This is a genomic window from Vibrio sp. QJM3NY_15 (genome assembly GCF_057785995.1).
Window position 1 is genome coordinate 1 of the sequence record NZ_CM173517.1, and the last position, 230,686, is coordinate 230,686.

Sequence of the window (230,686 nt, forward strand, 5' to 3'; positions counted from 1 at the left end):
GTGTCATCTTCGCTTTGGTTGCAATGCTTGCAACAGCTTCAAGAAGAATTACCAGCTACAGAATTCAGTATGTGGGTACGTCCGTTACAAGCGGAGCTCAATGGTAATACTCTAACTCTATTTGCACCAAACCGATTTGTACTCGATTGGGTGCGCGATAAGTACCTAAATAGCATCAACCGTTTGCTACAAGAATATTGTGGTAATGATATTCCACATCTTCATTTTGAGATTGGAAGTAAACGAGTTACTGCTCCAAAATCTGAGACTATCGCCCCAGCTCGTACACGTACAGCCGCTGATGTGGCCGCTGAATCGTCAGCACCTGCGCAGTTACAAGCTCGTAAGCCTGTTCACAATATATGGCGTGATGAAGAGCCTGTAGCGGTTGACCTTAACCACCGTTCAAACGTAAACCCAAAGCATAAGTTCAATAACTTTGTTGAGGGTAAATCAAACCAATTGGGTTTAGCGGCGGCACGTCAGGTTTCTGATAATCCAGGAACAGCCTATAACCCGTTGTTTTTATACGGTGGAACTGGTTTAGGTAAGACGCACTTGTTGCATGCGGTGGGTAATGCCATTGTTGACAACAAACCGAATGCAAAAGTGGTTTACATGCATTCTGAGCGTTTTGTTCAGGATATGGTGAAGGCGCTACAAAATAACGCGATTGAAGAATTTAAGCGCTACTACCGTAGTGTTGATGCTTTGCTTATCGATGATATCCAATTCTTCGCGAATAAAGAGCGTTCTCAAGAAGAGTTCTTCCATACCTTTAATGCGCTGCTTGAAGGCAACCAACAGATCATCCTAACCTCTGACCGTTATCCAAAAGAGATCAACGGGGTAGAGGATCGTCTAAAATCTCGCTTCGGTTGGGGTTTGACGGTTGCGATTGAGCCACCAGAGCTTGAGACTCGTGTTGCGATCTTAATGAAGAAAGCAGAAGACCACCAAATTCATCTTGCGGATGAAGTGGCATTCTTTATTGCTAAGCGTTTACGTTCTAACGTTCGTGAGCTTGAAGGCGCATTGAACCGTGTTATTGCGAATGCAAACTTCACTGGCCGTCCGATTACGATCGATTTCGTGCGTGAAGCACTGCGTGACTTACTTGCCCTGCAAGAAAAACTGGTCACCATTGATAACATTCAAAAGACAGTCGCTGAATACTACAAAATCAAAGTTGCTGATCTATTATCTAAACGTCGTTCTCGTTCTGTTGCTCGTCCACGCCAACTGGCGATGGCATTGGCTAAAGAACTGACTAACCACAGCTTGCCTGAGATTGGCGATGCATTCGGTGGCCGTGACCACACGACCGTGTTGCACGCTTGTCGTAAGATTGCTCAGCTGCGTGAAGAGAGCCACGACATTAAAGAAGATTATTCGAACTTGATTCGTACCCTTTCTTCTTAATACACAGTATTCTTAACCTTAATAAGCAGAATTTTGGCCACGTACTATTACGCAGTGCCATTTAGACCGTAAGAGCAAGATATGAAATTTACCATTGAACGTAGTCACCTGATAAAGCCATTACAACAAGTATCTGGCGCGCTAGGTGGCAGGCCAACGCTTCCAATTCTAGGAAACCTACTGATTAAAGTAGAAGATAACGTGTTGTCGATGACAGCGACGGATCTAGAAGTTGAACTGATCAGCCGTGTAACGCTTGAAGGTGATTTCGAAGCGGGCAGCATTACCGTACCTTCACGTAAGTTCCTAGATATTTGTCGTGGCTTGCCTGACAGCTCAGTGATTACCGTGGTATTGGATGGTGACCGTGTTCAGGTTCGCTCTGGTCGTAGCCGCTTCTCATTGGCAACATTACCTGCGGCAGATTTTCCAAATATTGAAGACTGGAGCAGTGAAGTTGAAGTGTCAGTGACACAAGCTGAATTGCGCGGTCTGATCGAGAAAACACAATTCTCAATGGCGAACCAAGACGTTCGTTACTACCTCAACGGTATGTTGTTTGAGATTGAAGGTTCTATTTTACGTAGTGTCGCAACTGATGGTCACCGTATGGCGGTATCACAAGCGCAACTGGGTGCCGATTTTGCTCAAAAGCAGATCATTGTTCCTCGTAAGGGTGTTCAAGAGCTAGTGAAGCTACTGGATGCACCTGAACAACCAGTAACGCTGCAAATTGGTAACTCTAATGTGCGCGCTGAAGTGAACAACTATGTCTTCACTTCTAAACTCGTTGATGGTCGTTTCCCTGATTATCGCCGCGTAATGCCGCAAAATACCACCAAGACATTAGAAGCTGGCTGTGATGAGTTACGTTCAGCGTTTTCTAGAGCTGCGATTCTGTCGAATGAAAAATTCCGTGGTGTTCGCGTTAATCTTGTCGATAGCGAGATGCGCATTACCGCGAACAACCCAGAGCAAGAAGAAGCGGAAGAAGTGCTAGACGTAACCTTTGATGGTGACGCACTAGAGATTGGCTTCAACGTAAGCTACGTATTGGATGTATTGAATACGCTGCGTTGTGAACAAGTTCGCATCTCAATGTCAGACGCGAATGCGAGTGCCTTGATTGAGAATGCACAAGATGACAGCGCGATGTACGTTGTTATGCCGATTCGTTTGTAAGTCGTGTTTGTTTATACATTATGTTTGCTTATCAACAACGTTTGTCTATCGAGCCGTGATTGAAGATTAATATGAAGACGTTATGCCTTTATCGCGCTTAATCGTAAAGCAGTTTAGAAATATTGAAGCCTGTGACATTCAACCGTCATCAGGCTTTAACTTTCTTATAGGGGCTAACGGAAGCGGCAAAACCAGTGTCCTTGAAGCGGTGTATCTGCTCGGACATGGTCGCTCGTTCAAAAGCTCCTTAACCGGTCGTATCATTCAAAATGAGTGTAGCGAACTGTTTGTACATGGCCGTTTTTTGACCTCGGATCAATTTGAGCTGCCAATTGGCATTAATAAGCAGCGCGATGGCACCACAGAGGTTAAAATAAGCGGTCAAACTGGGCAAAAATTGGCTCAGTTAGCTCAAGTCTTACCTTTGCAGTTGATTCACCCGGAAGGGTTTGATTTACTAACCGATGGACCTAAGCATCGCCGCGCATTCATTGATTGGGGAGTCTTCCACAGTGAGTCGGGTTTTTATGATGCTTGGGGCAGGGTAAAGCGCCTCAATAAACAGCGTAATGCATTATTGAAAACGGCAACGAACTATCGAGAGCTGAGCTATTGGGATCAAGAATTGGCCCGTTTAGCGGAAAGCATCAGCCAGTGGCGTGCCACTTACGTTGAACAGCTAAAAGAAGTCGCTGAAGAAATCTGCGCGACCTTCTTACCTGAGTTTGAGATAAATATTAACTATTATCGTGGCTGGGATAAAGACACCCCATATGCCGAGATTTTAGAAAAGAATTTTGAAAGGGATCAGCAGCTTGGTTACACCTTTAGTGGGCCAAACAAAGCGGATCTAAAGATAAAAGTGAACGGCACTCCAGTGGAAGATGTCTTGTCACGAGGTCAGTTGAAGTTGATGGTGTGCGCGTTGCGAGTAGCACAAGGGCAACACCTAACTCAAATGACAGGTAAGCAGTGCATCTACTTGATAGATGACTTTGCTTCCGAATTAGATAGCCAACGCCGAGCACGTCTTGCTGAGTGTTTAAAGGCGACCAAGGCTCAAGTTTTTGTAAGCTCTATTACCGCTGATCAGATTGCAGATATGCATGACGAAAATAGCAGGATGTTTCATGTGGAACATGGCAAAATAGAGCAAGGATAATTAGTCAGAGAGTAACTATGTCAGATAATTACGATTCATCGAGTATTAAAGTACTGAAGGGTCTGGATGCGGTACGTAAGCGTCCTGGAATGTACATTGGCGACACGGATGATGGTACCGGTCTGCACCACATGGTTTTTGAGGTGGTAGATAACTCTATTGATGAAGCACTCGCTGGTCACTGTAATGACATCATTGTAACTATCCATGAAGATAGTTCTGTGTCAGTAAGCGATGACGGCCGTGGTATTCCAACTGAATTGCACCCAGAAGAAAAAGTATCAGCAGCAGAAGTAATCATGACGGTTCTTCACGCTGGTGGTAAGTTCGATGATAACTCGTACAAAGTATCTGGTGGTTTGCACGGTGTTGGTGTTTCAGTAGTTAACGCACTTTCTAAGCAAGTTACTCTTACTATCCACCGCGGTGGCAAAATCCACACTCAAACATACTGTCACGGTGAGCCTCAAGCGCCACTAGCGGTTGTGGGTGATACGGACAAAACAGGTACAGAGATTCGTTTCTGGCCGAGTGAAGAAACCTTCACTAACATCGAGTTCCATTACGATATTTTAGCTAAGCGTCTACGTGAGCTATCATTCTTGAACTCAGGTGTATCAATTAAGCTAATTGATAAGCGCGAAGAAGACAAAATGGATCACTTCGAATACGAAGGCGGTATCCAAGCGTTTGTTGAACACCTTAATACCAACAAAACACCAATCATCCAAAAGATTTTCCACTTTGATTCAGAGCGTGATGACGGCATTACCGTTGAAGTTGCAATGCAGTGGAATGATGGTTACCAAGAGAACATCTACTGTTTCACCAACAACATCCCTCAACGCGATGGTGGTGCTCACTTAGCGGGTTTCCGTGCTGCACTAACGCGTACCTTGAACAGCTTCATGGATAAAGAAGGCTTCTCGAAGAAAGCGAAGACTTCAACATCAGGTGATGATGCTCGTGAAGGTTTGACAGCGATTGTTTCAGTGAAAGTGCCAGATCCTAAGTTCTCAAGCCAAACTAAAGACAAGCTGGTTTCTTCAGAAGTTAAGTCTGCCGTTGAGTCTACGATGGGTGAGAAGCTATCTGAGTTCCTAATTGAGAACCCAGGTGAAGCGAAAATCGTTTGTTCTAAAATTATCGATGCAGCGCGTGCTCGTGACGCAGCGCGTAAAGCTCGTGAGATGACTCGTCGTAAAGGCGCATTAGATTTAGCGGGCCTTCCAGGTAAACTAGCTGACTGTCAGGAAAAAGATCCTGCACAGTCTGAACTATATATTGTGGAAGGAGACTCTGCTGGCGGATCAGCTAAGCAGGGGCGTAACCGTAAGAACCAAGCAATCTTACCGCTTAAAGGTAAAATCCTTAACGTAGAGAAAGCGCGTTTCGATAAAATGCTGTCTTCTCAAGAAGTCGCAACGCTAATCACAGCCCTTGGTTGTGGTATTGGCCGTGATGAATACAATCCAGATAAACTGCGTTACCACAACATCATCATCATGACCGATGCCGATGTCGATGGTTCTCATATCCGTACTCTGCTACTGACGTTCTTCTACCGTCAAATGCCAGAGCTGATTGAACGTGGTTACATCTACATTGCTCAACCGCCACTTTACAAAGTGAAGAAGGGTAAGCAAGAGCAGTACATCAAAGATGAAGATGCGATGAACCAGTATCAAGTATCTTTGGCTTTAGACAATGCAGAATTGCACGTAAATCCTGAAGCACCTGCGTTTGCCGGTGAAGGCTTAGAGAAGCTTGTTCAGCAATACAATGCAGGCATCAAGCTAGTTGACCGTATGAGCCGCCGCTACCCACGCGCATTGGTTCACGAACTGATTTACGTTCCTCGCCTAACCGCTGAGCAGTGTCATGATGACGCGGTGGTTGAAGCTTGGGGTAAGCAGCTTGTAGAGCAGTTAAACGGTAAAGAAGCGGGTGCGAGCCAATATTCTCTTGAAGTTGAAAAACACGAAGAGCTAGGTTTAAGCGTTCCTAAGATTGTGGTTCGTACTCATGGTGTAACTCATGAGCACGTACTGAGCATTGACCTTATCAACTCGAAAGAGTTTGGCAAGCTAGCGGATCTTTCTGAAGCACTTGATGGCCTGATTGAAGAAGGCGCTTACATTAAGCGTGGTGAGCGTACTCAAGAAGTTTCTAGCTTCGTTGAAGCTCTGAACTGGTTAGTGAAAGAGTCTCGTCGTGGCCTGAGCCTACAACGATACAAAGGTCTAGGTGAGATGAACCCTGATCAGCTTTGGGAAACAACAATGGATCCTGAAACTCGTCGTATGATGCAAGTAACGATTGAAGATGCTGTTGGTGCTGATCTGTTGTTTACAACGTTGATGGGCGACCAAGTAGAACCGCGTCGTAACTTCATCGAAGAAAACGCACTTAAAGTAGCTAACCTAGACGTTTAGTATCTTTGATACTTCGCTCTTTCGCTTAATTTCTGTGTCAGAGGTGCTCACATACATTCGTATGCTCCGCGCCTCTTCTTTGAACTAAAACGAAATAGCTTCGTCTCAAAAAACTCAATATCTTATTGAAAAGACTGTCAGAAATGACGGTCTTTTTTGTTTTTAAGGTATTGAAAAATATTGGGTTGGAAAAATAATTGAAAATAAACGCTTGAAACTGATTTGCTCAATCCACATATCTAGTTGTGAAGAGGATGACTGTCTTGCTCTACAAGAGAAGAAACAGAACCTTCATAACCGTTGCTAGAGTATCGCTCAATAGAGGATAACTTTGGCAGCACACAATTTAAAAATTGATTCATTGTCATGTCCCAGAGTTGTCACCAAACGAGGTGAAACCCGTGGAATGCGAATTGAATCCCTTAGCTGTTTACTGAATCATTCACAGGTTCGATCTCAGTAAAAATTACAGCTAAGACTATTGCTTACTAAAAGGATAGCATTATGAGAACTGTAGATTTCACTCCACTTTACCGTAACGCAATCGGCTTCGATCGTCTATTCAACATGATGGAATCGAACACGTCGAAAAATACTTCTGGCGGTTACCCTCCTTACAACATCGAGCAAAAAGACGAGAATAACTACCGTATTACTATGGCAGTCGCTGGTTTTGCAGATGATCAATTAGACCTTACTCAAAAAGAGAACATGCTAATTGTTAAAGGTGAGCGTAAAGCAGAAGCCGAGAAAACTTTCGTATACCAAGGTATTGCAGAGCGCGATTTCGAGCGCAAATTCCAACTGGCTGACTATGTAAAAGTGGTAGGTGCAAGCATGGAAAATGGTCTTCTTCACATCGACCTAGAACGCGAAATCCCAGAAGCGATGCAACCACGTAAGATTGCTATTAACGGTAATAGCCTACTAGAAGGCTAAAGCTATTGGCTTAGCTCAATTGAGTTAAAGCGTATCGGGAAGTAAAAGTGAAAGAGCACCTAATGAGGTGCTCTTTTTGTATTTGGTCTACGGTAAGCTAAAAGCTCTGGTTACTGTTCTGAGTAAGCTTTTTTCACTTCTTCAGCAATGATTGCAATACCTTTTTGCATCGCTTCATCGTCTTGCACGTAGTTCATGCGTAGACATTGATGGGCATGATCCCACTCGTCTTCTTGGCCGATAAAGAAGTATTCGCCCGGAACAATCAATACGCCACGAGCTTTGAGGCGGTCGTACAGCTCCATGGTGGTAATTGGTAGCTCATCAAACCATAGCCATAAGAAAATCGCACCTTCAGGCTTGTGGATACGGAAACGAGGGTCATCGATCGCTTCTTGTAAAAGCTCAACCGCACGTAGAGATTTGTCTTTATAGAAAGGTTTGATCACCTCACTGCTCAAGCGCAGTAAATCGCCTTTTTCAATCATGTGATTGGCAATTGCAGGGCCAACACTGTTTGGTGCTAGGCTGATAATGCCATTCATGTTGGTCAGAGCTTGTGTTACTTCTTCGCTCGCAATCACGATACCGCAACGTACACCCGGCAAACCAAGCTTAGATAAGCTCATGCACAGAATGGTATTTTCATTCCAGAACGGTTCCACATCTTCAAAGATGATGTTTGGAAACGGCAGACCGTAAGCATTGTCGATCAGCAGTGGGATGTTGTTTTCACGCGCCAGTTTATCCAGTTTACGCACTTCCTCGTCGGTCAGTACGTTACCGGTTGGGTTGGTTGGGCGAGAAGCACAGATAGCGGCAACCGAGTCATCAACCTTGAGCTGTTCAAAATCGACGTGGTATTTGAACTGTCTGTTTTCAAGCAGCTCGATCTCTGGGTGGTAAGAGATAAAAATATCGTCATCAATGCCCGCATCGCCGTAGCCGATGTATTCCGGTGCGATCGGCAACAATATTTTCTTGTGAGAGCCGTCTGGCTGTTGACCTGCTAATAGGTTGAATAGGTAAAAGAAGCCACTCTGACTGCCATTAGTCAGGCTGATGTTCTTCTCGCTGATGTCCCAACCATAAGTCTCTTTCAGCATCGACGCTAACGACTTAATGAAGCTGTCTTTACCTTGCGGACCATCGTAGTTGGCGAGGGCGGCAATGAGTTCTCCACTGGCGAGCATGTCGGCACTGGCTTGGTTAAAGTAATCGAGCATGGCTGGGATAGCGGCTGGGTTACCACCACCGAGCATGATTGCGCCAGGAGTGCGCAGGCCATCATTCAAATCATCCATTAAACGAGTGATTCCAGAGTATCGATTAAACTTTTCACCAAACTTAGAGAACTGCATTACTTATTTTACCTAATTCATTGTGATTGCTTGTTATGTGTCATTAAGGCAGACCTTATGTCTACCATCAGTGTGTTCCTTGAACATACCGCAATGTTTTTGCGACGCATAGCGCCAAATGCTCTAACACGAAAAAAACTTCTATAAAGTTTAACTAATGAGTGTCTGCTTTCTTATTGGACGCGTGTTTCGTGATCAAAAAAGGAGAAGCCTAAGCTTCCCCTTTAGTTTCTACTATTTTATGTCAATGAACGATTATTTCGAGCCGGTGTACACAACCAACACCTTGTCATCTTTATATTGGCGCTCGAAGGCGTAATAGCCTTTGCTGTTGCGAATGATGTGCTTACCCTGAGCGATGGCTGGGTGGCGTTGGCGGAATTGGCCAAGGGTTTGCCAGTGCTCTAACAGTTGCGCCCGTTCGCCTGTGATTTGATCCCAAGGCATGTCAGAGCGAGTGCCTTGCATTGGGTCGGAGCCTGTTGGGCCGAAATTACGAGCGATTTCATCACCGTAATAGATCTGCACAGCACCGGGAGCCAGCATCAACGCGTTTGCAGCTTTGGTTTGTTTTGCAAAGTTACTGCCGTGTTGTGTCCAGAATAGCGAGGTGTCGTGAGATGATAGGTAACTCAGTACGTTGAATTCGCTGTCGTTGTTGATCTTCTCTGCGTAGCGCAGGTAGTCAGCATCAAGATCGGATAGGCATTTAAGCGCCTTAGGTGCGATATCACTCTGGAATTCAAAGTTGATGATCGAATCAAACCCGTTAGCGAAGTAATCTGATTTGACCACGCTGTGTGCCCATACTTCGCCAGTCATCCAGAAAGGTAAGTCATCCAAGGCTTTGTCTGGGTTGTTTTGCTTCCATTCTGCAAGCGCTTGGTTAGTGCTCTCTTTAAGCTCTGCCCATGCTTCGAGTTCAACGTGTTTAGCGGTATCTACCCTAAAGCCATCAACACCATATTCGCGCACCCAATCTGATAGCCAAGTGATTAAATGGTCACGAGGTGTTTTGAGTTCATCGGTCGCGCTGGTGGACTTATTGCGATAGAAGTTAGGCAGCCCGGTTGTCTCTGTCGATTCTGTTTTAAAGTCGGGCAGGTGTGCCAAAGACATGGTGAGGTTGTTGTAACCCGGAGAGTCATAAGCACCAATGTCGCTGCGTAACCAAGCTTTACCCCACCATTCCTCCCACGCTTCTTTGTCACTGTAAGAGATGTAGTTATTGAAGTAGTGCCAGTTCTGGCCTGCTTCTGGTTGCCAATCTGTCCAGTTTTCGCCGAGGGTTTGTTTAGCTTGTTCATCGGTAAGGTTGAGTTTGCCGAAGTCGAACTCTTGCATGTCGGCAAGTGTCGCATAGCCAGTGTGGTTCATCACCACATCCCAAACAACGCGAATGCCTTTGCTGTGCGCGGTATCGATGAAGGTTTTCAGTTCGTCTTCGGTCCCCATGTTGTCATCGAGCTTGGTCCAGTCTTGGTGGTAGTAGCCATGGTAGCCATAATGTTTGAAGTCACCGCGATCGCCACCGCCAACCCAGCCGTGGATCTGCTCTAGTGGAGAGGTAATCCAGATAGCATTGGCACCGAGCGATTCTATATAGTCGAGTTTTTCGGTTAAGCCTGCCAAGTCACCACCGTGGAAGGTGCCGATTTCATCTTGTCCGTCTTGGCTGCGACCATAGCTGTTGTCGTTATCAGGATTACCATTATGGAAACGGTCGGTCATTACGAAGTAAACCGTGGCGTTGTCCCAACTAAAATCGGCCTTGGTTTCTGGTTCTACTTTCTCAAGCAGCAGAACACCTTGGCTATTTTCTGCTGGCTGCATGGAGACGCTGCCGTTGGTTACAGTCGCTTGTGTGCCTGAAAGAGCATCTCTAACTAAGGTGCCATCGTCAAAGGTCTGAGCAACATCGATAGTGGTTGGCTGATCACTGGAACCGGACAAGCAAAGCTTTGTACTTGTTGCTGCTTTGGCTTTATCTGAACTGTCAGCTCATTAGTCTGAGGGTTGAGCGTAAACTGGTAGGTGTTAGCACGAAAGACCTTAATATCTATTTCGGATTTCTTGGCACAGTCGTCTAGGCGAAGGGGCTTATTGAATTTGATGCGGCTCTCTTCAGCCAGCGCAAAGTTGGTACCACAGGTATTTTGAGTATCGCCGATAGAGAAGGTATAGCTACCTTTAGCGAGTTCCTGTTCTGCAATAACAGTGCCTTTTCCTGTCGATTCAAATACGACAGTGTTGTTATCAATCGTTAGCAATAAGCTGTCATCACTGGTTTGGCTGCATGCGCTGAGTGCGAGTATTGAAAGCGCGAGTACTGTTTTTTTCATTGTTCCCTTCCCCTGAATAAACAGGTCAGTTATAGCAAACAATGCCCTCTACAGTCTGAGTGCTGATTCATTCAGTTAATCAATAACACCTCTACAAACAAATGCTTGGTTCACAAAAACAAAAAGGGAAGCTTTCGCTTCCCTTTGGGTGTTTACCTGTTGTTGCTCAGAACATGAATTAGAGCAACAGTCTCACTCGTGCTTATTTTTGCAGTAGAGAGATGTCAGCAATCTGTAGGAACAGGTTACGCAGGTTGTTCAGTAGCGTTAGACGGTTCTTCTTAAGCGCTTCGTCATCCGCCATAACCATTACGTTATCGAAGAATGCATCTACTGGTTCACGTAGATCAGCAAGCTTGCTTAGGGCTTCTTGGTAGTTGCCTGTTGCGAATGCTGGTTCTAGTGCTTCCGTCATTACTTCAACGTTTTCAGCCAGTGCTTTCTCTGCGTCTTCTTGAAGAAGAGTTAGGTCAATTTCTGCTGGTAGTTCGCCATCGAATTTCGCAAGGATATTACCTACACGCTTGTTCGCTGCTGCTAGTGCTTCTGCTGCTTCCAGTTCACGGAAGTGAGAAACCGCTTTAACACGTTGGTCAAAATCAGCAGGCTTAGTTGGACGACGTGCTAGTACTGCTTGGATGATATCAACGCTGAAACCAGCATCTTGGTACCATGCGCGGAAACGACCTAGCATAAAGTCGATAACGTCAGCTTCTACGTTTTCGTTAGTCAGCTTGTCGCCTAGTAGCTCTTTCGCTTTACCGATAAGATCGGTTAGGTCTAGGTTGTAGCCGTTTTCAACGATGATACGTAGCACACCTAGTGATGCACGACGTAGTGCGAATGGGTCAGAGCCTTTTGGTGCTTGACCAATACCGAAGATACCTACGATAGTGTCTAGCTTGTCTGCCATTGCGACTGCAGAAGAGATACCAGTACTTGGTAGTGTGTCACCAGCGAAACGAGGCATATATTGCTCGTAAAGTGCTAGTGCAACTTGCTCGTCTTCACCATCGTGAGTTGCGTAGTGCATGCCCATCACACCTTGAGTATCCGTAAATTCGAATACCATTGATGTCATTAGGTCACACTTAGCCAGTAGGCCAGCACGCTTAGATTTCTCAACGTCAGCATCGATTTGCTCGGCAATGTAGCCAGCTAGTTCTGTGATGCGGTCTGTCTTGTCTTTGATAGTACCCAGTTGTTTCTGGAAGATAGCTTGGTCTAGTTCAGCAAGACGGTCGATAAGCGGACGCTTACGGTCTGTGTTGAAGAAGAATTCAGCATCAGCTAGACGCGGGCGTACAACTTTCTCGTTACCTTCGATTACGTGACGAGGCTCTTTAGACTCGATGTTAGAAACGAAGATGAAGTTTGGTAGAAGGTTCTTATCAGCGTCATACACTGGGAAGTACTTCTGGTCGCCTTTCATGGTGTAAACCAAGGCTTCAGAAGGCACTTTTAGGAACTCTTGCTCAAACTTTGCAGTAAGCACCACTGGCCATTCAACCAAAGAGGTAACTTCTTCAACAAGGTCATCTTCTAGGTCTGCAATACCACCAACCGCGTCTGCTGCTTTTTTAGCATCAGCAAGGATGATCGCTTTACGCGCATCGTAATCTGCCATTACTTTACCGCGCTCTTCTAAGATCGCTGGGTATTGGTCAGCAGAGTCGATAGTGAACTCTTGTTCGCCCATGAAACGGTGGCCACGGATAGTACGAGCAGAAGCTACGCCTAGGATCTCGCCTTCAACAAGATCATCACCTAGTAGTACTGTCAGTGTTTTCACTGGACGGATAAATTGAATGTCTGAGTTACCCCAGCGCATTGCTTTAGGGATTGGTAGGCCAGCGAGAGCTTTCGCAGCGATGTCCATCACCAATTCTTGAACAGGTTTGCCAGCTACTTCTTGTTTGAAAAGAAGCCACTCGCCTTTGTCTGTTTTCAGGCGGTCAGCTTGCTCAACAGTAATACCGTTACCACGAGCCCAACCTTGTGCCGCTTTAGTCGCGTTGCCTTCAGCATCGAATGCGACAGAAATTGCAGGACCGCGCTTCTCAACCACTTTGTCTGCTTGGCCTTCAGCCAGTGCTGTTACTTTAAGTGCTAGACGACGAGGTGCTGCGTACCACTTGATGCCTTCGTGAGAAAGCTCAGCCGTTTTAAGACCCGCTTCAAAGTTAGAAGCAAAGGCTTCTGCTAGAGAACGAAGTGCCGTTGGTGGAAGCTCTTCCGTACCCAGTTCAATTAGAAAATTCTTCGCCATGATTATTTACCTTCCTTCTTACACATTGGGAAGCCAAGCGCTTCACGTGACGCGTAGTACGCTTCTGCAACAGCTTTAGTCAGGTTGCGGATACGAAGGATGTAACGTTGACGCTCTGTTACAGATATAGCTTTACGCGCATCAAGGATGTTGAATGCGTGACCTGCTTTCAGAATGCGCTCGTAAGCTGGAAGCGGCAGTGGCTTCTCAAGCTCAAGTAGCTCTTTACACTCTTTTTCGCACTGGTCGAAGAAAGTGAATAGGAAATCTACGTCTGCGTGCTCGAAGTTGTATGTTGATTGCTCAACTTCATTTTGGTGGAAGATATCACCGTAAGTCACGTTAGAACCGTCTGGTGCTACGTTCCATACAAGGTCGTAAACAGAGTCTACTTCTTGGATGTACATTGCTAGACGCTCGATACCGTAAGTGATCTCACCAGTTACAGGCTTACACTCAAGACCGCCAACTTGTTGGAAGTAAGTGAATTGAGTCACTTCCATACCGTTTAGCCATACTTCCCAACCAAGACCCCATGCGCCTAGCGTTGGGTTTTCCCAGTTGTCTTCTACGAAACGAATATCGTGAACAAGTGGGTCGACACCAAGAACTTCAAGTGAGCCTAAGTACAACTCCTGGATGTTATCTGGAGAAGGTTTTAGAGCTACTTGGAATTGATAGTAGTGCTGCAGGCGGTTCGGGTTTTCACCGTAACGACCATCGGTCGGACGACGAGAAGGTTGAACGTATGCCGTAGACATTGGCTCTGGGCCAAGTGCACGTAGACATGTCATTGGGTGAGAGGTGCCAGCACCTACTTCCATATCTAGTGGTTGAACAATGGTACAACCGTTTTGTGCCCAGTAATCCTGCAGCGCGAGGATCATTCCCTGGAAGGTTTTGATATCGTATTTTTGCATAGTCAGGTTCGCGCGATTCTTTTAAATGAATGATAAAAATAACCTCTGAGTATACCGAGATATTGGTAAAGCGAGTAGGGGTAATCTTGTTTAATTAGTGGTCTAAAATGTCGTTTAGTGGATTTTTTTGCCTTTAATGTTTGTTTTTCGGCACAAGTGGATATTTTGATAACTTTGACACTTGTGTTTGAAAGCGCGGGTGATTAAAATCTCGCGGTCTTTGGGGAGTAGCTTGCTTATTCATATCCTATTGAATGAGTTCGTTCGTCAACATAATTGATGCAAAATCATCATGGCGTTCGAGGCAACCACCACCTTGGTGGCGCTTAGCAAGACCTTAGACAAGCATCGTGAACCGGGATGGGGCGCGAGGTTTGTCTTTGGTTAAATATAATAATCCTCATCCCAAATGAGCATATCGTGAGCGTTTTAGCAATTTCAATTACAACTGTCGCCTTAGCCGAGATCGGTGATAAGACTCAGTTGCTATCCCTTTTATTAGCCAGTCGATATCGAAAACCGTTATCTATCATTGCGGCTATTTTCTTTGCCACTATTGCCAATCATGCCCTTGCTGCGTGGCTAGGTGTTGTGGTCGCTGATTATTTATCTCCCGAAGTGCTTAAATGGGTGCTGGTGGTGAGTTTCATTGCGATGGCAGGCTGGATTCTGATTCCGGATAAATTGGACGATGATGAGCAGATCTCGAACCGAGGGCCGTTTGTCGCCAGTTTTATCGCTTTCTTCATTGCTGAGATCGGTGATAAGACTCAGATTGCGACATCGATTCTAGGGGCTCAATATTCGGATGCATTAACGTGGGTCATTCTCGGTACGACCATTGGTATGTTGCTGGCGAATGTGCCTGTGGTGATCATTGGTAAGCTATCGGCAGATAAGATGCCACTTGACCTGATTCGCAAGATCACAGCCTTGTTGTTCGTGGGTTTGGCTATCGCAGCAGCGTTCTATTAAGCGGTAGTATTGAGTCTTATTATACTCAATCAGTAGAGTAATGTGTTGTAGGTCATACTCTTACAGTATTGTGGGGTTTATCGAGCGAATGGACATATAACTGTCATACTTGTCATGATATTTTAATCTTGTGAGTTAAGAACACGAGGGCATGATTATGTTGACGCGTTATATGGGTATTACTCCACAAAGCCAAAGTTATCTATTTACCTTTGGTCTTGCACTTACACTACTAGGCATGGTGTTGACGGACATGTGGCTACCAATGGTGGCTGGTTCGATGATCATGACCGGGCTTGCGGTAGAAGCTTGGATTCGGGTTGCGCATATTATTCCTATGCGAAAAGATATCCGAGAAATTCAGCATCAGCTTGAGCATCTGCAAAACAAGTCTAGAAGCGAATAAACAAAAAGCCGCTCGTACTCTGAGTTCTGTTTAAGAACATAAGGTACGAGCGGCTTTTTTGATACTTGATAGTCGGTGGGGCGTTACGCCTCCAATCCCTTTCTGATCAAATACTGGTAAGGCAACGTTTCTGTCGCTTGGCCTACCAACTGGTGATCCATGAATCGACAAAAGCTCGGAATATCACGAGTTGTCGAAGGATCGTCAGCTTTTACCAGTAACACATCGCCATCCTGCATGTTTCTAATTGTCTTCCTGACCATCATTACTGGCTCTGGGCAACGCAGGCCTTCAGCTTCTAAAGTGTGGGTTGCCAGTTCAGGTTTGAATGTCATGGTTTGTATCTCTATATCTATCTAACGAGTGAATAATACGTCTGCAGAAAAAATATGCAATAAGTGCTTGGCAAACGGAACCATTTCCTATAACTTAATTAACAAGTTGATAACAACTTAAATCAAAGGCAACTAGCTAAGGAGTGGCGATGTTGACAGGATTAGATAGATTAACAATTTATTCAGTTCTCTGTTTTATTTCTTTTTGTGCGTTAGTACTACGCTCATCGACAGAGACCTCTCTAATGCCAATTTTTGGCATAGTAGCAACGATTATTGGTATTTGGGTAGAGATGCGCCGTTGGCAAGGCATAGCCGAGGAGCAAGAGCACTAACCTGAATACAGCAAGCAAATTCCAATACGACAACATTCCGACACTATCCCCAGATTTTCTTGGGCTTCCCCGCGTAATTGCGGGATTTTTTTTATCTAAAGCATGCTATAAACAACTTAGTGACCAATGATAATTGTATACAGCTAGGTAAGTGGCGTGGAATTAGAAGACATCTATCGTAGAGACCTGAATTTACTGGTCGCCTTAAAGGTATTGATTGAAGAGGGCGGTGTTAGTCAAGCCGCGCTTCGTCTTAACTTAAGCCAATCGGCAACCAGCCGAGTATTAGGGCGCTTAAGAGAACTACTCAACGATCCCCTGTTTACACGCCAAGGTCAGCACCTTATTCCCACCAAGAAAGCACTCGAGATCAGCCAGCGCATTGATCAGCCTTTAGAATCATTCCGTCAGTTGCTTAGTCCGAGTGATTTCGATCCTTACTATTGCAGCGAGCGTTTTTTGATTGCGACTACTGACTACGCGATGCAAACTATCTTGCCTTATGCTCTGCCGAAGATTTATGAACAAGCTCCTAATATCTCTTTGGAGTTTGCTCCGTTGCAGCATGAACATTTGTTTAAACAGCTCAGCACCGAACGTGTGGATATGGCGATTTGTCGCCCGAGTGGCAGCGTTGCACCACTTCATCAAGAGGTATTGGGGCCGGTCGGAGTATCGTGTCTGTTATCTAAAAACCACCCATTAGCGGATCAGCCTTTAAGCCTTGAAGACTATGTGTCACTCCCGCACGCGATGATTGCGATCAGTGATGGTGTTAAGGCTTTATTAGACAATGCCTTAGCCAATCAACAACCACGAAAAATGGTGCTGCGTGCTTATCACCTTGAAGCTGCATTGGCGATTGTCGATAGAATGCCGTTGGTGATCACTGTGCCTGCTGATTTAGCTTACTTGGTGGCTGAGCGTTATGACTTAGTCGTTAAACCGCTGCCATTCGAGTTTATGCCGTTTGATTACTCATTGATCTGGCACTCGCGCTGCGATACTTCTGCCTCGCAACAATGGTTAAGAAGAGTGGTAAAAGAGGAGTGTGGTGAGTTGATTCAAAAACGGATTGCGGACGTAGGTTTGGGTTAGGCTTTGTATTGAATAGCAAACAGAAAAAAGGGCTGATCGTGATCAGCCCTTTTGTTTTGCGTGTTAAGTGATTACAGCTTGATAACTACACGACCAGTAATTTGACCGTTAGTGATGTCTTCTGCAGCTTGAATTGCGCCATCTAAAGACACTTCTTTAGTCGCTTGGCCGTAGAAAGACTCAGGTAGTAATTCAGCCAGTTGTTCCCACGCTTTAATACGTTTTTCACGAGGGCACATTACTGAATCCACACCTTGTAGGCGAACGTTACGCAGAATGAATGGCATTACCGTAGTTGGTAAGTCAAAACCGCCTGCTAGACCACACATTGCAACCGCACCGTTGTAATCAATTTGCGCCAATACTTTCGCAAGTACTTTGCTACCGACTGTATCGATAGCACCAGCCCACAGTTGTTTCTCAAGTGGTTTCGCCGGTTCTTCTAGTTCCGCACGTTCAACAATGCGTGTTGCACCTAGTGATTTTAGAAGCTCGCCATTTTCTGAAGCTCGGCCAGTAACCGCTGCTACTTTGTAGCCTAGTTGGTTTAGTAGCGTAATAGACACGCTGCCTACGCCGCCACTTGCACCCGTTACTAGGATTTCACCGTCTTCTGGTTTGATGCCTGCATCTACGATAGCTTGCACACAAAGCATAGCGGTGAAGCCAGCTGTACCAATCGCCATGACTTTCTTCGCGTCTAGACCTGCAGGCATTGGCACTAACCAGTCACCATTTAGGCTAGCTTTCTCAGCCATACCGCCCCAGTGGCCTTCACCAACACCCCAACCCGTCAGAACAACTTCGTCGCCTGCTTTGTAGCGCGGGTCATCAGATTGTGAAACCACACCAGAAAGGTCGATACCAGGAACCATAGGGAAGTTGCGAACAATGCGCCCTTTACCTGTTATCGCCAAACCATCTTTGTAGTTCAAAGAAGAGTAGCTCACATCAACCTTCACGTTACCTTCTGGTAATTGAGACTCATCAATTTGAGAAACTGATGCGATAGTTTTTTTGTCTTCTTGGTTTAGTACAAGTGCTTTAAACATGATCTGCTCCGTAGGAGGAATATTAGGAAACTGAAGTAACTTTAGTTGAAACGTTGGAGAAAAAATAATGAAACATCAACATTGAATCTATGCATTTTGTGCATAGATGTAAGTGGTGCTTTTCTTTTGCCTAGTTCGCTGAACGAATAGATAGATTACCGTATGCCGAGTAATAAAAAGTGCAGCTATATAAATATAGCTGCACAAAAGATTACCCTACAAGTATTACAACCAGTGATCGCTATGGGCGTTCAAATACCGTTGCAATACCTTGGCCTAAACCAATACACATGGTCGCCAAGCCGTATTTTACGTCTTGTGCTTCCATTAGGTTGATTAGCGTCGTCGAGATACGAGAACCAGAACAGCCTAGTGGGTGACCAAGAGCAATCGCACCGCCGTTAAGGTTAACTTTCTCGTCAACCACATCCAATAGACCTAGGTCTTTAGCACATGGAAGAGATTGAGCAGCGAACGCTTCGTTGAGCTCAATAACGCCCATATCTTCAATGGTTAGGCCTGCACGTTTCAGCGCTTTTTGCGTAGCCGGTACCGGACCGTAACCCATGATTGAAGGATCGCAACCTGCGATAGCCATCGACTTCACGCGAGCGCGAATCTTCAGGCCAAGCGCGTTGGCTTTCTCTTCGCTCATGATAAGCATTGCAGAGGCACCATCAGACAGTGCAGATGAAGTACCTGCTGTTACTGTACCGTTTGCTGGGTCAAATACTGGGCGAAGTTGAGATAGACCTTCAACTGTTGTTTCTGGGCGGATAACTTCATCGTAATCCAGAGTGAACAGTGAACCGTCTGCTGCGTGAGCTTCTGTTGGCAGGATTTCGTTTTTGAAACGACCTTCAACCGTTGCTGCTTGAGCTCGAGCGTGTGAGCGTGCTGCGAATGCATCTTGGTCTTCACGGCTGATGCCATGCATCTTGCCTAGCATCTCAGCGGTTAGACCCATCATACCTGCCGCTTTTGCTACGTGCTTAGACATGCCTGGGTGAAAATCAACACCGTGGTTCATTGGTACGTGACCCATGTGTTCGACACCACCAATCAGGCAGATTTCAGCATCACCAACCATGATAGAGCGGGTTGCATCATGCAGAGCTTGCATAGATGAACCACATAAACGGTTCACCGTTACTGCACCAATCTCAATCGGTAGGCCAGCAAGTAAAGCGGCGTTACGAGCCACGTTGAAGCCTTGCTCTAGTGTTTGTTGCACACAACCCCAGTAAATGTCTTCAATCTCGACAGGGTTTACTTCTGGGTTGCGCTCTAAAATGCCTTTCATCAAATGTGCCGACAGATCTTCAGCACGAGTGTGACGGAAAGCTCCACCTTTGGAACGTCCCATTGGGGTACGAAGGCAATCAACAACAACTACATTATTCATTTTGCTATTCCTTTTCCAAATGTGGGTTACAGAGAACTGGCTTGTTGACCGTCGTAAAAGCTTTCGCCTTTCGCTGCCATATCAAGCAATAGTTGAGGAACTTGGTACATTGCACCTAAGTCTTGGTAGCTCTTCGCCATTTCAACGAAGTTACCAATACCCACACTGTCTAAGTAGCGGAATACGCCGCCTCTGAATGGAGGGAAGCCTAAACCGTAAACCAGTGCCATATCCGCTTCTTGCGGTGTCGCGATGATGCCTTCTTCTAAACAAAGCACCACTTCGTTGATCATAGGAATCATCACACGTTGGATAATTGTCTGGTCATCAAAGTCCTGTGGCTGTTGGCATACGTCAGCCAAGATAGGAAGAATGTCTTCAGAGAATGTCTTCTTAGGACGACCGCGTTTGTCTACGCTATACGTGTAGAAACCGCTGCCGTTCTTCTGGCCGTATTTTTCAGCGACGTAAAGTGCGTCGATTGCATCACGACCTTCTTTACCCATACGCTCTGGGAAACCTTGCGCCATTACTGCTTGTGCATGGTGTGCAGTGTCTAAACCTACAACGTCTAGCAAGTATGCTGGGCCCATCGGCCAACCGAACTTACGTTCCATCACTTTATCGATCTTAGTGAAGTCAGCACCGTCACGTAGCAACATGCTGAAACCGCCAAAGTAAGGGAAAAGTACACGGTTAACGAAGAAGCCTGGGCAGTCGTTAACAACGATAGGAGATTTACCCATCTTCGCTGCGTAAGCGACTACGCGATTAATGGTTTCTTCTGAAGTATGCTCGCCACGGATGATCTCAACCAGAGGCATACGGTGTACAGGGTTAAAGAAGTGCATGCCACAGAAGTTTTCTGGGCGTTTTAGAGATTTCGCTAACAGGTTGATCGGAATCGTTGAGGTGTTTGATGTAAGAACTGTGTCTTCACCCACCAAACCTTCCACTTCGCTTAATACTGCTGCTTTTACTTTAGGGTTTTCTACAACGGCTTCCACAATCACATCTGATTGTTCAACACCTGCATAATGCAGACTTGGAGTAATAGAAGACAGAATGCCTGCCATCTTGAATCCATCTAGGCGACCGCGTGATAAGCGTTTGTTCAACAACTTAGAAGCTTCGTTCATACCAAGATCTAGAGACGCCTGTGCGATGTCTTTCATCATCACTGGCACGCCTTTCAATGCTGACTGGTAAGCAATACCGCCACCCATGATGCCAGCACCAGAACCGCTGCTCGTTCAGTCGCTTTGTTGGCAGACTTACCAGCTTGTTTCGCTAGGCCTTTGATGTATTGGTCATTAAGGAATAAGCCGACCAATGCTTTTGCTTCTTCAGATTTTGCTAGCTTAACGAAGTGTTTACGCTCGATGTCTAGTGCAGCATCACGATCGCTGCGCGCTGCTTCTTCGATAGCGATAACCGAAGTGATGGGTGCTGGGTAATGAGGCCCTGCTTTTTGAGCAACTAAGCCTTTCGCCATGGTAAAGCTCATCATCGCTTCTAGTTTGCTTAGTGAAAGCGCTGATGTTTTTTGTTTACGACGTAGCTGCCAATCGAGTTTCTCATTGGCTGCTAGAGAAACAGTATTAATCGCTGATTCTAATAGTTGGTCTGTTTCAACAATCGCATCTAACAAGCCAACTTTAAGTGCTTCATCTGCACGGCATGCTTTGCCTTGCGTGATAATTTCCATTGCACTGTCAGCACCGATAACACGTGGCAGACGCACACAACCACCAAAGCCAGGCATGATGCCAAGTTTGGTTTCTGGTAGGCCTATGCTGGTGGTCTTGTCACCGATACGGAAATCGGTCGCTAAGACACATTCACAGCCGCCACCAAGGGCATGGCCACGCATCATTGAAAGAGTTGGGACAGGAAGGTCTTCGAGCTTGCTGAAAATTGAATTAGCGAATCTTAACCATTCATCAAGTTCTGCTTCTGGCTTAGCGAATAGGCCAAGAAATTCAGTGATGTCTGCGCCTACGATGAACGCGTCTTTGTTTGAAGTTAAGATTAAACCACGTAATCCAGCGTGAGCATTAAGAGCATCTAACGCTTTATCTAGTGATTCTAAAGTAGCAAGGTCGAGTTTGTTTACAGAGGCCGGAGCACAGAAGCTAAGTTCTGCAATACCATCTTGTAATTCCTTTACCTGTAAGGTGTTAGCTTGGTAAATCATTGTCTATCTCCATGACATACAATCCACGATTGTTTGAGAGAATCTTGTTATCTTTCTATTATTGTAGAATACCTGGTAAGACCAGTTATTCTAGTCTGTACCTCTACTTGGTGAATTTCAATACATTTTTTAAACAATTGTTTAACATTGTGCGATAGCACAGATCCTCTAACCCTTATTATTCACGCGTGATACACTTCGCCGCTCTTATTAATTAAGTTAACGATATGAATGAACAGCCCTATTTAATACCGTCAGCGTCGGCTCTGTTTGAAGAGGAGATAAAGAAGAGCGTCTTCATTACTCATCTTGCTCATACTCCAAGTGTAGAAGCTGCTAAACAGTTCGTAGAACAGGTAAAAAAAGAGCATTCATCAGCGCGACATAATTGTTGGGGTTTTGCTGCAGGGCGACCTGAAGACTCAATGAAATGGGGCTTTAGTGATGATGGAGAGCCATCTGGTACTGCGGGTAAGCCTATCTTGGCGCAACTGTCTGGTTCTGGTGTCGGTGAGCTTACGGCTGTTGTCACTCGTTATTCAGGCGGAATCAAGCTTGGAACGGGTGGCCTAGTAAAGGCTTATGGTGGTGGAGTACAACAAGCTCTCAAGCTGCTTCAAACTATCGAGAAAAAAATAACCACAAAATTACGGCTAGAGTTAGACTATGGCTTTGTGCCAATTGCGCAATCCATTATGGCTCAGCATCAGGCTGTTGAAGTCCAAGCGGATTATGGTGTTCAAGTTGAGCTTATTATTGAAATAGAGCTCCTTCAGGTAGATTCGTTTACCCAAACCATGATCAATAAAAGCGGTGCCAAGGCACTGGTAACGAAAGTCAAAGACAACTAGGAAGTGTGAAGCATTTCGCTTCGTTCAATAGCTCATGCAATTTCGCTCAATTATTCGAATCGTCGGATTATTATTAGCACTTTTTAGTGTATCAATGCTCGCACCTGCGCTCGTCGCACTGATCTATAGAGATGGTGCGGGTGTGCCATTTGTGACGACTTTCTTCGTTCTATTATTTTGTGGAGCAACTTGCTGGTTTCCAAACCGCCGCTATAAACATGAATTGAAAGCGCGTGATGGCTTTTTGATTGTTGTTTTGTTCTGGACGGTAATCGGTAGTGCTGGTGCGCTGCCGTTTTTGATCGCAGATAATCCGAGTGTTTCCGTTACTGATGCCTTTTTTGAATCGTTTTCTGCATTAACAACGACAGGTGCAACCGTAATTGTTGGCCTCGATGATCTCCCTAAAGCAATTCTATTTTACCGCCAATTCCTGCAATGGTTTGGTGGTATGGGTATCATCGTATTGGCGGTAGCCATCCTTCCTGTTCTGGGCATCGGTGGTATGCAGCTATATCGTGCTGAAATACCGGGTCCAGTAAAAGACAGTAAGATGACCCCGCGTATTGCTGAAACGGCAAAAGCGCTCTGGTACATCTATTTAAGCTTAACTATTGCTTGTGCGGTGGCATTTTGGCTTGCAGGCATGAGTTTCTTTGATGCAATCAGCCACAGTTTCTCAACCATTGCTATTGGTGGCTTCTCGACTCACGATGCGAGTATGGGCTACTTCAACAGCCCTGCGATTAACATGATTACGGTCGTGTTCCTTCTTATATCTGCGTGTAACTATTCTCTTCACTTTGCGGCATTTGCTTCTGGTGGCGTACATCCTAAATATTACTGGAAAGATCCTGAGTTCCGCGCTTTTATCTTTATTCAAGTCGTGCTGTTCTTAGTTTGTTTCTTATTGCTGCTGAATCATCACTCTTATGATTCGTATTATGATGCTTTCGATCAGGCGTTGTTCCAGACAGTATCTATTTCAACAACCGCAGGCTTCACCACCACCGGTTTCTCTGAATGGCCGTTATTCTTACCTGTGCTGCTTCTGTTCTCTTCTTTTATAGGTGGCTGTGCAGGTTCAACGGGCGGTGGTATGAAAGTCATTCGAATATTACTGCTTACTTTACAGGGTGCTCGTGAAATGAAGCGTCTTGTCCACCCGCGTGCTGTCTATACCATCAAGGTTGGTGGTTCAGCGCTACCACAACGTGTCGTTGATGCGGTTTGGGGCTTCTTCTCTGCATACGCATTGGTTTTTGTGGTTTGTATGTTGGCTCTTATTGCTACGGGGATGGATGAGCTAAGCGCTTTCTCTGCTGTAGCGGCAACATTGAATAATCTTGGTCCAGGCTTAGGTGAAGTGGCAATGCACTTCGGCGATGTGAATGACAAGGCTAAATGGGTGTTGATCGTATCCATGCTGTTTGGCCGTTTAGAGATATTCACCTTATTAATTTTATTGACCCCTACGTTTTGGCGTAGCTAAGGACATATTGTGGCAAAAGCTCTATTTTTGTATTCAAGCCGTGAAGGGCAGACCAAGAAAATCTTGAACTATATAAAAGAAGAAATGGATGAGTTCGAATGTGAGCTTCAAGATCTGCACACCGTTAGTAATGTCGACTTTGCTCAATACGACAGAGTGTTGATTGGCGCATCTATTCGTTACGGCCACCTTAATAAGAAGCTATATCAGTTTATTGATGCCAACCTTGCTCAGTTGCAATCAAACAAGGTTGCTTTCTTTTGCGTTAACTTAACAGCTCGTAAAGAAGACCAAGGTAAAGATACCCCTGAAGGTAGCGCTTATATTAAGAAGTTTCTTATAAAGTCTCCGTGGCAGCCGACGTTAATCGGTGTATTTGCTGGTGCCCTCTATTACCCACGTTATAACTGGTTCGATAAAACCATGATTCGCTTCATTATGAATATGACAGGTGGAGAAACGGATACAACCAAGGAAGTTGAGTACACGAACTGGGAAAAAGTCTCTTTATTCTCTAAGAAACTGCAAGAGATGTAAGAGAAAAGCCTACTTTTGAGGCGTTTTGTGCTCTTTTTAATCGAACGAATAAAAAAACGAGAAAAACTTCAAAAAGGGCTTGCCAGTGTGATCGAAATCTCTATAATGCGACCTCGTTGAAACGGGAAGGCTTCGTAAGAAACCAAAACGAATCAGCAGGTCAAATTAGCCAAGCTAAGCGCTTGAAAAAAGTTTTGAAAATAGTGGTTGACACTAAAACTTAAATCGCTAAAATGGCCGTCCGATTTGAGCGAAGCTCAAAAAGGAAAAGCTCTTTAACAATTTAAACCTATCAATCTGTGTGGGCACTCGTTGATGAATATCAAAACGTTATTGGTTCTTTTTAGAAAGAGCGTAATGACAGTTACTTCGGTAACAAACTTGATTTCAATGAACTGAGTGACCAATACGAATAACTTCGGTTATTTGGCACAGTCAATTCATTACCATTCTGTTGGAATGGTAATAGCTTTAAAATTACATAGTAGTTTTGAAGTCAGTATTCGTTGAGTCACAAAATCTTAAATTGAAGAGTTTGATCATGGCTCAGATTGAACGCTGGCGGCAGGCCTAACACATGCAAGTCGAGCGGAAACGACAACATTGATTCTTCGGAGGATTTGTTGGGCGTCGAGCGGCGGACGGGTGAGTAATGCCTAGGAAATTGCCTTGATGTGGGGGATAACCATTGGAAACGATGGCTAATACCGCATAATGCCTACGGGCCAAAGAGGGGGATCTTCGGACCTCTCGCGTCAAGATATGCCTAGGTGGGATTAGCTAGTTGGTGAGGTAATGGCTCACCAAGGCGACGATCCCTAGCTGGTCTGAGAGGATGATCAGCCACACTGGAACTGAGACACGGTCCAGACTCCTACGGGAGGCAGCAGTGGGGAATATTGCACAATGGGCGAAAGCCTGATGCAGCCATGCCGCGTGTATGAAGAAGGCCTTCGGGTTGTAAAGTACTTTCAGTTGTGAGGAAGGGTGTGTAGTTAATAGCTGCACATCTTGACGTTAGCAACAGAAGAAGCACCGGCTAACTCCGTGCCAGCAGCCGCGGTAATACGGAGGGTGCGAGCGTTAATCGGAATTACTGGGCGTAAAGCGCATGCAGGTGGTTCATTAAGTCAGATGTGAAAGCCCGGGGCTCAACCTCGGAACTGCATTTGAAACTGGTGAACTAGAGTGCTGTAGAGGGGGGTAGAATTTCAGGTGTAGCGGTGAAATGCGTAGAGATCTGAAGGAATACCAGTGGCGAAGGCGGCCCCCTGGACAGACACTGACACTCAGATGCGAAAGCGTGGGGAGCAAACAGGATTAGATACCCTGGTAGTCCACGCCGTAAACGATGTCTACTTGGAGGTTGTGGCCTTGAGCCGTGGCTTTCGGAGCTAACGCGTTAAGTAGACCGCCTGGGGAGTACGGTCGCAAGATTAAAACTCAAATGAATTGACGGGGGCCCGCACAAGCGGTGGAGCATGTGGTTTAATTCGATGCAACGCGAAGAACCTTACCTACTCTTGACATCCAGAGAAGCCAGCGGAGACGCAGGTGTGCCTTCGGGAACTCTGAGACAGGTGCTGCATGGCTGTCGTCAGCTCGTGTTGTGAAATGTTGGGTTAAGTCCCGCAACGAGCGCAACCCTTATCCTTGTTTGCCAGCGAGTAATGTCGGGAACTCCAGGGAGACTGCCGGTGATAAACCGGAGGAAGGTGGGGACGACGTCAAGTCATCATGGCCCTTACGAGTAGGGCTACACACGTGCTACAATGGCGCATACAGAGGGCAGCAAGCTAGCGATAGTGAGCGAATCCCAAAAAGTGCGTCGTAGTCCGGATTGGAGTCTGCAACTCGACTCCATGAAGTCGGAATCGCTAGTAATCGTGAATCAGAATGTCACGGTGAATACGTTCCCGGGCCTTGTACACACCGCCCGTCACACCATGGGAGTGGGCTGCAAAAGAAGTGGGTAGTTTAACCTTTCGAGGAGGACGCTCACCACTTTGTGGTTCATGACTGGGGTGAAGTCGTAACAAGGTAGCCCTAGGGGAACCTGGGGCTGGATCACCTCCTTATACGAAGATACTTACGATGAGTGTCCACACAGATTGATTAGGTTTAGAAAAGCAAAGAGAAGAAGAACTCCCAAGGTTCTTCGAAGTTTGTTTCTACTTTTAAAGTGGAGATAAATTAGCAGTGTCCCGTTCGTCTAGAGGCCTAGGACACCGCCCTTTCACGGCGGTAACAGGGGTTCGACTCCCCTACGGGATACCATTGGGTCGTTAGCTCAGTTGGTAGAGCAGTTGACTTTTAATCAATTGGTCGCAGGTTCGAATCCTGCACGACCCACCATTTCCTCCCAAGGAAATAAAAATATGGGGCTATAGCTCAGCTGGGAGAGCGCCTGCCTTGCACGCAGGAGGTCTGCGGTTCGATCCCGCATAGCTCCACCATTCTTTCTCCATGAAGGAATTAAAACTATCATGGGCGATTAGCTCAGTTGGGAGAGCACCTGCCTTACAAGCAGGGGGTCACTGGTTCGAGCCCGGTATCGCCCACCATCTTTAAGCATTCTCGAAAGAGAGTATTTAAAAATGGGTTTAATAGTTTAACGCTTTAAAACTCTTGCTCTTTAACAATTTGGAAAGCTGACTGATTGATTACTTACGAGTAATTCAATCAAATTTAAAAGTTCTCAATGTTTATCTTTATTGATAAACACAACAAACACATTCAAGTGTCTTGTATTCGAATCAAACGTTAGTTTGATTCACAATTGAGTCCGGCAAACAGTTATCAAGAATTAACCCTTCTTGATGACAACCAAAAACCTTGGTTAGTTGCCATACACTAAGACCCTTTCGGGTTGTATGGTTAAGTGACTAAGCGTACACGGTGGATGCCTTGGCAGTCAGAGGCGATGAAAGACGTAATAACTTGCGATAAGCCCAGATTAGGTAGTAATAACCTTTTGAGTCTGGGATTTCTGAATGGGGAAACCCACGTGCATAAGCACGTATCCTGTTGTGAATACATAGCAACAGGAGGCAAACCGGGGGAACTGAAACATCTAAGTACCCCGAGGAAGAGAAATCAACCGAGATTCCGAAAGTAGCGGCGAGCGAAATTGGATTAGCCCTTAAGCTTTTAATGATGCAGGTGAAGAGTCTGGAAAGTCTCGCAATAAAGGGTGATAGCCCCGTAACCGACACATCATAATCAGTGAAATCGAGTAGGGCGGGACACGTGATATCCTGTCTGAATATGGGGGGACCATCCTCCAAGGCTAAATACTACTGACTGACCGATAGTGAACCAGTACCGTGAGGGAAAGGCGAAAAGAACCCCTGTGAGGGGAGTGAAATAGAACCTGAAACCGTGTACGTACAAGCAGTAGGAGCACCTTCGTGGTGTGACTGCGTACCTTTTGTATAATGGGTCAGCGACTTAATTTTAGTAGCAAGGTTAACCGTTTAGGGGAGCCGTAGGGAAACCGAGTCTTAACTGGGCGTACAGTTGCTAGGATTAGACCCGAAACCAGGTGATCTAGCCATGGGCAGGTTGAAGGTTGAGTAACATCAACTGGAGGACCGAACCGACTAATGTTGAAAAATTAGCGGATGACTTGTGGCTAGGGGTGAAAGGCCAATCAAACCTGGAGATAGCTGGTTCTCCCCGAAAGCTATTTAGGTAGCGCCTCGGACGAATACTACTGGGGGTAGAGCACTGTTAAGGCTAGGGGGTCATCCCGACTTACCAACCCTTTGCAAACTCCGAATACCAGTAAGTACTATCCGGGAGACACACGGCGGGTGCTAACGTCCGTCGTGGAGAGGGAAACAACCCAGACCGCCAGCTAAGGTCCCAAAGTATAGCTAAGTGGGAAACGATGTGGGAAGGCTCAGACAGCCAGGATGTTGGCTTAGAAGCAGCCATCATTTAAAGAAAGCGTAATAGCTCACTGGTCGAGTCGGCCTGCGCGGAAGATGTAACGGGGCTAAGCTATACACCGAAGCTGCGGCTACGTACCTTAGGGTATGTGGGGTAGGGGAGCGTTCTGTAAGCCGTTGAAGGTGGTCTGTAAGGGCTGCTGGAGGTATCAGAAGTGCGAATGCTGACATGAGTAACGATAAAGGGAGTGAAAAACTCCCTCGCCGGAAGACCAAGGGTTCCTGTCCAACGTTAATCGGGGCAGGGTAAGTCGACTCCTAAGGCGAGGCCGAAAGGCGTAGTCGATGGGAAACGGGTTAATATTCCCGTACTTCTTACAATTGCGATGGGGGGACGGAGAAGGCTAGGTGGGCCTGGCGACGGTTGTCCAGGTTCAAGTATGTAGGCGGAAAGTTTAGGTAAATCCGGACTTTCATTAACGCTGAGATACGATGTCGAGCTACTACGGTAGTGAAGTCATTGATGCCATGCTTCCAGGAAAAGCCTCTAAGCTTCAGATTGTAAGGAATCGTACCCCAAACCGACACAGGTGGTCGGGTAGAGAATACCAAGGCGCTTGAGAGAACTCGGGTGAAGGAACTAGGCAAAATGGTACCGTAACTTCGGGAGAAGGTACGCTCTTATCAGTGAAGTCCCTTGCGGATGGAGCAGACGAGAGTCGCAGATACCAGGTGGCTGCAACTGTTTATTAAAAACACAGCACTGTGCAAAATCGTAAGATGACGTATACGGTGTGACGCCTGCCCGGTGCCGGAAGGTTAATTGATGGGGTTAGACTTCGGTCGAAGCTCTTGATCGAAGCCCCGGTAAACGGCGGCCGTAACTATAACGGTCCTAAGGTAGCGAAATTCCTTGTCGGGTAAGTTCCGACCTGCACGAATGGCGTAATGATGGCCACGCTGTCTCCACCCGAGACTCAGTGAAATTGAAATCGCTGTGAAGATGCAGTGTACCCGCGGCTAGACGGAAAGACCCCGTGAACCTTTACTACAGCTTGGCACTGAACATTGAACCTACATGTGTAGGATAGGTGGGAGACTATGAAACCGCGTCGCTAGATGTGGTGGAGTCGTCCTTGAAATACCACCCTTGTAGTTTTGATGTTCTAACGTTGGTCCCTGAATCGGGATTACGGACAGTGCCTGGTGGGTAGTTTGACTGGGGCGGTCTCCTCCCAAAGAGTAACGGAGGAGCACGAAGGTGGGCTAAACACGGTTGGACATCGTGTGGTTAGTGCAATGGCATAAGCCCGCTTGACTGCGAGAATGACAATTCGAGCAGGTGCGAAAGCAGGTCATAGTGATCCGGTGGTTCTGAATGGAAGGGCCATCGCTCAACGGATAAAAGGTACTCCGGGGATAACAGGCTGATACCGCCCAAGAGTTCATATCGACGGCGGTGTTTGGCACCTCGATGTCGGCTCATCACATCCTGGGGCTGAAGTCGGTCCCAAGGGTATGGCTGTTCGCCATTTAAAGTGGTACGCGAGCTGGGTTTAGAACGTCGTGAGACAGTTCGGTCCCTATCTGCCGTGGGCGTTGGAAAATTGAAAGGGGCTGCTCCTAGTACGAGAGGACCGGAGTGGACGAACCTCTGGTGTTCGGGTTGTCATGCCAATGGCATTGCCCGGTAGCTAAGTTCGGAATCGATAACCGCTGAAAGCATCTAAGCGGGAAGCGAGCCTTGAGATGAGTTTTCCCTGGCACTATAAGTGTCCTAAAGGGTTGTCGTAGACTACGACGTTGATAGGCAGGGTGTGTAAGTGCTGCGAGGCATTGAGCTAACCTGTACTAATTGCCCGTGAGGCTTAACCATACAACACCCAAGGGGTTTTGTGGACTCAAAGACAGACCTTGAATGAGTTTGAAAGAGACTTTTAAATCAGTTTTCCGAATTTTAAAATTTGCTTGGCGACCATAGCATTGTGGACCCACCTGATTCCATGCCGAACTCAGAAGTGAAACACAATAGCGCCGATGGTAGTGTGGGGTTTCCCCATGTGAGAGTAGGACATCGCCAGGCTTTAAATATCGTTACTTGCATTAGCAATTAACAGCATCATTAGTGTACTAATCTATTGATGACAATTTGTTGGAGGGATGGCTGAGTGGTCGAAAGCACCGGTCTTGAAAACCGGCAACCGTTAATAGCGGTTCTAGGGTTCAAATCCCTATCCCTCCACCACCATTGAAAAGCCCGCTGAGAAATCAGCGGGCTTTTTCATATCTGCTATTTAGAAAAAAAAGAGCACTAACGTGCTCTCTATTATTCTCTTAACCAGCATATCTAAAGTTAACTAGTCAGGGAGATATTTTCCTTCGGCTACTTGCCAAAACGCTCTAATCAGTGGGTTCTCAAGTTGAGATCGTTTACAGCAAACGCCTAATTCAAAGGGTTTGATAGGTTCTATTTTTAAGCGATCGACCTTGTCTCTCACAGGACTGTTGTTAATGACGACATCAGGAGCAATACCCACTCCACAACCTAGCGCAACCATGCTTACAATCGCCTCATGCCCAGATACCTGGGCGTAAATGCTGGGCTTAATCTTCATCTTTTTGAACCATGCATTTGCACGTTCACGAGCAGTACCAGCTTCGGGAATGATAAAAGGCACCTCATTCCAATTTGGCTTTTCGGATTGCAGTTGCTGACTAAAGCTACTGACACCGGATGGGATGATTACTGACAGTGGTATATCGCTAATGGTTTCGAATTCTAATCTTGAAGGCAAAATGTCTGGTTTAGCTGAAATAGCAATATCAGCTTCATCATTCAGTATCTTGTCAATGGACTGCGCTGGATCACCGGTAGAGAGCTTAAACTCAATATACGGATGAATAGCTCTGAATTCGGTAATGAGTTCAGGAAGGTGACTGTAGCTTGCTGTTACGGAACAGAAAATACGGATCTCACCCTTGAGTTCCTGTTCTCCGCCTTTTAGATGAAGATTATATTGCTGCCACTCGCCAACGATGCTCAATGCCACAGGTAATAGGTGTTTACCTGCCGGAGTGAGATCAACACTTCGATTATCCCTGATAAGCAGTTCTTGCCCTGTTTCTTCCTCAAGCTTTTGTATTTGACGACTAAGGGCAGAAGGACTGACGTGCATAGCCGCAGCTGTTTTGCTGAAATTCTTGCTATCACATAAATGTATAAATAATTGTAGAGATTTTATGTTCATGTTCTGTGATCTTTTCCATGTTGCATTTATTGCAATAACTAATTGTGAATATATCACTTTCAGCAACGGGATGTCTGTTTTAGTATGAAGTCATTCGATAGAGAGATATCGACCTTACGGACTTATTTTTAAAGGAGTGCCCTACAATGGCTAACTATTTCAATACATTAAACCTTCGTGAGCAACTAGACCAATTAGGTCGCTGCCGTTTCATGGATCGTGAAGAATTTACGACTGAAGCTGAATACCTTGAAGGTAAGAAGATCGTCATTGTTGGCTGTGGTGCTCAAGGCCTAAACCAAGGTCTAAACATGCGTGATTCTGGTCTAGACGTATCTTACGCTCTACGCCAAGCTGCAATTGATGAGAAGCGTCAATCATTCAAGAATGCTGACGAAAACGGCTTTGTAGTTGGTAGCTACGAAACGCTAATCCCTCAAGCAGACCTAGTGATTAACCTTACTCCTGATAAGCAACACACTAATGTTGTTGAGACAGTAATGCCTCTAATGAAAGAAGGTGCTGCTCTTGGTTACTCTCATGGTTTCAACGTTGTTGAAGAAGGCATGCAATTACGTGCTGACCTTACCGTTGTAATGGTTGCACCTAAGTGCCCAGGTTCTGAAGTACGTGAAGAGTACAAGCGTGGTTTCGGTGTTCCAACACTGATCGCTGTTCACCCAGAAAATGACCCTAAAGGCGAAGGCTGGGATATCGCTAAAGCTTGGGCTGCAGGTACTGGTGGTCACCGTGCAGGTTGCCTAGAGTCTTCATTCGTAGCTGAAGTTAAATCTGACCTTATGGGTGAGCAAACCATTCTATGTGGCATGCTACAAGCAGGTTCTATCGTATCTTACGAGAAGATGATTGCTGATGGCATCGAACCAGGCTACGCAGGTAAACTTCTACAATACGGTTGGGAAACGATTACTGAAGCACTTAAGTTCGGTGGCGTAACTCACATGATGGATCGTCTATCTAACCCAGCTAAAGTTAAAGCGTTTGAGCTTTCTGAAGAGCTAAAAGATCTAATGCGTCCGCTTTACAACAAGCACATGGATGACATCATTTCTGGTCACTTCTCTAGCACTATGATGGCTGACTGGGCGAACGATGACGTGAACCTACTAGGCTGGCGTGAAGAGACAGGCGAAACGGCATTCGAAAACTACCCAGCTTCTGACGTAGAAATCTCAGAGCAAGAGTACTTCGATAACGGTATCCTTATGGTTGCTATGGTTCGTGCGGGTGTTGAGCTAGCATTCGAAGCAATGACAGCATCTGGCATCATCGATGAGTCTGCTTACTACGAGTCTCTACATGAGCTTCCACTAATCGCAAACACAGTTGCTCGTAAGCGTCTTTACGAAATGAACGTTGTAATCTCTGATACAGCTGAGTACGGTAACTACCTATTCGCAAACGTGGCAACACCGCTACTACGCGAACAGTTCATGCCTTCAGTTGCAACTGACGTAATCGGTCGCGGTCTAGGTGAAACATCTAACCAAGTAGATAACGCGAAGCTGATTGAAGTAAACGAAGCTATCCGTAACCACCCTGTAGAGTACATTGGTGAAGAGCTACGTAGCTACATGAGCGACATGAAGCGTATCGCTGTAGGCGGTTAATTAGTCGCTTAGATACTGATAAATTTGTAGAAAAAGCAAAGCAGTATCACTAGCTCCTTACAGGTCGGAGCAATTATTAAGCAACACAACATCTAATAAAAAGGCTTGGTCGCCGTTGACCAAGCCTTTTTTGCTTTTAGACGCAAAGTTATACAGATCAGTAGAATGGACAGTGCTTGATAGGTATTAGACGTCGAATTTCAGTTCTTGATTGAGCCTTAGAAATACAAAAGGGTTGGTGTTTTCACACCAACCCTTTCAGTTTTCTTGCTTTACGGCTTACTTGTCAGCAATCTTTGCTTCTAAATCCGCTAGCTTCTGTTCCATTTCAGTTAGCTTTTGGCGAGTGCGAAGCAGTACTTGTGTTTGAACATCAAACTCTTCACGGCTCACAACGTCTAGCTTGTTTAGTTGGCCTTGGATAACCTGGCGAACTTTTTGATCAACGTCTGAACCAAGCTCTTTTACTGGTTGAGGCATAGAATCGTGGATCTGCTTAGCAATCTGCTCTAGTTTTTTTGGATCAAACATATCAATTAAAACTCCTGAATATTTACTACTATTCTATTTAATCACACTTGAGATGTCGCCTATGGCGTATAAAAAAAGGCCACCGAAGTAGCCTTTTTATTGTTAATACGACTTAGCGATTACTTATTATCAGCTAATTCTCTGTGTGCCGCTTTTGCTTCATCGACGCGAGCTAGTTTTTCTAGGTCTTTGTCTTCAACAAATACAGGTAGAGGTTTGTGTTTTTCAGCCAAGTAGCTGTAAATCACTGGCAGTACAAATAGCGTGAAGATAGTACCAATCGCTAGACCAGCAACGATTACGATACCAATACTAAAGCGCTGAGCTGCACCCGCACCACTTGCGTACATCAGTGGGATTAGACCCGCGATCATCGCAGCGGTTGTCATCAGGATTGGACGAAGACGAACCTTCGCAGCTTCCATTACCGCTTCGATACGAGTCTTGTGATGATGCAACTGTTCTTCTTTTGCAACTTCACAGATCAAGATACCGTGCTTGGTAATCAGGCCGACCAAGGTTATGAGGCCTACTTGCGAGTAGATGTTCATCGTTGCCGCACCCCAAGCCAGAGCTATTAGGGCACCACAGATCGCCAATGGTACAGATACCATGATAACCAATGGATCTTTCAGAGATTCGAATTGAATCGCCAGTACTAAGAAGATGATAGCCAGTGCTAGACCAAAGGTCGCGTAAAGTGCGCTACCTTCAGTTACGTATTGACGTGCTTCTCCCATGTAATCGTGGTTGTAGCCACTTGGAAGCTTATTCGCCGCCGTGTCTTCAAACCATGCAATCGCATCACCCATTGCAGCGCCTGGAGCAGGTACTGCACCAATCGTAGCTGAGTTCAATTGGTTGAAGTGAGGAAGAGAGCGAGGCTCTGCCACAACATCAATCGTAATCAAACTGCCTAGTGGTACAGCATTACCGTCCGCAGCACGTACGTAGTAGTTATTCATCGATTCTGGGTTCAAACGGAATTTACGTTCAACCTGAGGGATAACCTCGTAAGAACGACCATTCAAGTCGATACGGTTTACGTAGCCATCTGACATCATGGTACCTAGTGTGATGCCGATATCTTGCATGGTTACGCCGTATGCGCCCGCTTTATCCTTGTCGATGTGTACTTTCATCGTTGCTGAGTCGTAGTTCAGATCGAGATCCGAGTATACGAATAGTGGGTTTGTCGCTACATCAGTCAAAATGTCAGTGGTGATTTGGAACAAGCTTTCAAAACTGTTTGGCGTTGTAATAACAAACTGAATTGGAAGGCCTGAACCTGCACCTGGTAGTTCTGGCATTTGGAAGGCTGTTACTGCCATTCCTGGAACATCTTTCACCAAACCACCAACGCGGTTTGCTACCTCAGATTGGCTTGCTTCACGCTCACTCCAAGGAACCATAGATGCAATACCAAACGCTTGGTTTGCATTAGGAACACCTGTGAACACCTGCGCGTAAGCTACTTCTGGCTGATCAGACAGAATCTTGTTTACGTCGTTCATGGTATTTTGCATGAAGTCTAAGTTCGCATTAGATGGTGCTGTACCCATCAGCATAATTACACCTTTATCTTCTGAAGGTGCTAATTCACTAGGGATGAACTTGAACAACATCGGCAAACTTGCAAATACGATGATAGCAAAGCCAATAAATACTGGACGATGTTGCATTACCGCGCCAAGCATACGCTCGTAACGGTTAGTCATACCATCCAAAACGCTATGAACCTTCTGCTCAAACTTGCTCGGCTCAGCGTGAGCTTTCAGCATTTTTGAACACATCATTGGCGACAACGTTAGTGCCACGATACCTGATACAAATACAGAACCGGCTAGGGTTAATGCGAACTCTTTAAATAGTGAGCCCGTGATACCGCCCATCATCGCGATTGGAGCGTATACCGCACCTAGCGTGAGTGTCATTGCGATAACAGGCACCGCAATTTCACGAGTACCGATGATCGCAGCGCGGAAAGGGGACTCTCCGAGCTTGATATGCCTGTCGACGTTCTCAAGTACCACGATCGCATCATCTACCACCAGACCGATGGCGAGTACCATTGCCAGTAGTGTCATCAGGTTCCAAGAGAAGCCCATCGCCTGCATTACCATTGCCACACCAATCAGAGATAGTGGGATAGTAACGATAGGGATCAGTACCGCTCGGAATGAACCTAAGAACAATGTGATTACGATTAATACGATTAATGCCGCTTCAAGAATTGTCTTGATAACTTCTTGAATTGACTCGTTAATCGCAATGGTTGAGTCGTACATTACGTTCATTGAGATGTTGCTTGGAAGGTTCTTCTCTAGCTGAGGAAGAAGCTCAAGTACATCTGCAGCGATGTTGATTGGGTTCGCACTTGGTGCCGCATTAATTGCTGCAACAACCGCCTCCTGACCGTTCGCACTTGCACGATAAACGTCGTGGCTTTTCTCTAGAGAAACCTTAGCGATGTCAGACAGACGAATAATCTCACCTTCACCACTTCTAACGACTAAGTTCTCTAACTCTTCAGTGTTTGATACTTGTGTATCGGCACTGCCGTTATAAAGAACGAATTCGCCAGTAGCTTGACCTGTCGCTGACTGGTAGTTGTTGGCATTCAATACCGACATAACATCAGTAGCAGTTAGGTTAACAGCTGCCATTTTTGATGGATCTAGCCATACGCGCAGTGCGTATTTCATACCACCATAAAGGTCGACTTTAGATACACCATTTACCGTAAATAGCTGCGGGTTGATTACACGCTCTAGATAATCGGTAATTTGGCTTGATACGAGCTCATCACTGGTAAAACCAATATAAAGTACCGCGGTCGTTGAACCGGTCGACATGGTTACGGTTGGATCTTCGGCTTCTTTTGGAAGCTGAGAACGTACCGAGTTTGTCTTGGCCAGTATGTCAGACAGCGCCGCATTCGGGTCGGTGTTCAACTTCATGTTAACTGTGATAGTTGAACTACCCAGTACAGAAGATGAAGTCATATAGTCGATGTTATCCGCTTGAGCCACAGCCTGTTCGAGGGGCTGGGTTATAAAGCCTTGGATAAGATCGGCACTTGCACCGTAGTAACTCGTAGTTACGGTTACCACGGTATTCGTCATTTCAGGGTATTCACGCACCTGCATTTTGAAGATTGCTTGTAGACCAAGCAGTGCAATCAAAAAGCTGATGGATACCGCTAGAACTGGACGTTTAATAAAAACATCAGTAAAGCGCATTATGCCTCCAGTTACAGCTTAGGTGTTTCAGATGGTGGAGTGATCGCATCACTTTCCACAACCTTAACTTTGGCACCGTTACTTAGACGAACTTGGCCAGAAGTTACAACTGTATCGCCAGCTTTAACACCCTCAAGGATGTGAGCAATATCAGCGGTACGTTCACCTACTTTTACAACATGTTGAGCAACACGTTGAACACCTTCTTCTTCCGTTAGGATGTAAACATTGTCACCGTATAGTGTGAAGGTGATTGCTGTTTGAGGTAGTGTTACTTGGTTCTCTAGCTTAGGCAGAATGATGTTGGCACGAGCGAACATACCGCTACGAAGCTTGCCATCATTGTTCGGAATGTCTGCTTGAACTTGAATCAAACCACTTTGGATGCTTACTGCAGGTTCGATTGCACTAATAGAACCTTCGAAAGGTTTTTCAGGGTAAGCGTCCACGAAGATATCGATAGCTTGACCAACATTGATGCGTGAGATGTCTGTTTGAGAAACGGTGAAGCGCAGGCGCATTACACTGGTGTCTTCTAAACGAACGATATCAGTACCCGACTGCAGGTATTGACCTAGATACACATTACGAATACCGACTTTTCCGTCGAATGGTGCACGGATTTCACGGCGTTCAATCGATGCTTTCAGGCTTTCAATATCAGCGGATAGAGAGAAGTAGTTCGCTTCTGCTTCATCGTATGCTTCTTTAGAGATCGAGCCTTTCTTATATAGACCTTGGTAACGTTTGTATTTTGCTTTCGCGGCAGGCAAACGAGCTTCAGAACTCTTTAGGTTTGCTTTTTCTACGTCAGAATCGAGACGTACCAGTTGCTGACCATTCTTAACATCAGTACCAGATTCGAAAGAGATTTGATCAATGACACCGCTGGTTTCGTTGGCTAGCGTTACACCTTGGTTTGGTTCGATGAAACCAATCGCTTCAATCACTGGAACCCAGTCGATCGGCTGAACTTCAGTCACTGTTACTGGAAATTCTGGCTCAGGGCGGTTTGCCATGTACTCAGCAATTTTTTGTTGTTTGAACATGTTGAACCCGATAACGCTGCCGAAAAGCAGTACAGCGATGAGTAACATGAAGAAAGTCCACTTTTTCATTATGGTCAAAACTCCGATCTAGTGTGTAATTATTGCGTCCCAACTGGCTTCAATGGCTGCTTCTAATGCGGCCTCATCCATTTGGTAAAAACCTAAAGAGTGCTTGCGTGCAAGTGACACGCTAGCGGCTAAACTTAAACCACTTAAAATTTCATTATTGAGTGGTTTAAAAATTCCTTGCTCTTTACCCTCGTTAAACAGTAGCTCAACTTGGGCAAACATTTTTCTTTCAAGTTCCCTAAATGCCATACTATTTATTGCAGGTAGAGAATCGTACTGAACCCTATTTTTGATTGCTGCAGGGTCCGTACCCGCTAAGTTCCATATGTTTAACCACATAGTTCTATAACGTAGCTTTATTGAATCTGAATCATTAACACCATTTTGAACAGCGTCCGCGACTCTTTGAGTTACCTGAATGCGAACATCTTCAATTAAATGGTCTTTATCATCGAAATATCGATAAATAGTCCCGGCAGCCACACCTGCTTCTTTGGCCAGTTTTTGCATGGATAAGCCTTGAAAGCCGACCTCCGCAATTAACTTTTCCGCAGCAGAGAGTATCTGTAAGCGTTTATCTTGAGATGTATTATTGGTCATAGACTAATCGCTAGTGAATGAACGTTCATTCATTATAGCCTGAATTACGTACATTTGTGCAACAGAGTTTTGCATAAATAGAGTAAAATTCTTGTGTAAGAGAGCATAGCATTCGTACCGTTGCACCATTATTATAGGCGCGCGTGAACAAATAGACCTTTTAACCATGTTGAGAAAGTAATGAAACTGAACCCAAGACAAGATGAAGCTGTGAAATACGTCTCTGGTCCTTGCCTCGTTTTAGCGGGCGCAGGCTCAGGTAAGACACGTGTAATCACCAACAAAATCGCTTATTTGGTTCAGGAATGTGGTTATAAAGCTCGTAACATTGCCGCGGTAACTTTTACTAATAAAGCGGCGCGTGAAATGAAAGAGCGTGTTGGACAAACCTTAGGAAAAGGCGAGTCGAAAGGGCTCATTGTTTCGACTTTCCATACCATGGGCCTTACGATCATCCGTCGAGAGTACAAAGCGCTTGGCTTAAAAGCGGGTTTTTCTCTATTTGATGATCAAGACCAGTTAGCTTTATTAAAAGAGCTAACGGAGAAACAAATCGATGGTGATAAGGATTTGTTACGTGCATTGATGAGCACAATTTCAAATTGGAAAAATGACATGTTAACGCCAGATCAGGCGAAAGCACGTGCTCAAGGTGAACAAGAGCAGTTATTTGCATTCTGTTTTGAGATGTATCAAAAACAAATGAAGGCTTATAACGCATTAGATTTTGATGATTTGATCGCAATGCCTGTTTTACTGTTGAAAACCAATCAAGAAGTACGTGAACGTTGGCAATCTCGCATTCGTTACCTATTGGTCGATGAGTATCAAGATACCAACACCAGTCAATATGAACTGGTTCGTTTACTCGTGGGTGAACGCGGTCGTTTAACTGTGGTAGGCGACGATGATCAGTCGATCTATTCATGGCGTGGTGCGAAACCACAAAATTTGGTGTTACTTGGTGAAGATTACCCTAACCTACGCCTTATTAAGCTTGAGCAAAACTACCGCTCAACCAGTCGTATCTTGCGTGCGGCGAACATCTTGATCGCCAATAACCCGCACGTGTACGAGAAGTCTCTGTTCTCTGAGATCCCGGATGGCGAAAAGCTCAAAGTACTTAATGCCAAGAATGAAGAGCACGAAGCCGAGCGTATTACTGGTGAAATCATTGCGCATAAATTTTTGAATCGTACTGAGTACAAATGCTACGCGGTACTTTATCGAGGCAACCACCAATCTCGATTGATTGAAAAAGCGCTGATGCAAAACCGAGTGCCTTATAAGATTTCTGGCGGTACCTCTTTCTTCGCTAGAGCCGAGATAAAAGACATCATGGCTTACTTGCGAGTATTGGTGAATCCGGATGATGACAATGCCTTCCTACGTATTGTGAACACCCCGCGTCGCGAGATTGGTCCGGTTACGTTAGAGAAGTTGGGCAGCTACGCCAATATGCGTGGTAAAAGCTTATTTGAAGCCAGCTTCGAAATGGGGTTAGAACAGACATTGACTGGTCGTGGTCTAGAAAACCTGCGTCGCTTTTCTGATTGGATTGTTCGTATCTCGGATAATGCTGAACGTGGAAACACTGTTGAAGCGGTGCGATCCTTAGTTCGTGACATTAATTACGAAGATTGGCTCTACGAAACCTCTCCAAGTCCGAAAGCGGCAGAGATGCGAATGAAGAACGTGTCTGATCTCTATAGTTGGATTGTTGCCGATCTAGAAGGCGACAATTACGATAAAGAAGAGAAGACGCTTCGCGAAGTGGTTCAACGTTTGACCCTACGTGACATGATGGAACGTGGTGAAGATAACGACGATGCAGACCAAGTTCAATTGATGACGCTGCATGCTTCGAAAGGCCTAGAGTTTCCTTATGTGTTCTTGATGGGGGCAGAAGAGGGTATTCTTCCGCACCAAACCAGTGTTGATGAAGGTAATGTAGAAGAAGAACGTCGTCTTATGTATGTAGGCATTACCCGAGCGCAAAAAGAGCTGACTTTCACTAAGTGTCGTGAGCGTAGACAGTACGGTGAGTTAATCAAGCCGACGCAAAGCCGCTTCTTAGATGAATTGCCTCATGAGGATGTGGAGTGGGAATCGGTGAAAAAACCGCAGTCGGCTGAAGAGAGAATGGAAAAAGGGCAGGCACACATTGCGAATATTCGTGCGATGTTCAATAAGAAGTAATAGACAGAGTTTCAGGTAATAAAAAAGGTGACCTCATGGTCACCTTTTTTATATCAATCTTTTGTGGCTTACAGGCCAGCAATCATGTGCTCGATAGCATCTTTGATTTCATCGTCAGAACAGTCCATACATGAACCTTTAGCAGGCATTGCATTGAAACCGTTGATTGCGTGATCTGCTAGGATGTCTCGGCCTTGTGCAATTCGTGGAGCCCAATCACCAGCATCGCCAGCTTTTGGAGCGCCGCTCACACCTGATGCGTGACAAGCAATACAGAAGGTTCCGTAAACTGCTGCGCCATCACGAGGGCCTGTTGGTTCAGCAACGACTGGCTCACTACCGACTAGGTATACTTGACCAACTGGTTTGATGCGCTCAGCAATAAGATCTTGCTCCGCTTCACTTAGGCTTGAAGCCATAACGCCAGTGGAAAAGGTTAAAGCTGCGATAACAACAGTTAAAATTCGACGAGACATATCCATTAAACTCACTTTACATTCCCAAGGTAAGTACATGCTTACCAATTTATAGTGTTAGAGGGGTGTGTTGATTTAAGTTGCAAAAAGCGACTGTTAAATCAATGTAAATAATGGGTGATTATATCCTGATAAGTTGTTGCAATAAACAACAACTTATAAGCTCCAGAGGGTTGTAGTACTCAAATAAGGGGTTTATCACATATTAACTGTCGAAAAAGAGACCAAACAGAAAAAAAAGTTAAAAAAGTACTAGACGACCTTAGGTGATATACGTATTATTCCACTCCGCCGACAGGGCATGCGCCTGTAGCTCAGCTGGATAGAGCGTTGGCCTCCGGAGCCAAAGGCCGAAGGTTCGAATCCTTTCAGGCGCGCCATCCGGTCTCTTACTTCGGTAAGTGAGAATTGGCAAAAAAGAAACAATGGTGGCTATAGCTCAGTTGGTAGAGCCCTGGATTGTGATTCCGGTGGTCGCGAGTTCGAATCTCGTTAGCCACCCCATTCTTTCTTTACAAAATAACGGTAGCTTCGGCTTCCAGTGTTGACTCATTATTCCCAAGAGTCGAGACAAAACTAGTCGGTGAATAGCGCAGCTTGGTAGCGCATCTGGTTTGGGACCAGAGGGTCGGGGGTTCGAATCCCTCTTCACCGACCACTATTTCAATAATCGCTTGATAGCGGTTATATAAAAAATTAGTGGTGGCTATAGCTCAGTTGGTAGAGCCCTGGATTGTGATTCCGGTGGTCGCGAGTTCGAATCTCGTTAGCCACCCCATTAATTTTGGTAACTTCTTTGAAGTTCCCTGTTTGAGAAATCAAACGAAACGTCTCGGTGAATAGCGCAGCTTGGTAGCGCATCTGGTTTGGGACCAGAGGGTCGGGGGTTCGAATCCCTCTTCACCGACCACCTTAAGAAGCCTCGTCAGAAATGACGGGGCTTTTTTTTCATCTGTAGATCACCAGATTGGAACCCAAGTGGGGTTCGCCTGATGTTCAAAGAATGTCTCTTCACCGATCGCTTAAGAAGCTACGTCAAAAAAAAGGGGCTTTTTTGCATCTATCGTATCGGAAATTCTTCAACTTTTTGTTTTTTGAGTGCTGGGAACTGACTTATTTCGATATTTTGCGTGGCACCACTTCAATCAAGTGCTCTCTATATAAAACACCCACCATAGATTTTCACGCCTCAATTGAGATAAATGCTTTATGAAATGTGCAGATCTATATCTAATTTTATATAAATAAATCACTCAATTATTCGACAGGTTAATAAGTTTGGTCTAAAGACTTTTATGAAAAGTGAAATCTGCCCCTAAATTTGCTCACTAAGGCCTGTAATTGACAGCTTTCTTTACTCCCAGTCGCTTAAATTCTTCTCTAATTTATTAAACCTTTCGTTTTTCTGGTTTGTATTCGTTGAAATAATAGGGAAGGTTGAATGTATGGCTAAATCAGTTCTATCTGGTTGTTTTATTTGCTTAAATTAATAAAATTAGTATTTGTTTCTATAGTGTTAATTGTTTTTTGGAATAATTATTTGTTTTTAGTGACTGGTAGTGAGATCTGCTTTGAACCATAGGTTTAACTCTACAAGTAAGTAGTAGTAAGGGATTTGTGAGTGTTTATTACCAACAATATGATGTTGTTTTTTCTTACTATATGCTCTCTATGTGAATAGTTATGTGGTACTTTTGCTTGCTAAGCGTTTAATGTCGACTTTTTATCCTATTTTTGTTGCTTTTCTGTGAATTATTTGCCAAATTGTCAACCGTATAAAATATCAGAACAATATTCTGGTAAGAATGGATTCAATTTTGCAGACAGGGCAGAGAGCTGCCAAAGCAGTAGAGGTCTGGTAATGTCACTTTTAGAAGTAAAAAATCTTCGTATCGAATACCCATCACGTCATGGTGTACACGCCGCAGTAAAATCATTGTCGTTTAGCATTGAGCGCGGCGAGATTGTCGGTGTTGTTGGTGAATCTGGCGCTGGTAAATCAACAGTCGGTAATGCTGTGATCGATTTGCTAAGCCCTCCCGGTCGTATTGCGAGCGGTGAAGTGTTCCTTGATGGCGAAAAAGTATCGGGTTTATCTCCGGAAGAGATGCGTAAAGTTCGCGGCTCTAAGATTGGATTTATCTTTCAAGATCCAATGACTTCTCTTAATCCTCTATTTACCGTAGAACAGCAATTAAAAGAAACCATCCATGCCAATATGAAGGTATCGGATGCAGAAGCTTATCAGCGTTCATTAGACTTAATGAACCAAGTGGGTATCCCACAACCTGAAAACCGCCTTAAACAGTATCCGCACCAATTCTCTGGAGGTATGCGTCAGCGTGTGGTTATCGCGATTGCATTGGCAGGCGAACCTGACCTGATCATCGCCGATGAACCAACAACCGCTCTAGACGTATCTATCCAAGACCAAATCTTAGGCCTGATTCGCGATCTATGTATTAAGAAAAACGTAGGTTGTATGTTGGTAACCCACGATATGGGTGTTGTATCTAACGTGACTGACCGTGTCGCAGTTATGTACCGTGGTGATCTGGTTGAATTCGGCCCAACGAAACAAGTATTGGGTACACCTGAGCACCCATACACGCACAGCTTGATTTCAGCCGTTCCTCGTTCAGACCGTAAACTCGACCGTTTTCCTCTTGTTAGCTACATCGAAGAAGCACACGAGATGGAAGCCTTAGATGTAAAAAATCACTGGTTAGGTCAAAGCCAAGATCATCGTGAATACACAGGTCCGCTACTGAACGTAGAAAACGTTAACCTGCGTTTTACGACAAAAGATTCTTTCTTCGAAAGTCGTCGCGAGTATGTGCAAGCTTCAAACAATGTAAGCTTTGAAGTACATGAAGGTGAAACCTTTGGTCTAGTGGGTGAATCTGGTTCTGGTAAATCAACCATTGCACGTGTGATTGCTGGCTTGTACGCCCCTAACTCAGGCAAAGTAACCTTTGAAGGTGTCGATCTTACTGGGCTTAAATCTGAAAAAGAACGTCGCCCAATGCGCCGTCAAATGCAGATGGTTTTCCAAAACCCGTATACGTCAATGAACCCGCGTATGAAGATTTTCGACATCATCGCAGAGCCAATTCGTTTCCATAAACTGACTCGCAACGAGAATGAAACTCGTCAGATTGTTCATGATTTGTTGGATCATGTTGGTCTTGGACAAATGGCAGGGGTTAAATACCCGCATGAATTCTCAGGTGGTCAGCGTCAGCGTATTTCTATCGCTCGTGCTTTGGCAACGCGACCTCGCCTATTGATTTGTGATGAACCAACATCGGCGTTAGATGTATCGGTACAGGCGCAGATCCTAAACCTATTAAAAGATCTACAAGACGAACTCAACCTAACCATGCTGTTCATCAGTCATGATTTACCGGTTATTCGTCAGATGTGTGATCGTGTTGGTGTGATGCAGATGGGTACGCTACTGGAAGTGGCGCCTACTGAGCAGTTATTTAACTCTCCACAGCATGAATATAGCCAACACCTGATTTCTTTAATGCCTGAATTTACGGGCTTACGAGAAGAAAAAGCAGTGGCACAAGCCGCAATATAAATTTCAGCAGGGTAGAGGCTTAGCCTGCCTGAAATACAATAACAGACGCAAATACAACAACTAGGGATCTGGATTCCCGCATGAAGGAGTTATGCAATGAAAACCATGAAAAGCAAATTAGCAGTAGCTTTGATGGCAGCTGGCCTAAGCTTTAGTGCAGCAGCAGCAGATATTACTGTTGGCTACGCAGCTGACCCAGTGTCACTTGACCCGCACGAGCAGCTATCTGGCGGCACACTGCAAATGTCTCACATGGTGTTTGACCCTCTAGTACGTTTCACTCAAGAGATGGATTTTGAAGGCCGCCTAGCGACAAGCTGGGAACGTGTCAATGAAACGACTTTCCGCTTTAATCTACGTCAGGGTGTTAAATTCCACTCAGGCAATGAACTAACAGCTGACGATGTTGTGTGGACATTCGAACGTCTACAAGCATCTCCAGACTTTAAGTCTATCTTCACGCCTTACGAGAAGATGGTAAAAGTGGATGACTACACAGTTGAACTAGTCTCTAAAGCGGCTTACCCACTAGTACTACAAACAGCAACTTACATCTTCCCAATGGACAGCAAGTTTTACTCAGGCCAAACAGCCGAAGGTAATGACAAATCTGAGCTAGTTAAGCACGGTAACTCGTTCGCTTCTACAAACGTTTCAGGTACAGGTCCATTCATCGTTACTCAACGTGAGCAAGGCGTTAAAGTAACGTTTGAGCGTTTCAACGATTACTGGGATACAGAAACGAAAGGTAACGTAGACAAGCTAACATTGGTTCCAATCAAAGAAGATGCAACACGTGTTGCGGCACTTCTTTCTGGCGATGTAGACATGATTCACCCAGTAGCACCTAACGATCACAAGCGTGTTAAAAACGCTAAAAACATCGATCTAGTGACGCTGCCTGGTACTCGTATCATTACGTTCCAAATGAACCAAAACAGCAACGAAGCGCTTAAAGATGTTCGCGTTCGTCAAGCAATCGTTCATGCGATTAACAATGAAGGTATTGTTAAGAAAATCATGAAAGGTTTCGCTACTGCAGCTGGTCAACAAAGCCCAACAGGCTACGCGGGTCACGATGATGCACTCGTACCTCGTTACGACCTGAAAAAAGCAAAAGAGCTAATGAAGGAAGCGGGCTACGAAGATGGCTTTACGCTAACGATGATGGCGCCAAACAACCGTTACGTGAACGATGCAAAAGTTGCTCAAGCGTCTGCGGCAATGCTATCTAAGATTGGTATCAAAGTTGATCTTAAAACGATGCCTAAAGCACAGTACTGGCCTGAGTTTGACCTATGTTCAGCAGACATGATGATGATCGGTTGGCACTCAGATACAGAAGATTCAGCTAACTTCAGTGAGTTCCTAACAATGACTCGTAACGAAGAAACGGGTCGTGGCCAATACAACTGTTCTGGTTACTCAAACCCAGAGATGGATGCAATTGTAGAAGCTTCTAACACTGAAACTGACCCTGTTAAGCGTTCTGAAATGCTGAAAGGCGTTGAAGCAACACTTTACAACGACGCAGCGTTTGTTCCTCTTCACTGGCAAAGTGAAGCGTGGGGCGCGAAGTCGAACGTAGGTGCAGCAGACGTAGTAAACCCAATGGTTATGCCTTACTTCGGCGACCTAGTTGTAAAATAATCTAGCTTGCTAGAATCGAGAGCCTGAAGCTTTTCAGGCTCTCGAATTATTAAGAAATAGATTTAAGTTTCGGTATTTGGTCTTCCTTCAGTCTGGCTAAATACCTTTTTTAAGACTGAAATTTTTTATCTAGTCGCGGATTTTGATTAGATAGTCATGGATAGATAAGGGGCAAGGAATGGTTACGTTTCTGGTCAAGCGCCTGTTTCAGGCACTGATAGTGATGTTTGTGATCAGTTTGGTGGCGTTTGCCATACAGGATAACCTGGGCGACCCGTTGCGTGAGTTAGTCGGTCAATCTGTTTCAGAATCGGAGCGTCAAGCGCTGCGTGATGAACTCGGCTTAAATGATCCCTTCATTACAAAATACACTCGCTTTGTAGGCGCTGCTCTACAGGGTGATCTTGGTACTTCGTACTTCTTTAAGCGTCCGGCTGTGGACGTGATTCTCGATAAGCTAGTAGCCACACTAGAGTTAGTGTTTGGCGCTTCTATTATTATTGTTTGCCTGTCGATTCCACTAGGCGTTTACTCTGCTATTCACCCTAAGAGCTTTTTTACCAAGCTTATTATGGCGGGCAGTAGCGTTGGTATCTCGGTTCCTGTGTTCTTGACGGCCATTATGTTGATGTATGTATTCTCTATCGAGTTAGGCTGGCTACCGTCCTTTGGTCGTGGTGATACGGCAAACTGGTTTGGTTGGGAATCTGGCTTCCTAACGCTTGATGGCTTGGCTCACCTTGTGCTTCCAAGTATTGCTTTGGCTTCAATCATGCTGCCGCTGTTCATTCGTCTCGTGCGTTCTGAAATGCTGGAAGTATTGAGCTCGGAATACATCAAATTCGGCAAAGCGAAAGGCTTGGCTTTAAACAAAATCTATTACCAACATGCATTGAAAAACACCATGCTACCGGTACTTACCGTTGGTGGTGTTCAGATTGGTACTATGGTGGCTTACACCATTCTTACTGAAACGGTTTTCCAGTGGCCAGGTACAGGCTTCTTATTCTTAGAAGCAATCAACCGTGTAGATACACCACTGATTACCGCATACGTTATTTTTGTTGGTCTTATTTTCGTAGTGACTAACACGATTGTTGATTTGCTTTACGGTGTTATCAACCCAACCGTTAATATCACAGGGAAAGGAGCATAATCATGGAACAGACATCGACAGTGCCGTCTCGCTGGGAACGTTTTAAGCAATCTGACATTGTGTATTACTTCTTACGCGACAAAGTGGCAATGGTGAGTTTTGCCATTTTCTCAATCTTCTTAGTGATGGCTCTAGCTGCACCTATTCTAGCGCCAACAGACCCGTACGACGTGACATCGATTGATATCATGGACTCAGAACTTCCACCATCATGGATGGAAGACGGCGAAGATCGCTTCTTGCTAGGAACGGATGAGCAAGGCCGTGATATTTTATCGACCATGCTTTACGGTTCGCGTTTATCACTGACCATTGGTTTCTTAGCGGTAGGTCTACAACTGACGCTTGGTATCATCATTGGCTTGTCTGCGGGTTACTTTGGTGGCCGTATTGATAGCTTCTTGATGCGTTTTGCGGATGTTCAGCTCTCTTTCTCGACCATGATGGTTGCGATCATTGTCTCGGCCATCTTTAAGGCAAGCTTTGGTAGTGACTTTTATGCGCAATACGCCGTTGTCATGCTGGTGGTCATCATTGGTATTGCCGAATGGCCTCAGTATGCGCGTACCATTCGTGCATCAGTATTGGCAGAGAAGAAGAAAGAATATGTAGAAGCAGCTCGCGTGATGGGCTTTAAAGCGCCACGTATTATGTTCCGCCATATTCTACCGAACTGTTTATCGCCAATTTTGGTTATCTCTACGGTACAGGTGGCAAATGCCATCATGTCGGAAGCGGCACTTTCTTTCCTAGGTTTAGGTTTGCCAGTCGACCAACCGTCACTAGGTGCCCTGATCAGTACCGGCTTTAACTACATTTTTTCTGGAGCATGGTGGATCACAGCATTCCCAGGTGTGCTTTTGGTAACACTCGTTCTAGTGATCAACCTATTAGGTGACTGGTTACGTGATGTATTTAACCCTAAAATTTATAAAGGGTGATAACACGGATTGATTTTTAGTAAAAAAAATCACTAAACTAAGGGCCGTAAGCAATTACGGCTCTTTTTTTGCTTAATGGATCTGGAACTAAGTATTATTGACATGGTCAATAATACTTAAAATGGAATTCATGTTTTATCGACATAGAATCGGTAACAATTAGCCCGAGAGGGTTTAAGTGGTGGTTATGAAATTGACAATGAATGCTGTATGTCGTGCTGTGAGTAAAAATTATCGTATGGGGCTTATTGCTGCATCCCTCTTGGCATCGAGCCAGGTTAATGCAGAATCGGTTCTATGTGATGCTACTCAAGCAAGCACTAATCAATTACCACAGCTAGAACAATCATGTCCGATCGGTAAGGGTGTTTGGGGCAGCAAGGCGCCTAAACGTCATTCAGCTAATGAACTGTTTTGGGTTCAATGTGGCCTGCTTAATAAGCCTTTGTCATTGAGCCGAGCGAAGCCTCTTTATGAAAAGATCTCGACCAATGTATGGATGAAGCCTGAAGGTGGCGACTATCGTTGTCTGATTGGTCCTTATTCGACATTCTCTGATGCGAGAAAAGATCTGGCTCAGGTGCGTAAAGTGTCTGGATACAGTGAAGCTTTCATTCGTATGGTTGATAAGTCTCAGACCTCGTCACAGCCTATCGTTGCAAAACCGGCAGAGCCAAAAATGGCTAAGACTAAGGCGCCTGTAAAATCAAAACCAGTAGCGAAGCCTGCACCGAAACCCGTGGTCGCGACTTCAGCGGTAGCTGCAACGAGTGCTGCCGCAATCCAAGCGATTCCTAGCAATGGTTCAAGTTCGGGCAATGATCTGGATATCGAAGTTCGTGTGACCGCCAATGTTGCGGGCAACAAATACGCAGTGCCATATTTGTCGGACCATAAACAGCAGTTCTATATGGAACAGGGAAAGCCTTGGAGTCGTCTAGATTTTGGTAGTGCGGAACTTGTGTGTAATCAGATCGGCATGAAGTTGATGAATGAACAGCAGTGGCAGAGTATCCTTGGCTCAAAAGTCATGGAAAAGCAGAACTGGCCAATGCACTTACCTTATTGGGGAGCGGATAAAAAAGGCCTGTTCACTAACGGTAACGTAAACCAGCTCAAAGGCTCTTCATTACTCAACGTGATGTGCGTTAAGTAACAACGACCGTTATAAGATTAAACAAGCCTCAGCCATTGCTGGGGCTTTGTTGTTTATGCGTCTAGCTTTCTCAACGTCGGTTTTGCTGTTGAATACTGACTCGTTTCATCAATACAAATTTGATTAAAAATCGCTAAAAATTGTTCAAATAGAGCAGTTGGTGCGTAGAAAACCATAACTCAAGCAATAAGGTGATTGAGATTATGAGTTTGAAGAAACGATTAGAAGACGTAGCCCCGCGTTTTGAAGCTGGGGGTAAGTACGAAAAGCTTTACCCAGTCTATGAGGCGTTTGCCACCATCTTTTACACGCCCGGCAACGTAAACCGAGGCCAGACCCATGTTAGAGACAGTATCGATCTCAAACGAATCATGATTCTGGTGTGGCTGGCGACTTTCCCTGCCATGTTCTGGGGCATGTATAACGTCGGGCACCAGAGTGTCTCGGCACTAACATCCAGTTATCAACTTAACGAACTTACCTCGGCTATTGAGAGTAGTTGGCGCTTGTCGTGGGCATTTGGTGATGTACAGTCCTTAATTGCAAGTGGCTGGGGGAGTCAGATGTTGCTCGGCGCCCTCTACTTCTTACCTGTGTACGCGACGGTTTTCGTTGTCGGTGGTTTTTGGGAGGTGTTGTTTGCCGTTGTGCGTAAACATGAGGTGAACGAAGGCTTTTTTGTTAGCTCGGTTTTGTTTGCCTTAATTCTTCCACCGACTATCCCGTTATGGCAAGCAGCGCTAGGTATCACCTTTGGTATCGTTGTCGCGAAAGAGCTGTTTGGTGGTACAGGCCGCAACTTCCTTAACCCAGCCCTTGCAGGTCGAGCCTTTCTCTACTTTGCTTATCCTGCCAACATGTCGGGAGGTTTAGTATGGGTGGCAGCCGATGGTTATTCTGGCGCAACACCTTTAAGCCAATGGTATGAAGGTGGCAGCACGTCACTCATCAATAACATGACTGGCGAGGCGATCACTTGGATGGATGCGTTTGTTGGTAATATTCCGGGTTCGATGGGCGAGGTTTCTTCATTGCTTATCATGTTGACGGGTTTGATTCTGATTGTCATGAGGATCGCCTCTTGGCGCATTGTTGCGGGTGTGATTATTGGCCTTGTGGCGACCTCTAGTTTGATGAACTGGATTGGCTCTGATTCCAACTCGATGTTCTCTATGCCGTTCTACTGGCACTTTGTGTTGGGTGGTGTTGCCTTTGGTACTTTCTTCATGGCAACCGACCCAGTTTCTGCCGCATTTACTAATCAGAGTAAGTGGGCTTACGGGATTCTTATTGGTGTGATGACGGTTGGTATTCGAGTGCTCAACCCTGCTTATCCAGAGGGCATCATGTTGGCGATCCTGTTCGCCAACCTCTTCGCACCATTGTTCGATTTTATTGTGAAAGAGCAAAACATCAAACGCAGACAAAAACGCACAGCACGATAAGAAATAAGCCCCCAAAGAAAAAGGCTTGCAGATGTGCAAGCCTTTCAATTTTTATCGCGATTGATTTGAGGTTGATTTAACTCCACTTCAAATCAATCTCGAAAGGTTGTGTGCTACCACAGTGTTCACCACACATTTCGTCGTAGGCGCTGTTGTGAACTAACATTGCCGATGCTACGCCTTGATCGCTAAAGTGATCGCGTGCTTGGTTTACACTCAAAAACTTCATTGGGTGCTGGTGGTCGTCTTTGATTAACTGCTTTTGCTCGCCGATGATTTGGTAAGCCAAGTAGATCCCGCCTTCAAATGATTCAATTAGTAGGTTCATAATGAGCTCTGTCCTTTTAGTGTTGATTTATTTTCCCTACGCAGAATTTCAGTTGAAGGTTCAGATCGTACGCATAAAAAAGCCTTGTCGAGAGCGACAAGGCTTAATGTTAGTTAAATTATATGTTGAACTAATTCAACTTTATCTTGCGAAACTAAACAGGATGTCTGCAAATTTACCAAGTTTTTCTTCTTTCACTTCACCATGAATGGTTCTAATACCGCTCGTGATTGGAGTGATAGAAGTAAAATCGATACCACAGCTGTTATTTTGTTCAGAACCAAAGTACTGGACTTCCCAGCTAAATGGTGTGCCTGACATTGAGTACACGTTGAATGTGTAGTTTGATTTTACTTCTTCACAGCTCATTTTAACGTGAATGTCTGCATCCGCTACGCCACTCTCACACATGTTAATATCAGTGCAATTGTCATCTACATCATTCATAGCAGCGTCAACATCCATATCATTAATGTTGCCATTTTGGTCAATATAATGAAGAGTACCTTCAACCCATACGTCATCAGCTACGCCATCAGTAATGCGTTGAGATATTAAGGCATTCAACTGTTGCGGAGTCGTATAGGCAGGGTACATTTCCTCAAAAGTCATACTTTCTACTTTGCCGTCAATTGAATAGTCAAAAGTTTCTGTATTTTGGAACACAAAGTAGTCTTGGTACTTTTGAGCACTATAGCGAATAGCGAATGATTCATCACCATCATTGATATTAAGTACATACCCCCCATTAGCATCAATAGTGTATGAACCAAGTGGCTCAAAATTATTGTTGTTAGCAGGAGAAGACGAAGTATTAATCTCAGGGCAAGAAGTAAAGCTTTCTTGGGTACGAGTGTATGCGTAGAGCGTTTGTGTTTCTGAATCGAAATATCGAACCTCACAAGCTAAGCCTGTACCTTCATCATTGTAGTTTTCTAGTGCTGATTGATACAAATACTGGTCTGCGATAGATGTTGTGGGAGGTGTAACTTCTCCTGGCTGAACGTTAGGCAATCTAAACGTTACCATTTCTGATTCAATATCGTTTTTCTCACCACCAGAGAAGTTGATTCCTTGTGCGACATATAGAACAACATTATTGGTCTCTGATGTTGGGCGTCCGCTTAATGTCACTAAGCCCGAGCTATCAACACTTACCGAGACTCCCGGGATTGGGTTGCTTGGCGTTTCATTATCATGTGGAGCATAGTGAGCATAGTATTCAATATCGCCCGAAACCTTTGAGCTAAACAGGTTTGCAACACTGAAAGCTTCTTCAAAGTCTTTACCAACAGTCAGTGACCACTGCGTCGTAATTTGTGCTTGTAAATCGGCTTCTAACGCTTCGTTAATACTGATGCTGCCAGCTTGCACTGGAGGCACGGTAAAGTTCGCTGGTGCAGACGCTAAGAAGGTTGAAGTGTGACCATCATCAGCATGAATGGTGAAGTTTACCTTGTGGCTATTAACCTGTTGTGGGTAACCCGTTATGTGAATCACGTCAGATACTGAATCGTACTCAGATTGAAGGCCAGGAACCGCACTGTCGATATTTGTTGTGTATGTTAGGTGGGAATCCTCACGATCTTCAAACAACGTACCTACTGGGATCTCTCCGGTAAACTGGGCGCCTTGGATTAGGTTCCATGTAGATACAATTTCAGTCTGGATTCGTGTTTCTTCCGTATCCACAACGCTTGGTGGTGTATTGAGTAGATCAACATTGAATGAGAAAGTAGTACGCAGTGTGCTGGTTACTTTCGCATCTTCATCTTGTGTGTCTTTGTCTTCTGCTTCAAACGTAATTGTGTAGCTGCGTTGTGGATTCTCCAACGAGCCTGAACTTGATAATGTTAACGTAGTACCACTTTCATCAAGATCAGCAGTGATCTCTCCTTCGCCATCAATTTTAACGCTAGGCCTTACCGGAGTTAGAGCACCGCCTACTGAATACTTATCTTCAAAAAGATTGTTTGGTACTTCAATCGTTTCTAAAACAGTATCTGTTTCGGTAATTTTGAGTGTATGGATCTGTTGCTGTATCGCTGATGCTGCTGATGGATTAACTAACAGCTTGAAGTTGCGAATAGCGGTCTCTGGCTCTGTTGGATCAATGATTGGCCTGTCGTTTACCAGATTCTCATCGCCCATATTGTCTTCTGTAACGATTTCTTCTGATTTTTCAGTAGCCGTGTCCGTGATTACCTCAATTTTTTTTTCGTATTCTGAAGGGTTTTTCGCTTTTGACTCCGTAAGGATCTGCGCAGTTTTATGAAGTCGAGCACTTTGCAGATTGCTCTTAGAGTCTTCTACAAAGTCAGAGAAAAGATCAATAGGTGCTTCTTCTGTTCCACCAAGGTTGCTACTTACTGCTGACATAGCAGCTTCAAGTGTGCTGTTATTTTTGCGCATCTCGATAGCGACTAGATCGGTAATTGGAGATATAACGACACCTTCACCTTCATCAACCTTTGGTGTGAGCAGTACGACAGCGTTGGACATAGGTTGGCCCGGAAGGTCCATATCTCTTGTATATAGATCTAACAGTTTATCCAGTGATTTTGTATTGTCAGGAAGAGTACTCAGTTTCTGAGCCAGCTCTGGGGTTACATCACCAGGACGGAGTGTTTGTAAACCTAGGCTGTGTTTGACCTCTGTATTTTTCGGTAGTGTTAATTCACCGGTTTCATCTGTTAGACCGAACACAGTATCGATATCTAGATTCAGTTTCCCGTTGTCGTCCACATCAGCAAACACTACGGCGTTATGGAAGTAGCCATCAAAACCTTTTACGACAATGTTACTCGATTTATCACCTGAACCGCCGCTAGGGGGAGTTCCATCATTGTCAGGGGTATTGCTTGTATGGGGGCTATCACTCCCACAACCCGCTAAGCCTAGTGCCACCGCAGCCGCTAATAACGTTACCTTTTTCATTTTTTATCCTTACTCTGAAGAGTAATTATTTTTAGGTTAATTAAGATCTGCGGCGTTTTTACCTTTCTAGAGTGGATTTCACAAGACACGAGATTTGAGTGAAATACCGTAAATTATTTTTCAATAAATTGGGTTGTGCTGCGTGTTTATTTTTCTTGTTAACCAACAGCGAGAAAACTTTAAATCCTTTTCAATTAGGCTGTCGCTACAAGTTAGAAGCTGGCTAATTTCTTGAGTTTGAAGCCCCATAAGGTATTTCAGTTTGAATGCTTGTGATTGCCTTGGGTAATTCAAAGTAAAGTGGTCAACAACCTTATCCATAATGATGAGTTGCTCGAAATGCCTGTCTTCTTGAGGGGGGACTTTTGTGGGCAGTTGGCGTTTCTGTGCCTGTTGACGTCGAGCGTTATCGATAAGTATTTGTCGCATGATTTTTGCTGCCATTAACAGGAAATCACGAGTGTCTTCTATTGATTGAGTATCGGCAAAAGAGAGCTTTAGGTAAGCATCGTGAACTAACGCCGTTGTGTTGTTGATGCTATTCCAAGACACCCAACAACTTTGCTCATGCTTGGTCGTGCTCCTTTTTCTCTCTTTTTGAGCGAGAGCGTAGAGGTGGGCGTAAGCGAAACGATAGAGTTTCTGTTCTGCCCATTTGTGCCCAGCTTTCCAATCTCTCATGATCGACTCTATATCAGTCAGTTGGTTACTCATGGTTAGCAGTTTCCTTTTGTTGACTCTGTCCTAGTTGTTTGTGGGGCAATTATTCGTAACAGTTTCATCTTTGTTTTTGTTGGTATACCAGGATCGCCTAAAACCGCTTTATGGGTATGTTTTAGTACTGTATTGATCGATGCTTTCGACTTAGGGCTCTCTTTTATTTGAGAAAGCGTTCGGACAAATTGCCTTGTGACTCTTTCTGATGCGCGCTTTTCTACTTGAAGTTGTTGGTTTTTTTTGATCAAAGGCGTGTAGAAACCAACACCACACCAAATGAGCACAGTAGATAAAGCACATTGAATTGGACGGCGTTGGCATAGCTTCAGAGCGGAATAAAATGGTTGGTCTTGATATGCGGAGATTGGACGACAAGCGATCAGCTGCGTAATGTCGTTATAGAGTTCATTGGTACTCGAATAGCGCAGTAAGGCGTGGCTTCGTGTCGCTTTTTGAATTATGCAGTTTAGGTCCCCCTGACTTATCGGTAGTTTAGGAAACATGAAGCTTAAGACCTTTCCTAGAGCGTAAATATCGCATCGGACTGTGGGGGGGCTTCCGCTGATTTGCTCTGGACTAGCGTAGTTATGACTGTAGGCATTGATAGTAAGTGGGTGAGCTGATAATTGGTCACTGATTCCTCTCATTAAATTAAAGTCGAGTATCTTTGGGCTCCCCTCACAATCGATTAATATATTTTCTGGCTTCAAGTCGGTATGCAGCACTTGGTGTTTGTGTGCGTGTGATATAGCAGAGCATATCTTTAAAAATAGATTGAGCTTTTTGGGGTAGCTCAGGGTGTAGGTCGCAAGGTACTCGTTCAACGTGCAACCTTTAATATGTTCCATAACGATGTAGACAGACCCTTCATGTGTCCCTCCATCGATCACCTTGGTTATATATGGGTGATTCAACGTCGCAAGTGCTTGTGCTTCTTGAAACAGATACTCTTTATCGATGAGGTGGGATAAAGCGGGTTGAATGAGTTTTATGGCAAGATCTTGATGGAATGTCTTATCCACTCGAGTAGCAGCATAGACAACCCCAATACCGCCACGACCTATTTCGTAAGATAGGTGGTATTTATCAATGCATGTATCAGAGAAGTTAGCTTTTTTGTCGGTAGCTTGAAGGGCGCTTACACCAAAGATGTGTGTAAGAGGCTCTAGAGCTGACGTGCAGAGAAGGGGATAAATCTTGTTATACAGTTCGACTTGGTGTGATTTTAGTTCTTTTAGGTATTTTGTTTTTTCTGCCTCAGATAGGTCCAATAATTGATAAAAAAGATCGGTTATATGGGTGTTGGCTACTGACATTGTCGCTTGTTCAAGAATTATTATGAACGGGATTCTATAAGTACGAGCTATAGATTTTGCTGAGATTTGACAATCTTTTATAATTTTTTATATATCAGTGCTTTGTGTGTTCTTTTTTTGTTCAAGGTGGTTAATAAAAAGCAGGCCTAAGCCTGCTTCTATCTTTAATCTTATGATCTGCGATTAACGCATCGTCACAAACTCTTCGCTGCCCGTTGGGTGAATTGCTACAACAGAGTCGAAATCTGCTTTGGTTGCGCCCATTTTCATTGCAACGCCGAAGCCTTGAATCATTTCATCAACAGTGAAACCGATGCCGTGTAGGCCAACTACAGTCTCTTCTTCACCAGCACATACTAGCTTCATCTTACAAGGTTGACGGTGCTGAGTGACTGCAGTGTACATTGCAGTAAAACCAGACGTGTATACCTTGATGTTGTCTTTGCCGTATTGCTCTTCAGCTTCTTGAGTCGTTAGACCAATAGTACCGATAGGTGGGTGGCTGAATACAACAGTAGGTACTAGCTTGTAGTCCATCTTTGCGTTGGTTTGACCGTTGAATAGACGCTCAGAAAGCTGACGACCTGCTTTAACAGCAACAGGTGTTAGCTCGATACCGCCTTCCATGATGTCGCCAACACAGTATATGCCAGGAACGTTGGTTGCTTGGAACTCGTCTACTTTGATGTAGCCACGGTCGTTAGTTGCAACGCCAGTTGATGCTAGGTTGATAGCGTCAGTAGCTGGGTGACGGCCGATAGCCCAGATTAGGTGGTCAACGTTTTGAGTGTTGCCGTTCTCTAGGTGCAGAGTCAGTGTGCCATCTGCTTCTTTCACTACTTCTTTAGGAACTGAGTGCGTGTGAAGTGTTGGACCTTCCGCTTCCATTACTTCAACCAGTGTTTCTACGATCATTGGATCGAAGCTACGTAGTGGTGACTCTTTACGACAGAACAGGTGTGTTTCTGTGCCAAGTGCACTTAGTACGCCTGCGATCTCAACTGCGATGTAGCCCGCGCCGATAACAGCAACACGTTTAGGTTGCTCCATCAGGTCGAAGAAACCGTTTGAGTCGATACCGTGCTCTGCGCCAGGGATGTTTGGAATGGTTGGACGACCACCTACCGCGATCAGAATGTGATCCGCTGTGTAGTGTTCACCGTTAACTTCAACGGTTTTTTCGTCAACAAACTTAGCAAAGCCTTTGATTACGTTTATTTTGTTGTTACCAAGAACGCGATCGTAAGATTGGTGGATACGACCAATGTACGCTTGGCGGTTTTCAACCAGTTTGCCCCAGTTGAAGCCTTTTACGTCAACGTCGAAGCCGTAGTCTTTTGAATATAGGTTGATTGCCTCAGCAACCTGAGCACCGTGCCACATAACCTTTTTAGGAACACAACCAACGTTTACACAAGTACCACCAAGGTCTTGAGCTTCGATAAGTGCAACTTTTGCACCGTGCATTGCTGCGCGGTTAGCTGATGCGATGCCGCCTGAACCGCCGCCGATACAGATGTAATCAAAATGAGTCGCCATTACTTTCTCCATTTATTGAAGGCTGTGGGTACAGTGAGCGCACTGAACACCTACGTCCTATAGATTCTTAAATTGTCTAATTATTATATTGAGGGCAGATCGGTTGAACTCAATCTCCCTGTTTAAAATTTATTCGTGTACGTCACAGTCTGTTGAAGATTCTGCAAACTATGACGTTAAGTTCGAGATTACTCGGGTACGATCCACTCTACTTTGAAGTGACCGGTTGCCGGCGCAATTGCTTCCTTCAAGAATGGAAGAATTTCGTTCATTTGGCTTTCTAGCTTCCAAGGCGGGTTGATAACAATCATGCCTGATGCTGTCATGCCACGCTCGTTGGTGTCTGGTGATACGCCAAGTTCGATTTGTAGAATCTTGTTGATACCTAAGCCTTCTAGCCCTTCGATCATGTCTTCGATATCACAACGGTTTACCACTGGGTACCAAATTGCGTAGATACCGGTTGCCCAGCGCTTATGGCTTTGAGCAATCGCAGTCACCACATCGCGGTACTCTTTTGCCAGCTCATAAGGTGGGTCGATAAGCACTAAACCACGACGTTCTTTTGGTGGCAGGCTGCCCTTTAAGCGTTGGAAGCCATCTTCTTTGTAGATAGACACCTGACGATCGCGGTGGAACTCTTGCTCAAGCAGAGGGTGGTCTGCAGGGTGAAGTTCGGTTAATACCATGCGGTCTTGATCACGCAGGTGTGCACGTGCAACACGTGGTGAACCTGGATAGAAACGCAGTTTTTCGCCATTGTTGAGTACAGAGATAGACTCAAGGTAGCTTTGAATGTCTTCAGGAAGTTCTGTTTGTGCCCAGACGCGTGCAATACCTTGTTTGTATTCGCCAGTTTTTTCAGACCATTCATGCGTTAAGTCGTAACGACCTACACCAGAGTGAGTGTCATGGTAAACAAAAGGCTTATCCTTTTGTTTCAAAGAATTAAGAATAAGGCTCTGTACGATATGCTTTACTACGTCGGCATGGTTGCCCGCGTGGAAGCTGTGGCGATAACTTAACAAATTAAACTCTCGTAACACTCTCGAATTAGAGTGTGGTTAGTGTAGGTGGGGTTAATTTGACTATTATAACCCCCAATGGACCATAAATTCTCGAACAATTCAGGAACAGTCGTTCGCAATATGCAGTTAGTTATTGGTTCTACTATTGAAATTTGCCTTCATGGGCACTATTTAATAACTATTCGCAGGTGATTTTTTAGGGCGATCCTTAGCCTGATGACTGTAAGACGACCTCATTACAAAAAAGACGAAAGTCTCTAAAGCCAAAGGAATGTTTATATGTCTAATCCGCTATTAACCTTCACGGACTTACCTCCGTTTTCACAGATCAAACCTGAGCACGTTAAGCCAGCGGTTGAGCAAGTGATTGAAGAGTGTCGCAACAAGATAGAACAAGTACTTGAAGGTAATACTTCACCAAGCTGGGACAACCTCGTTGCTCCGATTGAAGAAGTGGATGATCGTTTAGGTCGCATTTGGTCACCTGTAAGCCATATGAATTCTGTGATGAACAGCGATGAGCTGCGTGACGCTTATGAGAGCTGCTTACCTGTACTTTCTGAGTACGGCACGTGGGTTGGTCAACATAAAGGTTTGTTCGAAGCGTATAAAGCGATCAAGGCGAGTGAAGCATTCTCGGCATTAGACCAAGCTCAACAAAAAACGATTACCGACGCACTGCGTGACTTTGAATTGTCAGGCATTGGCTTACCCGCAGACGAGCAGCACCGCTACGGCGAGATCAGCAAGCGCCAGTCTGAGCTGGGTTCTCAATTCTCAAACAATGTGCTTGATGCAACCATGGGTTGGATCAAGCAGGTAACAGACGTGGCTGAACTGGCCGGTATGCCTGAGTCGGCATTGGCAGCAGCACAAGCCGCGGCAGAAGCTAAAGAGCAGGAAGGTTACCTACTGACTCTAGATATCCCATCATACCTGCCGGTGATGACGTACTGTGATAACCAAGAACTGCGTAAAGAGCTGTACGAAGCTTACGTAACCCGTGCTTCAGATCGTGGTCCAAATGCGGGCAAGTGGGACAACACTGAGATCATCACTGAACAACTTAAGCTGCGTCACGAGATCGCACGCATGCTTGGCTTTAGCACTTACAGCGAAAAATCTCTGTCGACTAAGATGGCAGAAACGCCAGACCAAGTACTTGGTTTCCTTAACGACCTAGCAGTAAAAGCCAAACCACAAGGTGAGCGCGAAGTAGAAGAGCTACGTCAGTTTGCTGAGAAAGAGTTTGGTGTCTCTGAGCTAAACCTATGGGACATCGCTTACTACAGCGAGAAACAAAAACAGAACTTGTTCGAGATCTCTGATGAAGAGCTTCGTCCATACTTCCCTGAGTCGAACGCAGTGTCTGGTTTGTTCGAAGTACTAAACCGTGTGTTTGGTATGTCTGTGACTGAGCGTGAAGGTGTGGATACATGGCATGATTCAGTGCGCTTCTTTGACATCTTTGATGCGACAGGCACATTGCGCGGTAGCTTCTACCTAGATCTATACGCACGTGAACACAAACGTGGTGGCGCTTGGATGGATGACTGTCGCGGTCGTCGCATTACTCAATCTGGTGATCTACAAACGCCTGTTGCTTACCTAACGTGCAACTTCAACAAGCCAGTTGGTGATAAACCAGCACTGTTTACTCACGATGAAGTGGTCACTTTGTTCCACGAATTTGGCCATGGCATTCACCACATGCTAACGCAAGTTGAAGCGGGCGCAGTTGCGGGTATCAACGGTGTGCCTTGGGATGCCGTTGAGCTACCAAGTCAGTTCCTAGAAAACTGGTGTTGGGAAGAGGAAGCGCTGTCGTTCATTTCTGGTCACTTCGAAACAGGTGAAGCGCTACCAAAAGAGATGCTAGAGAAGATGCTAGCGGCGAAAAACTTCCAATCTGCGATGTTTATCCTGCGTCAGCTAGAGCTTGGCCTGTTCGATTTCACACTGCACACAGAATACGATCCAGAAGTCGGCGCTCGTGTACTCGAAACGTTAGCGGATGTTAAGTCTAAGGTATCGGTACTGCCAAGCCTAGATTGGAACCGCTTCTCACACAGCTTTGGTCACATCTTTGCTGGTGGCTACAGCGCGGGTTACTACAGCTACCTGTGGGCAGAAGTGCTATCGGCAGATGCGTTCTCAGCATTTGAAGAAGAGGGTATCTTCAACACTGAAACCGGTAATCGCTTCCTGAACAACATCCTTGAAATGGGTGGTAGTGAAGAGCCAATGGAGCTGTTCAAACGCTTCCGCGGTCGTGAGCCTCAAATCGATGCGATGCTGCGTCATGCGGGTATCAGCGCGTAATTGCTATCATTTCCGTAACTGCGGTAGTTGCTTAGCTCTATTGCGAGTTAATAGCGAAAAGAGCCTCATTGTGAGGCTCTTTTTGTATCGATTTATCAAACGATTATGGATTTACATTGCGGTTGATAGGGTTCTGCAATGAAATTAGTGTCTCAGTCGATTGAACCTCGTCAATCGCCTGCAATTTATCAATCAGTACGAACTGCAACTCTTCGATCGATTTACACATCAGTTTAACGAAAATGTTGTAGGCGCCAGTGGTGTAGTAAGCCTCAACCACTTCGTCTAACGCATTAAGCTTGGCAATGGCTGAGTGGTAGTCGCGAGCTGCGTTAAGGTTGATACCAATAAAACAACACACGTCGTAACCAAGCTTCTTAGTGTTTACCACAACCTCGGTTCGCTCAATAATGTCGGCCGATCTCATCTTTTCGATACGAACGTGAATCGTCGCGGGGCTGACATCAAATTTCTTTGCCATTTCAGCATAAGGCGTGCGCGCATCTTCCATCAAAGTTTTGAGAATGGCACGGTCTAGGTCATCCAGACGAGCAGTAGTTGTGGACATGCGTAAACCCTTATATCGAATGAAAATAGTTCGGCTAGAGTACATATCATAGCCAAGGGTGATAATATTAGCAGCAACGATGATGTTAAGGTGAATTCAGTGCGATTTTGGTTGTTATTTCTTGTGGTGTGTTGGAGTACGTTTGCTTCAGCGCAGACAAAAGATGTGTTGGTGATTCACTCTTACCATCAAGGTTTTTTCTGGACAGATGATTTCCACAAAGGGCTAGCGGCAGAGCTTGACCGAGATGGCCTGTCTTATCGTGTCGTTTATCTTGATAGCAAGCGCTCTCAAAATCCTGAATACCTTGAGCGTGTTTACCAGCTTTATCACACCAAACTGCTGCATGAAGAGTTTGCTGCCGTTGTGGTCAGTGACAATAACGCGCTCAACTTAATGAAGCGCCTCGCGCCCGATCTCAAAGATACTCCGGTTATCTTTGGAGGCATCAACAACTTCTCTCCTGAAATGATTGAAGGTTTGAACGCGACGGGTATTAGTGAGGATATTGATTTAGTCGGTAATATCGAACTCATCAAGCGTCTTCAATCGACAGTCAAAAAAATCTATATTGTCACCGATCACTCAGTGACGGGCCAAGCCATTCGCGCCCAAATCGATCTGTTTGTTAGAAAACACCCAGATTTTTCCGATCTTGTTGAACACTATGTTCCTGATTCTTATCAAGAGCTCGTGGCATTTTCTCAGCGTGCCGATCTCGGAAAAAGCTTGCTGTTTTGGGCGTATTACCGCGATGCCGATGGTCGAGTCAGTAGCGATGAAGACTGGCGCGTTCTCAATACACAGACTCAAATGCCATTGTATATGGTGCATGACTTGGGGCTTGGATTTGGTGCTATCGGAGGCGTGATTCAGAGTGGTGAGACGCAAGGTCGAGATACTGGGCGTGTTCTATTGAATGTGTTGGCTAACCCAACAAAGCCACTCCCTCCTGTGGTGGCTGGCGCTCCGGAAATAAAGCTCGATTATCAACAGATCTCTCGTTGGGATCTTGGCGCAGAGAATGAAGCCTCGGTGACTTTCCTAAATAAGCCAAAGTCATTCCTCGCGCGCTATCGCGATGAGATTCGTACGATTGGCTTGCTGTTTTTAGCCATGGCGTGCGTGATTGCCACCTTGGTGTATTACCTCAACCGACTGAAGAAAAGTGAACGGGCAAGCCGAAAAAGCCAAATGTTGCTCGAGTCGATCTTCGATCAAAGCCTGCAATTCATGGGCATTATCGATAAAAATGGGGTGCTGTTGTCGAGTAACAGCAAGCTGCATGAGCTTCTTTACAACCAAGGCTACAAGCTTGGTACTCCCCTTCAAAATCATCAACATTGGGAAGAGTCTGCACGCGACATACTGGAAGAGTATTTTACGAGCAAAGAAACGCCTCCGGCTTTGCGCTTTGAAGCGGAAGTGTGGTGTCGTGACCGTGGTGTGATGGTATTGGAAATTTCTCTGAAGTCGATGCCGGGTAATGAAGAGGATGACACCCAATTCTTATTTGAAGCGCGTGATGTGACTTCCCGTAAACTTGCTGAAAACAAACTGTTCCAACGCGAAGCCAACCTTAAACTGTATTACGACAAGCAACCCGTAATGATGATTACGCTGGATGGCAACAACCGTATTCAGCAAGTGAACCAGTTTGCTGAAGAGGTGTTAGGTTATCCTATGGAGCAATTGCTAGGTCATCGTCCAAGAGAGTTCTATGTCGATGAAAATGCAATGATCCCGCGTCATATCTTGTTGCAACCACAGCATAAGGTTCGTGGCGTGTGGCGCCGTGATATCGAATATCGACATGCGGATGGCAGCACAATCTGGATTCGTGAAAACATTCGTCCATTGGTTGAATCCGATCAGCTGTTGATTGTTGGCGAAGACATCACCGAGACTCATGAGCTTTCTGAAAAGTTAGAGTACCAGGCTCGCTATGACTTGCTCACTGGTACCTTTAACCGCAATCACTTTGCACAAGAATTGCAGAAGGCATTAAAAGAAGTTGAAAGCCACATGCGTACTCACGCCATGTTGTTCTTGGACTTAGACCAACTTAAGGTCTTAAACGATACCGCAGGCCACGAAGCGGGTGATGCCGCAATCATGTTTAGCGCCAAGCTGCTGGAAGACGTCCTGCCATACAACGCCGTGTTAGCACGTATGGGCGGCGATGAGTTTGCTGTATTAATCAAAGACTGCACCGAGCGAGATGCGGTTAATGTGTGTCGCAGTATCATCTCGATGATGAGTGAGAATCCATTCTTGTGGGGTGATATTCGCCTTAACCTGACCAGCTCTATCGGTATTCGATTGATTGACCATACCGCGGCTTCACCACAAATGGTGCATGCTCAGGCCGATGCCGCTTGTCATGCAGCGAAAGAAGAAGGGCGCAATCGCTATAACCTTTATCATCAGGATGATGAAGATATTCGTCGTCGTCACTTAGAAATGGAGTGCGTCAATCTCGTCCATGAGGCTTTGGCGAATGATCGTTTAGAGTTGTTTGCACAGCGTATTCTTGGTTTAGACAAAGACAGCGAGAAAATGCATTTCGAGATCTTGGTGAGAATCAAGAACATCAAGGGTGAGTACATCTCTCCGGGGATCTTCATGCCCGCTTCAGAGCGCTATAATATTGCGCACTTGATTGACCGCCGAGTCGTGAGCCAAACGCTCGCTTGGTTGGAACATCGACCAAAGGTGATAGATGAACTTGGAATGTGCTCTATCAATTTGTCTGGTCACTCGATGGGTAACCGAGAGTTTGTTGAGTTCTTGATTGAAAGTTTGGCGAACTCGTCAGTGCCTTGCCATAAGATTTGTCTAGAAATCACTGAAACGGCCGCGATGAGCAACATGAAACAAGCGATCAAATTCTTTACTCGCATTAAAGAGCTTGGCTGCATGATTGCGCTTGATGACTTTGGCTCAGGCTTATCATCGTTTGGCTATCTGAAGAAATTGCCGGTTGATATCGTGAAGATTGATGGTCTGTTTGTGCGCGATATTGATGTCAACGAAATGGATCATGTGATGGTTCGCTCTATCAATGACTTAGCTAAGCAGATGGGTAAACACACGGTAGCTGAGTTTGTTGAAAACACTCAGATCATCGACAAGCTGATCGAACTCGGTGTTAACTACGCACAAGGCTACATTATTGGTCGACCTAAGCCGCTTGCGGAGCTCGTTGAAGAGTTACAACAAGAGCGAACGTCAGAACTCTCAGATTAAGTGAACCAAGCGACACTATGACCATTCTTTAGCTCTAGTCTTAGTAATTAGCACTTACAGCGCTAATAGTTTGCTGCTTTAATGGTTTTCAGAGCTAATGGCTTTCAGAACTAATAGTTTGCACCGCTAATATGTATTGTTGAGGCAATCAGGTAAACTGGTTGCCTCTTTTGTTTTGAATATTACTGTCTGTTGGAGACGACCTTGCAACTACAACTGATTTGCGAAGATGCCACCCAAATCGATCATCTAAATGACTTAGCGACCCGTTGGAGTTTATCTCATGATGAATACAGCGATTTCGCTTTGGTACTGACTAGCGAGCGACTTGAGTTACGTAAAGTCGATGAACCGAAGCTTGGTGCTATCTTTGTTGATTTAGTCGGAGGCGCAGTCGGTCACAGACGTAAGTTTGGTGGTGGTAAAGGTCAGGCAATTGCTAAGGCCGCAGGTCTAAACAAAGGCGCAACGCCAACTATTCTTGATGGTACTGCAGGCTTAGGGCGTGATGCGTTTGTGCTGGCTTCGTTGGGCTGTAAAGTTCAGATGGTAGAGCGACATCCCGTTGTGGCTGCATTATTGGATGACGGCCTGCAGAGAGCACAAAAAGACCCAGACATTGGCGGTTGGGTGAGCGAACGTATGAAGTTGATTCATGCTTCTAGCCATGATGCCCTAGATAAGCTGAGTAACGATCCTGACTTCGAACAGCCTGATGTGGTGTATCTCGACCCGATGTACCCGCACCCAGAGAATAAAAAGAAATCGGCTTTGGTTAAGAAAGAGATGCGTGTATTCCAATCTTTGGTTGGCGCCGATCTGGATGCCGATGGCTTATTTGAGCCTGCGATGAAGCTCGCATCAAAGCGTGTTGTGGTCAAAAGACCGGATTACGCAGCATGGTTAGACGAGCAAAAACCAAGCATGGCGATCGAAACCAAAAAGAATCGTTTTGATGTCTATGTGAAAGCATCAATGACTTAGCAGCACGCTAAGAAAGTTTCCCGTCATAAATACGATAAATTGCCATTTAACACTTGCGATAGTCGCGTTACGGATGTATATCTAACTAAGAATCATTATTATTCTTAGCTGGAGTTGTAGCATGGCTAAACGCTTTTGTAAGTTAAACCGTCGAGATATCACTGAACACCTAGGCGAGATCCACAGCTTGGTTACCCAACCTAAGTTTGTGTGTCGTTCTTGTGCGCGTTCATCGTCGGATCAAGCGAACCTATGCAAACCAACAGCAATCCCACCGATTGATTGTCAGAATAAACCCGTTGAAGAAAAAGTCGCGTGTGGTCTACTTGCCGAAACATTGCCAACTCCAGAAGTTTCTCTTATCGAGATCATGGACAGTGCTGAGTCAACGGTACAAATCTTTGATCCTGCTATCGTAGAAACGGCTGATAAAGTCGCGTTGAAGAAAGCCAAGCTGAAAAAATTGATGGCGAAGGCGAGCGGTGATGAGAAAGCTGAACTTAAACAAGCGAAGAAAGCGGCGAAGAAACAAGAGAAGTACAACAAAAAGCTCGCGAAGATGATTAAGAAGCAGCAAAAGCTGTTTAAGAAAAGCCAAAAGCTGGAAAGTGACCTTGAACGCATCAACCTACAACTTGATGACGTCGCCTTCACTGAAACCAAGACTCAGGTAGTGAGCCATAGTCACATTCACTGAAGTTGATTCGAAGAATTTATTGCTACACAGATGATTTAAAAAGAGCGACCTACGGTCGCTCTTTTGCTTTCTGGATATGACTAAAGCCAATTAGTTTAACGCGTTAGACATTGCTAACATCTCTCGCAACACGCTTCTTAACCCAAGTCTCATTAACCCACAAAGACAGCAAGATAACCCCACCACCAATGGAAAGTCGTACTAGGTCGACATCTCTATTCCAGATAAGGATATTCACCACAAGGCCTGCTGGGACTAACACATTGTTCATCACGGCAAGTGCGCCAGCATTGACCATGCACGCGCCTTTGTTCCACATAAAGTAACCCAGTCCTGAAGCAATTAAGCCGAGGTAAAGCAGGATTCCCCATTGAAGTGTGGTCGTAGGCAGCTTCTCTGGGTTGCCCAGCAACATGAAAGCAACTGAAGCCACACACAGTGCGCCTAAATAGAAATAACCAAACACCGTGTGTTGAGGTAATTCAGTCGCTTCTTTTTCCATTACCACTTTGTAGCCGACCTGACCGATAGCAAAGCACAGGTTCGCCCCTTGCACGACAAGGAAACCGACCAAAAAGTTCTCATTGATGCCCGCGAATTTAATAAACACCGCGCCTAACACCGCAATAGCAGCGGTGACTAAGTACCAAGGTGAGAATTGCCCTTTGAGAAAGTCATAAATAAGCGTGACATAAATTGGGGTAAAGACGGTAAACAAAAGGACTTCAGGAACTGACAGCAGCAAGAACGACTGATAATAGAAGCAATACATCAGCCCAAGCTGAATACCACCAATAGCCATCAATTTAGCGATCAGCTTACGTGAGACGCCACGAAACTTAAGGAAGGGAAGAAATACGAGACCCGCAAGGGCAACACGCATCAAAACAGAGAACCAAGCATCAACCTGACCAGCAAGGTAGACGCCGATCAGGCTAAAGGAGAAGGCCCATAGGAGGGTAACACCAGCTAAATAGCTCATAGTAAAACTTCGTTAATAAGATATGAGCTGTATGTTACCTAACCTTAAATCATTAGTCTTCTGAATCTCTTAGAGGCACGACCAGCATATCAACTGGAGAGGCGTTGATCAGTTGTCGTGTTGAAGAAAGCAGTTTGCTCCAGAAGTCTTGATGGTGACCACAAACCACTAAATCAACATTGAACTCGTTGATGGTGTCACACAGCTCATGACTCAGGTCGCCACTGCCCACTAAGGTGTGGGTGATCGGGTATTGAGCATGCTCAGCAAAGTTTTGCAGCTGAACTCGAGATGCTTCCATCGCGTTATGCTGAGTTTCCGCCATGTTGATATCGATTAGGCCGGTATACAGCTCGGCATAGTTAATATCGATATGGATAAAAGAGACTTTGGCTTCCAATGGCTTTGCCAATGCTACCGCTTTATCCACAATTAATTTGCTGTCTTCTGATAAATCGACCGCGACCAAAATATGTTTGTAACTCATATCGCTACCTCCTTTATTCATTGTCTGTTTAAAGATTAGCACTATGCGATGGCTTTTTTTGCTGAAGTGATCTCATATCCATCGTCTTGCGTACTGGTTCTGTGAATTGTTGGTTAAGTAATGGTCAGCGAGATATTCATTAAATAGTGATATAGTAGAGAAAACTAAGGTGTAATCAGGAGACTTTAATGCTGTCTAAAACAATGGTTGATCAACTCAACGATCAAATTAATCTAGAATTTTTCTCATCCAACCTATACTTACAAATGAGTGCTTGGTGTGAAGACAAAGGATTTGAAGGTGCAGCAGAGTTTCTGCGTGTTCATGCAGTAGAAGAAATGGAACACATGCAGCGTCTTTTCACTTACGTTAGTGAAACAGGTGCAATGCCAATTCTAGGTGCTATTGAAGCGCCAAAACATGAATTCGACAGCCTTGGTGCCGTGTTCCGTGAAACATACGAACATGAGCAAATGATCACTGAAAAAATCAACAAACTGGCTCACGTTGCTTTCACATCACAAGATTACTCAACCTTTAACTTCCTGCAATGGTACGTTGCAGAGCAACACGAAGAAGAGAAGTTGTTTAAAGGTGTATTGGATAAGCTAGAGCTCGTTGGTGAAGACGGTAAAGCACTGTTCTTTATTGATAAAGACCTAGCGCAATTGGCAAAAGATGGTTCATCTTCAATTATGGAAGCTCCTGCAGTTTAGGCTGTAAGAAAAAGACACTGATTATCTTTTTCTTTTGAGTCTTCCCTTGAAGATGTAGGGAGGAAAGGATGATCAGCGGCGACACTATTCTATTTGCACTAATGGTTGTGACATGTGTGAACTGGGCGCGTTATTTTACTGCGCTAAGAACACTGATTTATATTATGCGAGAAGCACATCCTCTACTTTATCAACAAGTAGACGGAGGTGGGTTCTTCACAACTCATGGCAATATGACCAAGCAGGTTCGCCTGTTTAGTTACATCAAAAGCAAAGAGTATCACCATCATCACGACGAAGTTTTTACGTCGAAGTGTGATCGTGTAAGACAGTTATTTATACTCTCTTCCGCTCTGTTGGGTGTAACGTTGCTGTCTTCATTCATCGTTTAAATTCCAGACGAATTGAGTGATTAACTCGATCTCAATTCGTTGAATCAGCCGTCCACTTTATGTCGTGGGGGCTGACAGGTATTTGCACGAATGAACATCAATTGCAAAGTTGAAAATTGCCGTTAGAATAGCGAGCAATTAGTAAGGATGTGCTGTTATGCACATCCTTTTTTATTGGTGGCGTTATGGGCACAAGGCGTGCTTCGTGATGCAAAAGTGAAGAAAGCAGAACCGCAATGAGTGAAAAATTTGACGTAATCGTAATTGGCGCAGGTGCAGCTGGCTTGATGTGTGCAGCAGAAGCAGGCAAGCGCGGCCGACGAGTGCTCGTCGTAGATCATGCCAAAAAACCGGGAAGAAAAATCCTTATTGCTGGTGGCGGTCGCTGTAACTTTACTAACTATGATGTCACAGCAAAAAACTTTTTAAGTCAAAACCCCCACTTTGTTAAATCTGCACTGGCTCAATATACCAATTGGGATTTCATTTCGATGATCTACAAGCATGGTATTGAGTTTGAAGAGCGTGATCACGGGCAATTGTTCTGTGTGAATGACCATAACTCAAAAGATATCGTCACCATGTTGCTAGCAGAGTGTAAGCAAGCAAAGGTTGAAGAGCGTTACCGTTGTGATGTTCATTCTATTGAGAAAACAGACGCTGGCTTCAAGATGCATCTCAACACCGATGAAGTTGAGTGTGATTCATTGGTGATTGCAACCGGTGGCCTTTCAATGCCAAAACTAGGCGCGACGCCATTTGGTTATAAAGTGGCAGAGCAGTTTGGTTTATCTGTGGTGCCAACAACCGCTGGCTTGGTGCCATTTACTTTGCATAAAGAAGACAAAGAAGCCTTTGCTGAGCTTTCTGGCATCGCGATTCCTGCCGAGATCACTGCGCAAGACGGCACTTTATTCAAAGAAGCATTGTTGTTTACTCACCGCGGCCTATCTGGCCCTTCGGTACTGCAAATCTCTTCATTCTGGAAAGCGGGTCAGTCGGTTTCGATTAATCTAGTACCAGAAGTGGATGTGGCGGAGTTACTGGCTAACTCTCGCGAGAAGCATCCAAACCAGAGCTTGAAGAACACCTTGGCGAAAGCATTACCAAAGCGTTTCATTGAGGTGCTGATTGACCGTAAAGAGCTTGAAGACAAGCCGCTCAAACAGTTCAACGAAAAGCAGCTAAATGAAATTGTAGAGCATCTAGAGAATTGGAAAATTGCACCTAACGGCACCGAAGGCTACCGAACGGCTGAAGTGACTTTAGGCGGTGTAGACACCAATCACCTCTCTTCAAAAACGATGGAATGTAAGACGGTTTCTGGCCTCTACTTCATCGGTGAAGTAATGGACGTAACAGGTTGGTTAGGTGGTTATAACTTCCAATGGTGTTGGAGCTCAGGCTTCGCCGCAGGCCAGTGGGTTTAGGTGTTTTGGAACAATAAAGTTTGTACACTGTTGAAAAAGTTTGTACATACATGTTATTTGGAATAATAAAGTTTGTACACTAGGCTATAATATATTTTATCGAATTAGATAGAGTATGCGTTGTGGCTGGACGAAGAAAACTTGAAAAGCTCGCTGATTTCAAGCGGGCTTTAAAACAAAAATATGGCTTAGGTGAAGGAGCTAATTACACTCCTTGGATAAGAGTTCAGGATGTTAAGTCTCATGGTCACAGCGGTAAGATTGACGGAATAAAATCGGGACGAACTCACCATACCTTATCTGAGCAAGAGACATGTTTTTTCTATTTAGCTGAGTTTTCCGATTCAGTTACCGATATTCGAGAGCAGTTTCCTCTGCTTCCTCTCACTCTCTCATTAAAAATATCTAAGCTGCTTGATGTTGAGCATCCTAAGCACCCAATAACCAAAGCCCCAATCATCATGACCACTGATTTCCTTTTAACCTGTAGTGATGGAAAGCGGATTTGGTATGAAGCTGTTTCTGTGAAGCCTAGTGAAAAGCTTTCAGATAAAAGGACGGCAGAAAAGCTCGATATTGAAAGAGTTTGGTGGGAGTTATTAGGTATTCCATTTCACATATTTTGCCTGTCAGAACTGAATCAGATTAAGTCAAAGAATATTCAATGGATTACCGATCCTAAACGTAAGAGTTACTCATCACCTTCGAATAAAGTTAGAGAAGAAGCCAAGCGTATATTGACGGTGGGAACAATGCAATTAAGCGATGTTTGTGACATGTTTTCTAATCAAGTCGGCATGTCGAATGATGATGCATTGATTTTGTTAAAGTATTTAATAGCTGATAAAGAAGTTATTGTAGATTTGGCGCGGCCCATAGTTCTATCTGGGATGATAGAAATTGTTCAAGTTAAGATGGATGGGAAATCACAGCAATATGCAAGTTGAATTAAATAGTGTTTGGCGAGTTCATAACTTAGATGGTCTTGAGGATGGTCTTTACAGGGTTTTGCAACTATATACAAAGGAACATATCGTCATTCTTTTTCCTTTGCTCGAATCAAAGGCTTTGCAACGACCACTTAAGCTTGATTTTGACTTTTTTAATGAGGCCATTAAAACGGGTAATTCCGAATTGAGTTCATATGAGCTTCCGTATTATCAATTGCAGTCAGAAGACGATATTTCAGAGAGTTATCTTGTAAAAAGAGATGAAAAATATCGACTTATTAGTGAATTAGCATCTGATCCATATTTTTTGCTAAATTTGGTTGAGCAACCTCGTAGTAAAGCTGTTTCGACACACGCGAAAGCCCGCAACACATATATCCAGAATATCTATCGAGCACTAAATCTTTATTGGAAATATGGTCAAGAGCGAAATGCACTTTTACCGAGCTATAAGAACTCTGGGGGTAGAGGTAAATCAAGAGTAGCTGGTGTAACAAAGCGTGGTTCTCCGATACAACTCTCCAGTCCAAGTATTGAAGTTCCTGAAGGTGTTAATACTACTGAGCACGATAAAACTTTGTTTCTTAAGGCGATGAAGAAGTTTGGACTCAAAGGTGAAAAAGTTAAGTTCAGTCGTGTATATGACAAAATGCTCAAAGAATATTATGCAGAGGAGCTAATTGCTGCTGAATTTGAGTCACGAGAAGCGTTAGTACCTAATTACCGAGCGTTTGTTTATTGGGCCAAAAAACTAGTTCCAGCACAAATTCTAATACGTAAACAAACAAATCAGGGTGACTTTGACCGCAATAAGCGAGGTTTAAAAGGTTCTGCTACCGATCATACAGAAGTTCCTGGCAGTTGCTTTGAATTGGATGCAACAGTTTTGGATGTACATATCGTATCTGACTTTCAGAGACATCATGTATTGGGGAGACCAACCGTTTATTGTGTAGTTGATAAAGAAAGTCGAATGATTGTCGGGCTGCATGTCTCCATGGAATATGCTTCTTGGAGGGCTGGTCGGCAGGCTTTAATTAACAGCTTTACCTCTAAGAAAGAGTATTGCGCAGAATTTGGTATTGAAATAGAAGAAGCTGATTGGCCTTGTAACCACATACCTCAACGATTGCTTTGTGATCGAGGAGAGTTTATTTGTCAGGATGCCGAAAGTCTCGCTGTGCCATTGATTGGCCACTTGAGTATTGCTCCCCCATACAGGGCGGAATTGAAAGGCATAGTCGAACATCGTTTCAATATATTGAACGAGAAATTAGTCCATGAGCTGCTAGGGACTACGAAAGGACGGCATTACATCAGAAGTGATAGAGACCCAAGGTTAGATGCTACTTTTACGCTCAGAGAAATAACCAAGCTCCTTATTGATGAAGTTTTAGAGCACAACAGTTCAATTTTTAAAGATTTAGCTAAGCAAAGTACATTACTTATTGAGTCAGGGTTTTCTCCAACCCCTCTAAACTATTGGAATCTACATGTTAAAGCACAGCGTCATGCTTTAAGTCGAGCAGACGAGGCTCATATTCGTTCTCGCCTATTACCAACAGTAAAAGTGACCATGACAGGCAAAGGAATTCGGCTGAACGATCAAATGTATTATGAGTCAGATCATGCTGATTTTGATACTTGGAAAGTAATCGCGAGAAATAATGGTTCATGGCAACTAGATGCTTTAGTTGATCATGATAATTCAAGCTTCATATTTGTCAGGCTTGAGGAAGTTAGTGGTTTTACCCGATGTTACTTGATGAAGGAGTCGGCTAATTTTGCTCATAGGCATCAAGCAGACATCCTGTATTTTGAAGATTGGATTAAGTTGGAAAAAAACAAAGCTAAGCCAACATCGAAATCGATAGAGCGTCACCAGAGAAGAAATCAGGTTATCGAAACTGCAAAAGAAGAAGCGGCATTGGCTCCATCGTTGAGTTCAAAATCTGAGAGAACAAAGGGCATGAAAGCAAGGAGAAGGGAAGCTATTCTTGCACAGAGGATTGAGGACGGAGAATCTCAACCTCATCAAGCTAAGCCTGATATGGAATCAGATATACCCAGTAAACACCTAGATGACAAGAAGAAAAAAGTAATTTCAATGCTCAAGCGAAAAAGGGCCAACGATAATGAGATGTGAAGAAGCCACTTATCATGAAGCGATATTACCCGAGCATCGTGGTAATCCTTTGATTGAAGCTTTGCCACCTAAGGTTGAGGATGATGAGTTAGTTATTAAGCTGAGTAATTATCCTGAGAGGTTCGTTGAGGAAACAAAGTTAGAGGCAATTGAAAGGTTGGACTATCTCACCCGATTAAAAGCGTTGAGGCAGCCACTACCTCTCTATTTTGATGTATTTAGGGCCATCGAAATAGCGATCAAAGAGGGATATTCAGCAAAAAATCCTTTATCTCCCACAACAATGAACTATCTACATTATTCTTTAGATAATCGACCTGATGTTGAACCCCGAACAGGCTTTTTTGAACCTAAAGGCAGTGGAATAACAATAATTGGTGAAAGCGGAGTAGGTAAAACCTGCATGCTTGAACAGGTACTCAACTGCTTTCCAGATGTCATCGAACACCGATATTACCAAAATAAAGTATTAGCAATTCCGCAAGTTGTTTGGATTAAAGTAGATTGTCCCGATGACTCAAGTGTGAAGGGACTCTGCCATCGCATCTTAGAGCAAATAGATCAAAAACTAGGACACCCTCCAACAAAACCTGCGGGAACGATAGCTCTTTTACTTCAACAAATTGAATCGAAAATGAAATCAAATTTCCTCGGGATTTTGGTTATTGATGAAATGCAAAACCTAAACCTTGCTAAAGCAGGCGGTGCTGATCGACTTTTAGGCTTTTTGCATAACTTAGTTAACAATTTAGGTATTCCGATACTTTTCTGTGCAAATCCTCCATTCGATGAACTTCTCAGCAAGAGTTTTAAATCAGCGCGACGTGCGGAAAGTAGTGGCTATTTCGATGTAGAACTAATGACGAATGATGAAGAGTGGGAATTGTTCGTGGATGAACTTTGGTGTTTACAGTGGACGAATGTTGAAACGCCGTTGACCCCAAGTTTGAACAATAAACTATACTCACTGTCTGCTGGTAATATGGATTTGGCTGTTCGAGTTTATTATTCAGCTCAAAAGGCAATTATTGGTTCTTCAGACGAGAGGATTACTGAAGAGGTTCTTGATCTTGGAGCCAGTATTGCTATACGGGCAACGAAAAATCTCACAGAAGAAATGAGAAAGAAACACGCGATTTCTATCCTAAAAAGAAATCGAAAAGATGGTCATACTGAACCGAACAGCCATCGACGTGAAGATGTTTCAACGAAAGAAGTCATCAATACCAAATCTAAAGTGGTAACGATACCAGGAGACTTGACTCGTCCACATCATCCTGAGTTCATTGGCGAACTAACGGAACTTATTTTTTCAGAGAGTTTGAGTGATCGGATATTGGATACTAATCTGATCCATAGGGCTTCTCAGGATAGTGATCCACTTGAAAGCCTAAGGGCTTCGGGTGTTTTGTGTGACGACCCATTGGAGACGTTTAGTTAGAATTTAGCTGTATGGCGAACCTATCGGAGGTGATATGCGTTTACCTGATGCATTACCCGATGAGCTACTGTTTAGTCGAATGATTAGATATTGCAATGTAGGTGCGGTTCCCATATCTGAATTTCTCAAAAGCGTATACGGAGACCATAGAGCAAGTATTAACCCAATACTTACTGCTGGTTTAAGTTCGCTTTCAAGTCTGTACAATGAGAACAATAATGACCTGCTAATGGGGCAAACTCTTGCTCCATTGTTTATGCATTATTACCCGCAATACAAAGCCAAATTATCAGAAGCTATATTCTCAACGGATAATTATTCGGCGATTCGTTTAAGCCAGCTCTCGTGCGTGAGAGAACATAGCGAATTAACTCTCAAACTGTGCCCAGTCTGCATTCAAGAAGATATCAGACAATTTGGAGTGGCTTATTGGCATCGAGTTCATCAAATACCTGCTATCGAATCTTGTTGTGATCATCAGCAGCAACTAGTGCATGTTCGCCTTCCTAAACGATTAAAGTTATCAGTTGGGTATCCTTCTTCTTTTGAAGCCGAGTATCACGAAAGTAGCGATGAAAGCTTTCGTTTGGCGCAGTTTTCTCGGCAAGTACTTCGAGAACAATCAAACAATATTTCTACATTTAGGTCGGCTAGTTACTCAGACAAATTATCGAATCTTGGCTATGTGACCAAGGGTGGTTGAATTCGCAGGGTAAAGTTACTCTCTGACTTTTATTCTTTTACAAGCCGATTGCATTTTCTATCTTCAGACGTTCTACCATCATCCGAATCGGATTATAAGTACATTACCAATTTGCTGTATAACCAATATTCACAGCATATTTTTAAGTATTTGATATTTGAATACTGGTTATCAAAGCAGAAGGTAAGGGCTAAAACAACACCAGAAGTACGCAGTGAAGGTTGTGTCGTTAGTATCTCTAGCGTAGAGCAAGAATGTTTGTCGTTGTTAAAAGAAGGATTACCAATTTCTTCAATAAGTAAGCAAACTGGCAAGAGTAGAACTTATGTGAAGTCAGTCGCTTACTCGTCGGATATGGAAGATTTGTTTGAGCCTATTAAGTTAAAAGCATCCGTCAGAGAGCAAGTTATTGCACTTGCATGGAAAGGTTTCCATCGTTCTGTGATCGCCAAATGTGTATCTGTATCAACAGGAAGTGTCGAAATGTTGATTTCTAGCGTAAATGGGTTGGTTAAGTGGAGACGGCAGTGTAAGCATGAATCGAAACGGCGACGCTACAAATCTCAGATACTTCGATACCGACACAATGACCCGTTAAAGATTAGAAAAGAGATAAAGCGAGATTGCAATGCAGCGTTTTACTGGCTATATCATCATGAACCTGAATGGCTTGAATCCGTATTACCTAAGCCATCCCACCCACATCGCTATCCTCGGGTTAAGCAGAAATAACTCAATGCGGAATCTGACTTGATAGATTCCGCAAGCTTTAGGCAGAAGTTTTGTTTTCTGATAAAAAATACAGTAGAAGAAAAGTGTACAAATCATTGACGTAGGTATGACTCCATATTAATATGGAGTCATTACGTTATCTGTAGACGCTCTACTGCATTTATTTGGCGTGATTGGCAAGGTTCAGGCGGCCACCTGAACCTTATCTAAACCTCAATACGACGATTAGACATATAGGAGATTTATTTATGCATCAAGATTACCAAATAACTGCGCGTGTGCAAGAAATTACAACCACTTTCATTCAGAAAAAACTTCTGAATGAAGATAGTTACCCTCAAAACATTCAAGAAACCGTTGTTCCTATTAGTGGAAAAGCTCAAAAGCGTGCGAAATATCAGTTCCCAATATCGGCAGAAGAAAACGACTCGATTATTTGTGAATATGATCGTGTGATGAATATTTATAACAAGCATCACTATGGCACACGAAAGAAGCTCACAGTAACAATGGAGCAGTGGTTTTTGGACGAAGCAAAGCGGTATGGATGGGCAGATGCAAAGTTTTACAAATGTGATGGTTCGACTAAAAAAGCCTGTTTTCTAGTGAAGGAAGCCGATTCGGAGAGTTCTTATGATTCAAAACACTAATCTTCGATTACTCAGTGAAGTAGCCGATATTCGAACTGGGTACACATTTAGAGAAAAGGTGGAAGAAGTTGAGGCAGAAACTGGCAGTGCTCGTATTGCTCAGATTAAAGATGTGCGTGAGATAGCCGAAACTTCAAATTCCTTCTTGCTTGATCCAAGCAAACTGCCAGCTATTGACTGGCAGGGTAAAGATAAAGCGTTAGTCGAGTCTGGAACTGTAATACTGCCTTCAAGAGGTTCGAGGGGCGGTTACTTCCAAGCATCCTGTGTTGTTGATAATGCGGAAGATTCATTACCTTTGGTGGTAACGAGTCAGTTCTTAGTGATTACACCAACGGTTGAGGTACTACCCGAATTCTTGTGTTGGTCATTAAACCAACCTTCAATTCAATTTTTATTATCTGAAGGTGCGGGCAGTCAGGGATCATCTATGGCTGTCATGCTTAAAACATCTATTGGCAATGAGATAAAGCTCAATATCCCACCTATCGAGACACAGAAGAAGATACTTCACCTCAATCAATTATGGGAAAAAGAGCAGGCATTAACCCAAGCACTGCTAATGAATCGAAAAACAATGCTTCAAGGCATGTTTCAACAATTACTTAATGAGAATAAATAACGATGAATACCCCAATCAACCAAGATCAAATCAACAAAGCCGTCTGGGCAGCCTGCGACACCTTCCGCGGCACCGTAGATCCATCAATCTATAAAGACTTCATCTTAACCATGCTGTTCCTTAAATACATTTCTGATGTGCATCAAGATAAAGTGGATGAGCTGGCTAAAGAGTACGGTGACGAGCCTGAATTGATTGCAGCAATGATGGAAACTCAGTCTTTTAAGATCCCAACAGGTTCAACGTTCTGGGATTTATACGAAGCTCGCCATGAAGCAGGTAACGGTTCACGTATCGACCAAGCCCTGCATGCGATTGAAGAAGCCAATGGCACTAAGCTTAAAAACGTGTTCCAAGACATCAGCTTTAACACAGACAAGCTCGGTGATGAAAAGCAGAAGAACGACATCCTGCGTCATCTACTGGAAGACTTTGGTAAAGAGACCCTAAACCTTCGCCCAAGCCGCGTGGGTACATTAGATGTTATAGGCAACGCTTACGAATACTTGATTAAACATTTCGCAGCGGGTAGCGGTAAATCAGCGGGGGAGTTCTATACCCCACCAGAAGTTTCTGACCTTTTATCTATCATTCTAGAGCCACAACAAGGCGACACAATTTGCGACCCTGCATGTGGTTCAGGCTCACTATTGATGAAATGCGGCAAGCAAGTTCAAAACAACTTTTCTGGTTCTAAGCAGTACGCGCTGTTCGGCCAAGAAGCAATTGGCTCTACTTGGTCATTAGCGAAGATGAACATGTTCCTACATGGTGAAGATAACCACCGCATTGAATGGGGCGATACTATTCGCAACCCTAAGCTGCAAGACAAAGAAGGCGGCCTGCTGCACTTTGATGTGGTAACAGCAAACCCTCCATTCTCGTTAGATAAATGGGGCTTTGAGGATGCTGGTAATGATCATTTTGGTCGCTTCCGCCGTGGTATTCCGCCAAAGACCAAAGGTGACTATGCGTTTATCTCACACATGATTGAAACGCTTAAACCGCAATCTGGACGTATGGGCGTGGTAGTGCCTCACGGTGTGCTATTCCGCGCTTCATCTGAAGGTAAAATCCGTAAACAACTGATTGATGAAAACCTGTTAGACACAGTAATTGGCCTACCGGAAAAGCTGTTCTTTGGTACAGGGATTCCAGCGGCAATCCTTCTGTTCAAAAAGCAGAAATATGATAACAAGGTACTGTTTATTGATGCCTCTCGTGAGTTCAAGTCAGGTAAAAACCAAAACCAGATCACACCATACAATATTCAAAAGATTGTTGATACCTACAAGGCACGTGAAACCACAGACAAATACTCATACCTAGCGACCCTAGAAGAGATTGCCGAGAACGACTACAACCTGAATATTCCTCGTTATGTAGATACCTTTGAGGAAGAAGAAGAGATCGACCTAGTTGCTGTTCGCACAGAACGTTTGGCACTGCAAAATGAACTAGCTGACCTTGAAGCTGAAATGGCGGGTTACCTAAAGGAGATAGGTTATGGTGCCTAATGGTTGGGAGGTTAAACCACTATCAAGCATTACTAAGTGGTCATCAGGCGGAACTCCATCAAAAAGCAACCCTGATTATTGGAGTGGTGAAATTCCTTGGATTAGCGCAGCTTCAATGCGAGGGCATTATTTTAATAAGTCTGAGCTAAAAATAACTGATTTAGCTGTCAGTAACGGTGCGAAAATGGCACCTAAAGATAGCCTACTGCTGCTTGTTCGAGGCAGCATGCTTTGGAATAAAATTCCTGTGGGTATCGCAGCAAGAAGAGTGTCGTTTAATCAAGATGTAAAGTGTCTTATTCCTCATGCAGACGAACTAACTACAGAGTTTTTACTGTATTGGTTTTTAACCTATGAACATCGTTTGATGAACATGGTGACAGGTACAGGAATTGGTGCTGGTAAGTTAGATACTACAGACCTGCAAGGTTTAGACGTATTTCTTCCACCACTCCCAGAACAACGCAAAATCTCCAAAATCCTATCAGCATGGGACAAAGCGATTGCTACCACAGAAAAGCTGATTGATGTCAGCAAGCAGCAAAAAAAAGCCTTAATGCAGCAGTTGTTGACGGGGCAAAAGCGTTTGCTTGACCCTGAAACGGGTAAAGCGTTTGTGGGGGAGTGGCGTAAATCTAAAACACCTTATGAAAGTTTACCTAACGACTGGTCTGAATTAGCTCTAGAGAAACTATCATCGTTTATAACAAAAGGAGCAACTCCAACGACTTATGGTTTTGAATGGCAAGAATATGGCATTCCGTTTCTAAGAAGTGAATGTGTAGGTAAAAATGGGTTTAAAGAGTCAGGGCTCAACTATATTTGCGATGCTGCACATGAAGCAATGGCGAGATCTAAAGTGTATCCAGGAGATATTTTAATTACGATTACTGGTAACGTTGGAAGAGTTTGTCGATTGCCAAATAAGTATCCTCAAGCAAATATTAATCAGCACATAGCAAAAGTAACATTAAAAGATGAAAACGTTTGTAGCGACTTCATTTTCTACTGCTTGCAAGATAATAAATATCAATCCAACTTTGAGAGAATTACGACAGGTCAAGCATATCCACAAATAAGTTTGGTACAAGTTAGAAACACTATCGTTCCTTTACCACCTATTTCTGAACAACAAAAAATCGCCTCAGTCCTCACCGCTGCCGACAAAGAAATCGAGTTGTTAGAAGCCAAGCTTGCGCACTTCAAGCAAGAGAAAAAGGCGTTGATGCAGCAACTTTTAACAGGTAAGCGTCACGTATCCCTGTCATCTTAGAGCCTGTCGCCTAGTGGTAAATGCTAAGAATACATTAACGTAGCTTTGGTTACTGCATAAAAATAACACTATTTTGGGCTGCTAATGTGGCCCATTTTGTCATTCAGTTGGTGCCAGCATTGTCTGGTTAGGTTAGGTAACATTGACAACTTTACACCTCGGCAAAGTGAAATGGTTTGGTGGTCATAACAGTAAAACAGACCGCGAAAACGATTTTGGCTTCATTTCTATGGATAATGGAGAGAGCGCTTTTGTTCACAAATCATCACTAGAAAACTGCTCATCTCTAGAAGAGGGCGATTCGGTTCTATTTACTCAAGTTGCTGGAAAAAAGGGAATTAAAGCAGAAAGCGTAACGAGACTGTTTCCATTTAACGAAGATATTCTTAATATTTTTGTTTTTGGTATCACTGATGAAGAGCTAAAAAAAGGCCGAGAGGGATCGATAGCCCCGCTATTGGCATACCTGTTACAAGAGCCATCGCTGCTCAATCTTAAAAATAATTCAGAGCTAAAGGATTGCTTAAAAAGTTTATGTGAAAGTGAGTACGGACATAAATTTATCTGTACTCTCTCTTTGGAGAGTTCACATAAACAATCGATTGCGGAATTGATCTGTGATTGCAAAAATTGGAGTGTGCTTTTTGATAACGCAGGGTTTAGCAAGCTCGGTTTCTCCGACAGCATTGCCACTCTTGGTTACGCGCTTTTGTCACCCAACTATATAACGTCAAACCTTGCTACTCTTAGTGAGCATTTATTGGCGATATCAGAAGCCGAACGTATCAATGCTTTAACACAGTTGAATAACGCCCTTTCATTAAGTGCGGTGTTGTACTTAATTTTTAGTTGTGCAGCACCACATCCTAAACATTGGGAGAAAGAGAAAGGGCAATTTGGTAACCAAGTACCTTTTTCTACTTTGTTGAACCTGTTTGTTGAAGGAACTGTGAGTCGCGAAAATCAGGTTGAGGTAGATGATTTTGTTCGTGATATTTACAGAGAACGATTTGACTCATTTTCTGATTATTGCCAGCACCCTGTAATAGCGCCAATCATTAAGCCCTGTTTGATTAAACGGAAAATGTTTTTTAAAGACATGAGCTTTATCGGTGACGTTCAAAATGATAAAGCGTTGTGGCACGACCCTGAAATGTGGTTCTTGAGTGAGAGTTTACCTTTGATTTTTGCAGGCAACGGCCATGATGATATTGAAAAAGTGATTCTTCATAAACTTTGGCAAGCTATATTAACGAAACACATTGATATCGAGCACTCAGCGTTGTTTAAGCTTTTTCCTCAATGTAATACTTTAAAGTACCGTTACCCCCACATGCACCTTTCCTGTGAAGCATTCCACTGGACTCCAAAAGAGGGGGCGGCGCGTTTTTTGTGTCGCTCACAAGAGTGTCATGATCCCCAAGTGATGCCTGATCTCACAAAACCCTATTTTGATTTTTCGGTATTTGATTGGCTGGCGCATTATGGCATCAACTATGCGGTAGAGAGTGCCCCTTCAAAGCGTGACTTCTCAATCAAACTTGCGGGTTATGTAAACAGAATTCGTGAGTTACATTCGAGATTGAACTGCCGTTGTTGCGGCAATTTGATGATACCTGATATGAAGTACGCGAGGGTGGAAGTTAAGACTATCGACCCTAACACCAAACAATTAATAACAACTCCTGTGAACGCGGCCTATCGATTAACGGTATTTAGTTGTAACACAGAAGGATGCGGTGCATTTGGTCAAAAATATTATATAAATCATTGTTTATATTACAAATGCCATGAACTTATTGATAGCCGAGAAATTACAGATAAGTGTAGCGAGGGACGTTATATATGCACGTGTGGTGCATGTTGCAACAAGCATGCTGACAGAGAACAGAACGTGGGCATGTTAGCAAACTCGCCTCTTAAACACCGTGAGTTATATAAAGACTCGCCTTCAATTCGAAATGTTCGGAACTGGGATTGAGAAAAAGAAAATGAATCAGTTGGCAAATTTTAAAGAAGAATTCAGTTCAAAAATTCCTGCACTAACCTTGCTTACCAATCTTGGCTACCAATTTATTCCGCCGGGTGAATGCATGGCTATGCGTGGCAATCTCTCCACGGTGATTTTGCCTGACGTTTTACGTGATGTGTTGAAACACAAAACCTACTCATTCATGGGCAAAGATCACCCGTTATCAGAAGCAGCTATCGATAAAATTGTCCACGAGTTAGCTAACCCAGCTATGAATGAAGGGCTGAAAGCAGCGAATGAAAAACTCTATAACGCACTGACCTACGGCATTGGTGTGACCGAATTTGTTGATGGTAAGAAAGCCAGCCCAACCATCAATGTCATTGACTGGCAAACGCCTAACAATAACCAGTTTCACTTCACCGAAGAACTTGTCGTTGAAAATGCTCATGGTACTGCCAACCGAATTCCAGACATTGTTTGCTTTGTAAATGGCCTGCCTTGGGTCGTGATTGAAGCCAAACGTCCTGATTCGTCCCACGGAGGTAAGCCGACCGTCGCTGAGGGTATTTCTCAAAATATTCGCAATCAGAAGGTCGATGAGATCCCTCATTTGTTTGCTTATAGCCAACTATTACTGTCGGTTAATGGTCACGAAGGTTTATACGGAACGTGTGGTACGCCAAGTAAGTTCTGGGCAAAGTGGAAAGAAGAAGAGATCACCGAAGCCACTTTTGAGCGCTTAAAGAACAAGCCTCTTGAGCAAAACAGCCTAGATAGAATCTTTGGTCATCGCCCAGCTAAAGTACGTGATGAATATTTATCGCTGATTGTTGGCGGTGAGTTAGTGGTGACAGACCAAGACCGCTTATTGGTTTCACTACTGCGTCATGACCGACTACTGGAAATGACTCAGCTATTCACCCTGTTTGATAAAAAAGCGGGCAAGATTGTTGCCCGTTATCAGCAAGTATTCGGCATCAAAGCCTTGATTGAACGTGTGACCTCTTTTGATGAGAAAGGCGCACGTAATGGCGGTGTGATATGGCATACCACAGGTTCTGGTAAGTCGTTCACCATGGTGTTCTTATCGAAGGCACTCATATGGATTAAAGAACTGGCTAAATGTCGAGTAGTGGTCGTAACCGACCGTGTTGATTTAGAAGACCAACTAGCGAGTACCTTTGCCTCTGGTGGTGCGCTATCAGAAAAAGATCGTAAAGCCTCGATGGCAACAACAGGGCGACGTCTTGCCGAGCAAATCGGTAAAGGTAATGAGCGTATTATTTTCTCCATCATCAATAAGTTTGGTACAGCGATTGAGTTGGAAGAATGTTACAACGATAGTCCAGATATGATCGTTCTAGTCGATGAAGGCCACCGCAGCCAAAACGGTGAGAATAATATTCGTATGCAGCAAGCTCTACCGAAAGCCGCTTATATCGGCTTTACAGGTACACCGTTGTTACAAGACGACAAGACTGAAAACAAGTTTGGCAAAATCATCCACTCCTACACTATGCAGCAAGCTGTGGAAGACAAAACCGTCACGCCACTCTTGTATGAAGAGCGTGTGCCAGATCTGAGCACCAACGATAAAGCATTAGATGCATGGTTTGATCGAATCACCGATAAGCTGACCGAAAAACAGCGCACCGACTTGAAGAGGAAGTTCGCTCAGAAAGGTCAGATCTATCAAACCGAGGGGCGAATCGAGCTTATTGCTCATGATATTTCGGATCATTTCCAAAACTTTAAGCGTCAGGGCTTAAAAGGCCAGCTTGCTTGTGACTCTAAAGCCTCTGCAATCCAATATAAGAAGCTTCTCGATAAAATAGGCAAGGTAACCTCGGTTGTTGCTATGTCTTCGCCTGATACGCGAGAGGGGCACGATACAGTTGATGGTGAAAGCACGGATATCGTTCAGAATTGGTGGAAAGAGAATGTACTCAGCTCTGATTTTGGTCAAGATGAAAAAGCTTACACTAAACATATTATCGAAGAGTTCGGTAAGGATGATGGCCCTGACATTATGATCGTGGTTGATAAGCTACTAACAGGCTTTGATGAGCCAAAGAACACCGTGCTTTACATCGATAAGCCGTTGAAGCAACACAATCTGATCCAAGCCATTGCTCGGGTAAACCGTCTGCATCAGAAGAAAGAGTTCGGTTACCTCATCGACTACCGTGGCATTTTGAAAGAATTGGATGCCACCATTGCCGACTATCAAGATCTTGCCGATCGTACTCAAGGTGGTTTTGATATTGAAGACTTAAAAGGTCTTTATAATCGTATGGATACGGAATACAAAAAACTACCCGGTTTATACAGTGAGCTGTGGGTAATTTTTGCCGAAGTATCCAACAAACAAGATGGCCCAGCACTACGGCAAGTGCTCGCTCCGAAAATTGATACCATTGATGGGCAACTTACCGATACCAACCAGAAAAAACGTGATGACTTCGACTCTACGCTCACTGCTTTTTCAAATTGTTTAAAAGTGGCACTGCAATCCGCAACTTACTTTGAAGATAAAAGCTTTGACGATAAGCGCGACCTCTATAAGAAAACGCTCAAGTCCATGGCTGAATTACGTAAGCAAGTTCGTGAAGATGCCGAAGAAACTATTGATTACGATGAGTATGCTGAAAATATCCGCACCATGTTCGATAAGCATATTGCAGGTGTTGAAATTGAAGAATCGAAAGGCGTTTACCTAGTTGGGAATATGGGGAGGGATATTAAGCCTGAGCAATTCACCGACGATGAAGCCCGCAACCAAAAAGATAAGATCACTGGTCGTGTTACTAAAATGATCGAACAAGACCTTGCCGATGACCCGTATGCCCAAGAATACTTCTCGAAACTGCTTAGGCAAGCAATTCAACAAGCAAAAGAGATGTTCGATGCACCTGTAAAGCAATATCTGCTATTTGCTGATTTTGAAGAGCAGGTAAAAGAACGTGATGTAGAAGGTATGCCAGCGGATCGCTTCTCAGAACTCGACCCTAAAATAAAACGACACGTACAGGCATTCTATGGTCTGTTCCCTCATCATTTAGGGGATCATGTTTTGTCAGAAGATAAGTGCTTTAACTATGCGTTGCAAATCGATGAAATCGTTACCGCCGCTGTTGCTGAGTTTTCCATTAATCCTCAAGAAATAGAGAATCAGATCCGACGTAAGTTAATCCCTGTGTTGTTCAAAGCGGTAGGCATGGATAAAACCCAAGCCATCATTACCGATGTCATCAAAATTACCCGCCTTGGCGTGTCAGGACATCATTAATGACGTCGGTAAGTTCCAGTGAAGGCAATAAAGAAGAATACAGCTTCGTCTATGGCGACGAAGCTTTGTGTTACGAAGTCGTCCGCAAACCTCATTTGGACGGTAAGAAACGTAAAATCACCATAAAGGTTCATCCTAATTGTGAGGTGGTGATTACTGCTCCAGAAGATGCAGAGCGTAACGACATTCATCAAGCTGTGATGAAGCGTGCTTCGTGGATTTACGATGCATTGAAAGACTTCCGCAGCCACTTAGAATACGTCCAACCTAAACACTACGTCAGCGGTGAAATGCAGTTCTACCTTGGTCGTCGTTATGTATTGAAGATCGTGGAAGATGCCAAAGCACTACCAACAGTAAAAATGACTCGCGGTAAATTACTGGTCACCTTAACTCGGTTTAACGATGACAAAACAGCCATGGTTCGAGCATTAGTGCGTAACTGGTACAAGGTACGTGCGGAGCGTATTTTCCATGAACGTTTATCTGAATTGCTTCCGCAAGCCACTTGGGTTGATGGCATACCGAGCTTTCGTGTTCTTCCCATGAGTAAACAATGGGGAAGCTGCTCGGCCAAAGGCAACTTGATGCTCAACCCACATCTAATTAAAGCCTCCAAAGAATGCATTGACTACGTGATCCTCCATGAGCTTTGCCACATCGCAGAGCATAACCACAGCGAGAAATTTTGGCGCTTACTGACGAGTGTTATGCCGCATTGGAAAGAAGTGAAAAGCAAGCTCGATGGCATGGCGGAGTTGTATTTGAATGAGTAGCAGCCCAGAATTTATTCAGTTGTTGAGAGACCAATCTCCTCATGATGAATCTCTTCATAGTACGTTATTAAGAGCATTATGGGCTTATGACCCAAATGTTAAACCAATAGGAATTATTGGTAATTCAGGAGGTTGGATAAATAGCCCTTTTGTTCAGAAGGATTATGAACATATTTTTTATAGGTATCCTGATCATGTATTGTTAGAAATTATTGACGTGGAATTATCTGTAAACGGTAAGGGCAATTTACTCTTTGATAACCCCACCAATTATACGTCGCAAATAAAGCCAACTTTCTTTAGTGGTCGGAGATCAAGAATGAGGGCTACCTCGAATCTTGATATAAGATATTGCCAATTCTGTATTGAAGAGGGAATTAAGAAGGTTGGTTATGGTTACTTTCGTCATTTCTGGAGCGCTTCTGATAAGTGCCTAATACATAATAAACCTTTAGAAAGGCTCCCCGAATTGGGATTCAATAAGTCATTAAAGATAGTAAAGAAACTACTGAAAGGAAAGGGATTCAATCACCCTCTGAAAGCTAAAGGAGTTCAGTCAACGTCTACAAGATCTAGGAGCTTTAAAATTCATGATACTTGGGATACAAGAGACCAGTATTTCTTTCCAATAAAATTTGCTCCAGGTTGCCTTATGAAAGACTTTGCCGAGTGGATTTGGGAAAGCTACCATGAGTTTAAAGACCCAGAGTTGAAAAGTTTTGCTGAGAAAGTTTCTGGCCAATACCTTCATAAGTTTCGGGAAATGTATGAATTTGATTATCGGAAAGATTTTTCTGGTGTGTATTTGCTATGCTCTTCATTTGAAGCTGAAAAGCTAAATGAATTTTTTGCTGAGAATATAACTTTAATTTGGCTAGATCTTGGGCCAAGAAAGCAGGGGCGGTTGAAAGAAGTTTTTGCTAAAAAGAAAGGGGAAAACTGTGAAACATGTAAAAAGAAGTCTTGCCACCTTAAAGGCACTAAAGAACTTCGTGAGGTTGATCCTCAAAAAATTTCACTTCAATACCTTTGTGAGAATAGTTATACGCTATCAAGAATAGTGATGCAGCAGCGCCCGATAGCGGTTCTTGGTGGCTCTGTATGGGGTGCATTGGATGTGATGGTTAACCCCTCAGAAAAGCTGAAAATATCAGCACATCAAGTTAGGTTGGGAGATGATAGAGAATGAATCTGATATTCTTAACAATATAGTGTACAAACTTTATTATTCCAATCTTGATTTAGTGTACAAACTTTATTGTGCCTAAACATTAGGCTTTTTGCTTACCGATTAGTTTCAGTTTACATAAAAATGGCGAGTCATAGGACTCGCCATTTTTGTATTTAAAGCTTGTTATCGTTGATCATTCTGGAAGTTGCGTATTGCGATAATCCTAATCTTTCTAGGCATCAAATTTCAGAGCTGAGGTTGTTTTTCTTCTTTCCCCATTTGATCTGCTGGATAACAAGGCCAGCAATAATCAGCATCAAACCAAACAGTGTCGCGGGGTGAATTTCTTCGCCGATAATCGTGGAAAGTAGCATCAACGAGATAAATGGTGAGGCAAAAATTAGATTGCTGATACGTGCCGTATTGTTGGTTAGCTTGAGTGCTGATAGCCACAAGACAAAGGTAATTCCCATCTCGAACAGGCCAACATAAGTCACGGCCATCCAACCTTTCGCTGTGATTTGGCTAAAGCTCTCGCCTTCGTAAACGGTTAAACCAATTGCGAATGGCAATGCCACTAAGAACCCAAGTAATACACCCACCACCGGGTCAGCTTTATTTTTGGTATTGAGAATCCAGTAGCCCGCCCAAAGCAATGTTGAAAGCAGAGCCAAGGCCACACCGAGTGGGCTATCGAACTGCATGCCTAGCACATCGCCTTTGGTGGCAATCACTACAACGCCCGCATAGCTGAAGGTACACGCCACCCAATCTTGTTTGCGAATCTTTTGCCCTAGAAAAACCGCTGCCATTAGAGTTAGCGTGATCGCCCAACTGTAGTTGATGGCTTGAGCTTGAGATGCAGGCAACAAGTCATAGGCTTTGAATAGAATCAGGTAGTAGGCTAGAGGATTCACCAAACCGAGCAGTAAGTAATACCAAGGGTTTGAAAGAAACGTGGTACTCAGTTGAGAGAGTTTGCCTTGAAACGCGCAAACCGCGATCAGCGCAATCGACGACACAATGCTGGCGATGGTCAGCATTTGAATCGGTGAAAACTCAGCAAGGGTCAGCTTAAAAGCAGTAGCGACTGTTGACCACAGCAATACCGCAGCAAGGCCAAAGCCCAAGGCACGACGTTCGTTCATAGCAACTCATTCTAATTTGATGGGACAGAATACGGAGCGCCTAGTCTATCTGTCGAATTTTAATACGGCAAACTGGACATTTATCCAGTATCAAAATACCATTTAATGAGTTATCTCCAATTAGGCTAAATCATTATCATGCAATGGATTATCGAACATCAGGCAACACTTATTGCTGCTATTTCCGGCGCGCTCGTCAGCGGCGGAGTGGTGGGCTGGTGGATCAAACAGAAGTTCTCTTTTCAGCAGCGACTTCTTGAACAGCAACTCGAGTCCGACCGTTTGCTGCATGAGTCACAACAATCTCAGCTCAAATCCTCACTCGCAGAGGCACAACAAGAGCTCAATGAGCTGGATGATGACCGAGACAAAGCGGCATTTGAACTTAAGCAGGCACATGGCAAGGTGATGGCTGCGATGGAGAAGCTGCGCTATTTTGAAGCCGTGAAGCAAGAGCGTCAGCAATATGCCGACGATATTAATGTTCTTAAGGAACATAAGTCTGAATTAGAAGCCGAGCTTCGCGAGCAAGAAGCTAGGCACGATCAAGAAAATCTCGCCAACAGTGAAAAATTGCAATTGTTAGAGCAGGCAGAATCACGACTTAAGCAGCAGTTTGAACTGTTAGCGAATCAACTGTTTGAGAGCAAAACCGCCAAGGTCGATCAACAAAACAAGCAGAGCCTCGAAGGTTTGTTGTCTCCACTGAGGGAACAGTTGGAAGGCTTCAAGAAACAAGTGAACGACAGCTTCAGTCAAGAAGCCAAAGAACGTCACACCTTAGTTCACGAGCTTAAAAACCTGCAGCGTCTCAATGAGAGCATGACGCGTGAAGCGGTGAACCTGACTCAGGCGCTAAAAGGTGACAATAAGCAACAAGGCAACTGGGGCGAAGTGGTACTGGCTCGCGTGTTGGCGGATTCAGGCTTACGAGAAGGCCATGAATATCAAACTCAGGTGAACCTGCAAAACGATGCTGGCAAGCGTTATCAACCGGATGTGATCGTGCATTTACCACAAGATAAGCAGGTGGTGGTGGATTCGAAAATGGCGTTGGTGGCATTTGAGCGCTACTTCAATGCTGAGACCGATCAACAACGCGATGCAGCACTGCGTGATCATTTGGCTTCACTGCGAGCGCATATTAAAGGCTTGAGCCAAAAGGATTACCATCAGCTCAAAGGCATACAGAGCCTTGATTATGTATTGATGTTTATTCCGGTAGAACCCGCGTTTCAAGTCGCGATTCAAGCTGACCCTAGCTTGGTCAAAGACGCGATGGAACAAAACATTATCTTAGTCAGCCCTACGACCTTGCTGGTGGCACTGCGTACCATTGATAACCTGTGGCGCAACGAAAGACAGAACCAGAATGCACAAATCATTGCAGAGCGGGCGAGCAAACTTTACGACAAGCTGCGCTTGTTTGTGGATGATATGGAAGGTCTTGGCAGTTCACTTGATAGAGCCAACCAAAGCTACCAAGGTGCCATGAATAAGCTGGTGACTGGTCGTGGTAACGTGATTCGTCAGGCCGAAAGCTTTAAGCAATTGGGTGTTGAGGTGAAGAAACCTATTTCGGTTGGCTTAGCGGAAATCGCTCAAAATGAGGCTTTTTCAGAAAATGCCTCCTTAGTAGAAAGACAACCCGCTGAGGATAAAGTAAACTAATCGGCCGCAGCGCCTCTAAAGAGAGAGTGTACTGTCGATGAGAACTTACCATGGTAGATAACAGCATTATGGACACAAGCGTGCAGACAAATTCAGCAGTAGAGTCAGAAACCACACACTTTGGTTTCGAAACAGTCGCGAAAGACCAAAAAGTCGCGAAAGTAGCAGAGGTATTTCACTCTGTAGCCGCTAAATACGACATCATGAATGACTTAATGTCGGGTGGTGTTCACCGCTTGTGGAAGCGATTCACGATTGATTGCAGTGGCGTTCGCCCAGGTCAACGTATCCTAGACCTTGGTGGTGGTACTGGTGACCTTACTGCGAAATTTTCGCGCATCGTTGGCGAAAAAGGCCATGTGGTTCTTGCTGATATCAACAACTCAATGCTGAATGTTGGCCGCGATAAACTGCGTGATAGCGGCATTGTTGGTAATGTACATTACGTTCAAGCTAATGCTGAAGAGCTGCCATTCCCAGACAACTACTTCGATTGCATTACCATCAGCTTCTGTCTGCGTAACGTAACCGATAAAGACCAAGCGCTGCGTTCAATGTACCGCGTACTGAAGCCGGGCGGTCGTCTGTTGGTTCTTGAGTTTTCTAAGCCAGTGCTTGAGCCATTATCAAAGGTTTACGATGCATACTCTTTCCACCTATTGCCAAAAATGGGTGAGCTGATTGCTAACGATGCAGACAGCTATCGTTACCTTGCAGAATCAATCCGTATGCACCCTAACCAAGAAGCCTTGGAAGGTATGATGCAAGAAGCGGGTTTTGAAAATACGAAATACTTCAACCTAACGGGCGGCATTGTTGCGCTGCACCGTGGTTACAAGTTCTAGTCGAACTTGGTAGCAGGCTCGTTGAGTGTGCTAAAAAATAAGAATAAAGATAGAACGGATAGGTTAACGCTTATCCGTTTTCAAAGGTAAGGACAGTCATGCCATTTGATCCATTGGTTACCGCGGTTATTGAAACCTCTTTAAACACTTTCGTGAACGATGATCCAGCTTTGGTTCGTCGTTTGTCTCGTTTAAAGGGGCAGATCATTCAAGTTAATTTGAAAGAGCTGAATAAAACTCTCACTTTCGTTTTTAGCCAACAAATCGATGTGTTGTCTGACTACGAAGGACAACCTGATTGCTACCTATCTTTGAACCTATCGGTACTGCCAGAACTGCGTGAGCAATCGAACATCACCAAACTGATCAAGCAAGATAAGCTGATCTTAGAAGGTGATATTCAACTGGCTCAGAAATTTGCTCAGCTAATGACAGACTGCAAGCCTGACTTGGAAGAGTGGCTATCGCGCGTGACTGGCGATGTGGTTGCTCATACTTTGGTACAAGGCGTTAAGAATGTTGGCGGTCTTGTAGCTAAGCAAGCGACTAAGCATCAAAACCACCTCGCTCAGGTATTAACTGAAGAGTGGAAGATTGCTCCAGCGCCATTAGAAGTGGCACATTTTTGCGATCAGGTTGATGACGTGAAAAGCTCAGCTGCACGTCTTGAAGCTAAATTGAACGCTCTGTTGGAGAAAGCATGACCCCAACAGAACTGAAACGTCTTTATCATATTATCAAGGTACAGTTGGAATACGGCCTTGATGAATTGATGCCTGAGCACCAGTTGACTAAAGCCCCTTTACTGGCGAGAAAGTCACTGTTTTGGCTCAAGAATAAGCATCAAGATAAAGAATTAGGCCACCGCTTGCGTTTAGCGTTGCAAGAATTAGGGCCTGTTTGGATTAAGTTTGGTCAGATGATGTCAACGCGTCGCGACCTATTTCCTCCTCATATCGCTGATCAGCTAGCGCTATTGCAAGACCAAGTGGCGCCATTTGATGGTCAATTGGCTAAGCGAGATATGGAAAAAGCCCTCGGTGGCAGCCTAGATAACTGGTTTACCGACTTTGATATCGAGCCACTGGCTTCAGCTTCTATCGCTCAGGTGCATACTGCAAAGCTTAAAGAGAGCGGTCGTGAGATTGTTCTGAAGGTAATTCGCCCTGATATTCGCCCGGTGATTGATGCAGATCTAAAACTGATGCACCGAATGGCGCGTATAGTCGCTAAGTCGCTCCCTGAAGCACGTCGTTTGAAACCTGTTGAGGTGGTTCACGAGTACGAAAAAACGTTACTGGATGAACTAGACCTGCGCCGCGAGGCGGCCAATGCGATTCAACTGCGACGTAACTTTGAAGGCAGCGAAGAGCTGTATGTTCCAGAGGTTATCCCTGATTTAAGCAGTGAAACCTTGATGGTGTCAGAGCGAATCTATGGTATTCAAGTTTCAGATATTGAAACCCTGAACGCCAACGGCACGAACATGAAATTGCTGGCTGAACGTGGTGTGACGGTATTCTTCACCCAAGTGTTCCGCGATAGCTTTTTCCATGCAGACATGCACCCAGGTAACGTATTCGTTAATCCTGAAAATCCAGACAACCCTCAGTGGATTGGTTTGGATTGTGGCATTGTCGGCACGCTCAACAGTGAAGATAAGCGCTATTTAGCAGAGAACCTGCTGGCTTTCTTCAATCGCGATTACCGTAAAGTCGCCGAGCTGCACGTGGATTCGGGGTGGGTACCACACGACACCAACGTCAACGATTTCGAATTCGCGATTCGTATGGTGTGTGAGCCGATTTTTGCAAAACCACTTGGCGAGATCTCATTTGGCCATGTGTTGCTAAACTTATTTAATACAGCAAGACGTTTCAACATGGAGGTTCAACCTCAGTTGGTGCTTCTTCAGAAGACCTTGTTGTATGTGGAAGGCCTAGGCCGCCAGTTGTATCCGCAACTTGATTTGTGGGCAACGGCTAAGCCTTTCCTTGAAACCTGGATGATGAATCAGGTGGGGCCACAAGCTGTGATTAACGCAGTAAAAGAGCGTGCGCCATTCTGGGCAGAAAAATTGCCAGAGCTGCCAGAGCTACTTTATGACAGCTTGCGCCAAGGTAAAGCCATGAACCACAGAATGGATCAGCTTTATCAAGGCTATAGAGATAGTAAGCGTCAGCAAGCAACTGGAAAGTTTTTGTTTGGCGTTGGAGCAACTTTAGTCGTATGCTCCGCAATATTAGTTTCAAGCCCTTATGAGCAGCTATCTATGGGCTGTGGCATCGCAGGTGTCACATTTTGGCTGCTAAGTTGGCGAGCTTACCGTCGTTAGACAGTAGACTTCCTTAATATTTTTTATGTGTAGACAGACCCGAGGACAATGACAATGGGTGGTATCAGTATTTGGCAACTTCTAATCATTGCTGTAATTGTAATTTTGCTATTCGGAACGAAGAAGCTGCGCGGCATGGGCGGTGACTTAGGTTCAGCGGTTAAAGGCTTCAAAAAAGCAATGAGCGATGAAGATAAGCCTGCAGATAAGAAAGATGCAGACTTTGAACCAAAGAATATTGAACAGCAGAAGAAAGAAGCTAGCGCTGAAACAACTGCTGAAACAAAGAAAGACAAAGAGCAGGCGTAAATCGTGTTTGATATCGGTTTTTGGGAACTGGTATTAATATCTGTCGTTGGGTTAGTGGTTTTAGGGCCTGAGCGTTTGCCCGTTGCAATTCGTAGTATCTCCAAGTTTGTTGGGCAAGCGAAAAGCATGGCAAATAGTGTGAAAGATGAACTTTCTCATGAGCTTAAGGTTCAAGAACTGCAAGAAAACCTACGCAAGGCGGAAAAAATGGGTATGGAAGATTTATCTCCAGACCTAAAAGCGTCAGTCGATGAACTCAAGCAGGCCGCTGCTGAAGTTCAACGTCCGTATGCTAAGCCTGAGTCTGATAAGCCAAGTGAGATTAAACCTAGTGTCACGGAAACTGTTGAATCTGAAACCATTCAGGTCAACAGCGAAGCTTCAGCACCGTCAGATAAGAAAGCCGAATAGTCTCGCAAGGAGGAGTCGCCGGATACTTGAGTCGCTAGATGTTTAAGTCGATAGCTATTCAAGTAGATATCTATTCAAGTGGATAGATAGGTGTGCGGCTCCTTTTCGATCTTCCTGTTTAAGAGGTTTGACATGTCTTCGACTGAGCAGACACAGCCTTTAATTAGCCATCTTCTAGAACTTCGTAATCGCTTATTACGTGCGATTGTTGCGGTTCTGGTGGTGTTTGTTGGGCTAATTTATTTCGCTAATGATATTTATGAGTTCGTCTCTGCACCTTTGGTAGATCGCTTACCTGAAGGCGCGACGATGATTGCAACCGATGTTGCGTCGCCATTTTTCACACCTTTAAAACTGACCTTGATCGCGTCTATATTTCTCGCGGTTCCGTTCATTTTGTATCAGGTGTGGGCTTTTGTCGCTCCGGGTTTATACAAGCATGAGAAGCGCTTGATCATGCCATTATTGGCTTCAAGCTCATTGCTGTTTTACTGTGGTGTGGCGTTCGCTTACTTCATTGTATTCCCGTTGGTATTTGGCTTTTTTACCGCCATCTCATTGGGGGGAGTAGAGTTCGCAACCGACATATCGAGTTACCTTGATTTTGTACTCGCGCTGTTCTTTGCCTTTGGTATTGCTTTTGAAGTGCCAGTCGCGATTATCTTGCTATGTTGGACGGGTGCAACGACACCTAAAGAACTGGCAGAGAAGCGTCCTTACATTGTTGTGGGTGCGTTTATTGTCGGCATGATGCTAACGCCGCCCGATATGATCTCGCAGACACTGTTGGCGATTCCGATGTGTATTCTGTTTGAGATTGGCCTGTTCTTCGCGCGTTTCTATGTGCGTAAACCAGATGCCGATGAAGAAACTGAATCTTAACTCGCAAAGTGCTGTAAGAGCATAAGCAGTAGAGTCCTTCAGCAAAAATCACATAATAAAAAAGCGGCCTTGGGCCGCTTTTTTATTATGTCTGTTTATCGAATCTTTAACTGATAGCCACAGTTCTGACATATATAGAGCTCTTTAATCCCTAATATTTTATGCCATAGAGTTCGATGTTGACGCTGTAAGTGCTGTGAATGGTCACACATAATCAACTACCTCCATATGCAGGTGGTTGATAGTATACACATCACTTTGTTTTAACAAATAAATAGGCTATAAATTCATAAAATCAAGTTATTAATAGTTTTATCATAAATTAAACAATGACTTAGCATTGATGGTGGTTATATTTTCGACTTCTTCAAGGGTGATTCCGCGCAGTTCAGCGATACGTTTTGCGACCAATTCTGTGTAGGCTGGCTCATTGCGTTTACCGCGATTTGGCGCAGGTGCTAAATATGGGCAGTCTGTTTCTAGGATGACGTAATTCATATCCAGATGTGGGATCACCTTGTCCATCCCCGAGTTCTTAAAGGTCGAAACGCCTCCTAAACCTAAATGAAAGCCTAGCTCATTGATCGCTTGAGCTTCCTCTAAGCTGCTGCCAAAACAATGGAACACACCACGTAAGCTACCATCTTGTTCTTGGCGAAGCAGGGCAAGTGTCTCTTCAATAGAATCACGCGTGTGGATCACGACAGGTAGGTCTAGATCTTTTGCCCACTGCAGTTGAGTCACGAATGCCATCTCTTGTTCGGCCTTAAAGGTTTTGTCCCAGTACAGGTCGATACCGATTTCACCGACGGCGATAAAGTCATGCTTATCAAACCAAGCTCGAATGGTTTTCAGGGTCTGCTCGATATTTGCATCCACATAACAAGGGTGTAAGCCCATCATTGAACGGCACACGTCAGGAAACTGAGCTTCCGTCGCTAACATGGGTTCGATAGATTCTAAATCGATGTTCGGCAATAGAATGGTATCAATACCTTGAGCCAGTGCACGCTGCACCACTTGTTCACGGTCTTCGTCGAATTCACTCGCGTAAATATGGGCATGGGTGTCGATCATTATTTTGTCCTGAAAGCGGTTTGTACTGAGTTGTCATGAGTATACGGCAGTGTGAGGAGAAGGTCATTTTTTGCCATTTATCCCTTTTTTTGAATGGGTTTTTCGCTTTACTGCTAGCGTCCTGAGCCATCAGTGATATGCTTTTGCCAGTATTTAGCACTTTTCATATCTAAGCATTTTGGTGTTTAGACTAGGCAAGGAGAATCTAGTGTCTGTTTCAATTCAAGGTCAATTCCCAGGTCGCCGTATGCGTCGTATGCGTAAACATGACTTTAGCCGTCGCTTAATGGCAGAAAATCAGTTGTCTGTAGATGACCTAATCTATCCAATGTTTATCTTGATGGGTAAAGAGCGCCGTGAGCCTGTAGAGTCAATGCCAGGTGTTGAGCGTCTGTCTATCGACCTTATGCTTGAGGAAGCGGATTACCTATCAAAATTGGGTGTTCCTGCGATTGCTCTGTTTCCGGTAGTGAACCAAGATGCGAAAAGTTTATGTGCCGCTGAAGCTCATAACTCTGAAGGTTTGGTGCAGCGTGCAGTGCGCTTACTCAAAGAACACGTGCCAAATATGGGTGTGATTACTGACGTAGCACTCGACCCGTTCACCACTCATGGCCAAGACGGCATCATCGATGAAGATGGCTATGTGATGAATGACGAGACGACAGAAGTCTTGATCAAGCAGGCTCTGTCTCATGCTGAAGCGGGCGCAGATGTCGTTGCACCATCAGATATGATGGACGGTCGTATTGGTAAGATCCGTGAAGCCCTAGAAGAAGCGGGTCATATTCATACCCAAATCATGGCTTACTCTGCGAAATATGCATCGTGCTACTACGGTCCGTTCCGTGATGCGGTCGGCAGTGCTTCGAACCTGAAAGGTGGTAACAAGAAGAACTACCAGATGGATCCTGCGAACAGCGATGAAGCAATTCACGAAGTGGCAATGGATCTTAATGAAGGTGCGGATATGGTGATGGTTAAGCCAGGCATGCCTTACCTAGACATCGTGCGCCGTGTTAAGCATGAGCTGCAAGCGCCTACTTTTGCTTACCAAGTGTCTGGCGAATATGCGATGCATAAAGCTGCGATCCAGAATGGCTGGCTGAAAGAGCGCGAAACCGTAATGGAATCACTGTTGTGCTTTAAGCGTGCTGGTGCTGATGGCATCCTGACGTACTTCGCTAAAGATGTCGCAGAGTGGCTTGCTGAAGATAACGCACAAGCTGCTGAGCACTTGCAAGGCAAGTAAGTACGGTCAAGCAAATCATATGATCACCAAAGGGTTGGCCGTTGTGCCAGCCCTTTTTTTTATGAGGATGAAACAAGATGTCTGTCATTGTGCGTGAAGGCTCATTAGAAGAGGTGGTTTCTGTTGTTGAACAGATTACCGAGTTTGCCAAAAAAGAGAGTGTAGCGTCTTTATCGGAGCGATTAGCGGGTAAAACAAGCCTGATCCTCGTTGCTGAAGAAGCGGGTGTGTTACTGGGCTTTAAGATCGGATATGAATTGGATGAAAACACATTTTATAGCTGGTTTGGTGGTGTTTCATCATTGGCGAGAAACAAGGGTGTGGCGCAAGCGCAACTTGATGTTCAAGAACAGTGGGTGAAGCAGCAGGGCTATCAACAACTGAAAGTGAAATCTCGTAACCAGTTTCCAGCCATGCTGCGCTTGTTATTGAGAAACGGTTACCTAATCGAAAAATTAGAAGAAAAAGAAGACATTAATTCCCATAGAATCCATTTTTTGAAGCAAATTTGAGCACTGTAATTAAAGGATTAGAAATTAAATGAGATTTATTATCATTTAAGTGTTGACTATTAAATGAGAATCATTATTATTAACTTCGTCTTAGGGAATGAGGAAATGTTCACAAGGATGTTAAGTACTCAAGTATCTACTTGGCTACCCAACAGAATTCTCGCGAACTTGTACTAAGTTCTTTTTGACACGACATTGCTCACATTGCTTCCAGTGTAATTTATAGCTTTTAGGTAAAGCTGTGATATTCAATTTGAATAGCTTTACCGGTTTTTGCTAGGCGACATCTTCGGGTGTCGCTTTTTTTATATCTCAATTTCAACAAGATGCATATTTAGTGGCACGTATTTTTATGAATAAAACGCCATCAGCATTCTTTTCCACAATCCAAGATCTAAAAAAGATCGTTGATCATATGTTCGATCTGTAAAATAACTCTTTATTTTCATGTGTTTATATCTGTTTTTTGCTTGTCTTAGTCGAGTTCTCAACAGGGTGGATAAATAATATAAACAGAGTTATCCACAGATGGGCCTTGTCGCAGAACAAAAAATAACAATAAATTGATTACAACGAACACAATCGAGTCAACGGATAAGGATCGACAACGTAGAATCCAATTAGCAGACGTGGCATCCTTAACAGATTATTTCTGTACTTACTGGATACACAAACATTATGGCTCGTATTCCTGATAATCCATTGATTTTGATCGATGGCTCTTCTTACCTATATCGCGCGTTCCATGCTTACCCTGGCACCATGAGTAATGGTGATATCCCAACCAATGCTGTTTATGGCGTGGTTAACATGCTGCGCAGCATGATGCGTCAATTTGCTTCTGATCGTATTGCGGTTATTTTTGATGCGAAAGGGAAAACGTTCCGTGATGATATGTACCCAGAGTACAAAGCAAACCGTCCACCGATGCCTGATGATCTTCGTTGTCAGATCGAGCCGCTGCACAACGTAATTCGTGCAATGGGTCTACCGCTTATCTCTATCCCTGGGGTAGAAGCTGATGACGTGATTGGTACGTTGGCTTCTCAAGCTTCCGCGATGGGCATGCCTGTTCTTATCAGTACTGGCGATAAAGATATGGCCCAACTGGTTGATGAGAACGTTACTTTGATCAATACCATGACTAATGTGGTGATGGATCGTGAAGGCGTTATCGAGAAGTTTGGTATCCCACCAGAGTTGATCATCGATTACCTTGCTCTAATGGGCGATAAAGTCGATAACATCCCAGGTGTTCCAGGTGTGGGTGATAAGACAGCAACGGCATTACTACAAGGTATTGGTAGCATCGAAAAGCTGTATCAAAACCTTGATGATATTGCGGCGCTTGGTTTTCGTGGTTCGAAGACGATGGCTAAGAAGCTGGCTGATAATAAAGCCAATGCTGACATGTCTTATGAGCTTGCGACGATTAAACTCGATGTTGAATTAGAAGACACGCCAGAGTCCCTCGTTAAAGCACAACCAAATACTGATGAGTTGATTAAGCTATACGGCCAATTGGTCTTCAAATCTTGGCTGAACGAGCTACTTGAAGGTGGTAGCGGTGTGGTTGAAGCGGATGAGAAATCTGGATCAGTACGCAGCAGCGCTTCTTCAACAACGTCTACGGTAGAAATGAATACGTCTGCCGTGACGATTGATCGCAGCAACTACGAAACGATTTTAGATGAAGCGTCATTCAATGTTTGGTTAGAGAAACTCAAAGCCGCAGACGTGTTTGCCTTTGATACCGAGACTGACAGCCTTGATTACATGGTGGCGAACCTTGTGGGTCTATCATTCGCAACCGAAGAAGGCGTTGCCGCTTATGTGCCTGTTGCCCATGATTACTTAGACGCACCACAACAACTGGATCGCGATTGGGTGCTTGAGCAGCTGAAACCGATTCTAGAAGATGACGCACAAGCAAAAGTGGGTCAAAACCTAAAATACGATATGAGTGTGTTAGCGCGCTACGGTATCGAGATGAAAGGTATTAAGTTCGATACCATGTTGGCGTCATACGTTTTCAATAGCGTGGGTGGCAAACATGACATGGACAGCCTAGCGCTGCGTTTCCTACAACATAGCTGTATCTCATTTGAGCAAATTGCAGGTAAAGGTAAGAAGCAACTGACTTTCAACCAGATTGAGCTGGGTGAGGCTTCTCCATATGCCGCGGAAGATGCTGACGTGACTTTACGTCTTCATAACCGCCTGATGGAAAACATCGAGAAAGATGAAAAGTTAAAATCGATCTATGAAGAGATCGAAGTACCGCTAATTCCTGTGATGTCTCGTATTGAGCGCACCGGTGTATTCATCGACGACATGTTGTTGGGCGCTCAATCGCAAGAGATTGCGGTTCGTCTTGATGAGCTAGAACAGAAAGCTTACGAGATTGCAGAGCAAGAGTTCAACATGAACTCGCCAAAACAGCTGCAAGCGATCTTGTTCGAAAAGATGGGTCTGCCTGTTATTAAGAAAACGCCTTCTGGTGCCGCTTCGACTAACGAAGAAGTGTTGCAAGAGTTAGCGTTGGACTACCCATTGCCTAAGCTGATCATTGAGTATCGTGGCTTGGCGAAACTGAAGTCGACTTACACCGATAAACTGCCGAAGATGATCAATGCGGAAACGGGTCGTGTTCATACGTCTTACCATCAAGCCGTGACAGCGACAGGCCGTTTGTCTTCGACCGATCCAAACCTACAGAACATCCCAATTCGTAATGAAGAAGGTCGTCGTATCCGCCAAGCATTCGTAGCACAACATGGTTGGAAGATCCTAGCGGTCGATTACTCTCAAATTGAATTGCGTATCATGGCGCATCTATCGGGTGATAAAGCGTTACTGGAAGCATTCCAACAAGGCAAAGATATCCACGCGGCAACCGCTGCTGAGATCATTGGCGTTGATATTGAGAGTGTGACCACTGAACAACGTCGTCGTGCTAAGGCTGTTAACTTTGGTCTTATCTACGGCATGAGTGCCTTTGGTTTGGCTAAGCAACTGGGTATTCCTCGTGGTGAAGCACAGCACTACATGGACACTTACTTCGAACGCTACCCAGGCGTAATGCAATACATGGAAGACACTCGCAGCGCTGCTTCAGAGCAAGGCTTCGTTGAAACCATTTACGGTCGTCGTTTGCACCTTCCTGAAATCCAATCTCGTAATGGCATGCGTCGTAAAGCGGCTGAGCGTGCGGCGATCAATGCGCCAATGCAAGGTACAGCGGCAGACATCATCAAGAAAGCGATGTTGTTAGTGGATGAGTGGATTCAAGCCGAAGGCGATGGTCGTGTGAAGCTATTGATGCAAGTACACGATGAATTGGTATTTGAAGTTCAAGAGTCAGCTTTAGCCGAAATTGAAAGTAAAGTACAAGAATTGATGGAGTCAGCAGCAGATCTCGAAGTACCGTTAGTCGCGGAAGCAGGCCACGGTGACAACTGGGATCAAGCCCACTAATCAGTTTTCGACCTTATTGAGTGAATTAGTATGAGCCAGTGCACAAACACTGGCTTTTTTTTGTCTCAAATAAAGTCGAGTCGTAGAAAGAGCTTAGGTGTTTTAATAAAACATTCATGAAAAAAAACTACAAAAATTGTTTTCATTTCTGAGCAATTGTTGTACATTAAATCTCGTAGGGTACAGAGGTAAGATGTTCTATCTTTCAGACCTTTTGTTTCACGTTATTGGATTAGGCTGATTCAGCCGCCCCAGCCAGCATTTGGCTGGGGCGTTTTTTCTTGTGCGAAAGAAAAATATTTCCAACCTATAATTTCCTCGTTAATTGGCTTCTTTTTAGTATCTTTCCTATTCTTCTCGAAACCTTCTCTTTATCACTTGATTTGTCTTCAATCTGGAGTTTGATCAGCAATTGGTAATTTAAATCCGTCTCTAAGTGAATTGTTTTATTCTTGAAAATAACTTTTATTTTACAAGTGACTCATAATGCATTGACCACTTACGTCTTATTTGTCAGTGTATTGAGTGGGTGAATGCTCAATGTAATCCATGATTTCTTGTTGTTTTTCGGTACTGAATTTAAGTGCTTCGGCCGTGATCTGTATTGAGTGCGCCATGGAAGAGATGTTATGGGTCGCTTTCACCAAGGTTTGCTGCATGGGTTTGAGGATAAGTAGGTAGATAGCCGTTAATGCGATAATAATGACCGCGATCACCGCCGCCAACGCAATAATGATTTTAGTTTGGATATCATCTAGCAGTAGTTGACTGGTTTTCTTAAAGGCGAGTCGAGAATTGTCTAAGGCTTGCGGCAGTTGGTTGAGGGATGTTTTGGTTGAACTGGCGAGCTTATTAATGCTCTCAACGGTTTGATTCAAGGCTTGCTGCTGGTCATCGCTGAGGTTGGGGTTGTTGACGATGGCTTGCAACGATTGTGATATCACCTCGAGAGATTCACTTGCCTCTTGAGCGTATTTCTCCATGCCATCGAGATCTAAGGTCATATCAACATTGACTAGAGCTGCCTCGGTCTTGGGCTGTTCCGCTTCAGATGCTACACCGGAAAATGAGATCAATATAAGTGCGATGGTCGCCAAGGTTTTTTTCCACATGAGTATTCCTTTCTCACTGTTCTGTTTGTCAAAGGTTGTTTTTTAGTATGGTTCACTTCTCTCTCTTCTAACGGATTAATATTGTCTTTAACTCTCAAGATCTAGGTTTAACTTACTCATTTGTGGGTAAAAAAATACCCCACCTATAAAAGGTAGGGTATTGATAAGGCTAAATCACGGGTTGTCAGTGCTTTAGCCTCTAATTATAGATAAAGCTCTATATAGAGGAACTACTCTGAGTCGTTTTGCTCTTCGTCAGTTAACTCATCAATGATTTGATCGGCAAATACCGGAGCAAACCACTCATCCATCTTGGCACGCAGTTGGTCAACGCCGATGCCCTTCATTGAAGAGAAGACATCAACCGCAACATCACCACCGAAAGATTTCGCATCGTTACGGATTTTCAGTAGCTGTGCTTTACGCGCGCCACTTTTCAGTTTGTCTGCTTTTGTTAACAAAACCTGCACTGGGATGCGGCTATCGATAGCCCAGTAGATCATTTGTTGGTCAAGGTCCTTCATTGGGTGACGGATATCCATCAATACCACTAAACCTTTTAGGCTTTCGCGTCGTTGTAGGTATTCACCTAGCGACTTTTGCCATTTTTTCTTCATCTCAAGCGGTACTTGAGCGAAGCCATATCCAGGCAAATCGACAATATGACAGCCGTCGGTAACCTTAAATAGGTTAATTAGCTGAGTTCGACCTGGGGTTTTACTGGTTTTCGCCAAGCTTTTTTGGTTTGTAACGCGGTTTAGTGCGCTAGATTTACCAGCATTGGAGCGTCCTGCAAACGCAATTTCGATCCCTTCGTCTTCTGGTAAGTGACGAATATCAGGTGCACTGGTAATGAAATGCGTGTTTTGATAATGAATTTTTACGCTCACTGTTAACTCCATCTCGACTTTGTGTAGTCGATTGATTACTTTTTTGTGAATTTGTGTAAAATAACCGTGCTCGGCATAAGGTCGCCTATTGTACCATGAGTGGCAACATAGAGTGGTACTGGAAGCTTGATAATTATAATGGAATGTCATGAAGAAATTAGCGCTAATTTTGAGTCTTTTAGCCAGCTGCTCAGTATGGGCTCAAGGTAGTATTGAAGCTGGTAAAGCCAAATCACAAACATGTGTTGCCTGCCACGGTGCTGACGGCAACAGTCTGATCACGCAGTACCCTAAACTGGCTGGTCAACATGAGAAGTATCTAGAGAAGCAACTTAAAGAGCTTAAGCTAGGTATGACGAGTGGTGGTAAGCAAGGTCGTTATGAACCTGTAATGGGTGCAATGGCGATGCCTTTATCTGAAGAAGATATGGCTGACCTAGCGGCATACTACGCATCTCTACCTATCTCGAACAACTCTACACCTGAAAATGTTGTAGATGAAGGTAAGGTTCTTTACACCGCTGGTAACGCAGAACGTGGCGTAACGGCGTGTATTGCTTGTCACGGTCCACGTGGTAACGGTACCGAGCTTTCTGGTTTCCCTAAGATTTCAGGCCAACACGCAGATTACATCAAGGCTCAACTTGAGAAATTCCGCGATGGTAGCCGTAATAACGACATGAATGCGATGATGCGTGATGTAGCTAAAAAGTTAACAGACGCAGATATTGATACCTTATCGAAGTACGTTGGTGGTTTACACTAATATGTCGGTTTCTTGTTCTTAGCCAGAACAAAGAAATGTACGTTCGAGCAAAATTGAAGAGACGCCCTAATCAGCAATGGTTGGGGCGTTTTCTTTTGTATTGATTTTATTTATGCTTTTTTATCTCATGTCTAATTTATCAATGTGTGATCGATTTGTGTACGAAAGTGTGAAGTCGCACTCTTGTAGTCTTTTTGTAACACGGTAAAGTAACCGCCATCAGCTAGGAGCTGACTTAGATATGGATGGTCATCTAGTCTAACGGTATAGACAGAAACGGATCAGGCTAGGACAGCCCAGCAACAAGGTGTTAGAAAAGGATAGCCAAAACTCATCAGGACGATGAACAACAAATAAATTTGGCATGGAAAGCACCAATAACAAATGGAGATTTGTGTACCAAGTTGAGTATACAAATTTTGGCCGATATAGGCAGATTTAGAGAGCGATAGGTTTTCCTATCGCTTTTTTTATTGATTTGATGAAAAAACACCCAATACCCCTCCACTATAAACTCAGTTTCTGGTATGTTTCGCATCCCTGTTTAAGGATGTGCTATGTATACTTGTCCCTTATGCCATCACCAAGGCGTGAATCACTATTTTGAAGACAAACGTAGAGTGTATCTACAATGTCAGCAATGTGAACTGGTATTTGTTAAACCTGAACAAAGGTTAGAAGCAAAAGAAGAAAAAGCACACTATGATCTCCATGAGAACGATCCTAGTGATGCGGGCTACCGCCGCTTTTTATCTCGCATCGCGGATCCCTTAACAGACAAAATTTCATCTAACTCACAAGGGTTGGATTTTGGTTGTGGCCCAGGCCCTACGCTATCTATTATGTTAGAAGAAGCCGGACACACCATGGAGTTGTACGATATTTATTACCATCCAGAGACTTCTGTGTTGGAGAAAACGTATGACTTTATGACTGCTACCGAGGTGATAGAGCACCTTTATCACCCAGACAAAGTGTGGCAGCAATGGTTGAATTTAGTTAAACCCAAGGGCTGGATTGGTCTCATGACTAAGCTAGTAATAGACGTAGATGCGTTTGCTGGTTGGCACTATAAGAATGACCCGACACATGTCGTCTTCTTTAGTCGTCAAACATTCCAGTTTTTGGCCGAGCGGGATAAGCTCGAACTAGAATTTTTTGGAAGTGATGTAATTTTACTGAGGAAAGTGCAGTAATGGGTCGTAGTAAGAAATCAAGAAAGCCGGGAGCACTTGGCGCTCCTGAACCTATGGTAACAAGAAACCGTAGTGAATCTGATGTTGAAGGTCGTGAACGCAAGCGTGTTAAAAAGCGCAAAGGTCTTAAATCTGGCAGCCGTCACTCAGATGGTAGCGAAGCGAGACAGCGTAAAGCTGCACAAGATCGTGACCCTCGCTTAGGCAGCAAGAAAAAAATTCCGCTGATTGTTGAGCCTGCTAAGAAGCCGACGAAACAAGAGCGTAAGCTATCTAACGAACAAGAGTTAGAGATGCTTGAGAATGATGCTCAATTGAACACATTGTTAGATCGTATCGAAAATGGTGAAAACCTAGGTGCTGGTCTACAGAAGTTCGTTGATGAGAAACTTGATCGTATTGAACACCTAATGGGCCGTCTAGGTCTGCTAGAGCCAGAAGACGATGAAGAAGAGATCTTCGAAGAAGCACCTGTTGTCGCTAAGAAGAAGAAAGCAAGCTCTGACGAAGACTTGTTGTCTCAATTCGAAGATATCGATTTAGACAGCTTTAAAGGTTAAGACGAAATGAATGTAACCTTATTAGCAATTGCTGGTGGAATTATCATTCTCGGCTTGGGCTCTTATGCAGGTTACCTTCTACTTCAAGTGAAGAAGCAGACGGAGTTGCAAAAGCAGCATCAAGCACTTGCCATTGAAAAACGTAACGCAACGATTTACGACAACGTAAATACCTTGTGTTTAGCGGGTATTCAAGGCCAGTGTGATTTGCCTGAGATCAGTATCCGAGTGTGTATCATTATGGATAATGTTCAAGGTGATGAGCGTGTCGATTTTGATTCTGAATATCCTGCTCTTTCTGAGCTGTACCATATCGTTAAAGATATGGCGCGCGGAGACGGAAGGCAGGAACTGACCAAGAAAGAACGTATGCAGCAGAATCTCACACGCCACAAGGCAGAGACTCGCTTGAATGATGCGGTTATCGAAGATTTGAAAAGGTTGCAGGAGAAGGTTAAGCCTCTCAACAATCAAATCAATATTCAGATGATCTAGTCACTGAGACTTTTAATATAGAGGCTTGTTTAATACAGGGTGTTCTTAAGACGCGCTGTTCTTAATGCACCTTATCTTTATAGATAGTGTTAAATGAGCCTTCTTACCTTTTGCACCTTTTTATTTCGGTGCATTGTTAGTGATCAAGCTAGCAGTTCTGAGTTTTTATCTGAAAAAAAGATTTTGTCTTGAAACGTCCTTACAAGTCGTGTGGCAAAATAACCCGTCTATATTTTAATGTATGTAAAATGATTTGAGAGACCTTAGGTTCTCGCGGATCTAAATTGGAATTACCGCTATGTCGAGCAAGCCAGTAACAACGAATCAGCAAATCGTTTGGGATCAAGAAATCTTAAACAAGTATAACTATTCGGGACCTCGTTACACTTCATACCCAACTGCGTTGGAGTTTCATGAAGCGTTTACCGTCGCTGATTACGACATGGCGTGTACTCAGTACCCAGAGCGTCCTCTCTCTCTTTACGTACATATCCCATTCTGTCACAAGCTTTGTTACTACTGTGGTTGTAACAAGGTCATTACTCGTCACTCGCATAAAGCCGATGAGTACTTGGATGTGATCGAACATGAGATTCGTCAGCGTGCTTCTTTACTGAATGGCCGCGAAGTGACTCAACTTCACTTCGGTGGTGGTACGCCAACATTCTTAACTAAAGCTCAAATTACCCGTTTGATGCTGATCCTACGTGATGAGTTTAACTTTACGGCTGATGCTGAAATCAGTATCGAAGTTGACCCACGTGAAATCGAATTAGATGTGCTTGATCACCTGCGTAGCGAAGGCTTTAACCGCCTGAGCATTGGTGTTCAAGACTTCAACAAAGAAGTACAAAAGCTGGTTAACCGTGAGCAAGATGAAGAGTTCATCATCGCGATGGTTCAGCGTGCCAAAGAACTAGGCTTCCGTTCAACCAACCTAGACTTGATCTACGGCCTACCAAAGCAGACTCAAGCGTTATTTGCTGAAACATTGAAGCAAGTGCTAGAGATGAAACCGGGTCGTTTATCGGTATTTAACTACGCACACATGCCGCAACTGTTTGCTGCGCAGCGTAAGATTAAAGATGAAGACCTGCCTGAGCCGAAAGAGAAGATGGCTATCCTACAAGATACCATTGAGACTTTAACGGGCGCAGGCTACCAGTTCATTGGTATGGATCACTTTGCTTTACCAGAAGACGAGCTAGCAGTTGCACAGCGTGAAGGTATTCTGCATCGTAACTTCCAAGGCTACACGACCCAAGGTGAAGCTGACTTAGTGGGCTTTGGTGTTTCAGCTATCTCAATGGTCGGTGATGCTTACGCACAAAACCAGAAAGAGTTGAAGAAGTACTACGCACAAGTTAACGACCTGCGTCATGCACTTTGGAAAGGCGTTGCTCTAGACAGTGACGACCTTCTACGTCGTGAAGTGATCAAACAGCTGATTTGTAACTTCAAGCTTGATAAAACGATGATTGAATCTGAGTTCTCGGTTAACTTTAATCGTTACTTCAAAGAAGATTTAGGGCTGCTGCAAACCTTCATCAACGATGAGTTGGTTGAAGTCGACGACAAAGAAATCCGTGTGACTCTACGTGGTCGTCTATTGATTCGTAATATCTGTATGTGTTTCGATAAATACCTACGTGCGAAAGCTCGCCAACAGCAGTTCTCTCGCGTTATATAATCGCTCGATTGAGAATAGAAACATAAAAAATGCCAGCATCATGCTGGCATTTTTGTATCTGTGTATTGCTGCCCTAAGACTGTCTACAACCTGGCTAGGTAGCGCTCTCTTTGATGCTTTGTTTACTTTTGGTATTTTGTTGAGCGTTGGCATTCTTTTGAACATTGATGAGATCGGTTGGCCACTGATCAAACGGAACAGGACGACTGTATAAGAAGCCTTGTGCCAGTGGGCATTGCAGTTGTTTGAGCAAATCAGCCTGCTGTTGAGTTTCCACACCTTCCGCAACTAAGTTCACCTTAAAACCTTTGGTTATGTTGACGATAGCCGCAACGATTGAGCTGTCTAAGCTTTCTTGTTCGAGCTTACAGACGAAGCTTCGATCAATTTTAAGACAATCAAATGGCAGCTTCTGCAAGTAGGCAAGCGATGAATAACCAGTGCCAAAGTCGTCAATCGCAATCGAAATCCCCAGCGCTTTGAGTGTCAGCATGTTATCTATGATGGTTGGGTCATTGTCGACGATTCGTGACTCCGTGATCTCTAATGTCAGGTTTTGGGCGGGTAACTTGGTATCACGCAGCGTGTTTTTAACCAAGTCAATGAACCCGCTTTCACTCAGTTGGTCGACAGACAAGTTAACGTGAATAGAGAAGTCTTCACTCCATTTCCCTGATTCGATCGCGATTGCAGTATCTCGACAAGACTTATGCAGAATTTGCTGACCAATTTCGTAGATGAGCCCTGTTTCTTCCGCGAGTGGAATGAATTCCAACGGTGAGATAATGCCCTCATCAGTGATCCAGCGGGCTAGGGCTTCAGCGCCGATTGTTGAGCCTGACTCTAGGTCGATAATAGGTTGGTAAAAGGGTTCGAATTGTTGCAGTTCGATCGCTTTGTTGAGGCGGGCTAGCATCTTGGTTCGGTGTCTAGAGGCTTTACCCATTTCTGGACTGTAGATGCTGACACGCGCTTTATCTTGCTTGGCATTGCTCAGTGCAATGCTGCTGTTGCGAAGCCATAAGGTAACGTCTTGGTCATTTGATACGTGAACGACACCAATCGATACCTTGATCACCACGTTTTCTGATTCCATGGAAAATGGCGAAGCAAAGGTTTGGAGTAGTCGGTTAGCAAGCAGCTGAACGTCGTCGTCTTGAGTTACATTGGGTGCGTGGATCGCGAACTCATCGCCACCAGTACGGGCCAACAAGTACTCCGTTGGCAGAATGCCGCGCAGTCGAGCGGCTGCGATGATCAGCAGTTGGTCACCATTGTAATGGCCAAGGCTATCATTGATATCCCGGAAGCGATCGATACCAACCAAATAAAGCGTTCCTTCCTCTGTTTCGGTGCTTTTCTTTGCAGCATCAATAAAGCCTTCTCGGCTATACAATTTGGTTAGTGAGTCATAGGTAAGCTGAGATTGTAATTGCTCGAAAGAGGCCTTTAAGTTGTTGGCCATCTCATTGAAGGCTGCTACTAGCATGCTGGTTTCGTAGATATTACCCGGTTTCGGCATGCTGTTATTCCAATCGCCATTGGCTAGGCGTTTTGCAGCGTCGGCGGTTGAGGTTATCGGTCGAATTACGCGATTAAAGGCAATCAGCCCAGCGATGATGCCAATACAGCTGAGCGCGAGCCCAAGTAGCCAACTGTTTCTTTGATTTTCTGGTAGTTCACCGAGCAGGTTAGACTCAGGGATCGACATGCCAATAAACCAAGTGATGCCATGCCCATCTTCAAAAGGTGTGAGCTGGTTGAAGTATCGTTGGTCATCGAGATTAAAACTGAAACGTTGAACGGCCATGTTTTTAACCAAGTGAAACTGGTCAACGTAACTGGCACTCTTTTGTATGACTGGATTAGAACTTTCTGTTGCGAGGAGACGTTGGCCCTTGTGGGTTTTACCTGTTCCCCAAGACACGACGCTGCCGCCTTCTGAGTGAGCAACTAAACGTTGTTGCTGATCGATGATGTAGACAGAGGCATCGGTATTATTTTTTAAATCTCTCAAGAATGCGTTGAAGGTATTGATCTTAATATCGCTGACAATGACCGCTTTAAATTCGTCGTTATCATAAATAGGCGCAATTGCTGACAGGGTGATCTCTTGGCGTTCATCGGCATTGGCGTAAATGGGCGACCACACGGCTTTTTTCTGATTAACAACTGGCGTATACCAAGGGCGCACTCGCGGGTCATACCCTGAGATGACGGAGCGAATGTCTTCACTTATCTTGCTGCCACGGTAGATAACCAGCTGATCTTGGGTGCGGTCATCCTGCACCATCAGGGTATAGCCATCGTTTGCTTCTTTACGAAAACCCACATAATTCCCGTCTTCAGAACCAAAACCAATCACATCAAGTTGTGGTACTACGGTGAAGTGATCGGAAAACTTATAAAGAATGTAATCTTGAACTTTGCTGAGATTTCCAGCTTGGTAGAGGTGGTGGTAGCCAATGTTGTGGCTGAGTGAGAGGTTGGCGTGAAACGGTTTTTCTAAAAAATCGGACAGGCTTTTATGAACATTGTCAGTGAGTGATGTTAGTTGACGTGCACTAATATCACTCACCATCTCTTTGTAGCTTTGTTTTTGAGTGAAAACCATTACGCCCATAGTGAACAGAAAAATCATCACGAATGGGAGAACCACCGCGGTTCTCAATGTAATTTGTGTTTTCAAAGACATCTTTAGCTACAACTTTAGTGAATGGCATACCTTAATTGTACCGACACTATTCAAACCAAGCGACCCTTTTTTGGTTAAAAAGTAGCTGCATCGAAAGTCATATCAGGTCAGTACAGTTCTTTGAGCTTACGGGTTAGGGTGTTTCTTCCCCAGCCTAAAACCTTGGCTGCATCCTGTTTATGACCATTGGTATGGTTGAGCGCAGCCTCTAGCAGTATACGTTCAAACTCTGGCAGAGCATAAGTCAGCAGCTCCTTTTCTCCTGAATCAAGCGCACACTTTGCCCAATTAGCCAGCAGCTGCTGCCAGTTATCTCCGGTGCCTGAAGTGGTCACCACTTTCTCTTCCAATAACTCAGGAGGCAGATCTGAAGGTAATATTTCACTACCGCTGGCCATTACAGTGAGCCAACGACAAATATTTTCCAACTGACGCACGTTACCTGGCCAATTCAGCTGATTGAGCTTTAGGATCGTCTCTGGGTGGAGTGTTTTTACTTCGACACCGAGTTCTTCGGCGGCAGAGGCTAAGAAGTGATGAGTCAGTTTCTCAATATCTTGCTTACGTTCACGCAGCGCAGGAATATGGATTCTAATCACATTCAGTCGATGGAAAAGGTCTTCACGGAAACCCCCTTCATGCACTAGTCGTTCTAAATCTTGGTGGGTTGCCGCGACGATACGTACATCAACCTTCACCGCGGAGTGACCGCCCACTCTATAAAATTGGCCATCCGACAAGACGCGTAGCAAACGGGTTTGAATATCGAGTGGCATATCACCGATCTCATCCAAAAACAGCGTGCCACCGTTGGCTTGTTCAAAGCGTCCTTGGCGAACACTGTTGGCTCCGGTAAAGGCGCCTTTCTCGTGGCCAAACAGTTCGGATTCGATCAAGTCTTTAGGGATTGCAGCCATGTTCAAAGCGATAAATGGTTTCTTTGCTCTAGGGCTATGGCGGTGCAAAGCGTGCGCGACTAACTCTTTACCCGTACCTGATTCACCGTTAATCAGAACAGAAATGGACGAACGAGATAAACGACCAATAGCGCGGAAAACTTCCTGCATCGCGGGTGCTTCACCGATAATTTCGGGTGCGTTGGTCTCTTCGGCAACTTCGCTGGCTTGTTCACGCTTCTGTTCTTGGCTGTGTGCGATGGCTCGCTCTACTAAAGTAAGTGTCTCATCAATATCAAACGGCTTAGGCAGATACTCAAAAGCGCCTTTTTGATAAGCATTCACCGCCGCATCAAGGTCTGAGTGCGCGGTCATAATGATCACGGGTAGGTCGGGAGAGCGTTGATGAACCTGATGTAACAGCTCAATTCCGTCAATGCCAGGCATGCGAATGTCAGACACCAATACGTCCGGTGTTTCGCGTTCAAGCGCCAGCAGCACGCTCTCTGCGTCAGCAAATGTTTCGCACTTTATATCCGCAGATGACAGCGTCTTTTCTACGACCCAGCGTATAGAACTGTCGTCATCGACGACCCAAACGTATCCCTTACTCATAATTCAATTCCTTTGCAGCCAAATCTATTGTGATAATCATTGTTGTTTTTATTGTTCGGTATTCGTTGTTGCCGATGAAACGTTGTTTCCTATGGGAATCAAGGCTTCGCTTATATCGGCAAATAAATCGTGAATGTGGTGTTACCTGGCCAGCTTTCAACGTCTATTTTTCCGTTGTGCTGATCGATCAGGTTTTGAGATATCGATAGCCCTAAGCCAGTGCCACCCTCGCGCCCACTCACCATTGGGTAAAAGAGGGTATCTTTTAACTCATCCGGGATGCCCGGACCGTTATCGCTGATCTCAATGCGAGCTGCGAGCTTGTGTCGCTTGCCATGAATATTGGCTTGATGCACCGTTCTGGTGCGGATGGTGATTTTACCGGACTCTTGCGCCTTCAAAATCTGTGCAGCGTTACTCACGATATTGAGCATGGCTTGTTCAACTTGAGCGGAATCCATCATTATCGCCGGCAGGCTAGGGTCGTAATCTCTTTCTATGGCGAGTGTTGAGCCCGCTTCAAGCTCTACTAACTGTCGAACTTTTTCTAAAATTTGATGAAGGTTCTCTTCGGTTTTTTTGCCTGGTTTTTGTGGACCAAGAAGGCGGTCGACCAAGGCTCTCAAGCGATCGGCTTGTTCAATAATGATCTGTGTGTATTCATTGAGGGACTGATCGGGCAACATTTTTCCAAGTAGTTGCGCCGCTCCTCTTAAACCGCCCAATGGGTTTTTGATTTCATGAGCCAACCCGCGTACCAGTAGCTTCGCCGCTTGTTGCTGTGCGTGTTGGTTTAGCTCTTGGCTGAGGCGTCTTTGCTGGTCTATCTTACGCATCTCCACTAGTAGCAAGGTTTCACGCTGCCATGAGATAGGGCTTACGGTGACTTCTAACATCAGTGGGCGGTTGTCGACAACAAAGGTAACGTCGCTGTCTGTGATGCTTTGGCCACTTTGTAGAGGCTGAGTTAGAAGTGCTAAGTCGAGGGAAGCATGTTGAATTAACTGGCTTAGTGGGTGATCGACGATGCGTCTCGCGCTTTGAGAGAAGAGTTGTTCAGCCGCAGGGTTGGCGTATCGTACGAACAATTGCTCATCGAGCATCAAGGTCGCGGTCACCATATTGTCGAGAATGGCGTTGGAAAGATGATGTGTATCTATGCTGTCGCTTTGGGCTGATCGATTCACTATTTCGTCCTTGAACTGGTGTTTTTCTCACTGCACCAAATTGGTGCGTAGCTAAGTTCAAGTATGGCGCATATCAACCAGAAGCTAAAGATAATTCATTAGAGTCGCTGAAAGCTGCTTCGATTGGGTGAAAAGTAGAGGTAATTCAGTCTCTTTTAACACATTGGCCTACTTGAGCGTCGCTCGATGTAAATACACGGTGACTGGACTAGTAGATGCAATAAGCTTGCCGCTTCTATGTGCTTGAATTGCAATGGTGTGAGTGCCTCGATCGATGCCTTTCAATTCCCAAGTTGGCTGGGTTTGTGGAGCACCATAACGGCGGCCATCGAGCATTAATTGCAACTGCTCACCAATGCCTAGCTTGCGGTTGAGTTCGATTTGAATGGGGATTAAGCCACGGTTGTTACGGATGGTTTGATCATGAATGGGAGTCAGCATGGTAAGTGTTAGCTGAGCTGGTGCCTCGCGTTCCGTGGTTTTTGCTTTAACTTGAGCTGGCGTTTTAGTTGTAGTTGATGCTGCAGCGTCAACAGGCGTTGAGGCCTCAAATTTAGGGGCTGGCGCTGACGCTTGTACATCAGGCAGGCGAAGAGATTTAGCACCTTGATCGGTTGGGGTATCACTAAAGTGGAGTACGCCATCTTCATCTACCCAGGTATATACCGTTTGAGCAGAGCACGAGAATGCGACTGTTAACCCGATTAGGAACAGTATGTTTTTCATATCGTTAGCCTCTTTCCACCGTTAGGTGTTTTCACGTTTGGCGTTGGTTTTGTTATTGATTTTATTGTATTTATAGCAACAGCCTCTGAGGGCTTTTGTTTAAGATATGGTACGAGGAAGGAGAGGTAGGGAGAATAGAAAAAAGGCCCACCTGCGAGGCGAGCCTAATATTTTTCTAGAGTTTCTTACTTATTGCAGTAAGAAGACCGACTAAAAATTAAACTGAGTAGTACAGTTCAAACTCAAGTGGGTGTGTCGCCATGTTCACGCGTTGTACATCGTCAGATTTCAGTGTGATGTAAGAATCAATGAAGTCGTCAGAGAATACGCCGCCAGCTGTTAGGAACTCACGATCGGCGTCTAGAGCTTTAAGCGCTACTTCTAGAGATTCTGCAACTGTTGGGATTTCAGCCGCTTCTTCTGCAGGAAGGTCGTACAGATCTTTATCCATAGCTTCGCCTGGGTGGATCTTGTTCTTGATACCGTCAAGGCCAGCCATCAGCATTGCTGAGTAGCATAGGTATGGGTTAGCTGCTGGGTCACCAAAACGTAGCTCGATACGACGTGCTTTCGGGCTTGGTACTACTGGGATACGGATAGAAGCAGAACGGTTACGTGCTGAGTAAGCAAGCATTACCGGAGCTTCAAAACCAGGTACAAGACGCTTGTACGAGTTTGTTGATGGGTTAGCAAATGCGTTGATTGCACGAGCGTGTTTGATTACGCCACCGATGTAGTAAAGCGCCATTTCAGATAGGCCGCCGTACTTATCACCAGCAAACAGGTTAACGCCGTCTTTTGCTAGAGATTGGTGAACGTGCATACCAGAACCGTTATCACCAACTAGTGGCTTAGGCATGAATGTCGCTGTTTTACCAAATGCGTGAGCAACGTTGTGTACAACGTACTTGTAGATTTGAGTCTCATCAGCTTTTGTTGTTAGCGTGTTGAAGCGAGTTGCGATTTCGTTTTGACCTGCAGTTGCTACTTCATGGTGGTGAGCTTCAACAACTAGACCCATCTCTTCCATTACTAGACACATTGCAGAACGGATGTCTTGAGAAGAATCTACAGGAGCTACTGGGAAGTAACCGCCTTTAACGCCAGGACGGTGACCTTTGTTACCGCCTTCGATGTCAGAACCTGTGTTCCAAGCTGCTTCTACGTCATCAATCTTGAAGAAAGAACCAGACATGTCATTTGAGAATTTAACATCATCAAATAGGAAGAATTCTGGCTCAGGACCTACTAGAACTGTATCTGCGATACCAGTAGAGCGTAGGTATTCTTCAGAACGTTTAGCGATTGAGCGAGGGTCACGGTCGTAGCCTTGCATTGTTGCAGGCTCAAGAATGTCACAACGGATGTTTAGCGTTGCGTCTTCTGTGAATGGGTCAAGAACGGCAGATGATGCGTCAGGCATCATTACCATGTCAGATTCGTTAATGCCTTTCCAACCTGCTACTGAAGAGCCGTCGAACATTTTACCTTCTTCAAAGAAGTCAGCGTCAACTTGGTGAGAAGGAATAGAGATATGCTGCTCTTTACCTTTTGTATCAGTAAAACGTAAGTCGATAAATTTAACTTCGTTCTCTTGGATCAGGGATAGTACATTTTCTACTGACATCTTGGATAACCTCCAGTGTTATTAATTCGGTATTAGCTCGATTCGGTTGAAACCAGCATTGATTAATGTCTGTATGTGCATTAATCGATGCTGATTTATCTATTGCCAAAAGCGTGCCAAAAAAATTATTCCATTAATTTCAATTGCTTAGTGGTTTTTGTTTGCGTTTGTCTTTGAGTTTTGCACCAAAATGATCTCCGCCTGCACTGTGTTGGTGCAATGCGCTTGATGTGCACCAATATGATGAATCACAAACGAATACCATTCAGCAACGAATTGAGTACGTTGTCAATCCACTTTTCTTTTTCGGGGTAGATTTGGCTCGAAGTTAGCGCGCAATGATTTTAAAAATCGTACGAATTTAGCTGTTCTATACTGTATTGAATCGATGTTAAGCGAATATGAATCGCTAATAGAGAAAAAAGCCTTGGTTCAGATCACATATTTCTGGGTTTTTTTCTAAAATCTGGTATATTATTGACCGTTTTTTAAATCAAGCTAGCGGTTATTATCCAAACAATTGAGATAATTGACGGCTACCTTTTATGAGTGAATCGAGAATCCATGTCTACTCCACAGATTGATAAGTTAAGAAATATCGCGATCATCGCGCACGTTGACCACGGTAAAACGACTTTGGTTGATAAACTGCTACAACAGTCAGGCACTCTTGAGTCTCGTGGTGAAGCTGAAGAGCGTGTCATGGATTCGAATGACATCGAAAAAGAGCGTGGCATTACAATCCTTGCTAAGAACACAGCAATCAACTGGAATGATTACCGCATCAACATCGTAGATACTCCGGGACACGCGGACTTCGGCGGTGAAGTTGAGCGTATCATGTCTATGGTTGATTCAGTTCTTCTGATCGTAGATGCAGTTGACGGCCCAATGCCTCAAACTCGTTTCGTAACGCAAAAAGCATTCGCACACGGCCTTAAGCCAATCGTTGTTATCAACAAGATTGACCGTCCTGGTGCTCGTCCTGATTGGGTTATGGATCAAGTATTCGACCTTTTCGACAACCTAGGTGCTACTGATGAGCAACTAGACTTTACTGTTGTTTACGCTTCAGCTCTAAACGGTTGGGCAACAATGGAAGAAGGCGCAGTTGGCACAGACATGGAACCACTATTCCAAGCTGTTGTTGATACAGTAGAAGCGCCTGCAGTTGACCTTGACGGTCCACTACAAATGCAAATTTCGCAACTTGATTACAGCTCTTACGTAGGTGTTATCGGTGTTGCTCGTGTTACTCGTGGTTCGGTTAAGCCAAACCAACAAGTAACTATCGTGAATGCTGAAGGCAAGAAACGTAACGGTAAAGTAGGTACTGTACTTGGTTACCTAGGTCTTGAGCGTCACGAAGTAGAACAAGCTAACGCTGGCGACATCATTGCAATCACTGGTCTTGGTGAGCTGAAAATTTCAGACACTATCTGTGACGTAAACAATGTTGAAGCAATGGAACCACTGTCTGTTGATGAACCAACAGTAACAATGACTTTCCAAGTAAACACTTCTCCGTTCGCGGGTAAAGAAGGTAAGTTTGTAACTTCACGTAACATCCTTGAGCGTCTTGAAAAAGAATTGGTTCATAACGTTGCACTACGTGTTGAAGAAACTGAAAGTCCAGACCGTTTCCGCGTATCAGGCCGTGGTGAGCTTCACCTTTCTATCCTGATCGAAAACATGCGTCGTGAAGGTTTCGAGCTAGCAGTATCTCGTCCAGAAGTAATCATCAAAGAAGAAGATGGTCAGAAAATGGAACCGTTCGAAACGGTTACTATCGATGTAGTTGAAGAGCACCAAGGTGCGATCATGGAAAGCATCGGTCTACGTAAGGGTGAGCTAACAGATATGGCACCAGATGGTAAAGGCCGTGTTCGCATGGACTTCATGATGCCTTCTCGTGGTCTTATCGGTTTCCAAACTGAATTCCTTACAATGACATCTGGTTCTGGTCTTATTTACCACTCGTTCGATCACTACGGTCCTTACAAAGGCGGTATCATTGGTCAGCGTAACAACGGTGTTCTAATCTCGAACGCAACGGGTAAAGCTCTTACTTACGCTCTATTCTTCCTTCAGGCTCGTGGTCGTCTATTCACAGAGCACGCTGATGAAGTTTATGAAGGTCAAGTAATCGGTATTCACAACCGTTCAAACGACCTGACAGTAAACTGTCTAAAAGGTAAGCAACTAACGAACGTTCGTGCATCTGGTACTGATGAAGCACAAGTTCTTTCTCCACCGATCAAGCACACTCTAGAGCAAGCTCTTGAGTTTATCGATGAAGATGAACTAGTAGAAGTAACGCCACTTAACGTACGTATCCGTAAGAAACTTCTTACTGAAAACGAACGTAAGCGTGCAGCACGTCCAGCTAAGGCTTAATTGCCAGCTGACTAGCTTCTAGCTAAGTAGATAAGAAAGCCCCGAGTAGCCTAGCTGCTCGGGGCTTTTGTTTTATGTGGTGTTGGAGTAGATACGGGTAAACGAGATGCGTGATTCGAAGAGCATTCAAGTATTCGTCATCCTTAAGGGGGAGGAACGACCGAGTTGGGTAGTTAGCTTTTGATTCATAGGTGACTTTCAATGAATTGAACTCGCTCTTCGACTGGCATAAATGGCACTTCAACCACCTCATAGCTAAGCTCTTGGTAGACTCTGACTAACGCGTGGTGAATCTCTAGTGCTTCTTCAAACGGATAAGGGCGCACTTCATCTTGAACATAGATAGAAGCTTCAGGGCGGCAGAATAGGACTTGGGAGTGATAGCCTTGACTCGCTTCTCGGTAGTTATCATCAACCTCAAGGTTCGCCTGAGCTAAGTAACCACAGATATCTGGAATCGCACGGTCAAGAAACGCTACCTGTTGCTGCCTCGCTTGCTCTTTTTGCTCACTCATCACTGTTAAGCACAAGTGAGCAAACCCCGGAAGATCTAACCAAGGTAAGATTCCATTTTCAATCTGACTTTGGTCTTCTATCAGCTGGCGAGAGGACTCTGCGAAGGTTGGGTAACCCATATCACCCAAGGCGTTAATCAGAGTTGTTTTTCCGGCTCCGGGACCGCCAGTAATAATGATAGGCTGCATGGTGTTGTATCTCTGTAGCGCTACTTCTGGTTCAGTTGAGCTAAGAACTTATCCGATTCTGCTATCGCCGCATTCATTTGTTCTATCGCGTAGGCGATGTCTTTTTCTAAGCTCATAAACTCGCCCTGCAATGAACCAACGGCACTCGCATTGAGGTTGTGTTTAAGATAAAGCGTGTTGTCGCGAAGAGTGTTGAGTACCGGATCCATTTTCTTCTCAGCTCTTTTCATCGCTGACAGCATGGTTTGGTAAGACGATTTGGTTTCACGCAGCTTTTTCTCACTTGATCGACGCAACGAATCACTGGTGTAGAGATCTAACTCTCCCTGCCACTCTTCAAATAGCGCATCGGACACATCTTCAATCGCAGCAATGCGGTCACTGACATTTTGTGCGGCTTTCTCACTGTCTTGGTATTTATCATTGATCTTGTTGTACATGTCTTCAAGGTCGCCACCACTGAAGTTAGTCAGGCTACTCAAGGCTTCAAGTGCGCTGGTAAACTCTTCCTGAGCATCCTGCTGCGACTCTTTTGCATCTTCCACTCTGTCGACCATAATGTCGCGTTTGTGGTAGCCCACTTGCTCCATAGCGGAGTAATAAGCTGACTGGCATCCAGTAAGAGTAAAAATAGAGAGGACTATAACTATTAAATAAGGCATCCTAGTTTCCTATAGTTAAATAATATCAATCGTAGTAAATAACTGCTCAACCTAGCTTGTTAAAATGCTCGATAACGGCGTTAGAATTTTTGATTGTAGAATGACTACTTATCGAAAAACTCTTCCTTGTTCTCAAGCCTTTTTCCTACGCTATTTTTGAACATTTACTTACTGTGATTAATACAACGGAATATTAATTAGGACTATGAACGAGTTACAAGGGAGTTACAAGTTGAAGATAAAAAAGGTCGCCACACTCAGTATTCAGTTTTCTCGCTATCTTTTGGCGCGAATGACGCACGATAGAGTCAACGTGAATGCGGGCTATTTGGCGTACATTACCTTGCTCTCGATCGTACCGATGTTGACGGTTCTGCTCTCTATCTTGTCGTCATTCTCCATCTTTGCTGATGTCGGTATCGTGATTCAAAACTTCGTCATTACCAACTTTGTTCCAGCGTCAGGGGATGCAGTACACGGTGCTTTGTTAGAGTTCGTTGCCAATACCGGTAAGATGACGGCGGTCGGTAGTGTGTTCTTATTCATTGCAGCTCTGATGTTGATCTCCAATATCGATAAGAACCTAAACTACATCTGGCGTGTTAATGAGAAGCGACGTGCGGTGCTGTCTTTCTCTATGTACTGGATGGTGTTAACGCTTGGGCCTATATTGGTGGGTGCGAGTATTGCTGCTACCTCTTATGTGACATCCTTAAGCTTGCTACAAAATGAAGTTGTCTCTGGCGCCTTTAATACCGTGATTCGCAAACTTCCTTTGATTCTCTCATTCTTTGCGTTCTTCGGTTTGTACCTGCTGGTTCCCAACAAAAAGATACACTTTTCTCATGCAGCTGCGGGCTCTCTGGTTGCGGCTCTGCTGTTCGAACTCAGTAAGAAAGGCTTTGCAGCCTACATTACGCAATTCCCTTCTTACCAGTTGATTTATGGCGCATTAGCAGCGATTCCGATTCTTTTTGTCTGGGTGTATTTGTGTTGGTTGATCGTGCTGGTGGGTGCCGAGGTGACCGCTGCTCTTGGTGAGCACGAACAGTGGAGTGACCCGCAAGAAATGGTACACTCAACGGATAACGACAAAATTACAGAGCAAGGAAACAACAGTGATAGCACTGATCCAGAGAGTAAGTGAAGCTGCCGTCCGTGTTGATGGCGAAGTAGTGGGTGAGATTGAGCAAGGCTTATTGGTTCTGTTAGGCGTAGAAAAAGGTGATGACGAAGCCAAAGCCAAACGTTTGATGGAACGAGTGACCACTTATCGTGTCTTTGGAGATGAGGACGATAAAATGAACCTCAATGTGAAGCAGGTCGAAGGTAAGGTATTAGTGGTGTCTCAATTCACTCTGCCAGCCGATACCAAGAAAGGCACGCGAGCGGGCTTTTCTCGTGGTGCTCACCCTGAAGATGCTGAGCGTCTTTACAACTATTTCTCAGACCAATGTGAATCAGTGTTGCCAACGGAACGTGGTCGATTCGCAGCCGACATGGAAGTGTCTTTGGTTAATGATGGCCCAGTGACATTCTGGCTGCAGGTTTAGGCTTAAAGGAATAAGCATGTTTAAACTCATAACCCCAACCACCGAAAATCAGTTAAATAAGTATTACCATTTTCGTTGGCAGATGCTCCGTGAACCTTGGCGAATGCCGGTAGGTTCAGAGCGCGATGAATATGACCCAATGAGTCACCATCGCATGATTGTTGATGGTCGAGGTCGTCCGATGGCGATTGGTCGTCTGTATATCACCCCTGATCTAGAAGGTCAGATCCGTTACATGGCGGTGAAAAACTCTCGCCGTAGTAAAGGTATGGGTTCGTTGATTCTAGTCGCGCTTGAGTCACTGGCTCGTCAAGAAGGTGCTAAGCGCTTGGTGTGTAATGCGCGTGAAGATGCGATCTCATTCTACGAGAAGAATGACTTTGAGCGTCGTGGTGAGATTAACGACCAACGCGGCCCTGTGCGTCACCAACAGATGGTTAAGCAACTTGACCCAATGGCTGATGTATTGCGTAAGCCTGAATGGTGTAACGAACTTCAGCAACGCTGGGAACACCAGATCCCGATCAGTGACAAGATGGGCATCAAGATAAACCAATACACAGGTTACCAATTTGAGTGTAGCGCTCAGCTGAATCCTAATCTGAACCCTCACAACACCATGTTTGCAGGCTCTGCCTTTACTTTAGCGACCTTAACCGGTTGGGGTATGACTTGGTTATTGATGAAAGAGCGTGGCCTGACGGGTGATATCGTGTTGGCTGATAGCAATATTCGTTACCGTCATCCGGTTGAACAAAATCCAGTCGCATCCACGTCATTGGATGGGATCAGTGGAGATTTAGATCGCCTCGCGTCTGGCAGAAAGGCTCGTATCATCATTCATGTGACCATTAACAGTGGCGATGTGGAAGCGGTTGAGTTTACGGGAACCTATATGCTGATCCCTGACTATAAAAAGATACTCTCGACAGATTCTAATGTGAGCGAGTAGCCCACACCTAGCACTCTGTTGATTTGCTAAGATATTGATTAAAAGCGCTACTCCTGTGGAGTGGCGCTTTTTTGTTGGCAGTTATTAATCTCAGAATATTCAACTTGGTCAAGTTTTCCTGAGATTTGGTGGCATGGGTCGGAAAGGGTAATGGAGAGTGAGTGTTGCTCTTGCTCTAGCAAATCAAGTTCGCCTGATACCTCGCCATTCAGTGTTTGAACCCTTTGCGAACCTTCTTCTGTAGCCGATGCACCAATAATGTGCATTGGTTCGAGTGTGAAACGTCCACGGTCAAAGCTGGCATTAAGCTCTGGGATTTCAAACACGTTATCAATCGATGTTTCAGAAAGCGTGTCGTTGAAGGTCATCACACCTTGGCGAACGCTGCCAGTGAGTTGGCCAGTCGTTGAGTAGCCGAGCATCAACGAGTCGCCGTATAAACCTGCGGCTTGAAGGTCGAATTCACCATAACCGGTTGCATCAAGCGGTAATTTCAGTTGTTGCAACATTGGCGATATCGGTAATCCATCGGCAGAGATGTCTATACTCCACGGCTTGCTGATTTGGTTAAAGTCGAGAGTAGCATTCGCTTCAATATAGCCATTCTTTAATGGTGCAAATAGGCGTGTCAGCGTCCATTTTCCTTGCTCACTGTTCATTTCAACTACAGGCTGAGCGCTGAGAATATTTTGGTAGCTGGCATCATTGGCGCTGGCCATTAACTTGCCTTGCCACAAGCCTAGCTTTCTATCTTGCAGCAGTTGAACCTGATGCCCCTCGATATGAAGCCCTGAGACCTGCCAGTAAGGTTTTTTTGCGAGTTGGATGAGTTGGCTACGCTCTATGTTTAGTCGATGAATAGAGGCTTGCTGTAGCTGTGTAAGCCAAGGGATTAAACGAGTGGCCGGTAGATTTTCATCTTGGCTTTCAGTAATCCATTTTATGCCCTGAACATCAAGTTGTGCGAGTTCAACTGAGCTTGGTGTTACCGTCCCGTTCATTTGGATACTGCCTTGTCGCCATTGCGTATAGAAATCCTCAATCAGGATCTGTTCTGGTTGAAGGTTTAACTGAATACTCGGGTCGACAAACAAGTCATCATCGATGGTGACGCCTTCTGCTTGTAGGGAAAAGGTGGCTTGTTGCTGCTGCCACAGCTGAAACGGTAACTGAACATTTTCTAATGAAGCATCGAAGCCAGCTAAGTGGCCACTTTTCCATTCCACATCGCTGCGCAAGATATCTAAACTGTTGATGTGGTTTATCTGAATACCTGCTCCATCCCAATTTTTGCTCAAGAGGTTTTGGGTCTGTTTCTCGTTGAGTCGCAGGCCGTCGATAGTGATATTCACTAATGACCAATCATGTTTATATTGCTCTGCTTGTCCGGAAATTTTGGCGCCACGCCAATCAAATGAAGCGCCATAAAGGGTGCTGTCACTCGGTTTAAGGTCTAGGTCAATCAACAGGTTATCGAACGCTTCGCCTTGCCAATACAGCTGCGAGGCTGAGAGTTGGGTTTTGCCATAGGGTAGTAGTGAGTTGCTGTCGTCCCATGTTGGATCTGAGATCTGGAGGTCGATGCCTCGAGCATTAAAGTCCGCGGTCGAAAAATCTAGATTATTGATCGCCAGCTGACGTAGCTTGAGGTTTGGTTGGGTAAGCACTGATGTAAGAGTATCCAGATCGTCGGCTTCTAACTGCAGGCCACTTATCAATACAGAGTCCAACACTAGCTTAGCTTTAAGAACAGAGTCTGGGCTGAACCAGATATCGATCTTGTCGATATACAGAGGTGCTTGTCTTTCTGGTTGGCTTTGGGTAATGCCCATTAAGGTGATGTGATAAGGCGCCTGATACTCAACATCTTCAATGAGCACAGGTTGTTCAATCGCATGTTTGATAAAAAAGTTAGCAACATCCGCACGGTATTGCGTCTGCAGGCTTAATAGCAACGCTGCGATAGTTGCAACGGCGATAGCCAACACAATGCCGAACACCATGAATACCTTTTTCATTCCCTGAAAGCCTTAAATTTCAATCGTCTCAAAACAGAGTGGAACAAAAAGGGTCAAGCATCAACAAAAAAGCCCCTCAAAAGAGGGGCTTGCTACAAAAATATCATTTTAAATTGGGCGTTCGCTTTTGGCTAAGCCCGAGCAGATGGTTGGATTAGTCCAGTTGAGGACCAGCCGCAACCAGTGACTTACCTTCAGCGTTGTCAGTGTACTTATCAAAGTTGTTGATGAAGCGTTCTGCTAGATCTTTCGCTTTGCTTTCCCATTGTAGTGGGTCAGTGTACGTGTCGCGTGGGTCAAGAATCGCTGGGTCAACATCGTGCAACGCTAGTGGTACTTCTAGGTTAAACATAGGGATAACCTTGGTCTCAGCTTGGTCGATTGAGCCATCTAGGATAGCGTCGATGATGCCACGAGTATCTTGGATTGAGATACGTTTGCCTGTGCCATTCCAACCTGTGTTCACTAGGTAAGCTTCAGCGCCAGCTGCTTCCATACGCTTCACAAGTACTTCAGCGTACTGAGTTGGGTGAAGAGTTAAGAATGCCGCACCAAATGCTGCAGAGAACGTTGGTGTTGGTTCAGTAATACCACGCTCAGTGCCCGCTAGTTTCGCAGTGAAGCCAGATAGGAAGTGGTACTTCGTTTGCTCTGGAGTCAGTTTAGAAACGGGTGGTAGTACACCGAATGCATCCGCAGTTAGGAAGATAACCTTTTGAGCATGACCTGCTTTTGATACTGGCTTAACGATGTTGTCGATGTGGTGAATCGGGTAAGAAACACGAGTGTTCTCTGTTTTTGAACCGTCATCAAAATCGATAGAACCATCGCCACGAACCGTTACGTTTTCTAGCAGTGCATCACGACGGATTGCATTGTAGATTTCTGGTTCTGCTTCTTTAGATAGACGAATGGTCTTCGCGTAACAACCGCCTTCAAAGTTGAAGATGCCATCGTCATCCCAACCGTGCTCATCATCACCGATTAGCTCACGCTTAGGATCCGTTGATAGGGTTGTTTTACCTGTGCCCGATAGACCGAAGAAAATCGCTACATCGCCTTCTTCACCGACGTTAGCACTACAGTGCATTGAAGCAATGCCTTGAAGAGGAAGTAGGTAGTTCATCATTGCGAACATGCCTTTCTTCATCTCACCGCCGTACCAAGTACCACCGATGATTTGAACGCGTTCTGTTAGGTTGAAAGCAACGAAGTTTTCAGAGTTTAGACCCTGCTTTTCCCAGTTAGGGTTAGTTGTTTTAGCACCGTTCATTACCACGAAATCAGGTTCGAACGTTGCTAGCTCTTCGTCAGTTGGACGAATGAACATGTTCTTAACGAAGTGCGCTTGCCACGCTACTTCAGTAATAATACGTACACTTAAGCGCGTATCAGGGTTAGCACCACAGTAACCGTCAATGACAAACAGGCGCTTGCCAGATAGCTGAGTTGTCACAAGCTCTTTAAGCTCATCCCATACTTCAGTTGTAATCGGTTTGTTGTCATTTTTGCCTTGATCTGACCACCACATGGTATCGCGCGTGGTGTCATCTTTAACAATGTACTTATCTTTTGGTGAGCGGCCAGTAAAGATACCAGTGTCTACCGCAACAGAGCCTAGTTCCGTTACTACGCCTTTTTCGTAGCCTTCCAAACCTGGCAGTGTTTCTTCAACGAATAACTGCTCGTAGCTAGGATTACGAAGAACTTCAGTAACGCCAGTCAGTCCGTGCTTAGTTAGATCAATTTGTGCAGCCTTTGTATGTTCCATAACGGTCATAGGTGCTCCTTGTAGGATATTTTGTAGGGATTTTGTATTAATTTTTTATTGTTATCTGCTCACCATGCTAGCAACGAGACTCTGGGGAAACAGGGATACAGCTCAAAAAGTATCCATATTAATCTTGGGGTTTTAAGCGTCTCGTCACATATTGGCCTAACTAGTCTATCCTGTACGCAAACCTTTGCGCTAGGGGCGAGAACATTATTAATTGATTAAAATTAAGCGGTGATTTTATTACGAAATGTTACGGGCTTTGCGCTATTTTGATCACAAAAAAGGCCAGCTGAGTGCTGACCTTTGTAGGGTAAATTACGTGTTTTTGGTACGCTGTAAATTAATGAACCGTATTGTCGCCTTTATCTGCTGCTTCTGCGTACAGTGCGTCAACGTCGTTCTTGTCAAACGAGTAGTTTGTGCCACAGTAATCGCAGTGAAGAGCCACACTTCCTTCAGTGCTGATGATGTCGTAGATCTCTTCTTGAGCAACAGTAATGATAGCCGCACCACTACGTTGACGAGAACAACCACAGAAGAACTCAACCGGTTGTGGGGTAAATACCTGAACCTTCTCTTGGTTGTATAGACGGTACAACAGGTCGTTCGCTTCTAGAGAGAACAACTCTTCATTTTTTACGGTGTCAGTTAACTGCTCTAGGTGTTCGAAGTCATCTGGCGTACCAGTACCGTCAGGCATAACCTGCAGAAGCATACCAGCAGCGTGTGCTTTGCCTTCATGTTCACCCGTGCGCAGCCATAGACGAGTCTTTAGCTGTTCAGAGTTTGCGAAGTAACCTTCAAGTACTTCAGCAAGCGTGTCACCTTCAAGACCAACGATGCCTTGGTAACGCTCACCTTTTTTAGGATCGATAGTGATCACTAGGTGGCCTTTACCCATCAGGTCGTGTAGGCCTGCGTCGTCAGCAATGTCACCGTCAAAGCGAGCAACACCACGGATCTTCTGATCGTTATCGCCATTAATAACAGCGAGAGATACTGGGCCATCACCTTGCAGTTGCATCGTGATAGAGCCTTCAAACTTTAGAGTCGCGGTTAGTAGCGTCGTTGAAACCAGTAGCTCACCCAACAGCTTTTGTACTGGCGCTGGGTATTCCTTGCTAGAAATAATCTGTTGGTACGCTTCGTCCATCTGTACCAATTCACCACGTACTGATAGGTCTTCAAATAGGTAGCGATTTAAAACATTACTTGTAGACATTGGGTCTGCCATTTGGCTATTCCTTCTAGCTTATTGAGTCTTGAACTTGATGATGTCACGACGTTGCTTTTTGTCTGGGCGACGTTCTGGTGCTGGGCTATGAGCATTAAGCTTGCGCTGTTGGGCAAACTCTTCTCTTTTTGCCAAGCTTTCGGTGGTTTCTTCATAGAGTGTCTGAGCGACTGGCGCCCCGCCACGGTGTGCGGATATTTTCTCTATGGTGACCGTCTTTTCTTCATTACCTTGGCGCAGAGTAATCACTGCACCAAGTTCTACGATTTTGCTGGGTTTGCTGCGCTGACCATTATAGTGGACTTTGCCACCATCGACCATGTTGCGAGCAATTGAACGAGTCTTATAAAAGCGTGCTGCCCACAACCATTTATCGAGTCTGACAGCTTCATTAGTCGTTTTCATATAGGACAGTGCCTTTTCAGTTAGAAATGAATGCGGTTTAACTGTTATTCACAGTATGCAACTTATTTTATTTAATGACGCTTATCACATTTAGTAGAAGCTTATGTGGAGGCGATAGGCTTTTTTTTCAAGGAAGATTACAAAATAGCTCAGGTAATGCCGATTTATAGATTTGCTATGATATAGTTCAGGATCTTATGCTTTTAATAAGCTGGAACAGAATTTATGAACAAAAAAGCTGATAGTTTAGTAGGTTACAGCTTTATTCGTTATAGAAAGGGTTAGGGAACGTGAACTTTTTAGAGCTCAAACTTCGCATGGATAACTCTCCGGTGCTGAGCCGATTTTTAGAGAATGGATTTTTACTCCAGCAGAAACTGAGCCTTGTTCTTTGTTGTGTGTTAATCGCAGCTTCCGCATGGATTTTAGGACAGCTTGCATGGTTTATCGAACCTGCCGAGCAAACCGTTGTGCCTTGGAAAGCAACGGCTTCATCGTCTTCTGCTCCTCAATCGACTCTTGATATCTCTTCTTTGCAGCAGAGCAACTTTTTTGGTGCCTATAACCCAACCAAGCCTGCTGTGGTTGAGCAGCAAGTTATTCAAGATGCCCCAAAAACGCGACTGAATCTGGTTTTAGTGGGTGCGGTTGCCAGCTCTAACCCCAAATTAAGCTTAGCTGTGATTGCGAATCGTGGCACACAAGCAACCTACGGAATTAACGAAGAGATCGAAGGCACGCGCGCTAAGTTAAAAGCGGTATTAGTCGATCGCGTGATTATCGATAACTCAGGCCGAGATGAAACCTTGATGCTTGAAGGTATTGAGTACAAGCGTCTGGCCGTTTCAGAACCGGCACCACCTCGCGCCTCTTCTTCTGTCCGTGGCAACAACCCCGCTTCTGCAGAAGAGAAGCTTGATGAAATTAAAGCGAAGATAATGAAAGATCCGCAACAAATCTTCCAATATGTTCGACTGTCTCAGGTGAAGCGTGACGATAAAGTGATCGGTTATCGTGTGAGCCCTGGCAAAGATTCAGAACTTTTTAACTCTGTTGGGCTCCAAAACGGAGATATTGCCACTCAGTTAAATGGACAAGACCTGACAGACCCTGCTGCTATGGGCAACATATTCCGTTCCATCTCAGAACTAACAGAGCTAAATCTGGTGGTCGAGAGAGATGGTCAACAACATGAAGTGTTTATTGAATTTTAAAACTTTGCGTCTAACGAAGGACGAAAGTGTAGGAGAAGTACGTGAAGCATTGGTTTAAGAAAAGTGCATGGTTATTGGCAGGAAGCTTAATCTGCACACCCGCAGCCATAGCGAGTGATTTTAGTGCCAGCTTTAAGGGCACTGACATTCAAGAGTTTATTAATATTGTTGGCCGCAACTTAGAGAAGACGATCATCGTTGACCCTTCGGTGCGCGGGAAAATTGATGTTCGTAGTTACGATGTGCTCAATGAAGAGCAATATTACAGCTTCTTCTTAAATGTTTTAGAAGTGTATGGCTACGCGGTGGTTGAAATGGACTCGGGTGTTCTTAAGATCATCAAAGCCAAAGATTCTAAAACGTCGGCAATTCCAGTCGTTGGAGACGGTGACACGATCAATGGCGACAATGTTGTTACACGTGTCGTGACCGTTCGCAATGTTTCAGTACGTGAACTTTCTCCTTTGCTTCGCCAGCTGAATGACAATGCAGGTGCGGGTAACGTTGTGCATTACGATCCTGCGAATATCATTCTAATTACTGGCCGTGCAGCTGTTGTTAATCGTTTAGCCGAGATCATCAAGCGTGTTGACCAAGCGGGTGATAAAGAGATCGAAGTCGTTGAGCTAAAGAATGCTTCTGCGGCAGAAATGGTGCGTATTGTCGATGCATTAAGCAAAACCACGGATGCGAAAAACACACCTGCATTTCTACAACCTAAATTAGTTGCCGATGAGCGTACCAATGCGATTCTTATCTCAGGCGACCCTAAGGTACGTAGCCGTTTAAGAAGGCTGATTGAACAGCTTGATGTTGAAATGGCAACCAAGGGCAACAACCAAGTAATTTACCTTAAATACGCAAAAGCCGAAGATTTAGTCGATGTGCTGAAAGGCGTGTCGGACAACCTGCAATCAGAAAAGCAGACTTCAACCAAAGGCAGTTCATCTCAACGTAACCAAGTGATGATCTCAGCTCATAGTGATACCAACTCTTTAGTGATTACAGCTCAGCCAGACATCATGAACGCGCTACAAGATGTGATCGCACAGCTGGATATTCGTCGTGCTCAAGTATTGATTGAAGCTTTAATTGTCGAAATGGCAGAAGGTGACGGCATTAACCTTGGTGTGCAATGGGGTAACCTTGATACTGGTGCTGTAATTCAGTACGGCAACACAGGCGCATCGATTGGTGGTGTGATGGTTGGTTTAGAAGAAGCCAAAGATACTGAAACGACTACCGCAGTATATGATGATAATGGTGCCTTCGTACGTAATGAAACGACAACCGAATCAGGTGATTATTCAACGTTAGCTTCTGCACTTTCTGGCGTTAATGGTGCTGCGATGAGTGTCGTTATGGGCGATTGGACAGCGTTGATTAGTGCGGTAGCAACCGATTCAAACTCTAACATCCTATCTTCTCCGAGTATTACTGTGATGGATAACGGCGAGGCTTCATTCATTGTGGGTGAAGAGGTGCCTGTTCTAACCGGTTCTACAGCAGGCTCAAGCAACGACAACCCATTCCAAACGGTTGAACGTAAAGAAGTGGGTATCAAGCTGAAAGTCGTGCCACAAATCAATGAAGGCGACTCGGTTCAGCTACAAATAGAACAAGAAGTATCGAACGTATTAGGTGCAAACGGGGCAGTAGATGTTCGTTTTGCTAAGCGTCAGCTGAATACGTCAGTGATTGTTCAAGATGGTCAAATGCTCGTACTTGGTGGTTTGATTGACGAGCGAGCACTGGAAAGTGAATCTAAGGTCCCATTCCTAGGCGATATCCCAGTACTTGGGCACCTGTTCAAATCAACCAGTACTCAGGTTGAGAAAAAGAACTTAATGGTCTTCATCAAGCCAACCATCATTCGTGATGGTATGACAGCCGATGGTATCACTCAGCGTAAATACAACTTTATCCGTGCTGAGCAGCTGTATAAGTCAGAGCAGGGCCTGAAACTGATGGATGACGATAACATTCCGGTATTGCCTAAATTTGGTGCAGAGATGAATCACCCGGCTGAAATTCAAGCCTTCATCGATCAAATGGAAACAGAATAATGGCTGAATTGGTAGGGGCGGCAAGTACTTATCAGCGCTTGCCGTTTAGCTTTGCAAATCGCTACAAGATGGTGTTGGAGTATCAGCATCCAGAGCGCGCACCGATACTTTATTATGTTGAGCCACTGAAATCGGCGGCGATCATTGAAGTAAGTCGTGTTGTGAAAAATGGTTTCACGCCACAAGCGATCGGCGCAGACGAATTTGATAAAAAACTGACGGACGCGTACCAGCGTGATTCGTCGGAAGCTCGTCAGCTAATGGAAGACATTGGTGCCGACAACGACGACTTTTTCTCTCTAGCAGAAGAACTGCCTCAAGACGAAGACTTGCTCGAATCGGAAGACGATGCGCCAATCATCAAGTTAATCAATGCGATGCTGGGTGAGGCGATCAAAGAGGGTGCTTCGGATATTCATATCGAAACCTTCGAGAAGTCACTGTCTATCCGCTTCCGTATTGATGGTGTATTACGTGATGTTCTTGCACCAAGCCGCAAATTGGCCCCGCTGTTGGTTTCGCGTGTCAAGGTTATGGCTAAGCTGGATATTGCGGAAAAACGCGTGCCACAAGATGGTCGTATTTCTCTGCGTATCGGTGGCCGAGCGGTCGACGTGCGTGTTTCAACCATGCCGTCTTCGCACGGTGAACGTGTGGTAATGCGTCTGTTGGACAAAAACGCCACTCGCCTAGATTTGCATAGTTTGGGTATGACGGCAGAGAACCACGAGAACTTCCGTAAGCTGATTCAGCGCCCACATGGCATCATCTTGGTGACCGGCCCAACGGGTTCTGGTAAATCAACAACCTTGTATGCTGGTCTGCAAGAGCTCAACAGCAATGAGCGAAATATCCTAACCGTTGAAGACCCAATCGAATTTGATATTGATGGTATTGGCCAAACACAAGTGAACCCTAAGGTTGATATGACCTTTGCCCGTGGTTTACGTGCGATTCTTCGTCAAGATCCCGATGTGGTTATGATTGGTGAGATCCGTGATTTGGAAACCGCCGAGATTGCAGTGCAAGCTTCTTTGACGGGTCACTTGGTTATGTCGACTCTCCATACCAATACCGCGATAGGTGCGATTACGCGTCTCCGTGATATGGGGATTGAACCTTTCTTGATCTCTTCTTCATTGCTTGGTGTTCTGGCGCAGCGCTTGGTTCGAACCTTGTGTAGCGAGTGTAAAGAACCGTACGAAGCCGACAAAGAACAGAAAAAGTTGTTTGGCCTGAAGAAGAAAGACAGCCTAACGCTTTATCATGCCAAAGGCTGTGACCACTGTAGCCACAAAGGTTACCGAGGTCGTACCGGTATTCATGAGCTATTGATGATTGATGATTCGGTACAAGAGTTGATTCACAGTGAGTCTGGAGAACAGGCAATTGAGAAGGCAATTCGTGGCACAACCCCAAGTATTCGCGATGATGGCTTGAGCAAAGTTCTGAAAGGGGTAACGTCCCTAGAAGAAGTGATGCGCGTGACCAAGGAAGTCTAGTATGGCGGCATTTGAATACAAAGCATTGGATGCCAAAGGTAAGAGTAAAAAAGGCTCGATTGAAGCAGATAATGCTCGTCAGGCTCGCCAAAGAATAAAAGAACTTGGCTTGATGCCGGTTGAGATGACCGAGGCTAAAGCAAAGACAGCAAAAGGTGCTCAGCCATCGACCAGCTTTAAACGCGGCATTAGTACACCTGATTTGGCTTTGATTACTCGTCAGATATCAACGCTCGTTCAGTCTGGTATGCCGCTAGAAGAGTGTTTGAAAGCGGTAGCCGAGCAATCTGAAAAGCCACGTATTCGAACGATGTTGTTGGCGGTTCGCTCTAAGGTGACGGAAGGTTATTCGTTAGCGGACAGTCTGTCTGATTTCCCTCACATCTTCGATGAGCTATTTAGAGCCATGGTCGCAGCTGGTGAGAAATCTGGCCACTTAGATGCGGTATTGGAACGACTGGCTGACTACGCTGAGAATCGTCAGAAAATGCGCTCTAAGCTGCTGCAAGCGATGATCTACCCAATCGTGCTGGTGGTGTTTGCGGTGACGATTGTTTCGTTCCTACTGGCTACGGTAGTGCCTAAGATCGTTGAGCCTATTATCCAAATGGGACAAGAGCTTCCTCAGTCGACACAATTTTTATTAGCATCGAGTGAATTTATTCAGAATTGGGGTATCCAATTACTGTTGCTGACCCTTGGTGTGATTGTTCTTGTGAAGACCGCGCTGAAAAAGCCGGGCGTTCGTATGAGTTGGGATCGCAAACTATTAAATATTCCGCTGATCGGCAAGATAGCGAAAGGGATCAATACCTCTCGTTTTGCACGAACACTCTCTATCTGTACATCGAGTGCAATACCTATCCTTGAAGGGATGAAGGTCGCGGTAGATGTTATGTCGAATCACCATGTGAAACAGCAAGTATTACAGGCATCAGACAGCGTTCGAGAAGGCGCGAGCCTGCGTAAAGCGTTGGATCAAACCAAGCTCTTCCCACCGATGATGCTACATATGATCGCCAGTGGTGAGCAGAGTGGTCAGTTGGAACAGATGCTGACAAGAGCGGCAGACAACCAAGACCAAAGCTTTGAGTCGACGGTTAATATCGCCCTAGGTATCTTTACCCCAGCCCTTATCGCGTTGATGGCAGGCTTAGTGCTGTTTATCGTGATGGCGACACTGATGCCAATGCTTGAAATGAACAATTTAATGAGTGGTTAACGTACTGCTCATCAGACGTTAGTTTTTGGATTATCGAGAAGAAGGACACCATTCCCCTTAACTCGCTATCTGCAATTTGGAGAAAATAATGAAAAATAAAATGAAAAAACAGTCAGGCTTTACCCTTTTAGAAGTCATGGTTGTTGTCGTTATCCTTGGTGTTTTAGCAAGCTTTGTTGTACCTAACCTTTTGGGCAACAAAGAGAAAGCGGATCAACAAAAAGCCATCACTGATATTGTGGCGCTAGAGAACGCGTTAGATATGTATAAGTTGGATAACAGCGTTTACCCAACAACGGATCAAGGCCTTGACGGGTTGGTGACAAAGCCAAGCAGCCCAGAACCTCGTAACTACCGTGACGGTGGCTACATCAAGCGTCTACCAAACGACCCTTGGGGCAATGAGTACCAATACCTAAGCCCTGGTGACAACGGTACGATTGATATCTTCACTCTTGGCGCTGATGGTCAAGAAGGCGGTGAAGGTATCGCTGCGGATATCGGTAACTGGAACATGCAGGATTTCCAATAAGCTTCGGCTTGTTGCTTGATTCGTTCCTGTTGCTTGATAAGTTATTAGGCTTGATAAGTTATTGAACTTGATGCCGTTATTTGATGTTAGGACATAAACAGATGGAGTCCACAAGGTGAAAACTAAGCAAACACAGCCAGGTTTCACCTTGATTGAAATTCTCTTGGTGTTGGTACTACTGTCAGTAACGGCGGTCGCGGTGATCTCGACCATTCCTACCAATAGCAAAGATGTTGCTAAAAAATACGCTCAAAGCTTTTATCAGCGAATTCAGCTACTGAATGAAGAGGCTATTTTGAGTGGCTTAGATTTTGGTGTTCGTGTTGATGAAAAGAAATCGACTTACGTTTTGATGACTTTGAAGTCTGATGGTTGGCAAGAAACTGAGTTCGAAAAGATCCCCTCTTCAACTGAATTACCAGAAGACCTCGCACTGACACTGACACTCGGTGGCGGCGCGTGGGAAGACGACGATCGCCTTTTTAATCCGGGAAGCTTATTTGATGAAGATATGTTTGCGGATCTGGAAGAGGAAAAGAAGCCAAAGCCACCACAGATCTACATCTTGTCGAGTGCCGAAACGACACTGTTTACGCTTTCCTTCTACCCAAATACTGGTGACACAATACAAGATGGTTGGCGTATTCGAGTGTTAGATAATGGTGTGATTAGACTGCTAGAGCCGGGAGAAGAAGATGAAGAGGAATAACCGTTCTCCTTATCGTTCTCGTGGCATGCCTCTTGGTTCTCGAGGAATGACTCTGCTTGAAGTATTAGTTGCGTTGGCTATCTTCGCTACGGCGGCGATCAGTGTGATTCGTGCCGTCACCCAGCACATTAATACACTCAGCTATCTAGAAGAAAAAACCTTCGCAGCGATGGTCGTTGATAATCAAATAGCCTTAGTCATGCTGCATCCTGAGAAGCTTAAAAAAGCGCAGGGCACGCAAGAGTTAGCGGGAAGAGAGTGGTTCTGGAAGGTGACTCCCATCGATACCAGCGATAATTTATTAAAGGCGTTTGATGTGAGTGCGGCAACCAGCAAGAAAGCGTCTCCAGTCGTTACGGTGCGAAGTTATGTGGTTAACTAAGAGCATGTGGTCAACTAAGAGCGTGTCGCTAAGTAAGAGCATGTCGGCAAATAAGCGTACGCCACGCAAACAAGGTCTATCTTCAAAAGGCAGAGGCTTTACCTTAATTGAAGTCTTGGTCTCGATTGCTATCTTTGCCACGTTAAGCATGGCGGCTTATCAGGTGGTAAACCAGGTGCAGCGAAGCAACGAGCTCTCAATCGAGCGCAGTGCTCGTTTAAATCAACTGCAACGTAGCTTAGTCATTTTAGATAATGATTTTCGCCAGATGGCGGTGCGACAATTTCGTACCAATGGTGAAGAAGCATCATCTAAGCTGATCTTAATGAAAGAGTATTTACTGGATTCCGACAGCGTTGGCATCATGTTTACTCGCCTAGGTTGGCACAACCCGCAGCAGCAGTTTCCTCGCGGTGAGGTGACGAAGGTTGGCTACCGCATCAAAGAAGAGACACTCGAGCGTGTATGGTGGCGTTACCCCGATACGCCTGCAGGCCAAGAAGGTGTGATTACTCCTCTGCTTGATGATGTCGAAAGCTTTGAAATCGAGTTTTATGACGGGAGTCGCTGGGGTAAAGAGTGGCAAACCGATAAGTCCCTGCCGAAAGCGGTGAGGCTCAAGCTGACACTGAAAGACTATGGTGAGATAGAACGTGTTTATCTCACTCCAGGTGGCACCCTAGATCAGGCCGATGATTCTTCAAGTAATGACTCTTCAGGCAGTAGTGAGGGGAACAATGACTCATCGAACTAATAAGCGTATAGCGACAAGGTTAGCCTTGGGACGCAAACAACGTGGTGTCGCGCTGATCATTATTTTAATGCTATTGGCGATCATGGCCACCATTGCTGGCAGTATGTCTGAACGTCTGTTTACTCAATTTAAACGCGTTGGTAACCAGCTGAACTACCAACAGGCCTATTGGTACAGCATTGGCGTAGAAGCGCTTGTGCAAGACGGTATTAGGCAAAGCTACAAAGACAGTGATACCGTAAACTTAAGCCAGCCGTGGGCGTTAGAAGAGCAAGTGTACCCACTCGATTATGGCCAAGTTAAGGGGCGAATAGTTGACGCTCAGGCGTGTTTTAATCTTAATGCCTTGGCTGGTGTTACGACGACTTCAAGTAACCAGACACCTTATTTAATCACGGTTTGGCAAACCTTGTTGGAAAACCAAGACGTTGAGCCTTATCAGGCGGAGGTCATCGCAAATTCCAGCTGGGAGTTTGTAGATAGTGATACCCGAACCACCTCTTCGTCTGGCGTAGAAGACAGCACGTATGAAGCAATGAAGCCCTCTTATTTGGCGGCGAATGGTTTAATGGCGGATGAATCCGAGCTACGAGCGGTTTATCAGGTCACTGGTGAAGTGATGAATAAGGTTCGCCCATTTGTTTGCGCTTTACCCACCGATGATTTCCGTTTGAATGTGAATACTCTTACGGAAAAGCAGGCGCCTTTATTGGAAGCGATGTTTGCCCCCGGTTTAAGTGAGTCGGATGCCAAACAGCTGATAGACAAACGCCCGTTTGATGGTTGGGATACGGTCGACGTATTTATGGCCGAACCTGCCATTGTTGGCGTGAGTGCCGAAGTCAGCAAGAAAGCGAAAGCATATTTAACTGTAGATAGCGCCTATTTTGAGCTAGATGCAGAGGTATTAGTTGAGCAGTCACGTGTACGTATACGGACGCTTTTCTATAGTAGTAATCGAGAAACAGTGACGGTAGTACGCCGTCGTTTTGGAGGAATCAGTGAGCGAGTTTCTGACCGTTCGACTGAGTAGCGAACCACAAAGCCCTGTGCAGTGGTTAGTTTGGTCGACAAGCCAACAAGAAGTGATAGCAAGCGGTGAACTGTCTAGCTGGGAACAGCTTGACGAGTTAACGCCTTACGCTGAAAAGCGTAGCTGTATCGCTTTATTGCCGGGAAATGAATGCTTGATTAAGCGTGTTGAGATCCCGAAAGGTGCTGCTCGCCAGTTCGATTCTATGTTGCCGTTTTTGTTAGAAGACGAAGTGGCACAAGATATCGAAGACTTACATTTGACTATTTTAGATAAAGACACGAGTCACGCTACCGTGTGTGGTGTGGATCGTGAATGGCTAAAACACGCTTTAGAGTTGTTTCGCGAAGCCAATATTATCTTCCGTAAGGTGCTGCCAGATACACTAGCCGTGCCTTTTGAAGAGCAAGGCATCAGTGCGTTGCAGATAGGTCAGCATTGGTTATTGCGCCAAGGTCACTCTCAACGTCAAGGTCACTATCAAGCCGTATCGATCAGCGAAGCATGGTTACCTATGTTTCTGCAAAGTGACTGGGTTGTCGCTGGTGAGGAAGAGCAAGCGACAACAATTTTCAGCTACACCGCGATGCCGAGTGACGACGTTCAGCAGCAAAGTGGTGTGGAGTGGCAAGCTAAGCCTGCTGAATTGGTGATGTCTTTATTGAGTCAGCAAGCGATCACAAGCAGCGTGAATTTACTGACTGGCACCTTTAAAACCAAATCTTCATTCAGTAAATATTGGCGTGTTTGGCAGAAAGTGGCGATTGCTGCTTGTTTGCTGGTGGCCGTGATTGTGACTCAACAAGTGTTAAAGGTTCAGCAGTATGAAGCGCAAGCCGAAGCTTACAGAGCTGAGAGTGAACGTATTTTTAGAGCTGTGCTACCAGGTAAACAACGAATTCCGACAATAAGCTACCTTAAGCGTCAGATGAATGATGAAGCTAAGAAATACGGTGGCTCCGGTGAGGGTGACTCCTTACTAGGTTGGCTAGCATTGTTGCCTGAAACCTTAGGGCAAGTGAAGTCGATCGAAGTTGAAAGCATTCGTTATGATGGTAACCGTTCTGAGGTTCGACTTCAGGCGAAAAGCTCTGACTTCCAACACTTTGAGACCGCAAGGGTGAAACTCGAAGAGAAGTTTGTCGTTGAGCAAGGGCCATTGAATCGCAATGGCGATGCCGTATTTGGCAGCTTTACTCTTAAACCCCATCAATAACCTACGTAAGGAGATCAGTGATGAGAAATATGATTGAACCACTCCAAGCGTGGTGGACTTCAATAAGTCAAAGAGAGCAACGATTAGTTGTTGGTTGCTCAGTTTTATTGGTGTTGGGTGTCGTTTATTGGGGGTTATTACAGCCACTCAGTCAGCGAGCTGAACTTGCACAAAGTCGTATTCAAAGTGAGAAGCAGCTTCTTGCTTGGGTAACGGACAAAGCCAATCAAGTGGTTGAACTACGAGGCAGTGGTGGCATCAGTGCCAGTCAGCCTTTAAACCAATCTGTGCCTGCTTCTATGCGCCGTTTTAACATCGAGCTGATACGCGTACAACCACGTGGTGAGATGCTGCAAGTGTGGATTAAGCCTGTGCCATTTAATAAGTTCGTTGACTGGCTGACATACCTGAAAGAAAAGCAGGGTGTTGAGGTTGAGTTTATGGATATTGATCGCTCTGATAGCCCTGGGGTTATTGAGATCAACCGACTACAGTTTAAACGAGGTTAATGTGAAACGCGGTTTATCTTTCAAATATGGCTTGTTATTCAGCGTCATTTTTATCGTTTTTTTCTCAGTAAGCTTGTTGCTGCATTTGCCTGCCGCTTTTGCTCTCAAGCATGCGCCCGCTGTGCGTGGTTTAAGCATTGAAGGCGTTGAGGGCACCGTTTGGCAAGGTCGCGCTAACAATATTGCGTGGCAGCGTGTCAATTACGGCTCAGTGCAGTGGGACTTCCAGTTCTCTAAACTATTCCAAGCCAAAGCCGAGCTTGCGGTTCGCTTTGGTCGTAACAGCGATATGAACTTATCCGGTAAAGGTCGTGTTGGATATAGCATGAGCGGTGCTTACGCGGAAAATTTAGTCGCATCCATGCCAGCAAGAAACGTGATGAAATATGCGCCGGCTATCCCAGTCCCCGTTTCTATTGCGGGACAAGTTGAACTGACCATCAAACACGCAGTTCATGCTCAGCCTTGGTGTCAATCGGGCGAAGGTACGCTTGCTTGGTCTGGTGCAGCTGTCGACTCGCCAGTGGGTTCATTAGACCTCGGCCCTGTGATTGCGGATATTACCTGTGAAGACAATACCATTGCAGCTAAAGGCATACAGAAGAGTGAGCAAGTGGACAGTGAGTTCTCTGCGAGCGTAACGCCTAATCAAAGCTACACCTCGGCGGCATGGTTTAAGCCAGGTGCTGAATTCCCATCAGCGATGCAGAGCCAGCTTAAGTGGTTGGGCAACCCTGACAGCCAGGGTAAATATCAGTTTACTTACCAAGGTCGTTTTTAGCCCGGTATCGACTTTTGAGCTAGCATACGCTGGTTATCACATAACGAGATATAAAAAATGGGCACCTCAATGAGGTGCCCATTTTGTTTGAATGCTTAACTGCTTAACCGCGACCAGAGCCCTCGAGTTTAGTCTTTACCTTGTAAGATTTCTGCCCAAGGTAAGTCCGCATCGCCAAGCACAATGAAGTTTGGATTCTCTAGAGTATCCCTTTCATTGTAAGAGAGCGGCTCTAATTGAGTGCTTAGGATTCGGCCTCCGGCTTCTTCAACAATGCACTGGGTTGCAGCTGTATCCCACTCTCCGGTTGGTCCAATACGTAGATAACAATCCACAGCGCCTTCTGCGACTAAACATGCCTTAAGCGCTGCTGAGCCAAGAGGAACCAAGTCGTAGTTCCAAGCAGAGCTCATACGACTAGTGATGCGGTTGATGTCTTGACGACGACTGATCGCCATCGCGATGGATTGGTTTGGCAGTTCATGGCGGTGTGTCTTAATCTTCACACTGTCATTAAGGTCTGGGATCTTCCAAGCGCCTTTGCCACTGTAAGCGTAATAGCTCACACCTGAAACGGGTGCGTACACGACGCCCATTACCGGCTTGTTATGCTCAATTAAGGCAATAATTGTCGCGAAATCACCACTTCTTGCAATGAACTCCTGCGTACCATCTAGCGGATCAACCAACCAGTAACGATCCCATTGAGAGCGTTGCTCTAGGCTGATGTCGGCGTCTTCTTCGGATAATACGGGAATATCAGGCGTCAATTCACTGAGTTTTTTTAATATCAGCTTATGTGCTGCAAGGTCGGCGCTGGTGACCGGAGTGTCATCACTCTTGGTGAACTCTTCGTAATCCTTTTTCTCATAGATCTCTAAGATGAGTTGTCCAGCCGATCGTGCGATCTCAATGACTGGAGGGAGGAGGTGAGACAAATCTTTTGTTATTGGCATAAATATTCTCTTACTCTTCGAGCGAGCCTGAATGTTCTAGTTATTGTTTAATACACGAAGGGCTAATAGTAGAGCTGTAATACTGCGAGCCTCACAGAAGTCGAGATGCGTTAACAGTTCTTCGGCTTGAGCAAGTGGCCAGCGGACAATGTCTAGTGGCTCTGGCTCATCACCTTCTAGCTTCTCTGGATAGAGTTCTTCTGCGATAAACAGCGTCATTTTGCTAGAGAAATAAGAGGGGGCGAGAATCACTTCTTTTAAAGGCGTGAGTTTATTAGCGCCAAAGCCAATCTCTTCTTTTAGTTCACGAACCGCGGCTTCATTTGGTCGTTCGCCGGGATCAATCAGTCCTTTTGGGAAGCCGAGTTCATAGCGTTCAGTACCCGCAGCGTATTCACGCACCAACAGAATATCGCCTTGCTCAGTAATCGGAACCATCATTACTGCGTTGCGACCGCTGGGTTTCATGCGTTCGTAGGTACGCTCTACACCGTTGGAAAAACGTAAATCGAGAGACTCGATAGAGAATAGTTTTGATTGAGCGACAGTTTGTTGAGCCAAAATTTCTGGCTTGGTCCTTTTTGTCATTGCGCTCGCTCCTTAGCTCATTGGAATTCTTTCTTATAAAGTCATTCTAATATAGGGGAAATAGAGTTGAGTTCCTAGATCCTAGTTTTCATATCCTGAAATTATTGAATCAGGAACCGATTGCGATCACTTGAATACCTTACTCCAAATGGTAACCCGCTCGTCATTATTTGCATTGAACGAGAAAAAGACGGTTCGGAAGTACTCTGCTGTTTTAAACACAAAAAAAGGTTGATGCTTGCGCATCAACCTTTTTATTGAATCTTTAACTTTCTACTGGCTAAGACTGTATGAGTGCTTAGTCGTAAAAGAGCTTAGTAGTAAGAGTGCTCACCGCGATCGTGCTCAGTTGCATCACGAACGGCAGTCAATTCGCCTTCGAATTGTTGAAGAAGTTCTTTCTCGATGCCTTCTTTAAGCGTTACATCAACCATAGAACAACCGTTACAACCGCCGCCGAATGCAACGATAGCTGCACCTTCTTCAGTGATCTCTACTAGGCTAACGTGACCGCCGTGGCCAGCAAGCTGTGGGTTCACTTGTGTTTGGATTGCATACTCAACACGTTCGATCAACGTTGCATCGTCTGATACTTTACGCATCTTCGCGTTTGGTGCTTTAAGTGTAAGTTGAGAGCCCATTTTGTCTGTAACGAAGTCAATTTCAGCTTCATCTAGGAATGGTAGGCTTAGCTCATCTACGTACGCAGAGAAAGCTTCAAAAGAAAGCTTTGTGTCAGACGCTTCGATAGCATCTGTTGGGCAGTAAGAAACACCACACTCAGCATTTTGCGTACCTGGGTTTACCACGAACACACGAATGTTTGTACCTTCAGGCTGCTGTGACAGCAGATTGGCAAAATGAGTTTGAGCGGTTTCTGTAATAGTAATATTTGACACGACGAATACCTGAGTAGATTTGTAGGTTATTAGCGCCATTCTACTCCTGTCAGATTTGTAATTCAGCCCTTTTTTGTTGGATTGCTGTACAAGTAGTGATTCACACTATTTATCCAGAGGGCTCAGGAGTGCGGCAGATACAGTAAATATCAATCCTTTTCACGCCCACTTCAAGTAGTAATTGGCATAATTGATACACTGTACTGCCTGTGGTTACAACATCATCAATTATTGCAATGTGAGGATAATCAGTCGCTTCAAAGTCGCGATGAAGAAGCGTGAAAGCTCCGTTCAGGTTACTCAGCCTTATAGACTTAGTTAACCCTTGTTGAGAAAGCGTGGCGCGATTTCGCCGAAACAATACATCACTTTTCACCCCTAATTCTTGAGCGGTATAGTTTGCCAGTAACTGGCTTTGGTTAAAGCTGCGTTGAATGTATCGCGTCCAATGTAAAGGAACACTGGTAATCAGCGGGGCTGGATGGTCAATGCGTGAGGCTAACAACTTCGACAGATCGCGAGCAAACCAAAACTTATCGGAATACTTCATCTGCTGAATATAGTGCGCGGTTGGGAAGGTGTAATCGCCCACACAATAGAGACGATGCCAGGGTGGCGGTTTAGATAAACACTGACCACATTGCTCGACAGTGGTCAGTGTTTTTAAGCCACACCGCTGGCAGCGCGGCATTGGCTCGAAGAGATTAAGACAATCATTACACCATCGCGGATGAGCATCATTGGGGGATTTATCCAATTTACACAGGTGACATTGAGGTGTGACCAGCCGTGGTGTGTGTTTTTGTAGCCAATCAGATAACATAGCTCGCAGTGCTTTTGGGTTATGGTGTTCTTTTTACTCACCATACTGAAACGTACCCTTGATGGTGGATGAAATAAGTAGGGAATATTGAGAATGAGTGACGCGTTGTATTGGCATGTTTCAGGGCAAGGACCCGATTTGGTACTGGTCCACGGTTGGGGAATGAACGGTGCGGTATGGCAACAAACTGTGAATGCGCTAGAAGCTGATTTTCGAGTACATGTGGTGGATTTACCGGGGTATGGACACAGCGCGCATTGCCACGCTCAAGATCTTGAAGATATTGCTCAGCAACTATTGGTCGACGCTCCCAAGCAAGCGATTTGGGTGGGGTGGTCATTGGGTGGTTTGGTCGCAACGCATATGGCTCTCCATCATTCTGATTACGTGAGCAAGTTGGTGACTGTCGCCAGCTCCCCTAAATTCGCGGCCGAAAAAGAACCCGTATTATGGCGAGGTATTCAGCCAAACGTATTAACCGCATTCACCGAGCAACTGGTTGAAGATTTTCAGACCACCATCGAACGCTTTATGGCACTGCAGGCCATGGGCAGTCCTTCTGCAAGGCAAGATGTTAAACAACTCAAGCAAGCGGTGCTGTCTCGTCCGTTGCCGAACCCTGACTCTTTATTGGCGGGCTTAAAGATGCTGTCTGATGTCGACCTACGTGAACAATTACCTCAGATTTCAGTACCGATGCTGCGCTTGTATGGCCGACTGGATGGTTTGGTGCCAATAAAAGTCGCCAAAGATTTGGGTGCCGCACTGCCTCATACCGAGCAATACATCTTTACTCAGTCCTCGCATGCACCATTTATGACCGAAGCAAATGCCTTCTGCAGTGAACTGATCAGCTTCGCGCAAAAATAATCGCTAAATTTATCGCTGACTTGGTCGATATATAACCTAATACCAATCACAGTAAGTAAGTGTTCAAAGATAGCGTAGGAAAAAGGTTTGAGAACAAGGCAGAGCTTTTTGATAAGTAGTTATTCTACAATCAAAAATTCTAACGCCGTTATCGAGCATTTTAACAAGCTAGGATGAGCAGTTATTTACTACGATTGGTATAACCAAAGCGTTGCATGATACTCAGACCTCACTCTCTCCTGAGCTGATTGCGGTAAGTTTTGGGCTATGCCTGTTGTGTAACTCAACACAGCAGTGTTATGGCAATAGTGATGGGCGATTCTTGAGGAGAGTTCGCGATGATTGTGTCACCTGCAACTGCAGTAAGTGTGCCACTGATCGCCCCATCCGTTAATGTGCAAACAGAGCAAGTTGCGCGTGATAATAGAGTTCGAGAGCCTGTCGCTCCCGCAGTAGCATTGGCCAAAACCAATGCAGAACGAAAGGTAAAACCGGACGATAAACGAAGGCAGCAGTCGGCTTGGGATCCTTCAGACCATCCTGGTTATGAAATGGATAATGAGTCAGAAGCCAATTCGATTAGCCATGAAGAACCTCAAGATCCTTTTGATAGGTTATTCAGCTTGTTGGCACTGAAGACATACAGTGCCGACCAAGGAAAAGGCTATACCATGCGTTTTCGCCTGCCAAAGCATGTTTTAGATGCGGCGATCCAGGAGGGACAGATGGAGAAACGACGTAAGGTCATAAAATACCATTATGGTCATGCTGTTGCGCCTCATGCTCCATCAGAAATGCTGATTGTGTTGTAAATCGAAAACTTATGACCCAACCAAACTTCGATGTCTTTTTTGAACACATAATAAAAACCTGCATACCCTAAGGGATGCAGGTTTTTTGTTTTAGGCGAATCAGTTTGCCAGATGCGCTAACGGATTATTTCTTCGCTTTAGCAAAGGCAGCTGCGAAAGCACCGCCCATCGCAGCGTTTTGTTGCGGCTCCTCACGACGGCGTTGTCCACCTTGTGAGTTTTGATTTGGTCGGTTTTGCGTACGAGGTGCACTTGAACGTTGAGCTCGATTATCTTGTCCAGGTTCATCTTTCATGCGCATGCTTAGTGCAATACGTTTACGCTGAACATCCACTTCCATCACCTTCACTTTCACGATATCACCGGCTTTCACCACTTCACGTGGGTCAGCGACAAAGCGATCGGTCAGCGCTGAAATGTGTACCAAGCCGTCTTGGTGAACCCCAATATCTACGAACGCACCAAAGTTTGCCACGTTTGAAACCACACCTTCTAAGATCATGCCAGGTTCCAAGTCAGACATGCTATTTACGCCATCGGCGAACGTTGCCGTCTTGAATTCAGGACGAGGATCTCGACCCGGCTTATCCAGTTCTTTGATGATGTCGGTTATTGTCGGTACACCAAAATTCTCATTAGTGTAATCAACCGCATGTAAGCCACGTAAGAAGTCTGTGTTACCTACCAGAGATTTGATGTCTTTGTGGTTTTTCTCGGCGATGGTTTTTACCAATGGGTAAGCTTCTGGGTGAACCGATGATGCATCTAACGGGTTCTTACCATCCATGATACGCAGGAAGCCGGCACACTGTTCAAAGGCTTTTGGCCCCAAACGAGCGACCTTTTTCAAGGTAGTACGTGCTTCAAAGCGACCGTTTTCATCACGGAAATCCACGATGTTTTGAGCGATGGTGCTAGAAAGACCAGCTACGCGGGTTAGAAGCGCGGCAGAAGCGGTATTCACATCAACACCAACCGCGTTTACACAGTCTTCGACAATCGCATCTAGGCGCTTAGCGAGCATAGTTTGGCTAACGTCGTGTTGGTATTGGCCCACACCGATCGATTTAGGGTCAATCTTCACTAGCTCTGCCAGTGGATCTTGCAGACGACGCGCAATAGACACCGCACCACGAATCGATACATCCATGTTCGGGAATTCTTTCGCCGCTAATTCAGAAGCAGAATAAACTGATGCACCCGCTTCGCTAACAATGATTTTCTGTGCTGTTAGGTTGCCACGCTTAATCACATCAGCAACAAAGCTGTCTGTTTCGCGTGAAGCCGTACCATTACCAATCGCAATCAAATCAACATTGTATTGGCGAACCATCTGCTCAACCACGTGTGCAGATTTGTCGTATTGCTTTTGAGGTGGGTGAGGGTAAATGGTCTCTGTTGCCAAAACCTTGCCGGTTGAATCCACCACGGCGATTTTCGAACCAGTACGTAAACCCGGATCTAAGCCTAAGGTTGCACGAGGGCCAGCAGGCGCCGCCATCAACAAGTCTTTAAGGTTGGTTGCGAACACCTCAATCGCTTCGATTTCACCGCGTTCTTTCATCGCGCCCATCAATTCGGTTTCCATGTGCATAGAAACCTTGATGCGCCATGCCCAGCTAATCACTTGCTTACGCCATGCATCTGCAGGAGCGCTGCTTAGAGTAATACCATAGTGATCAGAGATGATGTTTTCGCAGTATGAACCGCGTACACCTTCTTCTTGTTCTGGATCAGCATTCATTGCCAACGTTAGGAAGCCTTCATTACGGCCACGCAACATGGCAAGCGCACGGTGAGAAGGCACTTTGTTAAGTGTTTCGTTGTGTTCGAAATAGTCTTTGAATTTCTCGCCAGCTTGCTCTTTGCCTGCCACGACACGTGAAATGAGCTCAGAGTTACGAGTTAGATGTTGGCGAATCTTTTCAAGTAGGTTTGCGTCTTCTGCAATACGCTCCATCACGATTGCACGTGCGCCATCCAGTGCGGCTTTAGTATCAGCAATGCCTTTATCGCTACTGATGAAGTTAGCGGCTTCGGTTTCAGGGTCGTGTTGTGGTTCATTCCAAAGTGTATCGGCAAGTGGCTCTAAGCCTGCTTCGATTGCGATTTGACCTTTGGTACGACGCTTTGGTTTGTATGGCAGGTATAGATCTTCTAGGCGAGTCTTACTGTCGGCTTGAGTGATATCACGTTCCAGTTCTGGCGTGAGCTTGCCTTGGTCTTGAATCGACTTAAGAATCGTTTGGCGACGATCGTCGAGCTCGCGAAGGTATGAAAGGCGACTATCAAGGTTACGTAGTTGGGTATCGTCTAAGCCACCCGTGACTTCTTTACGGTAGCGGGCAATAAAGGGAACGGTGTTACCGTCGTCAATTAGGTTTACTGCGGCGGTGACTTGCTCTGAACGAACATTCAGTTCTTCAGCAATCAGTCGACAGATAGCTTGGCTCATCCGATGAATCTCTTATTTAATATCATGACAAATACATGGGGGTGAGCGTACGCTTTTTCTAGCTTTGGCTGTGTAATTATCCTGTCAGAAGTCTAATTTCCGTTTGTGATACCCACTTTGTGCGAGATCTCTCACACGTGGTGTGCGACTAAGTCACTTTAAATCGATGAAATCGTCTTAAAACAAACCTAACTTACTGATTTTATTTGATTGTGTGTTTGTGGGCGAATTTCTCACCTGAAATATTTTTTGGGACTGTCTAGGAAAGTCGCCCAAATACCGTAATATTTAACTTGTCGACAGGGAGTTGGCAGGAACAGGAAAAAGCCTAATGGACTAGGTATCTTCAGGATGAAGATTTGATTACTTAGGATGAGTGGTCAGCAAGGAAGTTATAATCTCTGGATGAGATTCGCCAGTCAGGATGACAGGCTAGAATGGACACCGCTAGGATGGCGATGAACAAAAAGGAAATTGGTTAAAGGATTTAGCCACTATCAAGGAAAGATGCAGGGAGCACCTTATCTCGAAGAGATAAACAGTAGCCGGATTGCTGCGATAGAGACTTAACCCCGTCAGGCGAAAGCCTAGCGGGGTTTTCTTTTATCTGGAGTTTGTGATTTTAGAGCGTGTGCTTTAGCTTCTGTCGTTGGCTGCTGTCGGCAAGTCAGAGGGTGGGACGGTTAACTTTCTACGTAGTAAATCGCGTTAATGAACCACTCTTTATCACCTTCCGGTGTGGTTACCGTAAATTCATCATCCACTTCTTTCTTTAGCAGAGCTCTAGCCATTGGTGAGTCGATAGAGATATAACCTTTAGCATCGCCGTAGATCTCTTCAGGTCCTACAATGCGAAACTTCTTAATTTCCCCATCATCATTTTCAATTTCGACCCAAGCACCGAAAAATACCTTGCCTTCTTGTTGTGGCGAGTAATCCACGATAGTGACATCAGGTAGGAATTTGCGTAGGAAACGCACTCGGCGATCAATCTGACGAAGTAAACGCTTATTGAACGTGTAATCGGCATTTTCTGAACGATCTCCAAGGCTTGCAGCCCAAGTGACTATCTTAGTAATTTCTGGACGCTTCTCGTGCCATAAGTGGTCATGCTCTGCTTTGAGCTTGTTATAACCTTCTCGGGTGATAAGTTTGGTTTTCATAAATCTGACTTAATGAAATGATGATCTAAGATAGAATATATAGAAAGGCAACATACGTTAACAATTATTTAGGCGACTTTTTCTCCAATAATGTTACATTTTTAATGTCTTATACCAATATACAATGTACCAAGAATGCTTAACCTTAGGTTTAAGCTTTAATAGGTGGAACCATTACATGCAAGAGAACTACAAAATTTTAGTGGTCGATGACGATGCTCGTTTACGTGCACTGTTAGAACGCTATCTGTCAGAGCAAGGCTTTCAAGTGCGTAGCGTGGCAAACAGTGAGCAGATGGACCGCCTGTTAACCCGTGAAAATTTTCACTTGATGGTATTAGATTTAATGTTACCAGGCGAAGACGGTCTATCGATCTGTCGCCGTCTAAGAAACGCAAACAACTCGCTACCAATCTTGATGCTGACCGCAAAGGGTGACGAAGTGGATCGCATTGTGGGTTTGGAAGTAGGTGCAGATGATTACCTGCCAAAACCATTTAACCCACGTGAACTGCTTGCTCGTATCAAAGCGGTAATGCGTCGCCAAGTAATTGAAGCACCGGGCGCGCCAAGCACAGAAGAGTCTGTGGTTGAGTTTGGTGAATTCCGCCTAAATCTAGGTACGCGTGAAATGTTCCGCGGTGAAGAGCCGATGCCTCTTACCTCAGGTGAATTTGCGGTTCTGAAGTCACTGGTCACTAACGCTCGTGAGCCAATGTCTCGCGATAAGCTGATGAACATGGCGCGTGGCCGTGAGTATTCAGCAATGGAACGTTCTATCGATGTTCAGATTTCTCGTCTGCGTCGTCTTGTTGAAGAAGATCCAAGCAAACCCCGTTATATCCAAACGGTGTGGGGCTTGGGTTATGTATTCGTTCCAGATGGCAAAGCTGTGTAATCTAGCTTTGCTTGTTCTGTGATTCAGAATTCTTTATTTACGGGTCATCTCATTAATATGCGATGGCCCGTTTTGTATTCAGCACAATGGTTTACAGCTATAGTTCCCACTATATCCCTTTATCCTCCCTCACTTTAGGTCCCCTATGCGCATACGTAGCTCCTTTACTCAGTCGATAGTGCTCTTCTTAACCCTGTTGGTTGCTAGCCAAGTTTTCTCTTATTACGCCGTATTCAACTATGCCTTGATGCCGAGTTTGCAGCAGTTCAATAAGATTCTGGCTCACGAGTTAAACCTAGTATTGGATCAAGGCAGTGATATCGAAATCGATGCGCCACTGCGCCAGCGTGTGCTTGAGCAACTTGGGGTGACCGTTCATGCCAAAGACAGTGAAGCATCGGGCGAGTATTACCATGCGATGGCGATTGACCTAATGAGTGAGGAAATGACCAAAGAGCTAGGTTCTGAAACGGAAGTTCGGCTGATTCTAGGTAAAGAGAGTTACGTGCTGTGGATGGACATCGCTCAGTTGCCTAACTCATTGATTCGCATTCCTCTGTCTGAATTACAAGAAGAGGACTTCGCACCTCTGTTTCGCAATAGCTTGATCATGGCGATGTTGATTGTTGCTGGTGGTTGGCTGTTTATCCGATTGCAAAATCGTCCTTTGATAGCGTTAGAGACAGCAGCGCAAGGGGTAGGGCGTGGCGACATTCCACCGCCACTACCAGTGCAGGGGGCGCAAGAGATTCGCTCGGTGACTCGAGCCTTTAATCAGATGTCGAAAGGCATTCAAGAACTGGAAGAAGATAGAGCCCTGCTGATGGCGGGTATCAGTCATGACTTGCGTACGCCACTGACCCGCATTCGCTTGGCCACTGAAATGATGTCGCCCGAAGACAGCTATTTAGCGGAAGGGATCATCAGTGATACTGAAGAGTGTAACGAGATCATTAGTCAGTTTATGGACTACCTAAAGCCCGTTGATCGAGAGTCATTCCAAGCGGTCTTTGTCGATGATATTGCCCGTGAAGTGTCCAGTTCAGAAGGCGGATACGAGATACAGATTGAAACCGATATTCCGGAAGCAATGAAACCTGCATTAGGTAACCCGATTGCGATGAAGCGTGCCGTGAGTAACTTGGTGGTGAATGCACTGCGTTACGGCAATGGCTGGGTGAAGGTTTCGACGGGGATGACGGCCGATAATAAATTGGCTTGGGTAACCGTTGAAGATAACGGCCCTGGGATCCCGCAAGACCAAGTGGGTAAGTTGTTTGAACCGTTTACGCGTGGTGATACCGCTCGTGGCAGTGAAGGTACTGGCTTAGGTTTAGCGATCGTCAAACGTATTGTCAGTCAGCACCAAGGTGCTGTTGTGGTCAATAACCGCAGTGAGGGTGGCTTGAAGGCGCAGATCAGTTTCCCTGTTAAGCCGTAAGCTAAGTTTAATGGTTTGGCGAGTCGGTTGGGTTTCGACTTGGAGATCCCCGACTCGGTCATTCTTCCCTCTCGAGGATGACGAATTGCTAACCATGGACTTTGATGATGACAATTTACTTTGATCGTCATTCCCTATCGTGAGGAACGAACGAGTAGGGAATCTCGCTCTTGCTTGATGAAAGTAACGCACATTAAAAAGGCTTCCTTGAGGGAAGCCTTTTTACGTTTTGGATGACGTTAGTTTTGCTCATTAAGCCTTAGAGTAAACATCGCGTTCACCTAACCAACGGTTAATGATCGCCTTGGCGTTGTCTGGGTAGCTATCGTGAATATGACGCGCAATACGCTGCACTTCAGGTATCAAACGTTGGTCTCGTACCAAGTCAGCAATCTTGAAGTCAGCCAAGCCTGTTTGTTTGGTACCAAGCAATTCTCCGGGGCCACGAATCTCTAAATCACGCTGAGCAATCACAAAGCCATCGTTACTTTCACGAAGTACCCCTAAGCGCTTCTGAGCCGTTTTAGACAGCGGAGAATGATACAGCAGTACACAATGGCTCGCGACTGAACCACGGCCAACACGGCCACGCAGTTGGTGCAGTTGTGCTAGACCAAGACGCTCTGGGTTCTCGATGATCATTAAGCTCGAATTCGGTACATCCACACCGACTTCAATCACGGTTGTAGCAACCAACAGGTGCAGTTTGTTCTCTTTGAATTCCTGCATCACCGCTTGTTTCTCAGCGGGTTTCATTCGGCCATGAACCAAACCAATCTTTACGTCGGGCAGTTTGCGTTGCAGGTCTTCTGCCGTATCCGCTGCAGCTTGAGCTTCCAATACTTCCGATTCATCAATCAACGTACACACCCAGTAGGCTTGTTTGCCTTCATTGAGACACGCATTTTTCACACGTTCAACAATGTCATCGCGCTTGGTATCAGGAATCGCGACGGTTTGAATTGGGGTTCGCCCCGGTGGTAACTCATCAATAATAGAAGTTTCAAGGTCGGCATAGGCTGTCATTGCCAGTGTTCGTGGAATTGGCGTAGCGGTCATCACTAGTTGGTGAGGGTAATAACCTTGCTTCGCGCCTTTTTCACGCAGCTCTAGTCGCTGGTGGACACCAAACCGGTGTTGCTCATCAATGATCACTAAACCAAGATTTTTGAACTCGACATGCTCTTGAAATAGCGCATGAGTTCCCACCACCATTTTTGCTTCGCCGCTGGCAATTCGTGCCAGTTCGGTTTCACGAGCCTTACCTTTGAGCTTACCTGCTAGCCATCCAACTTGAATACCCATTGCCTCAAACCAGTTGGCAAAGTTAATCGCGTGTTGTTCGGCCAATAGTTCGGTTGGTGCCATCAGTGCCACTTGCTGACCGTGTTCCAGTGCGCGAACTGCAGCCAGTGCAGCGACTAAGGTTTTACCTGAACCCACATCACCTTGCACTAAACGCATCATAGGGTGCGGCTTTTCAAGGTCAGCTTCGATCTCTTTGGTTACTCGTGCTTGTGCATTGGTTGGCGAGAATGGCAGCTGAGCTAACAGTTTATCTTTGAGGGTGTTCACCGGAGGAAAAGGCATTGCCTTGTCTTGCTGCCCTTTGCTACGAACAGACAACATCGACAGGTTTTGAGCCAGTAACTCTTCCATAATCAGGCGCAGTTGCGCAGGGTGTTTTCCTTCATCAAACAGCTCTAGGTCAATGCCCGGAGGTGGTCTGTGAATGGTATGCAGTGCTTGTGCGAGGGTAATTTGGTGGTCGTATAAACCTGATGGAAGAAGCTCGTTAACTGCGGCCTTGTCGATTAGCTCTAAGGCTTGATCGGTAAGGTTACGCAGCGTGACTTGTCTTAGTCCTTCAGTGGTTGGATACACCGGAGTTAGGTTGGCTTCCACATCTGGTTGCTGCCTTGGTGCAAAGAATTTGTAATCCGGATGGACGATCTCAAGCCCCATATTACCGCGCTTGATCTCGCCATAGGCGTGGACTTGTTTACCTTCGGCAAAGTTATTCTTCATACCGGCGGTGAAGTTGAAAAAGCGTAGGGTAATGGTGCCGTTACCATCACTGATTTTTACCGCCAACATCTTACGTTTACCAAAAATGGTATCGACGTGCATTACCTTGCCTTGCACCGCAGCCCAAAGACCAGCGTGCAGTTTTACTATTGGATAGATACGCGTTCGATCTTCATAACGTAGTGGTAGGTGAAACAGTAGGTCTTGTACATTGTTAAGCCCAACCTTTTCCAGTTTCTCTGCGACTTTTGCGCCGACTCCAGATAAAGAGTTGAGAGGGATAGCAGATAAAAGCTGTGACATAACAAGGCTCATAAACGTAAGAGATATAATCTATTCAAGCATTTTACTGGATTTTTGTACAGGGTAAAGCTTAGAAGCAGATACGGGATGCGAGTAAACGAGATGCGAAGAGATAAGAGCCGGTTCGGGATGCGGGTAAACGAGATACGAAAAGAACAGGGCTGCACAAAAAATTAAAGCAGACTCGAAATACGAATAATTGAGTGGTGAAAAGCTTTGCTCTTCGCATCTCGAGACTCGTATCTCTCATCTGCTTTATTTATCTGCTTTTGGATCAGTTCTTGCGACGTCTTACTTTGAGTGCGTGTGGCATCACACGTAGCTTTTTCATAATACTTGCAAGGTGAACACGATCTTTGGTGGTTAGCAAGATAGTCACTGTGTATAGGCGTCCATCACGTTCTTCAGTTGAAATACCGTGAATATTTGAGCCCGTTTTAGAGATAACGTTCGTTAACTCAGCCAGTGCACCCTGATGGTTCTGCAGTTCGACCTGAAGTTCAGCTGTGAACTCTTGGTCGTAATCGTCAGACCATTCAACCGCCATGTATTTGTCTGGTTCTTTCTGGTAACCACGAACGTTTGGACACGTTTCACGGTGAACCACAAGACCACGACCTGGAGATACATGGGCAATGATGTGATCGTCTGGAATCGGGTGACAACAGTTCGCGAATGTCAGCAATAGACCTTCAGCACCACGGATAGGCAATTTCTTCCTCGGTGTGTCGCTGTTGTGTTCTACTTCCGTCAGTTCGTCTGCATCACCTAATAGGCGACGTGCAATCACGATACTCATCAATTCACCAAGGCCAATCGATGCGAGTAAGTCTTCAACGCTGCTTAAGCGTAGGTCTGACAGTACATGCTCGAGATTCTCTTGGCCGATATCGGCAATAGAGTGTTCACCAAGTGCGTGATTAAGTAGACGACGACCCAGCGTAATCGACTCTTCACGGCGCATTGTCTTCAGAACCTGACGGATCTTAGTACGTGCACGTGAGGTCACTACGTAGTTGAGCCATGCAGCATTCGGACGCGCGCCCGGAGCACTGATGATCTCAATCGTTTGACCGTTCTTAAGCGACTTGCTGAGTGGGTAAGGGTTCATGTCGACACGAGCACCTACACACATGTTGCCAACATCGGTATGTACCGCGTAAGCAAAATCGACCGCAGTTGCACCCGCAGGAAGTTCGACGATGCGACCTTTCGGCGTGAACACGAAGATCTCATCTGGGAACAGATCAGATTTAACGTTTTCAATGAATTCGAATGAGTTACCCGCGCTTTGTTGAAGCTCAAGTAAGCTCTGCATCCAACGTTGTGCTTTAACCTGTGCGGTTGTCCCATTGCTACTGCGTGAGCCACTGCCTTTATATGACCAGTGTGCCGCGACACCTTTGTCGGCCATTTGCTCCATATCTTCGGTACGGATCTGAACCTCTACAGGTACCCCGTGAGGGCCGATCATTGACGTATGAAGAGATTGGTAGCCGTTGGCTTTTGGTACCGCAATGTAATCTTTCATGCGGCCCGGGCGTGGCTTGTACAAGCTGTGAGCCTGACCAAGTGCGCGATAACAAGTGTCTGGGGTATCAACCACTACGCGGAAAGCGTAGATGTCCATAATGGTGTGAAAGCGCTGTTCTTTGGTTTTCATCTTGTTATAGATTGAGAACAAGTTCTTTTCACGACCCACGACGCGAGCAGACAAACCGACTTCTTCGAGACGGCCTTCAATTTCGCTATGGATACGTTGGATCATTTCCTTACGGTTACCACGAGCAGCTTTCACTACATTTCTGAGGACGCGATAACGGTTAGGATAAAGGGCTTCAAAGCCCAACTCTTCTAGCTCAGTCTTGATGTTATGAATACCAAGGCGATGAGCGAGCGGAGAATAGATCTCTAGGGTTTCACGAGCGATACGACGCTTTTTATCAGGACGAAGTGCCCCAAGCGTACGCATGTTGTGAGTACGGTCAGCTAATTTGATCAAGATAACGCGGATGTCTTGCACCATGGCGAGAACCATCTTACGGAAGTTCTCTGCTTGCGCTTCTTTGCGATCACGAAATTTAAGCTTATCCAGCTTAGATACACCATCAACCAATTCAGCAACGGTATTGCCGAACTTTTCCTCTAGATCTTCTTTAGTGACATCACAATCTTCGATGACATCATGAAGCAAGGCTGCTTGTAGGGTTTCGATATCCAGACGCATTTCTGCCAGGATTCTTGAAACAGCTACAGGGTGGATAATGTATGGTTCACCGCTTGAACGGGTTTGCCCTTCATGGGCGTCTCTCGCTACCACATAAGATTGACGCAGAGCCTCAATTTGAGGCTCTGTTAGGTATTCTTGGGCAACGTCTTTGAGGCTATCGAATAGATACAAATTAAAGGCCCGGAAGGTTAATTAGTTCGAATGACGTTATTAACGAGTGTGAGCGATGCTGCTTACTGCTGCAAGTTCAGCCGCTTCTTGCTCTTGTTGCTCTTGACGCTCACGAGCATCTAGTACGTCTTTAGTGATAAGACCTTCTTCGATTTCGCGAAGAGCGATAACCGTTGGCTTATCGTTTTCTTCAGGCACTAGTGAATCTTTGCCGCCAGTTTGCATTTGACGTGCGCGGCGAGCCGCAATAAGAACTAGGTCGAAACGGTTGCCAACTTTTTCAACAGCGTCTTGAACAGTTACGCGTGCCATGAGGACTCCAAATAGTAATTAACTAATAAATTTTAGATGACGAGAAAGTATACAAGTTTAACTAGAGACTTTCTAGCTCACCGTATACTTATCTCAATGGAAAATCTAGGGGATCTAGATTATTCCGCTAATAAAGCAGTAAGCATGCCGCTGTATTTAGCTGCTTGCTTATCTTCTTTTAAGCGCTCCGCACGAATGATTGCTCTGAAGTCCATTAAGGCTGCATCAAAGTCATCATTCACGATCACATAATCGTATTCTGCATAGTGAGAAATCTCAGATTTTGCTTCGCTCATGCGTTTCGCAATAACTTCGTCGCTATCTTGACCGCGAACATTCAAACGACGCTCTAGCTCACCATTTGATGGTGGAAGAATGAAGACACTCTTCGCTTGAGGCATTTGTTCACGGATCTGACGAGCACCTTGCCAGTCGATATCTAGGAATACATCGATACCGCGGTTTAGGTTTTCTTCAATCCAAACACGTGAAGTACCGTAGTAGTTGCCGAATACTTCAGCGTACTCTAGGAACTCACTCTTCTTGATGAGATCTTCAAAGTGATGTTTCTCTACAAAGTGGTAGTGAACACCATTTTCTTCACCAGGGCGCATACCGCGAGTGGTGTGTGAAACAGATACCTTCATTGCGTAGGTTGGATTGGTTTCCAGCATTGCTGAGATCAAGCTCGATTTACCTGCGCCACTAGGTGCAGATACGATGTAAAGAGTACCTATGCCCATCTGTATATTTCCACTGTTGGTTGGATTGAGTGAGGGCGATAAACCGACACTATAAAAGATAGCACTGACTCTAATTTTTGTTCCGATGGTTGCATCTATAAAGGGATAACAAGTAAAACTAATAGAGACAACTGGTGAAAATTAGGTCAGAAAAATGGAGGCGAAGAGTAGCATATTTAGATGATTGAGAACAACTGGCTTGATCGTTATTTATTCTCAAATGATCCTTTGTCTGATCTTCATATAAATGTAATGACCTATCATGTTCAGTTTTTTATGTGATCTGAACAAAATTTGTTGAAGTTTTAATCTCAATCCTTACAATCCGCGCAAACGATTAAATGCTGTATATATCTAGGGTCTGTTGACCTTTCGCGATGGAGTTTTGTTCGAGAAAAAATCGTTTTAGGCGCGGCAAGGAGTTTGTAGCCTAGTATTCTAAGTAAAGACTCCTTAACAAAGCATAAAACGATTTTAGCCGAACCCTTCGGGCAGCGTTTGTTGGTGATTTCTACTGCGTTATCGACTTCTTATGTAGGCTAGCTACACTTCAAAGTCTCTGCCTTGTAGAAATCCCCAACAACTCGCTGCAAAAATCATCTCGAAGGGCCAACAGACCCGACTAGACTAGATGTTTCTACTACCGAGCCTACCTTGGTGACTACAGTTTTTAGTGTAGAGACCCCTCTATTCTCACAGCATTTGAATCTCAAATTTCTTAATTTATTACATAGGTTTTGTTGTGAATACCGACTCCACCCTGAAAGCCCAGAAAACGTCTGGCTCGCTTGACACCCTGTTCAAACTCTCCGAGAGAAAGACCACGATCAGCACTGAGCTATACGCAGGTTTTATCACCTTCTTAGCGATGAGTTATATCTTGGCGGTTAACCCAGCAATTTTGGGTGGCATCCCGGGAATGGACAAAGGAGCTGTATTTACGGCAACCGCTCTTTCTGCGGCTATCGCAACGCTTATCATGGGTATTTGGGGTAATTATCCAGTGATGCTGGCGCCGGGCATGAGCATGAATGGCTTCTTTAAAGGCCTACTGTTAAGTGGTTCTGTGGCGGTACTTTGGAATGAAGCGTTATTCGGCATCTTCCTATCGGGTATCCTTTATCTTGCTTTCTCATTGACCAATATTCGTAAGTCGATGATTGAATCGATTCCTGAAGATTTAAAGCTGGCGATTACCGTGTCTCTCGGTTTGTTCATTGCTTTCTTAGGCCTAAAGAATGCCGGCATCATCGTGTCTAACCCATTCGTATTGGTTGGCTTGGGTGACATCTCCGATCCACAAGTGGTTATCGCTTACGTGAGTATCTTCATCGCACTGGGCTGTATGGTTCGTGACATTAAGCTGGCAACGTTTATCTCGTTTGTTTCAGCGATTGCACTGACGATTCTGGCTGATGTGTTCTTGGGTACATCAAACGCACCAATCCCAGACCAATTCGTTTCTATGCCACCAAGCATGGCCGGTAGCTTCGGTGCGATCTTTGATTTCTCAGCTTTCACCCCTGAGAAAATGTTCGACCTATTGTTCATTGTACTTATCTTCCTGATTGTCGATTTCTTCGATGGCTTAAGCACGATTGTTGGTGTAGGTCGTGATGCGGGTATCATCGACAAAGATGGCAAGGTACCAAACGCGAAATCGGCTTTGGTTGCTGATGCGGGCGGAACAGTGATTGGTTCTATTTTAGGTACTACATCGATTACCGCTTTCTCTGAATCTGGTATTGCTTCTTCTCAAGGGGCGAAAACGGGTTTAGCAGCGGTGATGGTGGCAGGCTTATTCCTTGTTTCTCTATTCCTATACCCAATCTTCTCTATCTTCTCAGCGGCAATGGTCGCGCCTGCGATGGTCGTGGTAGGTATCTACATGGTTGGCCGTCTTGGTCAGATTAACTGGGAAAAGAAAGAGTCACGCATTGCGGCTTTCTTCACCATCATGTTCACTGTTTTAAGCTTCTCACCAGCAAACGGCATGGCGATGGGCTTCATCAGCTACGCATTTACTATGGTTGTGGCAGGTAAGCGTAAAGAAGTACACCCGCTTATCTACGGCCTGTGTGTGGTGTTCTTAACTTACCTAATACTGCTATAAGCTTAATAGCGAAGTAACGTTTGTTATGTAGCAGTCGTTAAGTAAAAGACAAATAGATGGCTCTGCAGTGACTGTGGGGCCATTTTTGTATCTGTTACTTTTAGCCCACGTTTAATTGATGACGTTATCTTAAGCTTGAGAGTGCGCGACTTATATTGATGCATGCTATTGTAGAGATTGGATTAATTATTTTTGAAGAGTGACTATGCCTTCTCACTTACCTAAGTCTTTTAGTAAGCCTTTCCTTAAGGTTTTCCACATTCTTGAAGCCGTTCTATTGGTGGCGATCACATTGGCGACACTGTTTGCCATGATGGAAGAGTTCATGCACGTCTTTGCGGAACGTCGAGTGCAACTGACCGACATTCTTTTGATGTTCATTTACTTGGAAGTACTGGCGATGGTTCAACAATTTGTGATGAACGGTAAGATCCCGGTGCGATACCCGATCTACATTGCGATGATGGCGATTGCTCGTTACATCACCTTAGGTATGAAAGAGTTAGATGCAGTTCTCATCGTTTGGTTGTCTGTTGCTGCCTTTATCTTAGCTGCAGCAACACTGCTAATTCGAGTAGGACATCATTACTGGCCATATGTCGATCTTCGAACTAAGCAGCCGGATGAGTAACTCAACCAGGTAATAAGCTATTAATAGCCCAGCCATGTTGCTGGGTTTTTTATTCCTTAATTTAAGTCAATAAGACATTTAAGTGTCATTAATGATGTAAAAGTATAACTGTCAATATGACTCTTATTGTTGTTTTCTCCTTTCTGTATAAGGGTTTGAGTCTTGGCATGAATGTTGATTGGTAAGTATTAGACTCATATAAGGAACACGCTATGCATTTTGAAAGCACTCATTATAAACCTGAAATTTTCTCCGAAAAGGTTGCACTTCTTGTTACTCGACTTCTCAAAAAGACACTTAACTTGTTTTATGGAAAACACTTAGCCAAACGAGCGATGTTGTTGGAAACCATAGCAGCTGTGCCGGGCATGGTGGCGGGAGTGTTCAATCACCTCAAAGCTCTGCGCCGCATGAAAGATGATGGTGGCTGGATCAAAGAGCTACTGGACGAAGCGGATAATGAACGGATGCACTTGATGATTTTCCTTACTGTTACCAAGCCGTCCATTATAGAACGCATTTTAGTGATGCTATTACAGTTCATCTTTCTACTTATCTATGGCGTGATTTACTTAGTCTCATCTAAAACGGCACATAGGATCGTTGGGTATTTTGAAGAGGAAGCTTGTAATAGTTATTCAGAATATATCTCGAAAATTCAAGATGGCACGTTGCCCAATCATCCCGCGCCTGAGATTGCGATTAAATATTATCGTTTACCCGAGAATGCGATGTTTTTGGATGTGCTTTTCTGCATAAGAGAAGATGAAGCTAAACATAGAGACAAGAACCATGGCATTGCCAATCTCTATAAAACCCAGGACTTACCCGATCACCAGTGCTAATCATCAAAAGACCGATTTATGATAAATAAAGCTCAGCAACCAGAAAATAAAGTCGTCTTCATTGCCTTCAAACTCTGGGGTAGGGTTGAGCTTTTCTATGGACCCGAGAAATACGGTCTTACCTGATGGTGAGCGCTTTTGGGTATGTATGATGAGTAAGTTTTTTGAGATCAAAGTCTTATAAATTAAGCTCTGTGGCAGAGCAGGGCTCTAATAAAAGCTAACCGAACAAAAAAACATCAATTTTTTCAAATAAAGCTTTACAACCCGGCCCAGATCACCAAGAATGGCGTCGCTCTGTTTTCAGAGTTATTAAATGAAACATCAGTTGTAAAGTAAAACCCTTAGTATTGCTTCATTGTTATTCTCAGTGTTTCCCTTGGCTTCATAGATACATTAAATAATTCAAGCTTTCAGCGCATCGCACTTTTGGCGATTAATTTTTTATTTTTATATAAGGGACACATCATGTCTAACAAAACAAACGGCGTAGTAAAATGGTTTAACGAAGAGAAAGGTTTCGGTTTCCTAACTCAAGACAACGGCGGCGCTGACGTATTCGTACACTTCCGTGCAATCGCTTCTGAAGGTTTCAAGACTCTTAAAGAAGGCCAACAAGTGTCTTTCGAAGTAGAGCAAGGCCAAAAAGGTCTTCAAGCTGCAAACGTTGTAGCTCTATAAGATTTTAAGTCGGCGCAAGTTGCATTAGCAACTTGCGTCACTTTCTTCCTTAAATCTTTCCCCTCTAGTTCCACCTGTCATATCCCCCTCAAAATATTCTAAAATCCTTTGCTACATCCGCTTCTCTGTTCTATCTATAGCTGTATCTATCTCTTGCTCCAAACAAATCTCCTGCGTAATAACCTGCTCACTTACTCATCCTGATTGGCATTATTGTATTCATAAAAAAAGCCCCTAAAACTAGGAGCTTATCTTGATCTAATCAACACTGTTAGTTAATCAACACTGATTCAGCTAATGGCTAGTCAGCGTGTTACTGACAAACTGTTATTCAATGTTCTGAATTTGCTCACGCATCTGTTCGATAAGAACTTTAAGCTCTACGCCCGATGCTGTGATGTCTGTACTGATAGACTTAGATGCTAGCGTGTTTGATTCACGGTTGAACTCTTGCATCATGAAGTCAAGCTTACGGCCACAAGCGCCACCTTTCTTCAATACTACATTCGCTTCTTTCACGTGAGAGTCTAGGCGGTCTAGTTCTTCTGCTACGTCTGACTTCTGAGCCAGTAGGATAAGCTCTTGCTCAACACGAGAACCTTCAAGTTCAATTTTCGCATCTTCAAATTTGGTAAGAAGACGCTCACGTTGCCATTCTAGGATCTCAGGCATGCGTGCACGAACTTTAACTACTTCTTCAGTGATCGCATCTAAACGTTGAACGATGAGTGCTTTCATGTTTTCGCCTTCACGAGCACGAGCGTCAATGAACTCTGCGATTGCATCGTTGAATGCTTCAAGTAAATCTTTGTTGATGGCATCCATATCTTGCTCTGGAGTTTCCATCACACCAGGCCAGTTCATAACTTGGAATGGGTTCAGACGGCTGTCTTCACCGGTCATGGTCATTACTTGGTTAGCAGCATTGATCACTTGCTGAGCCAAGCCTTCGTTAATGCTTAGCTCGCCTTTCGCTGCTGGGTTTGCTTCGAAGCGCAGGTTACATTCAACCTTGCCGCGAGCTAGACGCTTACGGAAACGCTCACGTAGGATTGGCTCTAAACCACGGAACTGCTCAGGCATACGGAAGTAAGTTTCTAGGTAGCGTTGGTTTACACTACGGATTTCCCATACTGCTGTACCCCAATCGCCTTTTACTTCTTTGCGTGCGTACGCGGTCATACTATAAATCATCGAATTTTCCTGTCTTTTATCATTCTGAAAATAACGCGCACGCATAGTATCACGATATGGTGTGCTCTCGAAGCTTGTCGCTTTTCACTATAAATAGCCTTTCATGATAAATAGCTTTGAACGGTAAATAGATTTGAAAGATAAACTGCTATATAATCTTGCCCCAATCAAAACTGTCTCACCCCTTTCTTAGGTGATGCACTCTTTCGATAGTAAATCACTTCAGACTGTTAATAAGGTAGATACCAATGCGTCCAAATGACCGCGCTGTAGATCAAATTCGTCCAATTAAAATTACTCGTAACTACACAGCTTATGCTGAAGGTTCTGTATTAGTTGAGTTCGGCAACACTAAAGTTCTATGTAATGCGACGGTAGAAGAAAACGTACCGCGTTGGTTAAAAGGCCAAGGGAAGGGTTGGGTAACGGCTGAATACGGCATGCTTCCACGTGCAACGCACACTCGTAACCGTCGTGAAGCGGCGAGCGGTAAGCAAGGCGGTCGTACGATGGAAATCCAACGTCTGATCGCACGTAGCCTACGTGCTGTTGTTGACCTGAAAGTAATGGGTGAAATCATGATCACTGTCGATTGTGATGTTATCCAAGCAGACGGCGGTACACGTACTGCTTCTATCTCAGGTGCAAGCGTAGCAATGGCTGATGCTATCAACAGCTTACTTGCAAGCGGCAAACTGAAAAAGAACCCAATGAAAGGCCACGTAGCGGCAGTTTCAGTGGGCATCGTTGGTGCACAAGCACTGTGTGATCTCGAGTACGTTGAAGACTCAGCAGCCGATACCGATATGAACGTTGTAATGACGGAAGACGGTAAGATGATTGAGATTCAAGGCACCGCAGAAGGCGAACCGTTCAGCCACGAAGAGCTGATGCAGCTTTTAGCCCTGGCGAATAAGGGCATTACCGATATCGTCGAAGCGCAGAAAGCTGTGTTGGCCGATTAGTTTCTAGATAGCTCCCAATTTGGGGGCTATTTTTTTGTCTGTAAAACTCGAAAGGGTAGTGCAGAGCGTAAGTTAAGTTTTATTGAATAAACGTAGAGGAAAAACATGAAAGCATATCAACGTGAATTTATTGAATTTGCACTAGAGAAAGAAGTACTTAAGTTTGGTGAGTTTACTTTAAAGTCTGGCCGTAAGAGCCCTTACTTCTTCAATGCTGGATTGTTTAATACAGGTCGTGACTTAGCGCGTTTAGGTCGCTTCTACGCAGCAGCATTGGCTGATTCGGGTATTGAGTTCGATGTACTATTTGGCCCTGCGTACAAAGGTATCCCAATCGCGACAACAACAGCGGTTGCACTAGCGGATCACCATGATGTGGACACGCCATACTGTTTCAACCGTAAAGAAGCGAAAAACCACGGTGAAGGTGGCAACCTAGTGGGTAGCGAACTTGAAGGTCGTATCATGTTAGTGGATGACGTGATCACTGCAGGTACTGCGATTCGTGAGTCGATGGAAATCATCCAAGCAAACGGCGCTGACTTAGCGGGTGTGCTGGTTGCGATTGACCGTCAAGAGAAGGGCAAAGGCGAGTTGTCTGCGATTCAAGAAGTTGAGCGTGACTTTGGTTGTGCAATCATCTCAATCGTTAGCCTGACTGATTTGGTGACTTTCCTTGAAGAGAAAGGTACAGACGCAGCACACCTAGAATCTGTAAAAGCGTACCGCGCTCAATATGGTATCTAATGCCTGAAGTTCTGAACCTGATGGTTTAGATCCCTAGGTTTAGAATTTCAAAAACAGAAAGGCCCGAAAGATAAAACTCTTTCGGGCCTTTTTTACTTAAATCTTATGGGACTGAGCTGCTTTCTTATCAGAAGATAGGCGCTCTATTTGTAACGGCTAATCTATTTATAACGAATGCCGCGTTCAACTTCTGGATCTTCCATGGTTTTGAAGCGTTTGTGCAGCCACATCCATTGCTCTGGCGCTCGTAAGATGATCTTCTCAAGGTAGCTGTTCATGTAGGCCGCGGCCGCTTTCTCATCTTTCTGCGGATAGTTTTCTTCAATTGACTCATCAGCCATGATCTCATACTTACCATCGGCATTTCTAAAGCCTGAACCCGGAACAAGTGCACATCGGCTAGTGTAAGCCAGAATACTGGTGCCTGTTGTGGTACATGCATCTTCTACTGCGAAGAAAGGCACAAACACAGACTTGTTACGACCGTAATCATGATCCGGTAGGTAGAAAAGGATCTCACCCTGACGCAGGATTCGAATCATACGCTTCACGTCTTTACGGTGAATCAGGCGATTGCCATTTTGAGTACGGCCACGGTATTGAATGAATTCATAAGCTGGGTTGTTGTGCGGGCGATAAACACCTAAACCTGAAATACCAAGTACCGCCATTGCTCGTGCGGTGATCTCTAGGTTCAAGGCATGCACACAACATAGAAGAACGCCTTTACCGTTGGCTTTGTGTGTACGCAACGTTTGGGTGTCTTTATCCACTAGGATTCTTTTGAAGCGCCACGTCGGCCAAAACCAGGTAATACCGGTTTCGATCAGTGCCATACCAGTATTTTTAAAGTTTTCACTGACCATAGCCGCGACTTCGTCTGCAGGCTTATCTGGGAAGGCAAGTTCCAAGTTACGTGTTGCCACAGCGACACGCTTTTTGCCATAACGAGCGCCAAGAGAGCCTAATGAACGGCCTAACAGCAGTAATACACGGTAAGGCAGAACGTTAACGAGAAACGCAAGCAACCCAAAACCGAACCAAACTCCCCAATGTTTAGGGTGGAGCAAAGCCAAGGTGAAAGGTGGCTTAGTAAGAACGTGTTGTGCGGTGCTGTTTTCCGGAGAAGTTTTCGTCGTCATAACCATCACTTAAGGTTGGGTTTACTTAATTTGAGCGCTCAGCAGTGCCCAGTAAGCATCAAAATTTTCGGTTGGTTGATATTTGAAATCAGAGCGAACAAATCGATTTAGACTGCCTTCAACCTGGCCGAGCAGTTGAGCCGCTAAGATCTTCTCATCAACCGGGAACGATTTCCCTTCACGAAGTTTTCTTTCACGCAGGATTTGGCGAAGCTGAGTTTCAATACGTTCAAAAAGCTGATTGATTCGTTCACGCAGGCGCTCATTTTCAAACATTAGAGCATGACCCGATAAAATACGAGTCAATCCAGGGTTACGCTCAGAAAAGACCAAGATAAGCTGCATGACTAAGCGGATACGCTCAAGTGTGTCTTTCTCTTCATCTAGAATGCGGTTGATTCGAGACATCAGCGCTTCTTCAATGAACTCGATTAGGCCTTCGAACATGCGTGCTTTACTTGGGAAGTGGCGGTAGAGCGCCGCTTCAGATACGCCGACTTGCTTGGCCAACTTTACCGTTGTGATACGAGAAGCACCTTCGGTCGATTCCAACATTTGTGCCAGCGCTTGCAGGATTTCTTCACGACGGTTTGATTTTCGAGTACCAGCCATCTATTTACTTCCTTTCCTAAAGATGAGGATTGAGTGAAGCAGGATTATAAACACCATTCAATTCTGTTCCTAGTTTTGTAAGACCTAGGTCAACAGAATCGAGAGGTGTCAGCACATTGTCAGAGCGAAATCGTGTATTTATTCGACAATAAGTTGTTGGATCTGATCGAGGATCTGAAAACCAAGGGTATCTTTGCTATCCAGTGGCAAAGATTTATCACCGCCTTTCCAATAAAGGTGCAATTCATTGCTACTGCTATTGAAGCCTTGGCCTTCGACAGAAACGTCATTGGCGCAAATCATGTCGAGGTTCTTTCTTTCCAGTTTGCCGCGAGCATATTTCTCAACATCTTGAGTTTCCGCTGCGAAGCCTACAGTAAATGGACGACCTTCGGTCATTGAGGCTACAGAAGCGACAATGTCTGGGTTCTTAACCATTTGAATGGTCATGTCGTCTTTACCATCCACTTTTTTAAGCTTTTGGTCTGCAATGGTCTCAGGGCGATAATCGGCAACTGCGGCGCAGCTGATGAAAATATCGTGTTGAGAAGCGCTTGCTGTAACCGCATCAAACATCTGTTGAGCGCTGTCGACATCAATACGAGTCACTTGGTTTGGTGTCGCGAGTGATACAGGGCCGCTGACTAGAGTGACTGTTGCGCCTTGTTTAGCGGCTGCTTCAGCCAGTGCATAGCCCATCTTGCCCGAGCTGTGGTTGGTAATGTAACGCACAGGGTCAATCGCTTCACGAGTCGGGCCAGCAGTGATTAACACAGAGCGGCCAGCAAGCGGCTTAGGTTGGAAGAAGTCTTCACAACGATGCACAAGCTGCATTGGCTCTAGCATTCGACCCATACCGACATCACCACAGGCCTGTTCGCCAGCCGCAGGTCCCCAGATCTCACAGCCACGACGTTTTAGTGTGGCGATGTTCTCTTGAGTAGCCGGGTGGCTGTACATTTGTTGGTTCATTGCTGGGGATACCGCAACTGGCGCATCGGTTGCTAAAACCAAAGTGGTCAGTAGGTCGTTACCCATGCCAGCGGTCATGCGCGCAATAAGATCAGCGGTTGCGGGTGCTAATAAGACTAGGTCAGCCCATTTCGCCAGTTCGATGTGCCCCATGGAAGCTTCAGCAGCAGGATCAAGCAAACTATCAGACACTGGCCTTCCAGAGACGGCTTGCATGGTGAGAGGAGTGATGAACTCCTTGGCTGCATTCGTCATCACGACTTGTACCTGCGCCCCACGTTCAATTAAGCGTCGAGTCAGTTCGGCGCATTTATACGCAGCAATACCACCACTAATGCCAAGGAGGATTTTTTTTCCAGCTAGGCCTTGTTGGTCAGCGTTATCCAGTTGATTAACCAATGTTTGCATGATTCTGTTCCTTAATTTCTCTGGGACTTACGATATCAGAACAAAGGATTAGTGCCTAGAAGCAGAATTCGAACAGACTTGATGCTCATCAAATTGGTGTTATCAAACCTATCAATTACACGTTTTTGCTAGCGACTCGTTTCCTTTTCTCTTTATCAAAGGATCTCTGGTGGCAAGCTCATTAAGCTGACGGGTCGTATTCATGACCTTAAATAGCCTTTATATGCCTATAAGTAAGATGCCTGTTGAGTCGATGCCAAGAGAAAAACTACTGAGTCGAGGGCCTGATTCTTTAAGTGATGCGGAGTTGTTAGCGATATTTCTTCGAACGGGCACACAAGGAATGAATGTTTTAGAGTTATCTGACAAGTTGATCAAAGATTTTGGCTCGCTTCGTCATCTTTTTTCAGCAACCGAGACTGAGTTTTGTGCTCATAAAGGGATGGGACAGGCCAAATATGTCCAATTACAGGCAGTTTTAGAGATGACGCAGCGTTATTTGGCCGAAACTTTATCTCGAGGTGATGCACTCACTAGCCCTAGCCATACCAAACTTTATCTATCGAGTATGTTGCGCGACCGCCAACGAGAAGCTTTCTATATATTGTTCCTAGATAATCAAAATAGGGTAATAAAGGATGAAGTTATGTTTGAAGGAACCATCGATGCAGCATCGGTATACCCGAGAGAAGTGGTTAAACGGGCACTCCATCATAATGCAGCCGCATTAATCCTAGCGCACAACCATCCTTCTGGTGTCGCAGAGCCAAGCCAAGCAGATAGGCGAATTACACGTAGATTAACCGATGCATTGGCGCTAGTAGACATCCGAATTCTCGACCATTTTGTCGTTGGAGATGGCGAAGTTATCTCTTTTGCAGAGCGTGGATGGATTTGAATCACATTTTAGGTTGTTAGTTGCGTTAAATCTGCTATCATTCCGCCCACATTTTAGAACCTTAAATCAGCTCTGATTACTCAAATAGCTGCCCTGTTCAAAAAAAGATCACGAAATCCTTAAAAAGGATCTGTTCGGGTCTTGAGCAATGCATGTCAAGTTAGTATAATACGCGACCTTTGATAGCCTTGAATGGATTTTCCATTATGGTTTTTACCTCTATTTTCAGAATTGATAGAGAGGTTCGGCCACCAAGGTTGATATCGAGCTGAAACGATTTGGAGAGACATTCATGTCCCGAGTATGTCAAGTAACTGGTAAGCGTCCAGTAACGGGTAATAACCGTTCACACGCACGCAATGCTACCAAGCGTCGTTTTCTGCCGAACCTACAAACTCACCGTTTCTGGGTAGAGAGCGAAAAACGTTTTGTTAAACTACGTCTAACTGCTAAAGGCATGCGTATTATTGATAAGAAAGGCATCGATGCTGTTCTTGTTGATATCCGTGCACGTGGCGAAAACGTTTAAGAGGAATTAAGCAATGGCTAAAGGCATTCGTGAGAAAATCCGTCTAGTATCTTCTGCTGGAACTGGTCACTTCTACACAACTGACAAGAACAAGCGTAACATGCCAGGCAAATTTGAGATCAAAAAGTTTGATCCAGTAGTTCGCCAGCACGTTATGTACAAAGAAGCTAAAATCAAGTAATTGATAGCCCCTTTGTCTCTTCTTTTATAGAAGAATAAATTAAAAACCCAGCTTATAGCTGGGTTTTTTTATGCCCAAAATTTGGGAAGCCCCAGTATTTTGATAAGCCTACGGTTTTTGAGAAGCTTTAGCTTTTTCGAGAAGACTCAGTGTTTTTGATGAGGGTAAGCATTATTGGCTCAATTTTGCACCTACCGTGCAGACGTTACACTTGCCGATGAGCTTATGTGATAGAAAATTGCTCAGCATAGAATGTGTCGCCATTTTCACGATATACTGAACACTCAATAGGTTAGATGAGCAGAATCAGATGAGATATCGTGGACGTCGATGGAACAACATACTCATGTTAAGTGTGATCGCTTTTATTGGGGTGCTAAACCTGCCAACATTGATCAAAACGTACCTTATCGAACCTGAGCCTGAACTTCAGGCGAGCAGCCCTTATCCTTACCTTTTAAACCCAACAGCAGAGCTTCAAGCTTTACACTTTGCTAAGTGGTCGGTAGTGCAAGAAGACGGTCATTGGGTTTATCAAATGAAAGAGTCTGTCTCAGAGCAAAGTGTGAGTGCCCAAGAGTTATCGCAACGCTGGCAACAGCTAGTAGGCACGGAAGTCGACTCACAAACCTATACCGACCTTACTCCCCAGCTTAATACGCCACACACCATTGAAGTTTGGTATCAAGACCAAGAAGAGCCACAGCGTATTACTTATTATCAACTGCCTGAGTTTTGGTTGCTAAAAAACTGGAATGATCAGTGGTTGGCGGTGTCTATTGAAGAGAGCTACTTGTTTCCAAGCTTTGGCTCAGAAGATTCATTTAAATCAGACCATCTCTTTAAAGCAGACAAGCTATCTATATCAGACAAACTACCTAAATCGGACGACTAACTATGCCTGAATTACCCGAAGTTGAAGTAAGCCGCATGGGGATCTCGCCTCATTTAGTCGGTGAGAAGATTAAATCCCTGACTTTTCGAACACCTAAGCTGCGCTGGGATATTCCTCAAGAACTTAAGCGATTAGAAGGACGGGTGATTCGCTCTATCTCACGCCGAGCTAAGTATCTATTGATTGAAACCGATACAGGCACAGCGATTGTTCACCTTGGTATGTCTGGCTCACTGCGCGTTTTAGATGCCGACTTCCCGCCAGCAAAGCACGATCACGTGGATCTTAAGCTAACCAATGGCAAGATATTGCGTTACAACGATCCGCGTCGCTTTGGCGCTTGGCTGTGGTCTGCACCTAATGAAGTCCATTCTGTGTTACTTGGTTCTGGCCCTGAACCACTAACTGACGACTTCAACGCAGATTACATTGCAGAGAAAGCAGAAAAACGTAAAGTTGCCGTCAAACAGTTCATCATGGACAACAAAGTAGTGGTCGGTGTGGGAAATATCTACGCCAATGAAGCGCTATTTTCTTCACGAATTCATCCTTTACGCCTTGCGAGCAAAGTGACAAAAGAAGAGTGGGTCTTATTAACCAAAGAGATCAAACAAGTACTCGCTACCGCTATCAAACAAGGCGGCACCACACTCAAAGACTTCGCCCAAGCTGATGGCAAGCCCGGATACTTCGCTCAAGAACTGCAAGTTTATGGGAAAGCCGGTGAAGAGTGCCCGAGTTGTGGTGAGAAACTTGAAGAGCAAAAAATCGGACAAAGGAATACGTTTTTTTGCTCTCAATGTCAGGTATAGAAAAACTGAACCTATGTTCACTTTTTTAAGCTAGTAGATATGCGGTCTAGTAGCTACAATTGCAATAATTATATGAATTGAGAATAGTAGAATGAAATATTTAGTAACTGGCGTTGCTGGCTTTATTGGCTCTGCGGTTTCAGAGCGACTATGTGCGGCAGGACATGAAGTTATCGGGATTGATAACTTAAATGACTACTACGAAGTCTCTTTAAAGCATGACCGTCTGAAACGTATCGAGCATGAAAACCTGACTTTTATCGAGCTGGATCTTGCTGATAGAGAAGGCATGGCGAATCTGTTTGCTGAACAAAAGTTTGACCGTGTGATTCATTTAGCAGCGCAAGCTGGCGTTCGTTACTCAATTGATAATCCAATGGCGTATGCTGACAGCAACCTGGTTGGCCACTTAGCTATTCTAGAAGGTTGTCGTCATAACAAGGTTGAACACCTCGTTTATGCTTCATCAAGCTCAGTTTATGGCTTGAATCAAAAAATGCCATTCCATACAGCAGACAGTGTTGATCACCCGATCTCACTATACGCCGCGACCAAGAAGTCGAATGAGTTGATGGCGCATACCTATTCTCATTTATATGACGTACCGACGACCGGTCTACGTTTCTTTACGGTTTACGGTCCTTGGAGTCGCCCTGATATGGCGATGTTCAAGTTTGCGAATCTAATCGTAGCGGGCAAAGAAATCGACATTTATAACAACGGCGACATGATGCGTGATTTCACTTATATCGATGATATTGTTGAAGGTATTATTCGTGTTCAAGATCGTATTCCAGCCAAGCAACCAGATTGGACGGTTGAGCAAGGCTCGCCAGCAACCAGTTCTGCTCCGTATCGCGTGTTTAACATCGGTCATGGCAGCCCGGTTAAATTAATGGACTATATCGAAGCATTAGAAGGTGCTTTAGGTGTTGAAGCGAAAAAGAACTTCATGCCAATGCAACCAGGTGATGTGTACGCGACTTATGCTGATACTGACGATCTGTTTGAAGCGGTTGGCTACAAGCCTCAAGTTAAGATCCAAGAAGGCGCGAAAGCTTTCGCAGATTGGTATAAAGCCTACTACTCGCTGTAATAATTGATGGTTTCGAATTAAAAATAGCGCTCACTGAGCGCTATTTTTTTCGGTGTAGGTAAAGATAATTACTTGGCAGTCTTCAGCTTTATCTCGTCTGCTACTTTTTGTGGCACAAACTGACTAATATCCCCGCCATGAATAGCGACTTCACGGACAATGGTTGAGGATAGAAATGCATACTCCTCTGAAGGGGTTAGAAACACACTCTCAAGCCCCGGCAATAACTTCCGATACATGCTAGTTAGTCCAAACTCGTACTCGAAATCCATTGTTGTTCTCAAACCGCGCACCAATACGTTTGCTTGCTGCTGCTTTGCGAAGTCGACCAGTAGCCCCGAAAATCCTTCAACAGACACGTTAGGTAAATGAGACACCGCATCACGTAACAACTCTACTCGTTCATCTAATTCAAACATGGTTTTTTTACTTGGGCTCGCTGCTACCCCAACGGTGATATGGTCAAACATACTCGCGGCACGAACAATAATATCAAGGTGGCCATTGGTTACAGGATCAAAAGTACCAGGGTAGATAACGTGTGTGGTCATATTAGCTGTCCTTGCTTGGTGTTTTGATGGAAGTTAAGGCTTTATCGAGTGTCTGCTTTACCATGTCGAGCGTGATGTCTTTCATTAAATCATCGCCTTTAGCACGGGTTCCCCATGGAAGGTCTGCGACTGGTTTACCTTGTTGTGCTTCTACGTGCAGTTGATAAACACTCACTACGATATCGAGATCGTTGTAAGGTCCTGTTCTACGAGGATCGCTGTGTGCGTACAAGCCGATTACAGGCGTTGACTGCGTGGTTGCCAAGTGGGCTGGGCCAGTATCAGGTGCCAATACTACCGTTGCATGTTTCAGTACGGCAGTCAGTTGCTTCAAGTTCGTTTTGCCAATCAAGTTGGTTACTGGCGACTGGCATAATTTTTCGATGTCGCTACCTAGGTTAACTTCTCTTGGTGCCGGAGAACCACATAACACCACTTGCATGCCTTTTTCGACAGCATAATCAGCAATAGCTGCATATCGCTCAGTTAACCAATTGCGTGAATCTTTGCTTGCTGCCGGGGAGATAACCAAAGTCGGCTTGTCTGCCATGGTGCTAATTGCTAGTTGTTCATCTTCAGGTGTTAAAGGGATATCCCATTGAGGCTTATCGAAGGGGACACCAATGTAGCGAGCAAATTCGGCAAAGTTATCCAATACATGAAACTTATCTGAAATAGGTAGATGGTGATTGGTAAAGAGTGACTGCATTTCACGAGTACGGTTTTTGCCAAATCCCACTTTGCACTTCGCCTTTATCCCCCAAGATAGCACGCTGGCTCTGAGTGCGGCTTGCATATGCAGAAGTGCATCAAATTTACGATCAGATAGCTGACGCCATAATTCACGCATTCCTTTGAAGCCTTGTTTCTTATCGAAAACTATCACCTCAATACCGGGTAGATCGCCGATCAGCATGGCTTCTATTTTGCCCGTTATCCAAGTGATTTTCGTTTCAGGCCACTGCTTCTGGATGGCTTGAACCACAGAAATAGCATGACAAACATCGCCAATCGCGGAGAGTCGAAGTATGCAAAGAGATTGAGGTGCAGTTGAGAACAGTGACATAAAGTGCCCGAAAAAAGTGAATAACATCAGAATTATGCAGATACTCGCATTAGTTGTAAAATAGCAATGACGAAAAGCGACCCAAAGGCCTCATAGATGGAAACGATTAGCACTAAGAACCAAACAATTTGGTACGACCCAGAACTTCTGGCTCAGGTACCAGAGGGCGATATCGCTCAGATCTTTGAGGCTGAATATTGGCAGCAACAAGACGCCATTTCAGGCAGTGCTCAAGGACGCGGTACCACATGGTTCATTCAGCTTGATGGAATACAGGCTGCACTGCGTCATTATCGCCGTGGCGGGTTGTTTGGGAAGCTAGTCGAAGACCAATATCGTTTCTCTGATTGGGAAAACACGCGCTGTGCGATGGAGCTTAATGTTCTCAAGGCATTGGCAAACGCAGATGTGAATGTACCGAAGCCCATTGCTGCTAGAGCCATTAAAAGCGGACTACTTTATCGAGCGGACTTAATGTCTGAACGAATTCCCAATGCCAAAGATCTGGTTGATGTCTTGGTCAATGGCCCGATAGATGCGGATGTTTATCGTCGAATTGGCCAAGAGGTACGCAAGATGCATGATGCTGGGGTTAATCATACCGATCTCAACATTCATAATATCTTGCTTGATACTTCACAAAACGTGTGGATTATTGACTTTGATAAGTGTGGTCAGCAAGCGGGTGATGACTGGAAAGAAGGCAACTTGAATCGCTTAAAGCGCTCGTTCTTAAAAGAAGTGAACAAGCGCCAGATTCAATGGCAAGAGTCGGATTGGGAGCTGATGTTAAAGGGCTATCAAGGCTAATTAGGTCAAATAGTTGTTAGCTAAGAATGTATTCCAAGGTTTTATCCAACGCTCCTCGGTTCTGCTCAACAACTTGATAAGCCGCTAAGCCTTTATCTTTACGTAATTTAGGTTGGGTGAACAGCTCTCTGAGTTGGCTTGCAATGTCACAGCTATCTTGACAAATAACCACGGCATTGGCTTCCAGCAGTTTGTCTGTGATCTCGCTGAAGTTAAAGTAGCTAGGACCATTGAGTAGAGGTAACTGCAGTGCCGCAGGCTCTAGAAGATTGTGGCCACCCACCTTATCGCCCACAAGGCTTCCTCCCATAAAGCACACATCAGATCCGCCGAGTAATACCAACATTTCTCCCATCGTATCCGCAATATACACTTCAACATCAGAGGTGATTGGTTGCTGACTCGTTCGAGTGATGGTGTTGAATTGGTGTTGTTTAGCCAGTTCCGTCACTTGGTTAAATCTCTCTGGGTGACGAGGCACAATCATCAGCAAGGTATTAGGATTGTCTTTAAGGAGCTGTTTATGAGCGTCTAAGATAATTTCATCTTCGCCTTGATGAGTGCTTGCAGCTATCCATACACAGCGTTCAAAGCCAATTTGTTCACGTAACGCTCTGCCTTTTGATACTTGTTCAGCTGAGACTTCAATATCAAACTTGATCGACCCAGTCACATGCACCGATGCTTTATCTAGTCCTAATCGTATAAAACGCTCAGCATCGCTTGGGTATTGGCAAAGTACTTGAGAGAGGCTTTTGGCTAAGAGGTTAAAAACGGCTTGGAATTTAGCATAACGCTGGCACGAGCGTTCGGATAGGCGAGCGTTGAGTACCGAAATGGGGATACCAGCTTTAGCGACGCAGTGCAGTGTGTTTGGCCATAATTCTGTTTCCATGATTAGCATCTGTTTAGGCTGAACTGTTTTCAAAAAACCTCGAATACACCAAGAAAAATCAATCGGCATGTATCGATGCTCAACTAAATCACCGAGTTTTTCTATCTGCTCAGCACCCGTGCTGGTTGTAGTGGTAACTATGATGGTTTGGTTTGGGTTGCGCTGCTTTAATTGCTTGATGATCGGTACGGCGGCAATAGATTCACCCACCGACACAGCATGAATCCAGATAGGATTCTTACCTTGAGTTTGCGGCGTGATGCCGAAATGTTCTTTCCAACGTTGACCAAAACTTGGCTTTCCGGGTTTGCTCTTATAAAGCCCATACAGCAGTAGCGGAGAAGCTAATGACAATATGAGAGTATAGATAAGTCGTATAAGCATAAGAACAGTGACACCAGAAGGTAAAATCAATATTCAGAAGAGTATTTTCTTCAATCTCGAAAGTAAAGAGCGTTATAATTAAATGCTTAGTTGCGCTTTCAAACGGACATGGTGAATTTTATCTCATCGCTTATGCAAACCGATCAAACCTATCGTTTCTTGCTCTACGTCGAGCAAAATTATTCATTTGCTATTCTTCGCCCATTCTATGATTACGCGAAGCAACTCGGTCATGAGGTTAAGTGGTTGCTTGTTGGTGAAGACGCTTCTGAACATCTATTACTGGATCAAGAGCAGAGCGTCTCTTTGACAGAAGCTGTTGCCTTTAATCCTTCAGCTGTTCTAGTGCCCGGCGATCGTGTTCCAGCGTTTATTCCAGGGTTGAAGGTGCAAGTATTTCATGGTTTGAACGAGAGCAAACGAGGGAACTTATACCCTGAGCGTGGTCTATTTGATTTGTATTGCACTGAAGGCCATGAAAGAACAAGTTCGCTTGAGCCGTTAGCCAAGCAGCGCGGCTATTTTCAAGTAAAAGAGACCGGGTGGCTGAAGCTAGATAGCTTGTTTAGTTATCAAGCTGATGAGAAGAGTCATGAGAGACCTCAAATTCTGTTTGCTTCCACTTTCTCGCCAAGTTTATCGTGTGCTGAACTGGTTTATGAAGAGCTTAAGCGCCTCAGTCAACTGAGCCAGTGGCAATGGTTAGTGACTCTTCATCCGAAAATGAATCAAGAGACACGAACGAAATATCAAGCACTGGAAGGGGATAACCTTCTCTTTTTCGATAATGACCGAGTGATTGAAATGCAACATCGTGCTGATGTTATGGTGTGTGACAACTCATCGATATTTCAGGAATTCTTGTTGCTCAATAAGCCTGTTGTCACGGTAAATAATCGCGACCCTCAAGCGAGTTTTATCAATATTGCTCAGGCTGAACAGTTAGAATCAGCTATTAAGCAAGCAATGCTAGCTGATGAAGCTAGAGATAATGCTATCGCTCATTACGGCCCGTCAATAACGCCATATTTAGATGGGCAATCCTCAGCGAGAGTTCTGAGTGCTATTACTGATGTGCTAGAAAGTGGCTGGCAAGATAAAAAGCCAAAAAATTGGATTCGTAACTTTAAAATCCGTAAATCATTAAACTATTGGAAATTCTAGGGCTGAATAATGAGAAAACATACCCTTTCTGTCATTGTTATAACCAAGAATGAAGAAGACCGAATTGAAACTTGTCTTAAATCTGTTGTTGATATTGCTGATGAGCTGATTGTTTTAGACAGTGGCTCAACAGACGCAACCGTTGAAATATGCCAAAAGTATACAGATAACGTGACAATTACAGACTGGCCAGGCTTTGGTAAACAAAAGCAACGAGCGCTAGATAAAGCGACATGTGATTGGGTACTGTCCATCGATGCGGATGAAGCTCTAGATGAAGAGATGAGCAATGCTCTTGTTGAACTATTAAAACAAGAGCAAATCAAACACACTGCGTACAAACTGCCTTGGGGTGTGACTCTTTATGGCACAACTCTAAAACATGGCCGCAGTGCTCGCGCAGTATTAAGACTGTTTAAGAGAGAAGGCTCTCGATATACGTTAGACGAAGTTCACGAGACAGTCGTTCCGGAGCAAGGCTCCACAGGAGTATTGAAGGGGTTTCTTCTTCATTACACCCATCGTGATTATGGTCACGGCCTAGATAAAGCAGCGCAGTACGCCTGGCTTGGCTCACAAAAGTACCATCGTAAAGGCAAGAAATCATATGGATTATTCTTGGCGTTACTACGAGCCATGTGGACGTTTTTCCTTGTGTATATCATTCGCCGTGGCTTTATGGATGGTAGTGTTGGCTTCATCATGGCGATGACCTACGCTCAAGTGAATTTCAATAAATACGTTGGTTTGTGGATTCTTGAAAGCCGTTCAGATGACCGTTCAAACGACCAAGCCAAATAGGAACCGAGAGATGAAGATTTTAGTTTGTGCATCTTACTTACATGCATGGAATAGTTTACGCCCTGAATCCGCGATTTTTATAGAGCTTGCGCGTCAAGGTCACCAAGTCACTATCATGACCCAAGGCGAGTCTGAGCATGTCTCAAAGTTAGAAGAGTGCGGCATTCGAGTCGTTGATGGTTATCCAAAGCGTAAAATTTGTTTTGATACCATTAAAAAGATTCGCCACGAGCTGAAAACGCATGATTACGACATCTGCTATGCTTTTAACTCAAAGACGATACCTAATGCGGCGTTTGCCTGTATTGGTTTCAACGTTAAATTAGTCGTTTATCGAGGCACTACTGGCGGGTTATATCGACATGACCCTAGTGCTTATTTAACTCAACTTCACCCTCGTGTAGACGGCATCGTCTGTGTTTCAGACGCGGTCCGACAAGATGTGGTAAAACGAGTTTGGAAGAACAAAGATAACGTTGTTACCATCTATAAAGGGCATGAATTGGATTGGTATAAAGTACCACCAACTGAGCGCTCTGAGTTTGGCTTGAATGAAGATGATGTCGTCGCGATTACTGCAGCGCACGTAAGGCCAAGTAAGGGTATCTCTGTTTTACTTGAGGCGACCAAATACATTACTGCACCGAACTTCCATTTGATCTTAGCGGGCAGCGGCTACGAGCCTCATTTTGATGAGATGAAAGCGAGCCCTATGAGTGAGCGAATTCACTACATTGGCCATCGTACTGACATCCCTTCGATCATGTGTATGGCAGACTTTCAAGTTCAACCATCGATCAGCGGAGAAGGACTACCGCGTACAATTGTTGAAGCAATGGCGAATGGCACAACCTCAGTAGTGACAACTACCGGTGGCGCTCCTGAACTCGTTGTAGATGGCGAGACTGGTTATATTGTCCCGACTGGTGACGCCAAGGCGTTAGGGGAGGCTATGGATAAGCTAGCGCAAGACAAGGCAAAGTGCACAACAATGAGTGAAGCAGCTAAGAAACGCCTAGATGAAAGCTTTAGTTCACGAGTGACGGTTAAGAAGCACCTGGAATTTTTTGATAAACTATTAGCTAAATAGTTAGAAATTAATTTGAATTTAAAATTTTGAGTCTAAAGACTTAGAATGCAAAAGACATAATAGAGTAGTTGAATATGCTAAATAACAAAACAGTATTAATCACAGGTGGCACAGGGTCATTTGGTAAACAGTTCATCAAAACGATTTTAGAGCGTTATCAAGACGTAAAGAAGATCATCATCTTTTCTCGTGATGAACTGAAGCAGTTTGAAATTAAGCAAAATTATCCTCAAAAAGATTACCCACAATTACGTTTTTTCATCGGTGATGTGCGTGACCGTAACCGTATGATTCAAGCCTGTGAAGGTGTTGATGTCATTATCCATGCCGCTGCGATCAAGCAAGTAGACACTGCTGAGTACAACCCGACTGAATGTATTCGTACAAATATTGATGGCGCAGAGAATGTTATTAGTGCAGCTCTTGCGTGTGGTGTGAAAGATGTGGTTGCACTATCTACGGATAAAGCTTGTGCTCCGATTAACTTATATGGTGCTACGAAACTTGCATCGGATAAGCTATTTGCCGCTGCGAATAATATTAAAGGCTCTAAAGACATTCGTTTCAGTGTCGTACGTTACGGCAATGTGATGGGTTCTCGTGGTTCAGTTATTCCATTCTTTATGCAGAAAAAAGAAGAAGGTGTACTGCCAATTACACATGAAGAGATGACGCGTTTTAATATTTCTCTTCAAGATGGCGTGAATATGGTCATGTATGCACTTGAAAACCATTTGGGTGGTGAGATCTTTATTCCTAAGATTCCTTCATACAAAATTCTAGACATCGCTGAAGCTATTGCGCCGGGCATGGCAACTAAGGTTGTAGGTATTCGCCCTGGTGAAAAGCTCCATGAAGAAATGATCACTGATACCGATTCTCTTAATACAATTGATTTAGGTCGTTATTACGCGATCCTTCCTTCTGTCTCTTTTACATACACAGAAGATGAGTACATGAATCACCATAAGGCTGAGAAAGTGCCTTTTGGTTTTAAATACAACTCAGGCACCAATACTGAGTGGGAAACGATTGAAGGTCTACGTGACCTAATAAAAGAACATGTTGATCCTAAATTTACAGTGTGAGTAGAACAGTGATTCCATACGGCAAGCAAGATATCAGTCAGCAAGACATTGATAGTGTAGTTGATGTCCTTAAATCTGATTTTCTAACTCAGGGACCACAAGTGCCTGCGTTTGAAAAAGCGTTAACAGAACATACTGGTGCTCAGTATGCGTTAGCAGTGAATAGTGCAACCTCCGCTCTGCATATCGCTTGCTTGGCTTTAGGTTTGGCTGAAGGTGACTGGTTGTGGACAACGCCTGTTACTTTTGTCGCATCTGCAAACTGTGGTCTTTATTGCGGAGCTAAAGTGGACTTTGTTGATATTGATTCAGCAACTTATAACATGTGCCCTAAAAAGCTAGAGCAAAAGCTAATTACTGCTAAAGCTAACGGAACTCTACCTAAAGTCGTCGTTCCTGTTCACTTATGTGGTCAGCCTTGTGATATGGAATCCATTGCTAAGTTAGCCAAAGAATATGGTTTTAAAGTCATTGAAGATGCTTCTCATGCTATTGGTGGTCAATACCAGGGACAACCAATTGGTAATTGCGAGTATTCTGATATCACCGTTTTCAGTTTTCACCCGGTGAAGATTGTGACAACAGCGGAAGGTGGGGCGGCGTTAACTAATCAGAAAGAGCTAGCGGATAAAATGGCTCTCTTGCGCAGTCATGGTATTACTCGAGATCCTGAAATGATGACGGAAGCTTCTCATGGTGGATGGTATTACCAACAGGTTGATTTAGGTTTCAACTACCGCATGACAGAACTTCAAGCGGCATTGGGTGTCACGCAAATGCAACGTCTTGATGAATTTGTTGCGGCGCGCCATGTGTTATCTAAACGTTATAACCAATTGTTGTCAGGTCTACCTCTGGTATTACCTTACCAGTTAAAGAATACGTATTCTGGCTTGCATCTTTTTGTTATTAGATTGAAATTGAATGAGATATCGCTGACTCACAAGCAAGTGTTTGATGCGCTACGAGAAAATGGTATAGGTGTGAATTTACACTACATTCCCGTTCATACGCAGCCATATTATCAGGCGATAGGGTACTCTGAAGGTGATTTTCCTGAATCAGAGAGTTATTACCAAGAAGCGATCTCTCTCCCTATGTTCCACGGTATGACTGAAGATCAGCAAGATACAGTGGTTCGTGTTATTGCCTATGTTTTGAATAAAGAGTAAACAGGTTAAAAAATGAAAAAAATCAAATATTGTACTAGCTGTATGTATCCAGAGACGAAGCCTGATTTATGGTTCAATGAGGAAGGCAAGTGCAGCGCTTGTATTAACTTTGAAGAGCGTACAGAAATTGATTGGGAAGAGCGTAAAAGTGAGTTTGAAGCTATTACGAACAAGTATAAGTCGATTGACGGTTCAAACTATGATTGCATTATTCCAGTTAGTGGCGGTAAAGACAGTACTTATCAAGTCATTCGAGTTTTACAGGCTGGTTTGAACCCATTATGTGTGACTGCGGAAACTGATTCTTTATCGGAAATTGGTCGTCGTAACCTTGAAAACCTGAAGCGACTGGGTGTAGATCACGTCAATGTGACAACGAACCCTAAAGTTCGCCGTAAGCTTTCTCGTTTAGCGTTACGCGAAGTAGGTGATATTCAATGGGCAGAGCACGTCACTATTTTTACTATTCCTATTCAGGTAGCTGTAGAGAAAAACATCCCTTTAATTATTTGGGGTGAGAACTCACAGCACGAATATGGTGGCCCAGCAGCGGCAGCTGAGAACAATGTATTAGATCGTCGTTGGCTTGAAGAGTTTGGTGGCATGCTTGGTATGCGCATTACAGATTTAATTGGCCAGGATGATATTACTCGACGCGATCTTATTCCTTACTTCTACCCTTCTGATGAAGATCTGAAGCGAGTAGGTGTGACGGGTATTTTCTTAGGGTATTACTTCCCTTGGGATGGTTACAATAATACGTTGGTAGCTCAAGCGTACGGTTTTGAAAGTTACCCGACACCAACGGAAGGTAGCTTTGTAAATTATGAGAATTTAGATAATTACTATCACCGAGTACACGATTATTTCAAGTATATTAAGTATGGCTTTGGCCGTGCAACTGACCAAGCGAATAACCATATTCGACGAGGTCGACTTGACCGTAGAGACATAGTTGATTTTCTAAAAGAAAATGATGGTAACTACCCAGACGTTTACTTAGGTCGTTCTCTTGAAAGTGTTTTAGATGAAATTGATATGTCGAAAGAAGAATTCGATGAAATTTGTGATCGATTTACGAACAAAAAACTATTCAAAACAGATCGTAAAGGTAACTTAGTGAGAGATACTAAAGGCAACCTTACTAAATTGAACTACGATAATTAATTTACGGTTCTCACTATGACTATTTCAATCGTTGATTATGGCATGGGGAATATTGGCTCGGTAACCCGAGCCATATCTGCTTGTGGCTATAAGGCTACCATTGCTTCAACCGCTGAAGATATATTACAAGCGGATAAAATTATTTTACCGGGTGTAGGTTCTTATACTAAAGCGATGCAAGAACTGAGGGCACGGGGTCTTGAAGAGGCGATTTTAGAATCTGCTATTGAGGATGAAATTCCAGTTCTTGGTATTTGTTTAGGCATGCAAATTTTGTCCACATTAGGTCATGAGCATGGAGAAACTAAGGGATTAGGGTTGATCCCAGGTGAAGTGGTCAGATTAAGACCACAAGATGTAACGGCTCGTGTACCTCATGTAGGCTGGAATTCAGTTGAAATTTTAACGGACTCTCCCTTGTTTGAGGGGATCCCATCGGGCAGTGATTTTTACTTTGTTCATAGCTATCACTACCAAGCTGACAGTTTGTCAAACATATTGGCGAGAACTGAGCATGGGGGGGAATTTACCTGCGCCGTGCAGAAAGACAATGTCTTTGGAATGCAGTTTCATCCAGAGAAAAGTCAAAAGCTTGGCCTTAAATTAATACAAAACTTTTTGGAATTGTAAGTATGTTAAAACGACGGATTATTCCAACAATGTTGTATGCGGATTTCGGTTTAGTAAAAGGCGAAGGTTTTAATGCTTGGCGACGGACTGGCTCAGTTATACAGACAGTTAAAATCTACAACATGCGTAATGTCGATGAACTAGTACTACTGGATATTAATGCGACAACTGAAAACCGTGAGCCAGACTACAAGCTTATACATGATGTTGCCGATGAATGTTTTATGCCTTTTTCTGTTGGCGGTGGAATTAAAACCGTTGAACAAATCCGTAAGGTATTACTTGCTGGAGCAGACAAGGTGGTACTGAATACCGCGGCTTTGGAAACTCCTGAGCTGATTAAAGAAGCTTCTGAAACGTTTGGTAATCAATGTATTGTTGTTTCTCTCGACGTTAAGAGGGTAGGGGGTGAATACAAAGTATTTACCCACTCAGGCAAGTCAGAGTCAAAATATACATTTGTTGATGCCGCTCAAATGGTTGAATCTTATGGTGCGGGTGAGTTATTGGTAACCCGCATTGAAATTGATGGCTCGATGACAGGTTATGATAGTGAACTTTTAAAGTTAGCTGTCGATAGTGTGAGTATCCCTGTGATTGGCGGCGGCGGCGCTAAAGACTATCAAGATATGCATCATGCTTTTGATTATTCAGGCGCAGACGCTTTAGCTGCTGCTGCTATGTTTCATTTTACAGAGCAAACCCCTAATGAAGCGAAGAGCTACCTTGCTCAGCAAGGGGTTAGCGTTAGGATCTAATGATGAGAGTTGCAATTATCCCTGCGCGTGGCGGCAGTAAGCGTATTCCTCGCAAAAATATTAAATATTTTCATGGCAAGCCAATGATTGCTTACTCTATTGAAGCTGCCGTTGCTTCAAGGTGTTTTGATAAGGTGATCGTCTCTACGGATGATGCAGAAATCGCCGAGGTAGCGAAGCAATATGGTGCTGAAGTGCCATTTTTGCGCCCTTCTGATCTTTCTGATGATTATGCGACGACGATGGATGTCATGCAGCACGCTATTATTTGGTGTACGGATAATAGGTGGGATATTGACGCCGTTTGTTGTTTGTATGCGACAGCTCCTTTTGTCACCCCAGGGTATCTTCAACAAGGTTTGGATAAGCTCAATCAGGGGGGATTTGAGTTTGTTTTTAGTGCAGCTACGTTCCCATTCCCTATTCAGCGAGCGATAAAAATCTCATCAGAGGGGGAAGTGTCAATGTTTTCCCCTGAAAATGAACAAGTGCGCTCTCAGGACTTAGAAGAAGCATATCATGACGCTGGTCAGTTTTATTGGGGGAAAACGAAAGCATTTTTAGAAAAAAAGGCGATATTTACTAATCATTCTAGTGTGGTTTTATTACCTAGAAATCGGGTTCAAGATATTGATACTCCTGAGGACTGGGATTTGGCTGAAGCGTTATATACAGCGTTAAATTAACTAGGTTCTATGAGAGTTATCTTTAGAGTTGATGCCTCTGGCTGGATCGGTAGTGGACATGTGATGCGTTGTTTAGTGCTTGCTGACGCATTAAAGCTACGGGGATATAATATTTATTTTGCGTGTTTACCGCAGTCAGGGGATATGATTTCCTATATTGAGGAACGTGGCTTCGAGGTCATTAAATTAACCCCCACTAAAGAACCCTGTACACCGAAATATGAGGCTGATTACGACGCTTGGCTCCAGCGAAGTTTCTCTGAGGACGCATTAGACTTTGTTCAAGTGGTCGGTAAAGCAGATTTGGTCATAACTGACCATTATGCAATTAGTCAACCTTGGCAAAAGCTTGTTAAACAAGCTCTAAGCTGTTTTCTTGTCGCTATCGATGATCTTGTTCGAGAGCACAATGCAGACTTAATAATCGATCAAACTCTTGGGCGCAAGTTCACTGAATATCCCGGCTCGGCCCGTGCTTTAACGGGCAGTGAGTATGCAATTTTGGCCCCCAATTTTGCTGCATTGAGAGAGCATGCTTGCCATCGTAATGGACCAGGTTCAAGGCCGAAAGTGTTAATCTCTATGGGAGGCATTGATAACCCCAACGCTACTCTGAAATCTTTGCAAAGTCTTGTTGGTAAAATTAATGCTGACTTCACAGTTCTGCTAAGTCCTAGAGCTCCACATTATGAGCAAGTCAAACTATGGTGTGATTTACATAGTCATGTGCGTCATCAAGATTTTGAGGCCGATATGGCCTCTTTAATGCTCAAACATGATCTCGCAATTGGCGCGCCAGGTACGACAAGTTGGGAGCGTGCTTGCCTCGGCTTACCTAGTATTCTGGTCCCACTGGCTGATAATCAAGCAACGATCTGTATTCAATTACTGTTGCATAAAGCGATACTCAAAGTCACTTTAGAAGACATTGAGTCTGAACTATTACTGACCTATCAGCGAGCGATAAGCCAATGGGATGAGCTCTATGCTGCGAATTTAAAGCTATGTGATGGTTTAGGGATAAGAAGATTGGTACTGGAAATAACTCAGCTTATTGAGCCTAATCGTGATTCTAATCTGCAACTAGTTATTGCAAGTCATGAAGATATTAGAACCGTTTATGACTGGCAATGTCACCCTAAGACACGTGAATTCGCATTAAACAGCAACGTACCCACATGGGAAGAGCACCATGACTGGATGCAGCGAAAATTAGCATTAACCTCTGACTTTTTTTATCTCGTGCAAGATAAAACCACAGAGGAAAAGCTTGGTGTGCTGCGTTTAGATAAGTTAAAGCCCAAACATTATTTAGTCTCGATTTTCGTTGCTCCCACAGCATATGGTCGCGGCATCGCGACGGCAGTATTAAAAATGGCAGATGTGATACACCCAGAACTGACATTACATGCAACCGTATTAGAATGTAATAAAGCTTCTCAGAAGTTGTTCAAAAAAGCGAACTATACGCAGCAAAATTCTGAAACATTTATTCGTAACCCAATTTAATGAGATTCTGATGAAACCATATATTTCAATTGACGGTCGAAAAATAGGCCCTGACTACGCCCCTTATATTATTGCTGAGTTATCTGCTAATCATAATGGTGATATTAATCGAGCATTCCAAATTATGGAAGAGGCAAAAAAGTCGGGTGCAGATGCAATAAAATTACAAACTTACACTCATGAAACCATCACTATGGACTGTGATAGTGATGACTTCCAGATCCATGGTGGCTTATGGGATGGGCAAACGCTATATGAGCTTTATAAAGGAGCACATATGCCGTGGGAGTGGCATAAGCCATTATTTGAAAAGGCGAAACAGCTTGGAATCACTATTTTTAGCTCTCCTTTTGACTTTACAGCAGTGGAATTATTGGAATCCTTAGATACCCCTGCTTACAAGATCGCCTCTTTTGAGGTTGTCGATTTACCGTTGATAAAGCGTGTTGCTCAAACGGGTAAGCCGATGATTATTTCAACCGGAATGGCCAACGAGGAAGAGATTGCAGAAGCAGTAAAAACAGCGAGAGATAATGGATGTAAGGAATTGGTTGTATTGCATTGTGTAAGCGGCTATCCAGCCCCGGCAGAACAATATAACTTAAAGACGATTGCCGATATCGCAGAGCGGTTTGACGTTTTATCTGGCCTTTCTGATCACACGATTGATAATGCTACTGCCGTTGCGTCTGTGACGTTAGGTGCGTGCTTGATCGAGAAGCACGTGACTATGGATCGAAACGGAGGCGGAGCTGATGATAGTTTTTCTCTCGAACCTAATGAATTAACGGCTTTATGTAAAGATACGAAGACAGCGTGGCAAGCCATGGGACACGTTAACTACGAGCGAACAGAGGCTGAAAAGGGGAATGTAAAGTTCCGTCGCTCTCTATATGTAGTAAAAGACATTAAAGTTGGTGAAATACTGACTGCTGATAATGTCAGAAGCATTCGACCAGGCTTTGGTGTAGCGCCTAAGTTCTATGATGAAGTTATTGGAAAGAAAGCAACAATCGAGATCGTTGCAGGTACACCATTGTCTTTTGAACTTATTGAGTAGATAGCGGTATTATTTTGGATAGCTGGGTAGAGATTGCTTCTTGGAGGTTATCTCTATCAATCTCATACTCCGAAAGCACTTCTATATAATCTGATACCTTAGTATCTGGTATCAGACTATATACGTTACAATACTCCTCCATTCCAATACCTACAGATGAATTTATCGTAATGATATTAGTTTTTTCAGAAGTTGATAATAAGTATAACTCTAAAGGAAGCTTACTTGGTAGAAACTCAACATCCTTATTATCTAAACTTTCGTAATCGCGCCTTTCTTCTAGAGGGTGGAGTTTTAATACTGGTGTTATTCCTCTTTCTTTGCTGAGTGAAATGATTGTTTTATAGATAGTTAGAAAGAATTCATCACTTATTAACTTATCTTTTATTTCATTAAACACAGGTTGTGTAGCAATAATTAAACCATTTTCGGAGAATCCTGGTATACATTTGAACCTAAAGCAGGTTTTTATGGTATCGACGACTACTTTATCTTTTGATAATATTAACTTTTCACCTTTATGTATTATGCTCTTAGGTAGGTTGTCGGGGTGAATAGCAAAGACTTCTTTGCATTGATCTTTTTCTCCGAAAACATAATATTTAGGTTGTTTTCCTTGTATATATCTCAGTGCTTGCTTAGGTATTGATTCAATTTTATGCTCAATATAATTGCCCATGCCATCTTCAATCATAGAGTAAGATTGATTTAACAGTCTAAATAATCGAGACATTTTATTGTTATCATTGAAAAGAAATAAGTTATCAATAGTAAAGTTGAAATTACTATCATAGCTATGTAATAAGTTAACCAGTTTAGACATAGTTGAAGTTGAAGTTGAAATACCACGTAGTGAACAAAATAGAATCAATCTCCCAATGAGACCACTTTTCTTTATATGTCTAACTAACGATTTCCTGTTAACTAAGATTAAACTTATATTATCCGGTAGTTGTGTTGCGTCTAATTGCTGTGGTTCAATATTTTGGAAGTCATAGAAGAATACAATAACAGCCTGATTATTACTATCTTGAGCTTTATATAGACTAAATAATAAATGCCTTACTGTAGAGCAGATATAAGTGTCTTTATTTAGTGCTTTCATTATTATGTCCTTTTTTAGAGTTAGCAAGTGAAGCACTGAGCAAGATTGTGGTCCACACTAAATAAAAAATTGTTCCAGAATTATGATTAAAAAAAGCTTGTGTTAGACAATAACCAATTATAAGTATGATGTTGATAATCCCAAGCAAACTAAAGTTCTTTACCTCATCAGAGTAAGAACATTTTATGTTCTGATAAAAAAGGAAAAGTGGGACTATTAAAATAGCTAAGAGAGCGCTTAACCACGCAAAACCTCCGACTGAAGCAGCTTCTAGAAACTGATTATGCTCGTGGTAAGTTTTACGTGAAACTTTTTTATCGATGACCCCATTATCTCCCAATGCTCTCCGTTGTTCTATACGCCCTTTGAGACCTGCTCCAAAAGTAGGGTTATCAGAAAAAGTAATAACTGCACTTTTCCATAAATTCAAGCGTATCCCTACCGATGTATTATCGTTAGTATTTGAACTAAATTTTTGGTAGTCACTAACCGCCAGATTGACCCTGGATACTATTCTTTCATTTAAGCTAACGGCCGATAGTGTTAAAGCTATCGCAATTAAAGTGCAAAAAAGTACTTTTAACCTGAAGAAATTGAAACATCGGTGAATAATAAGTAATGAGGCTAACGGGACCAATAGCCAGGAACCTCGACTGCCGGATTGTAAACTTGCCCAAGATGCAAAAAAGAACGCAATTAGAGACAACATTGAAAACAAAAAATGCTTATTTTTCAATTCGATTAAAGCAATAGCTAGGCTTGAAATGGCAAAAGTTGTTACGATCCCTCCCGTTTGTATTTGCATATAGCCGTCAAACCAAGCATTTGGAATACGTCCATCAAATGCTCTTAGCTCAGGGTATTGTTCAAAGTAGAATAGCGCGACGATAGCTGAGCAAATTGAGGCAATATTTATCCCAATAGTTATACTTTTCCACGATGGCGGGTTTAGCAATAAGGCAATAAAAATTGGTATTGTTAATAGAGCTCTACTCGGCTTATCAATAAAACTCCATCTCTCATCATGAAAAAATTTTAGTAGAAGAAAAGTTAGAAAATAATACAAAAGTGTGTATATAAAGAGCTTTTCATTGGTACTTAACTTTATTTCTTTATAGGTAAAAATGAGACTTACTATACATGAAGCAAGTAGCAAGATGCTTGAATAGTTGTAGCCAGAGCCATAAGCGACACATATAACAGGAAAGCAAGCAGCAAAAAACGGTACTGCTTTTGTGTGAGATAAGTGAGTTGGAGACATGGTATGGAAACTACTTCTTATAAGGGTTTATATTGCTATCAGGACGAGTCTTAAGCAGTCTTAAGATCCACATATATTGCTCAGGCTTTTTGCTTACGTAGTTTTCAATACATTGATTCATCATACGCGCGTCTTGCTCTTCGCTTCCTGTTGGGAATGGTAGGGCAGGGTAGAAGTCCAGGGTGTATTGGCCAGTGCTGCTATCGTATTGAGCAAACAAGGGCACAATTTTAGCTTTACTTAGTTTTGATAGGCGACCAAGACCTGAGATAGTTGCTTTTTGAGTCGCGAAGAAATTAACGAAGACACTGTGCTCACGGCCTAGATCTTCATCAGGGAGATAGTAACCCAGGTACCCATCACGTACGGACTTGATGAAAGGCTTGATGCCTCCGCTACGGTCGTAAACACGACCGCCGTATTGCACGCGCTGTCGGTGCATTAGCCAGTCACTGAGTTTGTTTTTTTGTGCTTTCGCCATAGCAGACACAGGTAAATTGCGTGATGCTAATAATACCGCTGGGATATCGATAGCCCATGTATGAGGTACCAACAAGATCACATTCTCGCCACTGTCCGTAACGTCGGTTAGGTTACTCAGGCCGTTTATCGAGGTGTTGTTCTCTAGCCAAGTTTTGCTTTTTAGTGTTAAAGAAGCAAACCCCATCAAAAATGATATAGATGTAACGTATGACTGATAGAGAGTTTTTTCGCGCTGTTCTACAGATTGCTCCGGAAAGCACATCTCAAGGTTTACGCGAGCTCGGCGGTTAGCTTTATTCTTGATTTTTACAGCTTGCTTAGCCATAAACTTAGCGAGTGCTAAACGAATGCTATTAGGTAAGAAGCAGACTAAAGACGATAATAGAACAGCAATCCAAGTGCCCCAGTATTTAGGTGTTAGAAATCCCCATTCAAACTCAGGATTGTAAGCTTTTGGATCAAAATCATTACGTTGTGTGGTCATTCGTTCACTACATTTTTTAAATCAGAGAGTTAACTTTATATCGGTTACTCGGGGAATGATTATGTTTACTAGATTATCCAATGGTACATCCCAAAAAGCAGGATGCACCAACAGTCTTAATCTGAAATATGAAGCTATAGTTATGCGTTTACGATCTTCATGTATTCAGCGACGCCATCTACCACTGTTTTAAACTCGATGTCGCAACCGGTATTGCGAAGTTTCGTTAAGTCAGCTTGTGTGAACTCTTGGTAAGCGCCTTTCAAATGCTCAGGGAAAGGAATCGTTTCGATCTCGCCTTTACCATGGTGCTTGATTACGGCTTTTGCGATTTCTTCAAAAGATTCTGCGTTGCCTGTACCTAGGTTGAAAATACCTGAAACACCGTTTTCTAGGAACCATAGGTTTACTGCTGCTACATCACCGACATACACAAAATCACGCTTGAAGGTTTCGCTGCCTGCGAACAACTTAGGGTTTTCACCGGCATTCATTTGGTTGTTTAAGTGAAATGCTACTGAGGCCATGCTGCCTTTGTGTTGCTCGCGTGGACCATAAACATTGAAGTAACGGAAGCCAACGATTTGTGGAAGTGTCTCGTTATGCGCTGCAGCATCCGCGGTTAGGCGGCGAACATAGTTATCAAATTGTTGTTTTGAATAGCCGTATACATTCAAGGCACCTTCGTATTCTCTCTCCTCGATAAAAGTATCGGTTTCGCCATAAGTCGCAGCTGAAGAGGCATATAGGAAGGGGATTTCACGCTCAACACAGTAATGAAGTAGCTCTTTTGAGTATTCATAGTTGTTGAGCATCATGTATTTGCCATCCCACTCAGTGGTAGCAGAGCATGCACCTTCATGGAAAATAGCTTCAATATGACCGAAATCATCACCAGCCATAACCTGAGTTAGAAAATCATCACGATCCATGTAATCAGTGATGTCTAGGTCTACAAGGTTCTTAAATTTCTTACCATCTTTTAAGTTGTCGACGACCAGAATATCGTTGTGGCCCGCTTCATTTAGCGCCTTAACAATATTGCTGCCAATCATGCCAGCACCACCAGTTACGATAATCATAATTTCTAACTCTTTTGAATACAAAACTGTCACGAGTATAGCAAGGAATGGATAAAGCGGGCTAGTGGAATAATTCCCCAACCAGAGTATGATACGGCAAGCTAAGTTATAAATTATGTTGAGTTAATTACTCAAAACTATAGGTATTATCATGAAGATTGCAGTAGCCGGTACTGGGTATGTAGGTCTATCAAACGCCATGCTGTTAGCACAACATCATGAAGTAGTCGCGGTAGATATCATCGATGAAAAAGTGACAATGCTGAATAATAAGCAGTCACCGATTGTAGATAATGAGATTGAGCACTTTCTATCAAGTAAGGTTCTGAATTTCAGAGCGACAACCGATAAAGCGGCTTACAAAGATGCTGAGTTTGTCATCATTGCTACTCCAACCGATTATGATCCAAAAAATAATTATTTTGATACCAGCTCTGTAGAATCGGTCATTAAAGACGTCATGGATATCAATCCAAATGCTGTCATGGTGATCAAATCAACGGTCCCTGTTGGTTATACTGAGCGCGTTAAGCAAGAACTGAACTGTGAAAACGTTATGTTCTCACCTGAGTTTTTACGCGAAGGCAAAGCCCTGTACGATAACCTACACCCATCACGTATTATCGTTGGTGAGTGCTCTGAGCGCGCTAAAGTGTTTGCAAACCTGCTAGTTGAAGGCGCAGAAAAAGAGAACATCGATGTTTTGTTTACTAACTCAACAGAAGCAGAAGCAGTAAAACTGTTCTCAAATACCTACCTAGCGATGCGTGTTTCTTATTTCAATGAGCTTGATTCTTACGCGGAAGCGCATGGTTTGGATTCTCGTCAGATCATCGAAGGCGTTGGTTTAGACCCTCGTATTGGTAATCACTACAACAACCCTTCATTTGGTTACGGTGGTTACTGCTTACCAAAAGACACCAAGCAACTGTTGGCGAATTACGAAGATGTACCTAACAACATTGTGGGTGCCATTGTCGATGCTAACCGCACTCGTAAGGACTTCATTGCGGATTCAATTATTAAGCGCTCGCCTAAAATTGTAGGTATTTATCGTTTGATCATGAAGGCCGGTTCAGACAATTTCCGTGCATCGTCGATTCAAGGGATCATGAAGCGCTTGAAAGCTAAAGGCATAGAAGTGGTCGTATTCGAACCTGTGTTAGAGGAAGAGCATTTCTTTAACTCGAAGGTTTATTCTGACCTAGAAGAGTTCAAAGCCGTATCAGATGTGATTGTATCTAACAGAATGGTAGAAGAGATCGCAGACGTTGCAGATAAGGTTTACACGCGAGACCTCTTTGGCAGTGATTGATCTGGTTTTATTTTAGCTAATGCTAATTAGACCAGATGTTAACAGCTCGATCTATCCGTTTAGTGGCGATATACTGAACCTCTAAACGGATAGGGATACTAATAACTAATGAAAACACGTGACAAGATTGTTTACGCTGCTCTAGAGCTTTTTAATGAGCATGGCGAGCGCAGTATTACGACCAATCATATTGCTGAACATATCGAGATTAGCCCTGGTAACCTCTACTACCACTTCCGCAACAAACAAGAAATTGTCCGTGACATATTTACTCTCTATTCGACAGAGTTACTCGAAAGGTTTACGCCGATTCAAGGCCAACAAGAAAGCCTGACGCTACTAAAGACCTACTTAGATTCTATCTTCACACTGATGTGGAAGTATCGATTCTTCTATGCGAATCTGCCTGAAATATTGTCACGTGATGAAAAACTCCACCTTGATTACATGGCAGTGCAAGAAAGATTGCAAACCAACCTTGTTGATATCATGAGAGCCTTTGTTGAGTTGAACTTGCTAAAAGCAACGGATACGGAAATGAAGTCGATGGTTACTTCCCTTCACTTGATCGCATCGGGTTGGTTGGCGTATCAGTCTGCGATGTCTCCAAAAGCCCAAATTACAGAGCAAGTGGTACATCAAGGGATGCTACAGATGATAGCGACTGTGAAGCCTATTGCGACTGCTCAAGGTTTTGAACAGCTTACATTATTGGAAGATGGTGTAAGGGCGCTGAACTCTAAGTAGAAAGAGACGAGTAATGAAGATCGGGAAAGAGCAGATTCGAGTAGCGAGATACGAGTAAACGAAAAGCAGGGTAGAGCGGCGACTAGGCTAGCGTTTTTCATGTCATGTTTTACTCTGACCTTGTGTCGGTTTTAAGCTTTTCGTATTTAGATGACTCGAACCCGACGTCTCTTTAAGCTCTTCGAATCTCGTTTACTCGAATCCCGCATCTGCTCTTACCTAACCAACCAACTCTTCGGGTTCTGAGCTTGGCTGTTTCTTCGAATTTCAAAATACAGTGATGGGCGCGTTTGGCCGCCAGTGTCACCAGCAAGTGCAATCGCTTCGCCCGCTTTAACCTTGTCACCTTCTTTCTTTAAAAGCGCTTGGTTAAAGCCGTAGAGCGTCATATCGCCTTTTCCATGGTCGAGAAGAACTACTAAACCATAGCCTCGCAGATACTCGGCAAATACCACCGTTCCTGAGTAAACAGATTTTACCTGCTGACCGTACTTGGCGTTGATCACCATGCCTTTCCAGTTAATTTGACCAGTTTGACGTGAACCGTAGTTATGTAGAACTTTATCTTTGATCGGCCAAGGTAGTTTGCCTTTGCGTTTAGCTAAACCATCCATAGGAACAGCGTTACGTCTTTCGCGAGCCGCTTTCTCCGCTTTCGCTATTTCAGCTTTAAGGCGAGTTTCATTTCGCTGAAGCTCTGCTAAGTAATTCTTGTCACCCGAGATGTTCTTTTTAATACTGCCAACGGTTTTCTTACGTTGTGTTTGGGTTTTGGCTAGCGTATCGCGCTTGGTGGTTTGTTGTTTTAACAGTGTTGCGATTTGTTCTTGCTCAAGTTGACGCTGCTTATGGCTCTCTTCTAATTCAAGTTGCGTCTGTTCAATCGTTTTGATTGTTGCGGAGCGAGCTTTGGCAAGGTGTTGGTAGTAGTGACTGATGCGATCTTCTTCAACACCAGTATTGAGAATGTGAGAAGAAGCTTTAGCTCGACTTGTCATGTAGTAAGTCTGAATCAGTTGTTCTAACTTGTCGGTATGGATTTTTTTCTGAGCCGTAAGCGCTTTAATCTTGGTGTCTAAGTTGGCAATATTTGCATTGGCCGTATTGAGTTGCTTTTTACTGTCTAGAATCGCTTTTTCAAGCGAAGCGATGGATAGTTCTTGTTTCTTGAGGTTTGCTTGTAGGCTGTCGAGTTTTTTCTGTTGTGAGGAAAGATTTTTTTGTTGGCGAGATATTTCGCTTGATACGCCTTTCAGTTCCCCCTGAGAGGCGGCAAATGACGATGTAGATAACAGAGCAGCGCAAAGGCTGGTAGATATCAGAAGAGTCCGGCTAATGGCTCGAATTTGTTTCATCATTATCGTCATTTAGTTGTATTCATCTGCTTTTAATTTTTCGAATTTCGCTGAATCGAATCCACATCTGCTTTTAAGCTCTTCATATCTCGGTTACTCGAACTCCGAATCTGCTTTTAGTCTTTTCGCATCTCGGTTACTCGAATCCCGCATCTGCTCTTAAATCCCATCACCATGGATGAAGTTCTGAGAGCGACCATTGAACCCTTGGTCCATATCTAAAGAGGGTTTGTCTGTTTTCGGTTTTCCGACAATTTTTGCAGGAACGCCAGCGACTGTTGTATGAGGTGGAACTGCCTGAAGAACCACAGAGCAAGAACCAATCTTCGCGCCTTCACCCACTTCAATGTTGCCAAGGATTTTAGCGCCAGCACCTATCATTACACCTTCTCGGATTTTAGGGTGACGATCGCCGCCTTCTTTACCCGTACCACCTAAGGTAACGTCTTGAAGAATCGATACATCATTTTCAACGACAGCAGTTTCACCAATCACAATGCCTGTAGCGTGGTCGAGCATGATCGCTTTACCGATACGAGCGGCCGGGTGGATATCCACTTGGCAAGCAACCGAAATTTGGTTCTGTAGGTAAGTGGCAAGCGCAATACGACCTTGCTTCCATAGCCAGTTGGCCACTCGGTAACCTTGAAGGGCGTGGTAGCCTTTTAGATAAAGCAGAGGCATCGAGTACATCTCGACCGCAGGATCTCGATTTACCGTCGCGCAGATATCACAAGCAGCCGCATCGATAATCGATTGATCCTGCTTGAATGCTTGTTCAACCACTTCACGTACCGCCATTGCGGGCATTGAAGCTGTTTTTAGCTTATTTGCTAGGATGTAACTGAGTGCAGCGCCTAAGCTTTCATGGTTGATAATCGTGGCATGATAAAAACTCGCAAGCATAGGTTCTTGCTCCGACTGCTGTCGAGCTTCCTTCACAATGCATTGCCAAACTTTTTGTTGTTCACAGTGTTTCATTTTACCATCCATTCTTTTTAAGGAGCAGATACAAGTGAGCTTAGAAGAACAGATTAGAGTAGCGAGATACGAGTGACGAAAAGCATTTCCGTCGAACTTTGAGTGTGCTCTTCATCTTTTCGTGTCTCGTATCCGCTCTTATTCTCTTCGTATCTCGATTACTCGAATCCCGTATCTGCTCTTACTATCTTTCTGACTTCTTGTCTCGAGCAAGTAGATCTTGTGCTGCTAAGTGTGCATCTTTCCCTTGATACAACACTTGATAAATTTGTTCAACAATTGGCATCTCGACACCCATGCGTTCTGATAATAACCAAACTTCTTTGGTGTTGCGATAACCTTCAACGACTTGGCCAATTTCTTCTTGTGCGGTATCTACATCTTTGCCTGCGCCAAGCGCCAAACCAAAGCGACGGTTACGTGATTGGTTATCAGTACAGGTTAGTACTAGGTCGCCTAATCCAGCCATACCCATGAAGGTTTCTGGCTGGGCGCCAAGTGCTGCGCCCAAGCGACTCATCTCAGCCAAACCGCGAGTGATAAGCGCGGTACGTGCATTAGCACCAAAGCCAATACCATCCGACATGCCAGCGCCAATCGCGATAACGTTTTTAACCGCGCCGCCAAGCTGCATGCCGATGAAATCTGAGTTTGCGTATACGCGGAATGTTTTGCCACAGTGAATCTTTTCTTGCAGTTCTTCTAGGAAAACTTCATCAGGTGAAGCTACAGAGATAGCCGTTGGCATACCCATCGCTAACTCTTTGGCGAAGGTAGGTCCTGATAGAACCGCTAACGAGTAACCATCACCAATCACATCGTGCGCGACATCTTTTAGCAGGCGGCCGGTTTCTGGCTCTAGGCCTTTGGTCGCCCAACAGATGCGAGAGTCTGAGGCTAAGTAAGGTTTAACGCTGTTAAGTACAACACCGAATACGTGGCTCGGGACTACAAGCAAAAGGTCTCGGCTTGAAGTCACGGCTTTTTCTAAGTCAGATTCAATGATCAGACTTTCTGGGAATTCAATATTTGGTAGAAACTCATTGTTCGCACGCTCTGATTCGAGGCGATTCATATGAACAGGATCATGTCCCCAAAGAACAACATTGGCACCGTTACGCGCTAGAGATATCGCTAAAGATGTCCCATAAGAACCTGCGCCAATCACTGTCATCGCAATGTCTTTACCGTAAGCGCTTGTCGCGCGAGTTGTTTCTGTCATGCTTCCACCTAAAAATAATGAGGGAAATCGAAGAGTTCTTGAGATGTTTCTAAATTAAGAAGAAAAAGCTCTCTATCAAAATACAGTGTAAATAAAAAATGCACATCGCAGAAGTTGCGATGTGCATTTAAAAGCTAAGCTTCTTATAACATAAGCTATTTAAGCGTTCGCTAGAGTTAAGTTCTACTGTGAGACTTAAGCCTGCTCGCCTTCAGCTTGTTGTGCTTGGTTTTGTAGGTAGTTCATGAACAAAGCATCAAAGTTTACAGGTGCTAGGTTCAGTTGTGGGAACGTACCTTTAACTACTAGGCTAGAGATCGTTTCACGAGCGTATGGGAACAGGATGTTCGGGCAGAATGCGCCTAGGCAATGAGCCAGTTGGCCAGCTTCCATTTCGCTTGCAGAGAAGATGCCGCCTTGTTGAACTTCACAAAGGAATGCTGTGTCTTCGGCATTCTTAACGGTAACAGTTAGACGTAGGATGACTTCGTAAACGCCTTCGCCAAGTTCACGGCTTTGAGTGTCTAGGTCCAGTTTTACATCTGGGTTCCACTCTTTTTGAAACATGTCTGGAGAGTTTGGCGCTTCGAAAGAGACGTCTTTTAGGAAGATACGTTGGATTGCGAAGTTTTGTTGTGCGTCTTGTTGTGCTGCTTCAGCCATTTTCTTGTCCTTAAAAATTTAAATTAGGTTTTGTTCGTCATATCAGCCGAACAAAACCTTAAAGTTATATTCGTGTAATCAGGCCTGCTTACTTCTTACCTTTAACCAAAGGTAGGTTAGCTTCACTCCAAGCTACTAAGCCACTTTTCAGTACGCTTACGTTTTCGAAACCTGCTTTAACCAGCAGATTAGCGCTTTCTTGAGCAGTTTGACCTGTCTTGCATACTACGATGATTGGGTCTGCTTTGTGGCTTTCAAGGCTACCAAAGCTATTTGCTTTGATGTCTGACGGCAAAATGTGAACTGCGTCCGTAATATGGCCCTTTTTGAACTCATCCTTAGTACGAATATCAACCACAACACCATTTTCACGGTTGATCATGTGTGTGGTTTGCGCTGCCGTAATCTCTTTGTAGGCTGCGTTTGATGTCTTGATAACGTTCGCAATGATGGCAACAACCAAGCCGATCCATACGATGGCTAAAATCATATTCTCTTGAACAAATGGAACTAACTCTTGCATATCTTGAACTCTTATTCGTTATTGGGCGAAAAATTATAGGGTAGGAGTATAGCGAGGTTTTGGGTTTAGTGTACATAGAGTTAGCTTACTGACGCACATAACAGGATTTTTTTTTGATTATATTCACGCATACATAGATAATAGATTAATTTACATTTTTAACTTTGAATGCGTAGTGTGGTTTCGCTTTGTGACCAATGGGCGGTAGCATGCTTAATGGCAAGCCCTTACGTGCTAGGAGTTGATTTTCCAGGCTTATTTTAGGAGTTTTTGTGAAGATATTAGTCACCGGTGGTGCTGGTTTTATCGGTTCAGCAGTTATACGTCATATTATAAATAATACATCTGACAGCGTAATCAACGTTGATAAGCTCACTTATGCAGGAAATTTAGAATCACTTGTTGAAGTTGATTCGAACGAACGTTATGCGTTCGAGAAAGTTGATATTTGTAATCGTTCAGAACTTGGTCGTGTTTTTTCTCAGCACCAACCGGATGCGGTGATGCACCTCGCAGCCGAATCGCATGTTGACCGTTCAATCACTGGCCCAGCGGCATTTATCGAAACCAATATTGTCGGTACTTATACCCTGTTAGAAGCGACTCGAGAGCACTGGAATACGCTTGAAGAAAGTGCGAAGTCAGAATTTCGGTTTCACCATATTTCTACCGATGAAGTGTATGGCGACCTACCACACCCAGATGAAGTTCCAGAGGGGACAGAGCTCCCTATGTTTTTGGAGACGACATCTTATGAACCATCTAGCCCTTACTCGGCTTCAAAAGCATCAAGTGATCACTTAGTGCGAGCATGGCTGCGTACTTACGGCCTGCCAACCATCGTAACCAACTGTTCAAACAACTATGGTCCTCATCATTTCCCTGAAAAATTGATCCCATTGGTAATCTTAAATGCTTTAGAAGGCAAAGATTTACCTATTTATGGTAAAGGTGATCAAATCCGTGACTGGCTATTTGTCGAAGACCACGCTCGCGCACTCTATAAAGTAGTGACGGAAGGTAAAGTGGGCGAGACCTATAATATTGGTGGTCACAACGAGAAGAAAAACCTCGAAGTCGTTAATACTATTTGTGAAATCCTAGATACGTTAGTACCGAAAAATTCGGCGTATGCAGAGCAAATTACTTATGTTCAAGACCGTCCTGGCCATGATCGCCGTTATGCTATTGACTCATCTAAGATGCAACGAGAATTAGGTTGGACACCGGAGGAGACTTTCGAAACGGGTCTTCGTAAGACAGTACAATGGTATTTAGACAACTCTGAGTGGTGTCAAAACGTGCAAAATGGTAGTTACCAACGTGAGCGCTTGGGTGTAGAAGCAGCTAAATCAAAGGAAAATAAGTAATGAAAGGTATTGTATTAGCTGGTGGTTCAGGTACTCGTCTGTACCCAATGACCCGTGGTGTTTCTAAACAATTACTCCCAATTTACGATAAGCCAATGGTTTTTTATCCTATATCGACCTTAATGTTAGCTGGAATAAAGGATATTCTAATAATCACTACACCTGAAGATAGTGCAGGTTTTCAGCGTTTATTAGGTGATGGGGCCGACTTCGGGATTAATCTTAAATATGAGGTTCAACCAAGTCCTGATGGTCTAGCGCAAGCCTTTATTATCGGAGAGGACTTTATTGGTGACGATAGTGTATGTTTGGTTTTAGGCGACAATATATTTTATGGCAGTCATTTTTCAGAGAAATTAATTAAAGCAAAAAACGAAACTGAGGAAAAAGGAAATGCAAGCGTTTTTGGATATCAAGTCGCAGACCCTGAACGTTTTGGTGTCGTAGAGTTTGACGATAATCAAAAAGCCATATCTATTGAAGAAAAGCCTGTAAAACCTAAGTCAAACTTTGCGGTAACCGGTTTGTATTTCTATGATAACCGAGTTATCGAAATAGCCAAAAACGTCGAGCCTTCAGAGCGTGGGGAACTGGAGATTACCACCATAAACGAAGAGTACTTAAAAAAAGACGCGTTAAATGTGGAGTTGCTAGGCAGAGGTAATGCTTGGTTAGACACAGGAACGTACGATAGCTTACTTGAGGCATCGAACTTTGTCCAAACTATAGAACATCGACAGGGCTATAAAATTGCATGTTTAGAAGAGATCGCATTTCGTCAAGGATGGATATCATTGGAACATCTTAAGAGTCGAGCTAAAGAGCTAAGTAAAAACTCATATGGCGAATATTTAAATAAGTTGGCCAAAGGACTTTATTGATGAATTTAATAAAATTGGTGTTGCTGAGAATATGTAGGTTTTTTATTTTAGCAAAGATAAACAAAACCAATATAACGTGCTCGTCTAGGGTTCCATTAGTTAAAAAATTTTTTCTAACTAATGGCGTTAATGTGATCTATCTTACTAGCAGAAATAAAAATCATAATATCGATTTATCGACAATTACGACAAATCAGCATCTCTCACTGCATATGATAGTATCGATATTTAATAAAAGTATTTCATTACCTTTAATATCGCCTTTTATTAAATGTTCTAAGCAATCAAGTTTGAAAGGAAGCTCGACAACATTAGCAACAAAGAGGGATGGTCTTTCTTTTAATTTATCAGTCATCAAAAATGCAATTTTTGATGAAATGGAAACTAAAATCATCGATGGCAAGTCGTTTGAGTTTAGAGGACCTGAATTATTCTTAAACGGTGTCGAAAATATTTATCTGAAACGCCGTGATAGTGGAGATATTGTTGAATGCAAAAAGAATGGAAGCGCAATATCATTTTCTTTAGAAAAGTACTTTGAAAACGATTCTCGCTGGGATTTCTATACTCGTATTAATGGACAAGAGATCCCTCTAAAAATAAAAAAAGCTACTGATATAATAAATGATGAAGATCGTTACCAAGTTCGTGAAAAAATTTCTGATGAAGTAGAAGGTGGTTTGGAAGTCTGTATGTATATGACCGAAGGATCAAAAACACTATCTCTATGGATCGCAAATACAAAGAGAATTGATGAAGTTATCTGCTTCGCGGAAGGAAAGACAGTTTATTATAATGAGCTAAATAATCCTATAATTGAAAACCTAATTGTGTTTGAAAGCTTCTTCGGTAAAAACTACTCGGGTCAACCTAAATATATCTACGAATATATTAAAGAAAACTTTCCCGATTTTAAATGTGTTTGGAGTTATAATAAAGAAGAGCCTATTCTGGGGGCTGACGACTGCGTAAAGCGTGGAAGCAAAGAGTATTATCGTTACCTTGCAAGAGCAAAGTATTGGGTCGGTAATATTGTATTTCCTATTCATACAAAACGAAAAGAAACCATTTATCTACAGACATGGCATGGCACACCTCTAAAGAGATTAGGCTTTGATATAGAGGTTGAGGGGCCTGAAGTTTTAGCAAGAGAAAACTTTTTTATTGAATCTAGAAACTGGGACTACCTGATAAGTCAGAACCGTTACTCAACTGACATATTTAAACGAGCATTTAAATATAAAGGTAAAGTTTTGGAGGTTGGTTATCCTCACAATGATCCACTATCAAACAAGGTTGATAAACTTAAAGTAGAAGAGATAAAGGACAAGATAGGCCTTCCTAAAAATAAAAAAGTAGTTTTATACGCCCCTACTTGGCGAGATGATCAAGCAACAGGAGCATGGGAGTATGAGTTTGGTCTAGCTTTAGACTTTAAAGAGCTCGCAAGTAAATTGAGTGAAGATACTGTATTTCTTATTAGGGGCCACCATCTCGTTAACGAGCTTTTAGTTTCAGAGGAATATAAAGATTTTATTTATGATGTGTCAAAGTTTGATGACGTACAAGACTTAGCGTTAATATCTGATATTCTAATTACAGACTATTCATCTGTTTTCTTTGACTTCGCAGTGACTAGAAAACCGATACTTTTCTATGTGTATGATTATAAAGAGTATAAAGAAAAGCTGCGTGGGTTTTATGTGGATATGGATACAGAGATGCCAGGTCCTCTCATTTATAAGCATGAAGATTTAATCGACGCAATAGAAAATATCGAAGATATATGTGAAGAGTATAAGTTAAAATACGAAAACTTCACACGTAAATATAACTATCTGGATAACGGCAATTGTGCACAGCAAGTAGTAGAGGAAGTTTTTAGATGAAACGAGTGGCTATTTTCCCAGCGGGAACAGAAATAGGTCTAGAGATACATAATAGCTTGAGGTTTGCAAAAGACATTGAATTATTTGGGATATCTAGCGCTCATGACCATAGCAACGTTGTTTTTGAAAATATAGTATCCGATGCTCCTTATTTGGGCGATGATCAATTGCTAGGCTTTATTAAAGAGTATGTGGCGATAAATAAAATTGACTACATATTCCCAGCACATGATGATGCTGTTGTTTTCCTGAGTGAAAATGAGGAAGGATTAGGTTGCAAAGTAGTATCTTCAGGGGAGGAAGTTGCTAACATATGCAGATATAAATCAAAAACATATTCTGCATTGTCAGGCCAAGACTTTATACCTAGAACATACAGTTTGGAAAATCTTAAAAGTTCAGATTTTCCACTATTCATAAAGCCCGATAGAGGTCAAGGTTCTAACGGAGCGCAGAAAGTATTGAATGCTACTGAGCTAAAATCTGTCGCGAATATCCAAAAATACGTTATATGTGAGTATCTCGAAGGGGATGAGTATACTGTGGACTGTTTGAGCTGTGCTGAGTCTAATATACTTTATTCTAGTCCAAGGGTAAGAGCTAGAGTTCGAAATGGGATCAGTGTATCAACAACCAATGTTTCGGACGTGAATTCAGAATTTTCTGACATTGCTAGCCAGATATCAATAAGTTTGAAGATGAAGGGCGCATGGTTTTTTCAAGTTAAGAAAAACTCACAAGGCAAACTTATTTTACTTGAAGTAGCATGCCGAATTGCTGGTTCTATGGGGTTGCACAGAAACCTAGGTATGAACTTTGCTTTAAATAGTATTTATGTTCGCGATGGAGTAAACGTAAAGCCATGTGCTAATAACTTTACTCAAACAGTTGATAGAGCATTAATATCAAGGTATTCAAATAACCTTGAATACGATAATGTCTACATCGACTTTGACGACACAATTACCAGAGCTGACAAAGTTAATTCGATTGTAATGTCATTTATTTATCAATGTAGAAATAAGGGAATAAACTTATTTTTAATTACAAGGCATGATAAGGATATTTATAAAACATTGAATAGTCTTGAAATATCCAAAGGACTATTCTCTGATATAATACATATTAAAGATGGCAGTAAGAAATCTAGTCACATATCAGCAGAAAATAGTATCTTTATAGATGATTCATTTAGAGAAAGGTTTGATGTAAAAAGAACGTTAAAAATTCCTGTTTTCGATGTCGACTCAATTGAACTCTTGTTAGATTGGAAGTATTAATATGATCCCTCAAAATATACCATTTCTTCCTCCTTTTGAAGAATATAATAATTTGATTAAACGAATTTGGGAATCCAAGCACCTAACCAATAGTGGCCCAATCGAACAAGAGTTCGTAACTAAGCTTGAAGGTCTAGGATTTAAAAATGTTAGTACCGTAGTTAATGGACATATGGCATTAGAGGCGTGTATTGATGTATTTGATTTGACAGGTGAAATAATCACTACGCCATTTACTTTCGCCTCAACAATTACTGCTATTCATCGAAAGGGTATAACTCCTATATTTGCTGATATTGACGTGAGAACGTTCAATATTGACCCTAAAGAGATCGAAAAGAAGATTACATCAAAAACAACAGCGATATTCGCAGTTCACGTTTTTGGAAATCTATCGGATCATAATGCACTTCGTAAAATAGCTGATAAGCATGGTTTAAAGTTAATTTATGATGCAGCACACTGTTTTGGTTGTTATAAGGACGACGAAAATGTTTCCTTATTGGGTGATGCTTCAATGTTTAGCTTACATGCAACAAAAGTAATGCATTCTGTCGAGGGGGGGTTAGTTACATTTAAAGAAGAGAGCGACCTTGAAAAATTTAAATTGCTTAAAAACTTTGGGATTCAAGGCGATACAGTAGTCCTTCCTGGTGGCAACTTGAAGATGAACGAGTTCAGCGCAGCCATGGGGGTGGTCAATTTAAATTATATTGATAGCATAATTGAGAAACGAAAGTCTATTTCTCAAGTTTACTTAGATAGATTACAAATTGAAAATAAACTATCTTTTCAACATGATTCTGAAGTTAACTTTACAAAAAATTATGCATATTTTCCTATAGTTCTTTCCCAAGACATAGATAGAGACTATGTATTTAATAAATTAAACGATTACGGCGTAAATGTTAGGAAGTATTTTTATCCGTTAGCAACTGACTATGATTTTGTAAAATCTTGTGATGAATACAGTAATGCGAAAAGGATTTCTAATAGTATCTTAACATTGCCGCTCTACGCTGACTTGTCTGTAGAAGATGCGAATCTTGTTTGTGATAAGGTGCTTGAGGTTTTAAATGAAATATAATTTAAGCGTTGTCGTTTTAGTTTACAATACAGCTGAATATTTACATGAGTGTATTGACTCATTGTTATCTCAATCTTTAAAAAATGTAGAAATTATTTTAGTTGATGATGATAGTACAGATGATTCGTTACTTATATGTAGAGAATATGAAGACAATCATGATAATGTCAAAGTCATCCATCAGAGTAACCAAGGTGGAGCTGTAGCCGGTAATAATGGTGTTAAGCATGCTACTGGTGAATATGTCGCGATCATCGATAGTGATGATGTTGTACCTTCTAATGCATACAAATTACTATTTGAACAAGCTCAGAAAAATCAAGCAGATATATCCATAGGTAAGCCTATGAGGCTTGTGTCTGGAAAGGTTGTTGACATAGCTTTAGATCGAGAAAAGCACGTTTGGCAAACAGAGCGAGTAATAAATTCATATGTCGATTTTGAGGCTATTACTTCAGATGGCTACTATTGGAACAAAATATTTAAGAGAGATTTTGTTACTAAACATCAAATAGGAATGCCAGATGGTTTCTTGTATGCAGACAGAACCATGGTGCATTCCGCATATCTTCATGCAAAAAAGATCGCAATCACAAATCAGGTTGTTTATCTTTGGAGAAAAAGAGATGCAACAACCACTAACAAGTCCATTATCCAGAGTAGTGGTGACTTAAATAACCTAAAAGAACGTTTGAAATCGTTTGAGCATGAAAATACTATTTTTAGTAGTAATGAAGAATTTTGTTTGAATATTGCCCAAGATTCAATTAGTCGCTTGTTATTTAACATCAATAGTAATCTGTCAAACAACAAAACTAGAGACTTTTACTTAAATGAGGTTAGTCAATTTTTCCGAATGTTTGATCTAAGTAGCATGAATAGCCTTACTCCTAGAGAAAAGCTACTTTGCTTCTTTATTTCAGAGAAGATGGAGTTTGAACTTGGTTATTATTTGAACCAAATGTGGAAGCAATTCCCTTATGTCTACGAAAATGGAAAACTATATAGCCAATTACCTATTACTTTAACTGAAAACCTCCCTACTTTCATTTTTGAAAATAAAAAACTCGAATCATCAAATATAAGGAATTCACAGTTTATATCTTCGGGAAATGAAGTTGAAATTCAGTGTCTCATCCGAGAGTATTCGTCAAATATGAATATTAAGATTAAACTTATATCGGATGATGAACTACTTGAACTAGATACTGAGCGTTTTGGTGATTATTATCTAGCAAGGGTTGATAAGAGTATCTTTAAAGAAAATAGTAATTATTATATTACTGTTTCAGATGGTTTGCATGATTCTATCTATTTACGACGTGCGAATTTTGAACCTAGGATGAAAAATAGCTTATTTTCAAGTATTTTCATTCGATTTACTGCGTCAGCTAAATACGTGAGAGTCAAGAAAGTAAAACTCTCATTGGAACTATTAAAGAAAGGTTTAAGGCGTGGGCTTAAAAAAATTAAAAACTAGAGTTAAGCATAGTATATCGAGGAATTCAAAAATAGATTTTTTATTTAGGTTTCTGTGGATTAAATTGTATCAAGCTAATTACTTTGTACGCTACAGACGATTTAAATTAGAAGATACTATTATATTTGAGTGCTTCAAAGGTAAGTTTATAAATGATAGTCCTCTTGCTATTTATAATGAGTTAAGAGGGTTAAATACAGGTTTTAGTTATATATGGGTTGTAAATAGCACCACGGATATACCTAACGACTTAGCCAAAGATGAAAAGTTAACGTTTGTAAAGTATGGTAGTAGAGAATACTTTTTAGCATATTCAAAGTCCAAGTTTTGGATTGTTAATTGTCGAATACACTCTTCCATTCTTAAGAAAAATGGTCAAAAATTTATTCAATGTTGGCACGGTACGCCATTGAAGAAAATGGCTCATGATATTAAAGTTGGGAATAACGTTAATACTAGTCTTGACAGTTTAAAGTACTCTTATCAACGAGAGGTATCACGATTAGATTATTTTTTATCCCCGAGTCAGTATGCCTCAAAGTGCTTTATGTCTAGCTTTAACATGAAGAAAAATAAAATATTGGAGGTTGGCTATCCAAGAAATGATACTTTGGTTAGATTTAAAGATAATCAAGCCTATATATCGGAGGTGAAGCATAAGTTGGGTCTAGATTCTACGAAGAGAGTCGTCCTTTATGCACCAACTTGGCGTGATAATCAATTCAATGTTAAAACAGGAAAGCATGTATTAAAAAATATTCTTGATGATGAGTCGTTCACCAGAGATTTTGCAGGTACCATATTTTTATATAGAGGGCATTATTTCACTCGACCTGAATCGGATATGAATAATTTCATAGACGTATCTGACTATTCAAACTTGAATGATCTTTTCCTTGTCGCTGATGTCTTGATTACTGACTACTCTAGCTTGTTTTTCGATTTTTTAATTTTAGAGAAGCAAGTGATCTTTTATATGCCGGATCTAATAGAGTATGCGAATCAAACAAGGGGTTTCTATCTCGATGTTACTACTGAGTTACCATACTCAATAGCAGAAGATCTAGAAGGTCTAAAAAAACAATTGAATGAGAAAATAATCGACATAGATAAAACTGTAGATTTTAATAAACAATATAACCCTTATGAAGACGGTTCTTCATCTTTAAGGGTAATTAAAGAGGTTGGTATAATATAATGGCTACAAGAGTTATTACATTTGGTACATTTGATGTTTTTCATGTTGGACATATTAACATACTTGAACGGTGTGCAAGTCTGGGGGATACATTAATCGTAGGCGTTTCTAGCGATGAGCTAAACTATAGTAAAAAATCTAGATATCCAATATATGCTCAAGATGACAGGCTGAAAATCTTACAGTCTGTAAAGTTTGTTGATGAAGTGTTCTTTGAAGAGTCTTTAGAAAAGAAGCGTGAGTATATAAAATTCTTTAAAGCTGATATTTTAGCTATGGGTGATGACTGGGCAGGGAAGTTTGATGAATTTTCTGATATTTGTAAAGTTGTATACTTTCCTAGAACGCCATCTATATCAACAACAGAGATTATTGAGATAGCAAAGAAAATATGATGAAACTACTTAATACTGCTTGGCTTGACTTAAAAGAGAAAGTTCTTTTTTCATTTGAAATATTGCAGCTGTATAGAATAGAGGTAAATGCATCGATATTAGAAGTATCAACGTTTAGGTTTATGTCTAAGTTTGTCAATGTTCTTATTATGTATCTGCCAATTAAAGTTCTGTTAGCAATATCAGATACAAGCAGTGTTAAGGTTTTGTTTAATTATGAATTGGATGTGAAAACTTACAGTGCAATTTTATTTGCAGTAACAATTGGGCTTTATTTATTCCACACTACTGTTCAAATATATATAGCTAAAAAGTTTTCCCTCCAAAAAAACAATAATATCATTAATGGCGATGTGTATGAGAGTAAGGGTAAAAAATATACTTCCAGGTTCTTGAAGGCAAGTTTTGATATATATCTAAATAATGTAGCTTGCTATATAAATATTGTTGTCATGGTTATTTTATTTTACTTTCTTTCTGTAGAGTTTACTCTTGTATTTATGTTATCAATACTTTTGTTTTCTTGCTTTACTGAAATGTTTATATTTAACCCAGATTATTCTATTATTAAAAATAGTGTAATGAGTAAAAAACAAGCACTGACTATTTTAAGTAGCTTTTTCTATCTTTTTATCTTCTTTGGTCTATTTTTCGTATATATAAATTATGAGATTCCTATTCATTCTGCAATATTGATTCTTTTGTTTAGCCGAGTATCAAATTCATCCGTTAGAGAGCTTTTCGTTACCCTAGATCAATTGAGCTATAACTTAAAAAAATATAACAATGAATAAGAATAAATATCTCTTTACTCGTTTGGCATTGCACTTGATTGGTTTTATACCATCAATATTATTCATATTTTTTCCATTTAGAAATAAAAAATCTATAATATTTAACTCTCAATTCAATACTACTTTTGAACATAATTCTAAGACTCTATTCTTACATATGATAGGAGATCAGAGTAATGACTTAGAGATATACTATGTAATGAATGACGATGGTCTTCGCCGAAAATTAAATCAAAAATATGGCAACTATTTTATCTCTACTTCAAGTATATTAGGTGTGTTCAAAGTTCTTTTTGCTCACACTTGGATTACATCATCGCTAGAAACACCAGTTGGTGGGGTTGGACTATCAATAAAAAGAAAGGTCATTCACCTGGGTCATGGTTCACCAATCAAAAAGGTTGGGTTAGGAGTTAACTCAAACTCTATTTTAAGGCGCCTGTACTATCATTTATTGAAAAGTAATTTCTCTTATTTTCTCTCAACATCTAAAGAGTTCGATGATGCGTGGGCCGATTGTTTAGGTTTCAATCTCAATAGAGTGATTCGCGCGCCACAGGCAAGGAATGACAAAATAGTTAGATCTCAAGCAATTCCATTTAATAAAGATCATTACTCTATACTCTATGCACCAACATGGAGGCCAGGCTCAGATATCAGAATATTTCCATTTGATGACTTTGATATCGACTTGTTAACATCTTTTTTAAATAAAAACGATATACATATTTATCTAAGAGTTCACCCTAATTTTGTGCAATCACTCCCTTTTAGTTTAAGCCACCATAGTAATATATTTATCTTATCAAGTGATGAAGTCGAAGATATAAATGAAGTCCTAGGCTCTTTTGATTTGTTAGTTACTGATTATTCAAGTATTTATTTTGACTACCTACTTACGCTCAAGCCTATTATATTTTTACCGTATGACCAAGATTATTATGGAGAAGTAGTAGGTTTTACTATCCCTTACGAAAAACTAACTCCGGGTCCTAAGCCTATAACTCTTATAGACTTTATATATGAGATTGAACTTTTTTATAATAATAATGATGAGTATCTACCGCAGCGAAAAGTGGTTGATGATTTGGTAAACCCCATTAAATCAAATCATGCTCAGAGCTGTGCTAGCGTTGTAATAGAACTTACCAAAAACCATTAACTTGAGAGTTATATTTTCGTCTTCTTGTATCCAGTTGGTGCTTCTAACAGTATCCTTTTGATACACTCGACATTGAAGTCATGGCAGCATTCATCTAATTCGTTTAAGAGAATCTGCATTTCAGGCCAGTCAAGCTTGCTCTCTTGAGCGGTCATGATTTTTTCGTGGCTTGTACCTTCAACGTTTTCACCAATGAGAAGCTCTTCGTATAGTTTTTCTCCTGGTCTTAAGCCTGTAAACCTGATCTCCACATCCCCCTCATCAGAGCTTGAACCGATATTTTCTTTCATACCCATTAGGTGAACCATGCGTTTTGCTAGGTCTAGAATCTTAACGGGTTCTCCCATATCAAGTACGAACACCTGTCCATTATTACCCATCGCTCCGGCCTGAATAACGAGTTGTGCAGCTTCTGGGATTAACATGAAATAACGGATGATATCAGGGTGGGTCACAGTAACTGGGCCGCCAGCCTTGATTTGCTTTTTGAATAGCGGAACAACTGAGCCGGAAGAACCCAATACATTGCCAAATCTAACCATGGTAAAAATGGTATCTGTACCTTTGTCTGCAAGAGCTTGAAGTACGAGCTCCGCCATTCTCTTACTCGCCCCCATTACATTCGTTGGTCTTACAGCCTTGTCTGTTGAAATTAGGGTGAAATTTTTCACCCCACATTCTATTGAAGCTTGTGCACAAGATAATGTTCCAAATACATTATTGCGGATTCCTTCGACTACATTATCTTCCACCAAAGGTACATGCTTGTATGCAGCGGCGTGGTATAAAGTTTCAACTTCATAGCTTGTCATCAGTTTTTCAAGGCGGTTTTGTCTTTGTACGGAACCTAGAGCTGCGATAATTTTGGTTTTACTTTTTAGATTTTTCTTCGTCGCGTTTAACTCTTGCTCAATTTTGTAGAGGTTGTATTCATTTAGCTCAAACAGAATTAATGTTTTGGGCTTTTGTGCCATTATTTGGCGACATAACTCTGAACCAATAGAACCTCCCGCTCCTGTCACCATGACACTTTTTTCACGAATGTTCTTAGTCAGTAGCTCATTATTCGGAGCGATTGGAGCTCTTCCCAATAGGTCTGCGACATCGAGGTCTTTGATTTCGGTTGCTGACGCTTTTCCAGCGGCAATATCTTCGACTGACGGAACGGATTGAATGGCTATTGGCCAATTAGATAGCTTTTCTACTAGCCTTAATCTTTTTCCTTTGTTGATATTATTGATAGCCAGCAATAACTTAACCGGTTGGTAGAGAGATTGAAGCTGTTCAAACTCACTAGGATGGTGGACTTTTAATCCAAATAAGATGTTGCCTTTTTTACTTGGGTCGTCATCTAGTAGAATGACTGGGTTATATTCATCACCATGGATCAAAGCGTACGCAAGTTCACGCCCAGTAGCGCCAGCACCGTAGATAAACACATTTGGTTTTTTGCGTTTGATCATTTGGTCATAAGCAGAACGAATTATGATCCTTGGTCCACCTAGCGTAAGTATGGCCAGCCCCGCATAAATGAAAGGAACACTTCTAGGGATGAAAGTTTGAAAAAAGAATCCACTCATGATCAAGGTGAGTGATGATATAAATACGGCGAGAAATATGTTCCCGATAGCAGGAAACATCATGTAGCGTAATACTGCTCTATACATCCCGAGTTTAGTGAAACTATAGATGGTTACTGAAATCGTAAGCAACAAAGTTACCCATTCATCTAAGCCTAACTCAAACGTATATGTTCCTAGTCTTAGTGCAATCGCCAGGTAAATTGATAAAGCTATTGCGAAAATATCATATCCAATACTGATTAAGCGCTTGTTTTTCCGCTTGGTGTTGAGAATCGCTCGTATTGGCTTGATCATTGTTGTCCCTGATATATTGATATTTGTTTGGCAATCGCTGCGCAATGTTTCTATTCAAGATATTTTAATGCTGTTGAGTGCGGTAAGCTAGATGTTATTGATGGTTCTGTGGTGCTCAAGAGCATTGCTATTAGTTTCGCTCATTATTTGTTCGGTTGAGGCCGCTTTGTTATGAATATCCTAGTCACAGGTAGTACCGGCTTTGTAGGCTCTAGAGTTGTTAAGTTAGCTAAAGGGCGTGATTGGGCTGTAATTCCGGTTGTGCGTAAGCAAATAGAGCCACTAACAAATAGCTTGGTTATCCCTTCCATTGACGATTCTACCGATTGGTCTGGGGCATTCGGCGGTGTGGATTGTGTTGTTCATTGCGCTGCTCGAGTACATCAAATGAATGAAAGTGAGCAAGATGCTTTAACTGCTTACCGAGAGACAAATACGCTTGGGACTTTGAACCTTGCAAAGCAAGCCGCGGAAGCAGGGGTGAAAAGGTTTGTGTTCGTTAGCTCTATTAAAGTGAACGGTGAGTTTACTGAGCCTGGCTCCCCTTTCCTTCCTAACCTAGATAATATCCCGAAAGACCCTTACGGTTTGAGTAAGTATGAAGCCGAAGTTGAGTTGGCTAAGCTTTCAAAAGAGACTGGTTTAGAAGTCGTTATTATTAGGCCCCCACTGGTTTATGGGCCTGGTGTAAAAGCAAATTTCTTATCTATGATGCGTATGATTGATAAAGGAATCCCGCTGCCGTTTGGTGCTATAAAAAATCAAAGAAGTTTGGTTTATTTGGATAATTTATCTGATTTGATACTGACGTGTTGCGAGCACCCTTCAGCTACGGGACGTACCTTCTTGGTATCGGATGATCATGATGTTTCGACAACTCAATTAATGCGAACTATTGCGTTATCAATGGGCAAGGCGCCAAGGCTCTTGCCTATTCCGATGTCTTTGATACAACTAGCAGCCTCAGTTTTAAACAAGAAACATATAGCACAAAGAATATGTGGCAACCTCCAAGTGGAAGTCGGTTTGACGAAAGAGGTTTTAGGGTGGAAGCCCCCAGTTACTTTTGAGCAAGGGATTAAAAACACAGTGCAAGCGTATTTAGATTCCAAATAACTCGTTCCTCGTTTTTGGAATGACGGTATTGAGCTCCTCATTTTTTGAATGATGATATCGGGTTCTGCGTTGTTTGAGGCTATGTCGTTGATGATATACGTTGATTTTTGACTGGTGCTTTGGTTTTAGCGACGGTGTTATTTGGTTTAACTGCGTGAGCTATGTGCTTTGTAGTAGAGAGTCGTCATTCTGAACAGCGGGGCACGAGCGTGATTCAGAATCTGTATTTATTAGAAAGGGTTTTAAGTTGATTCGTATATTAGATTTTATTTTTGCTTTCTTTGGCTTGTTGTTCCTTTGGCCAGTATTTCTCGTCATTTGCATAATCGGCTATTTTGATACAGGTTCTCCCGTCTTTTTTCAAACACGAGTGGGACGTAACAAAAAGCCATTCACCTTAGTCAAATTCCGAACCATGCCAGTCGATACAAAGTCTGTTGCCACTCACTTAGTTGGAGCGAGTTCAGTGACTAAGCTCGGTGGATTCCTGCGAAAAACCAAGCTTGATGAACTGCCTCAGTTATACAACGTACTTAAAGGTGAAATGAGTTTAGTTGGTCCAAGACCATGCCTGTTTAACCAGCAAGAACTCATCGACGAAAGGGAATCAAGAGGGGTACTCTCTGTTAGGCCTGGTGTAACGGGTTTAGCTCAGATCAATGACATTGACATGTCGACGCCAAAAACACTGGCTGAGTGGGACCAACGTATGCTTAACACATTGAATGTGCGACTTTACTTCCAATATATTATTCAAACAGTGTTGGGCAAAGGGGCTGGCGATCGAGTGTAGATAGTGTGTTTTTAGTCTACTTATCTAGTTTTTAGGTCAATTAGCGATTAATCATGCCGCGAATTTATGTGTTGCTGTACGAAGATGTTACCTAATATGATGCTTTATAAGGTATTGCTTATGATTTATCCGTTTACTTGATTGTGGTTATTATCTATCATATTACTTAATCAATTGTTCAATCAGTTGTTTAAGCTGAGTAATTGGTTTTTAGTTATTTAATAAATTAAATGGTTCTAAGGCAAAGTGAGAAATAGAAGCTTTGTTCTTACTTCCCAAGCGACGTTGTACTCTGCTTTCGTCACTGCATTTGAAAGGTAATTGGCCAACTTTAAATGAGTGCACTGAGAAGAGCATCGTATGCATGCTACATGCGGCAGCAACATGGGTATGGGCTAATTATGAGGAACCTCTGATTCTTTGGCGTTCCTACGAAATGATTAGGCTATCGCTTAGATTTGCTAGGAAAATCAGCATCAGTTCAGTTTGAAATATGGAAGATATAATTATATGAAAATGCAGTGGTTAGCTAGGGTTTCACCTTTGTTGTTGCTATCAGCAACAGCTGTTGGAGCTGAAAATTTATACGTGGGCGCTAAAGTTGGTAATGTAACTGCCGATAACTTTGCACCATTAGTAGAGAGCCGCACGGCTATTGATGACTCAGACACATCTTACGGTTTGTTTGTTGGTTATCATATCGTAGATACACTAGCCATCGAAGGTGGTTATAACTACCTTGGTGAGTATGACCTTAAAGACATTGCAGGTGGCAGCTACGAAGCAAGCAGCTTTGATGTAGTTCTTAAAGCCTCTGGAAATGTAACAGACAGCTTAGCGCTATACGCAAAAGGTGGCATCGCTATTTATGACTGGAAAGCAAACGGTCCAGGTGTTGAGTCTGACGATTCTGGTGTGACTCCAACAATTGCTTTTGGTACTGAATACTCGATTACATCATCAATGAAAGTTGGCCTAGAATACCAGCTATATCAAGATATTGGTGGTGTAGATATCGACTCATTGAATGTTGCCTTGTCTCATAGCTTTTAATTATTTGTAGGGATAAATTGTGAAATATAAAATCTTAGCGTTATCAGTCGTTGGTGCGATTCTTGGGGGCTGTGGTAGCGATAATGACAACAGCGTGCCGCCTGAACAAGCGTATCGTAATATTACGGCCTTCGACCCTGCAGTTATGGGTATGAAAGGAACATTCAGCTGTGACAATGGCACTACAGGTTCTCTAGAAGAAACAAACTTCCATGGCGTTTCTGAAGTAACAGAGCTTACGGTTCTAAACTACCCTGAAACTTGTTCGTTTGCGTACAATGCAACGGCGGGTGCGGTTGATGTTTCTAACGGTAAAGACATGAGCAAGGTGAGCTACAAGTTCCCGAAAGGCTTAGCTAACTATGACGATCTTGTGACATCTTCTCCAATCTCAACTTTGATTGAAAAAGAGCTAGCTGGCCAACCTTACAATGAGTCTACAGGTAGTGATGTTCTCGTTGCTCTTGGTCTTGGTGATTTGTTAAACAGTGGTAGTGTGAGCAGTGTTGCTGACTTCCTACGTCGTACACAAGAAATCATTGAAGGCCTTCCTGCATCTGAAGCTAGCCTAGTGTCAGCAACAGCAGCAGTACTATCAGACGTACTTGTAGTAACCCCTAACGCATCAGTAACTGAGATATCTGACGCAGCGGTTGCAATTACAGAAGAAGTTATCAGTAGCTACCCAGATTACCCTAAAGCTCCGGGTGGTGGTGAGATTTACCTAGATCTAACAGAAGACCCAACATTAATTGAAGATGCAGTGAAAGACCCTAATAATGTAGGTGCTCTTCCACCGCCAAAAGATTCTGAACCTGTTCCAGACCCAGATGAAGGCACGCCTCCACCAACTGGTGGTACTGGCGGTACTGGTGGTACTGGCGGTGGCGGTAACGGCGGTGGTACCGGCGGCTAATTGTCATATTCGTAATAAAAGGCACCACCTCGGTGCCTTTTTTATAACTGTTTTGTAAACTCTTGCTATAACCGATTGCATCCCAATGAAAATATTCAGTCATTCCAAAAACACATCTATCATAGCATCTCTTAGCGCATTAGTTTTCGCTCAGAACGTGTATGCCGTCGACAACTTAATGTCGTCTCAAAGTTATACCGGCGCGATAATTGTTCCCAATGCTCAAGTCATGGACACGGGAGACATCTCTTACCTTTATGGCCAAGGCGTGCCATACAAGGGGAAAACCAGTGAGTTAGATAACATATTATTTAGCGTGGGTTTATTTGATGGCTTTGAGGCGGCGGGTCGAATTGTCACAAAAACATATGATTGTCACCTTTATAAAAATGTTCCAAAGTACGATCCAAATTGTGGTAACGGTCTTCGTGATTTGTCGGCATCGTTTAAGTACCAATTCCCTTTTGTTAAAGGTTGGACAGGGTTTGATTTGGCGATAGGTGTCCAAGATTTGGGTGGTGCCGGCAACAACTTTGAAACTTTTTATGCAGTTGCTGATTTCGAGCCTGACTTTGTCCCTGCAAGGTTTAGTGCTGGTTACGGTAAATCAGAAGTAAGCCATGGCGTTCTGAACGGGCCTTTTGCCAGCTTAGAATATCAGCCATTGGACTTTGTTCAGCTGATTGCAGAGCACGATTCTCACCAATTTAATGCTGGCTTGAAGGTGTTTACACCTGAAAGCTATTTACCACTCGACACACAGCTATCTTTCCAATACCAATTTTATACTAGTGGTAATGCCGATATAGATATTTGGTCTGTGGCCGCATCTACTCCTTTAATGGGCTTCTCTGAGTCTCGCCGAGTGAATGAGCTGACGCTGGAAGACAAGATCGCAGTAGAACAAGCACATCATAAATTTGCAGGTGTTGTTCAACTTAAAAAAGCACTGGTTGATGAAGGCTTTCTTAATGTGAGAATCTCAGCGGACGATATTGGCTTAAACGTGGCGCTGGAAAACAGACGCTATAATCGTAACCAAGTGGATGGCGTGGGTGTTGCTCTGGGTATCATATCTTCCTATGTGGGTGAGGGCATGCTGCAAGACCTTGGGGTGAAAAACTACCAACAGCAAAACATTCGCTTGTTTAACTTGGTGAATGACATTCCGATGATGGAAGTAATCACCAGTGCGCCATGTTACCGTGAATTTGTAAGAACGGGCGAACCTTGCAAGACGCTTCTTGTTCGTACTTCAGATGTGAAAAAGAGTTATGCAAAGGCGGAATTTGATAAAGAGGCCGCTCGATCAGGGTTTGGACGTACACAAATTATTGTATCTCCAGCTTTGTATCACAACACCGCAACAGAATACGGTGTATTTGACTACTCCTTAGCGCTTGCCACTAACTTATATACACCTCTTTGGAAGGGCGCTGCGCTGGACGTACGACACGTCATGCCACTGGCAGAGAGTGATGACTTTGAAGAGGGTGAAATTTGGGGTGACAATGCCTTTGAAAATGAAGTCGACAGGATTCTGTTTCACCAAGCATTCCAATTGCCTTATAACCTCACGACTCAATTTTCATTCGGTCAGGTTTACGGAAACTTTTTAGGTTTCTTGAATGAAACGCAGTATGCGAGCAATAGCGGCCGTCACATTCTAGGAGCGGAATACGCGAACTTCTCTGCTCAAGATAAGTATGACTCAAGAGGTAAGGCTATCTTAGATGCGACCCCAATGATTGGCCACTACACCTATTCAAGGCCAGAATGGAACTGGCAAGGTAAAGTGCAAGCCGGTCAATTTTGGAAAGGCGATGAAGGGGTACGAGTGACCACCAGTCATTGGCTAGGTGACGTAAGAGTTGATGCGTCATACCAGACCACAAAAGCAGTCGGCAGCAGTGAAGCAGAAGATTTTGTGACACTTTCTATAGCAATTCCTCTAACACCATGGCGTGATATGAGCCCTGACTACGTTCAATTGCGTGGTATCGACCAGTTTGTATACGCATTGCAAACTCGTGTTGGCGAGAGTCGTAACGAGCTAGGTGAAGGGTTAGGTGTCGATACTGGCTTACAGCATAATATTGAAAGGCAGTACTTCAACCGTAACCGTATCGGTGCAAGCTACTACCATGAAAACCGACAGCGCTTACGCAATGCTTATCTAAAATACTTAGAAGCAGTAAAATAATTCAGCGTAAGATCTAAAACTAAGAGCCAACACTTCATGTGTTGGCTCTCTTGCTCTTGCTCTTGCGCTCTTCGCATCTCGTTGACTCGCATCCCGCATCTGCTCTTATATACCTAAAACCATTCAACTAGGTTGATAATAACCACAATTTGTGGATAATGCTTACGGATTAAACTAACCGTATGCAAACGCACTTTTTTGCTACGTTTTAGATAAAATACGCCCATTCAAATTCCATATTGATAGGGGCAGAATAACTACGCAGTGTGATGTCGCGGTATCAAGGGGCGGTAGCGTTCCTGTCTTTGATATTAAGTGGGAGCAATATCACGGTAATAGCCCTCCTTAACTCTATTAAATACTGCGTAGCTGATAAAATTGTTTGTTCTAACTTCTTTGGGTGTCCTTTGGGATATCACGACACATTCCGTTTCTATGACTTGGTTAACATGAAGATTAATAAAAATCGTCTCCTTTTAGCGCTCCTTCCTGTATTGCTTGCAGGGTGTACTACTCCAGGAACTCACCTTTCTACTGGCAACAAGAATGTGATTCAGCCTTCAGAGGAACAACAAGAATCTGATATCTCTGATGTGGTTAACCTTTACCCACTGACAGCGCAATCAGTATCGAGTTACCGAAGCGAATCTTTATCGGTTTCCCAAGCTAACCCGACGTTAGATGTTGATATTGCAAAGTATGAATACCAAGTGGGCGTTGGTGACATCTTAAACATCACCATTTGGGATCACCCAGAACTGACGATTCCTGCCGGTTCTTACCGTAGTAGTACCGAAGCGGGTAACTGGGTTCATGCTGACGGCACCATTTTCTACCCATACATTGGTACAGTCGAAGTCGCGGGAAAAACCGTTCGTGAAGTGCGTGCTGATATTGCCAGTCGCTTAGCAAAGTACATCGAAAGCCCTCAGGTTGACGTTAACGTCGCCGCTTTTCGCTCTAAGAAAACCTACATTACTGGCGAGGTGTCTAAACCTGGCCAGCAAGCGATCACTAATATTCCTTTAACGTTACTGGATGCCGTGAACCGTTCGGGCGGCCTTTCAGAAGATGCCGACTGGCGTAATGTTTCATTAACGCGTAATGGCGTGGAAGAGAACCTTTCACTTTACGGTTTAATGCAACGTGGTGACTTAACGCAAAACCGCTTACTGCAAGCGGGTGACATTGTTCACGTGCCGCGTAATGATAAGCAGAAAGTGTTCGTGATGGGTGAAGTGAAAGAGCCTAAGTTATTAAAGATTGATCGTGTAGGAATGAGCCTGACAGAAGCGCTCAGTAATGTTGGTGGAATAAATGAACTGACAGCTGATGCAACCGGCGTGTTTGTGATTCGAACTTCGGATGATAAATCAGAACGCATGGCGGATATCTATCAACTGAATATAGAAGATGCATCAGCATTGGTGATTGGCACCGAGTTTGATTTAAAGCCTTATGACATTGTTTATGTTACCGCTGCGCCAATCAGCCGTTGGAACCGTGTTGTGGGGCAGTTGCTTCCAACCATCAACGGATTTAATAATTTAACCGAAGGTGCGTTACGTGTTCGTAATTGGCCTTAGGCTAAGATAGAACAGCAATCAGGTCGCACTTCACGTGTGGCCTGATTTTTTATGTTTAGAAGTACATTTGGTTTATGAAGTGCATTCGGTTTATAAGTATATTTAGTTTATAAGTACGTTCAGCTTATAAGCCCATTACAGTTAGAAGTCAGTTATGTTTAATAAAATTTTAGTGGTCTGCGTGGGTAACATTTGTCGTTCCCCTACGGGAGAGCGCGTTCTTCAAAAATTGCTACCGAATAAAGAAGTAGCCTCTGCTGGCATCGCTGCTGAAAAAAGCCGTTTAATTGGTAAGCCAGCAGACGACACGGCGATTTTAATTGCCGCTGAAAATGGTGTCGATGTTGAAAATCATCAGTCGCAGCAAGTTACATCACAGCTTTGTGCTCAGTATGATTTGATATTGGTGATGGAGAAAGGCCATATGGAGGCGCTCACTCAAATTTCACCGGAAGCGCGTGGTAAAACCATGCTGTTTGGTCAGTGGATTGACCAGAAAGACATTCCCGATCCACACCGTCAAAGCCGTGAAGCGTTTGAATATGCTTATAAGTTGATTGACGAAGCTGCGCAAGCTTGGGCAAAAAAACTGTAGATTTAAATGCAGTAGGTTTTAAATAGACAGCTTTTAAATGTCATGCTCTACACGTAGGCGTGGCTAAGCCATCAACAGAATCATATAAAAGAGAAGTACGCGGAGCGTATATATAGTCTCTTAAATAGCAATAATTTAGGAAGTAGCAATCTGATGACAACACAACCATCTCAGCAATCACACACAGATAACTCTGATGAGATAGATTTAGGAAAACTGCTTGGCATCTTATTAGATGCCAAATGGCTAATCATGCTCACCACATTTGCTTTTGCTGTGTTTGGTATTGCGTTTGCCCTGCTTTCAACACCGATATATAAAGCTGATGCTCTGATTCAAATTGAAGAGAAGAGCTCTGGTGGTATTTCATCGATGGTCGGTGATATGGGCGAATTGTTCTCTCAGGAATCTTCTGCGACGACAGAAGTTGAGATCATCAAATCGCGTATGATCTTGGGTGAAACGGTTGATAAATTCAATTTAACCACGGTAACCTCTCCAAATTATGCACCCATCGTCGGTAAAGGCTTTGCTCGCTTAACCGGCGACATCAACCACATCGCAGTGAGCCGTTTTACCTTGCCAAGCTATGCGAGCGAATACACACACACCATTCAGATCGTCGATACCGAACAAGGCACCTATCAACTGGTACGTGACGATGAGCGCGTTATCTTAAAAGGCAAAGTGGGTGAGCTAGCAACTTCTGATGACTTCAGCTTGTTTGTGGCCGGTTTTGAATCGCACAACGGTTTTGAATTCTCGATTGGTCAACGCAGCCGACTAGAAGCGATCGAATGGCTGAAAAAATCGTTGTCTTTGTCAGAGCAAGGTAAGCAGACCGGTATTCTGAAGCTGAGCTTTGAAGGCGAAAACAAACAGCAGATTTCTGAAATCCTTAACCACATCAGCCAAATCTACTTCTTACAGAACGTGAAGCGCAATTCTGCGGAAGCTGAGAAGAGCCTAGAGTTCTTAGAAAGCCACCTTCCGGGCATTAAATCTGAGCTAACTGGCTATGAAGACGTACTAAACAATTATCGTCAAAAGAACGAATCGATCGATTTGGGTTTAGAAGCACAATCCACCCTGAAGGTAATGGTAGAGCTTGAAGCGCAATTAAATGAACTGACGTTTAAAGAGAGTGAAATCAGCCAACGCTTCACTAAAGATCACCCAGCATACAAAGCCCTGCTTGATAAGCGTAAAACACTATTAGGTGAGAAAGAACGCCTAAACAAGCAAGTACAAAAGCTGCCAAAAACACAACGTGAAGTACTGCGTATGACACGTGATGTTGAAGTAAACCAACAGATCTACATCCAGCTTTTAAACAAGGTTCAAGAGCTGAGTATTATCAAGGCCGGTACGGTCGGTAACGTTCGTATCTTAGATGATGCACAAGCGTATGCTCGCGCTGTAAAACCTAAGAAGCCGTTGATTGTTGTATTAGCAACGCTACTGGGTGGCATGTTAAGTGTCGCATTTGTATTAGTGAAAGCGGCATTCCACCGTGGCGTTGAAAGCCCAGACCAAATTGAACAAATCGGCCTGCCTGTTTATGCAGCGGTACCAAAATCAGATTTACAAATTGAGCTAACTAACCGTTTTAAATCGAAGAAAATACAAACAAAAGGCGTTCAAGCACTGCTTGCTGAATCGAACCCTGCGGATCTTTCGGTTGAAGCACTGCGTGGTCTGCGCACCAGCTTGCACTTCGCAATGCTAGAAGCGAAAAACAACGTCTTGATGATCTCGGGCCCTGCACCGGGCATTGGTAAATCATTCATCTCGACCAACTTTGCCGCAGTAGCCGCAAAAACAGGCCAAAAAGTACTGTTGATTGATGCCGATATGCGTAAAGGTTACCTACAACAAAGCTTCGGTGTGAATTGGGATAACGGCCTTTCTGATGTATTGAGCAGCAAGCAAGAGTTCGCTCAATCAGTGAAGTCGACTCCAGTTGAAAACCTCGACATTATTACTCGCGGCCAAGTGCCACCAAACCCGTCAGAGTTGCTAATGCACCCCCGCTTTGCAGAGCTAATGGAGTGGTCATCAAAAGAGTATGACTTGGTGATTGTCGATACCCCACCAGTACTCGCGGTAACCGACCCAAGCATTGTCGGCGCCTTCGCTGGCACCACGTTAATGGTTGCGCGTTATGGTCAAAACACCATTAAAGAGATTGACGTTGCTCGCAACCGTTTCGAACAATCCGGTATCGAAGTGAAAGGCGTTATCTTCAACGCTATCGAGAAGAAAGCATCAAGCTCTTACGGGTACGGTTACTACAACTACGCATATTCGAGCGATAAGAAGTAGAAGCAGATACGGGATGCGAGTAATCGGGTAAACGAAGAGCAGAAAGGCAGATACGAGACGAGAGTGGCGAGATACGAAAAGCGCCACTCGAATCCGCTCTTCATCTCTTCGTTACTCGTTTACCCGCTACCCGCATCTATTCTTTTAAGCTCTTCTCATCCCGTTTACTTGTATCTTATCTCTTCACCTAATAGTAAAAAATAACGGCGTCATTCCCTACAGCGAGGCACGAGCGTGATAGGGAATCTCTTTTCGTCGTGAGTACCAAACATGTAAATTGGGCGTGACATTGAGGTTCCAGATATTTCGTCCCTCAATTCTGGAATGACGGAGTCTAATAGGTGGCGAGTTCAGAAGTTATCCAATATCCATCTCTGTTTGTCCGCTCTTCGAATCTCGCTACCCGTCACCCTCATTTGCTCCTCTAGCTCTCGCATCCCGTTTACCCGCATCTGTTCCTAAAACCGTAACCGGACACGCCTTATTCACGCCCCAATCTTTATGCCCCTTAACATTCTTATCTGAAATCAAAAACTGCTCTTGCAACGCCGCCATCAATCCAAGCAGCGCCTTACGCTGCGCAAGCGTGAAGTTATCTTCTGGTTGCAGCTCGGCATTACAGCCGCCGACCATACAAACCCCAATATTATCCTTGTTGTGCCCTTTCACATGCGCGCCGGTTTGTGACAGTGGCCTGCCAAGTTCGACATCCCCATTGCGACGAATAACAAAGTGATACCCGACATCGCGCCAGCCTCTCTTTTTATGCCATCGGCGAATCTCGGCCACATCAATATCTTGCTTTGGCGGTGTGGCGCTGCAATGCACTGTAATAAAGAAACATGGCGGGCAATGAGGTAGGCGGAGTAAAACCGAAACCAGACTGAAAGCATACGGAGTTAACAGAAAAGGGGATGCTGATGGTAAGCAAGGCTCTAACGAAGGGATGAGCGCCACCTTGCTAGCCTGCTCAGGCAAAACAGAAGCCTCTAAAGGCTGGTGTGGAACTCGATCAGTTGCTGGTGGAGTGTTTGACAAAATAAATCCTCGTGTTGTTGTAACCAATTGACTAAAGACGTTTGTAACGATTCTTTTAAATTAGGGGGCAGTGCGATGTGTTGTCGCAAACTGGTGGCGACGGTTTTGGCATAACCAGAGTGGTGGTTTACATAACGTAAATACATCACGCAATAACCCAGAGGCTGGCTGCGCCGCGCTCGGCTGATCATCCACCAAAAATTCTCATAGCTGGGGACGCCACCGCATTCATCCTCATCAAAATGACCACCTTCCATTTGGCCTTCTTTATAACCGCTAGTTTCAGACCCATCGCTAACACTAAAAAATAACGACTGGCGCGACGGATTGAGGGGATCAGCTCGGCACTCGATGCTGGCCATTCCGGGTTGGTACGCTGAAATAAAAAGAGAAACTATCGCCTTCATTAAGCACCTTATTGCTGCATGGGGAGGGCAATGTACTTCAAGAACCTTGATTGGGGGTGGCGGTAACAACACCAAAACGGAGAGTGATCATCTGGCACACATAACCTTTCATAAAGAACATAAAACAGAGTTGAGCTTGAAAAGCGACACCTTAGATGACACCGATGTGCTTGAGCTCCCTCGCGGTTCTGAAGAGCATGAGCTATCGACACTTAAAGCAAAAAATGAAGCCGTGATTCACCTGCTCACCAAAGAGGGCAGCGCGCCCATTTATCATGAGTTCACCACCATATTAGAGCGCACCTACCCAAAGTTAGATGTACTGCAAGAACTGCATGCAATGTAAGCGTGGTTGTACATCAACCCTGATAAACGCAAGTCCTTTGAGCATATTGGCCATTTGTGAATGACTGGCTAAGAAGAAGCGCACAAGCTAAGGCAAAGCAAGGCTCATCGCCATTATCTAAGCAAACCAGAGCGGCTCAACAGACAAGGGTGGGTAAACCTCAAAAGGCCGCTAAATCACGAAAAACAGCAAAGCTTTAAGGGCACTAAGCAACAACCCACGCTCGTCACTCAAGCCTTCACGGAATTCAAAGCCGATAGCAAAACCAACCCGTTTGAAGCGCGTATTAAAGCCCTCATCCAATCCAAATCGGCTGATGCGGATCCCAAGCAGTGAAAATCCAGATTTTTAGGGAAACTTTGGCTTAAGTAGATCAATCGCTAGACAGATCCATAGCTAAGCAAAACTAAGAGTAAAACCAGCAATAGCGTAAGCACAGCCAACAAATGTGACGAGATAAAAATAGAATTAGGGAGAGAGCACATGGATGATAACAGCCTAAAAAACTGACAACGGAAGAAAAAATAACCATTTTAGAAAAAGAGATAGCGCGAGTAGAAGGGCGCATTGGCGAGTTCTTGAAACTGCTGGTTAACCACTACCCATAAGGGTTAACACGCACCGAGATTAAAGCGTTATTGGCGGTAAACAACAACCCAAGCTTTGTGTCGCTGTACCGAAACGGCAATATTTTCATTGATATAGAAAAGCGCTACTGCGACGCAGCGCAAGAAAATCGCTACCACATAGGCACTCAGTATCTGCAAAACGTGCAATGCTTTCGCTGGATAAACGCGTGGTGAGAGGCTTGTCCAAATAGGGTAAATTTCAAACTGGTCAATATGCACTTACTTTGCTAGAATGCGCAGCAAATTAGAAACCGTATGAAAACCGCATAACAGCGGATAAATCGTCAAACCTTGCCTGTAGGAGCTAAACCTAAGGGCGGTAGCATACCTAAATGCGAATGAATGCCCGTCAAAAGGTTATAAAAACCGTTTTGGTGGCCTATTAGGGCGGTTTTTAGAAAGTAAGCAAAATCTAGGTTCTATAAGGGATGGGCGTAAATCGACGGTCTCAAAATGAATAAAAAGTGTCTCAGTGGCTTATAATTGACTGAGACATTTTTCGGACTCGGCATCTAGTGATTAGGTTACGTATATGTTTCAGATCTATCTTCTGAGCGCATCTTTTTTGACTTTTTGTCGCATTCTTCTAGGTGAGCGCTAAATTTTTGAATATCCAATATTAGTCGTTTTATCCAGTTTTTCATAATATTACCTCTGGTCGCATATATTAAAATACTTATCAAGAAGTATGCAGTTTGAACTCGATTTATTAAAGGCTTATTACACTTAAGACATAGACAGGGAAAGTTCATGTACATGCTCATGTTTAAAGAGTTCGTAGCATATTGAGTTCTCAATTTGCGAAGTTCGATAGTTAGCGTTATTACACAACAATCAATTACTCGAAGATCAATTTGTAGATTATTTTCAGTGTTTTCTGATACCTCCATAGAAACATTGGAGGCCAAACAATGAGTAACCAACACCCATTTATGCATTTTGATGTCATCCTAGATTACCGCCAACAAGGCAAAGTCGAGCACAAGTTAACTGATATCATTTTGTTAACAATTTGCGCTGTACTTTCCGGTCAAGATGATTGGAAAGCCATTCATGGCCAAGCACAGTTAGATTTTTTAAAGCGGTTTGGTGATTTTAGTCATGGTGTACCTTCTACATCGACAATAGCAAGAGCTATGGGAATGATTAATGCCACTCGCCTACAGAAGTGTTTTATCGAATAGGTGAAGGATTGTACTGAACTTGCTAAGGGTGAAGTGATTGCCATTGACGGTAAACCGTTAGGGGTTCTTATGATGACTCTCGCGGTCTTGGTGCTATTCACATGGTAAATGCTTTTGCGACTGAAAGTGGCGTTAGTCTTGGACAACATAAAGTCTACGAAAAATCCAACGAGATCACCGCTATCCCAGAGTTGCTCGAACTGCGTGATATATCAGGTTGTGTAGTGATAATTGATGCAATGGGATGCCAAAAGAAAATACTTGATAAGAATGCCGATTACTTACTGGCGGTTAAAGGTAATCAGGGGCGTTTAGAGCAACCGTTTAATAACTATTTCGATATGAGTATGTTGCAAAATCACGATGGTGATTCGTATAGCACGCAAGAAAAGTCTCGTGGTCGCCAGGAAACGAGACTGGCCAGAGCTAAAAAAATGGGTATCGTTGTTTCTTTACGACAAAAAGAAGAGGTCGCAAAAGAGTCAGAATTCACGGTTAGATACTACATTAGCTCGAAGGAATTAAGTGCTAAAGAATTGTTAAATGCCACGTGTTCACATTGGTTGGTTGAGTCGATGCACTGGTCGTTAGACACCGCTTTTGGTGAAGATGCGAGCCGAAAACAAGCAGAAGAAGGTGCGGAAAACTTCATAAGGATCAGGTAGATGTGCTTAAACATGCTGAAGAGTGAAACGATTCTCAAAGCGAGCATTAAACATAAAAGAGCAATGTGTGCGATGAATTGTAAGTACCTTTTAAAGGTACTGGCAAGCCTTTATTGACGGGGAAGTTCATGATTTCCCAGTGAAGCCTGACGACTGAAGAAGCCAATTTCAAAGTTGGGATAAAAAGAAAACAGAAAAATCGAACATTAGCAACAGCTATCTTTCGCAAATCTTTGCAGGGCAATGGGCTTCGTAACATTACCCTAGGTAGCATATGAGGAGTGGTTTTGAATAAAAAAGTATTGATAATATCTTCTAGCCTCCAGTCTGGTGGAGCGGAACGAGTCGCAGCAAATCTTGCAATGGGGTTTAATAAGAAAGGCTATAAGACTACCTTGTTAGTTGGGAAAAGCAAAGAAACTGATTTTTATGATTTAGAACCTGGAACAAGAACGATATATCAAAATTTTGACTATGAAAAAGTTTCAGGTTTGGGGAAATTGAAAAGGTTTGTGCATAGGTGTATTAATACTCGAAAAATAATAAAAAATGAAAAGCCAGATATTGTAATATGTATGAAGTGGGAAGTTTCATTCCGCGCTGCTTTTAGTACTCTATTTATGAAAACTAACTTAATATTTTCTGAGCATAACCATTATTATGCGTTAAAGAGTAAGTCGCTGAGAATCTCTCGAAACTTATTGTACTATATCATGCCTAAAAATATAACTGTTTTAACAAGTAGGGATATAAATTCGTATCCTTCACTACTTAAATCTAAAATAGTAGTAATGCCTAACCCGCTAGGTCTTGAGATAAGTGATTCTAATTATTTAAGCCTAAAAAATAAATCGAACTCTAATAAAAATGAAATAAACCTATTAGCAATTGGGAGAATGACAGAGCAAAAAGGTTTCGATAGGTTGATTAATATATTTTCGCGTTACACCGAACAGAGTCATACAGAAAGTGTAAAATTATTTATAGCAGGTGATGGGAAAGATCTAGATAAACTGAAATTACAATCTAAAAAGTTAGGTTTGATGAATAATGTTGTATTCCTAGGACAGGTTAAAAATATATCTGAAATTTATGCTAATAGTGATATATTTTTAATGACATCTCGTTGGGAAGGGTTACCTATGGTTTTAGGTGAGGCTATGAACTTCGGTATTCCAATAGTTGCTTTCGATTGTCCTACTGGTCCTAGAGAGTTTATTAGTGATCATCAAACAGGCTATCTAGTGAAAAATTCAGATGATAAAGACTTTGTTGGTAAGCTTGATCGTTTAATTGTAGATGAAGATATAAGAAAAAATATGAGTTATCAATCAAGAAAAAGTAGTAAAAACTGGTCCATTGAAAACGTTATCACAAAATGGTTACATTTAATTAATGATTAAAGATAGGTCATTACAACTAGTATCGTTTGTTTTTACAATATCAGTATTGTTTAAGGTAACATATTTCCTTTTTACTTATGAAGACTATAGTCAAAGTAATCTGTATATGTTTATTAATATTGATGAACTACGATATTCACAAAGAGCAATTGATATAGCAAATGATATTAGCGTATTAGGTTGGTCAAATGTAGTAAATAATTACTACACATATACTAACAGTCATCATGCAATATATTATTTCATTCTGTCAGTTTTTGTATTGGTTTTCGGGAAGGCTTATGCTTTTTGGTTTGTGTTATTTAAAATAGTAGTGATCTCTACTGCATCACTTTTCTTTTTCCACCGTTTATTTTCCCGTTATTTCATAAAAAAAGTAGTGATCAGAGCTGATTTGTTTCTAATTCTTTACCCTGTAATAGGGATATATAGTTTTAGTTTAATGAGAGATGATTATATTTTTCTGGCATTCATATCTTCCTGTTACTATCTATCATTGTTTATTGAAAGGAGAAACATTTTAACTACGTTTTTTTTATTATTATCTTTTATTTTTCTCATGCAACTTCGAATGTCTATGTTACTTCTGGTTATATTTTTCGTATTTTCTATGGAGTATAAGAAATATAACGTCAGTGTGCTTGATTTTCTCAAGTTTACCACGCTGTTTGCATTTGTAGTTTACGCTATAAATATATTTGTCGGTAATTATATCCTAAGTGTTATTGGAAATTTCCCTGGTTTAAAAGTAGTAATTATTGAGGTTCTTAAAATGTACTTCTCACCATTACCTTGGAAACTGTCTAATAGTTACCAATTACTCTCTTGGTGGTTTTGGTTCTCATTTTTTTCGGTTACATTTAGTTTTCTTTTTATTAAGAAAATTATCCAATCAATTCTAGCTAATAGATTGGCGATATTGTCTGTTTTATTTATTTATTGTTTTCCATATATTTTAAGGGATGGAGGGGTTGGTTTGAGACAATTCGGATTTATCGCCCCATTTCTTTTCATTTTAATTTACGAAAAAGTTCTTTCGTTAAAAAATATTCAAAGGTTATAACGTGTTTAAAAAAGAAATGTTCGGATTAAATGTTGGGATTAAATCTTTCTTTGATATTAGTAAGGTTCTTCCTGACTTCAACGATTTCAACGATTTCAACGATTGCAAATCAAAAACTGATATTATTTTTAATATAACAACAGATGTTAAAGAACTAAATAATTTACATGGCAAAGAAAAATTAAATGCGAAAACAGGAAATTTAAAAATATTTGAATCCATAGTGATTTTCAAGGTTTCAAATGATTTTGATATGGGAATAAAAATATCTGAAGATACAATTCATGTAACTTGTTTGTTTCGACCTAAATTAAAAAGAAGTATGGCCTTGAAATTTCCTGAATTATATAGATTTCGGAGTTCTGAATTTGAGTTGCCGGAATTTGCAGTTGCTAGAACATTTGTATATAGGTGTTTTTATCCAGTTTTGCAATTAGCTTTAATTAGAAATGGTGCATCATTCATACATGGTTCTACTATTGTAAAAGATTCAAGCTCTACGTTGTTAACAGGCTGGGGTGGTAGCGGGAAAACAAGTCTTAGTAGTTCTATACTATATAACGATGACTCTTACTTTTTTCAGAGTGATGATATCGCAATTATAAATACCAACAATGAAGCGATGTTTAACCCAATGGTAGCTCATATTTATCCTTATAACTTAGTTGGGTTTCCGGAGTTGAAAACTAAGATCCTTTCACAAGGAAGCTTTATATCTAAGAATCATTGGAGTATTAAAGAGCATCTTAAGGGGATGAAGGGAGTTAGACGTAGAGTAAAACCTTCGTCTATTTATTCTATCAAGAAAGAAAAATCTCAGTTAGGGAGAGTTGTTTTCTTCCAGAGGGCTGATATCGAAGAGCTAAAAATTGATAGGGTTGAATGTGATAAGGTTAGCAAGTTATCCGTCAATGTGATTTTGGAAGAAATTACATCATTGATGGGTATGATTACAGAAGTTGGCGCTACCTATATTAATAGTGATATTAATAATTTAGCTTATGATTTTGTTAACCTCGATATGGAAGAGTATTGTAGTCTTCAGCTGGAATTATATAACTCAGCTTTGAAACATTCAGACTGCTATGTTGTTACAGTACCTTTAAAGCATGGTCCAATTGAACTCATGAACGACACGAAAGAGCTATTTTCTTGATATGAGTAATAAATCTTTTTTAAATTTACTATTTGGTGTCGTTAGTATTAAAGTAATAGGTGCTATTTCTGGATTTTATCTGACATATTTAATAGCATCTAAATTTTCCATAGAAGAATCTGGAAGGTTCTTTACTGAGTTGTCAATAATAACCATATTCATTATGATTATTTCTCTTGGTTTACCAAGTTATTGCGTGAAGAAAGTTTCCGAGTTGAAATATCGACAAAAAATCAATTCAGCTAATAGCTTGATTACATACTCAGGAATATCTGTATGCATGGCCGGAATTATAATAATAATAAATAATTTTATTTTTAACATTGTTGATAATAAAATGGCTTTTTCTTTAATTCCGTTATCACTCATTGCCTTAATGTCCAGTTATATACAGGCATCTAAGAAGCCTCGTATATCAATGTTATTTACAGGGGTTGCAAGAAACCTAGTCTTCGTTATTTTGTTGTTGATGGTTTCTATTGAACGATATTCAGAACTTAGCCTACTTTTTTTTATAACTAGCTTGATTTGCTGTATATCTTCGTTTTGTTTTTGGAGTAAGCTTGGCGGGACTTTTGTTATTAAGGAAAGATCTCATTTTTTATTTACTAAAAGCATTTTAAAAAGCAGTTCATTTTTTTGGGGAATTTCATTTCTAACAGTACTTTCTAGTCAATTACCTCAGTTTTTAATAGGGACAATGGCTGGTTATTCTGAAGCATCTGGTTATGCTGTTGCAGTCAGAATTGCAGGGGTTAGTTCGATTGTATTAGTTGCCATTAATAGAATCATAGCCCCAAATATAGC

The 230,686-nt window shown here is 43.7% G+C and carries 189 protein-coding genes, 10 tRNA genes, 3 rRNA genes, 5 pseudogenes and 1 riboswitch (1 of these 208 cut by a window edge); of the genes and pseudogenes, 140 read left to right on the forward strand and 67 right to left on the reverse strand.

The annotated features are described in order from the left end of the window. From dnaA to AC3CKG_RS00025, 5 genes are all read left to right on the forward strand, one after another. The gene (gene dnaA / locus AC3CKG_RS00005) at positions 1 to 1,422 is read left to right on the forward strand and encodes a chromosomal replication initiator protein DnaA (protein WP_065111976.1); all 1,422 of its coding nucleotides are present in this window, start codon (positions 1 to 3) and stop codon (positions 1,420 to 1,422) included. 81 nt (positions 1,423 to 1,503) lie between these two features. Then, on the forward strand, positions 1,504 to 2,604 hold the full coding sequence (dnaN, locus tag AC3CKG_RS00010) for a DNA polymerase III subunit beta (RefSeq protein WP_017107516.1): 1,101 nt from the start codon (positions 1,504 to 1,506) through the stop codon (positions 2,602 to 2,604). Positions 2,605 to 2,686: 82 nt separating this feature from the next. After that, the gene (recF, locus tag AC3CKG_RS00015) at positions 2,687 to 3,766 is read left to right on the forward strand and encodes a DNA replication/repair protein RecF (protein WP_488528601.1); all 1,080 of its coding nucleotides are present in this window, start codon (positions 2,687 to 2,689) and stop codon (positions 3,764 to 3,766) included. 17 nt (positions 3,767 to 3,783) lie between these two features. After that, positions 3,784 to 6,201 (forward strand): DNA topoisomerase (ATP-hydrolyzing) subunit B, encoded by a 2,418-nt coding sequence (gyrB, locus tag AC3CKG_RS00020; RefSeq protein ID WP_017081727.1) that lies wholly within the window; start codon positions 3,784 to 3,786, stop codon positions 6,199 to 6,201. A 504-nt stretch (positions 6,202 to 6,705) separates the two neighbouring features. Further along, the gene (locus AC3CKG_RS00025) at positions 6,706 to 7,140 is read left to right on the forward strand and encodes an Hsp20 family protein (protein ID WP_017107513.1); all 435 of its coding nucleotides are present in this window, start codon (positions 6,706 to 6,708) and stop codon (positions 7,138 to 7,140) included. Positions 7,141 to 7,250: 110 nt separating this feature from the next. On the opposite strand, the gene AC3CKG_RS00030 is transcribed toward AC3CKG_RS00025, so the two are convergent. From AC3CKG_RS00030 to glyQ, 4 genes and pseudogenes are all read right to left on the reverse strand, one after another. Next, positions 7,251 to 8,501 carry a valine--pyruvate transaminase gene (locus AC3CKG_RS00030; RefSeq protein ID WP_488528602.1) on the reverse strand — a complete coding sequence of 417 codons (1,251 nt, stop codon included), beginning with the start codon at positions 8,499 to 8,501 and terminating at the stop codon, positions 7,251 to 7,253. A 255-nt stretch (positions 8,502 to 8,756) separates the two neighbouring features. Next, positions 8,757 to 10,843, reverse strand: a pseudogene (locus tag AC3CKG_RS00035) (alpha-amylase). A 202-nt stretch (positions 10,844 to 11,045) separates the two neighbouring features. Continuing rightward, the gene (glyS, locus tag AC3CKG_RS00040) at positions 11,046 to 13,112 is read right to left on the reverse strand and encodes a glycine--tRNA ligase subunit beta (protein ID WP_488528603.1); all 2,067 of its coding nucleotides are present in this window, start codon (positions 13,110 to 13,112) and stop codon (positions 11,046 to 11,048) included. Positions 13,113 to 13,114: 2 nt separating this feature from the next. Further along, positions 13,115 to 14,032, reverse strand: coding sequence for a glycine--tRNA ligase subunit alpha (gene glyQ, locus AC3CKG_RS00045; protein WP_065111980.1), 918 nt, complete (start codon positions 14,030 to 14,032; stop codon positions 13,115 to 13,117). A 210-nt stretch (positions 14,033 to 14,242) separates the two neighbouring features. Further along, positions 14,243 to 14,418: riboswitch (yybP-ykoY riboswitch) on the forward strand. A 34-nt stretch (positions 14,419 to 14,452) separates the two neighbouring features. Here glyQ and AC3CKG_RS00050 point away from each other — a divergent pair. Together AC3CKG_RS00050 and AC3CKG_RS00055 are read left to right on the forward strand one after the other, a co-directional pair. After that, a complete protein-coding gene (locus tag AC3CKG_RS00050) occupies positions 14,453 to 15,007 on the forward strand; it encodes a TMEM165/GDT1 family protein (RefSeq protein WP_488528604.1) in 555 nt (184 codons plus the stop codon). Between the two features lie 151 nt (positions 15,008 to 15,158). After that, complete coding sequence (locus AC3CKG_RS00055; RefSeq protein WP_009848161.1) at positions 15,159 to 15,413, forward strand: hypothetical protein; 255 nt, start codon at positions 15,159 to 15,161, stop codon at positions 15,411 to 15,413. A gap of 83 nt (positions 15,414 to 15,496) precedes the next feature. Here AC3CKG_RS00055 and tusA read toward each other — a convergent pair whose 3' ends face one another. Continuing rightward, on the reverse strand, positions 15,497 to 15,748 hold the full coding sequence (gene tusA / locus AC3CKG_RS00060; protein ID WP_004736675.1) for a sulfurtransferase TusA: 252 nt from the start codon (positions 15,746 to 15,748) through the stop codon (positions 15,497 to 15,499). 149 nt (positions 15,749 to 15,897) lie between these two features. Between tusA and AC3CKG_RS00065 the strand changes: the two genes are divergently transcribed. Together AC3CKG_RS00065 and AC3CKG_RS00070 are read left to right on the forward strand one after the other, a co-directional pair. Continuing rightward, positions 15,898 to 16,083 (forward strand): hypothetical protein, encoded by a 186-nt coding sequence (locus tag AC3CKG_RS00065; RefSeq protein ID WP_004736674.1) that lies wholly within the window; start codon positions 15,898 to 15,900, stop codon positions 16,081 to 16,083. A gap of 156 nt (positions 16,084 to 16,239) precedes the next feature. Next, positions 16,240 to 17,181, forward strand: a complete 942-nt coding sequence (locus AC3CKG_RS00070; RefSeq protein WP_488528605.1) for a LysR family transcriptional regulator — start codon at positions 16,240 to 16,242, stop codon at positions 17,179 to 17,181. A gap of 71 nt (positions 17,182 to 17,252) precedes the next feature. Here the strand turns inward: AC3CKG_RS00070 and acuI are convergent, their stop codons facing one another. From acuI to fadB, 3 genes and pseudogenes are all read right to left on the reverse strand, one after another. After that, entirely contained in the window at positions 17,253 to 18,233 is a 981-nt protein-coding gene (gene acuI / locus AC3CKG_RS00075) for an acrylyl-CoA reductase (NADPH) (RefSeq protein WP_017103120.1), read from the reverse strand. Positions 18,234 to 18,474: 241 nt separating this feature from the next. After that, positions 18,475 to 19,638, reverse strand: a complete 1,164-nt coding sequence (gene fadA / locus AC3CKG_RS00080) for an acetyl-CoA C-acyltransferase FadA (protein ID WP_009848166.1) — start codon at positions 19,636 to 19,638, stop codon at positions 18,475 to 18,477. A 26-nt stretch (positions 19,639 to 19,664) separates the two neighbouring features. Continuing rightward, positions 19,665 to 21,835 (reverse strand): annotated as a pseudogene (gene fadB, locus AC3CKG_RS00085) (fatty acid oxidation complex subunit alpha FadB). Between the two features lie 227 nt (positions 21,836 to 22,062). Between fadB and AC3CKG_RS00090 the strand changes: the two are divergent. The 11 genes from AC3CKG_RS00090 (at position 22,063) to AC3CKG_RS00140 (ending at position 30,853) form a co-directional block, all read left to right on the forward strand. Next, complete coding sequence (locus tag AC3CKG_RS00090; RefSeq protein WP_004736669.1) at positions 22,063 to 22,686, forward strand: YigZ family protein; 624 nt, start codon at positions 22,063 to 22,065, stop codon at positions 22,684 to 22,686. 34 nt (positions 22,687 to 22,720) lie between these two features. Continuing rightward, complete coding sequence (locus AC3CKG_RS00095; RefSeq protein WP_012602960.1) at positions 22,721 to 24,178, forward strand: TrkH family potassium uptake protein; 1,458 nt, start codon at positions 22,721 to 22,723, stop codon at positions 24,176 to 24,178. A gap of 9 nt (positions 24,179 to 24,187) precedes the next feature. Next, positions 24,188 to 24,715, forward strand: a complete 528-nt coding sequence (hemG, locus tag AC3CKG_RS00100) for a menaquinone-dependent protoporphyrinogen IX dehydrogenase (RefSeq protein WP_102340047.1) — start codon at positions 24,188 to 24,190, stop codon at positions 24,713 to 24,715. A 523-nt stretch (positions 24,716 to 25,238) separates the two neighbouring features. Further along, positions 25,239 to 26,793: ribosomal RNA gene (locus tag AC3CKG_RS00105) — 16S ribosomal RNA — on the forward strand. A gap of 123 nt (positions 26,794 to 26,916) precedes the next feature. Then, a tRNA-Glu gene (locus AC3CKG_RS00110) sits at positions 26,917 to 26,992 on the forward strand. Between the two features lie 2 nt (positions 26,993 to 26,994). Next, positions 26,995 to 27,070: transfer RNA gene (locus AC3CKG_RS00115), tRNA-Lys, on the forward strand. A 25-nt stretch (positions 27,071 to 27,095) separates the two neighbouring features. Next, a tRNA-Ala gene (locus tag AC3CKG_RS00120) sits at positions 27,096 to 27,171 on the forward strand. Between the two features lie 32 nt (positions 27,172 to 27,203). Continuing rightward, positions 27,204 to 27,279 (forward strand) — tRNA-Val (locus AC3CKG_RS00125). Positions 27,280 to 27,590: 311 nt separating this feature from the next. After that, positions 27,591 to 30,484 (forward strand): 23S ribosomal RNA (locus AC3CKG_RS00130). A 91-nt stretch (positions 30,485 to 30,575) separates the two neighbouring features. Then, positions 30,576 to 30,691, forward strand: a 5S ribosomal RNA gene (gene rrf / locus AC3CKG_RS00135). Together the 16S, 23S and 5S rRNA genes with 5 tRNA genes alongside form the textbook arrangement of a ribosomal RNA operon. Positions 30,692 to 30,762: 71 nt before the next feature. Continuing rightward, positions 30,763 to 30,853, forward strand: a tRNA-Ser gene (locus AC3CKG_RS00140). Between the two features lie 112 nt (positions 30,854 to 30,965). Here AC3CKG_RS00140 and ilvY read toward each other — a convergent pair. After that, positions 30,966 to 31,856 carry an HTH-type transcriptional activator IlvY gene (gene ilvY / locus AC3CKG_RS00145; protein WP_099167169.1) on the reverse strand — a complete coding sequence of 297 codons (891 nt, stop codon included), beginning with the start codon at positions 31,854 to 31,856 and terminating at the stop codon, positions 30,966 to 30,968. Between the two features lie 146 nt (positions 31,857 to 32,002). Here ilvY and ilvC point away from each other — a divergent pair, with 146 nt between their 5' ends. Next, positions 32,003 to 33,487 (forward strand): ketol-acid reductoisomerase, encoded by a 1,485-nt coding sequence (gene ilvC, locus AC3CKG_RS00150; RefSeq protein WP_017112134.1) that lies wholly within the window; start codon positions 32,003 to 32,005, stop codon positions 33,485 to 33,487. Between the two features lie 279 nt (positions 33,488 to 33,766). On the opposite strand, the gene ubiK is transcribed toward ilvC, so the two are convergent. From ubiK to AC3CKG_RS00170, 4 genes are all read right to left on the reverse strand, one after another. Beyond that, the gene (ubiK, locus tag AC3CKG_RS00155; protein WP_009848085.1) at positions 33,767 to 34,018 is read right to left on the reverse strand and encodes a ubiquinone biosynthesis accessory factor UbiK; all 252 of its coding nucleotides are present in this window, start codon (positions 34,016 to 34,018) and stop codon (positions 33,767 to 33,769) included. 119 nt (positions 34,019 to 34,137) lie between these two features. Next, on the reverse strand, positions 34,138 to 37,260 hold the full coding sequence (locus AC3CKG_RS00160; protein WP_017112133.1) for a multidrug efflux RND transporter permease subunit: 3,123 nt from the start codon (positions 37,258 to 37,260) through the stop codon (positions 34,138 to 34,140). Positions 37,261 to 37,271: 11 nt separating this feature from the next. Then, positions 37,272 to 38,378 (reverse strand): efflux RND transporter periplasmic adaptor subunit, encoded by a 1,107-nt coding sequence (locus tag AC3CKG_RS00165; protein WP_488528606.1) that lies wholly within the window; start codon positions 38,376 to 38,378, stop codon positions 37,272 to 37,274. Positions 38,379 to 38,396: 18 nt separating this feature from the next. After that, positions 38,397 to 38,978 carry a TetR/AcrR family transcriptional regulator gene (locus tag AC3CKG_RS00170; RefSeq protein ID WP_065106033.1) on the reverse strand — a complete coding sequence of 194 codons (582 nt, stop codon included), beginning with the start codon at positions 38,976 to 38,978 and terminating at the stop codon, positions 38,397 to 38,399. Between the two features lie 180 nt (positions 38,979 to 39,158). Here AC3CKG_RS00170 and rep point away from each other — a divergent pair, with 180 nt between their 5' ends. Continuing rightward, complete coding sequence (gene rep, locus AC3CKG_RS00175) at positions 39,159 to 41,177, forward strand: DNA helicase Rep (protein WP_488528607.1); 2,019 nt, start codon at positions 39,159 to 39,161, stop codon at positions 41,175 to 41,177. A gap of 68 nt (positions 41,178 to 41,245) precedes the next feature. On the opposite strand, the gene AC3CKG_RS00180 is transcribed toward rep, so the two are convergent. Further along, a complete protein-coding gene (locus tag AC3CKG_RS00180) occupies positions 41,246 to 41,659 on the reverse strand; it encodes a c-type cytochrome (RefSeq protein ID WP_488528608.1) in 414 nt (137 codons plus the stop codon). A 297-nt stretch (positions 41,660 to 41,956) separates the two neighbouring features. Between AC3CKG_RS00180 and AC3CKG_RS00185 the strand changes: the two genes are divergently transcribed. The 11 genes from AC3CKG_RS00185 (at position 41,957) to AC3CKG_RS00235 (ending at position 51,590) form a co-directional block, all read left to right on the forward strand. Next, positions 41,957 to 42,033, forward strand: a tRNA-Arg gene (locus AC3CKG_RS00185). A 48-nt stretch (positions 42,034 to 42,081) separates the two neighbouring features. After that, positions 42,082 to 42,157, forward strand: a tRNA-His gene (locus AC3CKG_RS00190). Between the two features lie 77 nt (positions 42,158 to 42,234). Then, a tRNA-Pro gene (locus AC3CKG_RS00195) sits at positions 42,235 to 42,311 on the forward strand. A gap of 44 nt (positions 42,312 to 42,355) precedes the next feature. Beyond that, a tRNA-His gene (locus tag AC3CKG_RS00200) sits at positions 42,356 to 42,431 on the forward strand. A gap of 55 nt (positions 42,432 to 42,486) precedes the next feature. Continuing rightward, positions 42,487 to 42,563: transfer RNA gene (locus AC3CKG_RS00205), tRNA-Pro, on the forward strand. 951 nt (positions 42,564 to 43,514) lie between these two features. Next, positions 43,515 to 45,242 (forward strand): dipeptide ABC transporter ATP-binding protein, encoded by a 1,728-nt coding sequence (locus tag AC3CKG_RS00210; protein ID WP_099167170.1) that lies wholly within the window; start codon positions 43,515 to 43,517, stop codon positions 45,240 to 45,242. 96 nt (positions 45,243 to 45,338) lie between these two features. Further along, complete coding sequence (locus tag AC3CKG_RS00215) at positions 45,339 to 46,892, forward strand: ABC transporter substrate-binding protein (protein ID WP_017112128.1); 1,554 nt, start codon at positions 45,339 to 45,341, stop codon at positions 46,890 to 46,892. Between the two features lie 178 nt (positions 46,893 to 47,070). Further along, positions 47,071 to 48,048, forward strand: a complete 978-nt coding sequence (locus AC3CKG_RS00220; protein WP_017112127.1) for an ABC transporter permease — start codon at positions 47,071 to 47,073, stop codon at positions 48,046 to 48,048. Between the two features lie 2 nt (positions 48,049 to 48,050). Further along, positions 48,051 to 48,989, forward strand: coding sequence for an ABC transporter permease (locus AC3CKG_RS00225; RefSeq protein ID WP_017112126.1), 939 nt, complete (start codon positions 48,051 to 48,053; stop codon positions 48,987 to 48,989). 187 nt (positions 48,990 to 49,176) lie between these two features. After that, complete coding sequence (locus tag AC3CKG_RS00230) at positions 49,177 to 50,145, forward strand: SPOR domain-containing protein (protein ID WP_065106035.1); 969 nt, start codon at positions 49,177 to 49,179, stop codon at positions 50,143 to 50,145. Positions 50,146 to 50,348: 203 nt separating this feature from the next. Then, positions 50,349 to 51,590 carry an NADH:ubiquinone reductase (Na(+)-transporting) subunit B gene (locus tag AC3CKG_RS00235; protein WP_488528609.1) on the forward strand — a complete coding sequence of 414 codons (1,242 nt, stop codon included), beginning with the start codon at positions 50,349 to 50,351 and terminating at the stop codon, positions 51,588 to 51,590. A gap of 76 nt (positions 51,591 to 51,666) precedes the next feature. On the opposite strand, the gene AC3CKG_RS00240 is transcribed toward AC3CKG_RS00235, so the two are convergent. The 6 genes from AC3CKG_RS00240 to AC3CKG_RS00265 all read right to left on the reverse strand — a co-directional run bounded on the left by AC3CKG_RS00240 (position 51,667) and on the right by AC3CKG_RS00265 (position 59,455). Further along, positions 51,667 to 51,918: a DUF6482 family protein gene (locus tag AC3CKG_RS00240; RefSeq protein WP_065113334.1), complete on the reverse strand. Its 252-nt coding sequence runs from the start codon at positions 51,916 to 51,918 to the stop codon at positions 51,667 to 51,669. A 141-nt stretch (positions 51,919 to 52,059) separates the two neighbouring features. After that, positions 52,060 to 54,855 carry a hypothetical protein gene (locus tag AC3CKG_RS00245; RefSeq protein ID WP_488528610.1) on the reverse strand — a complete coding sequence of 932 codons (2,796 nt, stop codon included), beginning with the start codon at positions 54,853 to 54,855 and terminating at the stop codon, positions 52,060 to 52,062. 120 nt (positions 54,856 to 54,975) lie between these two features. Next, a complete protein-coding gene (locus tag AC3CKG_RS00250) occupies positions 54,976 to 55,569 on the reverse strand; it encodes an ECF-type sigma factor (protein WP_048665055.1) in 594 nt (197 codons plus the stop codon). A gap of 2 nt (positions 55,570 to 55,571) precedes the next feature. Next, positions 55,572 to 56,888 (reverse strand): serine/threonine-protein kinase, encoded by a 1,317-nt coding sequence (locus AC3CKG_RS00255; protein ID WP_488528611.1) that lies wholly within the window; start codon positions 56,886 to 56,888, stop codon positions 55,572 to 55,574. 183 nt (positions 56,889 to 57,071) lie between these two features. Further along, positions 57,072 to 58,427 carry a glutathione-disulfide reductase gene (gene gorA, locus AC3CKG_RS00260; RefSeq protein WP_102249034.1) on the reverse strand — a complete coding sequence of 452 codons (1,356 nt, stop codon included), beginning with the start codon at positions 58,425 to 58,427 and terminating at the stop codon, positions 57,072 to 57,074. A 188-nt stretch (positions 58,428 to 58,615) separates the two neighbouring features. Beyond that, on the reverse strand, positions 58,616 to 59,455 hold the full coding sequence (locus AC3CKG_RS00265) for a 23S rRNA (adenine(2030)-N(6))-methyltransferase RlmJ (RefSeq protein ID WP_488528612.1): 840 nt from the start codon (positions 59,453 to 59,455) through the stop codon (positions 58,616 to 58,618). A 279-nt stretch (positions 59,456 to 59,734) separates the two neighbouring features. Between AC3CKG_RS00265 and prlC the strand changes: the two genes are divergently transcribed. Beyond that, a complete protein-coding gene (prlC, locus tag AC3CKG_RS00270) occupies positions 59,735 to 61,777 on the forward strand; it encodes an oligopeptidase A (protein WP_488528613.1) in 2,043 nt (680 codons plus the stop codon). 103 nt (positions 61,778 to 61,880) lie between these two features. Here prlC and asnC read toward each other — a convergent pair whose 3' ends face one another. Continuing rightward, positions 61,881 to 62,345, reverse strand: coding sequence for a transcriptional regulator AsnC (gene asnC, locus AC3CKG_RS00275; protein WP_009848066.1), 465 nt, complete (start codon positions 62,343 to 62,345; stop codon positions 61,881 to 61,883). A 126-nt stretch (positions 62,346 to 62,471) separates the two neighbouring features. On the opposite strand from asnC, the gene AC3CKG_RS00280 reads away from it, so the two are divergent. From AC3CKG_RS00280 to AC3CKG_RS00290, 3 genes are all read left to right on the forward strand, one after another. After that, complete coding sequence (locus AC3CKG_RS00280; RefSeq protein WP_488529211.1) at positions 62,472 to 65,594, forward strand: EAL domain-containing protein; 3,123 nt, start codon at positions 62,472 to 62,474, stop codon at positions 65,592 to 65,594. A 204-nt stretch (positions 65,595 to 65,798) separates the two neighbouring features. Next, complete coding sequence (locus AC3CKG_RS00285; protein ID WP_372112395.1) at positions 65,799 to 66,578, forward strand: class I SAM-dependent methyltransferase; 780 nt, start codon at positions 65,799 to 65,801, stop codon at positions 66,576 to 66,578. A 121-nt stretch (positions 66,579 to 66,699) separates the two neighbouring features. Beyond that, positions 66,700 to 67,275, forward strand: coding sequence for a hypothetical protein (locus AC3CKG_RS00290; protein ID WP_102513375.1), 576 nt, complete (start codon positions 66,700 to 66,702; stop codon positions 67,273 to 67,275). A 103-nt stretch (positions 67,276 to 67,378) separates the two neighbouring features. Here AC3CKG_RS00290 and AC3CKG_RS00295 read toward each other — a convergent pair whose 3' ends face one another. Then, entirely contained in the window at positions 67,379 to 68,257 is an 879-nt protein-coding gene (locus tag AC3CKG_RS00295; protein ID WP_102278935.1) for a carboxylate/amino acid/amine transporter, read from the reverse strand. A gap of 52 nt (positions 68,258 to 68,309) precedes the next feature. Then, the gene (gene uspA, locus AC3CKG_RS00300) at positions 68,310 to 68,744 is read right to left on the reverse strand and encodes a universal stress protein UspA (protein WP_004735555.1); all 435 of its coding nucleotides are present in this window, start codon (positions 68,742 to 68,744) and stop codon (positions 68,310 to 68,312) included. A 188-nt stretch (positions 68,745 to 68,932) separates the two neighbouring features. Here uspA and ftnA point away from each other — a divergent pair, with 188 nt between their 5' ends. From ftnA to AC3CKG_RS00380, 16 genes are all read left to right on the forward strand, one after another. Next, positions 68,933 to 69,460 (forward strand): non-heme ferritin, encoded by a 528-nt coding sequence (gene ftnA / locus AC3CKG_RS00305; RefSeq protein ID WP_017109234.1) that lies wholly within the window; start codon positions 68,933 to 68,935, stop codon positions 69,458 to 69,460. Positions 69,461 to 69,528: 68 nt separating this feature from the next. Further along, a complete protein-coding gene (gene uspB / locus AC3CKG_RS00310; RefSeq protein ID WP_009848060.1) occupies positions 69,529 to 69,852 on the forward strand; it encodes a universal stress protein UspB in 324 nt (107 codons plus the stop codon). A 236-nt stretch (positions 69,853 to 70,088) separates the two neighbouring features. After that, positions 70,089 to 71,282: a BaiN/RdsA family NAD(P)/FAD-dependent oxidoreductase gene (locus tag AC3CKG_RS00315; protein WP_076667638.1), complete on the forward strand. Its 1,194-nt coding sequence runs from the start codon at positions 70,089 to 70,091 to the stop codon at positions 71,280 to 71,282. Positions 71,283 to 71,404: 122 nt separating this feature from the next. After that, complete coding sequence (locus AC3CKG_RS00320; RefSeq protein WP_488528614.1) at positions 71,405 to 72,229, forward strand: TnsA endonuclease N-terminal domain-containing protein; 825 nt, start codon at positions 71,405 to 71,407, stop codon at positions 72,227 to 72,229. After that, complete coding sequence (locus AC3CKG_RS00325; protein ID WP_488528615.1) at positions 72,219 to 74,378, forward strand: transposase; 2,160 nt, start codon at positions 72,219 to 72,221, stop codon at positions 74,376 to 74,378. The genes AC3CKG_RS00320 and AC3CKG_RS00325 overlap by 11 nt, the downstream gene beginning before the upstream one ends. Further along, complete coding sequence (locus AC3CKG_RS00330; protein ID WP_488528616.1) at positions 74,368 to 75,819, forward strand: ATP-binding protein; 1,452 nt, start codon at positions 74,368 to 74,370, stop codon at positions 75,817 to 75,819. The genes AC3CKG_RS00325 and AC3CKG_RS00330 overlap by 11 nt, the downstream gene beginning before the upstream one ends. A 34-nt stretch (positions 75,820 to 75,853) precedes the next feature. After that, positions 75,854 to 76,522: a TniQ family protein gene (locus tag AC3CKG_RS00335; protein WP_488528617.1), complete on the forward strand. Its 669-nt coding sequence runs from the start codon at positions 75,854 to 75,856 to the stop codon at positions 76,520 to 76,522. Positions 76,523 to 76,849: 327 nt separating this feature from the next. After that, entirely contained in the window at positions 76,850 to 77,254 is a 405-nt protein-coding gene (locus tag AC3CKG_RS00340; RefSeq protein ID WP_488528618.1) for a TnsD family Tn7-like transposition protein, read from the forward strand. Between the two features lie 248 nt (positions 77,255 to 77,502). Then, a complete protein-coding gene (locus AC3CKG_RS00345; RefSeq protein ID WP_017089035.1) occupies positions 77,503 to 77,904 on the forward strand; it encodes a hypothetical protein in 402 nt (133 codons plus the stop codon). Continuing rightward, the gene (locus AC3CKG_RS00350) at positions 77,888 to 78,526 is read left to right on the forward strand and encodes a restriction endonuclease subunit S (protein ID WP_102548332.1); all 639 of its coding nucleotides are present in this window, start codon (positions 77,888 to 77,890) and stop codon (positions 78,524 to 78,526) included. The genes AC3CKG_RS00345 and AC3CKG_RS00350 overlap by 17 nt, the downstream gene beginning before the upstream one ends. Positions 78,527 to 78,528: 2 nt before the next feature. Further along, positions 78,529 to 80,043 carry a type I restriction-modification system subunit M gene (locus AC3CKG_RS00355; protein WP_488528619.1) on the forward strand — a complete coding sequence of 505 codons (1,515 nt, stop codon included), beginning with the start codon at positions 78,529 to 78,531 and terminating at the stop codon, positions 80,041 to 80,043. Further along, a complete protein-coding gene (locus AC3CKG_RS00360; protein WP_488528620.1) occupies positions 80,033 to 81,316 on the forward strand; it encodes a restriction endonuclease subunit S in 1,284 nt (427 codons plus the stop codon). Before AC3CKG_RS00355 ends, AC3CKG_RS00360 begins: the two co-directional genes overlap by 11 nt. 142 nt (positions 81,317 to 81,458) lie before the next feature. Next, positions 81,459 to 83,297, forward strand: a complete 1,839-nt coding sequence (locus AC3CKG_RS00365) for a cold-shock protein (RefSeq protein ID WP_488528621.1) — start codon at positions 81,459 to 81,461, stop codon at positions 83,295 to 83,297. A 10-nt stretch (positions 83,298 to 83,307) separates the two neighbouring features. Beyond that, positions 83,308 to 86,580 (forward strand): type I restriction endonuclease subunit R, encoded by a 3,273-nt coding sequence (locus tag AC3CKG_RS00370; RefSeq protein ID WP_488528622.1) that lies wholly within the window; start codon positions 83,308 to 83,310, stop codon positions 86,578 to 86,580. Further along, positions 86,580 to 87,356 (forward strand): M48 family metallopeptidase, encoded by a 777-nt coding sequence (locus AC3CKG_RS00375; protein WP_488528623.1) that lies wholly within the window; start codon positions 86,580 to 86,582, stop codon positions 87,354 to 87,356. The genes AC3CKG_RS00370 and AC3CKG_RS00375 overlap by 1 nt, the downstream gene beginning before the upstream one ends. After that, the gene (locus AC3CKG_RS00380; protein WP_488528624.1) at positions 87,349 to 88,545 is read left to right on the forward strand and encodes a hypothetical protein; all 1,197 of its coding nucleotides are present in this window, start codon (positions 87,349 to 87,351) and stop codon (positions 88,543 to 88,545) included. The genes AC3CKG_RS00375 and AC3CKG_RS00380 overlap by 8 nt, the downstream gene beginning before the upstream one ends. A gap of 221 nt (positions 88,546 to 88,766) precedes the next feature. Here the strand turns inward: AC3CKG_RS00380 and AC3CKG_RS00385 are convergent, their stop codons facing one another. Then, the gene (locus AC3CKG_RS00385) at positions 88,767 to 89,675 is read right to left on the reverse strand and encodes a DMT family transporter (protein WP_488528625.1); all 909 of its coding nucleotides are present in this window, start codon (positions 89,673 to 89,675) and stop codon (positions 88,767 to 88,769) included. Positions 89,676 to 89,813: 138 nt separating this feature from the next. On the opposite strand from AC3CKG_RS00385, the gene rmuC reads away from it, so the two are divergent. From rmuC to tatC, 7 genes are all read left to right on the forward strand, one after another. After that, entirely contained in the window at positions 89,814 to 91,346 is a 1,533-nt protein-coding gene (gene rmuC / locus AC3CKG_RS00390) for a DNA recombination protein RmuC (RefSeq protein ID WP_017103438.1), read from the forward strand. A 65-nt stretch (positions 91,347 to 91,411) separates the two neighbouring features. Continuing rightward, the gene (gene ubiE / locus AC3CKG_RS00395) at positions 91,412 to 92,191 is read left to right on the forward strand and encodes a bifunctional demethylmenaquinone methyltransferase/2-methoxy-6-polyprenyl-1,4-benzoquinol methylase UbiE (protein WP_488529212.1); all 780 of its coding nucleotides are present in this window, start codon (positions 91,412 to 91,414) and stop codon (positions 92,189 to 92,191) included. A 98-nt stretch (positions 92,192 to 92,289) separates the two neighbouring features. Then, on the forward strand, positions 92,290 to 92,895 hold the full coding sequence (locus AC3CKG_RS00400; RefSeq protein ID WP_017099242.1) for a ubiquinone biosynthesis accessory factor UbiJ: 606 nt from the start codon (positions 92,290 to 92,292) through the stop codon (positions 92,893 to 92,895). Further along, positions 92,892 to 94,526: a ubiquinone biosynthesis regulatory protein kinase UbiB gene (gene ubiB, locus AC3CKG_RS00405; RefSeq protein ID WP_009848053.1), complete on the forward strand. Its 1,635-nt coding sequence runs from the start codon at positions 92,892 to 92,894 to the stop codon at positions 94,524 to 94,526. The genes AC3CKG_RS00400 and ubiB overlap by 4 nt, the downstream gene beginning before the upstream one ends. 54 nt (positions 94,527 to 94,580) lie before the next feature. Continuing rightward, positions 94,581 to 94,835 (forward strand): Sec-independent protein translocase subunit TatA, encoded by a 255-nt coding sequence (gene tatA, locus AC3CKG_RS00410; RefSeq protein WP_004735565.1) that lies wholly within the window; start codon positions 94,581 to 94,583, stop codon positions 94,833 to 94,835. Between the two features lie 3 nt (positions 94,836 to 94,838). After that, complete coding sequence (gene tatB / locus AC3CKG_RS00415) at positions 94,839 to 95,246, forward strand: Sec-independent protein translocase protein TatB (RefSeq protein ID WP_488528626.1); 408 nt, start codon at positions 94,839 to 94,841, stop codon at positions 95,244 to 95,246. A 132-nt stretch (positions 95,247 to 95,378) separates the two neighbouring features. Continuing rightward, a complete protein-coding gene (gene tatC / locus AC3CKG_RS00420) occupies positions 95,379 to 96,128 on the forward strand; it encodes a twin-arginine translocase subunit TatC (protein WP_488528627.1) in 750 nt (249 codons plus the stop codon). A 315-nt stretch (positions 96,129 to 96,443) separates the two neighbouring features. On the opposite strand, the gene AC3CKG_RS00425 is transcribed toward tatC, so the two are convergent. Continuing rightward, positions 96,444 to 97,205 (reverse strand): TatD family hydrolase, encoded by a 762-nt coding sequence (locus AC3CKG_RS00425; RefSeq protein ID WP_488528628.1) that lies wholly within the window; start codon positions 97,203 to 97,205, stop codon positions 96,444 to 96,446. A 208-nt stretch (positions 97,206 to 97,413) separates the two neighbouring features. Here AC3CKG_RS00425 and hemB point away from each other — a divergent pair, with 208 nt between their 5' ends. The 4 genes from hemB (at position 97,414) to spfP (ending at position 102,687) form a co-directional block, all read left to right on the forward strand. Continuing rightward, positions 97,414 to 98,457 carry a porphobilinogen synthase gene (gene hemB, locus AC3CKG_RS00430; RefSeq protein WP_017107915.1) on the forward strand — a complete coding sequence of 348 codons (1,044 nt, stop codon included), beginning with the start codon at positions 97,414 to 97,416 and terminating at the stop codon, positions 98,455 to 98,457. 77 nt (positions 98,458 to 98,534) lie between these two features. After that, positions 98,535 to 98,969 (forward strand): GNAT family N-acetyltransferase, encoded by a 435-nt coding sequence (locus AC3CKG_RS00435; RefSeq protein ID WP_102315374.1) that lies wholly within the window; start codon positions 98,535 to 98,537, stop codon positions 98,967 to 98,969. Between the two features lie 678 nt (positions 98,970 to 99,647). After that, positions 99,648 to 102,446 (forward strand): DNA polymerase I, encoded by a 2,799-nt coding sequence (gene polA, locus AC3CKG_RS00440; RefSeq protein WP_488528629.1) that lies wholly within the window; start codon positions 99,648 to 99,650, stop codon positions 102,444 to 102,446. Between the two features lie 193 nt (positions 102,447 to 102,639). Continuing rightward, complete coding sequence (gene spfP, locus AC3CKG_RS00445; RefSeq protein ID WP_438356636.1) at positions 102,640 to 102,687, forward strand: small protein SpfP; 48 nt, start codon at positions 102,640 to 102,642, stop codon at positions 102,685 to 102,687. Between the two features lie 265 nt (positions 102,688 to 102,952). Here the strand turns inward: spfP and AC3CKG_RS00450 are convergent, their stop codons facing one another. Together AC3CKG_RS00450 and yihA are read right to left on the reverse strand one after the other, a co-directional pair. After that, positions 102,953 to 103,558 (reverse strand): GTP-binding protein, encoded by a 606-nt coding sequence (locus tag AC3CKG_RS00450; protein ID WP_102278988.1) that lies wholly within the window; start codon positions 103,556 to 103,558, stop codon positions 102,953 to 102,955. 230 nt (positions 103,559 to 103,788) lie between these two features. Next, positions 103,789 to 104,448, reverse strand: coding sequence for a ribosome biogenesis GTP-binding protein YihA/YsxC (gene yihA, locus AC3CKG_RS00455; protein ID WP_065113321.1), 660 nt, complete (start codon positions 104,446 to 104,448; stop codon positions 103,789 to 103,791). A 148-nt stretch (positions 104,449 to 104,596) separates the two neighbouring features. Between yihA and AC3CKG_RS00460 the strand changes: the two genes are divergently transcribed. The 5 genes from AC3CKG_RS00460 to hemN all read left to right on the forward strand — a co-directional run bounded on the left by AC3CKG_RS00460 (position 104,597) and on the right by hemN (position 109,155). Further along, the gene (locus AC3CKG_RS00460) at positions 104,597 to 105,214 is read left to right on the forward strand and encodes a c-type cytochrome (RefSeq protein ID WP_017109224.1); all 618 of its coding nucleotides are present in this window, start codon (positions 104,597 to 104,599) and stop codon (positions 105,212 to 105,214) included. A gap of 557 nt (positions 105,215 to 105,771) precedes the next feature. Continuing rightward, positions 105,772 to 106,410 (forward strand): class I SAM-dependent methyltransferase, encoded by a 639-nt coding sequence (locus AC3CKG_RS00465; protein WP_488528630.1) that lies wholly within the window; start codon positions 105,772 to 105,774, stop codon positions 106,408 to 106,410. Continuing rightward, positions 106,410 to 106,970, forward strand: coding sequence for a Der GTPase-activating protein YihI (gene yihI, locus AC3CKG_RS00470; RefSeq protein WP_017109223.1), 561 nt, complete (start codon positions 106,410 to 106,412; stop codon positions 106,968 to 106,970). Before AC3CKG_RS00465 ends, yihI begins: the two co-directional genes overlap by 1 nt. Positions 106,971 to 106,976: 6 nt before the next feature. Then, positions 106,977 to 107,465, forward strand: coding sequence for a DUF2489 domain-containing protein (locus tag AC3CKG_RS00475; protein WP_004735578.1), 489 nt, complete (start codon positions 106,977 to 106,979; stop codon positions 107,463 to 107,465). A gap of 298 nt (positions 107,466 to 107,763) precedes the next feature. Further along, positions 107,764 to 109,155: an oxygen-independent coproporphyrinogen III oxidase gene (gene hemN / locus AC3CKG_RS00480; RefSeq protein WP_065113319.1), complete on the forward strand. Its 1,392-nt coding sequence runs from the start codon at positions 107,764 to 107,766 to the stop codon at positions 109,153 to 109,155. Between the two features lie 94 nt (positions 109,156 to 109,249). Here hemN and gepA read toward each other — a convergent pair whose 3' ends face one another. From gepA to glnA, 5 genes are all read right to left on the reverse strand, one after another. Further along, complete coding sequence (gepA, locus tag AC3CKG_RS00485) at positions 109,250 to 111,850, reverse strand: phosphodiesterase GepA (protein WP_488528631.1); 2,601 nt, start codon at positions 111,848 to 111,850, stop codon at positions 109,250 to 109,252. Positions 111,851 to 111,957: 107 nt separating this feature from the next. Next, entirely contained in the window at positions 111,958 to 113,361 is a 1,404-nt protein-coding gene (gene glnG, locus AC3CKG_RS00490; protein ID WP_017107907.1) for a nitrogen regulation protein NR(I), read from the reverse strand. A 110-nt stretch (positions 113,362 to 113,471) separates the two neighbouring features. Further along, on the reverse strand, positions 113,472 to 114,548 hold the full coding sequence (gene glnL, locus AC3CKG_RS00495; RefSeq protein WP_017109220.1) for a nitrogen regulation protein NR(II): 1,077 nt from the start codon (positions 114,546 to 114,548) through the stop codon (positions 113,472 to 113,474). A gap of 168 nt (positions 114,549 to 114,716) precedes the next feature. Then, positions 114,717 to 115,274: a DUF4124 domain-containing protein gene (locus tag AC3CKG_RS00500; protein ID WP_488528632.1), complete on the reverse strand. Its 558-nt coding sequence runs from the start codon at positions 115,272 to 115,274 to the stop codon at positions 114,717 to 114,719. Positions 115,275 to 115,491: 217 nt separating this feature from the next. After that, positions 115,492 to 116,901, reverse strand: coding sequence for a glutamate--ammonia ligase (gene glnA, locus AC3CKG_RS00505; protein ID WP_017107904.1), 1,410 nt, complete (start codon positions 116,899 to 116,901; stop codon positions 115,492 to 115,494). 564 nt (positions 116,902 to 117,465) lie between these two features. Between glnA and typA the strand changes: the two genes are divergently transcribed. After that, positions 117,466 to 119,298, forward strand: a complete 1,833-nt coding sequence (typA, locus tag AC3CKG_RS00510) for a translational GTPase TypA (protein WP_017107903.1) — start codon at positions 117,466 to 117,468, stop codon at positions 119,296 to 119,298. Positions 119,299 to 119,483: 185 nt separating this feature from the next. Here the strand turns inward: typA and AC3CKG_RS00515 are convergent, their stop codons facing one another. Together AC3CKG_RS00515 and AC3CKG_RS00520 are read right to left on the reverse strand one after the other, a co-directional pair. Then, positions 119,484 to 120,002, reverse strand: coding sequence for an AAA family ATPase (locus AC3CKG_RS00515; RefSeq protein WP_488528633.1), 519 nt, complete (start codon positions 120,000 to 120,002; stop codon positions 119,484 to 119,486). 20 nt (positions 120,003 to 120,022) lie between these two features. Continuing rightward, positions 120,023 to 120,664 carry a DUF2959 domain-containing protein gene (locus AC3CKG_RS00520; protein ID WP_017107901.1) on the reverse strand — a complete coding sequence of 214 codons (642 nt, stop codon included), beginning with the start codon at positions 120,662 to 120,664 and terminating at the stop codon, positions 120,023 to 120,025. A 205-nt stretch (positions 120,665 to 120,869) separates the two neighbouring features. On the opposite strand from AC3CKG_RS00520, the gene AC3CKG_RS00525 reads away from it, so the two are divergent. From AC3CKG_RS00525 to AC3CKG_RS00535, 3 genes are read left to right on the forward strand one after another with little or no spacing between them, the layout of a single operon-like run. Further along, positions 120,870 to 121,811, forward strand: coding sequence for a virulence factor BrkB family protein (locus AC3CKG_RS00525; RefSeq protein WP_017109217.1), 942 nt, complete (start codon positions 120,870 to 120,872; stop codon positions 121,809 to 121,811). Further along, complete coding sequence (dtd, locus tag AC3CKG_RS00530) at positions 121,783 to 122,217, forward strand: D-aminoacyl-tRNA deacylase (RefSeq protein WP_488528634.1); 435 nt, start codon at positions 121,783 to 121,785, stop codon at positions 122,215 to 122,217. Before AC3CKG_RS00525 ends, dtd begins: the two co-directional genes overlap by 29 nt. Before the next feature lie 16 nt (positions 122,218 to 122,233). Further along, positions 122,234 to 123,169: a bifunctional GNAT family N-acetyltransferase/hotdog fold thioesterase gene (locus AC3CKG_RS00535; protein WP_017109216.1), complete on the forward strand. Its 936-nt coding sequence runs from the start codon at positions 122,234 to 122,236 to the stop codon at positions 123,167 to 123,169. 47 nt (positions 123,170 to 123,216) lie between these two features. Here the strand turns inward: AC3CKG_RS00535 and AC3CKG_RS00540 are convergent, their stop codons facing one another. From AC3CKG_RS00540 to hslR, 4 genes are all read right to left on the reverse strand, one after another. Beyond that, positions 123,217 to 125,172 (reverse strand): AsmA family protein, encoded by a 1,956-nt coding sequence (locus AC3CKG_RS00540; RefSeq protein ID WP_488529213.1) that lies wholly within the window; start codon positions 125,170 to 125,172, stop codon positions 123,217 to 123,219. A gap of 169 nt (positions 125,173 to 125,341) precedes the next feature. Next, positions 125,342 to 126,967, reverse strand: a complete 1,626-nt coding sequence (gene pckA, locus AC3CKG_RS00545) for a phosphoenolpyruvate carboxykinase (ATP) (protein ID WP_009848030.1) — start codon at positions 126,965 to 126,967, stop codon at positions 125,342 to 125,344. A gap of 337 nt (positions 126,968 to 127,304) precedes the next feature. Beyond that, on the reverse strand, positions 127,305 to 128,198 hold the full coding sequence (hslO, locus tag AC3CKG_RS00550; protein ID WP_017109213.1) for an Hsp33 family molecular chaperone HslO: 894 nt from the start codon (positions 128,196 to 128,198) through the stop codon (positions 127,305 to 127,307). A gap of 18 nt (positions 128,199 to 128,216) precedes the next feature. Then, complete coding sequence (gene hslR / locus AC3CKG_RS00555) at positions 128,217 to 128,603, reverse strand: ribosome-associated heat shock protein Hsp15 (protein ID WP_004735595.1); 387 nt, start codon at positions 128,601 to 128,603, stop codon at positions 128,217 to 128,219. A gap of 317 nt (positions 128,604 to 128,920) precedes the next feature. Between hslR and gspC the strand changes: the two genes are divergently transcribed. From gspC to AC3CKG_RS00615, 12 genes are all read left to right on the forward strand, one after another. After that, the gene (gene gspC, locus AC3CKG_RS00560; protein ID WP_065106058.1) at positions 128,921 to 129,817 is read left to right on the forward strand and encodes a type II secretion system protein GspC; all 897 of its coding nucleotides are present in this window, start codon (positions 128,921 to 128,923) and stop codon (positions 129,815 to 129,817) included. Between the two features lie 41 nt (positions 129,818 to 129,858). Further along, on the forward strand, positions 129,859 to 131,883 hold the full coding sequence (gene gspD / locus AC3CKG_RS00565) for a type II secretion system secretin GspD (RefSeq protein ID WP_017109211.1): 2,025 nt from the start codon (positions 129,859 to 129,861) through the stop codon (positions 131,881 to 131,883). Then, entirely contained in the window at positions 131,883 to 133,385 is a 1,503-nt protein-coding gene (gene gspE / locus AC3CKG_RS00570; RefSeq protein ID WP_017107891.1) for a type II secretion system ATPase GspE, read from the forward strand. The genes gspD and gspE overlap by 1 nt, the downstream gene beginning before the upstream one ends. 1 nt (position 133,386) lies before the next feature. Beyond that, the gene (gene gspF, locus AC3CKG_RS00575) at positions 133,387 to 134,607 is read left to right on the forward strand and encodes a type II secretion system inner membrane protein GspF (protein ID WP_281053232.1); all 1,221 of its coding nucleotides are present in this window, start codon (positions 133,387 to 133,389) and stop codon (positions 134,605 to 134,607) included. A gap of 88 nt (positions 134,608 to 134,695) precedes the next feature. Further along, positions 134,696 to 135,139 (forward strand): type II secretion system major pseudopilin GspG, encoded by a 444-nt coding sequence (gspG, locus tag AC3CKG_RS00580; protein WP_004735601.1) that lies wholly within the window; start codon positions 134,696 to 134,698, stop codon positions 135,137 to 135,139. A gap of 115 nt (positions 135,140 to 135,254) precedes the next feature. Beyond that, positions 135,255 to 135,848, forward strand: coding sequence for a prepilin-type N-terminal cleavage/methylation domain-containing protein (locus AC3CKG_RS00585; RefSeq protein WP_488528635.1), 594 nt, complete (start codon positions 135,255 to 135,257; stop codon positions 135,846 to 135,848). Then, on the forward strand, positions 135,835 to 136,230 hold the full coding sequence (gspI, locus tag AC3CKG_RS00590) for a type II secretion system minor pseudopilin GspI (protein ID WP_488528636.1): 396 nt from the start codon (positions 135,835 to 135,837) through the stop codon (positions 136,228 to 136,230). Before AC3CKG_RS00585 ends, gspI begins: the two co-directional genes overlap by 14 nt. Further along, positions 136,217 to 136,984, forward strand: a complete 768-nt coding sequence (gene gspJ, locus AC3CKG_RS00595; protein WP_488528637.1) for a type II secretion system minor pseudopilin GspJ — start codon at positions 136,217 to 136,219, stop codon at positions 136,982 to 136,984. The genes gspI and gspJ overlap by 14 nt, the downstream gene beginning before the upstream one ends. Continuing rightward, on the forward strand, positions 136,968 to 138,017 hold the full coding sequence (gene gspK, locus AC3CKG_RS00600; protein WP_488528638.1) for a type II secretion system minor pseudopilin GspK: 1,050 nt from the start codon (positions 136,968 to 136,970) through the stop codon (positions 138,015 to 138,017). Before gspJ ends, gspK begins: the two co-directional genes overlap by 17 nt. Then, the gene (gene gspL, locus AC3CKG_RS00605) at positions 137,986 to 139,233 is read left to right on the forward strand and encodes a type II secretion system protein GspL (RefSeq protein WP_488528639.1); all 1,248 of its coding nucleotides are present in this window, start codon (positions 137,986 to 137,988) and stop codon (positions 139,231 to 139,233) included. The genes gspK and gspL overlap by 32 nt, the downstream gene beginning before the upstream one ends. Positions 139,234 to 139,253: 20 nt before the next feature. Then, the gene (locus AC3CKG_RS00610) at positions 139,254 to 139,742 is read left to right on the forward strand and encodes a type II secretion system protein M (RefSeq protein ID WP_017086954.1); all 489 of its coding nucleotides are present in this window, start codon (positions 139,254 to 139,256) and stop codon (positions 139,740 to 139,742) included. 1 nt (position 139,743) lies between these two features. Continuing rightward, positions 139,744 to 140,523 carry a type II secretion system protein N gene (locus AC3CKG_RS00615; RefSeq protein WP_065113307.1) on the forward strand — a complete coding sequence of 260 codons (780 nt, stop codon included), beginning with the start codon at positions 139,744 to 139,746 and terminating at the stop codon, positions 140,521 to 140,523. A 128-nt stretch (positions 140,524 to 140,651) separates the two neighbouring features. Here AC3CKG_RS00615 and cysQ read toward each other — a convergent pair whose 3' ends face one another. The 4 genes from cysQ to AC3CKG_RS00635 form a co-directional block, all read right to left on the reverse strand. Next, a complete protein-coding gene (cysQ, locus tag AC3CKG_RS00620; RefSeq protein WP_017109205.1) occupies positions 140,652 to 141,479 on the reverse strand; it encodes a 3'(2'),5'-bisphosphate nucleotidase CysQ in 828 nt (275 codons plus the stop codon). A 36-nt stretch (positions 141,480 to 141,515) separates the two neighbouring features. After that, a complete protein-coding gene (gene nudE, locus AC3CKG_RS00625; RefSeq protein WP_428781595.1) occupies positions 141,516 to 142,067 on the reverse strand; it encodes an ADP compounds hydrolase NudE in 552 nt (183 codons plus the stop codon). Positions 142,068 to 142,381: 314 nt separating this feature from the next. Further along, a complete protein-coding gene (nfuA, locus tag AC3CKG_RS00630) occupies positions 142,382 to 142,966 on the reverse strand; it encodes a Fe-S biogenesis protein NfuA (RefSeq protein WP_009848013.1) in 585 nt (194 codons plus the stop codon). Positions 142,967 to 143,075: 109 nt separating this feature from the next. Beyond that, the gene (locus tag AC3CKG_RS00635; protein ID WP_488528640.1) at positions 143,076 to 143,789 is read right to left on the reverse strand and encodes a ComF family protein; all 714 of its coding nucleotides are present in this window, start codon (positions 143,787 to 143,789) and stop codon (positions 143,076 to 143,078) included. Between the two features lie 93 nt (positions 143,790 to 143,882). Here AC3CKG_RS00635 and bioH point away from each other — a divergent pair, with 93 nt between their 5' ends. Continuing rightward, entirely contained in the window at positions 143,883 to 144,659 is a 777-nt protein-coding gene (gene bioH / locus AC3CKG_RS00640) for a pimeloyl-ACP methyl ester esterase BioH (RefSeq protein ID WP_488528641.1), read from the forward strand. A 338-nt stretch (positions 144,660 to 144,997) separates the two neighbouring features. Then, positions 144,998 to 145,471, forward strand: a complete 474-nt coding sequence (locus AC3CKG_RS00645) for a hypothetical protein (protein ID WP_017107878.1) — start codon at positions 144,998 to 145,000, stop codon at positions 145,469 to 145,471. 124 nt (positions 145,472 to 145,595) lie between these two features. On the opposite strand, the gene AC3CKG_RS00650 is transcribed toward AC3CKG_RS00645, so the two are convergent. Both AC3CKG_RS00650 and greB read right to left on the reverse strand, forming a co-directional pair. Continuing rightward, positions 145,596 to 147,926: a Tex family protein gene (locus AC3CKG_RS00650; RefSeq protein WP_488528642.1), complete on the reverse strand. Its 2,331-nt coding sequence runs from the start codon at positions 147,924 to 147,926 to the stop codon at positions 145,596 to 145,598. A gap of 683 nt (positions 147,927 to 148,609) precedes the next feature. After that, positions 148,610 to 149,089 (reverse strand): transcription elongation factor GreB, encoded by a 480-nt coding sequence (greB, locus tag AC3CKG_RS00655; protein ID WP_488528643.1) that lies wholly within the window; start codon positions 149,087 to 149,089, stop codon positions 148,610 to 148,612. A 178-nt stretch (positions 149,090 to 149,267) separates the two neighbouring features. Here greB and ompR point away from each other — a divergent pair, with 178 nt between their 5' ends. Both ompR and envZ read left to right on the forward strand, forming a co-directional pair. After that, positions 149,268 to 149,987: an osmolarity response regulator transcription factor OmpR gene (gene ompR / locus AC3CKG_RS00660; protein ID WP_009848007.1), complete on the forward strand. Its 720-nt coding sequence runs from the start codon at positions 149,268 to 149,270 to the stop codon at positions 149,985 to 149,987. Positions 149,988 to 150,132: 145 nt separating this feature from the next. Then, entirely contained in the window at positions 150,133 to 151,428 is a 1,296-nt protein-coding gene (gene envZ / locus AC3CKG_RS00665; protein ID WP_017107875.1) for a two-component system sensor histidine kinase EnvZ, read from the forward strand. Positions 151,429 to 151,680: 252 nt separating this feature from the next. On the opposite strand, the gene recG is transcribed toward envZ, so the two are convergent. From recG to gmk, 4 genes are all read right to left on the reverse strand, one after another. Next, entirely contained in the window at positions 151,681 to 153,759 is a 2,079-nt protein-coding gene (gene recG / locus AC3CKG_RS00670) for an ATP-dependent DNA helicase RecG (protein ID WP_488528644.1), read from the reverse strand. Positions 153,760 to 154,033: 274 nt separating this feature from the next. After that, on the reverse strand, positions 154,034 to 156,160 hold the full coding sequence (gene spoT, locus AC3CKG_RS00675) for a bifunctional GTP diphosphokinase/guanosine-3',5'-bis pyrophosphate 3'-pyrophosphohydrolase (RefSeq protein ID WP_076667684.1): 2,127 nt from the start codon (positions 156,158 to 156,160) through the stop codon (positions 154,034 to 154,036). Between the two features lie 39 nt (positions 156,161 to 156,199). Continuing rightward, positions 156,200 to 156,472, reverse strand: coding sequence for a DNA-directed RNA polymerase subunit omega (rpoZ, locus tag AC3CKG_RS00680; RefSeq protein ID WP_009848003.1), 273 nt, complete (start codon positions 156,470 to 156,472; stop codon positions 156,200 to 156,202). A 119-nt stretch (positions 156,473 to 156,591) separates the two neighbouring features. Next, on the reverse strand, positions 156,592 to 157,215 hold the full coding sequence (gmk, locus tag AC3CKG_RS00685) for a guanylate kinase (protein WP_017109197.1): 624 nt from the start codon (positions 157,213 to 157,215) through the stop codon (positions 156,592 to 156,594). A gap of 742 nt (positions 157,216 to 157,957) precedes the next feature. On the opposite strand from gmk, the gene AC3CKG_RS00690 reads away from it, so the two are divergent. The 4 genes from AC3CKG_RS00690 to cspE all read left to right on the forward strand — a co-directional run bounded on the left by AC3CKG_RS00690 (position 157,958) and on the right by cspE (position 161,485). Beyond that, positions 157,958 to 159,328: an NCS2 family permease gene (locus tag AC3CKG_RS00690; protein ID WP_065106070.1), complete on the forward strand. Its 1,371-nt coding sequence runs from the start codon at positions 157,958 to 157,960 to the stop codon at positions 159,326 to 159,328. 205 nt (positions 159,329 to 159,533) lie between these two features. Beyond that, entirely contained in the window at positions 159,534 to 159,959 is a 426-nt protein-coding gene (locus AC3CKG_RS00695; protein ID WP_017109195.1) for a phosphate-starvation-inducible protein PsiE, read from the forward strand. A gap of 212 nt (positions 159,960 to 160,171) precedes the next feature. Then, positions 160,172 to 160,804: an alternative oxidase gene (locus tag AC3CKG_RS00700; RefSeq protein ID WP_488528645.1), complete on the forward strand. Its 633-nt coding sequence runs from the start codon at positions 160,172 to 160,174 to the stop codon at positions 160,802 to 160,804. A gap of 468 nt (positions 160,805 to 161,272) precedes the next feature. Continuing rightward, a complete protein-coding gene (gene cspE, locus AC3CKG_RS00705) occupies positions 161,273 to 161,485 on the forward strand; it encodes a transcription antiterminator/RNA stability regulator CspE (protein ID WP_004735656.1) in 213 nt (70 codons plus the stop codon). Positions 161,486 to 161,812: 327 nt separating this feature from the next. On the opposite strand, the gene AC3CKG_RS00710 is transcribed toward cspE, so the two are convergent. Next, the gene (locus AC3CKG_RS00710; protein ID WP_004735725.1) at positions 161,813 to 162,679 is read right to left on the reverse strand and encodes a YicC/YloC family endoribonuclease; all 867 of its coding nucleotides are present in this window, start codon (positions 162,677 to 162,679) and stop codon (positions 161,813 to 161,815) included. A 248-nt stretch (positions 162,680 to 162,927) separates the two neighbouring features. On the opposite strand from AC3CKG_RS00710, the gene rph reads away from it, so the two are divergent. Both rph and pyrE read left to right on the forward strand, forming a co-directional pair. Then, on the forward strand, positions 162,928 to 163,644 hold the full coding sequence (gene rph, locus AC3CKG_RS00715) for a ribonuclease PH (RefSeq protein WP_102516507.1): 717 nt from the start codon (positions 162,928 to 162,930) through the stop codon (positions 163,642 to 163,644). 105 nt (positions 163,645 to 163,749) lie between these two features. Further along, positions 163,750 to 164,391 (forward strand): orotate phosphoribosyltransferase, encoded by a 642-nt coding sequence (pyrE, locus tag AC3CKG_RS00720; protein WP_004735727.1) that lies wholly within the window; start codon positions 163,750 to 163,752, stop codon positions 164,389 to 164,391. A gap of 161 nt (positions 164,392 to 164,552) precedes the next feature. Here the strand turns inward: pyrE and lpxL are convergent, their stop codons facing one another. From lpxL to coaBC, 3 genes are all read right to left on the reverse strand, one after another. After that, positions 164,553 to 165,533 (reverse strand): LpxL/LpxP family Kdo(2)-lipid IV(A) lauroyl/palmitoleoyl acyltransferase, encoded by a 981-nt coding sequence (gene lpxL / locus AC3CKG_RS00725; RefSeq protein WP_029223319.1) that lies wholly within the window; start codon positions 165,531 to 165,533, stop codon positions 164,553 to 164,555. A 21-nt stretch (positions 165,534 to 165,554) separates the two neighbouring features. Beyond that, the gene (gene slmA / locus AC3CKG_RS00730; protein ID WP_016768952.1) at positions 165,555 to 166,145 is read right to left on the reverse strand and encodes a nucleoid occlusion factor SlmA; all 591 of its coding nucleotides are present in this window, start codon (positions 166,143 to 166,145) and stop codon (positions 165,555 to 165,557) included. Between the two features lie 138 nt (positions 166,146 to 166,283). Then, positions 166,284 to 167,525 (reverse strand): bifunctional phosphopantothenoylcysteine decarboxylase/phosphopantothenate--cysteine ligase CoaBC, encoded by a 1,242-nt coding sequence (gene coaBC / locus AC3CKG_RS00735; RefSeq protein WP_488528646.1) that lies wholly within the window; start codon positions 167,523 to 167,525, stop codon positions 166,284 to 166,286. Positions 167,526 to 167,748: 223 nt separating this feature from the next. Between coaBC and radC the strand changes: the two genes are divergently transcribed. The 6 genes from radC (at position 167,749) to AC3CKG_RS00765 (ending at position 171,936) form a co-directional block, all read left to right on the forward strand. After that, positions 167,749 to 168,423, forward strand: coding sequence for a RadC family protein (gene radC, locus AC3CKG_RS00740; RefSeq protein ID WP_065106138.1), 675 nt, complete (start codon positions 167,749 to 167,751; stop codon positions 168,421 to 168,423). Positions 168,424 to 168,715: 292 nt separating this feature from the next. Then, positions 168,716 to 168,952, forward strand: a complete 237-nt coding sequence (rpmB, locus tag AC3CKG_RS00745; RefSeq protein ID WP_004728407.1) for a 50S ribosomal protein L28 — start codon at positions 168,716 to 168,718, stop codon at positions 168,950 to 168,952. A 13-nt stretch (positions 168,953 to 168,965) separates the two neighbouring features. Beyond that, positions 168,966 to 169,133 (forward strand): 50S ribosomal protein L33, encoded by a 168-nt coding sequence (gene rpmG, locus AC3CKG_RS00750; protein ID WP_002535344.1) that lies wholly within the window; start codon positions 168,966 to 168,968, stop codon positions 169,131 to 169,133. Between the two features lie 346 nt (positions 169,134 to 169,479). Continuing rightward, positions 169,480 to 170,028 (forward strand): hypothetical protein, encoded by a 549-nt coding sequence (locus AC3CKG_RS00755; protein WP_488528647.1) that lies wholly within the window; start codon positions 169,480 to 169,482, stop codon positions 170,026 to 170,028. 2 nt (positions 170,029 to 170,030) lie between these two features. Further along, complete coding sequence (gene mutM, locus AC3CKG_RS00760) at positions 170,031 to 170,840, forward strand: bifunctional DNA-formamidopyrimidine glycosylase/DNA-(apurinic or apyrimidinic site) lyase (protein ID WP_488528648.1); 810 nt, start codon at positions 170,031 to 170,033, stop codon at positions 170,838 to 170,840. Between the two features lie 91 nt (positions 170,841 to 170,931). Next, a complete protein-coding gene (locus AC3CKG_RS00765; protein ID WP_488528649.1) occupies positions 170,932 to 171,936 on the forward strand; it encodes an NAD-dependent epimerase in 1,005 nt (334 codons plus the stop codon). 68 nt (positions 171,937 to 172,004) lie between these two features. On the opposite strand, the gene coaD is transcribed toward AC3CKG_RS00765, so the two are convergent. Together coaD and AC3CKG_RS00775 are read right to left on the reverse strand one after the other, a co-directional pair. Continuing rightward, entirely contained in the window at positions 172,005 to 172,487 is a 483-nt protein-coding gene (gene coaD, locus AC3CKG_RS00770; RefSeq protein ID WP_102269828.1) for a pantetheine-phosphate adenylyltransferase, read from the reverse strand. Between the two features lies 1 nt (position 172,488). Next, positions 172,489 to 173,553 carry a glycosyltransferase family 9 protein gene (locus AC3CKG_RS00775; protein ID WP_488528650.1) on the reverse strand — a complete coding sequence of 355 codons (1,065 nt, stop codon included), beginning with the start codon at positions 173,551 to 173,553 and terminating at the stop codon, positions 172,489 to 172,491. Between the two features lie 96 nt (positions 173,554 to 173,649). Between AC3CKG_RS00775 and AC3CKG_RS00780 the strand changes: the two genes are divergently transcribed. After that, positions 173,650 to 174,363: a 3-deoxy-D-manno-octulosonic acid kinase gene (locus AC3CKG_RS00780; RefSeq protein WP_488528651.1), complete on the forward strand. Its 714-nt coding sequence runs from the start codon at positions 173,650 to 173,652 to the stop codon at positions 174,361 to 174,363. A gap of 16 nt (positions 174,364 to 174,379) precedes the next feature. Here AC3CKG_RS00780 and waaA read toward each other — a convergent pair whose 3' ends face one another. Beyond that, the gene (gene waaA / locus AC3CKG_RS00785) at positions 174,380 to 175,642 is read right to left on the reverse strand and encodes a lipid IV(A) 3-deoxy-D-manno-octulosonic acid transferase (protein WP_488528652.1); all 1,263 of its coding nucleotides are present in this window, start codon (positions 175,640 to 175,642) and stop codon (positions 174,380 to 174,382) included. 132 nt (positions 175,643 to 175,774) lie between these two features. Between waaA and AC3CKG_RS00790 the strand changes: the two genes are divergently transcribed. The 11 genes from AC3CKG_RS00790 to pseI all read left to right on the forward strand — a co-directional run bounded on the left by AC3CKG_RS00790 (position 175,775) and on the right by pseI (position 186,767). Beyond that, the gene (locus AC3CKG_RS00790; protein WP_488529214.1) at positions 175,775 to 176,806 is read left to right on the forward strand and encodes a CDP-glycerol glycerophosphotransferase family protein; all 1,032 of its coding nucleotides are present in this window, start codon (positions 175,775 to 175,777) and stop codon (positions 176,804 to 176,806) included. Between the two features lie 9 nt (positions 176,807 to 176,815). Next, entirely contained in the window at positions 176,816 to 177,607 is a 792-nt protein-coding gene (locus tag AC3CKG_RS00795) for a glycosyltransferase family 2 protein (RefSeq protein ID WP_488528653.1), read from the forward strand. 10 nt (positions 177,608 to 177,617) lie between these two features. Then, positions 177,618 to 178,697: a glycosyltransferase family 4 protein gene (locus tag AC3CKG_RS00800; protein WP_488528654.1), complete on the forward strand. Its 1,080-nt coding sequence runs from the start codon at positions 177,618 to 177,620 to the stop codon at positions 178,695 to 178,697. A 74-nt stretch (positions 178,698 to 178,771) separates the two neighbouring features. Continuing rightward, a complete protein-coding gene (pseB, locus tag AC3CKG_RS00805) occupies positions 178,772 to 179,785 on the forward strand; it encodes a UDP-N-acetylglucosamine 4,6-dehydratase (inverting) (protein WP_108117616.1) in 1,014 nt (337 codons plus the stop codon). Further along, positions 179,782 to 180,957 carry a UDP-4-amino-4,6-dideoxy-N-acetyl-beta-L-altrosamine transaminase gene (pseC, locus tag AC3CKG_RS00810; RefSeq protein WP_488528655.1) on the forward strand — a complete coding sequence of 392 codons (1,176 nt, stop codon included), beginning with the start codon at positions 179,782 to 179,784 and terminating at the stop codon, positions 180,955 to 180,957. Before pseB ends, pseC begins: the two co-directional genes overlap by 4 nt. A 12-nt stretch (positions 180,958 to 180,969) precedes the next feature. Further along, positions 180,970 to 182,124, forward strand: a complete 1,155-nt coding sequence (locus AC3CKG_RS00815; protein WP_108093373.1) for an N-acetyl sugar amidotransferase — start codon at positions 180,970 to 180,972, stop codon at positions 182,122 to 182,124. A 15-nt stretch (positions 182,125 to 182,139) separates the two neighbouring features. Continuing rightward, positions 182,140 to 182,754, forward strand: a complete 615-nt coding sequence (gene hisH / locus AC3CKG_RS00820) for an imidazole glycerol phosphate synthase subunit HisH (RefSeq protein ID WP_488528656.1) — start codon at positions 182,140 to 182,142, stop codon at positions 182,752 to 182,754. A 2-nt stretch (positions 182,755 to 182,756) separates the two neighbouring features. After that, the gene (gene hisF / locus AC3CKG_RS00825) at positions 182,757 to 183,512 is read left to right on the forward strand and encodes an imidazole glycerol phosphate synthase subunit HisF (protein WP_488528657.1); all 756 of its coding nucleotides are present in this window, start codon (positions 182,757 to 182,759) and stop codon (positions 183,510 to 183,512) included. Between the two features lie 2 nt (positions 183,513 to 183,514). After that, positions 183,515 to 184,198, forward strand: a complete 684-nt coding sequence (gene pseF / locus AC3CKG_RS00830) for a pseudaminic acid cytidylyltransferase (protein ID WP_488529215.1) — start codon at positions 183,515 to 183,517, stop codon at positions 184,196 to 184,198. A 9-nt stretch (positions 184,199 to 184,207) separates the two neighbouring features. Next, complete coding sequence (gene pseG / locus AC3CKG_RS00835; RefSeq protein WP_488528658.1) at positions 184,208 to 185,707, forward strand: UDP-2,4-diacetamido-2,4,6-trideoxy-beta-L-altropyranose hydrolase; 1,500 nt, start codon at positions 184,208 to 184,210, stop codon at positions 185,705 to 185,707. Between the two features lie 10 nt (positions 185,708 to 185,717). Continuing rightward, positions 185,718 to 186,767: a pseudaminic acid synthase gene (gene pseI, locus AC3CKG_RS00840; RefSeq protein WP_488528659.1), complete on the forward strand. Its 1,050-nt coding sequence runs from the start codon at positions 185,718 to 185,720 to the stop codon at positions 186,765 to 186,767. Here pseI and AC3CKG_RS00845 read toward each other — a convergent pair. From AC3CKG_RS00845 to rfaD, 4 genes are all read right to left on the reverse strand, one after another. Then, positions 186,757 to 187,872, reverse strand: coding sequence for a glycosyltransferase family 52 (locus AC3CKG_RS00845; RefSeq protein ID WP_488528660.1), 1,116 nt, complete (start codon positions 187,870 to 187,872; stop codon positions 186,757 to 186,759). The genes pseI and AC3CKG_RS00845 overlap by 11 nt on opposite strands. Further along, a complete protein-coding gene (locus AC3CKG_RS00850; protein WP_488528661.1) occupies positions 187,856 to 189,133 on the reverse strand; it encodes an O-antigen ligase family protein in 1,278 nt (425 codons plus the stop codon). Before AC3CKG_RS00850 ends, AC3CKG_RS00845 begins: the two co-directional genes overlap by 17 nt. A gap of 10 nt (positions 189,134 to 189,143) precedes the next feature. Next, the gene (lpxM, locus tag AC3CKG_RS00855; protein ID WP_488528662.1) at positions 189,144 to 190,100 is read right to left on the reverse strand and encodes a lauroyl-Kdo(2)-lipid IV(A) myristoyltransferase; all 957 of its coding nucleotides are present in this window, start codon (positions 190,098 to 190,100) and stop codon (positions 189,144 to 189,146) included. A 140-nt stretch (positions 190,101 to 190,240) separates the two neighbouring features. Beyond that, the gene (rfaD, locus tag AC3CKG_RS00860; protein WP_488528663.1) at positions 190,241 to 191,182 is read right to left on the reverse strand and encodes an ADP-glyceromanno-heptose 6-epimerase; all 942 of its coding nucleotides are present in this window, start codon (positions 191,180 to 191,182) and stop codon (positions 190,241 to 190,243) included. Between the two features lie 151 nt (positions 191,183 to 191,333). On the opposite strand from rfaD, the gene AC3CKG_RS00865 reads away from it, so the two are divergent. Continuing rightward, positions 191,334 to 192,497 carry a nucleotide sugar dehydrogenase gene (locus AC3CKG_RS00865; RefSeq protein ID WP_372262797.1) on the forward strand — a complete coding sequence of 388 codons (1,164 nt, stop codon included), beginning with the start codon at positions 191,334 to 191,336 and terminating at the stop codon, positions 192,495 to 192,497. Positions 192,498 to 192,605: 108 nt separating this feature from the next. Continuing rightward, a complete protein-coding gene (locus tag AC3CKG_RS00870) occupies positions 192,606 to 193,244 on the forward strand; it encodes a TetR/AcrR family transcriptional regulator (RefSeq protein ID WP_065207325.1) in 639 nt (212 codons plus the stop codon). 215 nt (positions 193,245 to 193,459) lie between these two features. On the opposite strand, the gene AC3CKG_RS00875 is transcribed toward AC3CKG_RS00870, so the two are convergent. From AC3CKG_RS00875 to AC3CKG_RS00895, 5 genes are all read right to left on the reverse strand, one after another. Beyond that, positions 193,460 to 194,611 carry a murein hydrolase activator EnvC family protein gene (locus tag AC3CKG_RS00875; RefSeq protein WP_488528664.1) on the reverse strand — a complete coding sequence of 384 codons (1,152 nt, stop codon included), beginning with the start codon at positions 194,609 to 194,611 and terminating at the stop codon, positions 193,460 to 193,462. Positions 194,612 to 194,758: 147 nt separating this feature from the next. Then, the gene (cysE, locus tag AC3CKG_RS00880; RefSeq protein WP_009847961.1) at positions 194,759 to 195,580 is read right to left on the reverse strand and encodes a serine O-acetyltransferase; all 822 of its coding nucleotides are present in this window, start codon (positions 195,578 to 195,580) and stop codon (positions 194,759 to 194,761) included. A 184-nt stretch (positions 195,581 to 195,764) separates the two neighbouring features. Next, complete coding sequence (gene gpsA, locus AC3CKG_RS00885) at positions 195,765 to 196,802, reverse strand: NAD(P)H-dependent glycerol-3-phosphate dehydrogenase (protein WP_488528665.1); 1,038 nt, start codon at positions 196,800 to 196,802, stop codon at positions 195,765 to 195,767. A 195-nt stretch (positions 196,803 to 196,997) separates the two neighbouring features. Beyond that, positions 196,998 to 197,465: a protein-export chaperone SecB gene (gene secB / locus AC3CKG_RS00890; protein WP_009847959.1), complete on the reverse strand. Its 468-nt coding sequence runs from the start codon at positions 197,463 to 197,465 to the stop codon at positions 196,998 to 197,000. A gap of 88 nt (positions 197,466 to 197,553) precedes the next feature. Beyond that, entirely contained in the window at positions 197,554 to 197,988 is a 435-nt protein-coding gene (locus AC3CKG_RS00895; protein WP_016786319.1) for a rhodanese-like domain-containing protein, read from the reverse strand. Between the two features lie 272 nt (positions 197,989 to 198,260). Between AC3CKG_RS00895 and rfbB the strand changes: the two genes are divergently transcribed. From rfbB to AC3CKG_RS00945, 10 genes are read left to right on the forward strand one after another with little or no spacing between them, the layout of a single operon-like run. Next, positions 198,261 to 199,358 (forward strand): dTDP-glucose 4,6-dehydratase, encoded by a 1,098-nt coding sequence (rfbB, locus tag AC3CKG_RS00900; RefSeq protein WP_488528666.1) that lies wholly within the window; start codon positions 198,261 to 198,263, stop codon positions 199,356 to 199,358. Further along, the gene (gene rfbA, locus AC3CKG_RS00905) at positions 199,358 to 200,239 is read left to right on the forward strand and encodes a glucose-1-phosphate thymidylyltransferase RfbA (protein WP_248402565.1); all 882 of its coding nucleotides are present in this window, start codon (positions 199,358 to 199,360) and stop codon (positions 200,237 to 200,239) included. The genes rfbB and rfbA overlap by 1 nt, the downstream gene beginning before the upstream one ends. Beyond that, positions 200,239 to 202,128 (forward strand): CDP-glycerol glycerophosphotransferase family protein, encoded by a 1,890-nt coding sequence (locus AC3CKG_RS00910; protein ID WP_488528667.1) that lies wholly within the window; start codon positions 200,239 to 200,241, stop codon positions 202,126 to 202,128. Before rfbA ends, AC3CKG_RS00910 begins: the two co-directional genes overlap by 1 nt. Then, positions 202,125 to 203,408 carry an ATP-grasp domain-containing protein gene (locus tag AC3CKG_RS00915; RefSeq protein ID WP_488528668.1) on the forward strand — a complete coding sequence of 428 codons (1,284 nt, stop codon included), beginning with the start codon at positions 202,125 to 202,127 and terminating at the stop codon, positions 203,406 to 203,408. The genes AC3CKG_RS00910 and AC3CKG_RS00915 overlap by 4 nt, the downstream gene beginning before the upstream one ends. Before the next feature lies 1 nt (position 203,409). Continuing rightward, positions 203,410 to 204,495, forward strand: coding sequence for a DegT/DnrJ/EryC1/StrS family aminotransferase (locus tag AC3CKG_RS00920; protein ID WP_488528669.1), 1,086 nt, complete (start codon positions 203,410 to 203,412; stop codon positions 204,493 to 204,495). Next, positions 204,485 to 205,975 carry a glycosyltransferase family 2 protein gene (locus AC3CKG_RS00925; protein ID WP_488528670.1) on the forward strand — a complete coding sequence of 497 codons (1,491 nt, stop codon included), beginning with the start codon at positions 204,485 to 204,487 and terminating at the stop codon, positions 205,973 to 205,975. Before AC3CKG_RS00920 ends, AC3CKG_RS00925 begins: the two co-directional genes overlap by 11 nt. Beyond that, positions 205,950 to 207,173 carry a CDP-glycerol glycerophosphotransferase family protein gene (locus tag AC3CKG_RS00930; protein ID WP_488528671.1) on the forward strand — a complete coding sequence of 408 codons (1,224 nt, stop codon included), beginning with the start codon at positions 205,950 to 205,952 and terminating at the stop codon, positions 207,171 to 207,173. The genes AC3CKG_RS00925 and AC3CKG_RS00930 overlap by 26 nt, the downstream gene beginning before the upstream one ends. After that, positions 207,173 to 207,568 carry an FAD synthase family protein gene (locus AC3CKG_RS00935; protein ID WP_248402571.1) on the forward strand — a complete coding sequence of 132 codons (396 nt, stop codon included), beginning with the start codon at positions 207,173 to 207,175 and terminating at the stop codon, positions 207,566 to 207,568. The genes AC3CKG_RS00930 and AC3CKG_RS00935 overlap by 1 nt, the downstream gene beginning before the upstream one ends. Then, a complete protein-coding gene (locus tag AC3CKG_RS00940) occupies positions 207,565 to 208,362 on the forward strand; it encodes a hypothetical protein (protein WP_488528672.1) in 798 nt (265 codons plus the stop codon). Before AC3CKG_RS00935 ends, AC3CKG_RS00940 begins: the two co-directional genes overlap by 4 nt. After that, positions 208,355 to 209,524 carry a CDP-glycerol glycerophosphotransferase family protein gene (locus AC3CKG_RS00945; RefSeq protein ID WP_488528673.1) on the forward strand — a complete coding sequence of 390 codons (1,170 nt, stop codon included), beginning with the start codon at positions 208,355 to 208,357 and terminating at the stop codon, positions 209,522 to 209,524. The genes AC3CKG_RS00940 and AC3CKG_RS00945 overlap by 8 nt, the downstream gene beginning before the upstream one ends. Positions 209,525 to 209,532: 8 nt before the next feature. On the opposite strand, the gene AC3CKG_RS00950 is transcribed toward AC3CKG_RS00945, so the two are convergent. After that, positions 209,533 to 211,401 (reverse strand): polysaccharide biosynthesis protein, encoded by a 1,869-nt coding sequence (locus AC3CKG_RS00950; RefSeq protein ID WP_488528674.1) that lies wholly within the window; start codon positions 211,399 to 211,401, stop codon positions 209,533 to 209,535. 171 nt (positions 211,402 to 211,572) lie between these two features. On the opposite strand from AC3CKG_RS00950, the gene AC3CKG_RS00955 reads away from it, so the two are divergent. The 8 genes from AC3CKG_RS00955 to AC3CKG_RS00990 all read left to right on the forward strand — a co-directional run bounded on the left by AC3CKG_RS00955 (position 211,573) and on the right by AC3CKG_RS00990 (position 221,988). Continuing rightward, entirely contained in the window at positions 211,573 to 212,517 is a 945-nt protein-coding gene (locus AC3CKG_RS00955; RefSeq protein ID WP_488528675.1) for a UDP-glucose 4-epimerase family protein, read from the forward strand. Between the two features lie 247 nt (positions 212,518 to 212,764). Continuing rightward, positions 212,765 to 213,310 (forward strand): sugar transferase, encoded by a 546-nt coding sequence (locus AC3CKG_RS00960; RefSeq protein ID WP_488528676.1) that lies wholly within the window; start codon positions 212,765 to 212,767, stop codon positions 213,308 to 213,310. A 510-nt stretch (positions 213,311 to 213,820) separates the two neighbouring features. After that, positions 213,821 to 214,363, forward strand: coding sequence for an outer membrane beta-barrel protein (locus AC3CKG_RS00965; protein ID WP_488528677.1), 543 nt, complete (start codon positions 213,821 to 213,823; stop codon positions 214,361 to 214,363). Between the two features lie 19 nt (positions 214,364 to 214,382). Continuing rightward, a complete protein-coding gene (locus AC3CKG_RS00970; RefSeq protein ID WP_488528678.1) occupies positions 214,383 to 215,279 on the forward strand; it encodes a serine/threonine protein kinase in 897 nt (298 codons plus the stop codon). 178 nt (positions 215,280 to 215,457) lie between these two features. Continuing rightward, complete coding sequence (locus tag AC3CKG_RS00975) at positions 215,458 to 217,482, forward strand: YjbH domain-containing protein (protein WP_488528679.1); 2,025 nt, start codon at positions 215,458 to 215,460, stop codon at positions 217,480 to 217,482. Between the two features lie 449 nt (positions 217,483 to 217,931). Further along, a complete protein-coding gene (locus tag AC3CKG_RS00980; RefSeq protein ID WP_488528680.1) occupies positions 217,932 to 219,068 on the forward strand; it encodes a polysaccharide export protein in 1,137 nt (378 codons plus the stop codon). A gap of 154 nt (positions 219,069 to 219,222) precedes the next feature. Continuing rightward, positions 219,223 to 219,663 carry an arsenate reductase/protein-tyrosine-phosphatase family protein gene (locus AC3CKG_RS00985; protein WP_488528681.1) on the forward strand — a complete coding sequence of 147 codons (441 nt, stop codon included), beginning with the start codon at positions 219,223 to 219,225 and terminating at the stop codon, positions 219,661 to 219,663. A gap of 153 nt (positions 219,664 to 219,816) precedes the next feature. Continuing rightward, positions 219,817 to 221,988, forward strand: coding sequence for a polysaccharide biosynthesis tyrosine autokinase (locus AC3CKG_RS00990; RefSeq protein ID WP_488528682.1), 2,172 nt, complete (start codon positions 219,817 to 219,819; stop codon positions 221,986 to 221,988). Between the two features lie 399 nt (positions 221,989 to 222,387). On the opposite strand, the gene AC3CKG_RS00995 is transcribed toward AC3CKG_RS00990, so the two are convergent. After that, positions 222,388 to 222,966 (reverse strand): N-acetylmuramoyl-L-alanine amidase, encoded by a 579-nt coding sequence (locus AC3CKG_RS00995; RefSeq protein ID WP_488529216.1) that lies wholly within the window; start codon positions 222,964 to 222,966, stop codon positions 222,388 to 222,390. Positions 222,967 to 222,977: 11 nt separating this feature from the next. Next, positions 222,978 to 223,433 (reverse strand): hypothetical protein, encoded by a 456-nt coding sequence (locus tag AC3CKG_RS01000; RefSeq protein ID WP_488528683.1) that lies wholly within the window; start codon positions 223,431 to 223,433, stop codon positions 222,978 to 222,980. 58 nt (positions 223,434 to 223,491) lie between these two features. Between AC3CKG_RS01000 and AC3CKG_RS01005 the strand changes: the two are divergent. From AC3CKG_RS01005 to AC3CKG_RS01035, 7 genes and pseudogenes are all read left to right on the forward strand, one after another. Next, a pseudogene (locus tag AC3CKG_RS01005) lies at positions 223,492 to 224,115 on the forward strand (helix-turn-helix domain-containing protein); the annotation flags it as partial. A gap of 147 nt (positions 224,116 to 224,262) precedes the next feature. Further along, a pseudogene (locus tag AC3CKG_RS01010) lies at positions 224,263 to 224,582 on the forward strand (hypothetical protein). A gap of 737 nt (positions 224,583 to 225,319) precedes the next feature. Beyond that, positions 225,320 to 226,374 (forward strand): annotated as a pseudogene (locus tag AC3CKG_RS01015) (ISAs1 family transposase). 170 nt (positions 226,375 to 226,544) lie between these two features. Next, positions 226,545 to 227,660, forward strand: a complete 1,116-nt coding sequence (locus AC3CKG_RS01020; protein ID WP_488528684.1) for a glycosyltransferase family 4 protein — start codon at positions 226,545 to 226,547, stop codon at positions 227,658 to 227,660. Between the two features lie 106 nt (positions 227,661 to 227,766). Beyond that, positions 227,767 to 228,723, forward strand: coding sequence for a hypothetical protein (locus tag AC3CKG_RS01025; RefSeq protein ID WP_488528685.1), 957 nt, complete (start codon positions 227,767 to 227,769; stop codon positions 228,721 to 228,723). A 1-nt stretch (position 228,724) separates the two neighbouring features. After that, on the forward strand, positions 228,725 to 229,879 hold the full coding sequence (locus AC3CKG_RS01030) for a hypothetical protein (protein ID WP_488528686.1): 1,155 nt from the start codon (positions 228,725 to 228,727) through the stop codon (positions 229,877 to 229,879). 1 nt (position 229,880) lies between these two features. After that, on the forward strand, positions 229,881 to 230,686 hold the 5' portion of the coding sequence (locus tag AC3CKG_RS01035) for an MATE family efflux transporter (RefSeq protein WP_488528687.1). Its footprint extends 442 nt past the window's final position; 806 of the gene's 1,248 nt are visible here — the first part of the coding sequence; the start codon lies at positions 229,881 to 229,883; its stop codon lies beyond the right edge, outside the window.

Excerpts from the sequence above, each read along its gene's own strand:
- dnaN (WP_017107516.1), top strand. The coding sequence starts at position 1,504 with ATGAAATTTACCATTGAACGTAGTCACCTGATAAAGCCATTACAACAA.
- recF (WP_488528601.1), top strand. The coding sequence starts at position 2,687 with ATGCCTTTATCGCGCTTAATCGTAAAGCAGTTTAGAAATATTGAAGCC.
- gyrB (WP_017081727.1), top strand. The coding sequence starts at position 3,784 with ATGTCAGATAATTACGATTCATCGAGTATTAAAGTACTGAAGGGTCTG.
- AC3CKG_RS00025 (WP_017107513.1), top strand. The coding sequence starts at position 6,706 with ATGAGAACTGTAGATTTCACTCCACTTTACCGTAACGCAATCGGCTTC.
- AC3CKG_RS00030 (WP_488528602.1), bottom strand. The coding sequence starts at position 8,501 with ATGCAGTTCTCTAAGTTTGGTGAAAAGTTTAATCGATACTCTGGAATC.
- glyS (WP_488528603.1), bottom strand. The coding sequence starts at position 13,112 with ATGGCGAAGAATTTTCTAATTGAACTGGGTACGGAAGAGCTTCCACCA.
- glyQ (WP_065111980.1), bottom strand. The coding sequence starts at position 14,032 with ATGCAAAAATACGATATCAAAACCTTCCAGGGAATGATCCTCGCGCTG.
- AC3CKG_RS00055 (WP_009848161.1), top strand. The coding sequence starts at position 15,159 with ATGATTATGTTGACGCGTTATATGGGTATTACTCCACAAAGCCAAAGT.
- tusA (WP_004736675.1), bottom strand. The coding sequence starts at position 15,748 with ATGACATTCAAACCTGAACTGGCAACCCACACTTTAGAAGCTGAAGGC.
- AC3CKG_RS00065 (WP_004736674.1), top strand. The coding sequence starts at position 15,898 with ATGTTGACAGGATTAGATAGATTAACAATTTATTCAGTTCTCTGTTTT.
- acuI (WP_017103120.1), bottom strand. The coding sequence starts at position 18,233 with ATGTTTAAAGCACTTGTACTAAACCAAGAAGACAAAAAAACTATCGCA.
- fadA (WP_009848166.1), bottom strand. The coding sequence starts at position 19,638 with ATGAATAATGTAGTTGTTGTTGATTGCCTTCGTACCCCAATGGGACGT.
- AC3CKG_RS00090 (WP_004736669.1), top strand. The coding sequence starts at position 22,063 with ATGAATGAACAGCCCTATTTAATACCGTCAGCGTCGGCTCTGTTTGAA.
- AC3CKG_RS00095 (WP_012602960.1), top strand. The coding sequence starts at position 22,721 with ATGCAATTTCGCTCAATTATTCGAATCGTCGGATTATTATTAGCACTT.
- ilvY (WP_099167169.1), bottom strand. The coding sequence starts at position 31,856 with ATGAACATAAAATCTCTACAATTATTTATACATTTATGTGATAGCAAG.
- ilvC (WP_017112134.1), top strand. The coding sequence starts at position 32,003 with ATGGCTAACTATTTCAATACATTAAACCTTCGTGAGCAACTAGACCAA.
- ubiK (WP_009848085.1), bottom strand. The coding sequence starts at position 34,018 with ATGTTTGATCCAAAAAAACTAGAGCAGATTGCTAAGCAGATCCACGAT.
- AC3CKG_RS00160 (WP_017112133.1), bottom strand. The coding sequence starts at position 37,260 with ATGCGCTTTACTGATGTTTTTATTAAACGTCCAGTTCTAGCGGTATCC.
- AC3CKG_RS00165 (WP_488528606.1), bottom strand. The coding sequence starts at position 38,378 with ATGAAAAAGTGGACTTTCTTCATGTTACTCATCGCTGTACTGCTTTTC.
- AC3CKG_RS00170 (WP_065106033.1), bottom strand. The coding sequence starts at position 38,978 with ATGACCAATAATACATCTCAAGATAAACGCTTACAGATACTCTCTGCT.
- rep (WP_488528607.1), top strand. The coding sequence starts at position 39,159 with ATGAAACTGAACCCAAGACAAGATGAAGCTGTGAAATACGTCTCTGGT.
- AC3CKG_RS00180 (WP_488528608.1), bottom strand. The coding sequence starts at position 41,659 with ATGGATATGTCTCGTCGAATTTTAACTGTTGTTATCGCAGCTTTAACC.
- AC3CKG_RS00210 (WP_099167170.1), top strand. The coding sequence starts at position 43,515 with ATGTCACTTTTAGAAGTAAAAAATCTTCGTATCGAATACCCATCACGT.
- AC3CKG_RS00215 (WP_017112128.1), top strand. The coding sequence starts at position 45,339 with ATGAAAACCATGAAAAGCAAATTAGCAGTAGCTTTGATGGCAGCTGGC.
- AC3CKG_RS00220 (WP_017112127.1), top strand. The coding sequence starts at position 47,071 with ATGGTTACGTTTCTGGTCAAGCGCCTGTTTCAGGCACTGATAGTGATG.
- AC3CKG_RS00225 (WP_017112126.1), top strand. The coding sequence starts at position 48,051 with ATGGAACAGACATCGACAGTGCCGTCTCGCTGGGAACGTTTTAAGCAA.
- AC3CKG_RS00230 (WP_065106035.1), top strand. The coding sequence starts at position 49,177 with ATGAAATTGACAATGAATGCTGTATGTCGTGCTGTGAGTAAAAATTAT.
- AC3CKG_RS00235 (WP_488528609.1), top strand. The coding sequence starts at position 50,349 with ATGAGTTTGAAGAAACGATTAGAAGACGTAGCCCCGCGTTTTGAAGCT.
- AC3CKG_RS00240 (WP_065113334.1), bottom strand. The coding sequence starts at position 51,918 with ATGAACCTACTAATTGAATCATTTGAAGGCGGGATCTACTTGGCTTAC.
- AC3CKG_RS00245 (WP_488528610.1), bottom strand. The coding sequence starts at position 54,855 with ATGAAAAAGGTAACGTTATTAGCGGCTGCGGTGGCACTAGGCTTAGCG.
- AC3CKG_RS00250 (WP_048665055.1), bottom strand. The coding sequence starts at position 55,569 with ATGAGTAACCAACTGACTGATATAGAGTCGATCATGAGAGATTGGAAA.
- AC3CKG_RS00255 (WP_488528611.1), bottom strand. The coding sequence starts at position 56,888 with ATGTCAGTAGCCAACACCCATATAACCGATCTTTTTTATCAATTATTG.
- gorA (WP_102249034.1), bottom strand. The coding sequence starts at position 58,427 with ATGGCGACTCATTTTGATTACATCTGTATCGGCGGCGGTTCAGGCGGC.
- prlC (WP_488528613.1), top strand. The coding sequence starts at position 59,735 with ATGTCTAATCCGCTATTAACCTTCACGGACTTACCTCCGTTTTCACAG.
- asnC (WP_009848066.1), bottom strand. The coding sequence starts at position 62,345 with ATGTCCACAACTACTGCTCGTCTGGATGACCTAGACCGTGCCATTCTC.
- AC3CKG_RS00290 (WP_102513375.1), top strand. The coding sequence starts at position 66,700 with ATGGCTAAACGCTTTTGTAAGTTAAACCGTCGAGATATCACTGAACAC.
- AC3CKG_RS00295 (WP_102278935.1), bottom strand. The coding sequence starts at position 68,257 with ATGAGCTATTTAGCTGGTGTTACCCTCCTATGGGCCTTCTCCTTTAGC.
- uspA (WP_004735555.1), bottom strand. The coding sequence starts at position 68,744 with ATGAGTTACAAACATATTTTGGTCGCGGTCGATTTATCAGAAGACAGC.
- ftnA (WP_017109234.1), top strand. The coding sequence starts at position 68,933 with ATGCTGTCTAAAACAATGGTTGATCAACTCAACGATCAAATTAATCTA.
- uspB (WP_009848060.1), top strand. The coding sequence starts at position 69,529 with ATGATCAGCGGCGACACTATTCTATTTGCACTAATGGTTGTGACATGT.
- AC3CKG_RS00315 (WP_076667638.1), top strand. The coding sequence starts at position 70,089 with ATGAGTGAAAAATTTGACGTAATCGTAATTGGCGCAGGTGCAGCTGGC.
- AC3CKG_RS00325 (WP_488528615.1), top strand. The coding sequence starts at position 72,219 with ATGCAAGTTGAATTAAATAGTGTTTGGCGAGTTCATAACTTAGATGGT.
- AC3CKG_RS00330 (WP_488528616.1), top strand. The coding sequence starts at position 74,368 with ATGAGATGTGAAGAAGCCACTTATCATGAAGCGATATTACCCGAGCAT.
- AC3CKG_RS00335 (WP_488528617.1), top strand. The coding sequence starts at position 75,854 with ATGCGTTTACCTGATGCATTACCCGATGAGCTACTGTTTAGTCGAATG.
- AC3CKG_RS00345 (WP_017089035.1), top strand. The coding sequence starts at position 77,503 with ATGCATCAAGATTACCAAATAACTGCGCGTGTGCAAGAAATTACAACC.
- AC3CKG_RS00350 (WP_102548332.1), top strand. The coding sequence starts at position 77,888 with ATGATTCAAAACACTAATCTTCGATTACTCAGTGAAGTAGCCGATATT.
- AC3CKG_RS00355 (WP_488528619.1), top strand. The coding sequence starts at position 78,529 with ATGAATACCCCAATCAACCAAGATCAAATCAACAAAGCCGTCTGGGCA.
- AC3CKG_RS00360 (WP_488528620.1), top strand. The coding sequence starts at position 80,033 with ATGGTGCCTAATGGTTGGGAGGTTAAACCACTATCAAGCATTACTAAG.
- AC3CKG_RS00370 (WP_488528622.1), top strand. The coding sequence starts at position 83,308 with ATGAATCAGTTGGCAAATTTTAAAGAAGAATTCAGTTCAAAAATTCCT.
- AC3CKG_RS00375 (WP_488528623.1), top strand. The coding sequence starts at position 86,580 with ATGACGTCGGTAAGTTCCAGTGAAGGCAATAAAGAAGAATACAGCTTC.
- AC3CKG_RS00380 (WP_488528624.1), top strand. The coding sequence starts at position 87,349 with ATGAGTAGCAGCCCAGAATTTATTCAGTTGTTGAGAGACCAATCTCCT.
- AC3CKG_RS00385 (WP_488528625.1), bottom strand. The coding sequence starts at position 89,675 with ATGAACGAACGTCGTGCCTTGGGCTTTGGCCTTGCTGCGGTATTGCTG.
- rmuC (WP_017103438.1), top strand. The coding sequence starts at position 89,814 with ATGCAATGGATTATCGAACATCAGGCAACACTTATTGCTGCTATTTCC.
- AC3CKG_RS00400 (WP_017099242.1), top strand. The coding sequence starts at position 92,290 with ATGCCATTTGATCCATTGGTTACCGCGGTTATTGAAACCTCTTTAAAC.
- ubiB (WP_009848053.1), top strand. The coding sequence starts at position 92,892 with ATGACCCCAACAGAACTGAAACGTCTTTATCATATTATCAAGGTACAG.
- tatA (WP_004735565.1), top strand. The coding sequence starts at position 94,581 with ATGGGTGGTATCAGTATTTGGCAACTTCTAATCATTGCTGTAATTGTA.
- tatC (WP_488528627.1), top strand. The coding sequence starts at position 95,379 with ATGTCTTCGACTGAGCAGACACAGCCTTTAATTAGCCATCTTCTAGAA.
- AC3CKG_RS00425 (WP_488528628.1), bottom strand. The coding sequence starts at position 97,205 with ATGATCGACACCCATGCCCATATTTACGCGAGTGAATTCGACGAAGAC.
- AC3CKG_RS00435 (WP_102315374.1), top strand. The coding sequence starts at position 98,535 with ATGTCTGTCATTGTGCGTGAAGGCTCATTAGAAGAGGTGGTTTCTGTT.
- polA (WP_488528629.1), top strand. The coding sequence starts at position 99,648 with ATGGCTCGTATTCCTGATAATCCATTGATTTTGATCGATGGCTCTTCT.
- AC3CKG_RS00450 (WP_102278988.1), bottom strand. The coding sequence starts at position 103,558 with ATGTGGAAAAAAACCTTGGCGACCATCGCACTTATATTGATCTCATTT.
- AC3CKG_RS00460 (WP_017109224.1), top strand. The coding sequence starts at position 104,597 with ATGAAGAAATTAGCGCTAATTTTGAGTCTTTTAGCCAGCTGCTCAGTA.
- AC3CKG_RS00465 (WP_488528630.1), top strand. The coding sequence starts at position 105,772 with ATGTATACTTGTCCCTTATGCCATCACCAAGGCGTGAATCACTATTTT.
- yihI (WP_017109223.1), top strand. The coding sequence starts at position 106,410 with ATGGGTCGTAGTAAGAAATCAAGAAAGCCGGGAGCACTTGGCGCTCCT.
- AC3CKG_RS00475 (WP_004735578.1), top strand. The coding sequence starts at position 106,977 with ATGAATGTAACCTTATTAGCAATTGCTGGTGGAATTATCATTCTCGGC.
- hemN (WP_065113319.1), top strand. The coding sequence starts at position 107,764 with ATGTCGAGCAAGCCAGTAACAACGAATCAGCAAATCGTTTGGGATCAA.
- gepA (WP_488528631.1), bottom strand. The coding sequence starts at position 111,850 with ATGTCTTTGAAAACACAAATTACATTGAGAACCGCGGTGGTTCTCCCA.
- glnG (WP_017107907.1), bottom strand. The coding sequence starts at position 113,361 with ATGAGTAAGGGATACGTTTGGGTCGTCGATGACGACAGTTCTATACGC.
- AC3CKG_RS00500 (WP_488528632.1), bottom strand. The coding sequence starts at position 115,274 with ATGAAAAACATACTGTTCCTAATCGGGTTAACAGTCGCATTCTCGTGC.
- glnA (WP_017107904.1), bottom strand. The coding sequence starts at position 116,901 with ATGTCAGTAGAAAATGTACTATCCCTGATCCAAGAGAACGAAGTTAAA.
- typA (WP_017107903.1), top strand. The coding sequence starts at position 117,466 with ATGTCTACTCCACAGATTGATAAGTTAAGAAATATCGCGATCATCGCG.
- AC3CKG_RS00515 (WP_488528633.1), bottom strand. The coding sequence starts at position 120,002 with ATGCAGCCTATCATTATTACTGGCGGTCCCGGAGCCGGAAAAACAACT.
- AC3CKG_RS00520 (WP_017107901.1), bottom strand. The coding sequence starts at position 120,664 with ATGCCTTATTTAATAGTTATAGTCCTCTCTATTTTTACTCTTACTGGA.
- AC3CKG_RS00525 (WP_017109217.1), top strand. The coding sequence starts at position 120,870 with ATGAACGAGTTACAAGGGAGTTACAAGTTGAAGATAAAAAAGGTCGCC.
- AC3CKG_RS00535 (WP_017109216.1), top strand. The coding sequence starts at position 122,234 with ATGTTTAAACTCATAACCCCAACCACCGAAAATCAGTTAAATAAGTAT.
- AC3CKG_RS00540 (WP_488529213.1), bottom strand. The coding sequence starts at position 125,172 with ATGGTGTTCGGCATTGTGTTGGCTATCGCCGTTGCAACTATCGCAGCG.
- pckA (WP_009848030.1), bottom strand. The coding sequence starts at position 126,967 with ATGACCGTTATGGAACATACAAAGGCTGCACAAATTGATCTAACTAAG.
- hslO (WP_017109213.1), bottom strand. The coding sequence starts at position 128,198 with ATGGCAGACCCAATGTCTACAAGTAATGTTTTAAATCGCTACCTATTT.
- hslR (WP_004735595.1), bottom strand. The coding sequence starts at position 128,603 with ATGAAAACGACTAATGAAGCTGTCAGACTCGATAAATGGTTGTGGGCA.
- gspC (WP_065106058.1), top strand. The coding sequence starts at position 128,921 with ATGGATAACTCTCCGGTGCTGAGCCGATTTTTAGAGAATGGATTTTTA.
- gspE (WP_017107891.1), top strand. The coding sequence starts at position 131,883 with ATGGCTGAATTGGTAGGGGCGGCAAGTACTTATCAGCGCTTGCCGTTT.
- gspF (WP_281053232.1), top strand. The coding sequence starts at position 133,387 with ATGGCGGCATTTGAATACAAAGCATTGGATGCCAAAGGTAAGAGTAAA.
- gspG (WP_004735601.1), top strand. The coding sequence starts at position 134,696 with ATGAAAAATAAAATGAAAAAACAGTCAGGCTTTACCCTTTTAGAAGTC.
- gspI (WP_488528636.1), top strand. The coding sequence starts at position 135,835 with ATGAAGAGGAATAACCGTTCTCCTTATCGTTCTCGTGGCATGCCTCTT.
- gspJ (WP_488528637.1), top strand. The coding sequence starts at position 136,217 with ATGTGGTTAACTAAGAGCATGTGGTCAACTAAGAGCGTGTCGCTAAGT.
- gspK (WP_488528638.1), top strand. The coding sequence starts at position 136,968 with ATGACTCATCGAACTAATAAGCGTATAGCGACAAGGTTAGCCTTGGGA.
- AC3CKG_RS00610 (WP_017086954.1), top strand. The coding sequence starts at position 139,254 with ATGAGAAATATGATTGAACCACTCCAAGCGTGGTGGACTTCAATAAGT.
- cysQ (WP_017109205.1), bottom strand. The coding sequence starts at position 141,479 with ATGCCAATAACAAAAGATTTGTCTCACCTCCTCCCTCCAGTCATTGAG.
- nudE (WP_428781595.1), bottom strand. The coding sequence starts at position 142,067 with ATGACAAAAAGGACCAAGCCAGAAATTTTGGCTCAACAAACTGTCGCT.
- AC3CKG_RS00635 (WP_488528640.1), bottom strand. The coding sequence starts at position 143,789 with ATGTTATCTGATTGGCTACAAAAACACACACCACGGCTGGTCACACCT.
- bioH (WP_488528641.1), top strand. The coding sequence starts at position 143,883 with ATGAGTGACGCGTTGTATTGGCATGTTTCAGGGCAAGGACCCGATTTG.
- AC3CKG_RS00645 (WP_017107878.1), top strand. The coding sequence starts at position 144,998 with ATGATTGTGTCACCTGCAACTGCAGTAAGTGTGCCACTGATCGCCCCA.
- AC3CKG_RS00650 (WP_488528642.1), bottom strand. The coding sequence starts at position 147,926 with ATGAGCCAAGCTATCTGTCGACTGATTGCTGAAGAACTGAATGTTCGT.
- greB (WP_488528643.1), bottom strand. The coding sequence starts at position 149,089 with ATGAAAACCAAACTTATCACCCGAGAAGGTTATAACAAGCTCAAAGCA.
- ompR (WP_009848007.1), top strand. The coding sequence starts at position 149,268 with ATGCAAGAGAACTACAAAATTTTAGTGGTCGATGACGATGCTCGTTTA.
- envZ (WP_017107875.1), top strand. The coding sequence starts at position 150,133 with ATGCGCATACGTAGCTCCTTTACTCAGTCGATAGTGCTCTTCTTAACC.
- recG (WP_488528644.1), bottom strand. The coding sequence starts at position 153,759 with ATGTCACAGCTTTTATCTGCTATCCCTCTCAACTCTTTATCTGGAGTC.
- rpoZ (WP_009848003.1), bottom strand. The coding sequence starts at position 156,472 with ATGGCACGCGTAACTGTTCAAGACGCTGTTGAAAAAGTTGGCAACCGT.
- gmk (WP_017109197.1), bottom strand. The coding sequence starts at position 157,215 with ATGGGCATAGGTACTCTTTACATCGTATCTGCACCTAGTGGCGCAGGT.
- AC3CKG_RS00695 (WP_017109195.1), top strand. The coding sequence starts at position 159,534 with ATGCCTTCTCACTTACCTAAGTCTTTTAGTAAGCCTTTCCTTAAGGTT.
- AC3CKG_RS00700 (WP_488528645.1), top strand. The coding sequence starts at position 160,172 with ATGCATTTTGAAAGCACTCATTATAAACCTGAAATTTTCTCCGAAAAG.
- cspE (WP_004735656.1), top strand. The coding sequence starts at position 161,273 with ATGTCTAACAAAACAAACGGCGTAGTAAAATGGTTTAACGAAGAGAAA.
- AC3CKG_RS00710 (WP_004735725.1), bottom strand. The coding sequence starts at position 162,679 with ATGATTTATAGTATGACCGCGTACGCACGCAAAGAAGTAAAAGGCGAT.
- rph (WP_102516507.1), top strand. The coding sequence starts at position 162,928 with ATGCGTCCAAATGACCGCGCTGTAGATCAAATTCGTCCAATTAAAATT.
- pyrE (WP_004735727.1), top strand. The coding sequence starts at position 163,750 with ATGAAAGCATATCAACGTGAATTTATTGAATTTGCACTAGAGAAAGAA.
- lpxL (WP_029223319.1), bottom strand. The coding sequence starts at position 165,533 with ATGACGACGAAAACTTCTCCGGAAAACAGCACCGCACAACACGTTCTT.
- slmA (WP_016768952.1), bottom strand. The coding sequence starts at position 166,145 with ATGGCTGGTACTCGAAAATCAAACCGTCGTGAAGAAATCCTGCAAGCG.
- coaBC (WP_488528646.1), bottom strand. The coding sequence starts at position 167,525 with ATGCAAACATTGGTTAATCAACTGGATAACGCTGACCAACAAGGCCTA.
- radC (WP_065106138.1), top strand. The coding sequence starts at position 167,749 with ATGCCTATAAGTAAGATGCCTGTTGAGTCGATGCCAAGAGAAAAACTA.
- rpmB (WP_004728407.1), top strand. The coding sequence starts at position 168,716 with ATGTCCCGAGTATGTCAAGTAACTGGTAAGCGTCCAGTAACGGGTAAT.
- rpmG (WP_002535344.1), top strand. The coding sequence starts at position 168,966 with ATGGCTAAAGGCATTCGTGAGAAAATCCGTCTAGTATCTTCTGCTGGA.
- AC3CKG_RS00755 (WP_488528647.1), top strand. The coding sequence starts at position 169,480 with ATGTTAAGTGTGATCGCTTTTATTGGGGTGCTAAACCTGCCAACATTG.
- mutM (WP_488528648.1), top strand. The coding sequence starts at position 170,031 with ATGCCTGAATTACCCGAAGTTGAAGTAAGCCGCATGGGGATCTCGCCT.
- AC3CKG_RS00765 (WP_488528649.1), top strand. The coding sequence starts at position 170,932 with ATGAAATATTTAGTAACTGGCGTTGCTGGCTTTATTGGCTCTGCGGTT.
- coaD (WP_102269828.1), bottom strand. The coding sequence starts at position 172,487 with ATGACCACACACGTTATCTACCCTGGTACTTTTGATCCTGTAACCAAT.
- AC3CKG_RS00775 (WP_488528650.1), bottom strand. The coding sequence starts at position 173,553 with ATGTCACTGTTCTCAACTGCACCTCAATCTCTTTGCATACTTCGACTC.
- AC3CKG_RS00780 (WP_488528651.1), top strand. The coding sequence starts at position 173,650 with ATGGAAACGATTAGCACTAAGAACCAAACAATTTGGTACGACCCAGAA.
- waaA (WP_488528652.1), bottom strand. The coding sequence starts at position 175,642 with ATGCTTATACGACTTATCTATACTCTCATATTGTCATTAGCTTCTCCG.
- AC3CKG_RS00790 (WP_488529214.1), top strand. The coding sequence starts at position 175,775 with ATGCAAACCGATCAAACCTATCGTTTCTTGCTCTACGTCGAGCAAAAT.
- AC3CKG_RS00795 (WP_488528653.1), top strand. The coding sequence starts at position 176,816 with ATGAGAAAACATACCCTTTCTGTCATTGTTATAACCAAGAATGAAGAA.
- AC3CKG_RS00800 (WP_488528654.1), top strand. The coding sequence starts at position 177,618 with ATGAAGATTTTAGTTTGTGCATCTTACTTACATGCATGGAATAGTTTA.
- pseB (WP_108117616.1), top strand. The coding sequence starts at position 178,772 with ATGCTAAATAACAAAACAGTATTAATCACAGGTGGCACAGGGTCATTT.
- AC3CKG_RS00815 (WP_108093373.1), top strand. The coding sequence starts at position 180,970 with ATGAAAAAAATCAAATATTGTACTAGCTGTATGTATCCAGAGACGAAG.
- hisH (WP_488528656.1), top strand. The coding sequence starts at position 182,140 with ATGACTATTTCAATCGTTGATTATGGCATGGGGAATATTGGCTCGGTA.
- hisF (WP_488528657.1), top strand. The coding sequence starts at position 182,757 with ATGTTAAAACGACGGATTATTCCAACAATGTTGTATGCGGATTTCGGT.
- pseF (WP_488529215.1), top strand. The coding sequence starts at position 183,515 with ATGAGAGTTGCAATTATCCCTGCGCGTGGCGGCAGTAAGCGTATTCCT.
- pseG (WP_488528658.1), top strand. The coding sequence starts at position 184,208 with ATGAGAGTTATCTTTAGAGTTGATGCCTCTGGCTGGATCGGTAGTGGA.
- pseI (WP_488528659.1), top strand. The coding sequence starts at position 185,718 with ATGAAACCATATATTTCAATTGACGGTCGAAAAATAGGCCCTGACTAC.
- AC3CKG_RS00845 (WP_488528660.1), bottom strand. The coding sequence starts at position 187,872 with ATGAAAGCACTAAATAAAGACACTTATATCTGCTCTACAGTAAGGCAT.
- AC3CKG_RS00850 (WP_488528661.1), bottom strand. The coding sequence starts at position 189,133 with ATGTCTCCAACTCACTTATCTCACACAAAAGCAGTACCGTTTTTTGCT.
- lpxM (WP_488528662.1), bottom strand. The coding sequence starts at position 190,100 with ATGACCACACAACGTAATGATTTTGATCCAAAAGCTTACAATCCTGAG.
- rfaD (WP_488528663.1), bottom strand. The coding sequence starts at position 191,182 with ATGATTATCGTAACTGGTGGTGCTGGCATGATTGGCAGCAATATTGTT.
- AC3CKG_RS00865 (WP_372262797.1), top strand. The coding sequence starts at position 191,334 with ATGAAGATTGCAGTAGCCGGTACTGGGTATGTAGGTCTATCAAACGCC.
- AC3CKG_RS00870 (WP_065207325.1), top strand. The coding sequence starts at position 192,606 with ATGAAAACACGTGACAAGATTGTTTACGCTGCTCTAGAGCTTTTTAAT.
- AC3CKG_RS00875 (WP_488528664.1), bottom strand. The coding sequence starts at position 194,611 with ATGACGATAATGATGAAACAAATTCGAGCCATTAGCCGGACTCTTCTG.
- cysE (WP_009847961.1), bottom strand. The coding sequence starts at position 195,580 with ATGAAACACTGTGAACAACAAAAAGTTTGGCAATGCATTGTGAAGGAA.
- gpsA (WP_488528665.1), bottom strand. The coding sequence starts at position 196,802 with ATGACAGAAACAACTCGCGCGACAAGCGCTTACGGTAAAGACATTGCG.
- secB (WP_009847959.1), bottom strand. The coding sequence starts at position 197,465 with ATGGCTGAAGCAGCACAACAAGACGCACAACAAAACTTCGCAATCCAA.
- AC3CKG_RS00895 (WP_016786319.1), bottom strand. The coding sequence starts at position 197,988 with ATGCAAGAGTTAGTTCCATTTGTTCAAGAGAATATGATTTTAGCCATC.
- rfbA (WP_248402565.1), top strand. The coding sequence starts at position 199,358 with ATGAAAGGTATTGTATTAGCTGGTGGTTCAGGTACTCGTCTGTACCCA.
- AC3CKG_RS00910 (WP_488528667.1), top strand. The coding sequence starts at position 200,239 with ATGAATTTAATAAAATTGGTGTTGCTGAGAATATGTAGGTTTTTTATT.
- AC3CKG_RS00915 (WP_488528668.1), top strand. The coding sequence starts at position 202,125 with ATGAAACGAGTGGCTATTTTCCCAGCGGGAACAGAAATAGGTCTAGAG.
- AC3CKG_RS00920 (WP_488528669.1), top strand. The coding sequence starts at position 203,410 with ATGATCCCTCAAAATATACCATTTCTTCCTCCTTTTGAAGAATATAAT.
- AC3CKG_RS00925 (WP_488528670.1), top strand. The coding sequence starts at position 204,485 with ATGAAATATAATTTAAGCGTTGTCGTTTTAGTTTACAATACAGCTGAA.
- AC3CKG_RS00935 (WP_248402571.1), top strand. The coding sequence starts at position 207,173 with ATGGCTACAAGAGTTATTACATTTGGTACATTTGATGTTTTTCATGTT.
- AC3CKG_RS00940 (WP_488528672.1), top strand. The coding sequence starts at position 207,565 with ATGATGAAACTACTTAATACTGCTTGGCTTGACTTAAAAGAGAAAGTT.
- AC3CKG_RS00945 (WP_488528673.1), top strand. The coding sequence starts at position 208,355 with ATGAATAAGAATAAATATCTCTTTACTCGTTTGGCATTGCACTTGATT.
- AC3CKG_RS00950 (WP_488528674.1), bottom strand. The coding sequence starts at position 211,401 with ATGATCAAGCCAATACGAGCGATTCTCAACACCAAGCGGAAAAACAAG.
- AC3CKG_RS00955 (WP_488528675.1), top strand. The coding sequence starts at position 211,573 with ATGAATATCCTAGTCACAGGTAGTACCGGCTTTGTAGGCTCTAGAGTT.
- AC3CKG_RS00965 (WP_488528677.1), top strand. The coding sequence starts at position 213,821 with ATGAAAATGCAGTGGTTAGCTAGGGTTTCACCTTTGTTGTTGCTATCA.
- AC3CKG_RS00975 (WP_488528679.1), top strand. The coding sequence starts at position 215,458 with ATGTCGTCTCAAAGTTATACCGGCGCGATAATTGTTCCCAATGCTCAA.
- AC3CKG_RS00980 (WP_488528680.1), top strand. The coding sequence starts at position 217,932 with ATGAAGATTAATAAAAATCGTCTCCTTTTAGCGCTCCTTCCTGTATTG.
- AC3CKG_RS00985 (WP_488528681.1), top strand. The coding sequence starts at position 219,223 with ATGTTTAATAAAATTTTAGTGGTCTGCGTGGGTAACATTTGTCGTTCC.
- AC3CKG_RS00990 (WP_488528682.1), top strand. The coding sequence starts at position 219,817 with ATGACAACACAACCATCTCAGCAATCACACACAGATAACTCTGATGAG.
- AC3CKG_RS01000 (WP_488528683.1), bottom strand. The coding sequence starts at position 223,433 with ATGAAGGCGATAGTTTCTCTTTTTATTTCAGCGTACCAACCCGGAATG.
- AC3CKG_RS01025 (WP_488528685.1), top strand. The coding sequence starts at position 227,767 with ATGTTTATTAATATTGATGAACTACGATATTCACAAAGAGCAATTGAT.